Genomic DNA, 230,686 nt, shown 5'->3' on the forward strand with positions numbered 1-230,686 from the left:
CCTGAGGCACAGGGTATCCTTTACGTTGATATGACCGTTAGCAAAATCAGAAAAATCACTTTTCACATAGAGGTGTAAGGATGAAGGGTCAAAGGCATGTAAAAATCAGAGAAATTATTACGAATCATGAGATTGAAACGCAGGATGAATTGGTCGAAGCGCTTCGCGCGGCAGGATTTCATGTCACACAGGCAACCGTTTCGAGAGACATCAAGGAACTCCATCTCATTAAAGTTCCGCTAGATGATGGCAGATATAAGTATTCCATGCCGGCAGATCAGCGATTTAATCCGATGCAGCGACTTCGCCGTGCATTAAGTGACCATTTTGTCAGCATTGATTATACGGATAATTTGGTCGTTATGAAATGCTTGCCAGGCACAGCGAATACAATTTGCGCTTTAATTGATAATTTGGAGTGGAATGGCGTCATGGGAACGATCTGTGGTGATGATACAATTCTTGTTATTTGCCGCGGGAAAGAGAATAGTGTTACTTTTGTAAATGAAGTCATGTCCTTATTATCATAAAATCAGGAGGCGTTCATGCTTACAGAGCTGTCAATTCGAAATTTAGCTGTCATTGAACATGTACATATTCGATTTAAAGCAGGTTTTCATGTCCTTACAGGGGAAACTGGCGCTGGGAAATCGATCATCATAGATGCGTTAACACTGATTGTCGGCGGTAGAGGTTCATCGGAATTAGTTCGTTACGGTGCGGATAAAGCAGAGATTGAAGCTATGTTTGACTTACCTGCTTCTCATCCGGTTTGGCATACGCTTACAGAGTTTGGGATTGAATCAGATGCTTCCGAGCATCTGATTATCCGTCGTGAAATTACGGCGACAGGTAAGAGCTCGAGTCGAATTAATGGTCAGCTAGTGAACATGACGATGTTGCGAAAGACAGGGGAATGGCTCGTTAATATCCATGGTCAACATGAGCATCAATCTTTGCTCCATGTGGACGAGCATATCCATTCCTTGGATTTGTTCGGCGATGCCGAGATTGAATCAGCGAAGAAGACGTATCAAGCTAGCTATGATCAGTATATGAAGCTCCAAAAAGAGCTGAACGATCTTCAAGAAACGAGCAAGCAAGCGCTGCAAATGTTAGACCTGTATCGATTCCAGATTGAAGAGATTTCATCAGCCAAGCTGAAATTAGGTGAAGATGAGACGTTAGCTGAGGAGAAGCGCAAGTTAGCTAATGCAGAGAAACTTTATCAAAGCTCGTCCGAAGCTTATGATTTTCTCTATGCGACGAATCGAGGACTTGATGCTGCTGGCAAAGCAGTTTCACGCCTTCAGGATATCGTTCAGTTAGATCCGACGAATTTAAGCCCGATTCTTGAACAGGCGCAATCAGCCTTTTACCAATTGGAAGATGCAGCTTATCAAATCAGAGACTATCGCGACAGTATTGAATTCAATTCGTCTCGTTTAGATTATATTGAACAAAGATTAGATACCATTACGTCTCTTCGCCGAAAATATGGAGAGAATATTAAAGAGATTCTTAACTATCTAGAGAAGATCAAAAATGAAGTCGATACGATTGAAAATAAAGATGAAATTATTCGTAAATTAGAAGAAAAACTGTTACTTGCTGAGAAACAAGTTGGCGTGCATGCGTTAGACCTGTCTAACCTGCGTAAAGGTATTGCAAGTGATCTCTCCGCTCAGATTGAACATGAATTGCGTGATCTTCAAATGGAACGGACACAATTCCGAGTGCAGATCGCTCATATTATTGATGACCGCGGCGTTGAGGTTGATGGAAATAAGGTTCGGTTCTCCAGACAAGGCATTGATCAGGTTGAGTTCCTCATGGCACCTAATCCAGGTGAGCCACTTCGTGGATTAAGTAAAATTGCCTCGGGTGGAGAGCTCTCCCGTATTATGCTCGCAATGAAGGCTATTTTTGCGCGGATTGACCAAATTCCGGTGCTTGTATTTGATGAAGTGGATACAGGGGTTAGCGGACGAGCAGCACAAGCGATTGCTGAGAAAATGTCCGTTCTTTCACAAAGTTGTCAAGTCTTCTCCATAACGCATTTGCCGCAGGTTGCAAGCTTTGCAGATGTTCATTTCTATATTCGGAAAGAAGTGGATCATGAGCGGACGTTCACGCGTGTTCAAGATATGCCAGATGCTGGCCGAATTGAAGAGCTTGCGAGGATGCTTGGCGGTGTAGAAGTGACAGAAACAACGCTTCATCATGCTGGAGAAATGCTTACCATGGCAAAAAATAAGAAAGCAAGGGTATGAAAGTATAGATAGTCATCATTTACAGTTATAAAAGAAGGGGACTGGGGTTAACTTATAGGTACGCAATTGACGAGGTTATTCGTCAGGGCTCAAGGAATTTTGAAGGAGCGTGTTGATAGTGCAATCCAACAAAAGAAAAAGATTGTTCGGACTCTTGCTCGTCTTCTTCGTTTGCTTGGTCAGTATGTCCCCGCCTTTTCAGAGCTTTGCCTCCTTTCCACAAGAACTCCGCTTGTTTAGCGGCCAAGGGAAGCAGCTTCAGTTAACGATGCCGGTCAATGCCCAGGTCACGGTCAAGGATACGGATATTGTGAAGGTAAATGGCAACGCCAAGCACTCATTTCAAGTTAATTTGAACGAACCTATCTCTCTGCAATCCGATCATTCTGGGCAAACGGAAATGAAGCTCAAGCTGTTCGGAGCCATTCCAATCAAGACTGTCAAAGTGAATGTCGTACCTGATTTAAAGGTAATCCCAGGAGGCCAGACGATCGGTGTGAAAATTAAGTCCGCCGGTATCTTGGTTGTAGGCCACCATCTTGTGACTGTTGCTTCTGAACAAAAAGTATCGCCTGGTGAAGAAGCAAAAATTCAAGTTGGCGATTTAATTACCAAAATTAACGGCAAGGATTCAAAGGATGTTAGTAAAGTCGCAGAGCTAGTGGCTAAATCAGGCGAGAGCAAGAATCCGCTTGTTCTGCAAATTTTAAGAAACAATCAAGAACTTGTTGTGAAGCTGCAGCCTGTATATGACGTAGTTGATAAATCTTATCGCTTGGGGCTGTACATTCGGGACTCAGCGGCAGGCGTGGGGACATTAACCTTCTACGCACCGGATCAAGGGGTCTACGGGGCTCTGGGGCATGTCATAACGGATATGGACACCCAGACACCTATTATTGTAGGCGATGGCGACATTGTCTATTCGAATGTAACATCAATTTCCAAAAGCCATAATGGCGATCCAGGTGAAAAACATGCTACGCTTTACAAAGACAGCAAGGTGATTGGTAATATTGAACGAAATACGGCTTTCGGAATTTTCGGGAAAATGTATGGAGCTCCTGATCACAGCTTAGATAAAGAAGCGATACCCGTTGCTTTCGCAGAAGAAGTGAAAGAAGGACCAGCCCAGATCTATACCGTATTAGAAGGTCAAAAGGTTGAAAAATTTGATATCCAAGTGGTCCATGTATCCAAACAAGATGTGCCGGGTACAAAAGGCATGGTAATCAAAATTACAGACCCGCGCTTATTAGATAAAACGGGTGGTATTGTGCAGGGCATGAGCGGATCTCCAATTATTCAGAATGGTAAATTGATTGGGGCGGTCACACATGTATTCGTGAATGATCCAACTAGTGGCTATGGCTGCTTTATCGAATGGATGCTTCAGGACTCCGGCATTATCCTTCGGCCGACTTCAGGGAACATGGACAAAGAACTAAAGGTGAGTTAATTGCCTTTAGTTCTTTATTTCATTTTAACCTCATTTTACGGGAGAATAGCGAGTTTGGTGACTTCATGTCGAAAAATGTTGGAAATCGAAGATAAATATTTTATTATATAAGAAACTCAAACAAAAGAAAAGAAAAATAATATTCGACAGAAGGATTTTAAAAAGAGCTGTCGAATAGCTTTACATAAGAGAGAAAAATACCAACTTGTTTTAGTAGCTAAAGGAGGAAATTCAGTTGCAAAAAATTCAGGTATTACTTGCAGACGATAACCGAGAATTCACCCATTTATTATCAGAGTTCATTGGTGAGCAAGAGGATATGGAAATTATGGGTGTTGCCTACAATGGCAACGAGGTCCTTCGTTTTCTGGAGCAACAGCGTGAGCTGCCCGATGTTCTCATTCTAGATATTATTATGCCTCATCTGGATGGACTTGGTGTTCTGGAAAAAATGCGAGAGATGAATCTTCCTTCTCAGCCCAAAATCATTATGCTAACGGCATTCGGACAAGAAAACATTACACAAAAAGCCGTGCAGCTTGGCGCTTCTTATTACATTTTGAAACCATTTGATATGGAAACCCTTACGAATCGTATTCGTCAGCTTGCTGGCAATTCTGCAACAACGACTACGACTTCGTCATCACCTCGTGCGAATGTCGTACATATGCCGAAAGGCAAAAATTTGGATGCCAATATTACGAGCATTATTCATGAAATTGGCGTGCCTGCGCATATTAAAGGTTATCAATATTTGCGTGAAGCCATTACGATGGTCTACAACAATATTGAAATTCTAGGTGCGATCACTAAGACACTTTACCCGGCTATTGCTGAAAAATACAAAACGACGCCGAGCCGCGTCGAACGCGCCATCCGCCACGCGATTGAAGTCGCTTGGACGCGCGGCAACATCGACAGCATCTCCTTCATTTTCGGATACACGATCAATATCTCGAAATCTAAGCCTACGAACAGCGAGTTCATTGCGATGGTGGCGGATAAGCTCAGAATCGAGCATAAAGTTTCTTGAGACAGTTAGGAGCTTTATAATATATGAGATTAAGATCAAGGACGCTCAAATCTGAGCGTTCTTTTTCATTTTTTTACATGGGATGAAGGTGATGGGAAGCAGAAAAACTACCTAGACAGTCTAGGTAGTCCTTCTGTATTAGTTTTGAATTACCAAACAAATGCGCTAGTGATAATAACCAACAAGATGAAAAGTACCAAAACAGCTGCAGCAGAAGTACCATACCCAGTTCCACAACTCATTCGAATCAACCTCCAATGGATATTTGGTTTGTGTTTCGAGATAGCTTATGACTATTTCTGAGGAATGTTTGGGCGAAACGACTGATTGTGCTCCTGTCCCTGTCCCTTGAAATAAATTTTGGAGTTGGGGAGGGGAATCATGAAAACTTGGAACCAAGGGATACGTTGTTACGTTATTACAACGTAGCTTATTCGTTTTTACAGGAAATCGTGTAAGCGGAATTAGAAGCATGGAGGCAACGAGAATGTTAGTGACGATAGTGATCATTGTGATTTTGATTGGTCTGTATGTGCTTTTTATGAACGTGTATCCGGTATTCGGTCGAAGACCTTCTGAAGTTGATATGCGAAGGTTTGGTCAGTCTCCACAATTCACGCAAAACAAGTTCGAAAATCCAGTCCCTGCCATGATGAACATGAGCTTCAGCACAACGCTAGGGATTTTGCGTGATATGGTCAAAGGAAGCCCGCACCGACGTCCTAAGTCCCCTTTACCGATGGAGAAGCCACAGTTTAGCGTGAAAGGTGATACGAGTGTTACCTGGTTCGGACATTCGGCTAGTTTACTGACAATCGATGGGAAAGCGCTGCTCCTTGATCCCATGTTTGGAAGAACGCCTTCGCCATTTCCGTGGGTAGGAAAAAACAGATACAGTGGCGGGATCCCATTTGAGATTGAGGAGCTCCCGCAAATTGATGCCGTTATTTTATCGCATGATCATTATGATCATTTGGATTATGGTTCGATTATGAAAATAAAACACAAAGTGAAACGGTTTTTGGTCCCGCTAGGTGTAGGTGCTCATTTAATCCGCTGGGGAGTTCCCGCGGCCAAGATCGAGGAGCATGATTGGTGGGAAGAAATGTCGTTTGAAGGGCTGGAGCTGGCTTGTACGCCTGCCAATCATTTCTCAGGACGCAGTACGAATGATCGCGGGGCGACCTTGTGGTGCTCTTGGGTGATCAAAGGAGAGAACACTAGCATATTCTTCAGTGGCGACAGCGGGTACACACCTCATTTTAAGCAGATAGGTGATAAATATGGACCTTTCGATCTGACGTTGATGGAATGTGGGCAATATGACGAGCGTTGGGCGGATATTCACTTAATGCCAGAAGAAACCGTCCAAGCACATATGGATGTGAGAGGGAAGGTTATGTTGCCGATTCATTGGGGGGCATTCACACTAGCCATTCATGATTGGTTTGATCCTGTGACGCGCGCCGCGAAGGCCGCAGAAGCCAAAGGGGTTAAGATGGTTACTCCACAGATCGGACAAACCATTACCCTGAAGGGTTCCGAAGTGCAGTCCTATCCGAATGCGAATTGGTGGGTACAGTCTTAGTTCGAACTGAACTAGCTACTAGAGATGTCACATGGTATTATGGTTAGGTTAATAGTCAGATGTGAGCAGGAGAGAAGATAAGTCTATGTCGGAACAAAAAAGTGTACGGAAATTTCATTTTCTAGCGGTTGTGCTAGGAATAGCTATTGATAATATCGGTACGATGTTATCGTCAGGGGTCATAGGCAGCCTCTACTTTGCCAATACCCCGTTGGAAGATCAAGATGTAAATGCGATTTATTCAAATGCAGCTCTTTTACTTTTTTTTCTAGTCGTTGGTTTGTTCTGGACGTTCTTAGGCAGTTATTTCACAGCGAAGGTTGCCAAACGAGGAGAACTATTTAACGCAGCGATTATCGGAGTTATTGGTGCAGGGATTGGGTTTGATTCGATTTTAACGCAGGATAGTATCCCACTATGGTATGAATTGATTGGTCTAGTAGCCATCGTTCCTGTATCTCTCCTAGGTGGATATCTTGCGTTAAAGAGGAAGAAGACATCACAGTCCTGAGTACCTGATAGGGATAGTAAACAGGGTGATTGGCTGGATGTAGTGGAGTGAATTGTTCTTAGGAGGTGGGAGTATGCCTAAGTTCGCGAATGAGAGTGAAGAAGCGACGGCATTTCTACGCAAACAAACAGGCAGCAGCCAGTTGGTATGCTACACGTATATTGATGCTGAGAAGAGCTCAGACAGTTTTTTTATTGTAAAGACAAGTAATAAGGTCATTCAAGTATCCTTTGCGGAGATTACGTATGATCCGAGGAATTACCAGAGCTTACTAGAGGGACTGTATCGAGTTATCTACGAATAATTAATGGCAAGAAGAAACCCCCTAGCCACAATGCGGCTAAGGGGTTTCTACATGTTAATGCCAATTACTTAATGAACGTTAAAGCTTGATCAGCGATGGAGTACTTGTAGCGATCAAGACAATTGCATAGGTAATCTTTGCGGCAAATGGGGCAAGGCTCTTTCATCAAACGGTTCAAATCCGTTACGCGGCCGATGCCAGTTTCTGCATCTCTTTCAAAGAAAAGACGACATTTGTTGCGGTCCTTCAAGGAAACAACTACCTCGAAAAGTCCATTCTTTTTATTATCACTCACTATTGTTGCATCAACTACCTGCGGATCGTAGGCCAAATGTATTTCCTCCTAAGAGTTTGCTCTGCTAGACAATCTACATCGCAAATTCATAAATTAACATGCTTTTCTCTTTGTTTGCTCAGTTGCATTAGTATATTATATAAATAAAAAAGATTTAATTCAATAGGAGGTCATCTAGACATGATCATGGACTATTGTGAACAGGAAATTTCAGAAGGTCAGACATTCATTCACATTGGTTTGCAGTTCGAGGATGAGCCTGATTCTTTATATGTAGCGGAGCTAGAGGTTGACGAACAAGGGTTCGTTAAGAACTGGCAGTTATTTTTTAATGGGTTTGATTGCAAATATCAATTTCGCCCATCAGAGAAAGAAGAAATAATACATTACGCTGCACAACATGGAATTTCCATTCGAGAATTAGAGGACCAAGAATGAGAAAAGGAATTATCACCATGTGTATCAGTATGGTTCAAATTCCTTGATTTGTATTTATTCTGTTGTTTGTTTTGCAGTTCTACTCGTGTTGGTGTTGTTCGGGTTACTGGGTTCGTACCGTGCCAGTGCAATCGTTGTAACATAGGATCGAGCTTTCCTTCGCGTAGATTACGTTGACGCAATTTTTGAGCTTGTGATCGGGACATCGTAATTCCTCTTTTCTATTTGTTGTGTGCGTGTATATTTCTATTGTAACAGCTGTTGGAGAAGAGGCAATGGAAAGTTTAGTTGATAATGAAAAAGGGTGAACAGTATGCGCATTCAAATTCAGTTAGCGATAGATGGCGAAACGAAGAAAACGGAAGTGCTCGAAATTGCTGAGCATAAACTTGGTGAAATGACGGACGAAGAGATCGAGCAAGCGATTGAAGTGAAGATTCGAACATGGGTAGATCGAATGGTTCAAGTGGAATGGGAAGTTATAGACGAGTAGGTTGTAAAACAGCCCCGTAAGGATCTACCCTACGGAGCAACAGTGTACAACCTATGTATGTTTAGTGAACAATGGTGCCTACTCCGGTCTTCTGCAAAGCATGTTCCCAGCTTGGGTAATAATACAGGGCGTTTTTCATAAGATCAGGATGCAGCTTCTTCACATTTTTTTTGGCTAGCGATTCCCCTGTGCTGTGAAGCTGTACAATTTGGCCTAACACTTCGTCTGCGCTCATGTTTAGCTCCATAGATGTCCTCTCCTTTCTTTGCGAATATAAACCAATGCTTGCCATTCAAAGCATAAAATATACATAGAATTTTGTGGGATCGGGTAAATTAGATAGGCCATGAGACTTACGTTAGGAAAGCTAGGTGTCTAACCATGAATTGGTCATCTTTATCTTTATTTGCCGCGAAGCCTAATCTAATTTGCAAAGGGAAAATAGCTAAAATAGTAGGTTCATTTGGAACGTTTGAACAGCTTGCGAGCGGTCGTATACTAGTGCTGTCGCAGAGTGATATCGAGGAAGAACAGGCACAAGAATTGTTGGAACGAAGAGTGAAAGCGATTGTTCATTGTGGTCAAGCCATGAGTGGTGTGTTCCCGACGGAGGGGCCGCTGCTACTTTTGCAGCAGCATGTTCCTATTATTGAAGTGGATGCCATTCATGCTGAAATCTTTTTACACGAAACAGAAATGATTATTTATCAAGATATGATCCATGTGGGTGGACAATCTTTTTCAAGTAAGGCATTTACACGAGAAGACTGGCTGCTTGCACAGCGAGCGGCAAATGACCATGCCACTGAACGGTGGGAGCCCTTTATTGAACATACGTTAGCCTATGCGATGAGAGAGAAACAAGCTCTCAAAGAATCATTACCCAACCTGCCACTGCGCACGCAATTCACTGGTAGACACGTCTTAATTGTGTCTGAGGGAAAAGGGTATAAGAAGGATCTGCAAGCTGCTAGTGGATTTATAACGGCGTTTAAGCCGGTATTGCTTGGCATTGGTGCAGGCGCAGATGCGCTATTGGCAAACGGATATCATCCAGATGTAGTTGTAAGTGATTCAGATCAAATATCGAAACGCGTGTGGAAGAGTGGTGCAGAAATCATTGTCCATACCTACCCAGATCCTCAGGGAATGTTTGATAATGGTTCCCCTGCTAGCTTAAGTCCACATCACCATCTCTTGCCTTGTATAGGTAACAGTGAAGATGCCGCTTTATTGTTAGCCTATGAAAAGGGTGGCGAATGGCTTATTACCGTCGGTGTTCGATCGTATATGAGTGATTTTGTAGCGAAGGGCTTAGCTAATATGGGGAGTACCTTACTTGTTCGCATGAAAATAGGAGCTCGCCTCGTAGATATTAAAAGCTTACAAGCGTTAACACGTCAACCAACAGGGTGGCGGAGAGAAGCGCTTTCTACGATTGGGCTATCCTGTGCTTTCATTGGTTTGAGTCTATTCCAACTGCACTGGATACTGAAGCGAGCGAGTCATGTCGTGTGGAAGCTTGTTGGCGCGGAATGAGGGATTTGGGCGGAAAAAAGACCGGACGCATTGTCCGGTCTATTTGTTGCGTTTGGGTTTGAAACGTGGAGCCAAATAATTTCGTTTGCGATCTCTGAAAAAAGTCCACCCTCCAATAAAGGCAACACCGATCAGAAATAGGATTAAACCTAAGAAGAATTTCCCCCATAACATACCACTATTTGCAACTGTATCAAATTGTGCGAAAAAGGCATCTTTCATTGCGAGAAAGCCATATGTAGCGGTTATTCCAGGTATAACGAGAAGTAGAATGGCAATAAAACGATAAAAGGGTGCTTTCATAGTAACTCCTTATGGGAAATGAAACATGTTTTTTCTACCATCATAACCCGAAACCGCTAGCGTGTCTAATTCACCACGTAAGAATTTATAAGTTTCCAGTGCTCGGAAAAACAAATTCATATTGGCGATAAAAACAACATTTAAAACGCGGTGCTCATCCTCGAATTGCTTCAATAGAAGTTTTTCTTACAAATAAGACTATGACTTCGATCCCAAAAAAGGGTAATATAATAGAGACGCACGTATACATATAACAAGTAATTGTTTCATAGGAGGCTTACATACATGAGTGAACATAGATATGATGTCGTGGTATTAGGTGGCGGAATCGGCGGGTATACCGCAGCTATTCGCGCTGCACAGCTTGGAAAGTCTGTAGCGATTGTTGAACGTGATAAAATGGGCGGTACGTGTTTGCATCAGGGTTGTATCCCAAGTAAAGCCTTGCTTAGAAGTGCTGAAGTATATGCCACGATGAAGCATAGTGAAGATTATGGCATCACAGCCCAATCGATCTCGTTGAATTTTGAGGGAGTGTTAGGACGTAAGCAACGAATTGTCGATCAACTGCATCAAGGACTTCAATTTCTGATGAAAAAGAATAAGATTACCATTCACCATGGAAATGGTCGTATTATCGGACCTTCTATATTCTCGCCACGCAGCGGTGCTGTTTCCGTTGAGAAGGAGGATGGTGATATTGAAACACTACTGTCGAGCAATTTAATTATTGCAACGGGCTCTAGACCACGCAGCTTGCCTGGATTAGAGATAGACGGCACTTCGATTATCACTAGTGAAGATGCATTACGGATGGAGAACTTGCCGAAGTCTATTATTATTGTTGGCGGTGGTGTTATTGGTGTTGAATGGGCTTCTATGTTGCATGATTTTGGCGTGGAAGTAACTATCGTAGAAGTGGATAAGCGTCTAGTTAGCTTAGAGGACGAGGATGTTTCCAAAGAGTTAGAACGTTTATTCAAGAAACGTGGAATTAAACTGGAGACGGGCACGAAGTTGCTCCCAGAGTCTGTGAAAGTAGCAGATGGCATGGTTATGATGCAAGTGGACAAGCAAGGTGAGGTACAAGAAATATCCGCAGAACGAGTGCTCGTTTCAGTTGGCCGCGTGGCGAATGTAGAAGCGATGGGGCTTGAGAATACGGATATCAAAATTGATAAAGGTGTCATTCGCGTCAATCGCTATATGCAAACGACGGAATCCCACATCTATGCGGTTGGTGATGTAATCGGCGGACTTATGCTAGCGCATATGGCAGGTCACGAAGGGATCGTAGCTGCTGAACATATTGCCGGGCATCAGCCAGATGAACTTCAGACGCACCTAGTATCTAAATGTACCTATACAAGACCTGAGATTGCCAGTGTTGGTTGGACCCAGCAGCAGGCGATTGACCAAGGTCGCCAAGTGAAAGTTGGTAAATTTAGTTTCAAGGGAATTGGGAAAGCTCTAGTTTATGGGGATTCCGATGGCTTTGTGAAAGTGATTGCAGATAAAGACACGAATGATATTCTCGGGGTTCACATGATTGGCCCACAAGTCACCAACAGCATTACAGAGGCAGCGCTAGCCCAGCTGTTGAATGCAACCCCTTGGGAGGTTGGACAGACCATCCATCCGCATCCAACACTTTCAGAGGCTTTGGGTGAAGCGATGTTAGCTGTAGATGGCATTGCAATTAGCGGATAAAAATTGTAATCATAAACGTTTGCGTTTATAATATGCTTATAGAGTCAAGTACTAGGACCAGGTATTAAGTTTTAGTAGTCATTTAATCTCACTAAGGAGGCAAACTCCATGTCCATTGGTCAGCTATATAAGCACAGAAGTTTAGGATTATCCGATGATGAAGCCGTACGCATGTATACGGTCATGAGCCTTGCAACTAAATTTGATGAGCGTGCTTTCATGCTGCAACGTGCAGGTAAAATTCCGTTTCACGTTTCAGGAATGGGACAATATGCCGGACAAGTAGGTATGGCCTTCGCGATGCAGTCTCAGAAGGATTATTTCTTACCCTATTACCGCGACTATGCGTTCGTTCTGTCCGTTGGTATGACTGTGAAAGATCTCATGCTCGCCATTTTTTGTAAAGCAGAAGATGTGAATAGCGGTGGCAGACAGATGGCTGGTCATTTCGGTGATCGTAAAAATCATATCGTAACGGCATCTTCACCTGTTACTACACAAGTTCCGCATGCTGCGGGTATTGCCTTGGCGGCGAAGATGAAGAAACAGGATTTCGTTACATTCGTTTCATTCGGTGAAGGTTCCAGCAATCAAGGGGATTTCCATGAGGGCTGTAATTTCGCAGGAGTACATAAACTGCCAGTTATTTTCGTGTGTGAAAATAATCAGTATGCGATTTCTGTTCCACTGCATAAGCAAGTAGCAGGAAAAATCGCGGATCGTGCAATCGGATATGGCTTCCCAGGTATTCAAGTCGATGGTACCGATGTCTTGGAAATGTACCGCGTAACGAAAGAAGCAAGGGAAAGAGCCCTTCGTGGCGAAGGTCCAACATTGATCGAAATGTTGTGCTATCGCATTATGCCGCATTCCACATCAGATGACGATATGCTATACCGTACGAAGGAAGAAGTTGAAGAAAATCGTAAGAAGGACGGCATCTTGAAGTTTAAGGAGTATCTCATTGCTTGTGAGCTGTGGAGCGAAGAGAAAGATCTTGAGCTTCAAGAACGCCAAAAGCAAGAAGTCAATGAAGCAACGAAGTATGCTGATCTTGCCCCTTATCCGAAACCGGAAGATACGCTTCTTCATGTTTATGCGGAAGGAGATGGCAAATAGAGATGGCTGTTATAACGTATTTGGAAGCAATCCGTTCTGCGATGCAGGAGGAAATGCAACAGGATGACAACGTATTCGTCCTAGGTGAGGACGTAGGAAAAGGCGGCGTTCTTAACACGACCAAGGGGCTTCGCGATCTATTCGGCGAAGAACGCGTGATGGACACACCACTTGCTGAATCAGCAATCGTTGGTGTTGCCATCGGTGCAGCAATGTATGGCATGAAGCCGATCGCTGAAATTCAATTTGCCGATTTTATTTTCCCTGCAACGAACCAAATCCTGAGCGAAGCGGCGAAAATTCGCTATCGTTCGAACAATGACTGGAGCTGCCCGATTGTTATTAGAGCTCCTTATGGCGCAACTGGCGCTGGTGCCCTGTACCATTCACAATGTCCAGAATCGGTGTTCTTCGGAACGCCAGGCCTCAAAATCGTAGCCCCATCGAACCCGTATGATGCCAAGGGACTGCTGAAAGCGGCTATTCGCGATGGCGATCCTGTGCTGTATTTTGAACATAAGAAGTGTTACTTGGCCTTATCGGCAGAAGTTCCAGAAGAAGACTACATCGTACCGATCGGCAAAGCTGACGTGAAGCGTCAAGGGACGGATATTACCGTCATTGCTTATGGCATGGTTGTTAATTATGTACTACAAGCCGCTGAGGAACTGGCTAAGGAAGGGATCTCGGCTCATGTCCTTGATTTGCGTACCTTGCAGCCACTCGATCGCGATGCAATCCTAGAAGCCGCTAGAAAAACTGGCAAAGTACTCATTACCCACGAGGACAACAAAACCGGTGGTGTTGGTGCGGAAGTATCTGCCATTATCGCGGAAGAAATGCTATTTGAGTTAGATGCACCAATCGCAAGATTATGCGGACCTGATGTTCCAGCAGTTGCCAGCAATCCTCCGATGGAGAAGTTTTTCCTTCTCAATGGGGATAAGTTGAAGGATGCTATGCGTCAGCTTGCTTTATTCTAGATAGATCTTTGATCTTATTCGTAGATCTTTTCCGAAATTAGGAGGTACTTGTATGAACCAAACCGGCCGCCTCACCGAGGTTACTGTTCCGCATTTGGCGGAAAGTCTCGTTTCGGCTACAATCGGCAAATGGCTGAAAAAGCCAGGCGATTATATTGAACAATATGATGTTCTTTGTGAGCTCTTCACAGAGAAAGTAAATACAGAAATGCCAAGTCCCATAGAAGGTAAGTTAATCAAAATTATTGTCGGCGACGGTGAAACAGCTGCAGTCGGTGAAGCGATTTGTGTCATTGAGGAGCCAGCTGGCTCCTCAGCGGCGACATCAGCTGCGCCAGTTGCTTTCACTGATGCAGCGAATGTTACGGAAGACACGGATCAAAGCATGCGTGGGCGCTTCTCTCCAGCGGTCCACAGACTTGCCCAAGATAACCGTGTCGATTTGTCGCGCGTTGCAGGGACAGGCCTTGGCGGGCGAATTACTCGCAAGGATGTAGAGACCTTCATCGCATCAGGTAACGCGGCACCTGCTGCGGTTCAAGGGGCACCTGCAGCAACAGTAGCAGCACTTGCTCCAGTCGTTGCAGAAGAACCAGTGAACCAGCCTGTACGCAGTTCAGGTATCCATTTGTCAGCGAGTCCTCAGACCCCGCTGAGCGAAGCAGAAGGCCACAATCTCGATGTACGGAATGAACATTTCATCGATGTAACGCCAATGCGTAATGCGATTGCTACGAAAATGCGCCAAAGCGTCACTGAAATTCCACATGCATGGACGATGATAGAAGTGGATGTAACGAATCTAGTTGTCTTGCGGAACAAAGTGAAGGATGAGTTTATGCGCCGCGAAGGCATCAACTTGACGTACCTCGCATTTATGCTGAAAGCTGTCGTCAACGCGATCAAAGATTATCCGATTATAAACTCCGTGTGGGCTGTAGATAAAATTATTGTGAAACGCGATATTAATATTTCTTTGTCTGTAGGGACAGAAGATTCCGTTATGACGCCGGTGATCAAGAAAGCAGATCAAAAAAATATCGCAGGTCTTGCAAGGGAAATTGATGAGTTGACGAAGAAAACGCGTGCGGGGAAATTAGCTCTCACGGATATGGTTGGCGGTACATTTACCGTTAACAATACAGGCTCCTTCGGTTCGATTCTATCGTACCCAATCATTAACTACCCGCAAGCAGCGATTGTGACGTTCGAATCGATCGTGAAGAAGCCTGTCGTCATTCAAGATATGATAGCGGTGCGTTCCATGGTTAACCTTTGTTTATCGCTCGATCACAGGATTCTGGATGGTGTGATCTGTGGAAGGTTCCTACAAAGAGTGAAAGAAAATCTAGAAAGCTACAACGCGGATACTAAAATTTACTAAGAGTTTATGACGTGAAAAACAATCCGGCTGTAAACAATAAACTGGATAACAGCATAACGAAGAGCATAATGTAAATAACGACTTTAAACCATTTCTTATTCTGTAGCACGGGATTCACTCCTTTTTCATCCAAGCTTGTACCGTTTTATTGTAACTCAAAGTGTGTATCGGAGGAAAGTACATGATTCAACAAGATCGTTTAGTCCAAGAATTCATTTCCCTCGTTCAAGTGGATAGTGAAACGAGATTTGAGCAAGATATCTGCGTTGTGCTCAAAGAGAAATTCAGCCAACTTGGCTTGAATGTCGTCGAGGATGCGTCGATGTCCAAGAGCGGACACGGTGCAGGTAACTTGATCTGCACATTGGAAGCGACAGACAGCAATCCGGCGATTCCAACGATTTTCTTCACATCGCATATGGACACGGTTGCTCCAGGGAATGGCATTAAACCGCAAATTGGTGAGGATGGGTATATTCGGTCCGATGGAACAACGATTCTTGGCAGCGATGATAAAGCAGGGATTGCTGCTATGTTCGAAGGGATTCGAGTTCTGAAAGAACAGAACATTCCGCATGGTCGTATCCAGTTCGTCATTACCGCTGGGGAAGAGAGCGGCTTAAAAGGAGCGCGGGCTATGGAGCGCAGCTCCATGGAAGCTGAATATGGCTTCGCATTAGATTCCAACGGTAATCTTGGCGCTATTGCAACAGCGGCCCCTGGACGTGCTGAGATTGAGATCATTTTCCATGGCAAAACCGCGCATGCGGGTGTGAATCCGGAAGATGGCATTTCAGCCATCCAAGTGGCCAGCAAAGCCGTTTCTCGGATGTCATTGGGAAGAATCGATAAGGAAACGACAGCGAACATTGGCAGCTTTTCTGGCGTTGGCCCGCTGAACGTGGTATGCGATAAAGTAAAGATGGAAGCTGAAGCACGCAGTATTGTTCAGCACAAATTGGAAGCGCAAATCGAAGCGATGAAGAAAGCTTGTGAATCTGCTGCGGCAGAAGCCGGCACGACCTGTGAATTCCATGCGGACATCGTCTACGCATCTTATATGCATGATGATTCTGCACCGATTGTACAATTAACCTCGCGTGCGATGAGCACGATTGGCTTAACGGCAAGTACGTTCCACTCAGGTGGCGGTAGCGACGCAAATGTGTTCAATGGCATGGGGATTCCTACTGTGAATTTGGCCGTTGGTTATTTAGACATTCATACGGTCAAAGAGCGCATTGCGATTACAGATCTAGTTAAAACGGCTGAACTCGTCGTGGCGCTTGTGAAAGAAGCAGCTAAGGTGTAGATCCCTGAACAAAATAAAAACCGATTCGTCCGCCAACTGGCGCGGCTAATCGGTTTTCGTTTTATTATTTTAGGAATGGATGATTCGAAGTTTGTGTGAATGTCCCTGTGAGGAAGTCCTCTGAGATATGTATAAGTGGGCTAAAAAATCAACCAAGGGTATCTTCGGATCACCTTGTTGAAGCATGTGCTGGAGTTGATATTTGATCTCCCAGGCTTTTCCTACAAGTCGAATTTGTTTGGCACTCACATAGCTCTTCATATCACAGACCCTCTTTTCAGGAAAATATTTGACCACAATAGAAAATATAAGTTTTCGGTTCCCGAAAACGTCTTTCTATTTGGCGATAAAACTTACCTCTAGACGCGGTCGCTCATCATTGAATGGCCTCGATAGAAGTTTTCTCATATAATGAACGATATGCAGGATATGGACAAGTTAGACCAATTAATGAGGATGAGGTGCTCGAATGACTGATCATAAGAAATTTGAAGAAGTAACCATCAGTAGTGAAATGATTTTCAAGGGTAAAATAATTTCCCTGCAAGTCGATCAAGTGAGATTGCCCAATGGAGGAACTGCTTCCCGTGAGATCGTTAAGCATCCAGGTGCAGTGGCGGTGATCCCTCTCCTAGGGGATAAAATGATCGTCGTAGAACAGTACCGTAAGCCGCTAGAGAAGAGTCAGGTGGAAATCCCTGCAGGTAAGCTTGACAGCGGTGAGGAGCCTTTGAGAGCGGCCTTACGTGAGCTTGAGGAAGAGACAGGATATAAGACAGATAACATTCGTTTGGTAAGTTCATTTTCTACATCCCCTGGGTTTGCGGATGAGATTATCCATTTATACATAGCGGAAGATTTAGTGAAGGGAACAGCGAATCCGGATGAGGACGAATTCCTTGATTGTGAAGCGATCACATTAGAACAAGCTCAGCAATATATGCGTGAGGGACGTATTAGTGACGCCAAAACGATCATGGCTGTGTATGCTTGGCAACTGTACAAGTTAACAGGTCAGATCTAAATGTTGAAGAATTATTATGTGGATCTGCATATTCATATTGGCAGGACGGAGAAAGGTCAAGCTGTCAAAATTAGCGCAGCGAATAATCTCACCTTTTTCAATATTGCTCATGAAGCTGCAAACCGTAAAGGGATGGAAATGATCTCCATCATCGATACACACTCTCCATCAGTCCAAGAAGAAATTATGATGTATTTGGACAAGGGAGACATGGCGGAGCTCGAAGGTGGGGGTATTCGGTATCGAGATACGTCGATCATTTTGGGGAGCGAAATTGAAGTGAGAGACCCTGGGATGGGGCCAGCACATGTGTTAGCCTATATGCCAAACCTCCAAGTGATGCAGGAGTTTACGGGATGGATGGGCCGGCATATGAAAAATGTGGAGCTTAGTTCTCAACGCATCTATGTGCCTGCTCGTGTGCTTCAGGAAGAGGTACTAGGCAGAGGAGGTATTCTGATCCCTGCGCACATCTTCACGCCGCACAAAAGCGTGTACGGCAGCGCTACGAGCTGCATGAATGATTTACTTGATGTGAAGCAAGTACCTGCCGTTGAACTCGGACTCAGTGCGGATTCGGATATGGCCGGGTACATCTCAGAACTTGATGATTTCACTTATGTAACCAATTCAGACGCTCATTCCTTGGCCAAAATAGGTCGAGAATACAACCAAATGAAGCTTGCTGCGCCAACATTTGTGGAGTTAGTTAAAGCTCTTCGACGTCAGGATGGACGAGGTGTCACAGCCAACTATGGCTTGAATTCGCGATTAGGCAAGTATCATCGAACCTATTGCAGCGTATGTGAGGCAGTGCTGAGCGATGATGAAACAGTTGTGGAGCGCTGCATGGATTGCGGCAGTAGCAAGATTGTGCGCGGCGTCATGGACCGAATCATGGCGATTGCAGATCGGGAGATGTCCTATCAGCCAGCGCATCGTCCGCCGTACCATTTTCAAGTCCCATTAGAGTACATCCCTGGATTAGGCCCGAAAAAGCTGGAACTATTGCTAAGCCGGTTCGGCACGGAGATGCAGGTTATACACCAAGCATCTTCGGAGGAGTTAGCTACTGTCGTTGGGGAGGACACTGCAGCGTACATTGTGAAGGCACGTGAAGGGACCTTAACGCTTGAAGTTGGTGGCGGAGGAAAGTACGGCAAAGTGAAAAATCATTCATAGTTTTCTCGTTTCTCTCATAAGCTTGTCTTTGTAGAGGTTGTACAAGGGAGGGAGTGGCGAGTGTGAATAGAAACATAACGATGAAACAATATATGAAGGATAATTTGCCGTTATTTATATTCGTCTCTGTGCTTTTTGTGATTGGTGTTGTTTTCGGTGCCGTCATGGTTAATGCGCTTTCCTTGGAACAGAGGACCGAAATGACCCGCCATTTGGGCAGTTTTTTTCATGAAATTAATGAAGGCATCGAAATTGACAGCCAGCAATCATTTAGTCAAGCATTCGGCATGCATATGAAGTGGATATTGTTAATTTGGTTATTTGGTTTGTCGATTATCGGTTTGCCGTTGATTTTAGTATTGGATTTTCTAAAAGGTGTACTGATCGGCTTCACGGTCGGATACCTCGTGGGTCAGATGTCGTGGAAAGGGATGCTCTTTGCACTTGTGGCCGTTGTTCCTCAGAATTTGATCGTAATTCCTGCGATTCTATTCTGCAGCGTGGCAGCGATGTCTTTCTCGCTTTATATGATAAAGCATAGAATAATGAGTCGAAGTGGTAACATTTACCAACCTTTCATGAGATATACAACGATCACCTTAGCGATGGGAGGCTTCCTTTTAGCAGCTGCTTTGTTAGAAGGATACTTCTCCCAATACATGATGAAATGGGTAACCCCAATGCTGGTGGGGGTTTATGGGTAATCAAATGAATTGTGATTGTGTTTGACTTTGTCAGCAAGCTCCCCCTATAATGAAAAGAGTGGCTAAAAATGGGCTAGGATGCCCACCTTTCTGAGGGGGAGGCATATGGAAGCAAGGATCGAGAAAATTAAACAACAACTACAATCCCAGGGGTACAAGCTAACTCCCCAACGGGAAGCAACTGTTCGCGTTCTACTGGAGAATGAACAAGATCATCTTAGTGCAGAAGATGTGTTTATGCTTGTGAAGGATAAAGCGCCAGAGATCGGGCTAGCAACAGTGTACCGAACGTTAGAACTTCTGAGCGAACTGCATGTCTTGGAGAAAATGAATTTTGGCGACGGCGTGGCTCGTTATGATTTGCGTGACGATAATTCACGACATCATCATCATCACTTAATTTGCGTGCAATGCGGAGCCGTAGATGAAATCATGGAAGACTGGCTCGGACCTTTCGAAGAAAGGTTAGAAACAGAATTTCATTTTCAAGTCTTAGATCATCGTCTTGATTTTCAAGGCATTTGCTATCGCTGTACCGAACGAGGGAAACCGGACGCATTGGAGAAATCCCACTAACAGTTATCACAAGATAGCTGTTCAACTTATGAAAATGCCTGTATGCAGACAAATGCATACAGGCATTTTTGTGTTTGCATCATATGCTAAATAGTAGCTATGCGTTAGCTTACTGTCACATAATTGGCAAGGGAGTCGGGGTACATTATAGACGAATCGAAATAAACGGCTCCGCCGTCCTACTAGGACGGTTGCCCATCTAGTAATATAGCCAGTTTATCGTGTGAATCATATAAATTCTTATATTTGATTCGAAGGAAGAAGGTGGCGAATATGTCGAAACCAAACTTAGTCGTTGGCGTTCCTAAAGAAATCAAGAACAATGAGAATCGAGTTGCGTTGACCCCGGGCGGTGCAGGCATGCTGCAAATGTCTGGTCATCGTGTGTTGGTTGAAGCGGGAGCAGGTATTGGCAGTGGATTTTCAGATGAGGACTATAAACAAGAAGGAGCTACAATTATCGCGCATGCAGCTGAGGTGTGGGCGCTAAGTGATATGATCATGAAAGTGAAAGAACCGTTACCTGCTGAGTATGGTTATTTCAAAGAAGGTCAGATTCTATTTACGTATTTACACTTAGCTGCAGCTAACGATCTGGCCGCTCAGTTATTGGAGAAGAAAGTGACGGGTATCGCATACGAGACGATTCAACTGCCGAATGGCTCCCTACCCCTGTTAACACCGATGAGCGAGGTTGCAGGGCGGATGTCTGTACAGATTGGAGCCCATTATCTCGAGAAGTTTTATGGCGGCCGTGGCATTCTGCTTGGAGGTGTCCCAGGCGTTCCACCGGCAGACGTTATTATTCTAGGTGGAGGGATTGTAGGCACGAATGCAGCTAAGATGGCCCTAGGGCTTGGTGCAAATGTCGTAATTATAGAACGAAGTGCAGACCGGATGCGAGCCTTGGATGACATTTTCGGAGGACATCTCCGTACATTGATGTCCAATCCGTATAATATTGCTAGCGCAGTGCAGAAGGCAGATCTGCTTATTGGCGCAGTGCTCATCCCAGGGGCCAGAGCACCGCGATTAGTGACAGCAGCGATGGTCCAAAGCATGAAGCCAGGAGCCGTCATTGTGGATGTTGCTGTCGATCAGGGTGGATCCATCGAAACGATTGATCGTGTGACCACCCATAGTGATCCAACCTATGAGAAGTTCGGTGTCCTCCATTATGCGGTTGCCAATATGCCAGGAGCCGTTCCTCGTACCTCAACGCTTGCTTTGACGAATGTCACCTTGCCTTATGCGTTGGAGTTGGCCAATAAAGGCTTCACACAGGCTTTAGCAGAGAATTACACGCTTCAACTAGGTGTTAATACGTACAAAGGCAGTGTCACCCATCCAGCGGTTGCTGAGGCGCTTGGAATGCCTTATACCAAATTAATTGATCTGTCATAATCATGGACCGTACCTCATATTCTGTTCCTAAGACATGGGATAGACATGGGGGACGGGCTATGATATTTTCCTATCGGAAATTAATTGTTCGCTTACAGTATATTTTGGTTTTTGTGGCATTAACGGTCATCTTATATCAAGTTCTGCTTGCCGTATCCGGTTGGATTCAGCCTGTGAACAAGTATAAAGCACCAACGGGGAAATCCGTTAAGGTTTTCGGACAAAGCGAGCATGTTTCTTTTGATTCGAATTCAATGAGTGAGCGATTGCGTTTGTTTTATTGGTATGGTGAGTAAAGCGAAAAATAAAGGGATTTCTCCCTTCGTCGTGGAATGCTATAGATTAGAAGTAATAGCAGGCAAACGAGGGAGAGACTGACATAATGACGAGTGAGCTGCAATCCTTCATCCAATTTCTGACGACTGAACGAGGACTTTCACGGAATACACTCGAATCCTACGAAAGGGATCTCCTTCAATTTGTTGCTTATCTTGAGATGCAGGGTGTTACAAGCTGGCGAGAAACAGGGAAAGTGCATCTTGGGAGTTATTTATCACAATTAAAAACGCTCGGACGAGCTTCAGCAACATTATCACGAATACGCGTTTCATTACGCTCTTTTTTTCAATTTATGGTGAAAGAACGGCACCTGGATTCGGATCCTTCTGTTTTTATCGAGGTTCCTAAGCTGGAGAAGAGAATTCCTAAAGTTCTAAGCATTCTTGAAGTTGAAAAGTTGCTGGAGGCGCCTCAATCTCAACAGGTGAATGGCGCTCGTGATAAAGCCATGCTTGAATTGCTCTACGCTACTGGGATTCGTGTTTCTGAACTCGTCGCATTAAATATAGCCGATGTGAATCTTGAGATGGGTTTCATTCGATGTATCGGCAAAGCAGAGAAAGAGCGGATGATTCCCCTTAGCGGCATTGCCATTCGGATCATTGATACCTATATTCAACAATATCGCATCAAGTTGCTCAAAAGATCCGTAGACGAGGAAGCGCTCTTCATCGGGCACTTAGGTACTCGGATGACAAGACAAGGATTTTGGAAAATTATGAAGCGCTATGCGCTGGAGACAGAAATTACGAATGAAATTACTCCCCACACACTAAGACATTCCTTCGCTGCGCATTTAATCGAAAACGGTGCGGATTTGCGATCTGTACAGGAAATGCTTGGGCATTCCGATATTTCATCAACTCAGCTGTATGTGCAGGTCACGAAGATCAAAATGAAGGATGTCTATAATCGCGCACACCCTAGAGCTCATTTATGATTGATAATAGAGAGACAGCGGCACTTCCAACCGGAATTGCTGCTGTTTTGCATTCAGGTGTTGGAAGTGGGATAATGAAGGGTGGATATCATTACTATTAGGAATTGATTTGGAGGGACATCGGTGCGCTTTGAACGAATTAGTTTGATCGTATTAGATAGTGTAGGCATTGGAGAATTACCGGATGCTGAGCAGTTTGGCGACCTTGGAGCACATACCCTTGGTCATATAGCAGAGAAAGTAAGCGGCTTCGCGCTGCCCCATTTGCAGCAAATGGGATTAGGAAATATTGCAGATATCCAGGGGATTCCTCCGGTATCTTCACCAGAAGGCTATTATGGCAAAATGGCGGAGGTTTCCGTCGGCAAAGATACGATGACTGGCCATTGGGAATTGATGGGGCTGCGTATTTCTACGCCATTTAAAGTTTTCCCAGACGGTTTTCCAGAAGCTCTGATCTCGCAATTTGAGCAAGAGACAGGTCGGAAGGTGATCGGAAATAAACCGGCTTCAGGGACTGAAATTTTAGATGAACTTGGTGAAGAACAAATGAAAACGGGCGCATGGATTGTCTATACGTCCGCAGATAGTGTATTCCAACTGGCTGCACATGAAGATATCATCCCATTAGATGAGCTATATCGCGCTTGCGAGATCGCCCGCAGGCTAACCATGCAAGATGAATTTGCCGTGGGGCGTGTTATAGCAAGACCTTATCTAGGTTCGCCAGGTGCGTTCAAACGAACACCTAACCGCCATGATTATGCGGTCAAACCACCTGAGCCTACCGTTATGAATCAACTAAAGGATGCCGGATTGGATGTCATTGCCATAGGTAAAATTAATGATATCTTTGACGGGGAAGGGGTCACGAAAGCGACCTCAACGAAAAGTAATTTAGATGGTATTCAGACAACGATTGACGTGCTCGGAACCTCATTTAAAGGACTAGCTTTTACCAATCTAGTCGATTTCGATTCCTTGTATGGTCATCGACGTGATCCTGAAGGTTATGGTAAGGCTTTAGAAGAATTTGATGCTTATGTACCACAGCTGAAAGCGGGACTCGGGCCGAAGGATTTACTGATCTTGACCGCGGATCATGGAAATGACCCTGTGCACGCGGGGACGGACCATACACGCGAGTATGTCCCCATTTTGCTATATAGCCCTAGCTTCCAAACGCCAGTTTCCTTGGGAATTCGGGGTACGTTTGCAGATTTAGGCGCGACAATTGCTGATAACTTTGGCGTAGAAGCAACCAAGAATGGTGAAAGCTTTTTGCATCTTTTGAAATAAAGGGCGAGTTACAATAATTTGAGGAGGCATGATGACATGTCAGGTACATCTATGATTCAAGAAATTCAAGAAGCTGCAGCATTTATTAAAAAGGAAACAAATATTACACCGCAAATTGGTCTTATTCTCGGTTCAGGACTTGGCGTTCTAGCAGATTTGATTGAGGAGCCCATTGTAATCGACTATTCTCGCATCCCGCATTTCCCGGTCTCAACCGTTGAGGGACATGCTGGAGAGCTAGTTGTAGGCTCTATTAAAGGTAAGCAAGTTCTCGTGATGAAAGGGCGCTTCCATGCTTATGAAGGCTATGGCGCGGAGACAGTTTCTTTCCCTGTACGTGTAATGAAAGAGCTAGGTGTACAAACTTTGATCGTTACCAATGCGGCTGGCGGGATCAATGAATCCTATCAAGTTGGCGATCTTATGGTCATTAGTGATCATTTGAATATGACGTTCCGGAATCCCTTGATTGGACCGAATGATGCTGCACTTGGTGTTCGCTTCCCGGATATGTCGGAAGCGTACAGCAAGCGTCTGCGTAAGTTAGCGCACGATGTAGCGGCTACGCAAGATTTTAAACTACAAGAAGGTGTGTATGTGGGGCTGCTTGGTCCTAACTATGAAACACCTGCTGAAATTCGCATGTTCCGCACATTGGGTGGAGACTCGGTTGGGATGTCAACGGTTCCTGAGGTAATCGTCGCTCGTCATGCGGGTATTGAAGTATTGGGCTTCTCGTGTATTTCCAACATGGCATCGGGTATATTAGATCAACCGTTATCCCATGCAGAAGTGATGGAGACGACGGAGAAAGTTAAACCGAAGTTCTTGAAGCTAGTCCTAGGCATTATCGAAGCGCTCTAAGCAGAAAAGGAGAACAACATGACATTGACTTACATTCAACAAATTAATGAGGCTGCAAGCTTCATCCAATCGCGTCTAGGCGGCGTGTCACCCTCCATTGGGCTCGTTCTAGGTTCAGGACTTGGTGATATGGCGAATCAGGTTGAGCAGCCGATTGCAATTGATTATAGTGAGGTTCCACATTTCCCTGTATCTACCGTGGAGGGCCATGAAGGCCGTTTCGTGATTGGTACTTTGGAAGGTAAACAAGTGATCGTGATGCAAGGCCGTTTTCATTATTATGAAGGTTACGATATGAAAAAAGTGGTTTTCCCTGTTTACGTGATGAAAGCTATCGGGGTACAGACCGTTGTTATGACGAACGCTTGCGGCGGGATGAATCGTTCTTTCCATGCGGGTGATTTGATGTTGATTAGTGATCATATTAATATGACAGGGGACAACCCGTTGATTGGGCCGAACCATGCAGAGCTTGGTGTTCGTTTTCCTGATATGTCCGAAGCGTACAATCGCGAATACCGCAGCCTTGCTCGTAAGCTAGCAGCTTCCATAGTTGGAGAGGATGGCGCTCCACTCCAGCTGCAAGAAGGCGTATATGCGGGTATTACAGGGCCTACCTACTGTACACCGGCAGAATTGACGATGCTTGCACGTATCGGCGGCGATGCCATCGGTATGTCTACAGTAGGCGAAGTAATTGCTGCGCGTCATGCAGGGCTTAAAGTGCTGGGCATTTCATGTATTACGGATATGGCTATCGGTGAGGAACTTGAACCCTTAACACATGAACAAGTTGTGGCTGTGGCGAATCGAACGAAGCCCAAATTCATTGCTTTGGTGAAAGCCTTTGTTCGTGAAGTTCAATTGGGATAAATTGGATTGGTAAAAAACACGTTTTTTGTGGAAATGAGCATCTTAAGACCTATCCTTTTGTGCGGGACACATGGTAGAATATAGTTAATTAGAACTATATTCGATGGTGATCTATCTGAGATAGATTACCTATTCCATAGAAGGATGTGTTGGAGCATGGCAGTTCCTCAACAACTCATGGTGGCCAATTGCCCGCGCTGCGGGAAAGTGTTTCAAAGAAATTTACGCAACCAATGCATGGACTGCAGCACGAGCATAAACGATCAATTGAAGGATTGTGTGGATTATCTCCGTAGAAATTACCGTTCATCCAATGAGCAGGTTTGTGCTGCTACAGGTGTTTCCAATATTCAATTACAAGTTTGGATGAAAGAAGGCAAGTTACATCTTGCTGATTATCCGAATTTGAGTTATCAATGTGCTTCCTGTGCGGAACCTATTCGTGTACATAAGCTGTGTGTAAGTTGCAGCACTCGTATCACTCGGGATATTAGAAAACTTTCAGAGAGCGGAACCGTACAGCAGCGTATGAATCAACCTGAATCAAAACCTCAGGGTAACTCGGCTGGCTTTAAAATTAGTGATCGTTGGAATCGTGTGTAATTTGCTCTGGAATGGGTAATAGTAAGATGGAGTTCAGTTCACAATTCTGTCACGAAATAGTCAAATTTTTGCCACGGACTAGATATGGGATTATTCTCTGATGTTAGGTAGAATAGATGAAGTGAACACACGATGAGGGGGATATGCATGCAAAAGTGGATTTTCTTTGTACTATTTATACTTGCGGGCGCATTGGGGCTGGGAGTCCTCTTTCAAGATATTTCTGATCGCCAAGAGGCACAGGAAGCCGAGGCTGCCGCTGGTAAAATGCAACAGCTGAAATTAGTTGCTTCGAACTGGCAGTTTGATACGCCAGAGTACACGATCAAAAAAGGTGAGCCTACGAAAGTATCTTTATCTTTAAAAGAAGGCGTACATGCGGTTGAAATTGTTGGGTTAGATATCAAACTCGATAAAGAAAACCCTTCGAAGGAAATTACGTTTGACAAACCAGGTACATATGAAATTGATTGTGTTCTTCCTTGCGGCGAAGGACATGCCAAAATGAAATCCAAACTAATTGTACAATAATCTTCATAGATGACAGATAAGAGGGGGCTTATTAGCTCCCTTTTTTCCATTTTCCTAAATGTGATGTAAGATGGAAGCTTACGTGGAGGCTTACGATATCAGTATTCTGTCGAAAACTTTAAGGAGGTAATATCATGAGAATGGTTGATTTAATACATAAGAAACGTGTTGGTGAAGCGTTAAGTGAGCAGGAAATTACATTTATCATCAATGAATATACCGCGGGGAGTATTCCTGATTATCAAATGTCCGCTTTCTTGATGGCGACCTTCCTAAATGGAATGACAGATGAAGAAACCTCGTTTCTCACTTTAGCTATGGCGGGATCCGGTGAAATGATTGATTTATCAGCAATTGGCGGCGTAAAAGTGGATAAGCATTCAACAGGAGGCGTAGGAGACAAAGTAAGCCTCATTGTAGGCCCTGTCGTCGCTTCACTGGGGATACCTGTCGCCAAGATGTCCGGCAGAGGCTTAGGGCACACAGGCGGCACGCTAGATAAACTGGAGTCCATTCCAGGTTTTCAAATTGAGTTGTCGAAGGAAGCCTTTATTGAAGCGGTTAACACGAATAAAATTGCCATTGTCGGTCAAAGCGGCAATTTGGCACCGGCAGATAAGAAAATCTATGCCTTGCGTGACGTAACGGCAACGGTGGATTCGATCCCATTGATCGCCAGCTCCATCATGAGCAAGAAAATTGCTTCTGGCGCTGAAGCGATTGTACTGGATGTGAAAATCGGTTCCGGTGCCTTTATGAAAACGGTCGAGGATGCAAGAGTGCTTGCACGTACAATGGTTGATATCGGAACTCGTCTGAATCGGAAAACAATTGCCATGATTACCGATATGGATCAGCCGCTCGGCCGGGAAATCGGAAATGCGAATGAAATTCGAGAGTCTATCGATGTGCTGCGCGGGACAGGAGACAAGGAGCTAACAGAAGTAGCGATTTCTGTTGCGGCCTACATGGCTGTCTTAGGTAAGGCGTTTACCTCCTTTGAGGAGGCGCAGGAAGCAGTACGGGACATTATCTCCAAAGGGAAGGCATTAGAGACGTTCAAACGTTTTATCGCCAGCCAAGGCGGCGACTCACGAGTTGTTGATCAACCAGAGCTATTGCCAACGGCCGCTTATCACATTGAAGTTACAGCACAACAAGCTGGCTTCATTAATGAGATTCAAGCGGAAAATATCGGCATCGCAGCGATGGTGCTTGGTGCGGGGCGAGCGAAGAAGGAAGATTTGATTGATTATGCGGTAGGACTGACGTTAAATAAGAAAATTGGGGATGCCATTCAAATCGGTGAATCCATTTGTACCATCCATGCGAATCGACAAGAAGTGGCTGAAGTTGAAGCCATGATACGCGATGCCTATAAGATCACGTCAACGCTGCCTGCACCGAAGCAATTGATTTATGATGTAATCGAATAGATTACATTTTCAAGAGAGCACTTTCCCTAGGGAAGGTGCTTTTTTGTTGGCTTATTTTCACGGTCATGGAATAATTTACAGGATTTTCGTCAACACTGATTAGCAGTCATTCATGCTGCAAAATGCCAAAACTTTCACTTCATACATCACAGGAGGGGTACAATTGCTATGCGAAAAAAAGGGCTAATCAGTTTTATTTGTTTACAACTAAGTGTGATGCTGGTCCTGCCAGCGATTTATGCGGCTGAAACCAAGGTACAACCAGTGGACCTTACACCGAATGCGCTATCTGCAGTACTGATGGATGCGGATACGGGCACGGTGATCGCGGAGAAAAATAAGGACGCCAAACTGCCGCCAGCGAGTATTACGAAAATCATGACCATGCTATTGATTATGGAAGCAATCGACAAGGGCACTATCAAAATGGATGAAAAAGTCAGCGTTAGTGAATATGCGGCTTCCATGGGGGGCTCACAGATATTCTTAGAGCCTGGTGAACAAATGTCAGTTCAAGAGATGCTGAAGGGTATCGCAATGGCTTCCGGGAATGATGCTTCTGTCGCGATGGCTGAGAAGTTAGCGGGTTCAGAAGAGAATTTTGTTGCCATGATGAATGAGCGCGCTGGTCAACTCGGGATGAAGAACACGCATTTTTCTAACTGTAATGGACTGCCTGTGGCTAATCACTATACAACAGCGAATGATATCGCGATAATGTCACGTGAGCTTCTGAAGCATGAAGGCATTACGAATTTCACAGGCGCCTACCAAGATTATTTACGCAAAGACTCACCTAAGCCATTTTGGCTTGTTAATACAAATAAGTTAGTACGTTTCTATAGTGGAGCTGATGGTTTGAAAACTGGTTATACCCGCGAAGCTAAATTCTGTTTGTCCGCTACAGCCAAACGAGATAATTTACGTGTTGTCGCAGTTGTACTTGGTGAACCGAATACCAAAACGAGAAACGCTGAAGTAACAAAGTTGTTTGATTATGCTTTTGCGCAATATACGAACTATCCATTGTTCAAAACAGGTGATAGTTTGGGAAGCTTCACGATAAATAAAGGTCAAGTATCGACAGTGCCGTTAGTAGCAAGGCAGAATTATAGCATATTGATGAAAAAAGGGACTGACACGGCAAATATCCGACATGAATTGCAGCTTGATCCAAGCTTGAGAGCACCAGTAAGCGAAGGTCAACCGATTGGTAAAATCATGGTCTACAATGGGGATAATGTCTTAGCCGAATACCCTTTAGAGTCTCCGCAAGCTGTTGATAAAGCCTCTTGGTGGAAGTTGTTTAAGCGGACAACGTCGGAGTTATTCACGACGAATTAATGCGGAAAACAGCGAATTGAAGATGATGGGATCGTATATTTTGCCTGCTTTTAGCGGTTTTCTTCTAGTTTTGTCGGGTGGCAGGAAATGCCAACTCAGTTGTAGAAACTAGTGTTCATGACCTGAAGGGAGTGAACATATTGGGCATGCAAATTGAGTTTGAGCAAGGCAGAAGAGCGCTGATTGTTAGATTGAAGGGTGAACTTGACCATCATGCAGCGGATAGTGTTAAAGCGAGGATGGAGGATGCGATTGCGAAAGAGCAGACGCACCACCTCATTCTTAGTTTGAAGGACCTCTCCTTCATGGATAGCTCAGGTCTAGGCGTTATTCTTGGCCGTTATAAGCAAATCACGAGCAAAGGCGGCAAAATGGTCGTCTGTGACGTCTCACCAGCTGTGTATCGATTGTTCGAGCTTTCAGGGATGTTTAAGATTGTATCGATTCAAGATAACGAACGTAATGCAATGTCCAGTTTGGAGGTTGCTTTATGAGTGAACGTAACTTTATGACCTTGCAATTTGCCAGCCGATCTGAGAATGAAGCTTTTGCACGTGTGGCAGTGGCTGCATTCGTTTCGCAGTTAGATCCCACATTAGATGAACTGACGGATATCAAAACGGTCGTTTCAGAAGCCGTAACGAATTCGATTATACATGGTTATAACAATAATAAGGATGGTGTCATTACCATTTCAGCTGAAATTGATGATGACACGATTCGTTTAACGATTGAGGACAAGGGTGAAGGTATCGCTGATTTAGAACAAGCGAAAGAGCCCTTGTACACCTCTAAACCAGAGCTAGAACGTTCTGGAATGGGATTTACGATTATGGAAAATTTTATGGACGAAGTGGAAGTTGTGACGGCCGTCGGAATCGGAACGAAAATAAACATGTTGAAGCGAATTGAATCTAAAAAAGCTTTATACAATTAGGGGTAGGGTCTATGGATGTTGATCTGAAGCATGCTTCTCATAGTTATTTAGACGATTCGGAAGTCAAACGGTTAATCGCCCTCAGCCAATCCGGAGATGGACTCGCTAGAGAAACACTTGTCAGCTGCAATATCCGTTTGGTGTGGTCCGTGGTTCAGCGCTTTTTGAACCGTGGTTACGAAGCCGAAGACTTGTTCCAGATCGGGTGCATTGGACTGCTTAAGTCCGTGGACAAATTCGATCTATCGTATGATGTCAAATTCTCAACTTATGCCGTCCCGATGATTATCGGGGAGATTCAGCGGTTTCTGCGGGATGACGGCACATTAAAAGTAAGCCGCTCTCTGAAGGAGCTTGCGAACAAAATTCGCAAGACGAAGGATGAGCTATCGAAACGTCTGGGAAGGCTTCCTACGATCAAAGAGGTTGCCGAAGAGCTTATGATAACGCCGGAGGAGGTCGTGTTCGCTCAAGAGGCGAATAAACCACTCTCGTCGATTCATGAGACCGTATTTGAGAACGATGGAGATCCGATCACACTCATGGATCAAATTTCGGATGAATCCGGTGAGAAATGGTTCGAGAAGCTTGCCTTGAATGAGGCGATTGGGACGCTCTCAGAGCGTGAAAGACTTATTGTTTATCTCCGCTATTTCCGCGATCAGACGCAGTCGGAGGTTGCAAGCAGATTGGGCATATCTCAAGTGCAGGTATCGCGCTTGGAGAAAAAGATTCTGCAATCGATCAAGGATCAGATTGCTCAATAATGTTCTAGACGTAACAACGCGCTGATTAAAACCGTGCTCCTTATAGGAGGACGGTTTTTCAGTGCATATACATAATATACATATAGCCGCTAATTTCCCATGAGTAAGTATCAGGGGGATGAGCGGCTTGTTTCTTATACGCAGAACTCTTTTCTACCTTGCCGAATAACGATCAACCGCATAAAATCTGACGCAGTATATCCCGCATAGACCTACGAGGGAATATACGATACGACTTAACCCTGAAGATTCACGGTGTGAATCTCCCCCAAGTAGAGCAGAAACTAAATCCCATTCGAAAAGCCCAACTAGAAGCCAATTCAGCGCACCAATGATGACGAGTGTTAACGCGAATTTTGCCATGTTATCACCTTCTTTTTATGGAATAAGTAATCGTATTCCCTATTTAACATGCCTTGCCATATCCAACATTATGCACGGAGAATTTACCAAATCTTGAATGGATTACGCGAAGGAAGGATTTTGCATACTAATTCTATACATGGATGACTGCAGACAGAATTGACATTGTTAAGCTCTGAGAGGGGTGAACCATGGAACAGACAGTTAATAAATATTTATACATACGACTGCGCCGCAAAGCGCGTATTCGCAAAGGTCAGACTGTGAGACTGCACCATATTGCACAACTATTTGTAGAGCCTGAATATGAACAAGCTCTGAATGAGTTGATTATTCATCAACCCCAGCAAGAGGATGGAAATCGCGTGCTCATAGACATGCTATTGATTATTCGAAAAGTAAAGAAACGATTTCCTGAACTGCAAGTTGAACATTTTGGGGAACCACACGTGCTGTTAGAAATATACACCGATAATAAGAAAGCAAATCCGCTTCTCATTGGAATTGTATGGTTGCTTTTATTTATTGGCTCAGGGTTGGCGATCATGAATTTCCATGCAGACGTATCCATGCTTGCTGTCCATCAGCGTATTTATGAATTGATGACGGGGAAAAAGGTAGATCATCCGCTCATTTTGCAAATTCCTTATTCGATTGGCATCGGAGCAGGAATGGTACTTTTCTTTAACCATCTGTTCAAAAAGAAGTTCAACGAAGAACCGAGCCCATTAGAAGTTGAGATGTTTATGTATCAAGAAAATATTAATCATTATGTCATCACAGAAGAATACTCGAAAATCAATGAAGAAGGAGACGCGAAGTGATTACGCTGCTCGGGGAAGCTTTCCTTGCTGCATTTATCGGATTAGCTGGAGGCATTGCGGTTGGGAGCGGCATGGTTGCCTTTCTAGTGGTTCTGGACATTATCCCTAGGTTAGCCCAAATCACAAGATCATTTTCCAAAATCCATGCGTATGAAGCAGCAGTTGTAATAGGTTCACTCATGTTTACTTGGGTGGATTTCAGTGATTTGCATATGCATTTGTTCCCAATGGGAGCGGCACTATTCGGCCTATTTGCAGGTTGCTTCGTAGGCTTGCTCGCTGCAGCGCTGACTGAAATCGTCAATGTGCTGCCGATTTTGGCCAAACGCGTAGGAATGGATTCCTATCGAATAGTGCTGTTAATGGCTATGATTTTCGGTAAGGTTATTGGTTCCTTGTTTGAATGGTTATTTTATTAAAGGGCGGAGGAAGGTGGCACACCAATGAAGTTTATTGTTAGAAATGGTCAACAAAGTGATGAGGAGAACTTGCAAGAATTACAGGAAGACGAGAATCAAGGCATTCAAGAACATAATCAAGAAGAAAAACTAGCTGTTGATGAAGAAGGAAATTTATCGGCCTATAATCCCATTACAAATATGACACCGGCAGAGAAGGCTCTTAAGATCCAAGAAGATATTCCGAAAAGTCTGCGAGAGGTACAGCGCGTATTGGAAGAAAGGGTCGGATTGAATCGAAGTTTTGATCTTGTGATGAGAGAGATGGTGTTTGGCGCCAAACGCGTTGGTATCTTTTACTGCAACGGGTTCGCCAAAGATACCGTGTTGACAGATATTATCACTCGACTGACTTATGCAGATAGTGAGACGGTGGCTCACCATACGTTGGAAACTTTTATTGAAAAACTAATCCCACATATTCAAGTAAAGCATTATACGAAAATGTCTGAGATTGTTGGACAAGTATTAATGGGCGGAACCGCCTTCTTTATCGAAGGAGTAACGACGGCCATTGCGGTTGATGCAAAAACCTTTCCAATCCGATCAATTGCTGAACCAGATCTAGAGCGTGTCGTCAGAGGTTCTCGCGATGGATTTGTAGAAACACTGTTAACGAATGTCACCCTTGTTAGACGTCGAATTCGTGATGAACGTTTTAAACTAGAAATCATGCAAATCGGTAAGCGCACGAAGACAGATGTGTGTATCGGATATATTAATGATATTGCGGATGCGGCACTCGTCCAAGATATTAAAGACAAAATGAAACAAGTTGAGATTGATGGTCTGCCCTTAGGTGAGAAACAATTAGAGGAAATGATTGTTAATAAGGGTTGGAATCCGTATCCAATGGTTCGTTATTCAGAAAGGCCGGATGTTGTCTCTGCTCATTTATTGGAAGGACATGTTTGCGTATTCGTGGATACTTCGCCAAGCGTGATGATCTTGCCGACGACCTTTTTTCATCATGTACAGCATGCGGAAGAATATCGGAATACGCCTTTTATCGGCACGTATTTGAGGTGGGTTCGTTTTGCAGGCATTATGATGTCGATTTTCTTGCTGCCTCTCTGGTATCTGATGGTAATGGAACCTTCCTTAAAACCAGCGGGTCTAGAATTCCTTGGCCCGCAGAAGGAAGGTACGTTGCCGCTACTCATTCAATTCTTGATTGCAGATATAGGAATCGATTTGATGCGTATGGCAGCCGTACATACCCCTTCACCGCTTGCAACTGCGATGGGATTGGTGGCCGCGATATTGGTCGGAGACATCGCCGTTAAGACAGGACTCTTCATAAACGAAGTGATCCTATACCTTGCACTTGCTTCGATTGGGATGTTCGCTACACCAAGTTATGAATTAGGTTTAGCGAATCGAATAGTGAGGCTAGCTTTATTAATAACGGTATCCATTTTTGGCGTTCCTGGGTTTGTGATTGGCTCTACATTATGGCTTATTATGCTGGCTTCGAAGAAATCCTATGATGCCCCCTATATGTGGCCATTTATCCCATTTAATGCTAAGAGCTTCTTCTCGATCTTACTTCGTCGTCCAGTACTTGCAAGTAAAACAAGGCTTAGTATTACAAAGCCAATTGATGGTACCCGTCAACCAAAATCATAGCGTAGAAATGGGCTGGAATCCTCCTGCCCTTTTTTGTTTGTTCTAGGCGCATGTATTGTCAAATACGCGTGCACTATGGTACTTTTATTAGTATGTATGCGACCTCTTTAGCGGAATTTGGCATAGGGAAGGTTCAAGTAGAGAGGGGAAAATATAGCTATGTATTTACATGGTACCAGTAGAATAAATGACCAAGGCCACCTCGAAATTGGCGGTGTTGATACGACAAAGTTAGTTGCCGAATACGGTACGCCTCTCTATGTTTTTGACGAGACACTCGTACGTCAGCGTTGTCGTGAATTTGTTGAAGCTTTCGGAGCTTCTGGGCTAAAATTTCAAGTAGCCTATGCAAGTAAAGCGTTTTGCGTAATGGCGATGTGCCGGATTGTAGAAGAAGAGGGTATGTCTTTGGACGTTGTATCCGATGGCGAGCTGTATACAGCGCTTCAAGCGGGCTTCCCAGCAGAGCGTATTCACTTCCACGGGAATAACAAAACCATTTCTGAAATGGAAATGGCCATTGATGCCAAAATTGGATGCTTTGTTGTGGATAACTTTATCGAGTTGCAAATGCTTAATGCGATTGCAGCTGAGAAACGCCAAAAAGTGAAAATTTTATTGCGGATTACACCGGGTGTTGAGGCGCATACGCATGAATATATTTCAACGGGTCAGACAGATTCCAAATTCGGCTTCGATTTGGGGAATGGTTCTGCATTCCGCGCGATTGGGGAGGCTTCGCAGCTTTCCAATTTAGATCTTTTGGGCATTCATTCGCATATTGGTTCACAGATATTTGAAGTCGAAGGCTTCCGTATCGCGGCTGAGAAAATGGCCGAATTTGCCATTCATGTGCGGACAGAACTAGGTGTCACGTTCAAGGTCATTAACCTTGGCGGTGGTTTCGGAATTCGCTATGTAAGTGAAGATACGCCTCTCCCTGTTGCTGTTTATGTGAAGGCTATTACGGATGCAATCCTAACCAACTTCGGAAACAACGGTTATCCGCTTCCGGAAATTTGGGTTGAACCGGGCCGCAGCATCGTTGGTGATGCAGGGACGACGCTCTACACGGTCGGAACAACGAAGGACATTCCAGGAGTCCGGAAGTATGTAGCTGTGGATGGCGGTATGACTGATAATCCGCGTCCTGCGCTGTACGATGCTGTTTATGAAGCGGGACTCGCTAATCGCGCTACTGAGCAACCAGCTGAGATCGTTTCGATTGCCGGCAAATGTTGTGAAAGCGGCGATATGTTGATCTGGGATGTGAATCTGCCGAAGGTAGCGGCAGGTGATATTTTGGCTGTGTCGAGTACAGGAGCTTACAATTACTCGATGGCTAGCAATTATAACCGTATTCGTAGACCGGGTGTCGTTTTCGTCAAAGACGGCCAAAGCGACCTCGTCGTGAAACGTGAATCTTTTGATCAAATCGTAGGCAATGACGTAATTCCAGCGAGAATGAAACAAGTCAGCAAGACGGTTTAATGGTATCATGAAAGCAGCAAGGGCCCCCAGAGTTTCGCGGGGTTCCTCTTGCTGTTTGTGTAATGCTGCCATTCATAGTAGAATAAGATATTATTTCCTAAAGGAGTGAACCACATAATGGCAAAACAAGCAAAAATTCAACTAGCAGGTGGCGGAGAGGTTGTTATCGATCTTTTTGAGAAAGATGCACCGAACACTGTCGCTAACTTTGAAAAACTAGCAAACTCCGGTTTCTACAACGGACTTGTTTTTCACCGCGTAATCCCAGGATTCGTTGCACAAGGTGGTTGCCCAACTGGAACAGGAACTGGTGGCCCTGGCTACCAAATCAACTGTGAAATCAACCCGAACAAACATGAGCGCGGCTCCCTAGCTATGGCGCATGCTGGTCGTAACACAGGTGGAAGCCAATTCTACATCGCTTACCAACCACAACCGCATTTGGATGGTGGACACACAGTGTTCGGTAAAGTATCCAAAGGTATGGAGCTTGTTGATGCATTCAAAGGCAAAGACAAAATGGAAAAAGTAGAAGTTGTAGAAGTATAATTTCTGTCATATGAACTGCTCAGACTTAGGTCTGGGCAGTTTTTTGCATTTTGGGTGAAGGAGTGGGATGGCAAAGTGAGAGTGGCTATAAGCGAATAGGTGGAGATACTGTAGCGAGAGGGCAATGTGCGAATAGATGGATTTTCTGTAGTTAATTATTTGGATTTTCTGAAAAAAAGCCAATTAGATGGATTTCATGTAGTTAATATCAGGCATATTTAAGGAAATCAGTATTTTGAGGAGAATTTACTGCATATTTTCCATTTAAATGGGATAATTGGTGGAATTCATCAGAAATAGCTGTATATTTTACAGGTAAGTAAGTGAAATTGAGTAAGTACAGCAGCCCCGAATGGTATTCCTTAGCTATTTTGTAAACCAACATGTCAGTACTGTGTAACTAAGCGAGTAAATGAGTAACTAAGTGAGTAACTCCCCGGCACCTAGCACCCCGGCAACTATACAACACAAATATCAACTCCCCAACACATAGCACTCCAGCAACTATACAACACAAATATCAACTCCCCAGCACCTAGCACTCCAGCAACTATACAACACAAATATCAACTCCCCAGCACCTAGCATCCCAGCAACTATCCAACACAAATATCAATTCCCCAGCACCTAGCATCCCAGCAACTATCCAGCACAAATATCAATTCCCCAACACCTAGCACTCCAGCAACTATCCAACACAAATATTAACTCCCCAGCACCTAGCACACTACTAACTAGTAACTAGATAATTATATTCCTATTTCTAAATACTTGAGCTCCTCCAACTCCGAAGGCACAACACCCAACACACCGGTAACAAGAACCATTCTCCAGCAACTTCTTCAACGCAAATAAACCCTATCTAACTCTTCAGAAAATGTCATACCCACTCAAGTAGAACCCATCTCCTCATGGATACGTCAAATTTAAAAAGGGAATACGTAAGAAAGGTGATGTTGGTTTGAACAAGAATTGGCTAAGATATGTAGGAGCAGGGATCGTCACGCTCATCTTGTTAATTTTGACAGAAGAGAGCGGCCGACACTCACTGTACAAAGTCAACAACAAGTGTCTGTGAACCCCGAGATTGACGTGTCCAAACAGTCCTCAGAAACGATGAAGCGTCCTTTGATTGAACAGCTTAGTATAGAGCTTAGCCAAACACACGAACCGATTCCTAACATGACGGAATGGCTTCAATCACGGGTATCGACATACGATTCGAAGAAAGAGCCGTTAGACGTCATCAAGACTGATTTGGACCAAGATGGCGTTTCGAATGAATGGGTTACCGTGCTAGTGGAGGATAGTATAGAAGAGCAAACAGGCGTGATACAAGCACGTAGGTCGTACGGTGTTGTTATTGATTATGAGGATAGTCAATTTACCCTACAAAGTTTGAATTTTACCTCTGAAAATAACGGCCGAGCAAAGGTCATGACCATTGAGGACCTTACAGGTGATAGCAGACCTGAGATCGTTTGGGAGTCCATTAATAACGGAGCGCACACCACTTTTTCCGAATATACGGTGTCGTCTTGGGTAGGCAGAAAACTTGTAACGTACGTGGGAACAGCTCTGATAGCGAGTGTATCCAAAGCGGAAATTCGAGATCGGAAAATTCAATTAACTGGTGGGCTAATCGGTTCTGTTGGAGCGGGACCATGGCAGCAGGAATTCACGGAGTCGTATGCCATTGCTGAAGATAAGCTCAAACGGATTAGGCGAGATTATGTGCAATCACCTACACCGTATCACCGACTGATAAGTGGCATGTGGGCAGAATCCCATGGATACCGTGAGCAAGCGATGAGTGACTATTCAAAAGCTGTCGAGATTCAAGTTGGGTCTTATAAGGAGTTTGCTTTTATATTTAAAGGGGAGTGGGTACAGGGTGGAATAAATCCAGATCAGGAGGCTGTGTTCGACCGTACGATCAAAAGCTTCTCACTACTACGGAAGGAACTTTTATCCGAGATAGCCAGTGGTGTTGATCCTCGAAATGCTTGTGTATCGGCCAAGAAGAAAGTTGACTTCGACAAGGATTGGTTGACTTATCTGAATGCACCTGCAGGCTATGCGAATCCTCATTGGGATGAAGGAACGATTTGTACGGATATTGCGTTATTAGAACAATGAATGCATTGCGCATGTAACAACGATGAAATGGGCAATTCCATTAATTCCGACAAGTTTTATCAGAAAAAATGAAAAAAGACCTTGCAATTTTCATTCATGAGTGATAAATTTTTGTGTAACAAAGAAATTAGTAACTAAGGTTTAGTTATTAGTCTCTTTTATAGTATGCAAAACCTTCGGGGCGTGGTGAAATTCCACACCGGCGGTGATTCGTACACATGTACGTTTACATGGTTGCGATCAGTCCGTGACCCGTTGTGAAGCTAGCGGTACCTGACAACAGCTTCGCTACGGTTGACCTGGTGGAATTCCGGGACCGACAGTATAGTCTGGATGGGAGAAGGAAAATGCGAATGCCAAATTCGCTAGCATGCTTGTTCATTTTTTCACATTAACATGAATTCGGCAGGTCTGTCCAAGTGGCTACCTCGTCGGTATTGTTTGATTTGATCAAAAATGTAACAAGCGTAATAGCTGAAGTTTATTCGTGTTATCTAAACAATCTCTGGCCCCCATCCGTAAGCGGAAGGGGCTTTTTTGCATTAGAATCAAGGATTGGATTAAGAAGGCGGTGATCATCCATGGGGCTGTTGAATGACGAAACCTATATGAGACTTGCGCTTCAGATGGCGGAGAGCGCACTTGGACAAACGGGAATTAATCCTGTAGTTGGCTGTGTTCTGGTCAAAGAAGGCCGCATTGTTGGCATGGGTGCACATCTGAAGCGCGGAGAGGGGCATGCTGAGGTCCTGGCGTTGCGCATGGCGGGCGAGGAAGCCAAAGGAAGTACAGCTTATGTGACCTTGGAGCCCTGCAGTCATTATGGCAAAACACCGCCGTGCAGCGACCGTCTCATCGAAGCTGGTGTGACTCGAGTCGTTGTAGCTACGACGGACCCGAATCCGTTAGTAGCTGGGACGGGAGTCGCAAAGCTCCGCGCGCATGGATTGGAAGTGAGCGTAGGTTTACTAGGTGAAGAATCCGCGAAGATGAATGAGGCTTTCAACAAATTCATCGTCTCGCGGACGCCTTTCGTGACGATGAAGACCGCGAGCACACTAGACGGTCGCATCGCTTCCAAAACTGGCGACAGCAAGTGGATTACATCCTCGGAGTCGCGAGATTGGGTTCACACCCTGCGCCATCGGCATCAGGGTATCCTCGTCGGCGTCCAGACCATCATCGCCGACGACCCGCAGCTGAGTACGCGCGGCGACGTACCGGCTGTGCAGCCGGTACGCATCATCGCGGACTCGCAGCTGCGAGTCCCGCTCGGCGCCCGCGTGCTCTCCGAGCAGGATCGTCAGCCGACGATCCTGCTGGCGAGCGCACAGGCGCCCGCAGAGCGCCGTGCCGCGCTGGAAGCGCGCGGCATCACGGTCCTCACCTGCGGAGACGGCCCGCAGGTGGATCTGACGCTCGCCATGCAGCAGCTTGGCGAGCGCGAGATCGGCTCCATCCTCCTCGAGGGTGGAGGTCGCTTGAACGGCGCCATGCTGGAGCGGCGCCTGATCGATAAGCTGGTGCTGATGTTTGCGCCGAAAATAATCGGCGGGGGCCAAGCAGCACCTGTGAACATTCACTTCGACGGCTACGCGAAGATGGATGATGCCATTACGCTCGACCGACTGCGTGTCGAGCAATTCGGACCGGATGTTTGTATAACCGGTTATCCGTTGTATAAGAGCTAGAGAATGGAGGAGTGGCATGTTTACCGGCATTATTGAAGAAATCGGCCACATGCGCCGCATTCATAGTGGAGGGCAAGCCATGGTGTTGACCATTGGCGCCAAAAAAATACTGGAAGATGTGCATTTAGGGGACAGTATTTCCGTAAATGGCGTGTGTCTCACCGTCATTTCGTATGATAGTGATTCATTCTCCGTTGATGTGATGCCTGAAACGTATCGGAAGACGAATCTACGGAAGCTTCAATCGGGTACGCGTGTGAATTTGGAACGAGCGATGGCGGCGAACGGCCGGTATGGCGGACACATTGTCCAAGGTCATGTAGATGCTACAGCAACGATCCTTTCCCGTATACCGGAGGAGAATGCAGTTGTATACCGGTTCGCACCGGAGAATCCGCATATTTTCCGCTATATCATTTCAGGTGGTTCCATTACGATTGACGGTATTAGTTTGACGGTTGTAGATGTCACAGAAAGTGATGTTTCCGTTTCGATAATCCCGCATACCCTTGCGCAAACGGTTCTCCACGACAAAAAAGCCGGGGATACCGTTAACATTGAATGCGATGTTCTTGGCAAATATATGGAACGACTGCTCAAATTTGGTCCTTCTGAGACTTCTGTTCAAGGAGAACCTAAGAGAAGTAAGCTGACAGCAAGCTTTTTAGCAGATAATGGCTTTATGTAAGTTAGGAGAGGTGTATATGACACAACCCATTCGGTTCAATACGATTGAAGAGGCTCTTACGGATCTGAAATTAGGTAAAGTTATTATTGTCGTAGATGATGAAGATCGGGAAAACGAAGGCGATTTTATCGCCCTTGCTGATAAAACGACCCCTGAAGTGATCAACTTCATGATTAAAGAAGGGCGTGGTCTCGTCTGCACACCGATTACCGAAGACAGAGCCAAAGAACTGGATCTGCCTCCAATGGTAGCGCGCAACACCGATTATCACGGTACAGCCTTTACGGTTTCCGTTGATCATTCGGATACAAGCACTGGGATTTCAGCGCATGAGCGTTCCAGAACGATTCAAGGCTTAATTGATCCTACGACGAAACCTCAGGATTTCCGTAGACCAGGTCACATTTTCCCTTTGATTGCCAAAAAAGGCGGCGTACTTCGCAGAGCTGGTCACACGGAAGCAGCGATCGATCTAGCGATTCTTGCTGATTCGTACCCGGCAGGTGTTATTTGTGAAGTGATTAAAGAAGATGGTACCATGGCAAGAGTGCCGGATCTGATGGAAATTGCCGCGAAGCATGAACTTTGCATCATTACGATCCAAGACCTTATTCAATACCGCAATCAACAAGAAAAGTTGGTGAAGCGCGAAGTTGAGGTGGATCTGCCAACGGATTTCGGAACATTCAAAGCGATTGCTTATACGAATCAATTGGATGATAAGGAACACGTAGCTCTAGTTAAAGGGACTATTGACCCGTCCAAGCCTACTTTAGTGCGAGTCCATTCGGAGTGTTTGACAGGCGATGTGTTCCATTCTCACCGTTGTGATTGTGGTCCACAACTGGATGCCGCACTAAAACAGATTGATGAAGAGGGCAATGGTGTATTATTATATATGCGACAGGAAGGTCGCGGCATCGGCTTAATCAATAAATTGAAAGCTTATGTCCTCCAAGAGCAGGGATTAGACACCGTAGAAGCGAATATTAAGCTTGGATTTGCTCCAGATCTTCGTGATTATGGGATTGGTGCTCAGATTCTCAAAGATCTCGGTATTTCAAAACTTCGGTTATTAACGAATAATCCGCGTAAAATCAAAGGTTTAGAAGGCTATGGTCTCGAAGTGAATGAACGCGTTCCGATTCAAATGGAGAGTAAGAAAGATAACCTTAATTATTTGCAAACCAAGCAGCAGAAGTTGGGCCACATGCTGACCTTTATAGATGCAGGCAAAGGTATATAATTTATAGAATGATGTCATTCACATACCAACCAAATACGTTTTAACAGAAAAGGAGATTTTTACCATGGCAACGATTTATGAAGGACATTTAATTTCGCAAAATTTGAAATATGGAATCGTCGTAGGACGTTTCAATGAGTTTATTACTTCCAAACTACTAGGCGGCGCACAAGACGCGCTTAAGCGTCACGGTGTGGATGAAAGCGAAGTTGATATCGCGTGGGTTCCAGGCGCATTCGAACTTCCTCTTATCGCTCAAAAAATGGCGGAAAGCGGCAAGTATGATGCTGTAATTACCCTTGGTGCTGTTATTCGTGGTTCAACGCCGCATTTTGATTATGTGTGCAGCGAAGTGGCCAAAGGTGTTTCGGCTATTAACTTGAAAACGGGTGTTCCTACAATCTTCGGTGTTTTAACAACAGATTCCATTGAGCAAGCGGTTGAACGCGCAGGTACGAAAGCAGGCAATAAAGGCTGGGAAGCTGCCGTAACTGCGATTGAAATGGCGAATTTGACGAAGCAATTCTCGTCGTAATGCTGGCTTATTACCATTTAGAAACACTGCTGCCGCGGCTGTTTGCTTTCCTAATTGCTATGACCTTACATGATACAGCGCATGCTGGGGTCGCTTGGTTACTAGGAGATCGAACGGCACGTGACGGCAAACGGTTCTCGCTTAACCCCTTGGCGCATCTTGACGTCTTGGGGTTGGCGATGATCGTCTTTGGACCCTACGGGTGGTCAAAGAAAATACCGGTAGAACCGGACCGTTTTACTAAGAACCCAAAACTAAGGCATACAATTGTTTATTTAGCTGGGCCTCTTACAAATCTTGTGCTCGTTTTGTTTTTTTGGTGGCTATACTTTTATTTGCCTGCGCTTCTTGGTGGAGCAACGGAATCGCTCGTCGTGGAACAATGGCGTGTATACTTGCAATATTGTGTGATCGTTAACTTAATGATAGGACTCATTCATTTGTTGCCGCTTTATCCGCTTGATGGTTGGTATATCTGGAGAGGACTTGTCTCGACTTCGAAACAACGTTGGATGGACATACATAAGATCAAAGCACTTATTCTTGTAATCGTTTTAATGGTTACCCCGATTGGACAATGGGCGCTCAGCGGAATTTATCCATACGCCGTACAGGTAATCATGCATCTTTATTCATTATGACAAGGGGAAGAACGACATGAAGGTTACCTATAAGTTGGAAGCATTTGAAGGCCCCCTTGATCTATTGCTTCATCTGATTGATAAAAATGAACTCGACATTTACAATATTCCGATCAAAGAAATTACAGATCAATATCTTGGGTATGTACAAGCCATGCAAGAGCTGGAGTTAGATATTACGAGTGAGTTTCTCGTCATGGCTGCTACTCTGCTCTCCATCAAAAGCAAAATGCTCTTACCTAAGCCACCTGTCATTGAATTTGACGAATATTTTGATGATATGGATGATTCGTTAGACCCGCGTGCGGAACTCGTTGCCAAGCTGATTGAATATCGAAAATACAAATCAATTGCGGATATGCTTCGTGACAAAGAAGTGGAGCGCAGTCTCGTTTACACACGTGAACCTGAGGATTTAACACCTTATCTGCCGGATCTTCAAGAGAACCCAGTGGAAGGGTTGGATGTTGCTGATTTACTGATTGCATTTCAGCGTACTTTGCGAAAGCTAGCGAACCGAAACGTAGTTGCACGAATCAGACGGGATGAGATCTCGGTAAAAGATCGGATTCGTGAAGTTGTTGATTTGCTTAAAATAAAAGGTGGGAAACTGCTGTTTTCCAAGTTATTCGATTATGAGATGACGCGGGAAGAAATTGTCGTTACCTTTCTTGCTATCCTTGAGTTGATGAAAATGAAGAAGATCACATGCTACCAAAATCAGCTTTTTGAAGATATTGTCATTCAAGCCAAAGAGGAGGGATCCGATCTTGACACTCAACTTCCAACAGATGAAATCGATTATTGAAGGACTTCTCTTCGCCTCTGGCGACGAAGGACTAGATCTCAAGCAACTTGCTGAAGTGATGGAACTTGATGCCTATGTGATTAAAGATCTGCTGAAAGATATGCGAACCGATTTCAAACGTAAAGGGCGCGGCGTTCAAATTGTAGAGGTTGCTGGCGCCTACCAGCTCACTACACTGGCGGAGCATGCTCCCTATTTTGAAAGGCTTGCTTATACGCCATCACGTTCTTCGCTCTCGCAAGCTGCTCTTGAAACGTTATCCATCGTTGCTTACAAACAACCGATTACGCGCGTTGAGATCGAAGAGATCCGCGGCGTGAAGTGCGATCGAGCACTTGCTACGTTAACGGGTAAGGACTTGATTACGGAGGTCGGACGTGCAGATGCGGTGGGTAGACCGATTTTGTATGGTACGTCCAAACAATTCTTGGAATATTTCGGTTTAAATTCGATTCAAGAATTACCAGATTCTGCTAACTTCCAAGGTAGTTTTGATTTGGAAGAAGAAACACGGATGCTATTCGATCGCTTAAGCGGGGATCAGAAACAATTGACCTTGGATGATGTAAGCGACGAGCAGTCTGAGTAGGTCTTATTAGGTTAAAGCTTATCCATACATGCATTTCATTTCCTTATAGAGGTCATACTAACTCCACCTGCGAGAATTCATCTTGCGCGTGGAGTTTTCGTTCATTTTGACTAAGGAGGCGTAAGTGTTGCTGTGGGTAGGATTGGCCGTCTTGGTTGTCATCATTGCCATTATTGTTGTGCTGAGCAGCTATATGCGCGGTGAGTTTTATTTCTCCCGGGTAAAAGATAATGATACGCTTTCCGTGGAGATGCGAGGATTGTTTGGGCTCTTGCGATACCGTTATGTGATTCCGATTATTCAATTCAAAGGATTCACCCAAGGTATATTAATTAAGTCCGAAAAAGTGACCCAACATAACGCTAAGTTGAAAGATGAGACGAGAGATCATATTACTAAAGATAAAGTCATCACCTTCTACAAGGAAGCCAAAGACGTCCTTGTACATACGCTGAATTTATATGGTTGGATGAAACAAACGTTAGCCAAAGTGGAGTGCACGGAGCTGAAATGGATCACTCGTGTAGGGCTTGGCGACGCACCAGAAACGGCGATTACAACGGGAGCCGTATGGGGAATCAAGTCGTCGCTGCTTGGCTTTACAGTTCGATATGTGAAGTTAATTGCGAAGCCGCGCATTGATGTGATACCGCAATATAATGAAAAGCAATTTGCAACGGAGTTTCGTTTTGCCGGTCGAATCCGGGTGTGGTTTGCGGTCACGGCTGGCATACGGTTGTTGTATCGAGCGGCTAAAATCAAAGGTGGCATTCGAACCTGGATCCAATTCGCATTGAAGGCGAAAGCTCGATTTAAACCTGCTTCGTAAGTTTTACATAACCCCATGCCAGTAGGGGCATTCTAGAACTGAACCATGATTGTTCTTTTGAGTTCTTGATGCTCGAGCTTTCGTTGCCAGAAACGTACGGTGATGGTGAAAAAACGCTAAGGAGGAATATGAAGATGTCCGAACACCCGATTCAAGGCCTCATGAAAGTCGCCATGGAAAATATAAAAGAGATGGTAGACGTAAACACAATTGTCGGTGACCCGGTCGAAACGCCAGACGGTAGTGTTATTATGCCAATCTCCAAAGTTGGATTTGGTTTCGCCGCAGGTGGTAGTGAGTTTGTGACAGACTCCGAAATCGAAATCGAAGGCGGAATAAACCGTGGCGACGCATTGAATGCCAAAGTTGCGCTTCCCTTCGGCGGTGGTAGCGGTGGTGGGGTATCCATTACGCCAATTGCTTTCCTTGTTGTTGGGAAGAATGGCGTGAAAGTCGTACCGTTAGATAATCAAACGCATATTCTGGAGCGTCTCATCGATTCTGCGCCGCAGGTCGTGGATAAGATTCAGAGTATGATTAAAGGCATGTCAGCGAAGCCGCCAGCAGCCGTTTCAACGAATGTCACCAACGTCGAGAATCAGAACTTTATTGTGTAGCCAGTTGTCATTATGAGCTGTCCTTTGAGGACAGCTTTTTTCTATGTATCAATCGTATGAGTTTCTTACAACTGTTTTGGCAGAGGTTGGGCGCCAGTTAATCAGTTTGATCAGTTGATCCTGCATATACGAAGGTGAATATTTGAATTCACTTTCAATCCAATGGAAAATAAGGCCAAGCAAGGCATGAAGCGAATAAATGCTCAGCAACTCTTGATCGATTTCGTTATCTTGATCGGGGTAGAATAGTTCTTCTTGTGTGATTTTTTTTAGAGCACTAAACATGGTTTCTTTCAACTTGGGAAGTACATCACTTTTCATTAGCGTGGTATATATGGTGGAATTCTGAAAAAAGTGATCAAATATCATAACGGACTTCGCAGGCAGTTCTTGAATACGAAATATTTCAACATGTTCATAGGGGGCTCGAAAGGATTGAAGTAATTGCTCAGTTAAATTAGCTATGATATCGTCAAGCAAATCTTCCTTACTTTCATAGTTGGCATAGAATGTCCCTCTATTATAGTTGGCAAACTCTACAATTTCGGTAATGGAAATGGATGTAAAGGGCTTTTGTGACATCAGTGCCAACAGCGCTTCCCGTAAAGCAATTTTACTTCGCACAATTCTGCGATCCGTTTTTTTAGTGATTTCTGGCATTCCTATTCATTCCTTTTTGGCGTTAGTGAACAAAATCAATCCTTTTGTACGTTAACTAACAAACAAGCGTTTTTTACTGATTGTATCACGTCTGATACTCTATTATACTCCAAGTGTAAGAAGTTCTATAGGCACAATTCAGTGAGTTATTCGCACTAAAATACATGACATTTGGAGGAATTACACATGAAGCTTTCTGGAAAAGTAGCTATTGTTACAGGAGCAGCGTCAGGTATGGGGAAAGCAATCGCCGAGTTGTTTGCAGCCGAAGGAGCTAAGGTCATCGTGTCGGATCTTCGGGTTGAAGCGGCGCAAACGGTTGTTACTGGTATTGAAGCAAAAGGTGGTACAGCGATTGCTGTTGCGGCGAATGTTGCGAAAGAAGAAGATGTAGCACAAATGATTGATACGGCAGTTAAGGAATACGGTACCGTTGACATTTTAATAAATAACGCGGGTATTATGGATAACTTTGTCCCTGCTGGAGATCTTACGGACGAGCTGTGGGAGCGAGTTTTCGCCATTAACACAACAGGGGTCATGCGAACAACTCGGAAAGTTCTTCCCATTTTTACTGAGAGAAAAAGTGGTGTTATCGTAAACATTGCTTCCGCAGGTGGTTTAAATGGATCCAGAGCGGGTGCGGCGTATACGGCATCTAAACATGCAGTAGTTGGTTTCACCAAAAACGTCGGTTTTCAATACGCAAATCTCGGCATCCGTTGTAACGCGATAGCACCTGGCGGGGTGAGTACAAACATTGGAACTACGATTACGGCTCCAAATCCTTTTGGAATGGAAAGAGCAATGGTTGGAATGGGCTTAAATCCACGAGCAGGCGAGCCAGAGGAAGTAGCGAAGGTTGCTTTGTTCTTAGCTTCCGATGATGCGAGCTTCGTTAACGGGACTGTGGTTACAGCGGATGCGGGCTGGACTGCTTACTAATCGCCAAACTGCCTACACGAGGCGTAAACACGAAGTTGCGTAATTTTGAATTCCAAAGGCTATCCACAAGTAGATTTTTTACTTCTGGAGGGCCTTTTTGTTTTGGGGAGTTTTGAGGACATATCCCTCATCCACTCGCATATACTTGTACAAAGTTTCATCAGTGGATTCGCTCAAGAAAGTGTACAAGTTCGCTCGTGTAGGAGGATAACCCAACCAATGAAAACCAAACGCCAGTTCATCATTATTTGCTGTGCCTTGATTGGATTGTTAATTGCCCCATGGACCTATGTAGAAGCCGCGCCGCCAAGCATTCATACCAATGCCGTCGGTGCTTCGCTCGTTGATGTGGAGTCGGGACGTGTGCTTTATAGCGAAAAAGGGGACACGCCTATGCGTATAGCTAGCTTGACCAAAATAATGACGGCGATCATTGCGATTGAACAAGGCAACCTCACAAGTATGGTCAAGGTCAGCAAGAATGCTTTCGGCAAAGAAGGGTCTTCAATTTACTTAAAACTTGGGGAAGAAATGCGGCTTCATGACATGCTGTATGGACTTATGATGCGTTCTGGAAATGATGCTGCGACCGCAATCGCAGAGCATATTGGTGGAAGTGTTGAAGGGTTCGTCTATTTGATGAACGAGAAAGCGAAGATGCTAGGGATGGATCATTCCCATTTTACGAATCCATCTGGGTTGGATGAAGGTGAAGGCCATCGCTCAAGTCCAAATGATATGGCTAAACTCACAGCGTATGCGCTCAAGAATAGCGTTTTTGCTGACATTGTATCCACGAAGCTGAAAAAAGTACCTAATCCGAATGAGGCATGGGATTATTCTTGGCTTAACAAAAATAAGATGCTTTCCATGTTCGAAGGTGCGGATGGGGTGAAAACGGGTTATACCAAACTGGCTAAGCGCTGCTTAGTATCTTCGGCAACTCGGAACGGCCAGCAACTTGTCGTCGTTACCTTGAATGATGGTGATGACTGGGCAGACCACGCGAAGCTGCTTCAATATGGCTTCAATCATTTCCCGCTGCAGACGCTGGTGAAAAAAGGTGACGCGATAGAAGGTACTCCTTGGGTAGCAAGCAGGACATTCAAGTACCCACTGGCAGAAGGTGAATTTGCAAGCTTAACACACCAAGTTACCTTGGTAGATCCAATGGCGACGGAGTATCGGTTAGCTGAACGTGGCGCACTCCGAATTTCTTTGCAAAATAAGTTGATACAGACGATACCGATTTATGATCCTTCCAACCCTCTGATGCAAGTACCAGAGAAAGCGACGTTCTCATTTCAATCGAGCAGTCCGTTTAAGGAGACATTGCTGACCAAATATAGTTATATCTGCAGAATGCTAGTACAGGGGCTATTTAATATTTCTGGCTCGATATGGGCGGATTAATGTGAAAGTCGTAAAGCCAAGTTGTAAGGAGTGCTGACCTATGGTGAATTGGATATGGCTATTCTTTATCGTCGCTGGTTTCCTCGTCGCTGCCATCAATGGCGATGTAGAATCCGTTACACAAGCGGCATTTGATGGGGCGAAAAATGGCGTAACCGTGTGTTTTGGATTGATTAGTGTCTTGGTATTCTGGATGGGAATGATGCGTATTGCAGAAGATGCAGGTATTTTGCACAAATTGGCAAGACTTCTTCAGCCCGTCGTACGCTTTCTTTTTCCAAGTGTTCCTAAGAATCATCCTGCGCTTGGCTATATCATGTCGAACATGAGTGCTAATATTCTTGGATTAGGCAATGCAGCTACCCCGATGGGGATTAAAGCAATGCAGGAGCTTCAGAAACTAAATCCAAACAAAGATGAAGCAAGTGCAGCCATGTCCACACTGCTTGCGCTCAATACATCAAGTATCACTTTAATCCCGACAACACTTATCGCAATACGAATGAATTTCAACTCGATGAACCCGGCAGAAATTGTAGGTACAACACTTATTGCGACAATCATCTCCACAACAGCTGCCATTTTCGTGGATCGATGGTACCGTAGATCTCGCTCGCCTATCCCTCCGCTGAAAGGATGAACCGGCATGTACGCACTCGTTTCACTTATTTCGGCCTGGGCAATCCCGATCATGATCGTGTTCATCCCACTATACGCTGCGTATCGCAAAGTTCCTGTCTATGAGTCGTTTGTAGAGGGGGCTAAAGATGGCTTCGATACGGCGATCAAAATTATTCCCCATCTTGTTGGGATGATGGTAGCGATTTCCGTGTTTCGTGCTTCTGGTGCGATGGACATGCTGATTGGCTGGATGCGGCCTTTTTTTGAAAGTATCGGTGTGCCAACGGAAGTGCTGCCTTTAGCTATTTTGCGACCCATTACAGGAGCGGGTTCGTTGGCTTTTACCACGGATTTGATTGAGCAATTTGGTCCGGATTCCATGATTGGCCGAATTGCCTCGACGGTACAAGGGAGTACAGATACAACGTTATATGTGATAACCGTCTATTTTGGCGCGATTGGGATTCGCAAAGCGGGATATGCGCTCAAGGTGGGTTTAATTTCGGATGCTGTTGGCTTTATTGCTTCTCTTGTTATTTGTTATTTCGTGTTTTCATAAATGGCGGGCATGCAATGATGCTAGAATAGCCATCATTCTGTCACCTTCTGTCAGTTATTGTGGGTTGCCGCTTGAGATTTGTGGTTAAGTCCGTTATCATTAGCTTGAGGTGAAAGCGGATAATGGAAAGACTGCAAAAGGTATTAGCCGAAGCTGGGATCGCATCCCGCCGGAAATGTGAAGAAATCATTACAGCGGGACGCGTGCAAGTGAACGGTGAAGTCGTCACGACGCTGGGTGTGAAAGTGAATACAGCCGAAGATGAAATTAGGGTTGATGGACGTGCTATAGGTCAACAGAAGAAGATCTATGTCATTTTAAATAAGCCCAAAGGGGTTATTACGAGTGCAACGGATCCTGAAGGCCGTAAGGTCGTTACTGATTTCTTGCCAGGGATCAGAGAACGTGTATATCCGGTCGGTCGACTAGATTATGATACAGAAGGCCTGCTCATTCTAACAAATGACGGTGAGTTTGCCCATTTGCTTACGCATCCGAAGCATCATGTTCCGAAGACGTATCAAGCGACTGTCAAGGGAGTGCCGCATGGCACGTTATTAGATAAGCTCAAAATGGGCATACAGTTAGAAGACGGCATGACAGCACCTGCTGAGGTCGAGTATGCAGATGTGAATATGGAGAAGAATGAGTCCGTCATTCAGATCACCATCTATGAAGGAAGAAACCGCCAAGTTAGACGGATGTTTGAGGCGATTTCATTCCCCGTTATCAAATTAAAGCGGATTAAATTCGGTCCCATCTTCTTAACGGGTCTGGCAAGAGCGAAGTATCGCCACTTGACGCCCAAAGAGGTTGAAGAGCTTAGGAACGAAGCTCTAAGGACACATAACGTTCAAAAAGGCCAATAAGAATTGGCCTTCTTTTCGTTATAATAAGGGTATAAATCGATATGCCAAAACTAACATTGTCGACAAAGCGAAGGTGATTATCAGTGGGTCGTAATAAGAAGTGGGTACAGATTGGGATCTTTGCAATCGTGCTCATTATTGGTGTGTTTACGATTATTACAAATTTGTCTGCTTCAGCAAGTAAGAAATACCCGCAGCAAGGGGAGAAAGCGACTAATTTCTCCTTGGTTGGATTAGATGGTAAAACGCACGAACTCTCTGATTATAAGGGGAAGGTTGTGCTGGTGAATTTCTGGGGCACGTTTTGTCCACCTTGTAAAGAAGAGATGCCTGATCTCCAGAAGCAATACGATAAGTGGAAGAGCCAGGGTGTTGTCTTTTTAGAAGTGAATGTGGACAAGAATAAAGTAACAGTGCAAGGATTCATGGAGCAATACAAGTTAAATATGCCGGTGCTGCTGGATGCCAATGAAGTTGTTAGAAAATTATATGGCGTTATGGACTATCCAACAACCTTTTTCATAGGGACCGATGGCAAAATTGCGGTGAAAAGAATTGGCCAAATGGATGAGTCTTATATCAATGAGACGATTTCTAGTTTGGTGACCAAGTCGTAAATAGGAAATCGTACGCATGTTCAACGTTTTTAGGAGGTCATCATGTTCTACAATACCAAATGCGATTGCGGACATCAGAACCCCACAGGCACAACGCTGTGTGAATCCTGTGGTAATCCGCTGATCGATACCGATGGCAGAGACATTCTGGAAATGCGCTATGATGGCATGGCCAGACGTTCTCAGAAATCAAATCCTTCTGTGCTCGATAAAGTCTGGAATTTCTTCTCCTCAGTCAAAATAGCCGTATGGATCATTTTCATCACTACATTGGCTTCAGCTGTAGGTACGATATTCCCGCAAGAGAATACATTTTTGGACATGGATCCATCTCAATATTACAGCGAAAACTACGGAACACTAGGAAATATTTATCATGCTCTTGGTTTTTCTCATACCTTCAGTTCATGGTGGTTTATCACGTTACTATTCATGATAGGAACTTCACTTGTCATTTGTAGTTTGGATCGTGTTCTTCCCTTATATAGGGCCTTGTCCAAGCAGCAAATCCGTAAGCATATCAATTTCTTAACTAGACAAAATGTCACACTTGTTACAGATTTGCCAGCAGGAACGGATGAAATCGCTTGGACCAATAAACTGGGCACACTCCTGCGTAAAAAGAATTACCGCGTACATACCGATGGCTCCGCACTTCTTGCCGAAAAATACCGCTTTAGCCGCTGGGGTCCCTATATCAATCATATTGGACTCATTATCTTCTTAATTGGTGTGCTAATGCGCGGTATTCCCGGATGGCATATGGATCAATACATGAGTATCCTTGAAGGCGAAACTAAGCCAATCCCGCATACGTCGTATTACATCAAGAATGAGAAATTTACACTCACGTTGTACGATGAACAAGAGCTTCCCGAAAGCATTAAAGCCAAAGGTCAGATTGTTCCGAAGACGTATGAAACGCAAGCTGTCTTGTATCATTGCACCGCGAATTGCGGGGATGGGGCGTCACAAGCGCCAGTACTTGAGGAAGTTCATAAGGCCAATATCATTGTGAATCATCCATTGGATTACAAAGGACTACAAGCGTATCAGTTTGATTATAAAGCTACACCGCTACTGATCTCTGTAAAGCCTACATTAAGCAATCCAACTACAGGTGAGACTTATGGGAGCTTTGAATTACCTATGAATAACCCGAAAGAATCGTATACGGTAGGTGCATATACACTTACGCTAAAAGGTTTCTTCCCGGAGTTTGGCATAGAGAAGGGGCAACCGATCTCCAAATCGAATGAGCCCAAAGCACCAGCCTTTATTTTTAATATAACTGGACCGGGGCTAGCTGAAAAAGGAGAACCTTATCTGTATTTCCCAAGACAAATTGATAAGGAAACTTTCTCGCAAGATACCATTAACGGTGCGATTAGCCAGAAATTGAAGATTGCGGTCGGCACTATGGAAGGCGTTCAGTTTGCCAATTATACGACCTATTTGAACATTCGAGTGGATAAAGCAATGCCATATATCTGGGTTGGATCCGCGATCTTTATGATCGGTGTTATTATGGGCTTCTATTGGCAGCATCGACGCATTTGGATTCGAATTGATGGAGGCAAGTTGACGCTCGGCGGCCATACGAATAAGAACTGGTTCGGGCTTCGTAATGAAGTTGCCGCAGCGCTCAATAAAAATGATCTGGATGTTTTACCGAAAACATTAGCAAATGGAGGAAACCAGGGGTGAATGTAAACTCTGTCAGCAGTACCTTTCTACTCATCGCTTTTTTTGTATATTTGCTCGCATTCTTCCTGTTTGTTCTTTCGATTACAGGTAAAAGGTGGAGCAACCGGAAGCCGGAAGATCATACAAGGCAATGGGGCTTTGTGGCTTTTATTACATCGGTTGTCGGGTTCGCTTGTCATGTGACGTTCTTCTTCACACGATGGGCGGAAGGAGATCATATCCCAACATCCAATATGTATGAATTTATGACATTCTTAGGGATGATGATCATGTGTGCCTTCTTGATCGTGTATCTCATCTATCGGACACCTGTACTAGGCGTCTTCGCACTACCGATCGGGTTTATCATCATTGCCTATGCTTCCGTTTTCCCAAGTGAGGTACAGCCGTTGATTCCTGCGTTGCAGAGTTACTGGTTGAAGATTCACGTGACTACTGCAGCTACTGGAGAAGCGTTCTTCGCCGTTGGTTTTGCAGGTGGATTAATGTATCTGCTCCGAGCCGTTGACTATACAGGGACGACGAAGAATGATAAGAAGGAACAAAAAGGTGTTGAGTTGACCTTATTCTTTATTCTTATGCTCGTAGCATTTATTGCCTCCATTTTTACATTCAATGGTTCAGGTTACAAAGCTGTATTCTCCAAAGATGTCATTTTTACGAATGCACAGGGTGTACAGGAAACGAATCATACGACAGAAACCTACGTACTTCCTCCAATTGTACAGCCGTATGATACGAAAGTCGTAGAGATGAAGTCATTCCTTGGCATGTCTGAGCCCTTATTTACAGCACCATCTTGGATGGAAGGGGCTAGTGCTGGTCGTAAATTAAACACTGTCATTTGGTCCATTCTCGGCGGTTTAATCCTATATGGACTAGCACGTCTAGTGGCTCGTAAACCATTAGGCGCAGCGATTGGTCCGATTGTAAAAGGAATGGATGCGGAAGATCTGGATGAAATCAGTTATCGCGCTATTGCGATTGGCTATCCGATCTTTACACTGGGGGCACTTATCTTCGCGATGATTTGGGCTCAGGAAGCGTGGGGCCGTTTCTGGGGATGGGATCCGAAGGAAGTATGGGCTTTGATTACATGGTTATTCTATGCTGTATTCCTTCATCTTCGACTTTCAAAAGGTTGGCAAGGTAAGAAATCTGCATGGTTAACTGTAATTGGATTTATCGTAGTTATGTTTACATTAGTGGGTGTGAACTTAGTCATAGCAGGACTGCACTCCTATGCAGGTGTTTAAATTCAAGTACGTACATTAATAGAGGATGTGACGCTCTAATGGAATTGAAGCCAAGTATACTCGTTGTTGATGATGAAGAACGTATTCGCCGATTGCTCCGCATGTATTTAGAAAAAGAAGGTTATCTGATTGAAGAAGCAGAAGACGGTGAATCCGCATTGCGGATGTCTACTGAAACCGATTTCGATCTGATCTTGCTTGATGTGATGCTGCCTGGCATCGATGGTATTGAAGTGTGTGCACGCCTTCGTCAAGTGAAGTCCACGCCAGTCATCATGTTGACTGCGAAGGGTGAAGAGACGAATCGTGTGAGTGGATTTGAAGTGGGGGCGGATGACTATGTCGTCAAACCGTTCTCACCTCGAGAGGTGATTTATCGTGTGAAAGCCATCCTTCGCCGCTCCTCAGCGACTGCTTATCTATCCAAAGATGCAAGTTCCAGTAATAATATCGTATTCCCGAATTTGATTATTGAGCATGACGCACATCGTGTGACGGCTGGTGGTCAAGAAGTTGCTCTTACGCCGAAGGAATATGAATTGCTTCATTACTTGGCTGTTTCGCCTGATAAAGTTTTCTCTCGTGAGGAACTTCTCAAGGATGTTTGGAACTACGAGTTTTTCGGTGACTTACGGACCGTAGATACGCACGTAAAACGACTTCGTGAGAAATTAAACAAAGTATCCCCGGATGCTGCAGCAATGATTACGACAGTATGGGGTGTAGGCTACAAGCTAGAGGTGCCTAAATAAGTGTTTATTTTCAGAAGTGTCGTAGGTAAGCTATGGTTAACAATTATAGGCCTAGTTGGGGTTGTCTTGCTCATACTGGGCTTTTTTCTTGTCAATTATATGGAAAATTATTTCGCGCAAGCAACGGATCAGCGCGAGAATATGAAAGAAATGGCGCTCAAGTTTTCAGAAGAAGCAACGACGCACATGTACAACGAGCAATTCTATCAACTAAGTAATGAACTGCTGAGTTTTCAAGATTCAAGAATGCTTGTGATCTCTACGGATATGAAGGAAATGGCCATCCCGCGAACCAACGGGAGTCAGTTAGCCGAATTCCATGTGTCTGATTTCTATACAGAAGATGAACTGAAGCCTGTATTTGCCGGCCAAACGAAAGATAAGCAAGTAAATAAATCGCGCACAGGCCGCTTTGATGCAGAAGCGGAATACCTCGTTGTGGCCGTTCCTCTTTTCAATTTGGAGGGGGCTATTGTAGGGGCAACATTGTTGTATCAATCCCTTCAGTCGTTAGAAGCGACACAATCGTATATGTTAAGATTGTTTGTTTATGTGTCCATTGTTGGTTTTCTCATGACAACCTTCTTCGCTTTCTTCTTGTTCTCACAAATTACGAGACCGCTGCAGCAACTGAAGAAAGCAGCTGATTTTATTACGCATGGGGAATATGGTACACGTGTCCCCATTCTTTCCAAAGATGAGATTGGTGAGCTTGCCAAAACGTTCAATCACATGGGCGAAAAAGTGCAGGAAAGTATCCATGCTCTCAGTCAGGAGAAAGAACATTTATCAAGCATTCTACGAAGTATGACGGATGCAGTGATCACTCTTGATGTAAATGGTTCTGTGATGTTAAGCAACCCGCAAGGGGAGAAAATCGTTGAAGAGTGGAGCACCATTGAGTGGTCTGATGATGAGGGAGAGCCAAGACGATTCCCGAAACCGGATACTGCACTTGGCGATTGGGGACTCATGAGCTTCAACAATCCAAACTCAATGCCAATCCCTGTACCGTTGATTCCGTTATTTGAAGCGGTTGTCGATGAGTCAGCAGAAGCCGCTACTAAGCTTCATGTGCAAAATGGCGTGTGGTCCGTGGCGATGACGCCACTTTACTCCAGAGATCAAGTGCGCGGCGCTGTGGCCGTTCTCCGTGATGTGACGGAGGAGGAACGTCTGGATAAGCTGCGCAAGGACTTTGTGGCGAACGTCTCGCATGAGCTGCGTACGCCCATCTCGATGCTGCAGGGCTACAGTGAAGCCCTGCTGGACGATATTCCCTCCACGCCTGAAGAGCGCGTGGAGCTGGTGCAGGTCATCCACGACGAGTCGCTCCGCATGGGGCGCCTCGTCCGTGACCTGCTCGATCTGGCGCGGATGGAAGCCGGCCATCTCGAACTTTCCTTCAGGGAGGTCGAAGTCGACTCCCTGGTGAGGCGCATGCACCGCAAATTCGCGGTGCTGGCCAAAGAGCGCGGCATCGCGCTAAGCGTGATGCTGCCGGAAGAGCCGCTCATCCTGCGGCGTGCGGATGAGGATCGTCTGGAGCAGGTGCTAACGAACCTGCTCGACAATGCGTTCCGCCATACGCCTGCGGGGGCGAATATCGCCTTGAAGGCGGAGGCGTGCCTCTCCAAGGATCGGCCCGCAATCCGGATCGAGATTGCCGATGAGGGGCAGGGGATCCCTGCAGAGGATCTGCCATTCATTTTTGAACGCTTCTACAAGGCGGACAAAGCGCGTACACGTGGATCTTCTGGGGGAACTGGACTTGGTCTGGCGATCGTCAAAAATATTATTGATTCCCATCACGGCACTGTAACGGTACAAAGTACATGGGGGCAAGGAAGTACATTTACGATCTTCTTACCTTGTGAACATAAATAAACAGAAAATTGTGCGAATTTCGACACATAAGAAAAGGCGAATGCTGAGTTATCACTCGGCATTCGCCTTTATTTGTAGAATATTCAGATAAAATCTTGTTGTTCGTGAAACAATTTGTGCTTATTAAAGCGTTAGTGCACGAACATTTACAATTTCATCTTGGTTAGTAAGATCGGCTAATACTTCAGCAGGAGCTGTCTTATCAATCGTTAAGACCATGATGGCGGAACCGCCGATGACTTTACGACCAACTTGCATAGTCGCAATATTGACTTGATTACTTCCAAGTAGTGTTCCAACGCGTCCGATAATACCTGGTTTATCGTTGTGGGAAATTAACAACAAGTTACCCTCGGCTGCGAAGTCAACTGGATATTGATCGATACGCACGATGCGCTCTCCAAAGCCAGCAAGTAATGTTCCAGCAAGTGTTTTTTCCTCTTGTTTCGTTTTAACTGTCACTGTTACAAGGTTTGTGAAGCTATTCGAAGCATTGGATGTTTGTACGACGATGTTAACACCGCGTGATTTAGCCAAATGCATGGCATTAATGATGTTGATGGATTCCAATTGATTTTGGAAAATACCTTTTACAATGTAGCGTGTTAATGGGCTTGTATCGACATCCATTAAGTCGCCTGCATAGTTAACTACGATTTCAGATACAGCACCTTGAGCGATTTGTCCAAGGACAGAACCGATTTTTTCACCAAGACTGAAGTAAGGTTGCAGTTTGTTTAATACGTCTGCAGGAACTGGCGGCATGTTTACGGCATTCTTAAATGGCTCATTACGTAGAATATGAAGAACTTCCTCGGATACGTCGATTGCTACGTTTTCTTGTGCTTCAATTGTTGATGCACCAAGATGAGGTGTTACAATTACTTTCGGATTGGTTAAGAAAGGGTGATCCTTCGCTGGCGGCTCGACTTCGAATACGTCGAAAGCTGCACCCGCAACGATTCCTTGATCAATTGCTTCAACCAACGCTAGTTCATCAATAATCCCACCGCGCGCACAGTTGATGATGCGAATGCCTGGTTTCATTAATTCAAATTGTGGTTTCGCGATCAGGTGACGCGTTTCTGGTGTAAGTGGCGTATGAACAGTAATGAAATCTGCTTGTGCAGCAATTTCGTTAACTGTACCTAGTTTTACGCCCATTTTCTCAGCGCGCTCTTCTGTCAAGAACGGATCATAGCCGATAACTTCCATGCCGAATACTTTCGCGCGTTTCGCGACTTCACTACCGATACGTCCCATACCGAGAATACCGAGTGTTTTGTTGCGAAGCTCAACGCCGATGAATTTACGATCCCATTCGCCGCCAACTGTTTTCTTGTACGCTTGTGGAATCATACGAGCTGTTGCCATCATCATGGCAAATGTAAGCTCACACGTGGCAATTGTATTACCGTCAGGCGCATTGATAACGATAATTCCGCGTTTTGTTGCTGCTTCCAAATCAATATTGTCAACACCAACGCCTGCGCGGCCAATTACTTTAAGCTTTGTACCGGCATTCATGATTTTCTCAGTTACTTTGGTTTGGCTACGAACTAAGAGGGCATCGTACTCACCGATAATGGCAATGAGTTCGTCTTCAGATAGACCAGATTGCTTAACCACTTCAACATCAGCTGCATCATAAAGCATTTGAATTCCCATGTCACTAATTGGATCGGATACTAGAACTTTGAACATAATTCGGTTCCTCCTTAGATTTGAACATAAAAAAACTCCCAGCCCTCGGATACAGACAGTTAGCCTGTAGCCAAAGGGACGAGAGATTGCTTTCGTGGTACCACCCTAGTTCGCTGCCCATTCGCATGGGTAGCCTCATTTGGTCTTGCGACCTGGAACTGTAACGTGTTCCTAACCCGATTGCATCTACTACCGTTCAATGCAATAACTCTGGAGTGCTCCGCAATTTGTTCGCTACCGATTCTCACCTACCATCGGTTCTCTGAAAGCTACTTTATTTGCTTGGCTCCGTCAACGCTGTACTGTGATATAGAATTTTTAATAGATTACCATGCGTTCGAAATCGTGTCAATACATGTCGAACGATTTTCACTTTTAAGTCATAAATGTTCGGATTGACACTCATTCAGAAGCTTTTCGTTTATTTTATAGCAAGAATGTTCAGAATGCAATGACATTTTGCTGATATTTGAGGCTCATTTTCATGTGTGGTACAGTGAATGTTAAGATCTTAACTTAAGAAAGCGGGAGTGAGCACCCAAATGGAAATTAACCGCATTTATCCGCAAATTTTCCTACAAGCTGTCGACCAGAAAACGCTAGGAAACAGTATTATCATTGATGTAAGAGAACCCCACGAATGGGAGTACTATCATATGGAAGAAGCCAAATTAATTCCTATGGGGCAAATTCCGCTCCGTATGGGTGAGCTTCCTGACGATGAAGACATTTATATCGTATGTGCACATGGGATGCGCAGTCTACGTGTCGCTGAATACTTAAAAGAAAACGGTTTTGAGCGTGTCATTAATGTAGATGGCGGAATGGCTGCCATCGGTATGTTCCGCGGCTTTCAATACGATTAATAAGAAGAAAAAGCTGATGACTTTGTCCGACACGGACCAAATCACCAGCTTTTTTCTCAATTTACATCGGAAAAGAAAGGTAATTGAGGCAGTGTTTCATTGGTATACCATTTTGCTTTACCTTTGACAAAGTCACCTGTGCGAACGGCATTTGTGCTTAGCAATAATTCCATGGTTTGATTCACATCATTCACATTTAATTTCTTGGCTTGGCCGGATGCGATGAATTCGTCAATCCTTATCGTTAAATCCTGCGGATAGAAAGGCGAGAATGCTTTGTTTTTCAGTAATTTTGCAGTAATATATACGTTTTTAACGTTGAAATTCATAGCGCGCCACTGATCGAGATTGGCTGTGTTATTAGAGTCGAAATATTCGATGTCCGGATCCATGGTGCCGTTCCAGACTAGGATGGAGTCGAAGTAATTTTTTTGTGCAGTTAAGGCTTGTGTTTTGGCTTCTAGGAAGTACGCATCCTTCTGAATGGCGTCTAGCAGCTGTGAATGACTTTGTGCATTAGCTTTAGATTGATAAGTACTTAATGCGTCGCTGAAAAGCTTTAGGCTTTTCAAATAGCCTTGGTGCGATTGCACGAGCAGTGGCGATGAGGCAGGCATGCTTTTACTTTGAAGCGTATTGTATTTGTCAGCTGCAATTTTACTTAGCTCTTTGAGAACTGCAGATGCATCCACGGTGGCGTTATCCATTTCAATTTGAGTCAATAATTCAAACCATTTATTCTGAAATTCCCTAAAGGGTAAAAAGATGGTATGGTAATATGACACAAGCACTTGTTGGTCATAAGCGCCTATTTCGGGTACAGCTGCTTGATCAGCATGCATGATTTTATCATATTTTAAATCGGATTTCGTTTGTCCTAATCGCAATCCATAGAAAAAAGCGCCAAGGATACAGACCAGCATAAAGATGAACATGAGGGCAAATAAATAATCAGTGCGAGTAAGACGCTTCTCCATAAATCAAGCTCCTTGTTGTCTCTTATAGTTGTTTTAGTATAGGTCAATATCCACGAAAAAGGAATATTTTAAGGAAATGAGGCTGCTTCCTTTGAAAAAATTCGATTTTAAGAACCTTCGAATTGGGAAAGTTGATATCAATGAATTGAATGACAAGACTTTATTGCTGAATCTTTACATTACACAACTGCTTACGCTTATTATCGGAATTATCATCCTATTATTTCAGAGTAATTCAAAGATTCTTTCTTCGTTGTCATTTCAAGGTGGTTGGCGTGTTATCATTTGGGGTTGTTTATTTGCTGTAGTTGTTCTTGGTGTTGATCTACTTATCTCACGATGGGTACCCAAAGAAGTTTCTGATGATGGCGGCATTAATCAAATGATTTTTGGAAATAGGGCCCTTTGGCATATTGCACTTATTTCATTTATCGTTTCTGTCTGTGAAGAGGTGCTATTCCGTGGTGCGATTCAGCATGCCTGGGGGCCTTACTGGACAAGTATTTTGTTTGCAGCAATTCATGTTCGCTATTTACAGCACTGGCTCATGACAGGGATGGTTTTCTGTATTAGCTATGGCTTAGGTTGGATTTACCTTCATACGGGAAGCCTATGGACACCAATAATTGCTCACTTTATGATTGATATGGTGATGGGTTGCATACTTCGGTTTAGCAAGGAGGAAGATCAAGGTTCATGAGTGTTGGAGAAAGAGTAGCTTCACGTTCGAATCCTGACGTGGAGGATAATCAAGGGGATGATACCTATTTACCGCCGCGGAGAGCCGTACACCCTTCAGAGCAAGGCAAATGGACGAATCTTTTTTATATGACATTACTTTGGTTATTTATCGCTTTAGTTGTGAGTTTAACTATTTGGGGGATTAGGTATTCAAATTCTTCATTGTAAAAAATATAATGAGCCCTACACTGCCACGAATTGAAACATTCGCGGCCAGCGTAGGGCTCTTATTTCATTCCTAACGCATTTCTAACTCAATGGCGTTTGGATCCACAAACGTGTAACCTTTTTCCTCGAGCTTCGTGAGCAGTGAATCAAGCGCAGTTATCGTCCAAGGGAGCTCATGCATGAGGATATTGCTGCCATTATGAAGCTGCCCCATCACATTCTCAATGACTTTATTGGAGTCATTATTTTTATTCGTCATATCCCAATCTAATGAACCATTCGACCATGTCATGTAAAGCATTTTATTGTTTTTAATCTTCGACTTCAAATAATCATTCCCTGAACCAAACGGTGGACGGAAAAATTGCGGGGATTGGCCTGTAATTTCATTCACAATTTTTTGAACATCGTCGACTTGTTTGTCAATTTTATCATTCGGCATGTCTTTCATATTGTCATGATCCCAAGCGTGATTACCAATGATATTGCCGCTTTCGTGAACAAGTTTAACGAGCTCAGGCTTCTGCTTAATGCGGTAACCATTCATAAAGAAGATGGCCTTCGCTTTATGTTTGTTCAAAATATCAATGAGAGATTGATTCATCGCTTGTTCTTTGGGTCCATCATCAAAGGTTAATAAAATGACTTTTTTATTACCATTGGGGTCGTTGGGAACGATATCATAGTTTTTGTTCATATGGTAAGTCTTTTGTACTACTTCTTGAACAGGAGCAGTAGGTGTTGGTGCAGGTGTGGGTGTAGGCGCCGCGGTGGGTGTTGGAGTTGCACTTGGGCTTGGTGTCGCTTGAACAACTGGCGTCACGCTTGTAGTTGCAGCGGGACTTGTTTCGGTTTGATCTGCACTGCAAGCAGCCAATAGAAGCATGACTGTTAGGAATAGTGTACTTGCTTTCTTTTTCATGATTCGTCTTCTCCTCGGATCCTTACATGGTGGTCATCCCTTATAGTACCACAATTTAGATTGCAATTCGCAGATGTCAATTCTCCTATGTTTTCCTTCTTCCGTTGCGTATGTCTGCTTCTAAACTCGCACAACCTAGAAAGGATTCATACTACTTATCATGGAGGGAGATCCAATGAAATTAGGAACATTTATACTTGGTGGCATTGCAGGGGCGGCTGCTGTTGTTTATCTCAATCGTAAAAGCAAATCCATGCTTTTCTCAGCATTTAGCTCACCTAGTCAATCGATGGGCAATGTCATGGATAAGGCCAAAGAAACGTTCACAAGCAAATCTTTTGGAGAATCTACAGCCCGAAATTTCTCTTCGACGGGTACAAATGGCTTAAATCAAGTAGAGAAAATCGTCAAAGAAGACCCGAGTTTAAAGGCAACAGTCAATGAAATCCTGCAGGATAATAAAATAAGCTCCGCAACAATTCAATAAAGATAAGCGCTCAGCACAGTCTGGCATACCCACGGGGCCGGCTGTGCTTTTTCTTTTTATACATAACTTAAGCGTGCAATTACAAAGATTTAGTGTTAACATGATAGGTGAAAACAATAGATGGATGCATGTCCATTTATGTATTAGTGGTTCACCTTTTTATTTTTCTAACATATTCTGATTGAAATAAGGTGACCATGCTTTCGATGCAAGCTTTCCAAATTGGAGAGCTCAAAGGAGGATCCTATCATGAAAATAGAACGCTTAAGTCAGGATAAGATACGGATTTTCCTAACATTCGATGACTTAACTGAACGTGGAATTCAAAAAGACGACATGTGGAGAGAAATTCCGAAAGTGCACGAGTTGTTTAGTGAGATGATGGATCAAGCCTATTCGGAGCTCGGATTTGACCCGTCCGGCCCGCTTGCTGTTGAGGTATTCGCCCTCCCAGCGCAAGGAATGGTTGTTATCGTAACTAGAGGCAAGCTTGATTTGTATGCGAGTTCTGATGCATATGATGATCATGAAGCTGAAGAAGTGTACGAAATGGAAGTTACGCTTGAACAAAGCGATCTAATCTCCTATGCTTTCCGTGATTTTGAAGATCTGCTGCGTGTATCCAAAGTAATTAATCCCCTTCTGATGGAAGGCGGTACCCTTTATTCGTATAAAGGGAAATATATTTTACAGCTAGAACCTGTAGATCTTGAGGAGAACAAGTATCAAGCTCTTATCGCGGTCTTGTCTGAGTTCGGTGAAGCTTCTTCAGTGACCTTGGCCGTTCTTGAGGAATACGGGAAAACAATCATTGCAGATGATGCCGTTAAGGTGCTCTGCCGCCATTTCAAATAATTGGGACTCGCGTCCTAATGCATGAGAATGAAACAAGCATCTGCCAAAAACAACCGTTTTTGAGGATGCTTGTTTTGTTTTCCATAATACGCAACTAAGGTCGTTAATGTTACACGTAGAAATGTTTAGTCAGAACGACTATAATAGAAGTATGTATTTCAAATTACGAGGGGAGCTGGAACATGCATATCGTGCCTATTTTATTGGCAGCCATAGCGCCAGGTCTCTCATTGCTCGCCTACTTTTACCTAAAGGATCGGTACGAAACAGAACCTATTCATTTGGTGATACGGATGTTTCTCTTCGGTGTACTTCTCGTTTATCCGACGATGGTTCTACAGAACGCATTTATCCAGGAGTTCGGCAATGGCACGATTATGACATCCTTTTTTCTCTCAGGAGGAATTGAAGAGTTTCTGAAGTGGTTGTTACTGTATCACTTGATTTTCCGTCACGAAGCTTTCGACGAGCCATACGACGGGATTGTGTATGCGGTGGCAGTAAGTCTTGGCTTTGCAACATTGGAGAATATTATATACGCATTCTTACACGCTTCTTCTTTCTCGGCATTGATGCTTCGTGCGCTATTGCCCGTATCGGGACACGCTCTATTTGGTGTCATGATGGGGTATTACATGGGCAAAGCCAAATTCGTTCCTCATAAGCAAAATAGGTATTTATGGATGTCACTGTTGCTGCCAATCGCTTGGCACGGTGCTTTTGATTATATTTTGCTTGTATTCAAAAATAACTGGATTTGGGTTATGATTCCGCTTATGACTTTTTTATGGTTACGGTCAATATGGCGTGTAGATCGTGCGAATGCACATTCTCCTCTACGCGTTGTGACTGTAGATGAGAAGATTAAAATGGGAAGATTTGGGTCATAATGACTGTATATTTCTTGAACTCCATTACATGGAATGGGGAAAGACCGGGAGGGTATACATGTCATTAACGACGCGCGTGAAAGTGAAGATCCGATGTCGGTTATGTGGTGAGAAGTTCGTATTGCGAGGCAAGCAGGAAAAAGACAAGGTTGAAACTGGATTTCGGCAATGCATATGCAGTAACGAGCACGATTTTGAAATAGAAACGGAAAGTTAGCAAGAGGCCATTCTTCCGAATAGGCCTTTTTTTGCATGTGCTAAATGATAAACGCCTCCGTCCAACTAGGAAAGTGTAGCCGTTTATTTTATGTCAATCCTGCATAAACCTGCCTCCGCGCGTAAAAACTAAGCGCAAGATTGGGTATGAAAGGAGCAGTTCTGTGTATAAAAGATTAAGTATCGTCATGTTTCCATTTCTATTGCTGGCATTAATCGGTGCATCTGTGTGGGGGTATTTGGAACACCAAGAAAAGAATACGATATTAATTAAAGCGGAGAATCAGTATCAACGCGCGTTTCATGACCTGTCCTTTCACATGGATAAGCTACATACGGAATTAGGCAATACATTGGCGGTAAATGAAACTTCGGAGCCATCCTATCGGAAAGGGTTGGTTAATGTTTGGCGTTTAACAAGTCAAGCACAGAGCGACATCACACAATTGCCATTAATGCTGCTGCCTTTTAACAAAACGGAAGATTTCCTAGCAAATATGGCTAATTTCTCTTACCGCATGTCTGTTCGCGATATGACGAAGCAGCCTTTAACCGAAGCAGAAATGAATACTTTGAACACCTTGTATGCACATTCGGCTGATATTACCAAAGAAATTCGGGGTGTACAAAATAAAGTAATAGCAAATAATTTGCGATGGATGGATGTAGAGACTGCGCTCGCATCCGAGAATGAAATGCACGACAATGCGATTATCGATGGGTTTAAGATCGTGGATAAACAAGTTGGCGGATATGATGAGTTGAATTGGGGAACAGGCAGCTTAAATGTATTCTCCAAAAATGATGTCAAAATGCTGACGGGCAATGATATGACGGCAGATCAAATTAAAAAGAAAGCTATCGATTTCCTTGGCGTTAAAGATTCAAGTAGCATTAAAGTAGTTGAGAACGGCGGAAGTGCACCTGAGTTTCAAAGTTATAGTGTTGTTATCCCAAGCACTGATGCCTCGAAAACCGATACGCAAATGGATTTTACCAAAAAAGGAGGTCACCTGATCTATTTTATGAAATCACGTGATGTTCCAGCGGCGAAATTTAATCTTCGCCAAGCCAGAGATGTGGCGAACGAATTCCTGGATGTTCATGAATACAAGGATTTAAGTGCTATTAGTTATGATCAATATCAGAATACTGCGACCATTCTTTTTGCAAAGAAAGAAAATAATGTCACCATATATCCGGAACAAGTTACGGTTAAAGTTGCTTTAGATACGCTTGAAGTTACAGGGCTCCAAGCAACCAATTATATCTATTCACAAAAGCAACGCAAGATCGGCCAACCGAAAATTACGGTAGACCAAGCACGTAAGCAACTGAGTTCTAAAATGAAAGTGACAGGTGAATCACTTGCGATTATCAAAAATGATCTGGACGAAGAAGTTCTCTGTCATGAATTTATCGGAACGATGAATAACAATATCTATCGTGTTTATGTGAATGCAGATGTGGGTATGGAAGAGAAAATAGAGACAATACGTCAGGATCAAGTGGAAGCTGCAAAAGGAAAATCATAGGAAGAAGGGGCAGGATATCATCCTGCTTCTTTTTTTTCTATCTAAATGGTGAGGTCATGGTATAATTGATGCATAATACTTCGCGGAGGTGCGGAAATTGCTTCCTAAGGTCAACCAGATTTTACATATGCAGATGAACAGTATTGATGAAGAAGAGTCCAAAATCGAATATAAGTCTAGAATTGCGGATGTGACAGAAAACGCGATTATCATTGAAATTCCTTTAAATGAAAAGACAGGTCGATTAAAAAAACTTTATCAAGGTGATGAGATTAGTGCTCATTTCCTTGGACAAGGCGGCGTGAAACATTATTTCACAACTGAGGTTGTAGCTTTTACGGAAGATGTTATTCGCTTGATCGAACTAAGGCTTCCAGAATTAAGCGCCATTACGCAAATACAACGCAGAAATTTCCTTCGCGTATTAGCCGAATTAGAAATCGCCGTGAAGCTGAACGACCAGATCCAGTTTATCGGATTGACCGATGATGTTGGCGGTGGCGGTATTTCATTTATATGTGATGGACATATTCCGATAGGTTTAAATGCAATCATTTCTTGTTGGGTACTTGCACCATTCAAGAATGGTACAATCGAGCATATTCCGTTTACTGGAGAAGTTGTACGCGTGAAAGCTACCGAGACGGGGAAACAATTAGTCATGATTCGATTCGCTGATATCGCGGACAGAGAGCGGCAGAAACTAATTCGTTTTTGCTTTGAGCGACAAATGGATTTTCGTAAACGCTAGGGATTGAGAGATTATCACTAAGGGTATACTGCTATGCATATCGGATGCGAGCAGGAGTGTGATCTCATGTCGAAGGAGCAAGAGCCAGAACCGTATGAACAGTTGTTTTTACGCTTTTCTACGAAAGTAGAGAAGGTTATTATTAGATCAGTGATTTTTGTTGTTATATTGCTAGTTTGTGTACAAGCATTATTGCAAAATGCGTATATTCGCAAGCATTTCACTCGTGTCGAGCCACTCGAAGGGCAACCGTATATCGTACCGGAACACCCTCTAAGAGAACGCTCTTAAGCGTATGAAATCAAGGTGGGATAGAACCCAAGTTTTGCATATGACCATGTTGTGTGGTATAATTTCTAGTAATTAGCAGGCAAGTGCCTGCTTTTTTGTTCGTAAGGTACTGTGAAGTATTGTTAGGAGGAACAGCAGCTTGGATAAGTTCAATATTGCCATAGATGGTCCTGCTGGAGCCGGTAAAAGCACCATAGCACGGCTAGTTGCCGGTGCGCTTGGTTTTATTTACGTGGATACAGGAGCCATGTATCGAGCAGTAACGTGGAAAGTACAGCAAGAAGGGCTGCTACCTGAGCAAGAAACAGAAGTGGCTACGCTCGCCAATCGTATGCAGATTGAGCTCATCCCTGGAGATGAAGGGCAGCAGGTCATCGTAGATGGTGTTGATGTGACGAAAGCGATTCGGAGTGCGGACGTAACGACACATGTTTCACAAATTGCCAGCTATGGAGCTGTACGTCATTTGTTAGTGGCACTTCAGCAGCAAATGACTGTTTCCAAAGGCGTAGTCATGGACGGCCGTGACATTGGTACGCATGTTATGCCAGATGCAGAAATCAAGGTTTTCTTAACTGCGAGTGTGAAGGAACGTGCTGAGCGCCGATTCAAGGAATTAGAAAACAGTGGTACGAATTCACTGACTCTTTCCGAATTGGAGCAGGATATCGCGCGTCGCGATCAATTCGATGAGGCGAGGGAAATTTCACCACTGCGTAGGGCGCATGATGCCGTGTTGATGGACAGTACGTCAATGACGATCGAAGAAGTTGTGGACGAAATTCTTGGACTTTGTAAGGACAAAGTCGGAGGTGGCAAATAAAGATGCTATATCGCATCGGAAGAGCCTTATTTCGATTTATTTTCACTGTTTTTTTCCGAATGCGTGCTATCGGAATGGAAAATGTTCCAACGCAAGGTGCAGTTGTTTTGTGTGGTAATCATACTAGCTTCTTGGACCCACCATTCTTAGGTTCACCACTGCGCCGCAAGGTGCATTTCATGGCCAAGGCGGAGCTGTTTGATATACCAGTACTTGGGTCTATCATATCTAAAGTAGGCGCATTCCCAGTTAAACGCGGAGGCGTAAGCAGAGAGTCGATTCGACTTGCTGTGCAGCTGCTGCGTGACGGCAACATGCTTGGTGTTTTTCCAGAAGGATCTAGAAGCAATGCGGGTGGAATGGGGAAAAAAGGCGCTGCTAGTCTGGCATTGAAATCGGGCGCGGCAGTTGTTCCGGTAGCCATCGTAGGTACCTACTCTCTTTTCCGTCGAATGACGATCGTTTATGGTAAACCACTTGATATGAGCGCTTATGAAGGCGGTAGCTCAGAGGATCTGGAGCAGGCGACTGAAGCGATTATGAAAGAAATTCGCCGACTACATACAGTTACTAGTAAAGCATAATCACAAATGTATGGAATCGAAAGCTTGGAATTATACTAACCATAAAGTGTTGTGAACTTATTATTGTGTTTGAAACAGAGTAGGAGCTTGACTGCTGCTTTGTGACTTATAAATTATTTTTGTTGGTTGTAAATAGAGGAGGCTAATCTCATGTCAGATGAAGTAAAAGTTGAAGATCAATCACAGGAAGCTCAAGAAACGGCCGTATCACAAGCAGAAGCAGAGCACGCGCTTAATAACGTTGCTGTGTTGAAGAAAGGCGCTACAGTAAAAGGCAAAATCGTTAAAGTAGACGCTGATCAAGCTTTCGTAGATATCGGTTACAAATACGATGGCGTCATCCCAGTTCGTGAACTTTCATCCGTAAGCTTGAATGATGCTGCGCAAGCAGTCGAGCTTGGCCAAGAAGTAGAATTGAAGATCGTTTCCATCAATGATGCGAAAGAAACATTGGTATTGTCCAAACGTGTTGTTGACAACGAGAAAGCTTGGGAAACGCTTCAAGGACAACTTGAAAGCAAAGAAATTATCGAAGCAGCTGTTGCTGAGGTAGTTAAAGGCGGATTAGTTGTGGATATTGGTGTACGTGGTTTCGTACCGGCATCCATGGTTGAGCGTCAATTCGTTGAAGATTTCTCTTCCTACAAAGGCCGCACATTGCGTCTTCGTGTGAAAGAAATTGATCGCGAGAAAAACAAAGTCATCCTTTCCCAAAAAGATATTTTGGATGAAGAGTTCGAAACGAACAAGAAAAAAATCATCGAAGGTCTTCAAGTTGGTCAAGTACTAGATGGTACTGTACAACGTTTGACACAATTCGGTGCATTTGTTGACATCGGTGGTATTGATGGACTTGTTCATATTTCAGAACTAGCTTGGCAACATGTTGAACAAGCTTCCGATGTTGTTAAAGAAGGAGACAAAGTTAAGGTGCAAATCCTTAAGTTGGATCCATCCAATGACAAAATCAGCTTGAGCATCAAAGCTACGCAAGATGGTCCTTGGTCCAATGTTGAGCGTGATTTCAAAGCTGGTGATATCGTAACAGGTACAGTTAAACGTCTTGCAGCTTTCGGCGCATTCGTTGAAGTGGCACCAGGTGTTGAGGGTCTTGTTCACATTTCCCAAATCGCACACCGCCACATCGGTACTCCGCATGAAGTTTTGAAAGAAGGCCAAGAAGTACAAGTGAAAATCTTGGAAATCAACCTTGCTGAGAAACGCGTTAGCTTAAGCATTAAAGATACAGAGGATGCTCCTGAAGCACCTGCTGGTGCAGCGGCGCCGTCATCAGCTGGCAAACCGGAAAGAGAAAGACAACCGCGCGGAGATCGTGACCGTGGTAACAGCGCTAGTCACCAAAAAGAAATTGCTGGTAACGAAAACGTATCCCTAAGCAACCAAGGCTTGTCCATGACACTTGGTGAGCGTTTTGGAGATAAACTGGCTAAATTCAAAAAATAAATAGATCCAATTTCTAGGGAGGGTACAGAAATGCGCATCTCACGCAAAATGGAGCATGTCCATTACGCGCTGGAGCTTGGTCAAACCCGTCAACAAGGGTTGGCGGATATCAAGCTTGTGCATAACTGTCTTCCTGAGACTTCGACGGATCATATTGCTTTAACAACCACAATCGGCGATCTCACTATGAGTTCGCCGATTTTAATTAATGCAATGACCGGCGGCGCTCACGAGACAGAGAGCATTAATCGCGAATTGGCCATACTAGCCAGGGAGAAAGGTTTACCTATGGCAGTTGGTTCCCAGATGTCAGCTATTAAGAATAGTGAAGTAGCGTCAAGCTATGAAGTGGTGCGGCGCGAGAATCCGAATGGTATCATCTTTGCTAATTTGGGGAGCGAAGCCACAACGGAGCAAGCGTTACGTGCAGTTGATATGATAGAAGCGAATGCGCTTCAAATCCATCTCAACGTAATGCAAGAACTGATTATGCCTGAAGGTGATCGCAGTTTTATTGGCATGCTTGGACGCATTGAAAATATTGTTCGCCATTCGTCAGTCCCGGTAATTGTGAAAGAAGTAGGATTTGGCATTTCTCGTGATAATGCGAAGCAGTTGAGAGATATTGGTGTTCAGGTGCTCGATGTGGGGGGCTCAGGCGGCACGAATTTTGCTGCTATTGAAAATGCGAGACGACCTGCTGCACTAGATTGGCTGAACGATTGGGGTACACCGACAAGTATGACTTTATTAGAAACCCTATCTGTATATCCATGGGGTTCTATTATTGCGTCAGGCGGCATTACAAATGCTTTAGAAGCAGCGAAAGCACTTACCTTAGGCGCATCAGCAGTGGGTATGGCAGGCGCATTTCTCAAGGTATTGCGTGTGGATGGCGTAGATGCACTTCACGCTTATGCAGAAGAGCTTCACCAAGGACTCATCTTAATTATGACGGCGTTAGGCGCTAATTCGATTCATGCCCTTACGGGGTGTCCAGTTGTCATCGTTGGAGATACTGCAGAATGGTGTCGAACGAGAGGCATTGACTTAACTTCATACGCAGAGCGAACTAATCAGAGTAAATAATCAAAATATTGCCATACTAAGGATCAGGCAGATCTCCCTTATTACTCACTTGAGGGGGAGCCTGAAGATCCGCAAGCACATTGATGACAGAGGAAGTCATCGATGCTACGCAAGCTAGGGTGGTTTGATTATGAATGCCGGTTATCTGTCGCTTATTCTCCTTTGCATCACGTTGATCTTGCTGGCCAGCGGTTGGAAGGAGCTGTACATCCGAAGTATATCGCATAAAGGCATGCTTCTTTTTTTTGTCTCTTGGCTGATCGGATCGAGAGTAACCGTGACGATACAACACATACATCTCCAGCTTGTTTATGTTGTTGTACTAACGATCGCCATTAGTATTCTTTATGTCACACAAGGTTTTATACATAAGCTTCATCTGCTTTCCATAGGACTTCTAATCGGTTCACTCCATTTTCTATTTCAACAACTGTTAGAAATGGACCCTATTCTCATCATTCGCAATTCTGAATGGCAGACTGCCCTATTGATTGCCATCGTGGCGGTAGTTGTTCAGCGCAATGCTTGGGAACAAATTGCAGCTATTTCGATCGGATATTTGATCGGGGATATGTATCAAGCTGGTATTCATCAAGTAGATGGATTTCATCAACTGGGTATGGCAACTTTCCAAGATCAATGGTGGCTGTCTATCTTTACAGCTAGAACGATAACGATTGTTGTACAAGCTGCATACAGTGGTTGTCGAACCGTCGTGAGAAGCTGGTTTGACCGCAGGGGGGGCAACTAACGCAATGGATATGGCTTGGTTACATACACATCGGTATACCATCGGGATTGTCATTGGTGTGATTTTTGGTATTCTATCCCGGATCAATATGCTTCGCACGGATTATCGGCAATATCCAACGTATCCACATGGCAAAATCATTCATGTCTCACTTGGCGTTATTGCTGCTGGTCTTGGAGCGGTTGCCGTTCCTGCGCTGTTGGAGAAAAATTACACAGCAGTTACGTTTCTATCTTTAGCGGCACAACAATTTAGAGATGTGCGCAATATGGAAAGACAGAGCTTAACGAAAGTGGACGAGTTAGAACTTGTGCCTCGAGGAGCGGCCTATATCGAGGGTATTGCCATGGTATTCGAAGGTCGTAATTATTTGGTTATTATGACAGCGTTTATGGCCTCCTTATTTAGTATTTTAGGTGCTTGGTACTGGGGGATCGCTGCTGGATTCATCTCAATTTGGCTCGCCAACTTTTTTAAATCGGGAAGCAAATTAGGGGACATCGCTGATATTGAACCTGTTGATATTCATATGGATGGGCCGGATGTCTCTGTGGGTTCTATTTATATGATGAACGTAGGACTTAAGGATACAAGAGAAAAAATAATGAAATACGGTCAAGGTTTTTTAATTAAGCCGAAAAATCGTAATGCACGGGTAACGATTTCTCATGTTGGCCAGAGGCAAGCCATTATGTATGATATGTCCACGCTATTCGGAGTGTATCGTGATGAGGGAGAGCCTTCTTTACGACCTATGGCTAAATTGGATCTGGACTCAGGGACGATAGGTTTACTATTACTTTTGCAGGAAAATGATAAAGAGAAAACATGCACTGCCCTTCATCGTGTACCTGTACTTGAAAGTGCTGTGCGTATGCCTTCGGAAGCTGGCGTTAATAAAAAGGAGGAGGGGTAAAGCCCTTATGTCCCAAATTCTAGCCATAGTGACATTGACGAAAGACCGAATTGCTGGCGGGGCGCCTATCTTTGTAGTTGATGGCGAAGAGGAGATGCAGAAAACCGCATTCTCATTGGAGAAAATGTTAGATGCGAATGCACATGACTTGAAAAATGGCACGATGATTCTGGTGAAACATTCCTGATCCTCCAGTGAAATAGCGCATATTTGATGGAAGTCTCAAAAGAGATTAGCCAAGGCGCCTCTTTTTTGTTATGATGTAAGTTGCGTAATTTTCCATGTCTGATCATGGAATCCGAAGGAGAGATGTAAATTGGCTAGACCGGTACTTGCAATTGTAGGCCGACCTAATGTCGGGAAATCCACCATTTTTAATCGAATCGTAGGCGATCGTATGGCGATCGTAGAAGATAAACCAGGTGTCACGCGAGATCGTTTATATGGTGTTGGTGAATGGCTTAATACATCGTTTAGTGTCATTGATACTGGCGGTATTGAAATTGATGGCGAAGATGTCATTTTGAAATCTGTTCGTGTACAAGCAGAGCTTGCCATTGAAGAAGCGGATGTCATTGTATTCATGGTTGACGCGAAAGCGGGCGTTACTCCGTCGGACGAAGAAGTAGCTCAGTTATTATTCCGCTCTAAGAAGCCAGTTGTGTTGGCTGTAAATAAAGTGGATAATTTGGCGCGACAAGATGATATTTATGAATTCTATTCCCTTGGATTCGGTGATCCTGTAGGGATATCCGGTTCGCACGGAATCGGGATTGGCGATCTCCTTGAGGTTGTTTGTAATTTATTCCCTGACAAAACAGATGATGAATATGGCGATGAAGTTGTCAAGTTTGCCTTGATTGGTCGCCCGAACGTTGGTAAATCTTCGATGACGAATGCGATTCTTGGTGAAGAGCGCGTTATTGTGAGCGACGTTGCAGGTACAACGCGTGATGCGATTGATACTCCTTTCGAGCGTGATGGACAGAAGTTCGTTATCATCGATACAGCAGGTATGCGTAAGCGTGGTAAAGTTTATGAGAACACTGAGAAATACAGTGTTATGCGGGCAATGAAAGCCATTGAGCGTGCAGATGTGGTACTCGTTGTAATCGACGGACAAGAAGGTATTATTGACCAAGATAAACATATTGCGGGCTACGCACATGAAGCAGGAAAAGCGATTGTTATTGTCGTAAATAAATGGGATATCGTTGAGAAAGATGATAAGACGATGCAACATTTCACGACGACGATTCGCGACCATTTCTTGTTCTTGAGTTATGCACCTATCGTTTTTGTATCCGCTAAAACAACACAGCGACTTCATAAATTGCTGCCTGTCATCGTACAAGTGGCTGAGAATCATGCGTTGCGTGTACAAACACATCTCCTGAATGACGTTGTTTCTGACGCGGTAGCTTACAATCCGCCGCCAACGGATAAAGGGAAGCGTCTGCGCATTAACTATGTGACACAAGTAGCCGTGAAACCGCCGGTGTTCGTTCTCTTCGTGAATGAGCCAGAGCTTATGCATTTCTCATATGAACGTTATTTGGATAACAAAATCCGTGCAGCATTTGGCTTTGAAGGAACGCCCATTCGTATCTTGAGCCGTAGAAAAACTTCGGACAAAGAATAGGAGATGTTGTACTTTGCTTTCGATAATAACAATTGTAGTGGGCTATTTACTCGGATCCATCAGCTTTAGTTATTTATTCGGAAAATGGTTTAAGGGAATTGATATCCGCAAGCACGGCAGTGGGAACGCGGGGGCAACGAATACGCTTCGCGTTCTAGGGAAGTGGCCAGCAATCCTCGTCCTGCTGTTAGATGCCTTGAAAGGCGTCGTAGCTGTCTTACTAGGCGTGTGGGCTGCCCCGGGACCTGATAACATGTGGATTCGTGTGTTGTGTGGGTTAGCAGCCATTGTAGGGCATAATTGGCCTGTGTTTTTTGGCTTCCGTGGCGGTAAAGGCATTGCGACAACCATTGGGGTCATGGCTACACTATGTTTTGTTCCTACCTTGATCGCAGGCTTAACAGCCATAGTCATCATCGCTATCACACGATTCGTATCGCTCGGCTCCCTTATTCTTACAGCACTCTTACCTTTTCTAATTTGGGGGATGGACCGGCCGTTACCTGTACTGTGGATAAGCATTTTGCTATGTGCTTTTGCCTTCTTACGTCATCGGACGAATATTGTAAAACTTATTCAAGGTAAAGAAAACAAGCTGGGCCAGAAAAGAGCCTAACGAAAAACAACTACGCGTAGGAGGGGAAACCGTGACACAAAAAGTATCGGTCCTTGTAGCTGGAAGTTGGGGGACGGCACTCGCCTCGGTATTGGCGGATAATGGGAAAGAAGTCCTTCTATGGTCTCGTAATGAAGAACAAGTGGTAGAAATTAATGAAAAGCATACGAATAGCCGTTTCCTCAAAGAAATAACACTATCTTCTTCGATTATAGCGACTCATTCTTTGCAAGAAGCTGTACAAGATGCGGATGCAATCATTATGGTGGTTCCATCTTCAGGTATGCGTGAAGTTGCTTCACGTATGCGTCCATTTTTGAAGAAAGATACACTTATTATTCATGCGACTAAGGGTTTTGAAACAGGAACCCTTAAGCGTATGACAGAGGTACTCGCGGATGAGCTCCCAGAGATGGATCCGAAGCGATTCGTCGTTCTTTCAGGACCGAGTCATGCCGAAGAAGTCATTTGTAAAATGCCGACAACTGTTGTTGTCGCTGCCGAGGATTTACAAGCTGCTGAGGTTGCTCAGGACCTGCTCATTACACGCTATTTCCGTGTGTATACGAATCCGGATGTAACAGGTGTTGAGGTAGGTGGAGCGCTTAAGAATATCATTGGGCTTGGCGCAGGGCTGACAGATGGCTTAGATTTCGGAGATAATGCGAAAGCAGCACTCGTTACTAGAGGACTAGCGGAAATTACGCGGCTAGGTACGGCAATGGGGGCAAACCCTCTTACCTTTGCTGGGTTAGCTGGGATAGGTGATTTGATCGCAACTTGTACAAGTAAACATAGCAGAAATTGGCGGGCAGGCAACAAATTGGCCAAGGGGATTCCTTTAGAAGAAGTGCTCCAAGAGATGGGAATGGTCGTAGAGGGCGTGAAAACGACGAAAGCAGCCTATGACCTGGCGAAGCGCTATGAAGTCACCATGCCAATTACGAATGAATTACATAACGTATTATTTGAAGGGAAATCTCCACAGCTTGCAGCTGGTGATCTTATGGGACGTGTGCGTACACACGAAATGGAAGAATTACCGATGACAAGATGAATAAAAGGTTGGAGATAGCCTACACCAGATCTTCTCCGCATTCATACTATACCCTATCAGGAGTTCTCAATAGCTTAGGGTATAGGAGGCGGCACAATTGGCGAATAAAGATATGTCAAAGGACATATTAAGTGTGGTCAAGAAGAAGACGGGCAAGTCCGTGACATCTAAAGATATCGAAAAAATTGCAAGTGGAGTGAAACCTTCTACTATGCAGAGTGAAGTTCAATTAAGAGCCCTCATTAAACAAGTTTCTGGATTAGTGAATGTCAAAGTATCCGAAGAAACGATTAATGATATCGTTCAAGCTGTTAAAAGCAGTAAACTGGATACCAATAATATGCAGCAATTAATGAGCATGATGTTGGGCAAGAAATGAGAAGCATGAAGGGGTTCATCCCCTTTATGCTTTTTTCTCGTTCTGTGCTATACTTACATGTGTTTCATTTTTACGATTTTTACATAAGGAGTTTATCATATGTCACCTTTAGACAAAATGTGGGCCTCATTTGTGGCCATGGGACTGATGGTTGTTGCGTCGTTTCTGATCTCTTATGCTCGTACAAGAACAACTGGCGTATGGCGCGGTGTGTTGTCTTTCATTGCATTTCTAATGTTTATTCCAATCTTACTTTTTATGTTATCTTCTTTGTTTTAACCTACCGGAGGGGAAATCATCATGTTAGAACTGAAAACACGGAAAACGCAGATAAAACTAACGCCAGAAACGGGATTAACCATTCTGGACCATGCCTTGAAGGCAGATGTGGATTGGGGATTTTCATGTACACGAGGAACCTGCGCGAGATGTCGCTGCTACGTGGCTGAAGGTCGTGAGTTGCTTACAGAGGCATCCGAGGCGGAAGAAGATCGTCTAGAGCCAGATGAGCTTGCGCATGGCTATCGTCTAGCCTGTCAATGCGTGGTAAAGCAAGTAGGAACGATTAGTGTAACGCACAAGCCTTATTTTTAAAAATTACTGCCTGAAAGGTGTGGGCATGATGAAACTGCTGGAGCCACTACTCCCGTCGATTTCGACTATTCATACTCGGTTACAGCAAGCCCATAACGTACAATGGCTAATTGGCGGAAGCTGTGGCTTACTCATGCATAACGTTGATATAGGAAGAACTCCCAGAGATTTGGATATTTATATCGATCTGAAGGATGTTCATACGGTACATAAGTTGCTGCAGCCATTCGCGATTGATAACCCGGAATTTAGTGAAACACCTATATATGCTTCGATGCTAAGTCATTATCACATTGATGGACATGTCGTTGAAGTTGTTGGAGATTTTAAAGTAAAGGCACTGGGATCCTTGTATCAAGTTGAAGTCAACTACTTACAGGAGAACCATTATTGTCCCGCCTTCATTGAGGCTTGGAAGGTTCCCGTGATGCCTTTAGCGCATGAATTTCTCTTTAATGTCCTCCGAAATCGACCTGATCGCTATGAACCAATTCTTAGAGAGATGCAAGATCATCCTGACAGACATATGCAAGCTTTGAATGATTTGATGAACCGCAATCAGTGGGGTCATGAATTTCATGTAAAGATGAACGAATTGCTAGATAGGAACCGGTGACGATGATGAGTGTGTTTGATGTTCATTTTTGGCCAGATAATAAGAAAATTAAAGTAAGACCAGGTACAACATTGTTGGACGCTGGTAATAAAGCCAAGGTCCATATTCGAACGCGTTGCGGAGCAAAGGCTGCTTGTTTAATGTGTAAAGTAAAGGTAGGCGACCAAAGTGGTCTAGCGCCACTGAATACGAATGAACGGTTGAAGCTTGGCTCCCTAGCAGATGAGGGAGTTCGTCTTGCATGCCAAGCGCGAGTAACTGGTGATGTGGAAGTACACATTCCGGAGGATCCTCTTAAGGCTGCAATTCGAGCACAGCTAGCTAGACAAGCAGAGGATGACGATTTCATTTAGACAAGATAGGATGGTTGAAGAGTGAACGTGAAACGACAACGAACCCAAGGTAGAAGTTTGCTTCTGGCACTCATCTTGGTTATTTTGCTTACAGGCTGCGCGTACCCACAAGAGCTACGGAAAGAGAATCAAATTAATCCTGCCGAATTTATTACCGTGGTGCAGCAAGCAGTTGATAGTTATCATGAAAAAACCGGTGTACTTCCCATTAAAAATAGCGAGATGACGACACCACTCTATGAGAAATATGTAATCGATTTTCCTAAACTTAAAAAAACGAATCTGCTCAGTACAGTGCCAGCGAACGCGTTTGAAAGTGGTGGTGTCTTCATCTATGTACTCGTTGATGCCGAAACGAAGCCTACAGTGAAGCTAATGGATCTATCCGCCTATCAAAGTGTGGAAGATGTACAGAAGAAAGTGAATGATTACATAGCGAAACATGGTGGCAATATGCCGCAAGGGGTCGCCATTAATGATGCATTTGCCTACGTAGATTTCAAGTTGATAGGGATGAAAGAAACTGATATTAAATCTGTATATAATCGGAAAACTGCCATTACCTACATTCTAAACAAGCAAACGGGAGAAGTAACTATTGATTATGCAATGGATATCAACACGTTCGTTAAGAATAATGCATTAGAGGCATCCTTGAAGCCGGATCAAGATTTGAGGCAAATTCTCGTAGATAAATCCTACTTTGTTCCGATTCGGAGCGTTCCCTATGCTTGGAAAGATAATCAACCTATGCCACACAACTAAATTTGAACGAACCTCTTACCCATGTGTAAGAGGTTTTTTTGTCTTTATAGAATAAGCGCAACTGACTGATCATATATTCTTTCGAAAGCCGTATGTGCTTCATAAAATATGAGCGAAAAAAAGTTGAAACGCATCTATCATATTTCTATCGAAAGTACATATATTTTTACTAGTCCAAATGAATGTACGAGTAGTCAATTGTTACCGTCACTAGCGTCAGTTGACGACCAAACTGTAGGAGGGATTCTCTTGGAGAAAGTGGATATCTTTAAGGACATTGCAGAACGAACGGGAGGGGACATTTACCTGGGGGTTGTCGGAGCAGTCCGGACAGGGAAATCAACCTTTATAAAGCGTTTTGTGGAATCTGTAGTGCTGCCGAACATTCAAAGCGAAGCGGATAGGATCCGGGCTACCGATGAACTCCCGCAGAGCGCTGCTGGCCGCACGATTATGACAACGGAGCCGAAATTCGTACCGAATACGGCGGTTCAAATTTCTGTGGCTGAAGGACTGAATGTCAATGTCCGCCTTGTTGATTGTGTCGGGTATGCAGTCGATGGCGCCAAAGGCTATGAAGACGAGAACGGACCTCGGATGATCAATACACCATGGTTCGATGAGCCGATTCCTTTCCAAGAAGCGGCTGAGATCGGAACACGGAAAGTCATTCAAGAGCACTCCACATTAGGTGTTGTGGTTACGACAGATGGCACGATCTCGGATATCCCGCGGTCTTCCTATGTATTGGCAGAGGAAAGAGTTATTAATGAGCTCAAAGAGGTCGGGAAACCGTTCATTGTGATTATTAACTCTCAGAAACCAAACAGTGAGCCTGCACTTGAGCTGCGCAGCGAGCTGCAAAGCCGCTATGATGTTCCAGTTGTAACAATGAGTGTAGCTAGCGCTGGAGAAGAAGAAATGGTCTCCGTGCTTCGTGAAGTCCTGTATGAGTTCCCGGTACATGAAGTGAATGTGAACTTGCCAAGCTGGGTTATGGTTCTAGATGAGAATCATTGGCTGCGGACACAGTTCGAAGCATCTGTTCGCGATACGGTACAGGATATCAGACGCTTACGTGATGTTGATCGTGTTGTCAGTCAATTTGCTGAATATGAGTTTATCGACAAGGCTGCATTAGCTGGCCTAAATATGGGGCAGGGTGTTGCTGAGATTGACCTCTTTGCACCAGATGAACTCTATGATCGCATTCTCGTCGAGGTCGTTGGTGTTGAAATCCGTGGGAAGGATCATCTTCTCCAGCTTATGCAGGATTTCACACATGCGAAGAGGGAATATGATCAATTCGCTGAGGCACTTGAGATGGTCAAAACAACCGGGTATGGGATAGCGCCTCCTACGCTTGCTGAGATGGCGTTAGATGAGCCTGAGTTAATCCGTCAAGGCTCCAGATTCGGCGTACGTCTAAGAGCTACCGCGCCTTCCATTCATATGATTCGAGTGGATGTAGAATCCGAGTTCTCACCGATCATCGGAACGGAGAAGCAGAGTGAAGAGCTTGTACGCTATCTAATGCAAGATTTTGAGGATAATCCACTCAAGATTTGGGAATCCGATATTTTCGGAAGATCATTGCATTCGATTGTGCGAGAAGGCATTCAAGGCAAGCTTGCTCAAATGCCAGATAATGCAAGATATAAACTTCAAGAAACGCTTGGACGTATTATTAACGAAGGATCGGGCGGCTTGATCGCTATTATTCTGTAGGAAAATGTGGACAAAAACACTCGAAAGGGTGTTTTTTGTCGTTTATTAGCGGAAAGTCCCACATAAAATGGAAATAGATACTTGAAATTGCTCCCTGAGTGTATTACTATGAATTTATTCGTCTGCTTTCAAAGTTCATTTTGCTTAGAAAATCAACGATTTTTCAGAAGTTTATGTATAATTTCTAGGAAAACGGTGAAAACAGGAAGTAACGGTAGTGAGAAATTTTGGGGGGAGGTGAATGGCATGAATAAATCTGAATTGATCAACAAAGTTGCGGAAACATCTGAGCTTTCCAAGAAAGACGCAACGAAAGCAGTAGATGCTGTTTTTGATGCAATTTCTGAAGCATTGCAAGGTGGAGATAAAGTACAATTGGTTGGATTTGGTAACTTCGAAGTTCGTGAACGTTCTGCTCGTAAAGGACGCAATCCACAGACTGGTGGAGAAATTGATATTCCAGCAAGCAAAATCCCAGCTTTCAAACCTGGTAAAGCACTTAAAGATGGCATTCAATAATTTGTATTTATACATAGGATTGAACGTTACATAATTATAAAGCCGTGGCCGCTAAATGCGGGTAGCGGCTTTATTTGTTTTGCCTGAAAATGGCTTTACAATTTGAAATTCTCCTACTATACTAACAAAAGTGAATGCGTTATTTTTGGCTGTAAACGTAACGGGGTATGGCGCAGCCTGGTAGCGCGCACCCTTGGGGTGGGTGAGGTCGCACGTTCGAATCGTGTTACTCCGATTATGACAGAGACATCGGTGTTCGATGTCTTTTTCTATTGCTAAGAAACAAAGCGAGTAGCTTTCATAAGATTGAATCTTTTGGATTACGTAGGGGGTACAGGGTTGACTAAGATGAAGTTGAATGAGCTAATAAAGTCACTGGATTGGACAATGTTCGGTATAATTGCTTCTATTTTCTTAATTTGGCAAATTGGTACGGTGGGAAACTGGAGTACAGAATGTTGGATTTTACTGTGTATCTGTTTGTTAGGTGTACGGAAGGATCAGATCGATGTAGATTGGAAACGCTTTTTTCTGATCGGCATTCCACTATTAGGTGTTTTTTATTATTTTTATGGGACAGGCAATGGTTTTTGGTGGAAAATTGCCAACTGGATGTTTGAAAATAATCGCCACCCCTGGCGCTGGGATAGCTATATGAACGCAATCCCGTTGAATACGGGGGGATGGGCAAGGTGGATCTCGACACCATTTTTGGATAGAGCAATGGTTTGGGTGTACAATTATGGTTTTGTGCTCTCGCTTTGGATCTGTATTGTTCGCAGCTTCTGGACGCGTAGTATCAAAAAAATGTTGTCTTACGCGCTTTCGGGGCATATGCTGCAATTTCCGCTAATCTTGCCTTTTTATAATTTGATTCTGCTTCATGAAGTATGGTATGTAAATAAGCAACCAGATTTACTGCATCGTGTGTTTGCGGATGAAAACTCCCTTTTAGTAGCCGTAATGAATTGTTTTCCTAGTATGCATACATCCATCTCGTTTGCAATGCTGCTACTTGCACTGCGGGAGAAGGATCGAATTTTTAAATACATGATGGTCACGTATTGTTCGGCTATTATTTTTTCGACGCTGTATTTGCAAATTCATTGGGTAATCGATGTCATCGCAGGCATGTTATTCGCTTATGGAACCGTTAAATTGACGGATCTTCTTATTCGCTTAGGATCTACGTATGCTTTGCCAGCGAAGTTCAAACAATTTTATCGGAAACAGGCAAAATCAGCGCCTTCTGAATTAACTATGTAGGACATGTTGACTTCCAGTTGCTTTTTTTGGCATCATTAGGTAAGAGATGAAGGTTAGGGAAGAACGGAGGATGGATATGGAACAATCGAATAAATCAGATCAGTCAAACTCGAACGGTAACGAATATTTCGTAATTAAAGCAAAAGATAATGGTGTTCATGTGATTGGGTTAACACGTGGACAAGACACACGTTTTCATCATACAGAGAAGCTAGACAAGGGTGAAGTTATGATTGCTCAGTTCACTGAGCATACATCCGCGGTTAAAGTTAGAGGCAAGGCTTTGATTATGACCAAGTTTGGTACGATCGATACAGAAGAATAAGAGATTATTGAGAAAAGCAGGCATAGCCTGCTTTTTTTCTATGTACAATGGTGTATAGGACTTGTTTATTTGGATAACCTGTCGGTTATTTAGCTCCTGCATATGCTTAGGGGGTGTTGATAGTGAAATGGTCAATGCGTATTGTGATCACACTAGGAATTTCCGTTGTTGTTGCGATTAGTCTATCCATGTTACCTAAGTTGGATCTTTCTTCAGGCTTAGGATCTGACTACACGTGGTCCAATAATCGAGGGGGACAGCTTACCGAGAATAATTTGGCCGATCTTTTAGTTCAAATTCCACTTCAGTTGCGAATACGGAAAGTGGAACTGAGCACCTCACGATTGTCACTTGATTTAAGTTTACCCAAGAATGCGGAGACAAGTGCGGTATATCGTGACTTGTATACAATTGCACAAACGATGCTGGTAAACACTAAAAATGTCGATCAAGTGTGGGTACGCATCATCGATTATTCCGGATCGCCCAATACAACCTCAACTCAGCTTGTCTTGGCTATGGTTGCTCAGCGTGAATTTGGTAAAGATATGGAGAAGAAGCCTTCAGAGCTTAGTTTAATTCAATTGGAGCAGGAGCTTCAGAACCGATTTCGCATCACGTATACCTCCAAATGGCAACAAAAGTATCCCCTATAATTTATTGTGCTTCTATTAACGTGTTATGCTATAATAATTTGGATTGAGACATCGAGTTTCATAAAATGATATTTGGCATACGGTTACGGAGGCTTTTGCATGAATTCTTATCGGATCCCTGAGATCGCTAAACAGTACACGGAGTATGATATGATCCAAATTCACACAGACCTGCCCGATTTTCCTGAGTTGCGCACACGTCTGTTGTTTGCATTCTTGAATGAAAATAACAAACTAAGCTCATTAAGTGAATTGTTTACTGTAGCAACAGCACTTGTGCAGCTAGGACTTGATACTCATGATCTTGTGACAGCGTCCAATGAAGTCAAGGAGAAGAAAGCATCAAGATCCAGGCAATTAAAAGTGCTTGCTGGAGACTACTTTAGTGCGAGGTTTTATCATCTCCTAGCTAAAACAGGGCAGATCGATATGATTAAGCAGCTTTCAAATGCGATCTGTGAAGTCAATCGGCTAAAGATGAGCAGTTATACGAAAATGAAGCAGCTGAAACTGACGGCAGAAGATTACATTCACCTTTCGGTGGAAATTAAATCTCAGCTTTTTTTGTCTTTTTCAGAAGTCATGTATGGCGCTAACAAACAAGCTTGGCCTGAGATTCTTAGAGGTTTTGTGAGATGTGAACTGTTGTTCACAGAAATTTTCCGGATCGAAACGATATCGAAGTTCAAGGGCAGTTGGGGTTATTGGCATATTAGCCAGAACGGCACACGAGAAGAGCGGAAACTATTACAAGGTGAAGAGGTAGATACGACGAAGGTTCGTACACTTCTACATAAATACAATATTTCTTCACAATTGTATCAATTGCTGAACATTCAATCGAAGCAATTGCAGGACTTTGTAAAGAAGCTTGAATCGGATAGGCTACAAAGTGAACTCTTTCACATGGGAGAACCCTTTTTACGGTGGGCTGGGGAGCATCCTAAAGTGTTAGAAGAAATTTAAGGGGACCTGGGGAATGAGTGTAAGCAATACAAATAGTGAAAATAAAAAAGCCAAAAGTAAAGAAGAATTTGTACATGGTGTTTTTGAAAGCATCGCACCTAAATATGATTTGATGAATAATATCATTAGTTTTAATCGTCACAAAGCATGGCGTAAATTTGCAATGAAGAAGATGAATGTACAGCCAGGTGCTACGGCCATAGATTTATGTTGTGGTACTTGTGATTGGACCATCAGTCTTGCTCAAGCTAGTAAAACAGGGAAAATGGTTGGATTGGATTTCAGCCAAAATATGCTGGATATTGGTGCTGAGAAAATAAAACAGCTGCACTTAGACCAACAGGTCGAGCTTATACAAGGAAATGCGATGAGTCTTCCGTTTGACGACAATAAGTTTGACTTTGCTACAATCGGGTTTGCCTTGCGTAATGTGCCCGATCTAGAGCAAGTCATTCGAGAAATGCAACGTGTCGTTAAGCCCGGAGGGCTAGTTGTGTCTTTAGAGCTATCCAAACCAACTTGGCAGCCATTTAAGTCCATCTATTATGTATATTTCCGACATATCATGCCGTTTCTCGGTAAATTGATTGTTAAGAAATATGAGCAGTATAAGTGGTTACCGGAATCATTAATTTCGTTTCCAGATCATAAGCAACTCGCGGCTATCTTCGCAAAGAATGGTTTAGATCAGGTACAGGCCCATCCACTCTTTGGTGGTGTAGCCGCGCTACATGTAGGGACAAAAGGTAATAAGAAATCAGGAGTGTAATTCACATATGTTTACTAAACTAAAGATTTTTCTTGAAATGATTAAATTCGAACACAGTGTGTTTGCTTTGCCTTTTGCTTTCATGGGGGCTATACTCGGTTCCGTTGTGTGGCAGGGACACTTACCTAGCTGGGCACAGATCGGTTGGATCACCTTAGCAATGGTGGGGGCACGAACAGCCGCAATGGCATTGAATCGTGTAATTGACCAAGCTATTGACAAGCGTAATCCAAGAACAGAGAATCGGGCTATCCCAGCAGGGCTCATTTCAATACCGCAAGTTATTCTCTATATTATCATCTCGTTTGCAGTTCTTTTCTGGGCAACCTATCACTTAAGTGCATTGTCCATGAAGCTTCTACCTATAGCTGTGTTCTTTTTAGTGATTTATTCCTATACCAAAAGGTTCACTTGGACATGCCATTTTGTACTTGGCTTGACGTTGGGGCTCGCCCCGCTTGGTGGTTGGATCGCGGTAACAGGCGAATTTACATGGTCATCGATCATCTTTTTCTTAACGGTTGCCTGCTGGAGTGCTGGTTTCGATCTCATCTATGCTTGTCAGGATGCAGAATTTGATCGGAAAGAAGGATTACACTCGCTGCCAAGTCGATTCGGCATCAAAGCAGCACTTCATACAGCACGAGTCCTGCATGTCTTAACTGCAATCGGTTTAGTCTCCTTATTTTTCATCACGCATCTGAGCTGGTTGTACTTGGTTGGACTTGTTATTGCTTATATCTTGCTATTTAAAGAACATAGACTCGTTACCCCACAGGATTTGTCCAAACTAAATACGGCTTTCTTCACAATGAATGGGGTATTGAGTTTAGTTATGTTTACTTTCACTTTACTTGATGTCCTTGTGAGTAAGCACTCATGAGCGGCGGAAATTGGGTTATTGGAATTTCGGGTGCGAGTGGAGCAATCTACGGTGTACGATTATGTGAAGTGTTATTGGATCTTGGTTTAGATGTGCATCTTATTATTACAGATGCGGGATGGCGTGTTCTGCAGGATGAACATGACTGGAGTGCAACGAAACGTGTAGAAGTGCTTGAGAAGCACTTCGGTGGACGAGCAGGCACGTATGAATATCATCCCGTGGCGAATATTGGTGCGACCGTGGCAAGCGGTTCGTTTCGAACCAAAGGGATGGTTGTAATCCCATGTTCGATGGGTACGTTATCTGGCATTGCGCATGGTTCGTCCGATAACTTACTTGAGCGTACCGCGGACGTTATGCTAAAAGAAGGAAGAAAATTAATTTTGGTGCCAAGGGAAACGCCTTTGCATGCTATACATTTAGAAAATATGCTTACCCTAACAAGAATGGGTGTGCGAATGATACCGGCTATGCCAGCCTTCTATAATCGTCCGCGCTCAATCGATGAGATGGTTGATTTTTTGGTAGGTAAAGTAATGGATAGCATGGAGATTGATCATACCTTGTACCGTAGATGGGGAGATATTGATGAGCAACCTAGACCCTAAAATCCGAATAGGTCGAATCAATTATACGAATGTGTGGCCGATCTATTATTATTTTCCTGAGCTGATGAATAGTTCAGAAGTCGATATTATTGAACAGGTACCCACTTCACTCAATAAAGCCATGGCTGAAGGCCAAATTGATATGGGACCTATTTCTTCTTTTTCATATGGTCAATTCTATGAAGAATACATGCTTTTCCCGGATCTATCCGTTAGCTCCTACGGGGAAGTCAATTCGATTCTGCTTTTCCATGACAAGCCCTTGCGAGAAATCGTGAACGGGAAAATCATACTTCCTACGACATCAGCGACTTCTGTTAATTTACTGAAAATTATTCTTGAGAAATTTTATAATGGTAAACCGACCTACGAATATGCGAAGCCAAATTTAGATCAAATGATGGAGGGCACAGATGCTGCTCTTCTTATTGGGGATGATGCCATTAAGGAAAGCTGGCGGAATCAAAAGTATATGATAACGGACCTTGGTCAAGAGTGGGCCAAATGGACGGGGAAATGGATGACATTCGCTGTCTGGGCAATCCGTAAGGAAACGATTCGCGCCTATCCAGAGCTTGTTTCTACTATTTTCGAAGCGTTTAAGGCAAGTAAGGAAAAGGCTCATCGCGAGCCAAAGTATATGATTGAAGAGGCACAAGCTACCGTGGGTGGCACTTCCGACTATTGGCATCATTATTTTCATACGTTGTGTTATGATTTCGCATCTGAGCAGTGGGAAGGACTTCATTCGTACTATCAGTATTGTTACGAACTTGGTTTTTTACCGAAGCCAGTTGAGATAGGCATTTGGGAAGATAATAAAGTGGCACGGGTGACCGAATGAAAAATTTGTTGGATATATATGCTAGGAAAAGAAGAGATATTTCAGCGATTGAGAAAGAGCTGGAAGAGAGTGTGAATAACGATCACTCTTTATTAAGAGAAACTTCGATCCACCTACTTAAAGCGGGAGGAAAACGGATTAGACCCGTTTTCGTTCTGCTTTCAGGTGAATTTGGCAAATATGAACTCCAAACGATGAAAAATGTAGCAGTGCCATTAGAGCTTATTCACATGGCTTCTCTTGTTCATGATGATGTCATTGACGATGCGAATACGCGGCGAGGTCAATTAACGGTTCGTTCCAAATGGGATAATCGCATTGCGATGTTTACAGGTGATTATATTTTTGCAAGAGCGCTAGGTGTGATTACTCAGATTCCGGATCCGAGAGTGCACCAGATCATGTCAAAAGCTATCGTTGAAATGTCTATTGGCGAAATGGAGCAAATTCGTTTTTTCTTTCATTCTGAGCAAACCATACGTGACTATTTACTTCGCATTCGACGCAAGACTGCGTTATTAATAGCGATCTCTTGCCAATTAGGTGCAATGGCTTCAGGCGCTCCAGACTGGTTGAGCACTAAATTGTATAATTTTGGTTATAATGTAGGTATGGCCTTCCAAATTAGAGATGATATTCTGGATTTAACAGGAACCGAGAAGCAGATCGGGAAGCCGCCTGGAAGTGATGTCAAGCAAGGGAATATTACGTTGCCGGTAATCCTGACCCTGCAAGATCCAGCTTTAAGGCCAATGATATTGACAGAACTTGATCGAATACATAAACTGGATGGACAAACGGATGTTACTCGATTCTTAGACATGATTCGAGGCAGTGCTGGTATCAAGGAAGCAGATCGACTTTCCCAGGTGTATATTGATAAAGCGATTTCAGCATTAGACAAACTGCCGGATAACCAAGCAAAGAAAGATCTTATTGAAATCGCTCATTTTATCGGGAATCGATCTTATTAACGAAGGAGGTAGTCTTTCAATGGAAAAAACATTTCTCATGGTTAAACCAGATGGTGTACAACGGGGTCTTGTTGGTGAGATTGTAAAACGCTTTGAACAGAAAGGTTTCCAATTGATTGGCAGCAAGTTGACAGTCATTTCACGAGAACAAGCCGAGATACACTATGCGGAGCATAAAGGAAAAGATTTTTTCGAAAGACTTGTGAATTTTATTACATCCGGACCTGTTTTTGCAATGGTATGGCATGGTGATCAAGTTATCACATTGTCGCGAACCATGATTGGCAAAACGAATTCATTGGAAGCGGCACCAGGAACCATTCGCGGAGATTATGCTGTACATACGAATCTCAATCTGATTCATGGGTCTGATTCACCCGAAAGTGCTGAACGTGAAATTAATAATTTTTTTCAGCCAAACGAAATTTTTACATACTCAAAAAACATACAAGAATGGATCTAATCTTCCACATCAAAGAATCTGTTATCGGATACGATACAGGTTCTTTTTGTTTTTTAATGAAGGATTTTGGTAAATCCACACAGAATGTATCAAGGTAGATAATGATCAAGGTGGGTGGACAGCATGGAGGATCAAGATTTTTTGTTGTTTATTAAAAAAATAAAGGAACACACGTCCATTGATCTTGCGTTGTATAAGGAAGCGCAAATGAAGCGACGACTAACTACCTTGCGAATGAAGCGGGGTTACAATACGTTTATTTCTTTTTTTGAAGCAATGATGAAGGACAAAGAATTATTCTATGAGTTTTTGGATCGGATGACGATTAATGTTTCTGAATTTTGGAGAAACCCGAATCGATGGGAGCTTGTAGAACAGAAATTTATACCGGAGATGCTGAAGCGGAATCGCCGATTGAAGATTTGGAGCGCAGCCTGTTCCACGGGTGAAGAACCTTACACATTAGCCATGATTCTAGCTGAACAAGGGGCATTGGCAGAGACGAGCCTACACGCTACAGATATTGACGATGGCGCCCTGGAGAAAGCACGTAAAGGGATGTACTTGGATCGTTCCGTGCGGGATGTACCAGCTAATTATGTGAAAAAATATTTTAAGCAGGATGGATTAATGTTTCATGTTTCGGATGAACTCAAAAAGTCAGTAAAGTTTCAGAAACAAAATTTGCTTGTAGATACATTTGATAGCGGTTACGATCTGATCGTGTGCCGTAATGTCATCATTTATTTCACAGAAGAAGCGAAGCATGTGCTGTACCAGAAGTTTGCCAAAGCCCTGAAGCCGGGTGGTCTGCTATTTGTAGGCTCGACTGAGCAGATTTTTTCACCAGGTCAATATGATCTGGAAGCGGCTGAAACGTTCTTTTATCGGAAAAAAGGGGTATAAGAACTTCCTTATTTTCCAATACTAAGATGTAGCAGTGCAAAGTGAGGGGAATACCAAACTTTGAACAATGCATACACGCTTAGGGGGCTATCATGGACAAACGCAAGGTGATTACCGCTTATCGCAGAGGAATGATTTCCATTCAAGAATGTGCTCAAATTTTAGGAGTGGATTCCTCACAAATTACGGGTCTTATGAATGATCCTCAGCTTTGTGAGCCTCCGAGGGTCATCCAGAAGCAACCTATGCACGGGTAATTCTAGTTCCTGTCTAGATGATGACACGCTTACACAGAAGGGTTTATCCCTGGCCTGTGAAGCGTGTTTTTGCATTTGTGTTGTTGCCAAACCTGAGTAGCTATACTATAATGACAACAGATAATCGCGCGTCAAAGCGCTAAAGTGCTTGGTGCTGCAGCTTTTTTCAGTGGCACATGTAGTAAGTAGGCTCGGTTTTTCCATACTATTATGTTTATATACGGAGTTCGATGTTCTTCGTAAAATTCTTAGGGGGTAACGGATTGTGAGATATTTGACAGCAGGTGAAACGCATGGCCCGCAGCTCACTGCGATTATTGAAGGGTTTCCAAGTAATGTAAACCTTAACTTTGAAGACTTAAACCATCAATTACATAGACGTCAAAAAGGCTATGGTCGTGGTCGTCGGATGCAAATTGAGAAAGATACAGCTACTATTGCTGGTGGCGTGCGTCATGGTAAAACAACTGGAGCACCAATCGCATTAGTCGTTGTGAATAATGACTGGAAACATTGGACTTCGGTAATGGGGATTGAACCCGTTGAAGAAGATAACGAAGGCAAACGCCGTGTGAACCGTCCTCGTCCTGGACACGCCGATTTAAACGGTGGCCTCAAATATAATCAAAAAGATTTGCGTAATATTTTGGAAAGATCAAGTGCCCGTGAAACAACGATGCGTGTAGCCACTGGGGCTGTTGCTCTTCAATTGCTAGCAGAGTTCGGAATCAAAGTTGCTGGACAAGTTATCCGCATCGGCGATGTTGAAGTGGAGCGTCAAGAGCTTCCTGTTGATGAACTCATTCGAATTACAGAAGAATCACCGGTACGTGTCGTTGATAAAGAAGCTGAAGCGAAAATGATCGCTGCTATCGATGCTGCCAAAGAAGATGGCGATACCTTAGGTGGTATCGTGGAAGTGATTATCGAAGGTGTACCTGTCGGACTTGGAAGTCACGTACAGTGGGACCGCAAATTGGATGGCAAAATTGCACAAGCCGTGCTTTCCATTCAAGCTTTCAAAGGTGTGGAATTCGGAATCGGTTTCGAAGCTGCAGAACGCAGAGGATCGAACGTACATGATGAAATCCTGTACACGGAAGAAACGGGCTTTAGACGCAGAACGAATCGTGCAGGTGGATTCGAAGGCGGAATGACAACAGGCGAGCAAATCATCGTTCGTGGCGTGATGAAGCCAATTTCGACTTTGTACAAGCCATTGCAAAGCGTAGATATTGATACGAAAGAAGTGTTTACAGCACAAGTGGAGCGTTCTGATACGTGTGCAGTGCCAGCAGCAGGCGTGATCATGGAGAATGTCATCGCTTGGGAAGTGGCTAATGCGTTCTTAGATAAATTCGGAGGAGACTCCATCGAAGAAATCCGGGCTAACTTAGCGAATTTCCTCAAACAAGTGGAGAACTACTAAAATGAGAGAACTTACCGTAGAGCTTGGAGAACGGTCTTATCCCATTTATATTGGCCAAGGCATTCTTACCAATATCTCGGCACTGTTCGATCGAGCGAAGCTTAGCCGTAAGTCGCCACTGCTCATCGTCACCGACGAATCGGTGGCGGCCTTGCACTTGGAGCGCGTCCTGACGCTGCTCCGTGACGGCGGCTTCGCCGCGACAGCCTGCGTCGTGCCCGCAGGCGAAACGTCCAAATCCCTCGCGCAGCTCGAGGGAATCGTAACTGCCGCCCTCCAGGCAGGCCTTGATCGCAGTTCTGCGATCATAGCCCTCGGAGGAGGCGTGGTCGGCGATCTCGCCGGCTTCGCTGCGGCGAGCTTCATGCGCGGGATCCGCTTCGTGCAGATCCCGACGACCATCCTTGCTCACGACAGTTCTGTCGGCGGCAAGGTAGCGGTTAATCACCCGATGGCGAAGAACATCATCGGGGCGTTTCACCAGCCGGAGCTAGTCCTCTTCGACATCGACTTGCTGTTGACTTTGCCTGAGCGCGAAGTGAAGGCAGGCCTGTCTGAAGTGATCAAGCATGGCTTGATCTGGGATGCCGCTTTCACACAGTGGTGCGATGAAAACGCAGACAAACTGTTAGGGTTAGATCCAGAAGCGTTAAGTTATGCGCTTTACATAGGTTGTCAGGTCAAAGCGAACGTTGTATCGCAGGATGAACGTGAGAATGATCTCCGAGCAATATTAAACCTCGGACATACGATCGGTCACGCATTAGAAGCCGTAGCGGGCTACGGTGAGCTGTTACATGGTGAGGGTATTGCTATTGGAATGGTCGGTGCGGCAAAGCTTGCACAGCAGTTTGGCTACAGCGAGGACATCCATACGGTGACCAGAGGTTTATTTGTGAAATACGGATTGCCAGTGAGCATACCGTCACATTTGGATACAGATCGCATTATGAGTGCTATGATGCATGATAAGAAATTCAAAGAAGGTACGATGGTGTATATTGTCCCGACTGAAATTGGTAAAGTCGAGATCCGTAAGGATGTTACCTCACAGCAAGTGAGAGAAATTGTTGACCTTCTAAAAGGGGAGAAATAACCGATGTACTTAAGGGGAATTCGTGGCGCGACAACAGTACAACAGAATGATGCAGAAGAAATTCTTAGTGCAACAAGTGAGCTTCTTCAAGCAATTGTAGAGACTAATGATTTTCGTCCTGAAGATATTGGATCTGTGTTCATCACCGTAACAGCAGATATTACAGCGATATTTCCGGCAGTAGCTATTCGCTCGCTAGTAGGCTGGGAGCTTGTTCCGTTGATGTGTTCATTGGAAGTTCCGGTTGAGAATGCATTGCCGAAATGTATTCGTTTGATGGTTCAAGTAAACACAACTAAAACCCAAGCGGAGATTAACCATGTGTACTTGAAGGAAGCGAAAGCACTTCGTCCTGATATTGTTAAATTGACAAATGAAGCTACCCGGTAGTATAGTGAAATTAGATGAGTTTAAGTTAGTAGAGCAGAGTTTAGTCGAGTAGAGCAGAGCCGAGTTGAGATGAGAAAAAGCAAAGTAGCTATATGACCATTGGATCGTTCCCATAGGGGGATCGTCTATTTGTTCATACCCAGCCTTCATTTTCTTTTTTTCACATTCATCCTGATCGTCTACTGAAACTAAAGTCAACCTCTACCCCTGGTAGAGGTTTTTTTGTATTCGAATAGAGTTTTGAGCGCCGCAGACCGCGAGTAGCTCACAAGCTGAGAGGGGATGTTTCCATGTATACACCTGAATTGCAAGAAGTCATTCGTTTGTCCAAAGATTATAATCTTATCCCAGTGGTGCGTCATTTACTAGCTGATACCGAGACGCCAATACGTGTGTTCCAACATTTATATCAAGAGCCTCGTGCTTTTCTATTAGAAAGCGTAGAGGGAGGAGTGAAATGGGCTCGTTATTCCTTCTTAGGCAGCGATCCATTCTTGATGATCACGGCGAAGCATGGAAAAACAACGGTCGAAACGGGGTCCGAGAAAAAAATCACGGATGAGAAACCGATCGAAGTGTTGAAGGCCTACCTTCGTTCCTACTCCAGCCCTCAGCTTGCAGATCTTCCGCGTTTTACGGGTGGGGCGGTTGGATTCTTCGGATATGATTTATTGCAATACTATGAGAAACTACCAGCTCATCAGATTGATGACTTACAAATGAATGATATTCAATTCATGTTTTGCGATCAGGTCATCGTGTTTGATCATTTCAAACAACAGATAAAAGTGATTGCGAACCTACATGTTCCTCAATTCGCAACGGATGCGGATATTGCGAAAGCTTATCAGGCAACCTGTGAGAAAATTGATGCCACGATTGAGAAGATTAAACGACCTCTTAGTTCCGATACGATGACGCATAACCCAATCGTGTCAGAACCAGAGTTGGGAGAAATTCGCTCGAATATTACGAAAGATAAGTTCATTGCTAACGTGAACAAGGCAAAAGAATATATTCGTGCCGGCGATATTTTCCAAGTCGTGCTCTCGCAGCGTTTTGAAATGGAAACAACGGTTTCTCCTTTACAGGTGTATCGTGTGCTTCGAACAATGAATCCATCTCCCTATATGTATGTGCTCAAAATGGACGACGAGGTTATCGTCGGAACGTCTCCTGAACTGTTAGTACGAGTTGAGGAAGAAAAAGTAGAGACGCGGCCGATTGCTGGAACTAGACCTAGAGGGAAAACCCCAGAGGAAGATCACGCACTTGAGTTGGAGTTGCTGGCCGATGAGAAAGAACGTGCAGAGCATTTGATGCTTGTTGATTTAGGTCGAAATGATATCGGGCGTGTCTCTGAATTCGGTACAGTCAAATGTGATACTTTCATGGATATTGAACGCTATTCACACGTGATGCATATCGTTTCCAATGTGTCTGGTAAAATTGCCAAGGATAAGGATTTCTTCGATGCTTTCCTATCCTGTATGCCTGCAGGCACGGTGTCTGGAGCACCGAAGCTGAGAGCAATGGGCATTATTGCTGAATTAGAGCCAGAGTCTCGCGGATCTTATGCAGGTGCAATTGGTTATCTAGGATTTTCCGGGAATTTGGACACTTGTATTACGATCAGAACGATTGTGTTCAAAAAAGGCAAAGCCTATGTGCAAGCAGGAGCAGGAATCGTTTGGGATTCTGTACCTGAGAGTGAATATCAAGAAACCGTGAACAAAGCGACGGCTTTGCTGAAATCAATTCGTATGGCAGAAGCCATGTTCAGTCCTGAGCCTAGACCTGTTAGCGACATTAACAAAGATTATTTTGTTAACTCATAGAAGGAAGGGGCATGGATGAACATGAGTGGAACAATTTCGATACAACAAGCGCTTGGTAAAGTAATTAGCGGCAATCATTTATCCCGGGAAGAAGCGCGTAGTGTCATGTCTGAGATTATGGATGGAGCTGCAACACCGGCACAAATAGGCAGTTTGTTGACCGCGCTTCGCATCAAAGGAGAAACATTTGAAGAGATTACAGGTTTTGCGGAGACGATGCGAAGCAAAGCAATACAAGTGAATGTACACCAAAGTGACCTCCTCGATACGTGCGGAACAGGTGGAGATGGTGCGGATACATTCAATATTTCTACGACAGCTGCCATTGTAGCATCAGCAGGAGGTATCCGAGTAGCGAAGCATGGCAATAGAGCGATGTCGAGTAAAAGTGGTAGTGCGGATGTTCTAGAAGCACTTGGCGTTAAGATTACTTTGAGCGGGGAACAAGCAGCGAAATGTCTGGAACGCACTGGCATTTGCTTTATGTTCGCACAGGCCTATCATCAATCGATGAAGCATGTTGCAGCACCTCGCAAAGAGCTTGGTTTTAGAACGGTATTCAATTTGCTTGGACCGTTAACGAATCCTGCGGGCGCAGATCGTCAAGTCCTTGGGGTTTTTGATAGAACCAAGACAGAGATGTTAGCACAATCGCTGCAAGCACTCGGCTTGAAGCGTGCGATGGTTGTTGCCAGTGAGGATGGGTTGGATGAATTCAGTATCTCCGCACCTACCAAGGTGTCTGAGCTGAAGTCAGATCTTATCACGACTTATACCATTACACCCGACGATTTAGGTCTTCGTGCACACAGTATCAAAGATGTAGCCGGTGGGGATGCTTCACTTAATGCTGAAATCATTCGTCATATTTTTGCTGGTGAAAAAGGACCTTATCGGGACATCGTACTTGCGAATGCCGCAGCATGCTTCTATGTAACCGGTCATGTCGGTACTCTTCAACAAGGCGTGAAATTTGCTGCAGATGTCATTGATTCGGGGCGTGCCCAGCAGAAATTGCAAGATTTAATCCAATATACAGGAGAACTTTGCCATGTTTCTTGATAAAATTGTAGCTACAAAGCGCGTTGAGGTAGAAGCGATGAGCCAATTTTCCATAGCGGAGGCTGAAAAGTTAATTTCTCAACTTCCGCCTTGTCTAGGCTTTGAGCGTGCATTAACGCTAGGGAAGAATCGTTCCATGGGACTTATCGCGGAAGTGAAAAAAGCTTCGCCATCCAAAGGATTGATTCGCGCAGATTTCGAACCTGTTGGATTGGCCCAGGCATATGAACGTGCAGGCGCCGATTGCATTTCGGTACTGACGGATGTTTCGTATTTCCAAGGAAGCAATGACTATTTGAAAGCTGTGCGTAAAGCGGTGAATGTTCCGTTGTTACGCAAAGATTTCACCATTGATCCGAAGCAAATCTATGAAGCAAGACTTCTCGGAGCAGATGCCATTCTGCTTATTGCGGCCATTTTGACAACTGAGCAAATGAAGGAATATTTGACACTTGCGAAAGATCTTGGCCTAGATGCACTCGTTGAGGTGCATGATCGTGAAGAGTTGGAGCGCGCACTTGAGCTAGATACTCAAATGATAGGTGTAAATAATCGGAATTTAAAAACTTTCGTAACCGATCTAGGAACAACGGAAGAATTAATAAGCTTTATACCCAAGGGTAAAACTGTTGTGAGCGAGAGTGGTATATCCACCGTTGAAGATATGGCCTATGTCGAGAAAGTAGGGGCACAAGCCGTACTTATCGGTGAGCATTTCATGCGACAACCCGTCGTTGAACAAGCAGTTCACCAGTTAATGGGTAAGCTAGTCAACAAGGCGCAGTTATAGGCAGAAAGAGGCGGATCTGATGACTGTGGGAACGATTCCAACGGTAAAAATTTGTGGACTTCAAAGCGTTGAAGTGTTAAAATCAATCGTACATTTGCCGATAGCTCATATCGGCTTTGTTTTTGCACCAAGCAAGCGACAGGTCACGCCGGAGAAGGCAGCCGAGCTGATTGCCTATTTAAAATCTGAAGAGGCGGATGGACAAACAGTGCCTCTTACAGTCGGCGTTTTTGTCAATCCAACGAAAGAGCAGTTGATTGATATTTTGACTGCAGCTCCTTTAGATGTTGTGCAACTTCATAGCCAGGAAACACCAGCTTTCTGTGGATGGGTTCGTGAACATTTTGGTGTACAGGTATTTAAATCGGTTTCCATCTCCAAAACGGAAGATTCCATGCCTTCCCTGACCGATGTAGCTGAGCAACTAGATCCTTATATCGGGCATGTAGATGCCATTTTATTAGATACCTTTGACCCCGTATATGGAGGCGGTTCTGGGACCACTTTTGCCTGGGATTGTATACCTGTCTATCAAGAGTGGGCTCGTTCCGCAGGCATTCAATTGCTAGTAGCTGGCGGACTCCGACATGATAACGTAGATCAATTAGTACATGCATATGCTCCTGATGGCGTTGATGTATCGAGCGGCGTTGAGACAGATGGCGTGAAAGATATTGCGAAAATAACCGCGTTTGTGGAAAGGGTGACCCGTAAGTGACACAAGTACCTGATCAGCATGGTAGATTTGGCAAGTTCGGTGGCCGTTATGTGCCCGAGACATTGATGAATGCCTTACATGAGCTTGAAGAAGCTTATGCGAAATATAAAGATGATCCTGAATTTATTGCGGAAGTTCGTTATTTGCAGAAGCAGTATTCCGGTAGACCAACTCCGCTTTATTATGCAGAGCGTCTAACCGAGCTTCTCGGCGGAGCGAAGATTTACTTGAAACGTGAAGATTTAAACCATACAGGCGCACACAAAATTAATAACACTATCGGACAGGCCGTACTTGCAAAACGGATGGGCAAAAAGAAAATAATCGCGGAAACCGGGGCTGGTCAACATGGTGTTGCTTCAGCGACAGTCGCGGCTTTAATGGGTTTTGAATGTAAGGTCTTCATGGGTGAAGAAGACACGAAGCGTCAGCAATTGAATGTGTTTCGGATGAAATTGTTAGGCTCAGAAGTCATTCCTGTTACTTCAGGAACACGTACATTGAAAGATGCTTGTAACGAAACATTGCGTTACTGGGTAAGTAACGTTCAAGATACGTACTATATTCTTGGATCCGTTACTGGACCCCATCCGTATCCGATGATGGTTCGTGATTTCCAACGTGTGATCGGGGATGAGTCCCGAGAGCAAATTCTGGAAACAGAAGGCCGATTGCCCGATGCTGTAGTTGCTTGTGTTGGCGGAGGCAGTAATGCGATGGGGATTTTCTATCCATTCGTTGGAGATGAGTCCGTGAAATTGATTGGTGTTGAAGCAGCAGGTCGCGGCGTTAACACGGAAGAGCATGCAGCAACGATGACCAAAGGAACGCCAGGTGTATTCCAAGGATCACTCAGCTACTTGCTTCAGGATGAGTATGGTCAAGTTTTGCCAGCACATTCGATTTCAGCCGGTTTGGATTACCCAGGTATTGGTCCTGAGCATGCATACCTCAAAGATGCTGAACGTGCTACTTACTATCCAATAACGGATCAAGAAGCGCTGGATGCACTTCAATTGTTGAGCCGCACAGAGGGGATCATTCCTGCTCTCGAGAGCGCACATGCCATTGCACATACGCTGAAATTGGCACCAACAATGTCGAAGGATCAAATCATTATCGTGAGCTTGTCAGGCCGCGGCGATAAAGATGTGGAATCCATTATTAGTTATCTTGGCGAGGGGGTATAAGCGATGAACCGTATTGACAGTCGTTTTGCAGAACTCAAAGCGCGCGGTGAAACCGCAATGATCCCTTTTCTAACGATTGGTGACCCTTCTCTAGAGGCATCTTTGGAGCTGATTCTAGAAATGGAACGCGCTGGCGCGGATTTAATCGAGCTGGGCGTTCCTTACTCGGATCCACTCGCAGATGGACCTGTTATTCAACGCTCTTCTGAGCGCGCATTGAAACGTAAAATTTCCATCTTTGATGTGATTGATGTAGCTAAACAGGCTAGGAACCGTGGATCACAGCTGCCATTCATTCTTTTTACCTATTATAATCCGGTTCTCCAAATTGGCTTGGACCGCATTTTCAAAGTGATGCAGGAGAATGAAATCAGTGGCATTATTATTCCGGATCTTCCTTTGGAAGAAGATAGTGAGACTAGAGAGATTGCTGAGAAATATGGCGTTCATTTGATTCCTTTAGTTGCACCTACATCGAATGAACGTGTTCAAAGGATAGCTTCAAGTGCACGTGGTTTCATTTATTGTGTATCTTCCCTTGGGGTAACAGGCGAGCGTGCTGAATTTTTTGGCGGCATTGAAGATTTCCTTACAACTGTTCGTGAAGCCGCGTCTGTTCCCATTGTTGTGGGCTTCGGCATTTCTTCGCGTGAGCAGGTTGAACGCTTTGAGCAGCTTTGTGATGGTGTAGTCGTAGGAAGTGCGATCGTCCGCACGATTGAGAGCGCATTACCACATTTCGAACAGGATGCTGCTCATCCGGAAGGTCTTAAGCAAATAGGTAATTTTGTAGGTCAATTAAAACGTTCGAACCACTAATTGATGAGGTGACTTGATGATACCGAAACAAACCATTATACATTTACCAGTCTACCAACCAGGTAAGCCCATTGAGGAAGTAAAGCGTGAGCTTGGCTTAACAGAAGTGATTAAGCTTGCTTCTAATGAGAACCCATTCGGGTCATCTCCACATGTGAAGGCAGCCATTGAAGCTGAAATTGCCAACATTAGTCTGTATCCAGACGGAGGCGCCGTACAATTAACAGAAGCTGTTGCAGCTTCATTAGGCGTTGAGACGAATCAAGTTATTTTTGGCGCTGGCTCGGATGAAGTCATTCTGATGCTAGCACGTGCTTTTCTAGTGCCAGGCGATGAATCCGTTATGGCTTCACACACATTCCCGCAATATAAACACAATTGTGAAATCGAAGGCGCAATCTCCATTGAAGTTCCATTGAAAGATGGTACACATGATTTGGATGCTATGGCTGCTGCGATTACTGATCGCACCAAAATTGTTTGGATCTGTAATCCGAACAACCCAACGGGTACGATGAATACGGATGCGGAAATTAAAGCTTTCTTAGCTAAAGTTCCTGCACACACGATTGTTGTTCTTGATGAAGCTTATTGTGAATACAACACAACAGGTGAGTTCCCAGATAGCATTGAGCTTATTGGGCAATACAAGAATGTGATCTCTCTGCGTACTTTCTCCAAAATCTATGGGTTGGCTTCACTTCGTATTGGTTATGGTATTGGGCATCCAGATGTCATTCGTTCGATTAATCAAGTGCGTGAGCCCTTCAATACAACTCGCTTCGCACAAGCTGCTGCTCTTGCAGCGATTAAGGATCAGGATTTCATCGCGAGTTGCCGCGAAGCGAATACAGCTGGTTTAAACTACTTAGAAGAACAATTCAAACAACTAGGGCTACACTCGTTTCCTGCACATGGGAACTTTATTATGGTTGACGTAGCTCGCCCAGCGGCAGACGTATTCAACGGCTTATTGCGCCGTGGACTAATCGTGCGTGGTGGTCATATGTTGGGCTTCCCAACATCACTGCGTGTCACAATCGGTTCAAGCGAGCAAAATGCCAAATTCATTGCGGCTCTAACGGAAGTTCTTGCAGAGGTTCCTGTTTTAGTCTAAATCAGAAGATAAAGGTTGATTCTAGTCATGACGAAAATAGCAATATTCGGAGTAGGTCTGATCGGTGGATCTCTTGCCTTATGTTATAAAGGAAAACCAGACTTTACCGTTGTCGGTCATTCACCCAATCCGAATTCCGTCGAAAAGCTGCTGAAACGTAATGTAGTTGATCATGCAACTACCGATATGGCAGAAGCTGTGGATGGGGCTGATTATATCTTCCTATGCGTACCCGTGGGTAATTTGGAGGAATATGTTCAGAAACTGATGAAGCTGCCTTTGAAACAAGGGTGTATTATTACGGATGTGGGCAGTACCAAAGCATCCATCACAGAGAGTGCAGCAGCGCACTTGAAGGAAGGCTACTATTTTATCGGTGGTCATCCGATGGCAGGCTCTGAGCGACACGGGGTGGAAGCAGCTTCGTCGCATCTGTATGAGAATGCTTTCTATGTCTTGACTCCAGCTGAAGGCACGCCACAGGCTGAGGTGGATCGTCTGACAAGTCTGCTTAGTCATACGAAAGCGCAAATTGTGCAAGTCGATGCACGTGAGCATGATGACATCGTAGGCGCGATCAGTCATTTGCCGCATATTATTGCTGTTGCACTTGTTAATCAAGTAAGAAGCTATAACGAGAGTAATCCTTTGTACCAAAACTTAGCGGCTGGCGGTTTTCGTGATATTACACGAATCGCCTCAAGCGAACCAACGATATGGCGTGATATTCTAGTCAATAATCGTGCAGTGTTGCTCAAACTGCTCAAGGATTGGAATGAAGAGATTTCACGGTTTGTACAGTTGATTGAGCAAAGTGATGGTGAGGGGATTGCGGAGCAGTTCCGAATTGCTGGCGAATTCCGCAGCAAGTTACCGGAACGACGTAAAGGTGTTCTTACTTCCTTATATGATATTTATGTGGATGTTCCCGATCACCCGGGCATTATAGGTTCAATTACATCGCTGCTCGGAAATGCTCGAATCAATTTGAGCAATATTCAAATTATCGAGAGCCGTGAAGACGTTCCTGGTATTCTCCGATTGTCATTCCGGAACCAAGAGGAAGCCGATCGCGCTTCGGAGTTACTAGGTAAAGAATATGCGGTGCATGTCTAATTTTTGAATTCCTTTTAACACCTCAGGACTTTCTTTGTGTTGGTATTCGCCATCACAAAGGAAGTCCTTTATTATTTTTACTAACAGATTCACAGGTCTAAAGCCTCATGCTATAATGGGTCTTATTCTTTATTTTCATACTATTCATTGTTATGGGGCGGTTGATTTGAAGTACCGGATGTTCATCGTAAGCTTGCTAGCGGTCTTGATTGTCATTCTTAATTTTTCACCTATTTTAGCAAGTGCAAAAGATGTGTATTATACCAATGAGGTTGCGGTTCTTGTCTATCACCACATTGATGAATTGGAACAGAGCTCAGTCACCATCACGCCGAGGCTGTTTGAACGGCAGCTAGTTTCGTTACAACGGAAAGGTTTCCATTTCATTACTTTAGATCAATTTAAAGACTTCAAAACCAAAGGAAAGCCAATACCGGATAATGCGCTGCTTGTCACATTTGATGATGGCTACGAAAGTTTCTATACGCACGCATTTCCTATTCTTAAGAAGCTTCAAATACCTGCTGTTAATTTTGTTATCACGAAAGATTTGGATGATCCCAAAAGGCCAAAGTTAGCGTCTCTATCCAAGGATGAGATTAAACAGATACGAAGTGAAGACCCAAATATTGAATTTCAGGCGCACTCCGATGAGCTTCATGCCATGAAAGATGGCAAACCTATGCTATCCAACAAGCTTATTTTAAATGGAAAACTAGAAAATGATGTTGAGTTTAAGAGTAGGGTTATGCAGGATACTCGCAAATGCATAGCTAAACTTAAGGAGCTGAGTGCTTCAAAAAATGTGGATTCATATGCATACCCATATGGTAGCTACGATGATACGACGATTTCCTACTTGCAAGAAGCAGGTATCCAATATGCTTTTACAACGAAAGCGGGTATTGCTTCAGAATGGACGGATTCGATGCAAATACCGCGAATCAACGGTGGAAGTCCTTTTGTCCGTCCGCATTCCATTAGTAATCTGATTAAGCAGGCGAAGAGAGAACAATCACAATTCGCTAGTTCAAAATAAGGCTTGGTAAACGTTTTCAAAAAAGTGTTGACAGAATGAAACCGTATACATATAATAAAAGTACAGTATGGTTTCTCTCCACTCCTATCCGATAATCGCACCATAAGTGCAACCGCCGATTCGGCGGTTTTTTTTTGTCGTTTTGCTTTTATTTAAATACATATAAAAGGAATGCAAGAAGATGTCGATAGTAGAGTAATAGTAGAAATAAGAACTTTATCCAACAATTTGTCGAATCTAGCAGGAATCTCGCCTTGAATCGAGAATAGGTTAGAGGCTAATTGTTTGCCTAATTTCGCATTCACACTTTTTTTACAAATATAACGCAACTTTTCACTCCAACCGTAGTAAAACATGTATGAACAGTTGGAGTGGTACCCGGAATCGCGAGGAGGGTCGCCACGTAATGACCGATTCCCAATTGATCAGAGAAATCAAGGATGGAAATGTTCAGCTGTATAACGAGCTTATGCGTCGTTACGAGCGTAAAATCCTTGCCTTTATTTATCACATGCTCAAAAGCACACAAATGGAAGCTATCGCGGAAGATTTGTGTAATGAAACATTTTATAAAGCGTATCGCAGTTTGCATTCTTTCCGTGAGATCGAGGCGTCTTTTTCTACGTGGTTATATACGATTGCCCGTAATACCGTATTGAGTGAGCTGCGCAAAAATAAAAGTGTCCAAGTGTCGTTGGAGCAAAGCGGTCTTACACCGCATGCTTCTTTTGATGCGATGCCAGAGCAGGCCATGTTGAGGAACGAAAAGGTGTCCATGGTTCGCGAAGCGATTAATAGCTTGCCTGAAAAGCAAAGATCGGCTTTGATTCTACGTGAATATGATCAGATGGATTATCAAGAAATTGCCAACATTTTAGGTCAAACCGTCAGCTCGGTGAAATCGCTGCTATTTAGAGCGAGAGCATCCGTCAAATTACATCTGGATCCTTATTTCAGTGAACCGATATTCGAAGAATCGAAGGGATGACTAGCGATGAAGTGTAGTGAGATCCAGGAATTATTTGGAGTCTACTGGGATTTACCGAATGATGACCTGCGTCGTACAGCAGTGGATAAGCATCTAGAAACATGCGAGTCCTGTAAAGAGGAATTTGAAATATGGGAAGAGAGCATGATTCTGATCCGCACTGCAGCTACTGACGAGGAGCTGACGGACTTTGAGCCTATAGTCTCCACCAAAGTAATGAACCGTATTTACGAGGATGAATCATGGCGTATTCCAGTTTCGGAACGGATGTATTCGATTTCTTATAAATTAAGACGGAATTTGACGGCGGTTATTGCGTTTTGCCTAGCTCTTTTTGTGTTTAGTTTTTTATTTGCCATCGTATATGATGGTTCCCCACAGTCAACATTGGCTTCCGCGGACAATTCACTTTACGATCTTGAAGCACCTCAAGCGCTAAAAATTAGCGGTACAGAATCTTTGAATGGCCATAAGTTGGGTGATGCCGTAGCTAGTCTGAACCCTAGTTTCATGGAACCATTACGGTTTCATGTTGGACCCATTCATTCATACCCCCATTACTTATTAGTCGTATCGCTTCTTGGCTTGGTAGCAACCATTATTATCATGAATTGGTTATCACGAACGAAAACTTAATGCTCCTGGAGGAGCATTTTGCATTTCTAGCGCTGGAGGTAAAAGAATGACTACGATAGGCTTTATACGGCACGGAAGCACAGAGTGGAATCAGTTAGGCAAGCTGCAAGGGCAGTTGGATACAGATTTAACGGACGAAGGAAGAGAGCAAGCAAGATTGCTTGGGTTGCGTCTGTCTCAAGAAAGATGGGATGGCATCCTTAGCAGTGACTTGAAGCGAGCGAGTGAAACTGCACAAATTATCTCTTCACGATCTGGCATTCCTCTAATTGGTACAGATAAACGCTTGAGAGAGCGTAAATACGGGTTAGTCGAAGGTACTACTGTGGCTGAACGTGAAGAGCGCTGGGGAGCCGAATGGAAGCTTCAGGATCTGGGTCAGGAGTCGGACAGTGAGCTTTGGGCAAGATGGACGGAGCTTGAAACAGAGATTTTGAATCTCTACCCTAGTAAGAAGATTTTACTCATCTCGCATGGTGGTTTTATTGTTCAAGTGCTTCGTGTATTAAAATTGAATCAAGAAGAGTTCCTACAGAATACTTCATTGACTTTATTGTTGCGACAAAGTGATCAATGGGAGCTTCAGTTGTATAATTGTTTAACCCATTTGCAAACAACATCGGAAACGATGGTATGAAAGTAAACATGACTCGATAGAGTCATGTTTTTTTGTTTATCTCGGAATATTTTCGGGAAAAAATCCCATAATGGTTACTAGAAACATCGGAGTAGAAAGCTCCGCCAGATGGGAGATGTAGGATGGAAATGAACCTAGCGGATATGCTCAGCTATGCCGATATCCATGAATTAGGCCGAATTGCACATACCTACGAGTGTGAGTGCAATGGTCATTCTAAGAATGAATTGATTCAATCGATCCTGAGTACGGCCATGCGCAAAGACATATTCGAAAAACACATTCAAAGTCTTAGTTTGGAAAACATTCGCTTCCTCAACTCTTTGCTCTCCGATCCTCGCAATTCGTTTAATATGGAGGAACTCATCGCTAGAGCACAGCAGTCGCGTTTCCAGAAAGAAGAGTCATCAAACGATTGGAATCCAAGGGACATGATCCTGAAATTCAAGAAATTAGGTTGGCTGTTTAACGGGTATTCCCAACAAACCAAATACCTTTTTCATGTTCCAGCGGATTTAAAACGAAGATTTGGTGATGCACTAGCGAAGCAATTTAAGCAAGATTTGGTGAAAACAGAAGAACCATCGGTCTATCGAGATGAACAATTACTTCTAGTCGACGACATATTTCATTTTTTAACCGCAGTTGCCCAGCAAGAAATGCCATTAACAGCAGAAGGTTTTATGTACAAAAGACAGCTAGGACAGCTCCTCAGCATTTTATCTGTTCAAGAAGGATTGGTAGCAAAGGGAACATGGCGATTCGGTTACGGGCGAATGTTCAAAGAATACCCGAATCGATTCTCACTTATTTATGACTACTGCTATTACCACCAATTCATCAGTGAGCATGATCTAATGCTTCGTATTACAGATGCAGGTAAGGCTCGGTTAATGGAAGGTAAAAAAGAAACAGTAACAGATGTGTATGCGTTTTGGCTGAGGCTGTACAAAAATCCCATTCCAAATTTACAAAGTATATCGGTATGGTTGGATCGGCTTTGTGATCAATGGGTAACGATGTCTTCAATTGTAGATTTGTTTAGTAAATTAGTTAAACCATTTTACTATGATGGATCAGAATCCATTGTCGAGCAGCGAATCATACAAATGATGATGCACATGGGCTTGATCCGAATAGGCGAAGATCACACGCATGGGGCCGTTATTCAGGTCACTAAGGTAGGATCTAAAGTGATTCGAGGCATTAGTCTTGCTGAGGAAGATAAAGTGGTACTCTTCTGATCTAGGTATTAACACATTCCCGTTCAAACGGGCTTTTGAATGAAGCGTTGAATTAGCTAGTGAATATGATGTAATAGGAGCATAACAACGGGTTGGCGTACACCATAATGCAGACATATATTTTTGCGAAAAAGAAGCTCCTGACAAACCGCGGACAACATTTGGAGGTAGGTCTCATGGGAAAAATGAATGTATCTAACGATGCGCTGCTGGCACTTTTCGCGGAAATGATTTGGGATAATGCCTTACGCAAATATAGAGAAGAAAATCTTTATAAGGAAATTGATAGCGCACTCGCTAAAGGAGATCAGACTTCCTTTTTGGCGCTAACGTCTGAATTAAGGATTTTACAATCACTAGGGTAATCATTAGCTGCGCATGAGCAAGTAAACATGAAGACATGAGGATGCCAATCCCATGTCTTTTTTGTATATAGTAGTCAAGGATTACCTACATGACGGAATACTTGATTGACAGCTAAGAGTGGACGGATTAAAGTACTTAAAGTACAAGTTGAGCATGCGCTACATAGCAGATGTTCTTTTGGTAAATGATAGGGAGGCGCTACACCTTGAAGTTTAATGAGATTGTTGCACAAGAATGGAAGGAATTAAAACCCTACTTGGATACGTGTCTTCTTCCTGTGACGGGGCTGAGAGGGAATGAGGATCCGATGCAAGTGACCACAGTGTTGGAGCGGCTCCGTGATGTAATGGAAATTATCGAGATTCCTTACAAGGGCAGAGTTGTCACTTATCCAGCTCTTCATTACATAGCAGATACGGGTGCAAGTGAGCAAGTAGAATCCATCGTACATCAATTGAAGAAAAGCGGGTTTCGTTACATAATCGTAGTAACTTTGCAATCGGAAGCAATCCATTGGAAATCGAATCAAACAGATTTGTTGATCGTTGTCGATAAAGAGCAATGGGCACAGCAATCAGAGGCAATTAGATCAGGTATTTCCAAACAAGTACAGCAACTTTGGTACCCTGCGGAGTAACTTTGGTGTTGTCGTGTATTAATGGAAAAAAAATGTGCAAGATAAGGGTAGTAATGGATGAATGTGGCTTGCAAAAAGTTGTGACAATTTCGTTAAAATTTGTCCAAAAGCGAAGATTTCAATCCAATAAAAGGAGTTATGAATTCTTGACGACCTAGTAGACGTAGGCTATTATTAGAAATGTCCTAGTTATGTAGTGTAATGTCGAACGACACGTGATAGAGGTAGCTGTTGTCCGAGAGGGTTCGGACTTCGGCCAATGTAGGAGGGTAGACCTGAGAATGAGTGATCATAACAATCACAATGAAGAACAGCATGGGAAGAAACCCGGGACCAAACGCGAAATGTCTCGTCGACAATTTCTTTCTTATACCCTTGGTGGCGCTGGTGGATTCATGGGGGCCGGAATTATCATACCGATGATTCGGTTTGCGGTCGATCCAGTCCTTCAGCCCAAAGCAGCATCGGACTGGGTTAAAGTTGTCGAAGAAAGTAAAATTACGAATGTTCCACAAGCGTTTACGTTCCAAGTCCATCAGGTAGATGGCTGGTACGAAAGTGATGCTGAACTCGTAGCATGGATTTCCAAAGACAGTAAAGGTGCTCTCTTTGCGTTAAATCCAACGTGTAAGCACTTAGGTTGTACAGTCAACTGGAACGATAACCCTGCTTACAAAGATCAGTATTTCTGTCCATGTCATGGTGCGCATTATACGCAAGACGGCAAGAACCTTGCAGTAGCACCTAAACCGCTAGACGAATACACAACAAAAGTAGAGAATGGTTTCGTGTATGTTGGACAACTGCATGCTAACACTAGAGTATAAGGGGGCGTCACGATCAGATGTTTAAAAACGTATACAACTGGATTGACGAACGTCTTGATATTACGCCTATGTGGAGAGATGTAGCGGATCACGAGGTACCAGAACACGTTAACCCTGCTCATCACTTTTCCGCATTCGTCTATTGTTTTGGCGGATTGACGTTTTTCATCACAGTAATCCAAATCTTGTCAGGTATGTTCCTAACGATGTACTACACACCTGATATTATCAATGCGTATGCAAGTGTTGATTACCTACAACATAAAGTAGCTTTCGGTGTTATCGTCAGAGGTATGCACCACTGGGGAGCTAGTTTAGTTATCGTAATGATGTTCCTACATACCCTGCGCGTGTTCTTCACAGGATCTTACAAAGCTCCACGTGAAATGAACTGGGTAGTAGGCATGCTCATTTTCTTCGTTATGTTAGGTCTTGGTTTTACGGGATACCTGCTTCCATGGGATAACAAAGCTTACTTTGCTACACAAGTAGGTATGAAAATTGCAGCATCGGTACCATTCGCTGGACCGTACATTGAAACTTTGCTGCAAGGCGGAAGCATTGTTGGTGCACAAACACTAACACGGTTCTTTGCTATTCATGTGTTCTTCCTGCCTGGCGTTCTGCTCGCTTTGCTTGCCGGACACTTCTTCATGATTCGCAAACAAGGTATTTCCGGACCGCTATAATTTAGGGAGGGGCGAATAGCGTGGCGCATGGTCATAAGTCTGATGAAAAAATCGTTTACGTAGGGGATTCCCGCGTAATTAAGAAAACGCAAGAACAACGACTCATTCCTAGAGATTACTCTGCTTACCCAGGTAAATCAGAAGCCTTCATTCCAAACTTCTTGTTGAAAGAGTGGATGGTTGGTGTCGTTGTCTTGGTCGGTATGCTAGTTTTAGTAATGTCCGACCCAGCTCCGTTAGGTTATCCTGCGGATCCGAAGAATACGGCATTTATTCCGATGCCAGACTGGTACTTCTTGTTCATGTATCAATTGCTGAAGTATCCATACACATCGGGTGATTACGTAGTTCTTGGAGCGGTTGTAGTACCAGGTTTACTTTTTGGTGGTCTATTGCTAGCTCCATTCTTGGATACTGGCAAAGAACGTCGCTTCTATAGAAGACCAATTGCTTCAAGTCTTATGATTTTATCTTTGATTGCTTGTACATACCTAACGTACACGTCTTGGTCACATTACCAAGTAGAGCTTAAAGAGAAAAACATCATTCCAGAGCACATCAAGCGTGAAGAAGAAATGCACGCTAACAAAGGTGGCGCAGCTGGTGAGGGTGCGAAGAAAGAAACAAAGAAAGCAGCTGCAATTGTGGCTGCTGATGATCCAGGTGCTGCGATTTATGCGAAAGCAACTTGCTTAGCATGTCACGGTGCACAGCTTAAAGGAATGCCAGCTTCTGGTGTACCTGCTTTGTTAGGCACTGGTGATACTCATACGAAGGAAGACATTTTGGGTATTATCAAAAATGGTAAAGGCAACATGCCTGCTATGTACAAACCTAACATTGATAAAGGCTTAACGGATGCCGATATTGATAAATTAGCAGATTGGTTATCCAAACAAAAAACTCAATAAGAACATAACCTGGTCGCGAAAGTGATCAGGTTTTTTTTGAAAATTTTAGACAGTCTACATATCGTACTTGATTCTAAAGGAGGGGCTAACATGTCCGTTTCCTATTTATGGAGCAGAGACTTCTTACTTAGTAAGAAGATGCTATGGTTGCTTTTCATAAGCAATTTACTAGGGACCCTATATGGCTATGAGTGGTATTGGCTTCAAATGGTAGACACCGTTGCAGAGAATCCGATATGGTATGTGTTTTTTGTGCCAGATAGTCCGACTGCAAGTTTGTTTTTCACTCTTTCTGTTGGTTACTTGATTTTGGATCGGTCCTTCACCAAACCAACGAGTAAGCTGTTTAAGGCTATTCGCAGTTTTGTCGAAGCTTTTGGACTTATCACTTCATTTAAGTATGGGATATGGGCTGTTACGATGATATGGGCAGGTGCATGGCAAGGGGCTGCAGTGGGCTGGGATGGATGGATGCTGACGGCGTCTCATTTGGCTATGGCTGTGGAAGCGCTGTTATTTGTTCATTGGTTTTCGTTTCGCTTGCCTGCTATCGTCATTGTGGCGATCTGGACGTTTTGGAATGATTTCATGGACTATGAAAGAGGGGTCTTCCCAAGGCTCCAGCGTGAGTTGCATCCCTATTTGGGAACGATTCAATTCTTCACCATATGCTTGAGTATCATAGGAATCTGGATTGCGATCACGTGTCTTATGGTAAGAGAGAAAAAAATGTTGAAAGCAAACACCTGATGGTCTAAAGTGGGACGAACCTCCATATGATGATGGTGAAGGAGGGGATGTCCCATGTTTTTCGATAGAACGATAAGAGGGATAGCGGTGACTATCTTACTCGGCCTTGTTCTTTGTTTACTTGCAGCTTGCGGTACCCAACAACAGACTGTCGGACAAGCTAGTAAACCTATAGACCCAGTTCAAGTAGAGCGGATATCGTTTTTAAATCAGATTGCCGAAGAAATGTACACATTAACGATGTCTGGACAAGTTGCTGAGGCAAGGAATAAGCTGATTCAATTATCCGATCAGATTCCGAAGATTTCATTTGAGGGTATTACGTCGATTGAGGGATTGAATGCTTTGACTGCAACAGTAACAGATGCGAAACGAGTGTATAACGCGGTCAATTACTCACCAAATGATGGACAAGTAGCTGTTGCCAAAATTCGTCTAGCAACAGATGCGCTTTCACATAAGAACCAGCCAATGTGGCTGCAATACTATAAGGTTCTACAAAATGATAGTCAATTGCTAAGTCAACAAGTCAAGGCAAATAAGCAACAAGAGGCAATAGAAGAGTTTGGCAAGCTATCTCAGCATATCGCAATTATTCATCCTTCATTGATCATTAGCCGAGATCCATCATCGATTGAGAAGTTAGATTCGTTAATCGTCTTCCTTCGAACCAATGTGAATACGAAACCAATGCCTATAAGACCGCTAGAAGCTGGAATCGTGAATTTGAACCAATTGCTAGATGAAATCTTTATGAAACATAAAGATGCGTTAGCGTATGTGCCTCTCACGGATCCGAACCATCCGATCATCTGGTCACTGAGTATAGGTGTTATTATTATAGGTGTTTTATCGTATGTCGGATGGCAAATGTATCAATCTGGACGCCATATCGTTCCTGTTAGGCAAACAAGGGAAAGCGAAGATAGATAAAAAAGTGGATTAAGCAAGCTCAGGAGAGCTGTTTAATCCACTTTTTTTACATTGACGGTAAACCTCTCAATTGGTTTTAAAACCCTCACCAATGACCTCATGGACATCTCCAACGATAATGAAAGCGCGTGGATCAACGGCGTGAATTAACTCTCGTAATTGCCTTGTCTCATGCCGGTAAACGACGCAGTAGACGACTTCCTTCGTGTTACCCGAATAAGCACCACGGGCAGGGAAGAGTGTTACCCCGCGATCTAGCACTTTGGTGATGGATTCTGCAAGAACACTTGGCTGTTCACTGATTATTGTAAATGCTTTGGCTGCATAAGCGCCCTCAGATATGTAGTCAATTATTCGAGATGTAACGAAAACGGCTACAAGTGAATAGAGCACTTTTTCTTTGGGGAGATAAATGAAGGATGAACCAATCACGACGACGTCAATAATTAAGATGACTTGTCCGACACTCCAGCCTCTTTTTTTATGACCGATGCGTGCTAATATATCAGAACCACCTGTCGTTCCCCCGAATCGGAAAACAAGCCCAAGACCCGTGCCTAGCGTAATCCCAGCATATAACGTTGCTAGAAAGTAGTCTTGTGTGGTGTGAAAAGGTACTACCCAACCCGTATGAATGAGCCATTCCATCACCCAGAGAAAGAACGAAAGACAAATGACACCGAAGATCGTATACAACATGGGACCCTTACCGAAATTACGCCAGCCTAAGTAAAATAAAGGAATATTAAATACGAGGGTAGAGATGGAGGGAGGAACATTAAGCACGTATTTGAGCAGGAGAGATATACCAGTTAATCCGCCTTCCATGAGCTCATTGGAAATAACAAAATAATGCAAACCAAACGCATAAATCGCAGTTCCAATAAGGATTCCCAACACATTGAGAAATTGATCTTGGAACCTTTCTTTAAATATCATGTGAATTCCTCCATGCCTATTATGCTTGCCTTATCTAACAAAAAATTTGTCAACTTTTCTCGTTTAGTTTAACATAAGGGGGATAACCTTTGTGAAGAGGATAGAAAGAAGGATGCCAATGTCAGAACGTACACTAAAAGACCTGCAACAAGAGGTTGATACTTATATTTCCCAGTTCAAGGAAGGATATTTCAGTCCTCTTTCTATGCTGGCAAGAATGTCTGAAGAAGTTGGTGAATTAGCTCGTGAGGTGAATCATTCTTACGGCGAAAAACCGAAAAAGAGTACAGAAGCGGACAATTCAATTGAATTGGAGCTTGGCGATATTTTATTCATTACGATCTGCTTTGCGAATTCACTTGGTATTGATCTGACTGAAGCGCATGACAAAATCATGCACAAATTCAATACCCGTGATGCAGGGCGTTGGACTAAAATTAACACCGAAACGAATTGACCTTCATAAACTAAACCATCCCCATGAGTCGGGAATACCGCTAATGGCAAAGGAGGATGGGCAGATGAATGGAGAAAATCAAATACAAAAAGCATACGAATCCATACTTGGGCATGATTTTGAAAAGGCCATTGAATGGTTTGAAAAAGCAATAGCTGAAGAACCAAACAATGCTGCCTATCATCACAAACTTTCCATTACTTTCGCGAGAAGTAATAAGCTTAACAAAGCGGTGGAACATGCATCAAGAGCGATTGATCTTGACCCAGCGAATGAGGCGTTTCGATTTCACTTGCAAGTATTGAATGCACGTGAGCTTGTTGAACAAGCCAGAAGGCAGCTTACGAATCAGTCTGCTCATCCGGAGCGCGCTATTTTTCTTTTGAAAGAGGCGATAGTGCTTGATCCGCTAGCGATTGAAGCGTATCTTATTCTAGGTGAAGCCTTTGCGATGCGAAAGGATTATACCAGAGCCTATCAAACCGTTATGGAGGCTGTACGTCTAGAGCCGCATCATGAGCTTGCTAAGCAACATGCCACGATCTACAAGATCAAAATGGATACAGAGATGGGCCCGAAACAAAGATAAAGGAGATCAACACAATATGGAGCAAAGAATACGTGTAGCAGTTATCGGAGCAAGTGGAAGAATGGGGCGGGAGGTCGTCAAGACCGTTCTGCGTGAGTCTGATATGGAGTTAGTAGCAGGAGTAAGCCGTACCTCCGGCCCCATCGATCTTGGAAGAATGGTTGGTATGGATGAATGCGGAGTTCTAATGGGGAACGACATTGAAAAGGTTCTAACCGAATCCAAACCAGATGTGTTAGTTGATTTTACAGGACCGCAAACAGCGGTTTCACATACAAATCTTGCAATCCGCTTAGGGATTCGTCCTGTTATGGGAACGACGGGTTTCACCCCTCAAGCTATTGCAGATTTGGACATGCTATGCCGAGACAACAATATTGGCGGATTAATTGCACCCAATTTCTCCATTGGGGCTATTCTCATGATGAGATTCGCTGCCCAAGCGTCGAAATATTTTCCGCATCTGGAAATTATCGAATATCACGGTGATCAAAAGCTAGATGCTCCATCTGGTACTGCAGTGAAAACTGCTGAGCTCATTTCAGAAGTGCGCGAAGAAATTAAGCAAGGTAACCCAAAAGAAGAAGAAACAATTGAAGGTTCCCGCGGCGGGTATTACAATGGATTTAGAATACATAGTGTGCGTCTGCCAGGTGTATTTGCGCAACAAGAAGTTATTATGGCTGAACAAGGTCAAGCGCTTAAAATTCGACATGACTCTTATGATCGTGCAGCCTATATGCCAGGGGTAGCGATAGCGATTCGTAAAGTTATGACCTATACCGGAATGATTTATGGTTTTGAGCATTTTATAGATTAGAGACGCCTAGGAGAGTGGAAGTCAGATGTTAAGCATCGCACTTATTGCCCATGATCGAAAAAAAGATGAGATGGTGAATTTCGTTACGGCTTATGAGCATGTTTTCGAGGGTCACAAACTATATGCAACTGGCACGACAGGCACGCGAATCATGGCAAATACCAAGCTGGATATTCATCGATTTATGTCAGGTCCACTTGGGGGAGATCAGCAGATCGGGGCGTTGGTTGCAAAAAATGAGATGGATTTGATCATCTTCTTGCGTGATCCATTAATGGCTCAACCACACGAGCCTGATATTATCGCTTTGCTTCGTTTGTGTGATGTACAGGGGATTCCGTGTGCTACGAACATAGCGACGGCTGAGTTACTTGTAAGAGCTTTGGATCGTGGGGATTTTGCGTGGAGAGAACTCGTACATAAATATAAACCAGGGATTGAATAAGATGAGTGAACAATTAGATATTCTTATATTTGGAGCCCATGCAGACGATGCTGAAATTGGGATGGGTGCAACCATTGCCAAGCATACACAGCGTGGACTTCGCGTTGGACTATGTGAATTGACTTATGCCGAAATGTCCTCAAATGGGACAGTGGAAACTAGACTAGAAGAAGCAGCGGAAGCAGCGGATATTCTAGGGGTATCAGCCCGCACGAATCTGGGATTACCCGATCGAGGATTATTGGTTACGACAGATCATATCGAACGGATTACGCAAGAAATCAGGAAGTTTCGTCCACGTATTGTGTTCGCACCGTATTGGCAAGATCGTCACCCGGATCATATTGCATGTTCAACACTCGTTCAGGAAGCTGTTTTTAATGCGAAACTGCGTAAATATTTGCCAGACACAGAAGCTGTGAATGTGGAGCAACTACTTTTTTATTTTATAAATGATGTGTATGAGGCTGATGTAATCGTAGATGTGACAAATACTTATGATAAAAAAATGGCAGCACTGCGTGCGTACCGGTCACAATTTGTAACGGGTACAGGCACCGTTGCGACGCCACTCAATCAAGGTTATGTCGAACGTGTAGAAGCTCGTGATCGAGTCATGGGTCAAAAACGTCAACTGACGTACGCGGAAGGGTTCGTTTCCAAACTCCCTTTGGTGATAGAACATTTTGATTGATTGGAAAGAGGTGTGAGAGATGAAAGACAAATTAAAGATTGGTATTACGTGTTACCCAACACTTGGCGGATCAGGTGTAGTAGCGACAGAACTCGGAAAGCTGTTAGCTGAAAAAGGACACGAGGTTCACTTTATTACGCATAGCATGCCGTTTCGTTTAGGCAAATTTCATAAAAATATTTTTTATCATGAAGTGGAAGTTAGTCAATATTACGTCTTCCGCTATCCGCCTTATGATCTATCGCTCGCTAGTAAGTTAGCTCAAGTTGCCAAAATGGAGGAGCTTGATTTGCTCCACGTACATTATGCAATTCCGCATGCTGTTTGTGCCTTGCTTGCAAAGCAAATGGTGGGTTCGAATCTCAAGGTTGTAACGACGCTTCATGGAACAGATATCACTGTGCTCGGGCAAGATCAATCGATTTCAGATCTAATCCGTTATGCCATCAATGAAAGTGATGCGGTAACGGCTGTTTCTAAGGATCTCATCAAAGAAACGCGGGATTTGCTAGCCATTGATCGTGATATTGATTTGACTTATAACTTTGTAGATAAACGGGTGTATTACCCGCGAGATATATCGAAACTAAGAGGCGAATTCGCAAGACCGGATGAGAAAATCCTTATCCATATCTCTAATTTCCGACCGGTGAAACGCGTGCAGGATGTTGTGGATATTTTTGCGAAAGTGAGTAAAGAAGTGCCGTCCCGACTCCTATTCGTTGGGGAAGGACCTGACCTTTCGAAAATGATTTCGAAGGTGAAGGAGCTAGGACTCTCAGACAAAGTAACGTTCTGTGGCAAACAAGATGATGTGGCCCAAGTCATTTCACTTGCAGATGTCATGCTGCTTCCTTCAGAGAAAGAAAGCTTCGGGCTTGTTGCACTTGAAGCAATGGCTTGCGCTGTGCCAACGATTGGATCTAATGCAGGTGGTATTCCTGAGTTGATTACTCATGGTGAGACTGGATTTCTAGCCGAAGTCGGTGATACGGAGCAAATGGCTAATTATGCGATTGAGCTGTTAAAAAATCAAGTGATGTATGAACAAATGGCACAAAATTGTTTGAATCGCGCAAGGTATACGTTCTGTAACGATATTACAACGGTTCAATATGAGGAGATTTACTATCGCGTGTTAGGTCGGGAACTTCCGGAATCACATCGCATTGCAGCATCTTCGTGTCAATAAGGGTGCTAACTGGATAGGAGAATGAAGTTGGATGTAAGTAAGGGATTGAAGGATCCAGGTGCTTCGGAAGTATTGACGACGCTCATGGAAGCTGGTTATGAGGCCTATTATGTCGGTGGCTGTGTACGTGATGCGGTACTGGAACGTTCCATCAAAGACATTGATATTGCCACCTCGGCGCTGCCGGAGCAGGTTATTCAAATTTTTCAACGAACAGTGCCAACAGGACTCCAACATGGTACGGTAACCGTTCTGATCTCGCAAGGAACCTATGAGGTAACGACCTTCCGTAAGGAGGCAGCGTACGAAGGTTTTCGTCGTCCTGCCTCTGTTGCCTATATTTCGGACTTAACCGAGGATTTAAGGCGAAGGGATTTCACAATGAACGCGATGGCTATGGATGTAGCTGGCGTTCTGCAGGATCCTTATGGGGGACAAGCAGATCTGGCCGCTGGGGTACTTCGCTGCGTAGGTATTGCAGAGGAACGCTTTGGAGAGGATGCATTGCGTATGCTTCGCTGCATTCGTTTCGCTTCGACTTACACTCTAGAGATCGAGGCGAGCACTTGGCAGGCGCTGCTGGCGAATGCGCCATTGCTGCGCCATATCGCCATGGAGCGCGTGCGCAGCGAGCTGCAGCGCATGGTGGAAGGCCCAGCTCCGGCGCGGGCTGTGCGGCTACTGCTGGCGAGCGGCCTGCTGTCCTACCTCAAAAAGCAGCTGCCGCTGCCTTTTGAGGCTTGGCTCGCCTGGGATGATGCGCTGGACGTTGTCAGCGCGCTGGAGGGGCAGCATGACCGCTGGTCCATGCTGCTGATGCTCCTGGAGGTGCCAGCGGACGTTGTCCGCGCGGCGCTCCAGGAGCTGACCTTCTCCCGCGCCGATGGCGCAGCGGTCGCGGAAGTGCTCGCTCTGCGCGATGCTGTCGCCGCGCAGACTGTTGTGGATGACCCGGCTCCGCTGGAGCGGGTCTGGAAGCTTGGCGCGGTGCGGCGCGGCGAAGCCGCAGCCCGCGCGTTATTGCGGCTGCTGCGCGAGCTGCCGCAGGTGGAGAGGAAGCGCGGCGGCTTGGCGAGCTTCTTGGTTGATACGGCGCCGGAGCTGCTGCGGCGCGGGGAGGTATGGCTGAAGGAGGTCCCCTGCTTCAGCTTGAAGGAGCTTGCCATATCCGGTCAGGATGTGGCGGAGGCCCTTGATCGGCAGCCGGGCCCATGGATGGGCAAGCTGCTGCAGGATCTGCTCGAGCGAGCGGCTCTCGGGGAAATCCCGAATGAGCGCGAAGCTCTGATTTACGCCGCGCAGGCTGCGAAGTAGCAGCGCTGTGCGGTTTTTCTTTTGAATGGCGGCTATGGAAATAGGAGCCATGCATGCATTCATGAAATCGAATAACTGTAGAAACTCCATTTATTTTCGGTGTTTTTTACTTGAAATTGTATTTAATTGGAAAATTTACAGTTAAATGATGGAGTTTAAGCGAGAATAGAGAAATTGGTCAGAAATAACAACATATAATCCATCTATTTAAGATTTTGGTGCGTATTCACTCAAAATACCTACATGAAATCCAGTTAATTGATAAAGCGCTCGGTCGTGAAGCAGTTAATAAGTTGAGCTAGTGGACCTAGCCCGCTGAAGTAGCTAATTTGTTGTAGTTTGAGTTAGAGGTATCTTGTACATCTGAAGTGGCTAGTATGTCGAGTGAGAGGTATTTACCCAAAGTAGCTAATATGTTGAAGTTAGAGGTATCTTGTACATCTGAAGCAGCTAGTAAGTTGAGTAGTGGTATCTTGCCTGCTGAAGTAGCTAATTTGTTGAAGTTAGAGGTATCTTGTACATCTGAAGAAGCTAGTAAGTTGAGTGTGAGGTATCTAGCCCACTAAAATAGCTAATATATTGAAGTTAGAGATATCTTGTACATCTGAAGCAGCTAGTAAGTTGAGTAGAGGTATCTTGCCCGCTGAGTAACTAATACCTTGAAGTTTGTGTTTGAGGTATCTTGTACGCCTGAAGTAGGTAGTAAGTTGAGTGAGAGGTATCTGGCCCGCTACAGTAGCCAATATGTTGAAGTTAGAGGTATCTTGTACGCCTGAAGTGGCTAGTATGTCGAGTGAGATGTATCTTGTACGCTTGAAGTAGCAAGTAAGTCGAGTTAAAGGAATCTTGCAAGGATGAAGTAGCTAGTCAGTTGAGTTAGTGGTATCTTGTACATTGAAGTAGCTAGTTAATTGGTTTAATAGTATTAAAATGAATCAGAAATCAAGCGCACCCCTGCGCTACTATAGATCAAACTATAAGATTGCGAGTGGAATCGTATGAATGAACGAATTTTAGCGCTTTTTGAGCAAGCACCCGAAACCTATGTATCTGGGGCGGAAATCAGTCGGCGGTTAGGCGTGAGCCGTACTGCGATATGGAAGCATATTGAGGAACTCCGTGCGGAGGGGTACGCTTTTGAAGCCGCTCCACGTAAGGGGTATCGTCTGATCCATAAGCCAGCGAAGTGGCAGGTCACTGAGTTATTAAATGGCATGAAAACGAAGGTGCTTGGTCAAAAAGTACATATTTATGATGAAGTAGATTCTACTCAAACGATTGCTCATAAGCTGGTCGCTTCTGGAGCGCCTGAGGGCACGATTGTGCTCGCAGAAAGGCAGACAGCAGGCAGAGGCCGAATGGGGCGCAGCTGGCATTCTCCATCGGGTAAGGGGATCTGGTTGAGTCTTATTCTGACTCCGCGTATTCCTGTATACTTCATGCCGCAGCTAACCCTGCTTAGTGCGGTTGCCCTGTGTCGTGCCATTCAAAAAGTGTGCCAAGTTGAAATCGGCATCAAATGGCCAAATGACCTTCTTATCCACGGAAAGAAGGTCAGTGGTATTTTACTAGAAAGCAGTGGCGAGGATGAGCGACTGAAGTATGTGATCGCCGGGATTGGCATTAGCGTTAATTTGTTAGAAGAGGATTATCCGGAAGAACTGCGCTCGATTGCAACTTCTTTAGCGATTGAGTCCGGCGCATTGGTCTCACGTGAAGGTTTAGTACAAGCTTTTCTATTGGAATTCGAGGAGATGTATGCCCTTTATATGGAGAAGGGATTTGCCCCGATTCGTTTATTATGGGAAGCCTTAAGTGTCACACTGAAGAGACCGATTCGGACATCATCTCCGTCAGGGTTTATTGAAGGTATCGCAGATTCGTTGGATGATACGGGTGCTTTGACAGTGATAACCCCCAATGGTGAACGGGTTAAAATTTATTCCGGAGACATTGAACTGAAGTAGTGGGATATAAAGGGTATCCTCCGGAAGCAAGCTTTGGTATAATAGAAGCATAAGGCGGTATCCTTATAGGAACTGCACTTGTAAGTAGACCTTGCAATTGACCTTGCAATTGACCTTGCAATTGACCTTGCAATTGACTTTGCAATTGACTTTGCAATTGATCCTTGCACTAGACTTTGCAATTGATCTTGTAGTGATCCTAGCAGTGGTCTTGCACGAACTTGAATAACTGAAACAAGATGTTGGATTCTGCTCTGAGCCTTATAGGACCGAGACAGAGGGATCATTGATTCTTTCTGCATGCGCTCCTTTTAGCTCTTAGCTAAAAGGTTTTTTATTTTATATGAGGAAGTTGGGATTACTGTGGAACAACGTAAAGCGCTAACGACAGCAAAGATGAGAAAAATGAAACAAGACGGCGTACCAATTACGATGGTGACGGCCTACGATTATCCCTCAGCACGTTTGTCGGAAGAAGCAGGAATTGATGTCATTCTAGTTGGTGATTCACTAGGAAATGTTGTACTAGGGTATGATTCGACACTGCCAGTTACATTGGATGATATGGTTTATCATACACGTGCTGCTGTGCGAGGCGCCGCGAATACGTTTGTCGTCGCTGATATGCCTTTCTTAACGTACCATGGCAGCTTGGACGCTACTTTACAAGGTGTTGGACGTTTGATGCGTGAAGGCGGTGCTAAGGCGGTTAAATTGGAAGGTGGCGCAGAGATTGCGGCCACAGTCAAAGCGATTACGGAAGCAGGCGTTCCAGTTGTTGGCCATTTGGGGCTAACACCGCAGTCGGTTCACCAACTGGGAGGCTTCCGTGTACAAGGACGGAACTCGGATCAAGCTGAGAAGCTGTTAAGTGATGCCAAGGCAATTGAAGAAGCGGGTGCGTTCGCGGTAGTTCTGGAACTCGTAACGGATGAATTGGCGGCATGGATTACGAAGCAACTATCCATCCCCACAATTGGCATAGGTTCTGGCGTGCATTGTGACGGGCAAGTACTTGTGTATCATGATTTGCTGCAGTATGGTTCTGACAGTGCTCCCAGAAAGTTTGTTAAAGCCTATGCAAATATCGGGGAAACTATCCGTGCAGGGATTGGCGAATATGTGAAAGAAGTGAAGGCACGGACGTTCCCGGCACAAGAAAATACATTTCATATGGACAATGATGTTGTTCAATATCTATATGGTGATAAGGAGTGATTGGTCATGGCAGCGATCCACACCATGGAAGTGGTTCAGACAATTGCGGATTTACGAGCTCGGATCAAAGCGTATCGACGCAAGAATGATCAGTCTGTCGGCTTTGTGCCGACGATGGGCTTTTTACATGAAGGACATGCGAGTCTCCTCCAAAAGGCTCGTTCTCAAAGTGGATTAGTCGTGTTAAGCATTTTTGTGAATCCATTGCAGTTCGGACCTGGCGAAGACTTTGAACGGTATCCACGCAATGCTGAGCAAGATTTGGCGGTCGCGGAGGCGGCAGGTGTAGATATCGTATTTATGCCATCTGTCGACGAGATGTACCCAACACCAACACGTACCACGGTTAGTGTGTCTGAGGTTACGACAAGACTCTGTGGGGCTTCACGACCAGGGCATTTTGATGGCGTGGCTACGGTTGTTAGTAAGTTGTTCCATATGGTTCAACCTGACCAAGCATTCTTCGGTTTAAAGGATGCCCAACAAGTGGCTGTAATTGAGCAGATGGTTCATGACTTGAATATACCCGTTGAAATCGTGCCTTGCCCGACCCTGCGTGAGAAGGATGGCCTAGCGATGAGCTCACGGAATGTGTATCTGTCTCCAGAGGAGCGCCAGCAAGCGCTGGTATTGTCTCAGTCCTTACAGCGAGCGAAGGAATTTATCCTAAGCAATGCAGCATCCTCTTTTACATCTCAAGAGCTAGAAATCTTAGTTCGCGATCATATCCAAACGGCACCATTAGCCGATATCGACTACGCCCAAGTATTGACATACCCAACTTTAGAGCCTTTTGAACATAGCCATTCTATTACTACTCTTATTATTGCGCTGGCTGTGAAGTTTGGGAAAACACGTTTAATTGATAATCTTATTCTACAAGTCAGGAAGTGACGTCTTATGTTTCGCACAATGATGAAAGCGAAGATTCACCGCGCCACGGTTACAGAGGCGAATTTAAACTATATCGGAAGTATCACGATCGATGAGGATTTGATTGACCTTGTGGATATGCTGCCAAATGAAAAAGTGCAAATCGTGAATAACAATAACGGTGCACGTTTGGAGACGTATATTATTCCAGGGCCACGCGGAACAGGTGTGATTTGTCTGAATGGCGCGGCAGCTAGACTCGTTCAAACCGGTGATACCATTATTATTGTTTCTTATGCCATGATGAGTGACGAAGAAGCGAAGAAGCATCATCCAACGATTGCCATTATGGGAGCAAACAACACGGTTGCTCAATTGCTGAAGGAAGAAGAACACTCAACCGTTCTCTAAGATTTACGGCAAAACCACTCCCATGCATGAAAACGTCTTTGTTTACAAAGAATGAGGGTAAGCTTTCGAAGCAAAGGTGGGGATGCCAAATGTTTAAGCATTTATTTTCCACAATGAATGAGGTTTTGGAAGAAATCCAGAAGGAATATCCGAACAGCGATGTGGAGAAAAAGGCCGAACTTGACGAACAATTGCAAGTGTTAAAGACGATGAGTGATGAATTCATCGAGGCGTGGCTGCTTTTTGAGGAGAAGCTGGGAAAGTTTTATGGGGCGGTGCCGATCAGCAATACTCAAACCTTACATGATGAACTGATGGAGCTCGACATGTCCGGTAAACAAACCGAAGAATTCATGCGCGGGCAAGGGTATTATAAGTTGTACATGTATGATCAAGCGATCAAAGAATTCGAGGTACTGATTAGGCGGCAACCGGATTTCTTATTAGCTCGTGTGTATTTAGCGATGGGACATTTGCGTAAAGGGGAGTTTGGCGATGCGTATCAGCACTTCAAATTCCTCTTGCCATTGACGGAAAATTCAAAGATGAAAGCTATTTCTTACAACGCCATGGGTTGCATTCAAGTGCAAAATCAGAACCTAGAGAAGGCTTTCGAATATTTTCAAAAAGCCTATCATACCGACCCTTCTTGTATGGAGCCACTAATCAATCTCGATGAGTCCTAACCCGAAACGGTAAAACAAGGTATTCCCTTTTCCTAATCAGATTTGGTATGCTAGGAGAAGTGTAGGACGAAGGGATTGAAGATAGACGTTATGAAATTTGCAGTTTTGGATTTTGAAACGACAGGAAGTCAGCCTGGGGACGAAATTATACAGGTTGGACTCGTCATCATAGATCAATTTGAAATTACAGACAGGTATACTTCTCTGGTGAACCCAGGGATTAGTATACCTTCTTCGATTACAACTTTAACAGGGATTACCAATGAGATGGTTGCGGATGCACCGTCACTTGATCAGGTTATGTCAGACATGTTTCCACTCTTGTTTGATTGTGTGCTTGTAGCGCATCAAGCAGCGTTTGACTTATCATTCCTGCAGCGAGGACTAACGAGAACTGGTTATCCTCCTTTCTCGGGTCGTGTCCTAGACACCATGGATATGCTGCGTATTTTATTCCCGTCCATCTCTAGTCTACAGCTTAGTATGGTGGCGGCGTTGTTTGGGATTGATCATGAAAGGCCACACCAAGCAGACAGTGATGCGGAAGTTACGGCATTGATTTGGATCCACTGCTTGGATCGCTTACTGGGGCTGCCTCTCTTAACGGTACAACGGTTGAACCAAATTTTCGAAAACGGTAACACCGATTTGGGTTGGTTTTTAGACGAAATTTGTTTATATAAAGAGTCAGTAACAAGTGTCGATATGGATACGAATCGTTACTTTCGTCAATTTACATTGAATGTGACGGATTGGGGCGACGAAGATGAGCTGAGATCGGAGTTCGAGGTCACTGAAGCATTAGGCCCTTCCTTTCAAGCATTCCAGCAAGGATTGAAATCTGCGCTCCAACAACGATTCGAGGTGTATGAGGATCGTGAGTCACAGGATCAAATGATTCTGGAAGTGGAGAAATCTCTCGAGGCTGATCAACATTTGATGATCGAAGCGGGAACAGGGACAGGGAAATCACTAGGCTACTTGATTCCATCGATTTATTATGGTTTGAAATATGAGAAGAAAGTAGTCGTTTCGACACATACGATTAATTTGCAGGAGCAGCTGCGGGAGCGGGATATTCCTTTGTTAAAAGAAATTTTTCCTGTTCCGTTCAAAGCGGCTGTCCTCAAAGGAAGAAGCCATTATCTGTGCCTTCGCAAGTTTGAGACGAAGCTCACAACACGGGACTACGAAAATGGCAGAGAAGACCCAATAACAGCCGCGCAAATGGTCGTTTGGCTCAGTGAAACTGAACATGGGGATGAGGAAGAATTGCACTTTGGCAACAAAGGTGCCCAATTCTGGTACTCGGTTGCGAGTGATACAGACTCCTGTTTAAACCGCATGTGCCCTTGGTATAAGAAGTGCTTCTACCACAGAGCTCGTAATGACGCCAACACGGCTGATGTGATCATCACGAACCATTCCCTCCTCTTTACAGATATGAAGGCTGAGAACCGCCTTCTACCGTCCTACAAGCACCTTGTGATTGATGAGGCGCATCACTTTGAAGAAGTGGCGAGTAAGCACCTTGGAATCGAGCTGCATGCCTCTGCGTTTTACCATTCCTTATTGTGGCTGTATAAGGACAATCGAAGCGGTCAACTTCCGATGCTTCGCTTCCGATTACAGAAATCGGATGAGGCAGGCGAAAGAGCTGCCGCATGGAGTAACACAATAGATGGATTATTTCCGAAAATCATTTCGATCAAAGAAGACTGGGAACGTTTAAGCGAAGCCTTGTACGAATTGGTTTCCTCCAAAAGTGATCCTTCGCAATCGGAGACATCGCAATATGTGTTGCGTTTAAAACCGGATACCCTGCCTACGAATTGGCGCGAGTTGTTGATTATGGAGGATAACATTTATCTGAATGCAAATGATTTATTGCGGACTTTGGATAAATTGTTGAGTGAGCTAAAGGAGCAGCAGGATGGACTAGGTGTTCAAGGGCTAGTAACCGATTTGAATGGAACAGTGAAAGAGCTATATGCGCATCGGGATGCGCTTCATTTCTTTATGAAAATGGCAGATGAAGGGTACGTGTATTGGATTGAAGCCGGCACGTATGCCAAAGCCAAATCGGTTCAGTTGAATTCTGTTCCAACAGATGTAAGCGGGTTGCTGCAGCAGCATTTCTTTGAAACGAAAGACAGTATTATCCTAACGTCCGCAACGCTGTCGGTGAATAAATCGTTCCAATACTCGGCAGAGCAGCTTGGTTTAGCCATTCCAGAGGACGAAGAGTCAGGTAAGCTGAAAACGGTACAGTTGCCATCTCCATTTAACTATCGTGAGCAAGCTTTGGTGGTTATTCCACGCAATTTTCCTACGATTAAGGGAGCGGGGGATCCTGTTTTCATCGAAGCATTGATCAACTCTCTGAGTGATGTGGCACAAGTGACGAAGGGGCGAATGCTGGTTCTATGTACCTCGAATCGGATGTTGAAGCTTGTCCATGCAGGTATGAAAGAAAAGCTGAGCCAACACGGCATTACTGTGCTCGGACAGGGTGTCGACAGCGGCAATCGCAGTAAGTTGACCCGGATGTTCCAAGATAACAAAATGTGCGTGTTATTGGGCACCAGCTCGTTCTGGGAGGGTGTAGATATTCCAGGGGATGCGTTAAGTTGTCTGGCGATTATTCGTCTCCCCTTCCAGCCGCCGAATCACCCGCTTGTAGAAGCCAAATGTGAGAATATCAAGAAGCGTAATGAGAATCCATTTATGAAATTTTCTGTACCTCAAGCTGTTATTCGATTTAAACAAGGTTTCGGTCGATTAGTTCGGAGAGCGTCAGACAAAGGGATCGTCATTATTTATGATACACGTGTTATTGAAACGTATTATGGCAAGCACTTCCTCTATTCGTTGCCTGGTCCGAAGATTGAGCACATGAACTGCGAACAAATGCTGCCGAGGATTGAGCAATGGATGGGAGGAGCCTAAGAACGTGAAGACACAAAAAATTTCAGAAGCTGTTGTCCGCAGATTACCTATCTATTTACGTTATCTAAACGAGTTGCAAATGAACAATGTTTCCACGGTGTCTTCTCAGGATTTAGGTCAGAAGTTAGATCTGAATCCTGCTCAAATTCGGAAAGACTTAGCTTATTTTGGCGAGTTTGGCAAAAAAGGTATTGGTTATGATATCAATTATTTGATCGAAAAGATTAGGCAGATTCTTAAATTAGATCGACATATTCAAGTAGCGCTCGTTGGCGCAGGAAATTTAGGCAGAGCACTTTGCAATTATAATACGTATTTACGTAATGATATGAAAATTGTAGCTTTATTCGATGCCATGCCCTCCAAGGCTGGCGAAGTGATTAATAACTTGGTTGTGCTTCCCATGGATAAAATGAAGTCGGTTATGTCTGAGCTTGGTGTGCGGATCGGTATTATTACCGTTCCCGCGGCAGAAGCACAGAATGTAGCGAATGAGTTCGTTGCTTGTGGCATTGAAGCGATTCTGAACTTTGCTCCAGTCATCATCAAGGTGCCGCCTGATGTACGCGTGCATTATGCAGATTTCACGACAGAGCTTCAAAGCTTGGCCTACTATCTCGATTAGCATGAAAAAGGCACGACCCGCGCAGCTTCAGCGGGTCGTGCCTTTGTTTGTTGATTACATGATTAAACGGAATATAGCAAAGTACAGCGTGTAAGCAAGAATCATTGAGATCGGAATCGTAATAACCCAAGTGACTAACATGCGACCTACCGTACCCCATTGTACTTCATGGAAACGCATGACACTGCCTGTTCCGATGATCGCAGAGGAGATAACATGTGTTGTTGATAATGGTTTACCAATGAAGGTTGAGATTTGAATGACAATCGATGACGTTAAATCTGAGGCGAAGCCATTGATAGGCTCAATTTTTACAATTTTACCTGAGACCGTTTTAATGATGCGCCATCCACCGATAGATGTTCCAAGACCCATCGCAAGGGCTGCAGCAATCTTTACCCAGATCGGCACGTTTAAATCATCTTGTACGCCTGCTGCAACGAGACCAAATACGATAATCCCCATCGCTTTTTGGGCATCGTTACCTCCGTGTGAGTAGGAAAGTAATCCAGCAGAGATAATTTGCAATGTCCGAAATCCGCGATTTAGTTTGGAACGGGATGTATTGCCCGACCAGAGGACGATATTTTTGATCAATACCATGATGAGATAACCTAGAAGGAAAGCGATAATCGGCGATAAAATGAGAATGATAATAATTTGTGTGAAACCACTCCAGTTGACGCCATTGAAGCCTGCTCCTGCAATTACGGCACCAGCTAAGGCACCGAGCAACGTGTGGGAGGAGGAGGATGGAATGGACAAGTACCAGGTAAGCAAGTTCCAGATGATAGCCGCAAGTAAAGCAGCTATAACGACCTCAACACCATTTTCGATCTTCGCAGGATTGGCAATACTTCCGCCTACCGTTTTGGCAACTTCAGAAGAAACCATGGCACCAACGAAATTAAGTGAAGCAGCCATGAATATAGCGACTCTAGGGCTCAATGCTCGCGTAGAGATGGAAGTTGCAATCGCATTAGCTGTATCGTGGAATCCGTTGATGAAGTCGAATAGCAGGGCTAGTGCAACGATTATGATCAAATAAGTTAACATGAATTCCTCCTAGCGTTTTCCAATAGGAAAACTTTCTTCGTACACACAGACATCTTGTCTTAAGAGTAACGAAGTACTACGCTGTCTAGAATGTTAGCGACATCTTCGCAAGCATCGGTAGTTTCTTCCAAACGCTCGTAAATTTCTTTGAGTTTAAAATCTTCGTACACGTCCTTACGTGTTATAAAGATTTGACGGATCCCCTCACGCATTAAGCGATCTCCATCATTCTCAAGTTTGTTTATGGCAACGGTGTGCTCCGGAATTTGCATATATTTTTTCTTAGCCAAAAGCTTGAAAGCATCTAACATATGTTGACAGGAATCTACTATCACACCTGAGAAATCTTTCATGTAGGAATCCGTATGAGAAACATTCAAATAGTCAAAACGTGCAATCGTTGCTTCAATCCCGTCTGTGACATCATCCACTTTGGAAGCTAGAACCATAATATCTTCCCGATCGATCGGTGTAATAAATACTTTGTTCAAACCTCTGAAGATGTCGTGAGTGATGGAGTCGCCTGCATGTTCTAGATCATGAATGGCTTTAACATACTCAATTGGTGGTTTATCACCCATCATAGCCGTACGAAACAGTTGAGCTGTTTGCAGCGCGTTCTCTGCAGCACGGATAAGAAGTTGCAAGAAATCGACTTCGTTCTTTCTGGTGAATAACGTTGTCATAGAATCCTCCTAATTTTTGCTATATGTACAAGTTTTTAAACGAATTTGTGAATTGAAAATGACCAAATTGTAGAAAAAACTCACAATGTTTAAAGTATCATACTCGTAAGGACTAAAGCAACGAAAATTCCGTGACAATTTACAATTTCTCAACATCTTAGGAAACGTGTAAGGCTTCCTTGATTTTACAAGCTTGAAGATGTAAAGTTTATGGAGCAGTAACTGTTTATAGAATGAGCATAGAGAGGGTTTTTTACTATGAAAAAAACATTAATTTCGAATGGTATTTTTATTTCTAATAAGGAAGACAAATCATCCATCAAGGGCTGCATGGTTATCGAAGGCAGTCAGATTACATACATCGGGACAGAAGTGCCTGAACCGCTAGACCATTATGATGAAGTGATTGACGGAACGAATAAGCTGTATATGCCTGGGCTTGTGAACACACATGGACATGCTGCGATGTCATTGCTCCGCGGCTACGGTGACGACCTTGCGCTGCAAGTATGGTTAGAGGAAAAAATGTGGCCAATGGAGGGCAAATTCACCTCACAGGATGTCAAATGGGGAACACGGTTGTCGATCCTTGAAATGATTAAAGGCGGCACGACAACTTTTGTCGATATGTATGACCATATGAATGAAGTTGCCTTGGCGGTAGAAGAGTCAGGCATGCGGGGTGTATTGACCCGCGGTGTGATCGGGCTATGTCCGCCGGATGTACAAACAGCAAAGTTGATCGAAGCAACTGAATTTGCGAAGAACTGGCACGGCAAGGCGGAAGGTAGAATTACAACCATGATGTCGCCGCACGCTCCTTACACATGTCCGCCAGATTATATCGAGCGTATCGTACAAGCCGCTCATGATCTCAATCTTCCGATCCATACGCATATGTCGGAAACTCGCCGTGAAGTCGAGGGTAATGTCGAACAATATGGCGCTAGACCTGTTGCGCACTTGGAAAAGCTAGGCGTGTTCACTCGTCCAACGCTTGTTGCGCATGGCGTTCATTTGAATGATGAAGAAATCGCTATTCTCAAACAATACGATGTACGTGTGTCCCACAATCCGGGCAGCAATCTTAAACTTGCAAGTGGTGTTGCTCGTTTACCTGAACTATTGCGTGCTGGTGTTAAAGTATCCCTAGGTACGGACGGAGCTGCATCGAACAACAATCTGGATATGTTCGAGGAAATGCGATTGGCAGCTCTTATTCATAAAGGAGTAACTGGTGACCCGTTAGCGATTCCTGCGAAAGAAGCCTTGTTGCTAGGAACTCGGATGGGAGCAGAATCCATTTGGCTGAAGGATGTTGGTTTACTTGAGCCTGGCATGAAAGCAGACTTCATCGCACTGGATATCGATCAGCCCCATTTCCTACCGAAAACAGACTTCGTTTCCCACATCGTGTACTCCGCTTGTGCGAAAGATGTTGTTGATGTGTGTGTCGATGGGAAGTGGATCGTCCGTAAAGGTGAGTGTCTAACATTGGATGAAGAGAAAATTAAACGTGAATTTGAATTATGCTTTGATCGATTAAAAGGGTAATGCTTAGGCAAAGTGAGTGGTTTTGGGGAGGTGCGCGGCGGTCATGAATGCGAAGCGAACTATTACACTTGGCGTTTTCATTGTAGCAACGCTGGGTGTCGTGCTTAGCCGATTCTACCTGAATGTGCAGAACGAACACTGGGATGAGAAACGTGTAGCTGTTGAAAAAGCTTATGTAGGAAGTATGATGACCAAGGCATCAAAGGTGGATTTCTTCTACGGTGATGAGCCGTTTCAGATTGTATATGGGGAGAACAAGCTAGGACAGCGTTTAATTGCTTGGGTATCTGCGGAAAATGTTCATTCGGAAATGGCGGAGGAAGCCTTCACCGAAGAGCAAGCCAGGGCTGCTGTATTGAAAAAGGCGCCAAGCAGTGAGATTGAGCGAGTTATACCAGGCAAATTAGGAAGCGACTATGTTTGGGAAGTCTTTTATAAGACGAAGGAAGATAGAGGTACGCGGTACTTCTATGATTATTATTCCTTCAAAGATGGTACTTATCTGGATACTTATCGGCTCAGCCTTCAATAAGAAGGTTGAGTTTTTTTGTATTTTAGCGATGATGAAGACATTCATGTGTTTCCACTGTTTACATAAGGCGAATAGTGTATACGTAATGATATACTTATCGTATTGCTTTAGAGGCATACAAATATATCATTACAGAAAGGTGGACGCCAACCTATGAAGATGAAGCTGCGCGTTTTACCTGTTATTTTGAGCGTGATTATTTCGGCTGGTGTACTTTTTGGAGGCTGGTTCGCTTATACAAGCTTTGCTATGGAGAATCCATTATCACATATAATTAACAATGCACCGGGTGTAACGAATTCAACCATGAAACTTTCTTCCAATCAAGTAGATGTTGAGTTAACTTTGAAGCCTGATGCTAATTTACGACAAGTTGTAGAATTAATTAAGGACGAAGGCGCATCGATTATTGGGAAAAGGACTGTGAATATCACGATTAAGAATCAATCCTCGGCTAAGCTGGATCAATGGTGGTCTAAAGCGTTATTTGAGGTAGCTCAAGCCATGGAAACGAAGCATTATGCGGATATTCCAACAACTTTACAGAAGTATGCAAATGGTGTGCCCGCTATGAACGTAGACAGCGAAATGGATGAGAATAATGTTTACATTCGATTAACAGATGGTGATACGACTAAATTTATCATGCTGCCGAGAATCTCCCAGATCGGAGTGTGGCCGAATGAGTAAAATATATAAAGAAATCGGAATCGGATTTATTCCTGTTTTTCTGGTGTTCTTAGTTTTTCTAGGTGTGAATGTAATACCCATTTTATTCGTGAGTGCATTGGGTGGTTCGTTATTGTATATGATGAAAACCCGCGGCGGTATCGGAGCTTCTGCTGGCGGTGGAGATCGGAAAAGTAAGAATCGGACGCCTGCTTTCCTCACCTTTGATGAAATTGGCGGACAAGATCGAGCGAAAAAAGAATTGATGGAAGCTCTTGATTTTTTAATTAAGCATGAGGAAATTAAGAAGCTAGGTATTCGTCCGCTTAAAGGATTGCTATTGACCGGGCCTCCAGGTACAGGGAAAACATTAATGGCTAAAGCAGCCGCGCATTACACGAATTCTGTTTTTATGGCGGCTTCAGGCAGTGAATTTGTTGAGATGTATGTAGGTGTCGGAGCAAGCCGCGTGCGTGATTTATTTAAGGAAGCTAGAGCACGTGCTGTCAAAGAAGGCAAGGATAATGCGATTATTTTTATTGATGAAATTGATGTTATTGGTGGAAAACGTGATGCTGGTGGGCAACGTGAGTATGATCAGACCTTGAATCAGTTATTGACGGAAATGGATGGGATTCATACGAACGATGCGCCGCGAATTCTCATTATTGCCGCAACGAATCGGAAGGAAATGCTCGATAGTGCTTTGCTGCGGCCTGGACGTTTTGATCGACATATTGAGGTTGACTTGCCAGATAAGAAAGGCCGTTTAGCTATTCTGCATATCCATGCTAAAAATAAGCCGTTAGCTGAAGGTGTAACTTTGGAGCAAACAGCAGATCAAACCTTCGGTTTCTCAGGTGCTCAGCTCGAAGGTGTCCTGAATGAAGCAGCTATTTATGCAATGCGTGAGGATAAGCCAGCGATTGAGCAGCCGCATTTGGCTTCCGCGATTGATAAGGTTATGATGGGAGAACGAACAGATAAAGAAACAGCGAATGGTGAGAAAGAACGTGTGGCTTATCATGAATTAGGTCATGCTATTATTGCTGAGCTTGTTCGTCCAGGATCTGTTTCTCAAGTCACCGTGAGTCCACGTGGGAAAGCCTTAGGGTATGTACGTCATAACCCCCCGCAGGATCATTATTTGTATACGAAAGATTATATCGAAGATCAGATCATGATTGCCCTTGGTGGGGCAGCAGCGGAAGAAATGATTTACGGCGGTCGCAGTACCGGGTCACGAAACGATTTCGAACAATCACTTTCTATGGTTCGCAACATGATGGATGCCGGACTTACTAGCTTAGGTATTATTGATCGTGAGATGGTGACGAAGGAACAGCTAATGAAAGAAAATGCTGCTATCCTAGATGCGCTAATGTTGCGTACGAAGAAAATGTTGGATGAGCAGCGGAATGTGTTTGAACATTCGTTCGCTATTCTGATGAAGGAAGAAGTACTCTCTGGTGATACTTTTCGTACATTATTTGACGCTTCTGTGTCACAAAGTGCATAATAATGACCGTTGGCCAATTCGGCCAGCGGTTATTGGCTTTACTACACGTATGCATGATACATATAATTATAAAGTGATTGAAGAAGTAAGGATGAAGGAGAAACAAGTTATGATGTTTAGAACTATTGGGGTAATTGGCGGAGGGACAATGGGGCAGGGCATTTCCGAAATGCTGGCCGCTCGTGGTCTTGATGTTATTCTTGCTGAGAAAACAACAGAAAAGCTAGATCGTGCGTTTGAGCTTATAACGGTCAGTTTAGATAAGCAAATTGAGCGTTGGGCTTTGACGGAAGCGGAGAAGAAATCCATCCTTTCGAAAATCAAAAGAGCCAACTCGATTCAGGACATGGCCTCCTGTGAGCTCGTGATTGAAACGATTTCGGAAGATTTGAATGCGAAAAAGCACGTCTTTTTCCAGCTCAATCAAATATGTTCTCCTCATATCATACTAGCAACGAATACTTCTACGTTAAGTGTAACGGAGATTGCAGCCATCACGACGCATCCAGAGCGTGTCATTGGCTTGCATTTCCTACATCCCGTTGCCAAAGTGAACCTTGTTGAAATCGTACGGGCGATGAAAACATCGGACGAGACATATGATCTTACTCGCCAATTCGTTGATGATGTTCTTACGAAAAAGAGTATTAAAGTGAATGAATCGCCTGGGTATATTACGACGAGATTGATTTGTACGCTCATTAATGAAGCGCTGCACACCTTATCCGAAGGTGTCGCTTCCGCGGAAGATATCGATCAAGCGATGCGCATTGGCTATGATTTCAAGCATGGTCCGCTAGAAATGTGTGACCGGTTTGGGTTAGATGCTGTATTGGCTGCACTAGAGGGAATGTTCCGTGAATATGGAGATATCAAATACCGTCCTTCGTATTTGCTAAAGCAAATGGTACGCGCGGGGCATCTTGGCGCTAAAACGGGAGAAGGCTTCTTCCGCTACGACAAGGATGGTGACCGTCTATGAATATTCTGGTTATCAATGCTGGTAGCTCTTCAGTGAAGTATCAGCTCTATGATATGGAAAATGCGACTGTACTGGCGAAGGGTCGAGTAGAACGGATTGGAATGGATACCGCTATCCTGATGCACGAACCAGCGAACAAACCCGAATTTCACAAGGTTGATGAAATTCTTGAGCATACAACCGCCATCCGTAGAGTTTTGGATGTGCTTGTTCATCCAGAGCATGGCGTCTTGACCGCCATCTCACAGATTGATGCCGTTGGCCACCGCGTTGTCCACGGTGGTGAATCTTTCAAGAGCTCCGTCCTCGTCACGGACGAGGTGAAGAAGGAGATCCGGCGCCTATTTGATTTGGCGCCGCTGCACAACCCGGCGCATATGCTGGGCATCTCGGCGGTGGATGCGAACATGCCTGGCGTTCCGCAGGCTGTTGTCTTCGACACCGCCTTTCATCAGACGATGCCGGCGAAGGCCTACTTGTATCCGGTGCCGATGGCGCTCTACCGGAAGCACAAGGTGCGACGCTACGGCTTCCACGGTACGTCGCACAAGTACGTGAGCGAGCGTGCCGCTGCCTTCCTAGGACGCCCGCTAGAGCAGTTGAAGCTCATTACCTGTCACATTGGTAATGGCGCTTCCTGCGCCGCTGTATGGGGCGGCCAATCGGTTGACACGAGCATGGGGATGACACCGCTCGAAGGTCTGATGATGGGCACGCGCAGCGGCGATCTGGATCCGGCCATCGTGCCCTTCGTGATGGGCAAGGAGGATTTGACGATCGGCGAGGTCAGCTCCATGCTGAATAAGCATAGCGGCCTGCAGGCGATCTCGGGAATCTCCAGCGATATGCGGGAGATCGTGGAGGCTATGGAAGCGGGCGAGAAGAACGCTACCTTGGCTTTTGAGATGTATACGTATCGGCTGCGCAAATACATCGGGTCTTATGCTGCGGCGATGAATGGCGTCGATGCGATTGTGTTTACCGCAGGTGTAGGCGAGAATTCCGCACCGCTGCGTAAAGTGGTATGCGAGGGCTTGAGCTTCCTTGGGGTAGATTTTGATGAGGAAGCAAACCTGCTTGGAAGAGGCATAGAAAAGCGAATAACGAAGCTGGGTTCAAGGGTTGAAGCGCTGGTCATTCCAACGAATGAAGAATGGGTCATTGCACAGGATACTTACAGACTCGTGCAGTCACTGTCGGACTGATTATTTCGTGGAAATCGTGAAATAGTGTACAATAGAATGGAATCTCAGTAAGTAGAGAGGAAGGAATTTAAATGAAAAGTACAATAGGTGAAGTGAAACATCATGTCGGCGAGTCTGTTACTATCGGCTGTTGGCTAAACAAGAAACGCTCAAGTGGTAAAATTCAATTTTTGCAGCTTCGTGACGGTTCGGGATATATACAAGGTGTTGTTGTGAAAAGTGAAGTGAGTGAAGAAACCTGGGAAGCCGCTTCTAAGCTAACCCAAGAAAGCTCCTTATACATAACGGGTAAAGTTAAAGAAGACACACGCTCGAAAGGCGGTTTCGAGCTCGACGTGTCTGGTGTAGAAATCATTCAAATTACGGAAGAGTATCCGATAACTCCGAAGGAGCATGGTGTAGATTTCCTAATGGACAATCGTCACCTGTGGATCCGGAGTCCGCGTCAGCGTGCGGTTCTTGTGATTCGTGCAGAAATTATCAAGGCGATTCAGGCGTTCTTCAATGACAGAGGATTTCATCTGGTGGATCCCCCAATTTTGACGCCATCGTCTTGTGAAGGCACAACGAACTTATTTCATACGAAATACTTCGATGAAGATGCATTTCTCACGCAAAGCGGGCAGCTTTACATGGAAGCAGCCGCTATGGCACTAGGCCGCGTATATTCCTTCGGTCCTACTTTCCGTGCGGAGAAATCGAAGACACGCCGACATCTGATTGAGTTCTGGATGATCGAGCCGGAGATGGCATTCGTGGATCACGTGGAAAACCTTGAGGTACAGGAACAATTCGTATCCCATATTGTACAGACGGTGCTTACGAATTGCCAAGCGGAGCTTGAAACGTTGGAGCGGGATACTTCGAAGCTGGAGAAAATCAAAGGCAGTTTCCCGCGTATCACTTACGATGAGGCTGTGGACTATTTGCAAAAGAATGGGCATGAATTCGAATGGGGCGAAGATTTTGGAGCTCCGCACGAAACAGCCATTGCCGCGCAATACGAAACGCCTGTATTTATTACCCACTGGCCAACGGAGATTAAGGCTTTCTATATGAAACCAGATCCTAGTCGTCCCGAAGTCGTGTTGTGTGCTGATATGATCGCGCCAGAGGGGTACGGCGAAATTATTGGGGGAAGTCAACGGATTGATGATCCTGAATTGATGGAGCAACGCTTCACGGAACATGAGTTATCTCAAGAGGCGTACCAGTGGTACTTGGATCTACGTAAATATGGAACTGTCCCGCATTCTGGCTTCGGTTTAGGATTAGAGCGCACAGTTGCTTGGATTTGCGGCTTGGATCATGTGCGTGAAACCATTCCATTCCCACGTTTGTTATACCGTCTATACCCTTAAGTAGTGGCATTGTCCATGGGGAGAAAGGGGAAAGACGTATGAGTACGCAATCGAATACACAGTTGAAGGTTGAAGCGATCTTGATGAATAGCTTCCTAGAGGGGAGTGTCGCGGTACCGAGTTTATTGCTCAAGCATTATCGTGCACTACTTTTGAGTGAAGTTGACGTTATGACACTGATCCATTTTATTTCCTTTGTTGAAAAGGATAGGAACACATTCCCGACCCTGGATGAAATCCAGGAGCGGATGTCGGCTTCACCAGATGTCGTTATTGCCAGTGTGCAGAAGTTGATTCGCGAGCAGTTTATCGCGATCGATGAGGATACGCACGAAACAACAGGGTTTCGAAGCGAGCAGTATAACCTGACGCCGCTCTATAAGAAATTAGCGAAGCGTGTGGCGGAGCAGCAGCTGAAAGAGTTAGCGGAATTGGCGGCAATTACGCAAGCTCCTAGTGATGATCGAGTGAAGAACATTTATACTACGATCGAGAATGAATTTGCTAGACCTCTAACGCCGATGGAGCTGGAAACGATCAGCAATTGGCTCGATAAAGATATGTATAAAGAAGAGCTGATCATGACAGCTTTGAAGGAAGCAGTGTTTGCCGGGAAAGTCCATTTCCGGTATATTGATCGGATTTTGCTGGATTGGAGCCGTAATCGCGTCTCGACAGTGGATCAGGCCAAAGAGTATTCGCAGCGCTTCAGGCAGTCGCGATAAGGATAACGCTCATTTTTCTCTCCAGAAGGGAGAGGAAATGGGCGTTTTTTTTGCTGCTTCTCCATGTATTAGCCAACCTCCACCCCCGCGACTCTCGCCACAATATGAGTATATTGTAATTAGGAACGAAGTGAGGAGTTATGAGGGTTATGTGAGTAATTGGAGAGTAACTTGCTAGACTACTCTACTTTTCTCCAATTTATTCTCTTTATCAAGTCCTCTAGCCTGGCAAAAATGCAAAAGAGCATTTTTCGAATCGGTTCATTCCTCTGTTATTGGAAATTGATGCAAATAGGCATCAAATGGGGGTGGTTTCAGGGGTTTTTCCTGAAAAACCTTAAAAAGGTTGCCTATTCGCACGCATTTACTATTTTCGATCTTAAATTAGTAGAAAAGGTTGTATTTTTGCATTTTTGAAAAAGGGAAGTGGTAGCGGGGAGAGTGAGGGGTGAGAGAGTGAGAAGTGAGAAATGAGAAATGAGAGTGAAAGGTGAGAGTTAGACCGCATTTCTACGACTCCTTGCCGGTAACCCACGTTGTCCCTTCGCCTTTAACCACCCGTTACTCCGAGTTTACAGCATCCTGCCTACTACAGCGATAGAACATTTGTCCATGCTACTCCCATTACCGAACCAAACAGCAGTACTGCCGCTGACACGACACCAAAACCCCGTTCCCACCACAAACATAGACAAAATGAGAGACTCGTATTTGTATACATACTGCCAATTAAAAAAAAGTTGCGAAACGAGGTTCCTCTATTTCTGAGCAAACGCAGTACATGCGCTGACAGTAACGAAATAGCGGTCTGACGTTCCACAACTTTAAGTAAAAGGCAGTTTTCGAAAATTAGCCGAAACACGTTCCGTAACTGCCAGGGTAAGTTAGCGGCTACACGTGGAGTTTCTTACTTCTTCAGCACATGCAAGCGGTACACATATTCGAACAAGAATTCGAATGCTTCCAGGTGACGCTTTGCTTCAAAGGCATTTGCGCCCCAAGCATAGATCCCGTGCTTACGAAGCACGATGCCTGGAATGCGAGGTACGATTGCACCTTCAACAAGTTCAGCAATACGTGGAATATCCGCATAGTTGGGCAGAATCGGAATCTCGATCTGTGCTTCCTCATCCCAAATGTTGAATGCTTTGATCAACTCAACACCATCGACGGGAATGCTGCCGCGTTCTCCATAAAGCTCAGAAGCTAAGTTATTGAAGATTGTGTGTACGTGGAAAATAGCGCCAGCGCCTGTTAAGCGGTAAATCTCACTATGGATCAAGGTTTCCGCAGATGGCTTAAGGCTCGTAGCTTCTGTCGGCAAGCCTTTCTCATTGACGAGAAGGAAATCCTCCGGAGTTTGGACCGATTTATCTCTACCACTAGACGTAATAGCGAAGGTGAAAGCGCTCGGCTCAAAGCCACCAACACGAACAGATAAGTTGCCGCTTGTCGCAGGAAACCATCCGCGTGCCGCTAAATTTGCTTTAATGTCACGCAATTCAGCGAAAGCATGTTGTTTTTCTTCTAGTAAAATACTCATTTGACGGGTTCAGCCTCCAATTGCTTAATGATATCGAAGAACGTTTCGAAGGGGTGGTACGCATAGCCAAGTTGATCACAACGCTCGATGAGATGCGATCTGGCAAAAATCGTATCCACTAGCTTAGCACCTTCAAAATCGGTGATGCTGTCTCCGATAATAATCCGCTCATACCGCTCGGGATCGTAAGAACGAATGATGCTTGTTTTGCACATGCCGCAGTCGGTTTGACAATGCGCATCACACGGATTCGGCCATAGGATCTCTATGGTTTCACCTTCAAAAGAACTGGCATTGCAATAAATATGATCATCAGGAATCGCAAACGAACGAAGCAGCGGGTAAATAAAGAAATCAATACCTCCGCTTGTGATCAAAAGGGTAATTCCTTGCTCCTTGCAATAGGAGACAAATTCTTCGAAACCATCACGGATGGTCGCATTGTTGATCGCATAGTCCACAATCTCCGATTTGCGTGAGGTAGGCAGAAGGGCAAACATCGCCCCAACACCTTCACGAATAGAGATTTGCTGTGTCACAATCCGCTCGACGATGCCTTCCCAACCCTCAGGATTGAAATGCTTCATAATCGCTACAATGTTATCGTTAACGGTAATCGTACCGTCAAAGTCACAAAAGATAATGCGTTCCTTGCTCATTCTCTAATCCCCCATGTGTCAATAGCTGATTGTAGCTCTGGATGTGTTTGGGCGTAATCGCGTAAAGTTTTACCTTGTAAAGTTGCATCGATGGCTTGGCGGAAAGCTTGTCCACCAGCAATTGTTCCCATTGGGTGACCGTGGATACCGCCTCCAGCGTTCACGATAACATCCCCTCCGAAATCACGAAGAATGAGCGGTACGAGACCAGGATGGATACCCGCGGAAGGAACCGGGAAGCTTGGTGCTAATTTTAATTCTACATCAGACGGAGCCTGATAGGTGTAATCTTTACGTAAATCCTGCGTTAATAGTACATGTTTAATGGCCAAATTCTCTTCCTTCGGCATGACAACGGAGCCATAAGGAGAAGGGAATAACACCAAATCAGCACCAGCAAGGCGCATTAATTTGCCCAAAAGAACGGAAGGCGAGATGCCGTAGTGTGGCGATGGATACATAGCACCAGCCATTGCAGGATGTGCCATGATCGGAATGTTGATCTCCGGGTCTGAGCTTAATTCGTGCAGCACATCGAACCCATAAGCCAACACATTAAATAATAAAGCGTTAGCCCCTTCAGCAATGGCTTTCTTGGCTTGTAAAGCAAGTTTGGAGGTGGAACCTGTCAAATTAACCGCATAGAGCAGCTTTTGACCTGTTTCCTTCGTGGCTTGCTCAGCTGCTTCGAGACAAATCGCAATGCGCTTCTCCATCGGTGTTAGCGGATTTTCGAATAAAATCTCATCATCCTTGATGAGATCGACGCCACCAGCCGCTTGTAAGTAAAATTGCTCACGCAAGGCAGGCAGTTCGTACCCGACAACGGATTTGAAAATGCTCATGAGCAGCGGACGTTCATGTACGCCAAGTAGATCACGAACACCTTGCATCCCAAATTTCGGACCAGGGAAACCAGCGAGGAAATCAGAAGAAAAGGCAAGGTCGATCAGTTTGATTTTGCCATCCATAGACAGCTTGCCGAACACGGTCACTAATAGCGCGGGAATATCTCGGCTATAGTTCACATCAGGATAGGCGATGGTGATATCCGCATAACGCCCCGAAAGAGGTTCACCAGCCGCAGGCTCGTGGACTTCAACGGAAACAACTTTGCCCAAATGCTTCTCCATGGAAGCTTTCTGAGCCTCAGGCAGTTCCGTCCAACTGCCAACGGTAAGACCAACTGCTATGCCTGTTGCTTTTTTATGAAAATCAGCTTTTTCATCGAAACTCCGATAGGTTGCTAAACAATATGAACTCATAAGGAACTTTCACCTGCTTTAACTAGAATTCAAACTAACATATAGTCGTGAAAAAATAGATTAGACCGATTTGCCTACAGGACTATTCGCCGCGATTTGCTCGCCCATCTCTTTGGCGCGTGCAGCGGAAGCGAACACAGCTTGAGCGACAGCTTCGCTGAATTTATAGTGATCAAACGTTTCGATTGAAGCTTGTGTAGCTCCATTAGGGGAGGTTACCTTACGACGTAACTCCGCTGGATCTTCCTGTGTATGCTGCACCATGTGGGCTGCGCCTAGGAACGTTTGTAGCGTCAATTGCTTCGCATCTTCTTCAGAAAGACCGCCTTCGATACCTGCTTTAATCATCGCTTCCATGAAGTAATACACATAGGCAGGACCACTTCCAGATACGCCAGTCAGAATTTCTAACTTATCTTCGTCCACAATTGTGACCGTTCCAACCGCTTCAAACATTTGGATAGCAAACTGCTTGAATGTATCATTAACCTTAGAAGAGAAGCTCATTCCTGTTGCGCCTAATCCGATAGTTGAAGAGGTGTTCGGCATTGTGCGTACGATCGGCATGTTGGTTTGTAAAAGTGTTTCTGCTTTGTCGATGGAGAGGCCAGCGATAACGGAAATGAGCAGTTGCTTCTCATTCAACATCGGTGCAAGCTCTGCAAAAGCAGTTTCGACATCCTTAGGTTTCATGCAGAGTACAACAACGTCAGCATTTCGAATGAATACTTCTTTAGTATCAGGATCTGAAGTTGCCTCCAATCCGTATTCCGAGCGAAGATAAGCTAATCTGTCTTGGTTGGAACGATTCATCATATAGACATGCTTAGGATTCGCAACTTCCGTCTGGATAAGGCCTCGGGCGATAGCTTCTGCCATAGACCCTGCGCCTACAAAGGCGATTTTCGCTTGTGATAACATCGTGGACATCGAGCATTCCTCCTTAGGATATACGTCTTATTCGCGTATTTGTCCGCTTCCGTAAACGCGGTATTTGGTTGAAGTTAGCGCAGGCAGTCCCATAGGACCACGGGCATGTAGCTTCTGTGTGGAGATGCCGATCTCGGCTCCGAATCCAAACTCAAAGCCATCTGTAAAGCGAGTCGATGCATTATGATAGACAGCAGCAGCATCCACTTCTTGTAGGAATTTCTCTGCATTGGCAGCATCTTCCGTTACGATACATTCCGAGTGCATCGTGCCGTAGTTGCGAATGTGAGCTAACGCCTCATCTAGATCCTTAACCACTTTGATGTTTAAAATATAATCTCCGTACTCCGTCCCCCAATCAGCTTGTTCAGCAACCAGCATGCTTGGTACCAAAGCTCTTGAAGGCTCGTCACCCCGCAGCTCAACATGAACGCCTTGGAATGCTTCTGCAATCGCAGCTAAATGCTTCTCTGCAATGGCTTCGTGTACGAGCAAAGTTTCCATACTATTACAAACAGAAGGCCGTTGTGCCTTCGCATTAATCCCGATTCGAATAGCCATATCGAGCTGAGCACTTTGATCTATAAAAGTATGACACACCCCTGCACCTGTTTCAATGACTGGGACAGACGCGTTATTGACAACATTTTGAATAAGTGAGTGTCCACCACGTGGAATTAGCACGTCAATAAGGCCATTCAGCTTCAACATTTCATCGACGGAGCTGCGATCTGCGCTTAGGATTAGTTGCAGGGCATCTGCCGGCAGGTCGGATCGCTCTAAAGCTGTATGCAGGACCTCCACAATTTTCTCATTGGATAATAGAGCAGATGATCCGCCACGTAGTACAACTGCATTGCCTGTTTTGAGACATAAGCCAGCAGCATCGACCGTTACGTTCGGTCTTGCTTCATAGATAATCCCGATGACGCCTAGTGGTACACGGATTTTGCGAATCCGTAGTCCATTGGGGCGGTCAAAGGATTCAAGGGTATCGCCAATCGGATCAGGCAACTCTGCGATTTGACGAAGGCCTTCGGCCATCGCCGCAATACGTGTTTCGTTGAGCGCTAATCGGTCTAGTAGAGAAGCGCTGGTGCCTTGCTCTTTGCCACGCTGCAAATCTTTGCTATTGGCTTCGATGATCGCTTGTTGCTCCGTAATTAAGGCGTCTGCCATCAGCAACAAGGCTGTATTCTTTTGCTCTGTTGTGAGATTGCCCATTGATTGAGCAGCTTGCTTAGCAAGTTTGGATTTGTTAATAACTTCACTCATAGGTGAACCTCCTAGTTGAAAAAGGATTGGCAATGCGTTAACAATTGTTCAACGTTAAGCTCATAGGCAGAACCGCTGCGTCGTTCTTTACATTCGATAATGCGTTCGTTTGCTTTTTTACCAACGGTTAGCCGCAATGGAAAGCCGAGTAAATCGGCATCATTAAATTTCACGCCAGGACGCTCCTCGCGATCATCCCAGAGAACAGAGAAGCCTGCGCGAGTTAAGGATAGATACAGCTCTTCCGATAAAGTCATTCGAGCTTCATCTTTTACCTGAACAGTTAGCAAATGAATGCTGTACGGAGCTATGGCGTTAGGCCAACTAATGCCTCGCTCATCCTGATGCTGCTCTATGACGGCAGCCAGCACGCGAGACACGCCTATGCCGTAACAGCCCATAATCATCGGCTCGGAGAGTCCGTTCTCATCGGTGAAGGAAGCGCCGAGTGATTCGCTATATTTGGTGCCAAGCTTAAATACGTGCCCAACTTCAATCCCCTTGGCAAAAGCGAGCTCATGCCCACAGTGGCTACAGTTTTCACCTTGACCGACATTGCGAACATCGGCATACAGGATGTCAGCCAATTCACGCTGAACATCCACGTGCTGAAGATGATAGTCTGCTTCATTGGCGCCAACAACCGCATCCGTTAGACCTTGAATCGAACTGTCCGCAATCAATCTGACAGATGATAGGCCAATTGGGCCAATAAAACCTGCAATTGAACCTAGTGCAGCAATTTCGGTTTCCGAAAGCATGGTGATTTCATCAACGCCAAGAACGTGCTTCAGCTTTATTTCATTGATTTCTAGATCACCACGTATGAGTGCGATCACAGGCTCACCATTCGCTTGTACAGCGACGGATTTGATAATTTGCTGCGGTTCTATGCGAAGGAATTGACTTAATTGTTTGATACTTGTTATGCCAGGTGTATGAACTTTCGCTGGTTGAGTATTTGGCATCTCAGCCGTTGTCGCGCTTGTGTTAGTAATCGTCCCAGAAGCTTTCTCCAAATTAGCCGCATACTGACAGGCAGGACAATGTACAATCGTATCCTCACCGACATCCGCCAGTGCCATGAACTCATGCGTATCTGTACCGCCGATCGCCCCGGAATCTGCTTCAACAGCACGGAACTGGAGGCCGCAACGTGTAAAAATGTTGACATAAGCGTCAAACATCGCTTGATAACTAGCATCGAGACCGCTCGTTGAACGATCGAAGGAGTAGGCATCCTTCATTAAGAACTCACGTCCACGTAATAAACCGAATCTTGGCCTGCGCTCATCGCGATATTTCGTTTGGATTTGATATAACGTAAGGGGTAACTTTTTATAAGAATGAATCTCATCTTTGACGAGTGTTGTAATAACTTCCTCATGCGTCGCGCCTAAAGCAAACTCACGGCCGTGTCGGTCTTGGAGTCGCATTAATTCAGGACCATAGACATCCCAACGACCAGAGGCTTTCCATAATTCGGCAGGATGAAGGGCTGGCATGAGCATTTCTTGTGCACCAGCGCGGTCCATTTCTTCACGCACGATCGTTTGAATATGCCCAAGCGCCTTGAGCCCCAAAGGTAAGTAGGAATAAATACCGCTGGATAACTGGCGAATGAGTCCTGCTCGCAGCATCAGTCGGTGACTGGCCGCTTCAGCATCTCCCGGTACATCTCGTAATGTTGGATTAAGTAATCGTTGCTGTCTCATGTGTAGGGAGATCCTCGCTTTCTATCTCATAGGTTAAAAGTTAGGTTAAAGGAACCCATTCATCGCGGTGAATAACTTCGATGCGTGACACTTCGACGCGTTTCTGAACTTCGTCGGTGGATAGCCCTGCCGCGGCTTGCACTTGCCAAGCCGCATAATTGACGACGCCGCGGCCCAGCAGCGCGCCTTCGCTGCAGATCACCTCGACGACGTCGCCGGGGTGGAAGTCGCCAATCGCTGATGTGATACCAGCGGGGAGCAGGCTCTTCCCACCGTTGATCAGGGCTGCTTTAGCCCCCTGATCAACGATGATTTGCCCTTGGGGCAGCGAGTGGAAGCCGACCCACTGCTTCTTGACCGGCAGATTGTTCAGCGCCGTGTCAAAGTACGTTCCCTTGCCGGTACCGGCAACGGCAAGGTGCAGATCATCGGGCTCAAGCACGCGCCCGATGAACACCGGCACGCCCCCGCGCATCGCGATGCGGGCGGCCTCAACCTTGGAGCGCATGCCGCCGGTGCCGACCGCGCTCCCAGAGCCCCCAGCGAAGCTGAACAGCTCATCGCTGATCGCATCTACGCGATCGATACGCTGTGCGTTCGCATTCTTACGAGGATCATCCGTGTACAGACCGTCCATATCGGTAATGATGATCAATTTGTTCGCTTTGACCAAATTGCCCACGAGTGCCGACAATGTATCATTGTCGCCAAATTTCAATTCATCCACCGAGACGGTGTCGTTCTCGTTAATAATAGGGACGACGCCACGCTGCAGAAGCTCGTCAATCGTCATCATCGCGTTCTGCACGCGCTTGCGGTTGGAGAAGTCGTACCGGGTCAGCAGGATTTGCGCCACGCTTATGCCGTGGGACGCGAATGCTTCATGGTACGCCTGCATTAAGAGCGCTTGGCCGACGGCTGCGGCGGCCTGCTTCTCGTGCAGCACCTTGGGCCGTGTGCGGTAGCCAAGGGAGGTGAAGCCTGCGGCGACTGCGCCAGATGTCACGAGCAGCACTTGGCTGCCGCTGCGCTGCAATTGCGCGAGTTCGGCCGCAAAAAAGCGTATTTTATCCGGGTTCAATCCACCCGTATCTGAGGTTAATGAGGAGCTGCCGATTTTGACTACGATTCGCTGAGTCATATTCATCCCATCCTTCGGTTTCCAACTATGTAGATACAAAAAAAGACTCCCGCCCTTAAAACATAAGGACGAAAGTCTGTTGCTTCCGCGGTACCACCTTAGATTAGCGCATATCAAATAGAAGCGCTCAACTCTAGATTCCCTGTATAACAGTAGGGCTCTGTTCAACTCATCGTTGACGGTTCAGGGGCGGGTTCGGATTCGGTTCACGGCAAGCTCTCTCAGTCAATGGAGCTTACTCCCTGGTTACGTGCGGCACGATTCTTACTATTCCCATCATAACGTTGCTGTTTGGAATTAATTCTATCTAGAATAGCATGGTAAGCGAGACTTTGTAAAGGAGCAAAAGGCCAGAATCCCGTATAATAGCTTTAAAAAATATTCAATTTTCCAATCCGTTGTACAGCTTCTTCCAAACGCTCTTCCGAAGAAAGAAGGCCAAGTCGAACGTATCCTTCACCGTGCGTACCGAAACCAACACCCGGTGCTACGACAACTTTAGCTTCTTCCAAAAGTAAATCGGCAAGGCTTTGTGAGGAATGTCCTTTCGGTACAGGCAGCCAAGAGAAGAAGGAACCTTGCGATGGCTTAGCGTTCCAGCCGATGCTTGCAAGTGCTGTATACAGCGCATTACGACGACTTTCATACACATCACGAAGTTCTGCTACACAGTCTTGTGAAGCCGTTAATGCTGTAGCAGCAGCTACTTGAATACCGCCAAACAGAGAGCAATAATAGTGATCCTGCATCAAGTTAATGAGGCGAATAACTTCTTTGTTTCCAAGGGCAAAGCCAACACGCCAACCGGCCATATTGTATGTTTTGGACAAGGTATAGAATTCAATGCCGACTTCCTTGGCTCCAGGAGTTTGTAGGAATGAGATCGGTTTCTGACCATCAAATCCAATAGCGCCATAGGCGAAATCGCTGGCTACAACAACACCATTTTTCTCAGCAAAGGCAACAGTTTCTTCGTAGAAAGAAGCAGGGGCCGTGGCACCTGTTGGGTTGTTCGGATAATTAATGAACATCAACTTGGCGCGGTCCAAGTCAGACTGCTTTAATTGCGAATAGTCAGGTAGGAAGTTATTTTCCTCACGTAACGGCATGAATGCCATTTCGGCTCCTGCTAAAGCGACACCTGACCAATAATCCGGGTAGCCAGGATCAGGAACAAGGCAGACATCGCCAGGATTCAATAAGCATTGAGCGATTTCGATCAGTCCTGTTTTGCCGCCGAAAAGAATAGCAACTTCCGTGTCAGGATCCAAGTCCACGTTGTGATCTTCTTTATAACGCTGTGCAATTGCCTGTTTCAGAAACGGAAAACCGCTGAATGGCGGATATTTATGATATAACGGATTCGCAGAGGCTTCTTGAATGGAAGCGACAATATGCGGAGGGGTAGGACGGTCAGGATTCCCTTGCCCTAAATTAATAACATCATGTCCAGCGGCGATTTGCGCATTTGCTTTGCCAACGAGCGTTGCGAAGAATTGTGTAGGCAGACCTTTCATTCTATCAGCTGGTTGTATCGCAAATCGAGAAGTTGTTGAAGATACGTTTGTCACGGTTTAATTCACACTCCGGAGGTCGGGATTTTAACATATACCCTAAATGTAACATGATTAATCTTTTTTTCATAGTCGATGAAGATAATCGATTATACTTCATTTTAACAATGTCATATGATGGAACCATAGATAGGCGAAAGATAGGCGAAGGAGATGAATGAGAATGACAGATCAAGCTCAAGTAGCGGATGTTTTTCTGCAGGAATCGATACGTGCTTTTCAAAGTATGAAGAAGTTGGGGGATAAAGCTTTTGCCCAAACAAATGAGGTCTTCTTTTATCAGTCTATAGATGAAGGGTCGAATTCTCTTGAAGTTATTATTAAGCATATGCATGGGAATATGTTGTCCCGTTGGACTGATTTTTTAACCACGGATGGAGAAAAAGAATGGCGAGATCGCGATGGCGAGTTTGAAGAAGATCGTTTTTCCCGAGAAGAATTGCTTGCACGGTGGGAAGCAGGTTGGGAAGTCCTATTCGCTACCCTTGGCTCACTGACAGCAGAGGATGTGCTGTCGCTCGTTCGTATTCGAGGTGAGAGTCATACTGTCTTGCAGGCCATTCAGCGTCAGGTATCTCATTATGGGTATCATGTTGGGCAAATTGTTCTATTGTGTAAGCATTGGTCTTCGCTGGATTGGCAGACGCTCAGTATTGCAAGAGGTCAGTCGAAGCTTTTTAAACCAACGTTGTAGTATAGTCCGATTTGCTCGCTAAGTGAATGTTGAGTTAAGCGCACATTTCGACTAGTATGTACACATACGTATTTTTCTTGAACAGGAAGGAGTATTTCGACATGTCATCACAATTACTTCATGTTGCTCTCATTCAAATGGATATTACAATCGGAAATCCAGATGCGAACTTCGTTCATTTAGAGAAGTTGCTTATGGAAGCCGTTGAAGCGGCTCAGAAACCAGACGTCATCATTTTTCCAGAGATGTGGAATACTGGTTATGCACTAACTGAAATTCATCAACTTGCCGATGTGAATGGGGAGAGAACGAAAACGTTCTTGAGTGGATTTGCTCGTACACATCATGTAAATATTATTGGTGGATCTATTGCAGATAAAAAGGACGATCGTGTGCTCAACACGATTTATGCATGGGATCGCGAAGGGAACGAAATCGCAGAGTATTCCAAAATCCATTTATTCCGGCTCATGGATGAAGAAAAATTTTTGCACAGTGGGGAGCAAGTAGGCTTGTTTGAGCTAGAAGGGGTACCGGCTGGGGCGATGATTTGTTATGATATTCGGTTTCCGGAACTATCACGTAAATTAGCTTTAGATGGAGCGCGTATTTTGTTCGTGCCTGCAGAATGGCCGCATCCACGACTGCATCACTGGCGTACACTTCTTATGGCACGCGCCATTGAGAATCAAATGTATGTGGTTTCATGTAACCGTGTTGGGACAAGCGGAACGACGAATTTCTTCGGTCACTCGATGGTTATCGACCCTTGGGGCGAGGTGCTTGTTGAGGGTGATGAGAACGAAGCGATTCTTCGAGCAACGATTGATCTAGAAGAAGTTGTCCGTGTACGGGGAAAGATCCCCGTTTTTGAAGATCGTCGACCCCATTTATATTAAAGGTTGTTCTTAAAGTCGTCTTTTGATCGCGAAGTAAGCCAGGTAGTATTTCGACATCGAATCTTGCGTGCACCTTTGAAGTCCGGTGCTCATGTAGGTTTTGCCTACACTCCGCTCCTCCTTCTTCAGGTTCGCACAACCTTCTCGGCGCTGAAAACACTACTTTTAGAACTTTTATTGTATTAGGGAGATTGATTTTTGCTGCGATATTCTGTAAACTAAGACCAATTGAATCATCAATTATGGCTGTGAAGGATGAATAGTACTTGAAGAACTTCATGTTCAGCGAGCTGGGGATGGTGAAAGCCCAGAATGAAGATCAAGGAAACGGCTATCCGGAGCCTATACGATAAAGGGGATACATGCTCATTTAGGTGTATCAACTAGGGTGGAACCGCGGGTGCTAAAGCTCTCGTCCCTAGGCATTATTTGATGCCTTTGGATGTTGAGCTTTTTTGATGTTTGCTCATGTCCAGACGGTCGTCATCGGGCGAAGTCCCACTAACTAGAGCTTAAGGAGCGATTGAACAATGAGTGTAACAATGGAGCAAGTCGTCGCATTAGCGAAGCACAGAGGTTTTGTTTTCCCAGGTTCCGAAATTTATGGCGGTTTGGCAAACACATGGGATTACGGCCCACTTGGTGTTGAATTGAAGAACAATATCAAACGCGCATGGTGGAAAAAATTCATTCAAGAATCCCCGTATAACGTTGGGTTAGACGCAGCGATCTTGATGAACCCGCAAGCTTGGGTAGCATCTGGTCACGTAGGTAACTTCAACGATCCAATGATCGATTGCAAAAGCTGTAAAGCCCGTCACCGTGCGGATAAATTGATTGAAAACAAGCTGGCTGAGAAGGATATCGAAATCATCGTTGATGGCATGACGTTCGATGATATGATGAAACTGATCGTGGAACACAACATCGTGTGTCCAGATTGTGGAAGCAAAGATTTCACAGATATTCGTCAGTTCAACCTGATGTTCAAAACGTTCCAAGGCGTAACAGAAGCAAGCTCAAATGTTGTTTATCTTCGTCCAGAAACAGCACAAGGCATCTTCGTTAACTTCAAAAACGCACAACGCACGATGCGTAAAAAACTGCCATTTGGTATCGGTCAAATCGGTAAAAGCTTCCGTAACGAAATTACGCCAGGTAACTTTACGTTCCGTACACGTGAATTCGAACAAATGGAGCTTGAGTTCTTCTGTAAGCCAGGTGAAGATTTGAAATGGTTCGAGTACTGGAGAAGCTTCTGCCATAACTGGTTGCTTTCCCTTGGTGCGAAAGCTGATAATCTTCGTCTTCGTGATCATAATGACGATGAGCTGTCCCATTACAGTAATGCAACAACGGATATCGAGTACAAATTCCCGTTCGGTTGGGGCGAGCTTTGGGGCATCGCAGACCGTACGGACTACGACTTGAAGCAGCATATGGCGCATTCAGGCGAAGATTTCAACTACATTGATCAAGAAACGAATGAGCGTTATGTTCCTTATTGTATCGAGCCTTCGCTTGGAGCAGACCGTGTTACTTTGGCGCTTCTGATTGATGCATTCGAAGAGCAAAAATTGGAAGGTGATGACAGCCGTACGGTTCTTCACTTCCACCCAGCATTGGCACCGATGAAAGCAGCGATTTTCCCACTTTCCAAGAAATTAAGTGAAGGTGCACAGGCTGTATTTGCTGATCTTGCGAAGCATTTCATGGTCGATTACGATGATACAGGTTCCATTGGTAAACGTTACCGTCGTCATGATGAGATCGGTACGCCATTCTGTATCACATACGATTTCGAGTCCGAGACGGATGGTCAAGTAACGGTTCGTGATCGTGATACGATGGAACAAACGCGTATGCCGATTTCCGAATTGAAAGCCTTTATCGAAAATGCACTACAATTCTAATCGCTGAATAAATAAAGAACCCCTTGTAAGCTCGTCAATATGACGGAGGCTTGCAAGGGGTTTTTCACTAGATAACATAATCTAAGACGTCATTATAGGGCAAATAACGTCTAACCTCACGCAGCGGCGGTGTATACACATGGATTGAAATCGCCGGCTCATGAAAAGGATTGTTTAACTGGTGAATTTGCTCAGCAGGCGCAGTGAAATATTCCCCCGCTTGGATGAAGTCATCCTTTTGAGCAACCGGATAGCCTTCTGAATCTAACGAAAAGGTTGAATTCACTAAAGAACCTAAGGCTAGATAAGCCGCGCCAATGGACAAGCCATGGTTATGGATGGCTGTAGAGCGGGAAGCCGGAATGTGAATGACGATAACTTCCAGAGCGGGTGAGCTAAACACCACATTTCGACCATAAGGCAGTTGTGCTGGCTCGGTTCTGAGGTCTGGAACGAAGGATAGATTTCGCTCTATCGATTGAAGCGCGTCTATTAATTGTTCCAGAGTGGGTGCGTGCAACTTACAGAATGTCTGTTCAATTGCTCTGATGAGCGTCATTGGCATCTCGCCTCCTAGGCATTCTTACCTCTTTATCAAAATTAATTTGGAAAAGGATAAGTTTTGTTTATATAATATGCCTTCGGATCTGAATGCGTTAGGGGTAATTGGAACAATTTTTTGCATTAGTCGGATTCTGACTGCCGCACGATTTCACCTGTTTCCTTGCGTTAGACTTGTTTTGCTCGATTTAGTTGGATTATATCGGACTTATTCAGATTTACACATTATTCGTATATATCCTACGAACGGCACATGCCAGAAATCCTTATTCCTGAAGGAAGAACTGCAAACGCTATCTTTTTGTAGTGCAAGTATACTATCTTCTTAGAATTACTACCTTTGCACTATTTCAAGCATTTGATTTGAGCCTTATAGTTAGTGACACATGCGCGAAAAATACATAAATTTGTAAAGGTTGTGAAGATAGGGGCGACGGCATACGACAAATAATTCAATTCTACTCACAGCATGGATGCTATTTATTTCGGGGTTACATAGGGAAAGGCAGTGGGATTGATGAAAGGGTTAGCTGAAGAGACGCAAATGCATGAATTTACAGAGAGAGTCGGCATCTCACAAGCAGAGATAGCCAAGCTACATGAGAAATCATTTCTTAATGGCGTTCAAAGAGATTCGACGCGCGTGAGGTTTCGCGTTCAAGGGAAAATGATGGAACGACTACTAGCTAAAAACCAAGGACTCATGGATGTCATCCTTCGGCAAGCACATCTGAAGACGAACACTTTTTACTTTCCTAATTTATTGATGGTCACGGATAATCATGGGGTTATATTAACGATTAATGGGGATGAACGGTCCATCTTGCAAGCCGCTAATTTGAACAACATCGGGATTGGATCTTCGTTATCGTTATCTAGCGCGGGGACTAACGCGGTTTCGGCAGCCATTGACCTTCAGCGCCCGGTTTGGATTAGTGGTGAGGATCATTATCTGGATACGATGCATAATTGGGTGACAATGTGCGTTCCGATTCAACTGGCGGATAATCAGAGTATCGGTTACTTAGTTTTGACTGCTTTTCAGTATATTTCAGCACCTTTTATGTATCCGTGTATCAAATCGATTGCACTTCTCCTCGAATATGAACTTAGAAAGACGGAATTGCAAAGTAAAACATGGTTCGTTGAGGAAATGCTGGAAGAACGGTTGAAAGCTTTCAAGCTGACGCTGCGAGAAAAAGAAGTCGCGACGTATTGGTTGCTCGATTACGATTATAAGCAAATCGGGAAAGTTTTGGGGATCAGTGAGAATACTGTTCGTGTTTACGTAACGAAGATCAATCGTAAGTTGAAAGTTAATTCCAAAGCATCACTGATACTTAGTGTTCTTGGCGCAATTTAAGGCTGACAGCAAGTAGTCATACATATGCATTACATAACATTTAAACATATTGACGTACTAAGTTGAGAAATGGTTCAAATTGTAGAAAAAAAGCTTCGATCTTACACGATGTATGTGGGGATTGGAGCTTTTTTGCATGTTCAGCGAAAGGAACGATGACGAACAAGACAGGATCCACTAAGGAAAGACTAGAACAGCACGTCTGAGATCGGGTTTTCTTTAAGATGCAGGTGATAAAATCCCTAACATGCTTTGGAATGGCCGCATTTTGCCTATAAGAAGAGTCAAATGTTCGTCTAGGAATATACGAGGAAGACCCATTTTTTAAGGAATTTGTTGAAAATACGCGTTTGATCTTATACATATGCAAGTGATATATAGAAGCAGCGGATTTTATATGGCATGTGTACATCTCAAAAGAACTATATGAAATCGCTTCCTAAGTATGACTTCTAAAGCGAAGTCCCGACTTCATCCTCCGTCTCCTGCCCCCACATAGATTGAATTCCCTATAAAAAGCATCTGAATGGCTAACGAGGCTTAAGAATTATAGTTCATGCATTAGGTCATTTGAATTAATAAATATGTATGATTTGCTCTACAGAAATTACCGTCTATATTTGAGGCATCCCACCGAAACGGGAGGGAAAATGTCGAGCTTTGAGGGACGGTTGGCTATGAGACAAAGAAGAAGGGCCTTGATCCTGCAGCCTATTAAATGGATTCTTCTTCTAGGCGTCGTCGGTTCTGGAAGTGTATATGGACTATCGGCGGCAGGGTTCATTGAGTGGAATTCAGAGCACAAACTAGAAAGTTTGATGTTCTGGAAAGACACGGATCATGCTTCAACGAAAGGAACTGCACTTGCAGCTGGCGCGGACAATGAAAGCGCGAAGCCATCGGTTAAACCAGCATCAACGGCAACGCCTACGGCCATGGCATCTCCAACAGTTGTACCTGCAAGTACTCCTATAAGTACACCAGCAATAACAACGCCAGACAAGAGTTCAACATCGGGTCTGCAGGTCATTTCGCAAGCACAGAGTATTGTAGCTGTAAATGCGAATGAGAAAGCATGGCTGGAGCAGGCGGGATTGATCAAGATTGAGCCAGGGAAGTTATTCTCTTATCAAGCATGGTTGACCGAGGTCAGCAAGGGTAAAGTGCCTGAGAAGAAGGCAGATGAGCTATCACATGTTGCCTCCCTATTGTATGAAGCTGCGCTTCGTGCTGGTATGCAGGTTGGTGAACGTTATTCGCATCAAGATAATCCCACTTATGCTGCTGCTGGATTTGACGTTAATTTTCAAAGTGAGCTGAAAGATTTAACCTTTTATAATTCGATTGACGTACCCATTACTGTTGGCGTGATCTATAACGGGGAAACAGCCGTCGTTACGTTCAATGGGAAACCGAAAGCGGACTGGAAAGCTCCGAAAATTACGGTTAGTAAAGAAGTATTCGCACCAGAGAGCATTGTACTGACAGATTTCACACTAACAGGTCAAGGTGATAAACGTAGTGAAGGTCAATCAGGACTTCTAGTCAAAGTGTTCGCTGATGTGAAGAATGATGGCAAGAACGAGTTGATATATAAAGATTACTACGCACCGCACCCTATTGTCATCGCGAAAGCGCCAACGGCGGAAGAACTGAAATCACCGTAAATGATGTAATTGCACAGATCCGTCACGTACTCTATCAACAGAAGGGAGGACCCCCCAATGCGCATAGGTGAATTATTCGTCATGAACGGACTCATCACAGAGGATCAGCTTGAACAAGGGCTGAAGCAGCAAGTGCACACGAGGAAGAAAATCGGTGAGATTCTTATCGATAAAGGGTTGATCACAGAAAGACAACTGGTTGAAGTGCTGGAATTTCAGTTAGGGTTTCCGGTTGTTAACATGTTTGAGACACAGCTCGATATGCAAACCGTTCAACTCATTCCTGAAACGCTAGCTCGCAAGCATTGTGTTATCCCCATTGAACGCAAGAACGGCAAAATCAAAGTTGCCATGGTCGATCCGTTAAACTATGGAGCCATTGAAGAAATTCGAATGGCGACGAACATGAGTGTACAGCCAGTCATTGCGATTCGTTCTGAGGTCGAGCAAGCCATCACAAAAAATTATGGCATGAAAGAATCTGTCGATGAACTGATGGTCGATTTAGATAAAATCGAAATCAAAGATGAGGAAAGCGAAGCGAATGATCAAGGATCACCGATTGTAAAGTTGGTTAATCAAATCATTCAATCCGCTGTGCAGCAGAGGGCGTCCGATATTCATGTTGATCCTCAGGAGAAACAACTGATCGTGAAATACCGAATCGATGGTGTACTTCGAACAGAGAAAGCGCTGCCCAAGCATATGCAAGGCGTATTGACGGCTAGGTTGAAGATCATTGCAAAGTTGAACATCGCTGAAAGACGGCTTCCTCAGGATGGTCGAATCCAGATGCAGGTGGATAACCGCCGGATTGACATTCGGGTTTCGACATTACCGACAGTTCATGGCGAAAGTATCGTTCTTCGGATCTTAGATCAATCGGCAGGTGTTAAAAAAATTGCCGAATTGGGACTAAGTGATGCGAATTTGGTGAAATTCGACAAAATGATTCAGAAGCCGAACGGGATCATGCTGATCTCGGGACCTACGGGAAGCGGGAAAACGTCAACGCTCTATTCAGCCCTGGGACAATTAAATGGTGATGATGTCAAAATCATCACGGTTGAGGACCCCGTCGAGTATCGAATGAATGGTGTAACACAAGTACAGGTTAACTCTCAGATCGGTTTAACTTTCGCTTCTGGCTTACGTTCCATTCTCAGGCAAGATCCGAACATTGTAATGGTCGGGGAGGTCCGGGATGCGGAGACAGCAGAAATTGCGGTACGTGCTTCCCTAACCGGGCACTTGGTCTTAAGTACCATCCATACGAACAGTGCAGTAAGTACGATTAGCCGACTTGTTGACATGGGAATTGATTCCTATCTCATTGCTTCCTCACTCTCCTGCATCGTAGCTCAGCGCCTTGTCAGACGTGTATGTCGAGAATGTGCTGCTCAGGTACCTGCCAGAGAGGATGAGATGAAGCTGTTGGAAACGCATGGGCTGCTTAGCGGGACTGAACAACAATTGGCGGGAACTGGCACAGGTGTTGTAGTACCTATGACTTCGCCGAGAGCCACGGATAAACCAGTCATGGTAACGAGGGGCAAGGGTTGTGGAACATGCAATAAAACAGGCTACAGAGGTCGTATCGCCGTACATGAGCTGTTAGTTGTAGATGAGCCCCTGCGCAGCCTAATTGTGCAGAATCGTCCCGTTAGCGAGTTGGAGCAGCATTTGATGAAGAATGGGTTTAAAAACATGCTCTATGATGGCTTGCTCAAGATTCGCCAGGGTCATACCACAATTGAGGAAGTGTTGAAAGCTGTGGCAGACGAATAGTAGTTGAAATGAAGAAGGCTATGAATGGGGGTGAGCAATAACTTGGCGAACTTTACGTATGAAGCCGTCAATGAAAGCGGTAAGAAGCTGAAAGGGATGGTGAAAGCACAGAACAAACAGCTGGCGATTACGGAGCTAAGAGGACGCGGGATAACCATTCGGAGCATCCAAGAGCAGCGCAAGACAACGATGGATCTGGAGATTCATATCGGAAGGGCGGTCAAACTTGAAGACTTCGTCATCTTCTGTCGGCAATTCGCCACGTTGATCCGAGCGGGGATTCAAATTGATCAAGCCGTTTCGATTCTGGAAGATCAATCGACCTCCAAATATTTGAAAGCGGCTTTGGGCGATATCTCGGAGCAAATCAGAAGCGGACATCCCTTATCCAAAGGGATGGGGGAACATCCGAAAGTATTTCCCGATATGTTCGTCAATATGATGGCTTCTGGTGAAACCGGCGGTAATTTGGACGAAGTCCTTGAGCGGATGGCAGAACACTACGAGAAAGAGCATAAAACGGTTCAAAAGGTCAAGTCAGCAATGACTTATCCAATCGTAGTTCTGGTCATCGCCATCGTCGTCGTTATCTTTCTCCTCTTGAAAATTGTCCCAACCTTTGCGGATATGTTTCTAGAACAAGGGTCGGAGTTGCCGCTGATTACCAGATTTGTTATGAGCTCAAGTGATGCAATCGTCCATTATTGGTGGATGTTCTTAGCTGGCTTAATTGGCATCATGGTCTTGTATCGGAGCTTTGCTTCGAGTGAAGAAGGGAAGTATTGGATCGATACGATCAAGTTTAAGATTCCAGTCTTTGGACTTATTCTCAAAAAAGCTGCGGTTGCCCGAATGACACGTACGATGTCTTCCCTATTTGTGAGTGCGGTGCCTGTCTTACAGGCACTGGATGTAACCGCGAAAGTAGTTGGCAATCGAGTAATTGCCAAGGTGCTCCGAGATGCCAAAGACAGCTTGCAGCAAGGTAAAATGCTATCGGAACCGATTCAAAAAAGTGGCATTTTTCCCAAAATGGTCGTGCAAATGCTGATCATTGGAGAGGAGACAGGGCAGGTCGATAATATGCTTGCGAAGATCGCTGATTTCTTCGAAGCGGATGTCGATCAGAGTGTAGATCGATTAAAGGCGGTGATTGAACCTCTGATGCTGCTGTTTATCTCTAGTATTGTTGGCGTGATTGTGGCGGCGATCATGAGTCCAATGTTCAAAATGTACGATAATTTCCTAGGATAACTGCCGTCCGGCTTGAAAGGAGGTGATAGACAAATATGTCGGCGGCTTTACTTGCTCCACAACATAACGCACTACCAGATTGGCAAGATCAAGTACATAACCAAAATAAACCTAGAGGTGGGAATGAAATGAACGCATTGGCACTGGAAAACAATCAAAAAGAAGGATTTAAAGCTCCTAAAATGTCTTTCCGCGAGGCAATGAAAAATGAAAAAGGTTTGACGCTCATCGAGTTGCTAGCTGTTATCGTAATTATCGCGATTATTGCAGCTATCGCTATTCCTTCAATCGGTTCGATTCTAGAGAAAACAAGAATTAATGCACATCGTTCTAATGCACACATGGCGATTGACGCTGCTCGACTTTATGTTTCGAATGAAGGCGTTACCTTGGCAGGAACTAATACTACGTTTGTGTTAACGTTAACCGATCTGAATACGAGTGGTTATTTGGAAAATATCCCTAAAGACCCATCGAACAAGCCTAATACCTACGATGCAGGAACTGCAACAACAGCGGCTACCGCTACTACGCCTAGAGGAACTGGCAGTACAGCAGATTCTTATGTATTAGTTGCAAAAGATGCTAACAACAACTTCACTTACTCCGTAACATTAAAAGGCGGCACTCAAAAATATATGGACGCGGCTTTGGAATCTAACATTGAACTTGCCGGTTATGTCGTAGAATCTGGTAATCCAACTGCACCTGCTAATCCATAGTAATCCCCCAAGCGCGCCGCCTAGCGGCGCGCCCCTTATCCCTTATGCATAACCGAGAGGAGTCACCGCAATGTTCGCAAAGAAAACGAGCAAGTATACATACGGCATGCAAATTTCGGATACAGAAGCGAAGCTGGTTGAAATTATGAACGTGAATGGCCAGGTTACCCTGACACAGCGTCATTCCATTGCGCTGGATAGAGGCAGTATTAAACACGGAAAATTCGTGGACGAAGATTCGGTCATTGCGCGCATCTCAACCCTAGTAAAGCAAATTGGGTTACAAGGTGCACATATCAATGTAACGGTGCCACTATCCAATGTGGTACTCCGTAAATCCGTTTTTTCGGCCTTAAAAGATAAAGCATTACGTAACATGATCGACGTTGAATTACATGGCGGACAGCAATTGCCTTTTAAAAATCCAGTGTTTGATTTTGTTCGACTAGGAGCTCCCAAAGATGAAGCTGCAGCTTCTTCGGAAGGTGCAGTGAAATCCTCCAAGTCGTCAGCACAAGAGGAAGTACTCATATTTGCAACACCTGGCGAGGTGGTTGAAAGCTATGCACACGTCGTCAAGCAATCAGGGTTAGTGCCAGTGGCCGTTGATTTGGCACCGCTAGCTCTTCATCGTATGTTGGTACGTCATAGCAAATTAACTGGCTCCGCGATGAAGGAACGATTCATGCTGCTGCATGTCGAGCCAGATCATGCGGATGTCAGTATATTCGTAGATGGCATCCCCGTCTTTTTCCGATCGATTCAAATTAATACAAGTTTCTTCCTGGACACAGGAACGGATCAACTTGCGGCTTATGCCCGAAATTTATCTATGGAGCTTGGACGTGTTTTGAATTATTTCCAATATACGGTGTCCAACGATCAGAAGCATGTCGAGCTTGTATATCTTGTAGGAGATCATGAGTGGATTACTACACTCCCAGAGCATCTAGAGAGTGCATTCACAGGTGAGATTACATCGTTCCCATTGCCCGCCATTCTGAAAGATGAAGATACAACATGTCAAGCATACGCGGTTCCAGTAGGACTGGCGATGAAAGGAGCTTAAGGACGATGAGTGCAGGCGTACAGAAGCTACAATCCATCGAAATCAACTTGCTGCAAATGCGGCACGAAGAACAAACGGGACCAAGTCCATTACTGCGCTATGTTTTTATGACGGCCATTGTACTGGTAGTAGGTGGTATGGGATGGATGTATACAAACGCAAAGTCAGAATTGAAACAGACGAACAAAGCATTAGAGCAAGTGAACCAGCAAATCAAGGAAGGTCAAGCGAAAATTGCTGGCTCTCCAACTGCGGGGGCAGTTGCCGATTTCATTGCATTACCAAACCAACTCAATGCAAGCAAGCCATTAGCGACAGATGTATTGGATAAGCTTTCTGCCTTAATGCCGCTTACATCGAATTTAACGGCACTTTCCTTCGGAGAAGGAAACAAACTCAAGGTGACGGGTAATTTTGCATCAAGCGAAGATATCATTACATTCATGCAAGCGACGAAGGCTTCTAGCACATTTACATTAATTTCTAATAGTGGGATGAACAAAGTAGCGACAGCGGCGGAGGATAAAAATGCACCAGCGGCAACGGATCCACCATTGCCTGTTATTCAAGCGACTTTCGAGCTTCAATACAAGTCCGAGCCTTACAAGAAAGGTTGATCGAACGTATGAGCATGCTCAGCAGCAAAAGAAATCAAATCATCGTAGCGTTCATCCTCGCGTTGGCGCTTGTGATGGTGTATATCAATTTTATTTCACCTCTACAAACTGAGAAGGAAACGAAAGCAAGTCTTCTGATACAAAAAAAACAAGAATTAGAGGCTTTGAATAAACGGACTGCTGGCGGTGGTGCAATTGGTGCTGCAGAGCAAGTGAGCCTTTCCAAAACGCGCGTCCGCGTTCCAGAGTTACCAGATGTAGAAGGACTCATTCGTGAGGTTCGGATGTTAGAGGTTATCACGAAGATGCCAGTGGCTAGCTATAATTTTGAAATTGGCAAGGTGTCCGATATAACAATCAAAGCTCCTGTGAGCGCGCCACAAACTAGTTCGACATCAACGAATGCAAGTTCAGTGCCAGCTCCTGCTGCACAAACATCTTTATCTCTAGCCATTCCAATTAAGCTGAGCACAACAGCTAAAGGGGATTACGCGCAAATTCATCGCTTTCTAGATGAATTGCAAACGACCAATCGCTTGATGCAGGTCGATAAGTTAACTTTTGCGGTAAAAGGCGGGGCACCAGTGAAATTAAATGCGCTGAAAAGAGAAATAACGGTCAATATTTCCTTAGTTTCGTATTATGCACCTGGTTTACAGAAGTTTTTCAAGAATCCACTTCAGGTTCCTTATACAAAGCCTGCTGGAAAGTCTAATCCAGTCTATTAATAAAACCATGTACATACGGGAGGAAATACGATGAGTATGATAGCACCAACTTCGTCTGACACCTTATCACTGAAAGATCTGCTGCGTGTTTCTTACGAATCGAAGGCTTCTGACTTGCACATTAATGCAACGACAGAACCACTTATGCGGCTACATGGGAAGTTAATGAAGGTGGTGGATTCCGTTCTTTCTCCAGATGATACACATCGAATGGCGAAAGAAATCTTGACGAAGGAACAATATGAGACATTGTCCAAGAAGGGAGAAGTTGACTTTTCGTTCGAGCTTCCTGGTCTGTCTCGTTATCGGGGCAATGTATTTAAACAAAAACGACATATTAACATGGTGTTTCGTGTCTTGTCGACGACGGTGCCCTCCCTTTTCAGTTTGAACTTGCCTGATTTGGTTCAGGAATTTGCGCATAAGCATCAAGGTCTGGTTCTAGTAACAGGTCCTACAGGTAGCGGCAAGTCGACCACGCTTGCTTCCATCATCGATTTCATCAATGAAACGCAGAAGAAACATATTATTACGTTGGAAGATCCAATCGAGTATATTCACCCTAGTAAAAATTGTCTGGTGGCACAACGTGAAATTGGCATTGATACCTTAACGTTCTCCAATGGTTTGCGTGCTGCCCTTCGTCAAGATCCTGATGTCATTCTAGTTGGTGAAATGCGTGATTTGGAAACGATTAAAACAGCGATTACGGCTGCGGAAACAGGTCACCTTGTCCTCGCGACACTTCATACCCCGGATGCTCCTCAAACTGTCGATCGGATTATCGATGTTTTTCCAACAGAGCAACAAAGACAAATTCGCGTACAACTGGCATCCGTTCTCATCAGTGTCTTATCCCAACGATTAGTACCGCGTATGGATGGACGAGGAAGGGCGATGGCGCTGGAAATATTAATAAATACTCCAGCGGTAGCCAACTTAATTCGGCAAGAGAAGATTTATCAAATCAAATCGGTCATTCAAACGAATCGACAAATCGGAATGCAAACGATGGTTTCCAGCTTGAAACAATTAGTGGAAGAAGGCATTATCCACCGAGATGCGATCAAAGAATATGAGATGACCTTAGGAGAAGATTAAATGAAAACCAATAAACATACGTTGATTACTGCACTGCTTGTCGTAACTATAATGTCACCAACAGCTGTTCTTGCGAGCGAAGCTACAGTCAATTCAGCAGTCAGTGTGCAAGCGAGCAATCCGTTCGCGGTATTGAAAGGACTCGATAATGAAGCGCGTAGTCAACAATACGATAACTTAAAGCTTTCACCAGCAGGATGGCAGGTTGGGATGATTATTTCCAAGGAACCTTATGCTGTTGTTACTAGCGTAGATGCTTCTGGCGCTCATGTGAAAATATGGACGGGTGCTATCGCTCGCGATTACAATGATTTGCTTGTGTTCTGGGATGAAATTGGCGTAGATGCGGCAGGTAAACTTGATTTCCATGCGACTGACGTCGAAGAGACGACACGTTCATACTTTGAAAGCGCCTCCCAGGAATCCTATCGTGTCAAAGCTTATCTAGGCAAAGTGCCTTGGGCGAATATTCCTACGGATGCAGAGGCAGCACGAGATAGCAGTACAAAGGTATCATCCAATGGCTTAATTAACGTATATGGTATCGTTTTTCAGGATCCAGATCGTGCGGTTGCTCCATCACTTGGTTCAGTTAAGAAATTACCAGACATGCCAGATGCCGTGCCAACGCTGCGGACATGGAAACAAACGGCCGTAAGAGCGGTTCCAAGCGATGCACTAACTCACTGGGCAAAGGATGACATTCTTGATCTGATGCAGAAATCGATTATCGATGGGTATGAAGATCATACAATACGTCCGAATCGAACGCTATCGAAGGCAGAGTTTGTAACGCTTGTGGTTAAAGCATTAGGAATTGAACCTGTCCAAACACCAGTCAAAGGGTACGAGGATATGGGGAAACATTGGTCAACGAACATGGTTGCCTCTGCACAAGCTATGGGATTACTGGATTTGAAACCCGTAGATCTGAACTTTTCTCCAGATTTACCCATTACACGCATCGAAATGGTTGGTCTCGTTGATCGCATTTTACAAAAGTATGCCGTAAAGGGTGGAGCGGGCACTGGTGAATTCACGGACATCGCAAGTTTAACAGAGATAAATAAAGCATCGCTTCAGAATGTGATACATGCAGGTATTGTCGGCGGTTATGAAGATGGTTCGTTCAGACCGCAAGGATCATTAACTCGTGCTGAAGCTTTCAAGGTCATCTCGAGAATCATTCATTTGGTATAGAAAGGAGTTCGTAACTATGCATTGGTATCATAAAGCGAAAAAGAAAAGTGCGATTTTGTTAACAGGTATGTTACTCACGAGTATGCTCCCTGTCTTCGTTGGAACGAATACCGTTTATGGGGCAGAGGTAGACAATGGTTGCTTGGCCATTAGTGGTGTAGGAAATGTTCCGGTTACAAGTGTTGAACGTAATCAATTGGTTACGATTAACTACACGCTAGATCCGAATGGAACACATACAGTAACACAAACGCGGGACGCGGTTGATATTGCTTTCGTAGCCGACGTATCTGGAAGTATGGATTACCATATGGACAAAAGTGATAGTAGAACGCCTATTCGTTTGAGTATTTTGAAAAGCGCCTCTACTACGTTGACTAATAAACTTCAATCGGTAAATATGGGTGACCGTCTTGGACTCATTAAATTTAGTTCTGGAGCTTCCAAAGTTCTTGATTTGACAACGGATTATGCCAAAGTACAAACCGAAATTAATAAATTAGAAGCTGATGGTTCTACGAATATTGATGACGGCTTAGCCAAAGCAAAGACGATGTTAACAGCGAATGGAACGAAGCCCGTGAAACAAATTATTTTGCTAACGGATGGTAAAGCAACCGTATGGACGGATGAGAATGATGGCAACAAGCAAAAAAGCGGTGAAACAAGTGCTGCGAACGCTGCAAAAGCCGATGCTGACGTCCTAGCAGGTCTTGGTATCAAAGTGTATACGATTGCTTTGGCAACAGCAGGCTCTGATGAAATTGATCTAGATTTGTTGCAATATATTGCAACAAGAACAGGTGGAAAGGCGTATGAAGCGAGCTCTGCGAGCCAACTTTCCACGATTTTTGATAATATTGCCAAAACCATTGAAGCACCGGCTCAACTCAAAACAGTGACGCTTCGACAACCTATTCCAGCTGGGTTCATCTTGGCACCTGGTGAGAATGCTACGAACGTAAAGTATGAAGCTGCTACACACGAAGTTGTGGTTAACGTAGGGGACATTAATTTCCCTTTTGATCAAGATAAGATCGATCTCTCTATTAAATTAATTCCAGATACAGCAGCAGGTGACTATCCACTGCAAGATGCTAAGGTGACATATAAGGATGCCTGTAATGCCAATCGACAGTTCAATATTAATTTTGGCACGCAGCTATCTGTAAGTATTCGTGTGGTTGATAAATATGGCAATGTGTATATCGGGAATGGTCAAGGCGAGCTCCAACGTTTACGTGCTAGTGATAAACAAAAGCAATGGACGATTACGAATAAGAAGGTAGCGATATCCGATATCCGTTTCATTGATACAGAAGTCCATTCCATAGTTCGGATTACTTACAAGGATGGTACAACAGATCAATTTGATTTGAAGCCAACAGCACCTGGAACTTATGAACTCGTTGATGGGAATGGGAAGCCGATTAGTGAAAATGGTTGGCATTTGGGTCCTGGAAAACTTCGCTCGGTGTCGGGGGCAAATACACAACTGCCAAGTACTACCGTTTATGCCAATGATGATTTCCAAGGGGCTTATCTTGCAGGTTATGAGATCTCTGTTGATAACGGCAATTGGCAATCACAAACAACAAGTGGTGTGGTGATTCCCGATGGGAATGGTGTGAATTTCAAAACGCGTGCGTTCACGAATGCCATTAGTGGCAGTGCTGCGATTCCCATAGCTGGGGCAGTCGCAACTGGAAATGTTTCCTTGGACAGCACAGGGCCTATGATTAGCTGGAGTCACAATATTGTTAACCCGACGGATGACGGCATTATTTATATTACCGCAACAGACAATCTAAGTCCTGTTACCAGTGTGAGAGTCTGGTTCGATAATAAAACGTATTCTATCTCTTCTAGCTCATCGAAAATGACTAAAAATGGCAACACCTATGCGTTTCGCTTAAGCGATGTGACCGGATTTGATACGGTAGAGAAACGCCAAGGCTGGCATCAAATTCAATTTGAAGCGACATCCATTGGAGGTACAACTTCAACAGCGCAAGCGCCGGAATATTTCGTGATTAATCCAGGTCCGACGGCTACGCTCAAAGGCATGAATTATAATGCTGGTGATATCTCAGATAAGCCGGTAAGTGTTGCTGTGGTAGATGAGAAGTATCCTGTCACTGACCGTACTTTCGGGAATCACTCAGAGAACGGCTTCACGTTGAAAAATATGTATTACGTGATTAAACAATCATCCGCGATGCCGGAAGAAAGTGAATGGAAGCCATTAGCTTCAAAGCGCCTAACGGTGACAACCAAAACAAACACGACTTCCGGAACGTATTACGTCTTCTTAAAATTAGTTGATAGTTCGAATGTCGAAATGGTGCAACAACCACTGATGGTTACATTCGATACCGAGCAAAATAATAATTAGACTGGTCAACTCGGTGTTGTAGTGAGGAGGACTTACGGTGCGCCGCAATGAACGTCTGAAGCAAGTGGAGCCTAATGAAGACGGTATGTCACTCGTGGAAATCTTGATTGCTGTGACGATAATGTCGATTATCAGTGTCACACTGATGGGTTATTTTACTTCTGCTGTTGATAAATCAGCTCAGGAAAGCCGCAAAATTATCGGTGCGAATTTAGCGCGGTTGAAAGCAGCAGAGCTCCGAGATACCTTCAAGAATGGCTATGATGCTGCCATTATGTCACAGCTGGCAAGTAGTCCCAAATTTTCTGGTGACTTATCGAGTAATGGATCCCAGTTAATGAAAGGCAGATTGGCCTCAACAGAGATCAATGGCACAACGTATCGCTATTTGGTCGAGCTTGATAAAAGCTACGCTCGCTGGGAGGCTGCAGATCCGTTTCGCAATGATTCGGACAACTATATGGCTCAAATGTTCGTTACTGTGTATTGGTCGAATGCGGATTCTCTCGATGCACCTTCAGTGAAAGCATCAACGACACTCGATACGTATCTTATCAAAAGGTGGTAGCGCCACATGCAGCGCAATGAGAAAGGGATGACCTTGATTGAGTTACTGGCTGCCTTGCTGATTTTTGGTATGGTAGCCTCCATCCTGTACTCTTTTATGCTAATGGGCGTGTCGATGTATAAACGAGTCACGATGGAAACCCAGATGCGCAATCAAGGAGACGGGTTATACAGTCAGATTATTTCGGAATTGAAAGAAGCGATCTACGTTCAAGATGAAGGAATGGATAAGAAAATAATTCGTTATGCGAAAAAAAATGATAACCCGAACATTTATATTGATCTTTATGAAATGGAAGTTAAACCGGATCCAGCCGGAGGCGGGAAAATTGAAATTAGGGAAGCTGGAACGAATGTGGTTAAAAGTGTTTTCCAATTAGGAAGCAATTTTACTATTCGCGAGGGCAGCTTGAGTGAAGCGAGTCAGAATCACGACCGTGTTCAAGTTACACTGGAATATGCCAGAATAAATGCGGATCAACTTAAACTAGCGGATAGTCCGAAGTTGGTCATAGATTCGCAAATCCCACTATTCCGTAATGATTAAATGTAACGGATTGGAGGAGGCATGGAGTGAACGCAATGAGTGTCGACAATAATGACCTCCAACCGAGGAAACAGGATGAGGAAGGTTCAGCGCTAGTCATCGCTTTACTTGCCGTTGTATTGATGACCATGATGGGGCTTATCCTCATGAGCGTACTGCGTGGAGGTGCTATCCAAGCAGCAACGACAGAGTCAAGTGTTCAAGCGGAAGCGATTGCGCAGAAGGGGTTGGATGATACGCTTGCGCAAATCCGGAGAGCCGTTGCCAATGGTGAAGCTATTGGGGGAACGAACTATCGAAATCGCGTTCGCAACGTAGAGAATCAATGGTCCCACATGCAGTCATTTATTGATAGTGAAGTGGGGGATGAGCAGAACAAGCGAGACGGAAATGGAGAAATCGTTGCTGCCAAGAAAGGGAGTTATCAAATCGATATCCTCTTAGCAAAAACGATTCGTAATCCAGAAGCACCGTTTAAACCACTTGCAAGTCCGGATTTTCCCTATGTTCGCAAATTTATAATCAACTCCCGAGGCATGATCGAAGGCCATCCTACGAAAACGGTAACGAAGCAAATGACGGTTTATGTGAGTACAATTAACCCTGTATTTCGCTATCCAGTCTCATCCGCTGGTGATTTGGTACTAAATGGAACACCATCCATCACGGGTGATATCTATGTTGCCAATCATTTGCATGTTCGTGACGAGGCCTTATTCTCAGGTACAACAAGCGGTGCGAATCGAAGTAAATATGGGATTCAAACAGGACTTCCAGAGATTCGTGGATTCATTCGAGTCGATGGTGACAACGACACCATCGCACCAGGGAAGTTTAATTTTACGCAGTCCGATGGTGTGACTGAATTCCCGCCTCTCACGAAGACGAGTGACATTGTACAGCCTTCATATTTTAAACCACAGTATTTTCCATTAGAAGATCCTACCCTGGACGCTGACGTTGATGTAGATGTGGAAGGGTATGTTTCGAATAAAACGCAAATCGATTTAACAGCCAAGTTAGATGCTTTAGGCGGGTATGCAGCCCCCGATCCAGCCATTATTGAATTGCCGCCACTGTTTCAAAATCTGACACGGAGTAAGCTGTTTAACGATCAATGGGTGACGATTGACGGTGATGTAAACGTTGTGGATGCAGATTCGCCCACAAATGAGGCGGACCTATTCATTAATAATGGTGTGTTCACCATGGCGAACGACGCATCAAAGCTTAAACTCAAGAATGGTTCCCTCTATGTTAAGTCACCAGATCCTAATTTAGTAGCGGCGGATCTTCGGGGCGAGCTTTCCGTGGAGGCAGGGAAATTTTTGGCGATTGACGGCAACGTGACCTTGAATAACCGATTCCGTTTTCCGAGTGGCACGATGTACATCAAGGGTGATCTGAAGATCATTGGGAATGTTTGGCTGCAAGGTACTGTTTATGTCGATGGGAATGTGGAATTGAAGCAGATGACTTCTATTAACAAAAACACGGAGGAGACTCCTGATCCTTCATTAACTCCGCTCATTGTTGTCGCATCAGGGGAGATCGTGCTTGGGAATAGTACAAACACCGATGATGAGAATGTTAGCGCCTTCTTCTATACCAAGCAAGGCATTCGCTTGTACGGTGTCGTGTCGAAGCTGAAGCTGCGAGGTGGTATACACGGTGGTGCTGGAGGTGTTGAGCTTAACGCAGTGAGAGGTGATCTGATCTCTGGTGGTGGAAGTTCTGTAACTAGATATCAAGGGAGTACGAATTGGAATCGAGACGTACCTGAAGTTCAGTTAAGTAATTCAAAACCGTCAAGACTTCAGATTTTCTATGATGATAATCTCTATGATAAACCGCCAGATGGCATTCCAACGACTGAAAATTTCAACGTGTTTGTGAAAAACGTCAAATACATCAAGTAACGACAGATTAACCATTCTGGAAGGAGGTACCTTCATTGTCATTCCAAATCCTAGTCGTTGACGATACGAAATTTATGCGGAAAATGTTGACAGATATTTTGAAACAATACGGTCATGAGGTGGTCGGAGAAGCAGAGAATGGTAGACAAGCTGTACAGAAGTATGAGGAACTTCAGCCTGATATTGTCCTGATGGACATTACGATGCCCGAAATGGACGGAATTGAAGCGATGAAGGAAATTCGTAAACTCAATCCATCGGCAGTTGTTCTCATTTGTTCGGCCATGAGTCAACAGGATCTCATCTCAGATGCATTGAAAGCTGGGGCAAACGGCTATGTGATGAAACCTTTTAAACCGAATCGTGTGAATGAAATTGTTCGAAAATATGGTGTTCCCCGTGTAATTGGTCATCTTATACCGCAAGACATGCAGCGCACGGATGCTGTTGCCGTAGAAGTCGAGGTTGTAGAGCCGACGCTGGAGATCGAGGAAATGGAATTGCAGGCTAATTTAGCCGAAGGTGCAACCGTCACAACAGCAAGCTTGCATGCCATTGATCATAGTTATGTAGAGCCTAAGGAGCTGCATTATACGAAGCGAGATGAGGAGATGTTGAGTCAAGTTGCAGCGAGCAGCGAGTCCAACTCATCCAACCATGAGAGCCAGAATAAGCTGATGCATGAAGAGGAGCAAATTCCTGAAGTTGTTGAACTCCAACAAAGCAGGCTTGATCCAGACCATGTACAAGAAACAGAACCGGAACCAGAAACTCAAACCAAGATTTACGTTGCGGAAGAAAGGAAAGTTGCAGCTAAACCTGCCCAGGTTGTCAATGCGCTGGAAGTTCTGCTCGCGTTTGCCGAGGTGGAAGAGTCTAAGGTTACTATAGAATCATCGGATTCTACCCAGTTGCATGAGCCGCATGTGCAATTACAGTCATCGGAAGAAGAGGATCGTCTTCTGGAAATGGAGAGGCTTGCCGCTGTGATGCAAGGTGACTTGGAGCAGGAATGGCAGCTGGAGCAACAGCAGTTGCAACTGCAACAGCAACTAAATCAGAACGAACCAAGTGTTATTGCGAACGAGGACTCTACAATAACGAAAGATTACTCTATCGCTGAGCAAGTGGTCGAAACAAATGTTGACGATGCAAATGCGAGATCCATTGAACTTAGCATAGATGATCTTAATGACATCACGATGGAGATGGAATCAATAGAATCCACTTATGAAGTGAAAGATCCAATCTTAGAAGTTCCAGTATTCAAAGAGGAAGTTCCCGTAAGCTTGACTTCTAAGTCTCAGGAAGTGGCTGACGTGAATAAAGTTGGCTTTAAAGCTGTGAATGGCGGAAAGATCATTAATTTATTCAGGGGGAATGGACCAATGAAAAATTTCACAAGCAGTGTTATGTGTAACTGGAGCGAGGACTTGAACGGCGAGATGTCTCAATACTTAGTTGTTTGCACGGAAGCAGAGAATAAAATTGAGATTGATATGACAACGGCAAGTGGGCAAAAGCAATCCATAACAGTTACCATTGAGAGCTTTAATCAATTAGCAGCCTGGCTACAGGTTCAATTGGGGACTGCACCCGTAAGCAATCGTGAATATGCAAAGAAAGCAGATTTCTAAATAACTACGGGTAAGGTAAGACATCTAGAGGGGGTTTAGGCAATGGGGTGGGAAGCATGGAGTTACACAATACTATTGTTCATAGTGGGTGCACTGTTTGGTTCATTTTTTAATGTCGTTGGGCTTAGAGTACCGAAAGGTATATCCGTCGTTGCCCCGAGATCTAGCTGCGGAAGTTGCGGACGACAGCTTAACGCGATTGATTTAATTCCAATCTTTGGATGGTTTATCCGAAGAGGGAAGTGTCACACATGCGGATCATCAATATCCCCTGTGTATATCGTTGGAGAGCTGGCAGGAGGTGTCCTATTTGCCTCCCTTCCTTTTATAGTCAGCGTAAATGAACTATGGATTGCCTATCCACTTGTATCTGTGCTTCTCATCCTGACAGTGAGTGATTTGGCCTACATGCTCCTGCCCAACAAAATTATTTATCCAGCCATGCTTTTGTTTACGGGATTGCGATTGTTTGTTCATCCGCTGCCCATTTGGCACTATGCGTTGGGATTCATCATTGGAGGGGGCACGCTGCTCGCAGTGTCACTTGCCGCAACTTGGATGGGGAAGCCGGCTATGGGCTTTGGAGATATTCGATTGATGGCTTTAGTAGGACTCGTCATGGGAATCAAGCTCGTGCTGTTATGTATTTTTCTGTCGGCGCTGCTCGGCAGCGTCATCGGTGTGGCTCTAATCGCCTCAGGTAAACTGGATCGGCGTTCACCAATTCCCTATGGTCCATTCATCGCTGTTGCTGGTTTCATCTGTTTTTGTTTCGGAGACCCATTGATGACGTGGTACATGGACCTCATCGTATGGCAGTAAAACTACATTTTGTATAAAGAGAGGTCGGACTCCTATGAACTGGTTTCTAGCTCAATCGTTTCGTGCTAAGCTTCAGCTCGGCTATTATACTGTTGTTGCCTTCTACACCATTATTATCCTCATTCTCATGTTAACGGCAGATGTATCCATCATTTTCGCATTATCGTCGTCACTTATACTCATGGTATTTAGCTTTCCTTATGTGCGTTTCTTGGAAAAGGCGTTAACAGAGCCCATTGATAATGTTACTCGTGTCGCGATGAATATTGCCAAAGGAGACTTCACACAAACCGTGGATGCATCATCCAAGGATGCGCTCGGCGATATGGGGCGATCCTTTAATGCGATGATCGTGAAACTTAAGGAGTTGCTAAATGAAACGGCTTCGATTTCGAAGCATGTAGCGGACTCAAGTCGTGATATTTATCACAAAAACGAAGGTATTAACACAATGATTGTTGAGGCTACAGGTTCGGTCACTTCCCTTGCGGAGGGAGCTAATGAGATCTCATCTGGTGTGTTTAAAAGCTTTTCCGTCGTAAAGGAAATCGAAACCAAAATCACGGATTATGTGGATTCCACACATGCCATGAACAATCGTTGCTGTCAAACGCTCGATCTTGTGAAAAAAGGGATGAGAGCTGTAGAAAGTCAATCTGAGAGCGTTTCTCATATCGTACTTGCGACAAGTAATGTATCAGGGACGATTGATGATCTAGTGAAGGAAGCAGCAGGTATTTCCTCCATTACACGCACAATTTCTGAAATTGCTGAACAAACCAACTTGCTGTCCTTGAATGCTTCCATTGAAGCAGCACGTGCAGGCGAGCATGGAAGAGGGTTCTCTGTTGTTGCTCAAGAAGTCCGTAAGTTAGCTGAAGAGTCATCCAAATCAGCCAAGAGCGTGTTCCATATGGTACATAACATAGAGAATAGCATTAAAATGGCGCAGAAAAATATTCAGATCAACGAGGAAATTGCTCGTAGACAGACAGAGTCTATTGAAGCTACGGAAAAAATATTCGGTGAGATGGTTGAAAGTATTCAATTCATTACGCAACGAATGAGTGAGTTTACAGGAGAAAGTCAGAAGATGCTGAATGCTGCTCAGTTCATTACAGGCACTATGGAGAATATTTCAGCGATTACCCAGCAATCAGCAGCGGGTACAGAGCAGGTATCTACTTCGATGGTACAACAAACACGTTCCGTCAAAGCTGTTGTTATTCAGTCCGAGCAAATGCTTCGTATGGTAACACAATTGCAGCGCACGATTCAGATATTCAAGCTTTGAGAGAATGACGTTGTGATCCAGTAAGCATGCAAGAGGAGAATACCTAAATAAATAACGGTTGAGAGGCGAAATAAATTGTTAATAAGCAGTCGTTTGCCTACTTTTGCTGCAATAAAGAAGAGGGAAAGGGGGAGTATGATTTTAATGCCATAGAAGGCAACATAGCTATGTTCGTACAGGAAAGCCATAATCGGATTAGCTTCGCCAATCAATTGCAATCGGAGACCCATATCCGTTAATCCTGCATCCATTAAACTAGCGATACACAAGAAAATAATTAAATTTCGACTCAAAGGGACCACTCCTTTTGACTTTGGGAGGTTATGCTAACGAATCGTTTGCATAACCTCTTTCATAGTGGAGATAAAGGCTTCAGCTGCTTTGGAAATATAGCGTCCTTTGCGATAAGCAATGACTAGCTTGCGAGTTGGTCTGCCCTCTAGAGCGACGTTTACGGGAGAAAGCTCATGTAGACTTCTTTTGGAGATTAAGTATGGAACGAAAGCGACTCCCATACCAGCAGCAACAAGCGATTGCACGGTTTCCATATTACTCGATTCAAAAACGATATTTGGGGTGAAGCCAGCTTCCTGACACAGATCCAGGGTCAGCTTGCGGAAGCCTTGTCCTTTTTTCAGGGCGATAAATGCTTCTTTTTCCAATTGTGAAATTCGGATAGGTTCCTTACTGGATGCTAAGGGGTGCAGCGGCGGAACGGCAAGGATGATTTCTTCTTCTAATAATGTCTCATAAACGAGAGATTCTTCTCGCAAAGGCAAAGATAGTAGCGAAATATCGGTCTGGCCATTTACAGTTAACGTTTCTAAGTTAGATGAAGTTTCTTCTACCAGCGATATTTCGATATCCGGATAAGCGGCTTGAAACACGGGTACCACGAAGGGTAAAATGGTCGATCCCGTAATTGGCATAGAGCCGATCACTAGGCGGCCTTTTTTCATCTGAGAAATGTCTTCCATTTCCTTTTTGAGCCCCTCGATCATATCGAGAATCTTTTGTGACTTCTCTACAAATAGAGAACCTGCGTGGGTCAACTCAACTGAATTCGTACTGCGCTGGAATAAAAGGACACCAAGTTCCTTCTCAAGTTTTGACAATTGCTGGCTTAATGAAGGTTGGGCAATATGTAACTTCTCCGCTGCACGAGAGAAATTCCGTTCTATGGCGATCTGGATGGCATACTGTAATTGACGTAATTCCATGCGAAGAAGTGTCTCCTTTATAGATGTCTTGAAAGTTATCATATCAAGCTTTTTGGGGTGAAACAAGGTGGACATAGGAATAAATAACCATAAAGGGCAATGATGACTGGTTTCATCCAGTTTCATTGCCCTTTATGGTTATCTTTGGTTACTATTTACTATTTGCTATTTACGAACAGTGCTTCTATACATAAGGAATAATAGATAAGGAGCTCCAATAATAGCTACAACGATACCAGATGGAATCTCTTTTGGAATGAGAATCGTTTTGCCTATAATATCAGCCAATGTTAGTAGGATCGCCCCTAAGATGGCCGAAAGTACAACCGACTTCTGATGATGCTGCCCCATGAATAGACGAACAGCGTGTGGCGCTAGTAAGCCTACGAAGCTTACGGTTCCGACCGCGGCTACGGCAATCGCAGCAACGAACACGCCGATTGCTGCAGAAACCAATCTCGTCCTTTGTAACTTCAGACCTAGTCCAATAGACACGTGGTCACCAAATGCTAATAGATCTACACGCCGACCAAGTAACCAAGCACTAGGGAGTAGAATGATCGTTGTTATTAGTAGTTGGATGACTTCCTTCCAGCCTCTGGCATAGGTACTTCCCGCTAGCCATGTAAGTGCTGGAGCGGCACCCAGCTTGGATTGGATCACGAGAAATTGAATGACAGCTGAGCCAATTGCGGAAACTGCAATTCCGACAAGAATCAGAACGACGGGATTAAGTCCCTTTTTCCAAGCGAAGGCATAGACGCTCCCCGCGGAAAGGAGTGCTCCGACTATAGCGCCAATAGGTACCCAAGTAGCAGACGCTGTTGGCCAAATCGTCAACACGAGCAGGGCACCCATCCCAGCGCCAGATGTAACGCCAACAACGGATGGATCTGCAAGTGGATTGCGAACAGCTCCTTGCATCATGGAGCCAGCAACGGCCAAGGAGGCGCCAGCGAGCGCAGCTACCAGGATGCGAGGCAGACGTAAGTTCAGAATGACATTGGCCGCCATTTCTTCGCCTTGACCAGTCAATACGGCTATTACGTTAGATAGAGGGATATGCAAAGCACCTGCTGTTAAGCCGAAAAGCACCAAGAAGATAAGGGCAATCGCAGATACAACAACTAGAATTGTATAAGGAATCTTGGTGCCTACGTAACCGACACTCATAGAGCTGCTCTCAGCGGAAGCTTTCATTCGAGATCCGCGGATTGCCAGCCAAATTAACCATGGTGCGCCAATCAATGCGGTTACGGAACCTGCAGGAAGCTCACCTAGTGTACTACGGAACATTTTGGCAATTGTATCAGCACCAAGTAAAACTGCGGCTCCCCAGATCGCACTTCCTGGGATTAATAGTCTGTGTCGTTGTAAGCCAATTAATCGGACAAGATGAGGTGCGATAAGCCCGATAAAACCGATAGGTCCCACAACGCTTACAGTTACACCTGCTAGCAGAATCGCTGCAGCTAGAGCAATAAATCGAACTAAGTTGATATTCTCACCTAATGAAATAGCGGTTTCTTCACTAAGAGCAAGCATATCTAGTTTTTGATGAAACAGTAAAGCGACGACGAGCCCAATACAAATCCAAGGAAGTGCATACTGGACACCTTGCCAATCGTTCTGACCCAATGCACCTGAACCCCACATGAATAAGCCATTTGTCGCATCCTCATACATGATTTGCAGTCCGCTTGTGAAGGCTGAAAGTACGAGTGTTACGATCATACCGGCAAGTGCCATGCGTAGTGGTGAGCTTTTGCGGCCACCCGACATGTAATAGGCCATTACTGCTGCACCACAAGCCCCAACTAATGCCAACAATAAAGCATGATCTGACTTCAAGGCCGGGAAAAACACAGCAGCCAAAACAATAATGAAATAAGCACCCGCATTCAAACCTAACGTTGAAGCGGAGGCGAGAGGATTGCGTGTGACGGTTTGTAACAAAGCACCGGCAACGGCAAGTGCTGCTCCTGCGAGCATCCCCATCACTGCGCGCGGCATGCGAAGCCCCCGCACCATTAAATGGTCGGGGGTATCTTGTGGAGATATCAAAGCTTGTATAACCGTATGAAGGGTAATGTTCGCTTCTCCTTGCGTTAAGTTGAGAAAAAGCAGAAGGCAGAGAGCGAGCCCCCCACCTCCAAATACAAGAAGTGATTTCCACTCGATATTAGCGAAACGGTTAGTTTTCGATTTCATCGCAGATTGGATCATTTCGTAAGTGCAGCAGCAGTTAGCTCAGCGAATAGTTTGGCAGATAAAGGTCCACCGAAAGTCCAAGTGTTGCCTGGAAGCTTGAATGTTTTGTTGTCTTTCACAAACGAAAGACCTTTCCATACGGCATTGTCTTTCAATTGTTTCTCGAATACGTTATCCGCATCTTGAACGATGTAGAAGAAGTTCGCATTTTGAACAGCAGGTAAAGCTTCTACGGAAGCAGTTGAGAAGCCATAAAGCTCAAATTTAGTGGACTTAAATACATTCTTCAAACCGATACGTTGCATAATTTGAACAACCATGGAGTTGTCAGTGAACATACGTAGAACAGCATTGTTTTGGTTGCTGAACGCTTGTGTTAAAGCGAACTCAGCTCCATCTTTTTTCGCTGTAACTAATTTTGCTTTCGTATCCGCGAAGGCTTTGTCAAGATCAGCAAGTACTTTATCTCCTTCAGCCTTCTTACCAACGATATCTGAAATTGTTTTAAATGTAGTTATCATATCTGAGTATTGATCGCCTTTTCCTTCAGCTGGGTACGATTCAAATGCGATCGTAGGAGCAATCTTGGAAAGAGCTTCGTAATTTTTGCTCGAACGCAACGTGCTTGTAATGATAAGATCAGGCTTCAGACCAGTAATTGTTTCTAAGTTAGGCTCTTGACGAGTCCCTACATCAGTAACAGAAGCATCGAGTGCTGGCTTAACATTTACTGCACCTTGGTAGCCTTTAATATCAGCGGAGCCTACAGGTTGAAGGCCAAGTGCTAGCACATCTTCTGTGTATGCCCATTCTAATGTTACAATGCGTTTCGGTGTACCTTTAATTGTCGTTGTTCCCAGTGCGTGTGTAATAGTCTTATCTGCAGCAGGAGTTGCTGAAGGTTGAACGGTTGCTGCTGGAGCAGGTGATGCAGTAGAAGAAGACGTGTTCGAAGTTCCGCATGCTGCAGTAATGAACAGCAACATAAGTGAAAGTGTAAAAGTAACTGGTTTAATAAGTTTTCGCACAATAAATCCCCCTGAATGTATGTATTCTAAAAATTGGTGAATCGATGGCCAATTCGATACCGCTAGGAGAATGATAATCATTATCACTTCATATGTCAACAACATTCTGCAAAATATTAACAACTTCTAAACTATATAGGAGTTATCTATCAAGCTTATAGTTATTATATCTTGGAACTATGACGTGATCCGTGCTAAAGTACTGTATGAGGGTAAGACATTAGCAAACTAATGCGGATAATGACAAGAGGTGACTGGGTATGAGTAAAAAGACAATGTTCGAGAAGATTTGGGATAATCACGTTATTAACCAGGAAGATGGCAAGCCTAGCGTTATTTATATTGATTTGCATCTAGTACATGAAGTAACTTCACCGCAGGCTTTTGAAGGGCTTCGTTTGTCCGGTCGTAAAGTTCGTCGTCCTGATTTAACTTTCGCAACAATGGACCACAACGTACCAACGAAAGATCGTTTTAATATTACAGATCCAATTTCGAAGCAACAAATCGATACACTTTCACAAAACTGCCGTGACTTCGGCGTTACACTTTTTGACTTGGATAGCCTAGATCAAGGTGTTGTTCACGTAATGGGACCTGAACTTGGTCTTACGCACCCAGGTAAAACAATCGTATGTGGTGATAGCCATACTTCCACACACGGCGCATTCGGCGCACTTGCTTTCGGTATCGGTACAAGTGAAGTTGAACACGTTATGGCGACACAAACACTTCAACAATCCAGAGCGAAATCCCTGGAAGTTCGTATCATTGGCAACTTGAAGCCAGGCGTTACTGCGAAGGATTTGATCCTTGGTGTTATCGCGAAATACGGCACAGACTTTGCAACAGGCTATGTTATTGAGTACACAGGCGAAGCGATCCGTGGTCTTTCCATGGAAGAGCGTATGACTGTTTGTAACATGTCTATTGAAGGTGGAGCTCGTGCTGGACTAATCGCTCCTGATGCAACAACATTTAACTACCTTCGTGGTCGTGAATATGTACCTCAAGGTGCTGATTTCGACGCAGCTGTGGCAGAGTGGACGAATCTTGTTACTGACGAAGGCGCTACGTATGACTGGGTATTGGAATTCGACGCAGATACATTGATCCCGCAAGTGACCTGGGGTACGAGCCCTGGTATGGGAACAAGTGTAACTTCCTTGGTTCCGGATCCGCAAAGCTTCGAAACAGAGAATGAACGTAAAGCTGCTGAAAAAGCGCTTGAATATATGGATTTAACACCAGGAACACCGATGACAGAACTGAAAGTGGATTATGTCTTCATCGGTTCTTGTACAAATGGACGCATCGAAGATCTTCGTGCAGCAGCTAAGATTGCACAAGGTTATACAGTTGATCCAAGTGTAACTGCAATCGTAGTTCCAGGTTCCGGTCGCGTGAAAATTCAAGCGGAGAAAGAAGGTTTGGATAAAATCTTCTCCGACGCTGGATTCGAATGGCGCGATGCGGGCTGTAGTATGTGTTTGGCAATGAACCCAGACGTACTTCAACCAGGACAACGCTGTGCTTCCACATCCAACCGTAACTTTGAAGGTCGTCAAGGCCGCGGCGGACGTACGCATCTTGTATCTCCAGCAATGGCTGTTGCTGCAGCAATCAAAGGTCATTTCTATGACGTTCGTGATTGGGAAATTAAAGAATACCAACAAGCTTAATTTCGGCGAAATAAAGTAATGTTTAAGATGCTAGTTTTGCTGTAGCAAAACTTTAAGGAGAATGAGAACATGGAAGCTTTCAAACAACATACAGGTCTTGTAGGCCCTGTTGATCGTGTAAACGTAGATACAGATGCAATTATCCCTAAACAATTTCTTAAACGTATTGAGCGTTCTGGCTTCGGACAATTCCTTTTCTTCGAGTGGAGATGGGATGAAGCAGGCAACGTAATCGAGAATTTCCCATTAAATCAAGATCGTTATCAAGGAGCTTCCGTTCTGATCTCCAGAGCGAACTTTGGTTGCGGATCATCCCGTGAGCACGCGCCTTGGGCGATTCAAGATTTCGGATTCCGCGTTATCATAGCGCCTTCCTATGCTGACATTTTTTACAACAACTGTTTCAAAAACAGCATTCTGCCAATCAAATTGTCGGAAGAGCAAGTTGAAGATTTGTTCCAACGTACTGCAAAGCACGATGGATACAAATTGAATGTTGATCTAGAAAATAAAAAGCTGACTGATGAATACGGTCTTGAAATCCAATTTGATTTGGATGAGCACCGTCGCCAATTCTTGCTGCAAGGCTTGGATGACATCGGATTGACACTTCAACATGAAGCGAAGATCACAGCGTATGAGCAAGCTCACCAAAAACGTTTAGCTTACAAATAAGTAAATTCCAGAAGACGTATCCCCCTAGTGGGATACGTCTTTTTTGCTATACAGCTGCTGCAGACAATGCTCAGATACTTGTTTAACTGGAAAATCTACATCTAAAATCAAGATAAATGTGTGTAAAGAGCGATTAGATGGAAAAAAGGTAGTTATTTTCCGAGGATTCCGTCATTCAGGTAGAAATGAGTGAAAATAACTACGTATTTTGCAGTTATTTCACTTTTGAAGGGAGATATCGCGAATTTAACTGTACTATTTCCATTAATTCATTTAATCGTGTAACCTCCAACGCTTCCACCCCGGGAACCTCTAGCCTTGAAACCAACTAGGGCGATCTAACAAGCCCAACCCAAGCCCAAGCTCAAGCCAACAAGCTCAACCCAACAAGCGCAACCGAACAAGCCCAATCTAACAAGCCCAACCGAACAAGCCCAGCCCAACAAGCCCAATCAAACAAGCGCAACCGAACAAGCGCATCCCAACAAGCCCAACCGAACAAGCGCAACCCAACAAGCACATCCCAACAAGCCCAATCTAACAAGCCCAAGCCCAACCGATTGTTGTAGGATTACTGGTTGGTTGATAGGGGATTATTCTCTGAAAAATACAAATAGGCAACCTTTTCTCCCCATTTATCCTCCAAATTAGCAAATGCGTGCAAATAGGCAACCATTCTATCAAATTTCAATGATATATCAACAAATCACACTAAATTGATGCCTATTTGCATCAATTTTCAAAAAATGAGGGATATACTCATTCAAAACTGCACTTTTGCATTTTTGACAGTTCCCAACCCATTCCTAACTAACACTCTCAATGTAATTGACCAATGAACTGTTAGGTTCGGTATATGCATTTCTGTGTATGAAAGGTGTTACAAGTAGGTTTCTGATAACGCGCAGACTTTCACTAAGTTTTTGAATTAATATATTTTGAGCCTTAGGATAAGCAAAGCATACTCCGAATGTGCTTCTATTTTTCAAGTTTTAAATATAAATCTTGCAACTTTTGGCAATTTGTATCGTCTAATAGATTACTAGAATGTCGAAGCAAAGGAGGTTGTGCTGTCAGGTATAGGTTAATTTTGCTATAATATAAAGGAAGCTGATAGTTTCGTAGAATTTGCTGATTGGTTGCGTTCCTACATCCCCCGAAATCCCCCAATTCCGACATTACATAGAGGTGAATGATGAAATTTCCTGCATTTTGTTTGTTTTTGCTCGCATGTCTGTTGCTGCTGCCAACTACCGCCTTTGGGGCTGAAGCACCGAAGCCGATTAAGCTTTATATGAATGAAAAGCAGCTCGAAGTCCAAGGTGTTCAGCCGCGAATTGTGAATGATAATACGATTGTTCCGGTTCGAATAATCGTCGAACAAATCGGTGCAAAAGTAAGTTGGGACGAAGCTACAAGTAAGGTAACTATTGTGAAAGACAAGATTAATATTCAACTTGTGATAAACAATGTAACTGCCATCATTAATGGTAAAAAAGAAACATTAGAAGTAGGACCTAAGATAGAAAATGGCTCCACGATGCTTCCATTGCGTTTCATCGGTGAAGTATTGGGTATTGAATTTAAGTGGGATGGCGCTACTTCTTCCGTACACATGTTCAAAGATGTTGAATCGGATTCTAAACCAGTCACGGGACCTGTTGACGTTGTAGTTCCCGATGGAGGTACACCAAATCCAGAGACCAAACCTCCAGGAACAAAGCCTTCCACCGGAACAGGAAACGGATCAGGAACAGGAACAAACACAGGGAATGGGACAGGAACAGTCACACCAGATCCATCTGTTCATGTGATTACTTCTATTTCACTATCCGAAACGGAATTTTCAGTCAATGCAAAAGATGGGACCCTAAGTCCAAGAGTTTTAACTTTAGCGAATCCTTCTCGTCTCGTGTTTGATTTCCCTAATACCACATTGGATGAATCTCTACAGAAGCTGCTTGTTAAAAATTCCGGAGAGTTGCCATCCAAGCAGCCGTTAGTGTCCAAAGTGCGATTTTCAAATTTTAACGATAATCCAGCAACAGTGAGAATTATTCTGGATTTGAACGCGCCTACGGAGTACCAGACGATTCCGTCCAAACTTCCTAATCAATGGAAAGCTTCGATAGGTGAGAGGAAGTTAACGGTTATCATCGATGCCGGTCACGGTGACAACGATCCTGGTGCACTCTCCATTACAGGTAAGCATGAGAAGGAATTTACACTCTCTACAGCGAAGAAGGTAGAAGCACTATTAGCGAAAGATAAGCGGGTGCATGTTCTGATGACTCGTTCTGATGATACTTTCATTCCATTAGATGATCGTGTTTCTTTTGCCAATGATATTTCAGCAGACCTCTTTCTATCAATTCACGGAAATAGTGCCAAAGCAACTGTATCAGGAACGGAAACCTACTATAACAGGCCCGAGAGCTTAGATTTCGCCAACGTGATTCATAAGTACGCTGTTCCAGCTACTGGGTTTGCTGATCGAAAGGTTCGTCAAGCAGACTTCCGCGTTATTACCAAAACGAGTATGCCTGCAGTCTTGCTTGAAGTTGGTTATTTGTCCAATAAGAATGATGAATCTGCGATGTACAAAGAGGCATTCCAGGACAAATTAGCTGCTTCACTTGTTGCCGCTATTAAGGAATATTTAAACCTTAAGTAAATATGTAGACCATCAAGCGGATCAAAATAGGCTAGCCTGTCTAGGCATAATGCTAAGGAGTGAATAAGATGAACAAAACAAGTCGCCTAGTTCAAGGAGCGCTCCTTGTAAGTGCCATCACATTGTCTGTTACGGCTTGTGGCCAGAAAGTTCAATTATCTGGGGCCGCTACAACGGCACCGCAAACAACATCTACACCGATTGCAACATCCATACCAACAATTACACCGAAACCTACAGCTGCGCCTCAGAAGCAGTTGCAGGTCAAAGCTTATTACAGTGACCAAGATGAAATGAAGCTCGTTGAAAAAGTGGTCACGGTGAGTGTTGTGAAGGATTCTGATGCGTATGAGGCTGCTCTTAAAGCACTTCAGAAAAGTGATGATCCGAAGGCTATTCCCTTATTCGATGATTTGAAATTTACAAGTGTGAAATTTGATAGCGTCAAAGGTGAAATAAAGCTGGACATGACATTCGGTCCCAAAACGCAATTGGGGGCCCCTGGGGAAGAGTTATTCCTACAAGCACTGAAGAAAACCATTTTTCAATTCCCTGAAGTAAAAACATTGTATATCCTTAAAGATGGTAAGCAAGTTGATAGTTTAATGGGACACTTGGAGCTTCCATACCCAATTAAACGACCTAACTAATTAGGAACTGAAGAGGAGTTAAATTTGAATATGAAAAATAAGCAATTGGCGAGTGCTATCGTAAGCTCATTGATCATCACAAGTCTAGCAGGTACGCCAGTCCTTGCAGCACCCGTGAATACTACTACAACTACAACAACTTCAACAACAGCCGCTAATGCGAATGTACGTTTATCTTTTAACGATGTGAGTAGTAACTACTGGGGGATCCGTCATATTTCCAAGCTTGCTTTGGAAGGAGTTATTGAGGGAGTTGGAGATGGTATTTATTCACCAGAAACTTCGGTAACGCAACAAGATGTATTAATTATGGCGACACGGATGATGGGATTACAATCCGATGTCGATAATTTGAATTCTGAAACGGTATTTCCTGACTTCATGTTAGTTGATAAATATGCTCGTAACTACGTAGCACTAGCCTTACAAAAAGGCTTGATTTCAACAGAGCAAGAAAAGGTAAGAACACAAGGTACGAAGCCGGTTGGCAATTGGGGACAACAAAAAGCGACGCGAGAATGGGTAGCTGAAGTCGTCATCCGTGCGATTGGCAAAGCTAGTCTCGCACAAAGCTTATCGAGTAAAGCAACATCATTCACAGATAATACGCAGATTAGCAGCAGTGCATTAGGGTTTATTAATGCAGCGGTAGCTCTCAAAATCGTTGACGGTTTTGAAGATGGTTCTTTTCAACCGAAAGGCGCTGTAACACGTGCGCAAATGGCGGCTTTCCTAAGTCGTTCTCAAAAGGATTCACTTACTTTGCCAGAGCGTGCTAAGAAGGGCTATTTGACTAGCCTAACGAGCGGAAGCATTGGTCTAATGGATAAAGACGGAAATACGAGTACATATAAGATTTCGCCCAATACCGTATTTTTCGGAAACAAAGATGATGTTGCAATTGCACCTAAAGTTCTGCAAGAAACATATGAAATCTCCATTGTTCAAGTAAACGGTACAGCTTATTATGTAGAAATTCTAAGTGATGAATTGCACATGGACATACATGAAGGTCAGTTGTTGAAGTTAAATCTGTCAACGATGAAGGCGACCTTAGATGATTATGAAAGCTATGATTTAGCGTCAGATGTCGCTGTAACTGATAGCGATGGGCGTGGACTTAGCTTAGGTGAAATCGTCGCGGGCAGCACGATTCAAATTCGTAAAAGTCAACTTGTAGACAGTGACAAATATACATCCATCGTTGTAAAACAAATTCCAGTGAACAAAACAGCGGTCGGTGATATTCAAACGTTAAATAAAGAGGCTATGCAATTGACGCTGCTTGGTTCCGCTACTGGCGAACCAGAGACATATGGTTTCTCTAGTAATCTAGTAGCGACACTTGCAGATAACACGTTAATTAGTGTAGATGCCATCCATGTTGGTGATACGGTTGAATACACGGTCAAGAATAGTGAAATCGTGAAGATTATCGTCAAAAAGCAAGCGGATGTTGGTACGAGTGTAGAAGGGACGTTTAAACAATTTACAGACGATCATTCTACGATTTTGATCAATAAAACTTCTGGCAAGACTGTGGATGTCTTTGAATTGAGTAATAATACTAGCGTGGTTATTAATGGTTTAACGAACGCAAGTATTTATGATCTGGCTGCTGGTGATCAATTAAAGCTAGATGTTTTGAACAATAAGGTTACAACGATTACCGTAATAAATCGCTCCATTGAGAATTTATATTTTGCTAAAATCATTGATTATAAGGACTCATCCAAAATTTTAACAGTTACAGATAATGCTGGAAACCCCAATGCTTTTATTCTAAACGATGGTATTTCAATCACGTTTAATGGCAGTAAATTGCCGTTTAGCTCTTTTAATGGTATTTTTACTCCTGGTAAATATGTAGATGTTCTCGTTTCTAATAAAAAAGTGTTGAGTATTCAAATGTCTTCTCAGTTGGATGGCGTGTTAACACAATTGAATTCACAAACCAATGATGTCACGTTGAAAACGGATAGTGGGCAAAGTTTAACCTTTAAGCTAAATTTCACACCTATCGTTGAAGTTGCAAATAAGCCGAACAGTACGCTTGCTGACTTGAAAGTGGGCGATAAGGTAAGTCTTCTGCTCAGTTATGATCAAACGACAGTGACTAAAATTGTCACTACGAATACGAAAGTATACAAAACCCTTTTAACTAATACGAATTTGAAACAAGCTACGTTTATGGATGGCACGAATACGAACTATACGATCGCATTAGATGGTGTTTCCCTTGTAAAAGCTGATGGCACTAGTGCAGTGTTCGCTGATTTGGCGATTGACGACTATGTGAAATTGACATTCAAAGGTCTTTCAATTACCAGGGCAGAGTTGATAACACCGATTCGTGGTAAAGTAACTGCTGTGAATGCAGCAGGCACGAGCTTGACTGTTCAAGATTTTACAGGTAAAAGTCAAGTTATTAATGCAGGCAGCAATTACAGTGTGAAGTTAAATGGTGGCGTGGATTTGAGCTTCTCCTCCATTAAAGTGGGGGATCGCGTTCAATTGATGAAGGATATCAATGATAAATTGCTTATTCAAGTCGCAGTAGCTTCTAAACGGGAGTTTGATCAATATAGCTCTACGTTGAATCAAGTATATATGAAAGCTACTAGTTCAGGGGATCGGACTTCGTTCAATTTGTTCCCTAGAGCATACTTCCATAGCGGTTCTTCAGTTGTACCACTGACCTCCTATGTAGCTGGCGATCAATTGAATCTCTACATCCTTGACGATAAAATTGTTGAGATTGAAAAGTAGAAATTTGAACAAAAGTTAGAGGACAACCGTCTGTATTGAGAAGCGTATCTTCTCTTTCAGACGGTTTTTTACTAATTTTCAAAAAAAAATGTTTATTTTTTAGAAAATGTTCGCATTTTGACGCTTTCAAGGATTGATTATGACCTAACAATTCGCTAAACTGAAGAATATTACGACCCTAAGGAAGATCAGCTATGACACAGAAGACAGTAAGACATATTCTGGATACGATCGGTGAGCTATATCCGGATGCGCATTGTGAGTTGAACCACAGTAATCCATTTGAATTAACGATTGCTGTATTGCTATCGGCTCAGTGTACGGATGAAACCGTGAATAAGGTTACTAAAGACTTGTTTGCGAAATACAAGCGCCCAGAAGACTACTTGGCCGTTCCGTTAGAGGAATTGGAACAAGATATTCGGAGGATTGGATTATTTCGTAACAAGGCTAGTCATATTCATAAGCTGTGTCAATTGCTACTGGACAAGTTCGGTGGTGAAATTCCTGAGAAGCATGAGCAGTTGGTTGAATTGCCAGGTGTTGGACGTAAGACAGCAAATGTCGTTGTATCGAACGCTTTCGGCGTGCCGGCGATTGCGGTTGACACGCATGTGGAACGAGTCTCTAAGCGATTAGGACTTGTAGGCATGGATGATTCCGTGCTGGAAGTTGAAAAGAAGCTAATGAAGAAAGTTCCTCGAGACGAATGGACGCAAACACATCATCGACTCATTTTCTTTGGTCGATATCACTGTAAGGCACAGAACCCCAATTGCACCTTCTGTCCTCTATTGGACAAATGTCGTGAGGGGAAGAAGCGTATGAAACCACAACCAACTAGGAAAACTATTACAAACAAATGAAATGCTGACAAAGGATGGGATTGAAATGAAATGCATCGCCGTATATACCAATAGCTTCGAATTGTTCTCCGATATTTATGAGCAAGTAATTAACACACCGCTAGCCGATAATGAGGAAAAAGTCATTGAAGGTGTAACTGTCAGTGAATCCGGTGAGGTTCCTCAGAATTACATAGACAAAATGAAAACAAAATCCGAGGTTGTTGTGATGAAAGTGAAGGATTCGGATATTACGATTCTTCAACATCGTGACGTTTTTGAAATTTTCCTACCGGAAAAAGAAAAAATCGCCCTCACGTAAGTCCAGAATCTCCCTTTGGGAGATTTTTTTTCTGTATAGCTGTGAAGTAGTAATAACGAACAACTCATAGAGGAGCGGAATGAACGAATGACGCAATTAGTAGCTGGAAGCATCACGGTCATGCCGGATGCGCTTAAGAAGATGGGGCAAGTGCTAAGGCATGCAGGTGATGGCGATAATGCCTCGAAAATGGGGCAATTGCTGGAGAAGCTCGATAGTGGACGGATGAATATTGCGTTCTGCGGGCATTTCTCTGCCGGGAAATCAACACTTATTAATCAGCTGTGCGGTCAAGCTTTGTTACCATCAAGTCCAATTCCAACGAGTGCTAATATTGTAAGTATTCGCAATGGGCAACCTGGTGCGCATGTAACACATCGCAGCCATGATGGGCAGGTCAACCCGCAAGGGAAAACGACAACTATTCCACTCAGCGAGTTAGAGGCCTATTGTGTGAACGGAACGGATATCGAAACTGTTGAGATTAGCTACCCTATTCCCTTTCTCGGTGAAGATACAGCCTTGCTAGACACTCCGGGTATTGATTCTACAGATGATGCGCATCATCAATCTACTGAATCGGCTTTACATTTAGCGGATGTGGTGTTCTATGTCATGGACTATAACCATGTGCAATCCGAAGTGAATTTAGCGTTCACAAAGAAAATGAAAGAGTGGGGGAAACCGCTCTATCTCATTGTTAATATGATTGATAAGCATAAGGAATGGGAACTTCCTTTCGAGCAGTACCAAAGCGGAACGAAGCAAGCGTTTTTAAATTGGGGCATTGAGCCTGATGATTTGTTGTTTGTGACGATGAAGGAGCCAGCTCATCCACATAATGAGTACGCTAAGTTGCAGTGGTTGCTAAGCCGTCTTATCGAGCGCGGTGATATCTTGAGAAGCTATAGTATTGATGCATCAGCACGTTATTTGGCAGCTGAACACAGCAAATGGTTGGCGGAGCAGCATGAACCGCAGAAGGCAGAATTGCTGGAATCGATTAACGAGGAAGGCGATGTTGAGGACGTTCAATTGTTGGCAGTGACAAAGCAAGACGAGCTGAATACATTGAATAGCCTGCCAGAAACGTTGACAACCCTACTACGCAAGGAAGTTGGCGCGATCATTGAAAATGCCAATATCACGCCAGCACTAACGCGTGATTACGCACATGCCTATCTGGATAGCCGTAAACCCGGATTTAAGGTTGGATTTTTCTCGAGCGCAGCAAAGACCTCTGCAGAGCAAGAGAAACGGCTGACAGCGTTTCAGGCCGATTTGGCAGAGCAAGTAGAAGCACAGCTGGATTGGCATTTGCGAGATGCCCTGAAAAAGGCAGCAAGCGAGCAAGGTCAACATGATGCTGCGTTAATTGCACAGATTGAAGCGTTGAAAGTCGAAGTTACTGGTGCACTGATCGGATCACAGGTGAATACAGGAGCGACGTTTGGCGGCGAGTATACGCTGAACTACATGAAGCAGCTAGCTGGCGAACTGAAGCTGCAGTACCGCAAACTAGCGTTTGCGGTGATCGACATCATCGCGGCATCGGTCCGCGATAACTCACGTGCAGCCGCCGCTGCGCTAGCGGCTGAGCTGCAGGCCCTAAGCGGCCGGCTGAGCGCCAGCCGCGAGCTCGCCCGCCTCGAGGAAGCCGAGGCGGCGGCTGAGACCCAGCTGCTGCGCATGGCCAGCTGGGAAAGACCATCTGCGCCGGCGCTGCCGGATGCGCAGCAGTACACGGCCATGGAGGAGCCGGCAGCAGCCCCGCTGAGCGGGGCTAACCTGCACGTGACCTCCATGGGGACGATCCTGCAAGCCGCCGCGACTGCTTCGGCGGCAGCAGGCACGGACGCGGCTGCCTCCACAGTGGCAGCCGAAACGTCCGCAGTGCCGTCATCCGTGTTCTCCTCGGGTGAACACGGCAAGCGCATGGAGCGCAAGGCCGCCGACTTACAGGCGGCTTCGAGTATCATCGACGGGCTGCCGTCGATGCGATCTCTTGCGCGCTCCATGCGCGAGAAAGCGGACCGTCTGCGCCAGCGGACGTTCACGATTGCGCTGTTTGGTGCGTTCAGCGCAGGTAAATCTTCGTTCGCCAATGCGTTGATTGGTGAACGGGTATTGCCAGTGTCGCCGAATCCGACGACGGCGGCGATCAACAAGATCATGCCGCCAACGGAAGGCTGGCCGCATGGCACGGCTAAAGTGAAGATGAAGAAAGCAGATGCGATCTTAGAGGATGTTCTATACTCGCTTCAAATTCTTGGTGTAGAAGCGTCGGATATGACTAGTGCTTTGAAGCGGATTAGCCAGCTTTCACCTGCTGACGTGACAGCCAAAGGAAAACCGCATTTCTCATTCCTGAAAGCCGTTGAGAAAGGTTGGGAAGCAGCCTCAGGGCAATTGGGGACCGAACTGCGAATCACCAAAGATGAGTTCTCAGGTTATGTTGCGGAAGAACATAAGTCCTGCTTTGTAGAGTTTATTGAATTATATTATTCCAATCCATTGACGGATCAAGGGATCATTTTTGTGGATACACCAGGAGCAGATTCAATTAATGCTCGACATACGGGTGTCGCTTTTAACTATATTAAAAATGCAGATGCCATTCTTTTCGTCACTTATTATAATCATGCTTTTTCCCAGGCAGACCGCGAGTTTCTCCTTCAGTTAGGCCGTGTTAAGGATAGTTTTGAAATGGATAAAATGTTTTTCATCGTCAACGCGTCGGATTTGGCGGCAAGTTCAGAGGAGCTTGCAGGCGTCGTGAAGCATGTGGAAACGAATTTAGTGCAGCATGGCATTCGTCATCCGCGCATTTATCCGATATCCAGTTATTTGGCTGCTGAAGGCAAAATCAATGGCAATGAAAACTTAATCGCACAATCGGGTATTCAACCATTTGAACAGCAATTTGTTCAGTTCACTTTGAATGAGCTGAGTGATGTAGCTATTCATTCGGCTAATTTGGAGCTGCATCGAGCAATTGGCACGATGCAGAAGTGGCTGGAGCGCGCACAATCGGGTGAGGAAGAACGTAGACTGCAGTTAATTATGCTGGACGAGTCGGAACAACAGGGCTTAGATCTACTTGATGATACGCGATATGATGCTGAGCTGAAGGAATTGAAAAAAGAAATTCAAGAGTTGATGTATTATGTCAAACAACGGACGATGTATCGGTTTGGGGAGCTCTATAATTTTGCTTTCAATCCATCTACGTTCCGTGATGAGGCCAAAGATCCCAAAGTTGCACTTCAATTCGCATGGAATGAACTGTTACGGATGATTGGGCATGATCTATCCCAAGAAGTACTGGCCACTACACTGCGTGTAGAGAATCGTATGAATCTTATCAGCACTAAGCGGATGAATCGCTGGGGTGAGGAATTAACCTTGCTCCTGGAAGGCTTTGAGAAAGCTGCGTATGAGTCTAATGCGTTTGTGACGCCGGAGGTGACAACGAAGCTTGAGGCATCGGAAGTGAGCTTAAAGCTGCTTCAGAGTTATTTCAAGAATGCGAAGCAATTTTTCGAGGGTGATGGTAAAAGCAAGTTGAAAGCCGAATTAGAGAATCGGATCAATGCGCCAGTTGTTGCGTTCATCGAAGGGCAAACAAGTGAGCTGGAAAAAGCTTACGGTATCCAATTGGAAAATTGGTTGCTTGCTCAGAAATCGATCATGGAGCAACAGGTCAAAGAGCACGCAGAAGGGCTTCGCGATGCACTCCAAATGAAGATTGATTTGGATGAACTCATATCTAAACAGCATCAGTTGAAGGCATTTGTTTAGCTATTAAACAAAAGGGTGACTAGGTTCTTCGGAACTTAGTTGCCCTTTTTTTTGGATTGCTCATGTAAGGGCTTTCAATGGCGGTTATCCCGATGATTTAAAAGAATAGGGGGGATTACTACATGATTTTGTGAATTTATGCCTAATTAAGCGTTTAAATCCGAGTATCCTCGAATTGCTCACATATAGTGATGGTGTTAAGATTCATAAAGTGTTCACACATTATAAGCGTTTCAAATCTATCCTTTTAAGGAGGGCCCAAAGTGGATGTATTCAGGCAACTGAAGCCATATTTTTGGCCAGAGAAAAAACTGTTTTTTGGAGCTATTGCATGTCTTGCAATCGCTACCGCGCTCGGCTTGGTGTACCCCAATTTACTTCGCTATTTGATTGACGAAGTCATCACCAAGAAGCAATTTGACCTGGTGCCGCGCTTGGCACTGATCGTTGTTCTAGTCGTTTCTACGAAAGGGATGTTTCAGTTCTTACATGGTTTATGCGGGGGTCGTTTAGGAAACCGTGTTGCATTCCACTTACGGAATGCGCTTTACAAAAAGCTGCAATATTTATCTTTTCAGTATTACGATCAAGCTAGAACGGGAGATCTAATGTCCAGGTTGACAGCTGATTTAGAAGCGATTCGCCAATTTATTGGTTTTGGCTTCGCGCAAATTCTGAATGTGTTGTTGATGCTCGTTTTCGGAATGGCCATGATGTTCTCCATCAGTTGGAAGTTAGCTTTACTTACGATGATCACGATGCCGTTTCTGGCATTTACGGCAGTACGCTTTGAAGGCAAAATTCACCCTGCTTTCCGGATGGTACGTCAGTCCCTTAGCACGATGACGACGGCTGTTCAGGAAAATATTACAGGTGTACGGACGGTTAAATCTTTTGCTCGCGAACCCCATGAGGTTGCCAAGTTTGCAGCACGCAATGAAGATTATAAGTCCATGAATATTGGATCGTCAGGGATTTGGGCCAAGTATTTTCCAATCATGGAAATTCTAGCGAACTTGAGTGTTGTTATTTTGCTCGGTGCTGGCGGATACATGGTTATTGACGGGACGATTTCACTAGGTGAATTGGTAGCCTGCTTTAGTCTCATTTGGTACATAATCGGTCCGATGTGGGGACTTGGTTTTCACATTAATAACTTTACACAAACGAAAGCATCTGGTGAAAAAATTCTAGAAGTTCTACATCACTACATGCATGTCAAAGATAGCGAAAACGCGGCAGCCCTAACAAAGGTTGATGGGCATGTGCGATTCGATCATGTAACTTTCGCGTATCCAGAGAAACAGCCGGCTCTGTATGATTTTACTTTGGATGCACCTCCAGGTTCCGTAATTGGGCTTCTAGGAAGCACAGGTTCTGGGAAGACTACCGTGATTTCACTGCTCATGAGAGCTTATAACGTCAAAGAAGGTAAGGTCATGCTGGATGGGAAGGATATTCGATCCTTGCAGCTTGAAAGCTACCGTAGCCAAATTTCAACAGTTTTCCAAGAAACGTTCTTATTTTCATCAACTATTCGTAACAATATCGCTTATGGCCGCAAAGATGTAACGATGGATGAGATTATCCGAGCAGCTAAATTAGCCAAAGCACATGACTTCATTTCGGAGCTGCCTGAAGGCTATGACACCTTAGTTGGTGAACGTGGACTTGGACTTTCTGGTGGACAAAAGCAGCGGATTGCGATCGCAAGAGCCTTGATCAAAGATCCGAAAATTCTCGTATTAGATGATGCCACGAGCGCGGTTGATATGGAAACTGAGCATGAGATTCAAGCTGGTTTTGGTGAAGTTATGGCAGGACGTACGACGTTTATCATCGCTCACCGGATTTCTTCATTGAAACACGCGGATGAAATTATTGTACTTGATAAAGGAAGAGTCATCCAAAGAGGTACGCATCAAGAACTCTTACAGCAAGACGGCTTATACCGTCAAACGTATGACATTCAATATGCAGACGGACCGCAAAATCAAACGGCACAGAACCAAGCAGCTGTTGGCCGTGAAGAAGGTTCTTCTCAGGAATCCATAGATGCCAAAGTAAATCCAATCGCTAAACCAGAAAGAAGGTTGGCAAATTGAGTACTACATCGAAGCAAGCTGATGCAGCTTCAACCAATCCAGATTCTCAAACAGGGCACCGCTTTGTTTATCAAGATGATGAACTAATCGAAAAGCCTTTTGACTGGGGCCAATTAAAACGTTTGTTTGGTTATATGAAGCCTTATCGTAAACAAATGTTGCCGATTATCATAACTATGATGCTTTTAGGCGCGATTACGAAATTGACAGTTCCACTTCTCATCAGTAAAGCGATTGATAATGCCATTATACCCAAAGATAAGAACCTGCTCTTTCTCATTGTTGGTATAATGCTAGGTGTTTATCTTATTCAATGGCTTGCGAATACATTCCGCATCAAATATACGAACATGATCGGGCAACGTGTCATTTACGACCTCCGCCATGACCTTTTCAGTCATATTCAGAAGCTCTCATTTCGATTCTTCGATACTAGACCAGCGGGGTCTGTGCTTGTTCGTGTAACGAACTATGTCAATTCATTGCAGGATTTATTTACGAATGGTGTCGTCAACTTATTGATCGACGTTGTTCAATTGATAGGTATTATTATTATTTTGTTATCGTTTAATTTTAAATTAGGTGCATCAATCATTGTAACGGTTCCCATTATGTTTATCATATCGACAAAGCTTCGGACCAAAATCCGTCGCTCTTGGCAAGATGTTACGATGAAACAATCCCGATTGAATGCCCATCTGAATGAGTGTATTCAAGGGATTAAAGTCACACAGGCCTACACACAGGAGAAAGAGAACATTCAGTTCTTCTCCAAAATGAATATGACCAATCGATTGTCCTGGAATCGTGCTTCCATGCTGAATCAATCTTTTGGACCACTCATTGAAATTACAGGTGCGATTGGTTATTTCATCTTATTCTGGTTAGGTGCGCATTTGATTCAAACGGAGGAAATCAGTGTTGGTTTACTAGTTGCGTTTGCGACTTACATCGGTTATTTCTGGGAGCCGATTACACGCCTGGGGCAAATGTACTCGCAGCTATTGATTGCGATGGCTTCGGCTGAGCGGATTTTCGAATTTATCGATGAGAAACCAACGGTTGCTGAAATCGAAGGTGCGAAGGATTTACCTACAGTTGAAGGAAATGTGAAGTTCAAAGATCTTGTATTCGAGTATGAGCCTGGACGTCCAGCATTGAATCGAATCAATTTGGATGTAACTGCCGGACAATCTATCGCTTTGGTAGGCCATACCGGATCAGGGAAAAGTACGATTATGAATTTACTTTGTCGCTTCTATGACCCGAATGAAGGACGCATTGAGATCGATGGTCACAACATTCGTGAAGTCACGATCCAAAGTCTGCGCTCTCAAATCGGTGTCGTGCTCCAAGATACATTTATTTTCTCCGGGTCGATACGTGATAACATTCGCTTTGGTCGGTTAAATGCGACAGATGATGAGATCGAGCAGGTCGCGAAGGCCGTCCATGCGCACGATTTTATTGTACAGCTGCCAAATGGGTACGATACGGAAGTGCAAGAACGCGGTAACATCCTGTCGATGGGTCAGCGTCAATTGATTTCCTTTGCACGAGCGTTACTCGCTAATCCACGTGTACTTATTCTGGATGAAGCGACAGCTAGCATTGATACAGATACGGAGCTCAAAATCCAAGAAGCACTGAAGACACTCCTAGCAGGTCGTACGTCCTTTATTGTGGCCCATCGTCTATCAACGATTCGTAATGCGGACAAAATCGTCGTGCTTGATCACGGCCGCATGATGGAAATTGGCAATCACGATGAGCTCATGTTGGAACAGAAGATCTACTACGGTTTGATCCAAGCTCAGTATAAATTTTTGCAGGATGCTGTGTAGGTATGAAGAAGAGAAGCTGCTTAGCCACTTGAATGTGGTTGGCAGCTTTTTTGTGCGATGCAAAGGAAAATCAATATGGACATTGAGAATGGTTATCATTTAAAATAAGTAGAATGACTTAATCAGCATGGTGGTGCAAACGAGGGAATGGAAGACTTAGAGATTTGGCAATCTGTAGAGGCATTAGGACGAATGCGTGCTCAAGCGGCATTTCAAGAGCTGTTATGCCGTATTCTGGAAGATGGACAAGCACCTAACACAGAAGGGGATTCTAACCTATCGGTGAAGCGCACCATGGACTATTTAGAGCAATTTTCTCATCTTCCAATGACAATTGAGGAGTTAGCCGAGATGGCTGGCATGAGCCGTTATTATTATATGCGCAGCTTCAAGCAATTGAATGGAGTAAGTGTTATGGATTATTTGTCAGAGCTTAGAATTAATCAGGCCAAAGTGCTAATGGAAAATCCTAGAATGAAGCTGCGTGATATAGCGAAGCAAGTTGGGTATCAGGACGAATATTACTTTATTCGAAAATTTAAACAGCAAGTAGGTATTCCACCTGCCACTTATATGAAAAATAAACAACGCAAAGTAGCCGCGTACAGTTTTCCGAACATTGGTCAACTTTTAGCATTGAAAATTGTCCCTTTTGCAGCACCCATGGATCATTACTGGACGGATATGTATCGCAGGAAATATCAATATGACATTGTTACGCCATTGAGTCATGATTATGACTTTAATCGGCAAGCGCTCCAAGCATCAAAGCCAGATTACATCTTAGGTATCGATCATTTCATCCCTGCGGAGGAACAGGAGAAATTGCAGGAAGTTGCGCCGGCTTTTTTCGTACCATGGCTTTCGAATGATTGGCGAACACATTTGCGATTAATCGCACAATTTCTAGGTATTGAAGATGTAGCAGAGATTTGGCTCGAAGACTATGCTCGTAAGGTGGCTAAGGTTAGAGAGCATGTGAATGATGTGTTCAAAGATGACACTGTTCTCATTGTTCAAATTTCGGAGGAGCACATCTATGTATATGGTGAGAGATCGATTGCTAGTGTGTTGTATCAAGATTTAGGTATCAAAATACCCAAAGGGATTGGGGCATCAACTTCGCATACGCTTGTTACACTGGAGGAATTGGCAGATTGTGATGCTGAACGACTGATGGTCATGTTCACGAACGGGAACAGCACACAGGAAAATTGGGAACGACTGAAGAAGAATAACGCTTGGAATGAGCTCAAAGCGGTTCGAAATCAAGCAGTCACATGTATCTCTCCTTGGCTATGGTTTGAATACTCTGCCTACACGCAAGAACGTTTCCTGAAAGAAGTTGCAACGATCATGAAGGCATAATTGTACATGAAAATAAAGCACGATTGTCTATTTCAAGTTAGGTTATTTATCGGTTATACTCCATTTGATGATAATGAGAATCATTATTACAAATAAGAGGCGGACACAAGGGGGCGCATTCCTATGAGGCATTACCGATGTTTACAAAGAAATTCATCTTCACTGTAGTAGGATCATTACTGTTGCTTTCATCTATTTTAACAGCTTGTGGGGCTAAAAAAGAAGAAACTACTGCGAATACTTCGGCAGCGGTTGCTGTTGCTAGTACCGCGACACCGAGTACTTCAGTGCCATCAACACGTGTATACAAAGATAAATTTGGACATGAAGTGATGATCCCTACAAATCCGAAACGAATAGTTGTGGATCAATTCATGGGGCATTTACTAGCACTTGGAGTAAAACCTGTAGGTGCTGCATCCTATCAGTTTGACGCTGCATTCTTGAAAGAGCTTGCTGCTGCAGTTGAAAACGTAGGAAGCCCAATTTCCAAGGAAAAAGTTCTGACGCTAAATCCGGATTTGATTATTTTGCAAGATGGCGGAGCAGCTGCCAAAATTTATGATGAAATAGCAAAAATAGCACCAACGATTATTTTATCTTATGGTGGAGCAGATTCGAAGGATGTGCTTGGACAGTTGCGCGACATTGGGGATATTGTAGGGAAAAAGGAAGAAGCCGAGCAATGGATTAGCAAATATAATGCGAAAGTAACACAATACCGTGAACAAATTTCCAAAGTGATCGGTCCCGATAAAACATTCTCAATTATGGAGCTATGGGCGAAACAAACGGTTGTATATGGCAAAAACTTCGGTAGAGGAGGCTACAATTTGTATGAAGCGCTTAAGCTATCACCGCCGAAATCAATTAAAACGGAGATGCTCGACAAAAATGAAAGTTTTCTTGAAATCTCTTTAGAAACGCTCCCGAATTATGCTGGAGATTATATTTTCTTGACTGCTAACGCAGGGGAGAATAGCTCGGCTCGTCTGAAAGAATTGACGGATAACCCGGTCTGGAAGAGCTTGACTGCTGTTAAAAATAATCATGTTTATCAATTGAATACGAGTGAAATCTTCCCTGGTGACCCTGTTTCCATTGATAAACAGCTCGATATTCAATCCAAATTATTGTTAAACCTCGATAGTAAATAAATGTATAGGAAGCGGCCAGCCTTTTGTAGGGTTAGGCTGCTTTTTTGCCATATCTACGGTCATTAATGCCTGTGGGTTAATGTTCTGTATTTGAGTGCTACCCTTTGCTAGGATAATCGTGCTCTGGGACACATTAGCTGGAAAACATACATCTAATTTTAATCGAATCATCGTTTGAATTTGAATTGCTGTATAATCTACAGTTATTTTCAAGGTTTTACGCCATTTTGGTGAAAAAATAGTCAAATAGCTGCATTATTTCCATCTAAATTCCAAATGGAGGTGGAATAGTCGGGAATAGAAGGAGTTTTCCAGTTTTTTGGTAACACACCCTCCATCACCAGATATCTCAATCAACCAGTCACCCGAAAAGGTGGGATGTAACGTGCTTTTAACCGATGAAATCGACTTGTCCATAAGAATCAGAATAGTGAGCATGCTGCACTAACATCCCGTGAAACCGCCTAATCTGTACAATGTTTGCAAAATTTGACGAGAAGCTATAATCTTAAATTGGAAATATGCCAATTATTCGCAGGAGGGGACAGCATTGAAATCATCTCGCTTCATCTGGGGTGCCATTGGTTTAACCGCTTCAATTTCTACAATTGTTTTCGCTGTTGGCTTTGCGTACGCGGCGAATCAAATATGGTTTCCTAAAGCGTCTGGAGATTTGCAACTAGCTACTCCGGCACCTACGAAACCATCCGTTATTGAAAGCAGCTCCAAGCTGCAAATTGTTGCACTCGGGGATTCACTCACAGCTGGAACTGGCGACAATACGGGCAAAGGCTATGTCGGACGTGTCCGTGAAAAGCTGGAAAAAGCAAGTGGCAAACCCGTCTTTGTACTTAATAATCTTGCTATTCCTGGGTACAAAAGTGATCAGCTTCTTGCTGATTTAGCATTGAAGAAAACACAAGATGCGTTAGCGGAAGCGGATATCATTTTGCTAACGATCGGTGGGAATGATATTTTTGCTGGTGGGGACGGGCTGTTTAAAGGAGATAATCAGACTGAATTTAATCCTGAAGCAGCAGAGAAACGTGTAGACCCAGCATTAGCTAAAATGGAGAAAATCATTGCGTCTATAAATCAAGCGAATCCTAAAGCAACGCTCTTATATATCGGTTTGTATCACCCATTTCTAGATCTTGATCCATCGAGACAGGGATCCTTAACCGTGCAACGCTGGAATAACGGCGTGTTTAAACTAACGAATCAATATCCACAGATGCTCATTGTTCCTACTTACGACCTATTTGAGCAAAATTTGATCAAATATTTATCTTCTGCCGATCATTTTCATCCGAATGGGGATGGCTATGAGCGAATCGCGGATCGGATCGTCCAAATTTTAAAATAGGGAGGACATGCTATGGCTATAGCAGCAACGCCTAAAATCGTTTTATCTGTCAATAATCTTAAGAAAAGCATCAAAAACAAAGAGATTATCAAAGGCATTTCCTTTGACGTATATGCTGGTGAAATATTTGGATTCCTTGGGCCAAATGGATCAGGCAAAACAACGACAATTCGTATGCTCGTGGATCTGATTCGTCCTACGGAAGGGACCATTCAAATCTGTGGATTTGATGTTCATAAGGAACATGACGAAGCGATGAGAAAAGTGGGCTGTATCGTTGAAAATCCAGAACTTTATTCCTATCTGACAGGTTGGGAAAATCTCGAGCATTTTGCCCGGATGCTTCCTGATGTCGATGATAATCGGATTAGAGAAGTCGTGGAGATAGTCTCGATGGATCAGAGGATTCATGATAAAGTGCGTACCTATTCGCTCGGAATGCGTCAACGGTTAGGGATTGCACAAGCTTTATTAGGGCGACCTAGTTTATTGATTTTGGACGAGCCTACAAATGGACTTGACCCACAAGGTATCAAAGAAATGAGGGAGTTTATCCAACGATTAGCTGCGGATGGACTTAGTTTATTCGTTTCCAGCCACTTGCTCAGCGAACTTCAGCAAATGTGTCACCGCGTAGCGATTATTAGTCATGGCGAAGTGATTCAAGTTGGTGCGGTAGATGAACTTATTGCGCAAGGTGGTAGGGTGGTATGGACGGTTTCACCTGGGGAACAAGCGCAGCGCGTATTGCAATCTTCTGAGTTCGTGATTTCAGCCATAGCGGTAGAAACGGATAATCTATCTAACTTACCAACATCGGTTATGCAGATTTCAACTCAAATGAATCAAGAAGACATTCCTAAGCTAAGTCAACTTCTAATCGAACAAGGAATTAGCTTGTATGCCGTAGAAATCAAAAATCCAACACTTGAAGATTTGTTCTTGCGTCTAACCGAAGGGGAACGAATCGAGTAGGAGAAGGTGAATGAATTGACAGGACTCTATGCTTTAGTTAAAAATGAAATGATCAAAATGATTAAGAAAAAGCGATTTTATGTCATTCTACTTATTCTTCTTGCTTTAATTCCCATGTTCACTTATGCTCAAATGCGAGTTGCTCAACATACACAGAAGCAATTTGGTACATCGGATTGGAAGGCGGATCAGCGGCAGAAAGTAACCGACTGGGAAAAACGTCTTAGTTCCGCACGAACGCCGGATGAGTGGAAGCAGCAACTTCGCGTTCAAATTCAAATTGCAAACTATTATCTTGATCAAGACGTGAATCCAAGTTCGCCGAATGCGGTTACATTTACACGTGAATTTGTGAAAAATGCCGTAGGATTATTTATTCCGTTGATTATTATGGTCATTTCAGCAGATATCGTATCATCTGAGCATTCTACGGGGACTATTAAATTATTGTTGACAAGACCGGTCAGGCGTTGGAAAATCCTATTGAGTAAATTAATTACCGTAATCTTCTTCACCTCTCTGACTGTTTTGTCGACGGGATTGATTTGTTACTTGATTTCTGGCGTTGTTTTTGGCTATAACGGATGGAACCTGCCGATCTTTACAGGCATACAGTTGTCAGGGGCAGATGTCGATTTTAGTCGTGTTCGCGCCGTGGATCAATGGTTCTTTCTCTTGATGGAATTCGGCTTAGTATGGTTTACAGCAATCGTCGTAGCGATCATGTCGCTGATGCTTTCTGTACTAATTCGATCAACCGCAGCAGGTATGGGGGTCATGCTTGCCGTATTAATATCAGGAACCATTTTATCGAACATGGTTTCCTCGTGGGAAACGGCTAAATATTTGTTTATGGTCAATTTGGACCTGACGAAGTATTTAACCGGAGGGATCCCACCTATTCAAGGTATGGATTTAGGTTTCTCGCTTAGTGTTCTAAGTGTATGGACTGTAGTAGCGCTTATCGTCTCGTTTACGGTATTTTCGCGCAAAGATATTTTAAATTAGAGATTAAAGAGATAAAGGAGGGCTCCAATGGCTGAGCAGCTAGAATTTGCGAAAGGGAAAGCCCCGACACCCACGACAGATTACGAAGCAGACGATATTCAAGTCCTCGAAGGGCTTGTTGCCGTTCGTAAAAGACCAGGGATGTATATTGGCAGTACCAGTTCTTCAGGTCTTCATCATCTGATCTGGGAAATCGTAGATAATGCAGTCGATGAGCATCTGGCAAAGCATTGTTCCAAAATTAATGTCACGATACATAAAGATCAATCGGTTACTGTCCAAGATAATGGCCGCGGTATTCCTACAGGCATGCATAAGACAGGTGTTCCTACGCCACAAGTCGTATTTACCATCCTCCATGCAGGGGGTAAATTCGGGGGATCAGGCTATAAAAAATCTGGAGGCTTGCATGGCGTTGGTGCATCGGTAACAAATGCGCTATCCGAATGGTTGGAAGTAGAAATTAACCGTGACAGCAAAGTGCACAAGATGCGCTTTGAATATTGGGTTGATGATAAAGGGATCGAACATGTTGGTGAACCGGTTACAGGACTTGAGGTTATCGGCAACACGAATCGTACAGGGACGAAAGTAACTTTCAAACCAGATAAACGCGTCTTCCAAGGCGGAACGACGATCAATTACGACACATTAGCTGAGCGTTTGCAGGAAATTGCATTCCTGAATTCGGGACTTCAAGTAAACCTGAAAGACGAACGTACAGATAAAGTGGATTCGTTTCAGTATGAAGGCGGTGCAAGCCAGTTTGTAGCCTTTCTGAACGAAGAGAAGACCGTGCTGCATCCTGTCATTCATTTTGCCTCGGAGAAGGACGAAATTGAAGTTGAAGTCGCTTTGCAATACAATGATGGCTATACAGAGACGATTGCTTCATTCGTAAACTCGATTCCAACTCGCGGCGGCGGAACCCATGAGACGGGGTTTAAGACAGCTTACACGCGTGTGATGAATGAATATGCCCGTAAAGGGGGCATTCTCAAGGAAAAGGATAAAAACCTCGATGGGACGGATCTCAGAGAAGGTATGATGGTCGTCATCAATATCAAAATGGGCGATGTCGAATTCGTAGGTCAAACCAAGGATCAACTAGGAAGTGCTATTGCACGTAGTGCCGTGGACGCCGTAGTGTCCGATAAAATGACCGTTTTTCTTGAAGAAAATCCTCAAATCGCACAAATGATGCTGAAGAAGGCTGTACAAGCATCAAGAGCAAGAGAAGCCGCGCGTAAAGCACGCGAAGAGATACGAAGCGGGAAAAAAGGGAAGAGCGAGAGCTCGAACTTGAATGGGAAGCTTACACCTGCACAATCAAAGGATTTGCAACGGAATGAGCTATTTATCGTGGAAGGTGACTCCGCGGGTGGATCGGCGAAACAAGGGCGTGATTCGAAGCATCAAGCGATTTTGCCGCTAAAAGGCAAGCCGATGAATCCGGAGAAAGCCAAGCTGTTGGATATTATGAAAAATGAAGAATATAAAGCCATTATTGCTGCGATCGGTGCAGGCGTCGGCTCTGAATTTGAATCAGAAGAGACGAATTACGGCAAGATTATTATTATGACGGATGCCGATACGGACGGAGCGCACATACAAGTCCTTCTGTTGACCTTTTTCTATCGCTATATGAAGCCATTGATTGATGCGGGGAAAGTCTATATCGCTCAACCTCCACTTTATAAAGTAACGAGAAAAGGGAAGGGCGGAGGTCACAAATACGCATGGACTGATGATCAATTAAACGTTGTAGTCAAAGAACTCGGCAAAAATACCGAGCTACAGCGCTATAAAGGATTAGGCGAGATGAATCCCGATCAGCTATGGGAAACAACGATGAATCCTGAAAGCCGGACGTTGCTTCAAGTACAGATTGAAGATGCTGCCAAAGCAGAAAGACGTGTGACCACGTTGATGGGCGATAAAGTAGATCCACGTAAGCGCTGGATTATCGAGAATGTTGATTTTACGGAATATGTTGAGTAGACCAAAAAGAGTGGTGACGTGAAATTGGGTATTTTAGAAGAGTTTTTACCAGCCTATCTGGAGGAGATCGTGGGTGATCGCTTCGGTAGGTATTCCAAATATATTATTCAGGATCGCGCGATTCCCGACGTTCGAGACGGCTTGAAGCCCGTTCAACGTCGTGTTCTGTACGCCATGTACGACTCAGGCAACACGCCTGATAAGCCTTACCGGAAATCAGCCAAAACCGTCGGGGATGTTATGGGTAACTATCATCCGCACGGAGACGCATCCATTTATGATGGTATGGTTCGTATGGCGCAGCCATGGAAAATGGGGCATACACTCGTAGATGGCCACGGTAACTGGGGTTCATTAGACGATGATCCACCTGCGGCTATGCGTTACACCGAAGCGCGTTTATCAGAAATTGCGATGGAATTACTCCGTGATATCGAGAAACGTACGGTTATGTTTAAAGATAACTTTGATAATTCCACGAAAGAACCTACTGTCTTGCCTGCCAGATATCCGAATCTGCTTGTAAATGGGGTTAGTGGTATCTCTGCCGGATTTGCGACGGAAATTCCGCCTCATAATTTGCGTGAAATTATTGACGCTTGTACAGCTATGATCGATAAGCCTGACGTTACACTAGATGAATTAATGGCGATTGTAAAAGGACCGGATTTCCCTACTTCAGGCATCATTATGGGAGAAGAAGGTATCCGAGATGCGTATCGGACAGGTAAAGGTCGTATTTATATCCGCTCCAAAACCGCGATTGAAGAAATGCGCGGAGGCAGACAACAGATAGTTATTACGGAAATTCCGTATCAAGTGGTGAAATCTCGTTTAGTAACCGCGATGGAGAACATCCGTCTGGAGAAGAAAATCGAGGGAATCGCGGAAGTTCGGGATGAAAGTGGAAGAAATGGACTTCGTATCGTAGTGGAACTCAAGAAGGAAGCGGATGCACAAGGGATTTTGGCCTATTTGCTGAAAAAGACCGACCTGCAAGTCACGTATAACTTCAACATGGTTGCCATTGTGAACAAAGCACCTCGACAACTCGGCATTCGTGAGATTCTGGAAGCGTATATTGAGCACCAGAAGGAAGTAGTGACATTCCGTTCACAGTATGAGCTGGAGAAGGCAGAAGATCGCGCACACGTCCTTGAAGGGCTTGTAAAGGCCTTAAATATCTTGGATGAGGTTATTGCGACGATTAAAGCTTCCAAAAACCGTCAGGACGCACAAAATAATCTCGTAGCGAAGTTTCAATTCTCGGAGCGCCAAGCTGATGCGATCCTCGTCCTGCAATTATACCGTTTAACGAATTTGGAAATCACAACGCTGGAGAAGGAATTGAAGGATGTTGAGAAAACCATTGCGTACTTGCGCGGGATTCTTGGCAGCTTGAAGAAACTACTAGGCGTTATTAAAGATGAGATGGGCGAGATTCGCAAGAAATATGGGATCGATCGCCGCTCTGAAATTCAAGGAGAAGTCGATGAACTGAAAGTTAATCTTGAAGTTCTTGTAACGGCGGAAGATGTGCTTGTCACCTTGTCCAATGAAGGCTACTTGAAGCGTACAAGCAAGCTTTCCTTTACTCGTTCGGGTGGAGAACTTGAGAATACGGGCTTGAAGGATGGCGATTACCTTCGTTTCTTGCTGGATGTCAATACGATCGAGAGCTTGCTGATCTTCACGAAGAAGGGGCAATACTACTTATTGCCTGTCCATCAAATTCCTGAGTATAAGTGGAAAGAGAATGGAACCGCGATCGTGAATGTCATTCCAATTGCGAAGGAAGATCGCATTGTAAATGTTATTCCTGTAAAAAGTTTCGAGGATCCGACGAAGTCACTCGTGTTCGTTACACGGAAAGGTCAAGTGAAGCGGACAGAGCTGAAAGAATACATGACGAATCGATCTAACGCGATCGTTGCGTGTAAGCTTGGCGAGCAAGATGAAGTGCTGCATGTTCATCTGAGTGACAATACGAAGGAAATTCTTCTCGTCACGAAGCAAGGCATGAGTATTCGTTTCCGTGAGGAAGAAGTAAACCCGATGGGCCGTGCGGCCGCAGGTGTACGCGGCATCCAGCTCAAGGAAGACGATGAAGTCGTGTCAGCTGAGTGGATTTATGGGGATGAAGGGGAAGTACTGGTGATCTCGGACCTCGGGTATGCGAAGCGATCTCTCGTTGTAGACTATCCAATTCAAGGTCGCGGCGGGAAGGGGATTATTACCTTCGAATTCAAGGAAGGTAAACGTGTCAGACCGAACGGCTCAGCTTTAATCCGGACATTCATTGTGAAAATGGATTACTTGATTACAGCAGTGATGAGTAATGGCGAAAAGCTGCGATTCTCAACAGAAACCGCGCCATTAGAAGATCGTAAAGCCCAAGGTAAATCACTTATTCCTGTGACGAAAACAGAATCGATTGTTGAGATCTTGCGCTTTCCTCAATCGTAACTAACCGTTGGAGGATCCAACTTTTCAATTAATGCAAAAGCTAACTCTAATAAGACCCACAGGGGCATCGGTTCATCTAATCGATCCAGCCACTGTGGGTCTTTTAGCATACCCGCTTCCAGCGCTTTTTGGCCCAGCTCCACTTTCCAAGCTTCCAATCCAATCACTCCTTGAAAGTAAGTTAACAGCCTTGCACGTCAAGTTTCTCCGAAAGTAAAACGGCTCGATGTTGATTACAAGGGTGCATGACACCTTCGATCAGTATATGTAAGTACTGGGCAACTTGTTAAAAGAAGTCGATTCGCTTGTCTTTCCGCACAAGACTAGACAAACTGTGTGAAGGCTCGACATGAGGTATCAGCAAACCACAGCAAGTCTATGAATCTCGCAATTTTTGTAAGAAAATATTAATGGCATTAATCTTTAAAGTAGAGAAAAGGCGTGCTATACTTGCTGTAAATAGGTGAAAATGGAAGCGAGTTGATGAGGATGTATTCCGATGAATTCGGAAAGCTATGGCTAAAATTATCGAAGGAATTGAAAAATCAGATGGAGGTAGGCTTAGCCCCTACGATTACGGAAGGACAACTGAATGTGCTTGAATTGCTCCTAGTCCATGAACGTATGAAGCCTTCGGATTTAATCGAGTATTTATCCACAACACCTGCTGCCGTTACAACCTTATTAGATCGGATGGAAAAAGCGGAGTTGATTACTCGTGTGCGGGATGAGAAGGATCGCCGAATTGTTTGGATCCATGTCACGGATAAAGGAAAAGCGGAATGCGAGAGAGGCCGTGGAATCCGTGAAGAACTGTTGGATTCGTACCTGAATCGCGTTTCCGCTCATAATCAGAAATTGCTTATATATTTATTGGGCAAGGTTGCAAATTAAAAAAGGGCAGTGCTTCATTCCCTCATAATTCGGGAATCGTGAACTCGTTCCAAGGCCGCTGCACAGGTGGCAGCGACCGGAAGTGCATGTTCTCTTTGAGCACAGGATGCTCAAAGGCAAGTGCCGTCGCCCACAGCGCGAGCTGTTGGCCAGGTTTGTTGACAGCGCTGCCGTAGCGCTGGTCCCCGTACAGCGTGCAGCCGATGGCAGCCAGCTGCACGCGGATCTGATGCGGCCGCCCGGTGTGCAGCTTGATCTGGATCAAGCTGAGCCCGTCTTGGCTGCCGAGCAGCTTGTAGTCCAGCACCGCCTCCTTGGCGTCGGGCTGGCCTGCCTTGACCACGCTGACGGTATTCGTCCGCGTATCCTTCCACAGCCAGTGGCGCAGCGTAGCGGCCGGCTGGGAGGGTTTACCGTGCACGACAGCGACGTACGTCTTGTCGAGCTGCCTTGTTCGAACCGCGTCCGAAAGTCGGGACGCGGCTTTTGACGTTTTGGCGAAGACCATCACGCCGCCAACGGGACGATCCAAGCGATGAACAAGCCCGAGGTAAACATTGCCGGGCTTGTTATACCGCTCCTTGAGGTCTGCCTTCAAGGCGTTCAGCAAGTCAAGATCACGCGACTCGTCTTCCTGCGTAGGCATGTTGACGGGCTTCTCAACCACGAGAATGTGGTTGTCTTCGAAGAGAATCGGGATCTGCGATGCACCGTAATCATCCTTAAATGCCACCGCTTACGCCTCCCAGCGTCCCAGAATACCGCAAGGGAGCATGAGGCCGGAGTGCGTAATCGGAAGTCCGATTTCACCGCTGGAGATCGTTCCGCCATGCTTGTCTTTCATCGCCATTGTCAAAATGTTCTGAAGCACAGTAGCCGATATGCCTGTCGTATAGGAATTGATTAACAGGAACAACGGATTATCTGTCAGAATGGATTGGCAAGTCTGGATGAAGGGGAAGAGGTCATCTTCCAATTTCCACGTTTCACCGTTAGGCCCACGTCCATAGGAAGGTGGATCCATAATGATGGCATCGTACTTGCTGCCGCGGCGCTGTTCTCTCTGTACGAATTTGAACACATCATCCGTAATGAATCGAACAGGTCTGGAGCCCATGCCGCTTAGGTGCAAATTCTCTTTCGCCCAAGAAACGACCCCTTTAGAAGCATCCACATGGCATACTTCCGCACCAGCATGCGCACATGCCAGTGTTGCGCCGCCCGTATAAGCAAAGAGGTTGAGCACTTTGATCGGACGTCCAGCACCCTTGATCTTGTCCATCATCCATTTCCAATTGACCGCTTGCTCAGGGAAAAGACCCGTATGCTTAAAGCTAGTTGGCTTAATATAGAAGGTAAGCTTCTGATCATACGTAATCGTCCAGCGCTCAGGAAGTTCTGCGTTCTGCTGCCATTGGCCGCCGCCGCTGGAGCTTCGGTGATAATGCGCATCAGCTTGGCGCCAAGCTGGCGTTTCTTTCTGTAGTGGCCAAATAATCTGAGGGTCGGGTCTGCGAAGTACAATCGTACCCCAGCGCTCTAACTTTTCGCCGCCGCCCGTATCGAGAAGCTCATAATCGACCCAATCTTTTGCATAAAACATGTTGTAATCCATCCTTCAACTTGATTTCTTGACTAAACATTCATTGTACACCATTTATTGACCTAAATCGATCTTTTCAATCAGCGTAGGCAGTTCTTTTTCCACGAATTGTTGATATTGTGCTTGTTCAACCGAAGGACGAAGTGATTCTTTCACTGCAGCAAATGGTTTAACAGAGCGAGAGTCGACTTTGATTACATGATAGCCAAACTCGGTTTCAACGGGTTCACCAATCGTTCCAACTGCTTGTGAAATCGCTGCGTTCTTGAATCCTTCAACCCATTGACTCACATCGGCATCCGCATACAGACCACCATTATCTTTCGAACCTGGATCTTCGGAGTATTGCTTAGCAAGCGCAGCGAAATCCCCGCCATTTTTGAGTTTCTGTTGAATATCCTTGGCAAGTGTTAGCGCCTCTTCTTTGGTGCGAAGAGCTTTACCGGCTTGGTCAGTAATTTCGATCAAAATATGACGCACAGAAGCGATCGTAAACGCATCTTTATTAGCAGTAAGTGCTGCGTCGTACTGAGATTTCAATTGAGCGTCCGTAACACTGGACTTCAAGTAATTAGTCGCTGTCATACTGCCAACAAGAAAGTATTGTAGTTCAGTTTCAGTTACTTTTGCGTTTTTCAAATCGGTTTGAAACTTGTCTGCGCCCATTTGCTGCTTCCAGGCAGCAACCTGTCCAGCAGCACTCTTTTTGGCAGCTTCTTGATCAGCAACAGACGCACGACCGTAGAGAATCCGATTCGTCACTAATTCTTTAAGAATACTTGTCTGATAGTCGACATTGTCCTTGGAGCTTGCATATGCACTATCTAACAGTGATTTAAGGTTAAAGACCACATCGAATTCAGCTTTCGTCACCGTTCCACCTGTGTAAGTTGCAACGACTTGATTCGGATTGTTTCCGACCCAAATTGTACTTGTCGCGTCGTCCCATGTGACTTTCTTACCAAGTGAGTCGCTCATAAAGCGCAGGGGTACATAAGTATCCCCTTCATAAATGAAACCTTTGCCAGCCGTTGGCGTTTTTTCGACACCATCAAACATATAAGTCAGGTTACGGAAAGCGACTTCGATTTGTGTTCCAGCCGCAAAAGCTACGGTTCCACTTAAAACAGAACCAATGGTTAAACCTACGATAAGTCCTTTTACTTTATCTTTCATAATGAGTGATCCACCTTTCATTTCTTGTCCTATCAATAATTCACCGAAGGTTGAGACATTTCCTTTTTTTTATTCGTACCCAATTGAAGGAATTCCTTACCTGTTTGTTGTATTTGTAGAGGTAGAGACGATTTATACCAACCATCTTATCGCAAAGACATGTCGAAATAGGGGGGATAATGTGGGAGCAAATGTTGGTCTACCCAGCTCCGAGGATTTGTTTCTGCTTCATGAAGGATCCCTTTTCCACAGCTATCGTATCTTAGGGGCACATGTTAGCAAAGAAAAAGGGCATGAAGGTGTTCGATTCGCCGTTTGGGCACCGCATGCGAGAACTGTGTTTGTACTTGGAGATTTCAATGTTTGGCAATCCGGCGAGCATACGATGGAAAAGGTTAGTTCGTTAGGACTCTGGATGATCTTCATTCCAGAAGCACAAGAAGGCGACTATTACAAGTTCGAAATTCATAGTCAAACAGGGGAGATTTTGTTAAAAGCTGACCCCTATGCCTTCTATTCTGAATTAAGGCCAGGTACAGCCTCACGGGTTGTAGATTTAGAAGGTTATGAATGGCAAGATCAAGCCTGGCAGCTCCAGAAGAAGGAAGTCCCCGCATATAATAAGCCGCTTTCCATTTACGAAGTGCATTTAGGCACTTGGCGTAAAAAAGATCGGAATAGCGAAGAACAGTACACGTACGAACAATTAACGACTGAATTAGTGGATTATGCGGTACAAATGGGTTACACGCATATAGAAGTCATGCCTCTAGCCGAGCATCCGTTTGATCGGTCTTGGGGTTATCAAGCAACGGGATACTTCTCCGTGACTAGTCGTCATGGTGCACCTAAGGATTTCATGCGATTCGTCGATCGTTGTCATCAAAAAGGTATCGGGGTCATTATGGACTGGGTTCCAGGCCATTTTTGCAAGGATAGTCACGGACTCCGCCAGTTTGATGGCATGCCTCTGTACGAATACGAAGACCCTCGTAAAGCAGAGAAGCTGGAGTGGGGGACACTTACCTTTGATTTCGGTAGGCCAGAGGTTCAGAGTTTCTTAATTTCGAATGCCTTATTTTGGATGGACATGTATCATATGGATGGAATCAGAGTAGACGCTGTTGCATCTATGCTTCATCTTAATTTCGGCAGATGGGATGAGGAGCCGATCTTTAATCAACACGGTGGTGAGGAGAATTTGGAGGCTGTTGCGTTCATTCGCAGGCTAAATCAAGTAATCTTCTCCTATTATCCAGACGCGTTGATGATGGCGGAAGACTCAACGGATTGGCCGTTAGTTACGGCTCCTGTTCACGAGGGTGGACTTGGGTTTAACTACAAGTGGAATATGGGCTGGATGAACGATATGCTGAAGTATATGAAGCTGGACCCCATCCACCGCAGGTATAATCATAAGTTGATTACCTTCTCGTTCATGTATGCTTGGAGCGAAAATTATGTACTTCCCTTGTCACATGATGAGGTTGTGCATGGAAAGCGTTCACTCCTGCATAAGATGCCAGGAGACTATTGGCAGAAATTCGCTAATCTGCGTGTTTTATATGGCTATATGTCAGGGCATCCAGGGAAAAAGCTGCTCTTCATGGGAAGTGAATTCGGTCAATTTGACGAATGGAAAGATCTCGAAGAGCTGGATTGGTTTTTATTAGACGGTTACGAGAAGCATGAGCAGATGCATCATTATGTGAAGTCGCTCAATCAATTTTATTTAAACGAACCGGCCTTGTGGCAACTGGATCATGATCCAGAAGGCTTTGCATGGATTAATCCCCATGACGAGAGCCAAAGTGTTGTCACTTATTTGCGAAAAGGGAAATCGCCGGAGGATGAACTGATACTTGTGTGTAATTTCACACCCGTTGTTCATCCGGATTATCGGATCGGCGTTCCGAAATTAGGTCTTTACGAAGTCGTATTTAATAGCGACGCAGCAGAGTTTGGCGGTTCCGGACAAGGAAATACGCTGCCGATCACAAGTAAAGCAAGTCCCATGCATGGCAGTCCCTACAGTTTATCGCTATGTATTCCGCCGCTTGCGGCTGTCTATATCAAGTGTGTGAGTGAATTCCAATCAGAGATTGATGAAGGTGAAGGGGGAAATCAAATATGCGCAGTAAAGAATGTGTTGCTATGCTCCTCGCTGGAGGAGAAGGGCGAAGATTAGGCGTACTGACGAACAATTTAGCTAAGCCAGCTGTTCACTTTGGCGGCAAATATCGCATCATTGATTTTACTCTCAGCAATTGTACGAATTCAGGGATTGATACCGTAGGTGTTCTTACACAGTATCAGCCTCTTGTTCTCAATACGTACATTGGTATTGGAAGCTCTTGGGATCTTGACCGCAAGTATGGCGGCGTAACCGTATTGCCACCGTTCATGGAGCAAAAAGGCGGAGACTGGTACAAAGGAACTGCAAACGCGATTTATCGCAATATCGGCTTTATCGAGCAGTATGATCCAGAATACGTCTTGGTCATCTCGGGTGACCATATTTATAAAATGGATTACGATCTCATGCTTTCTTATCACAAAGAGAAAAAAGCGGACGCAACGATCGCTGTTATCGAAGTGAAATGGGAAGAGACTAGCCGATTCGGCATCATGAGCGTAAATGAGAAGCAGGAGATTACGGAATTCGCTGAAAAGCCGAAGGAAGCAAACTCCAACTTGGCTTCTATGGGAATTTACATTTTTAACTGGAAAGCATTGAAATCGTATTTGCTTGAAGATGAGGCGAATCCGGAGTCCAGTAAGGACTTTGGGAAAGATATCATTCCGATGATGCTGAAGGATGAAGCGAGAATGTTTGCTTATCCATTCCAAGGCTATTGGAAAGACGTCGGAACCATTGATAGCTTATGGGAAGCCAATATGGATCTTTTAGATGACAATAATGAACTTAACTTAAATGATAAAGACTGGCGTGTATATTCACAGAATCCGTACCAACCTGCTCAATACGTAGCGCCTACGGCAAATATTAAACGTTCATTGGTTAATGAAGGCTGCGCGATTTTTGGAGATGTCGACCACTCCGTTCTCTTCTTCGGTGTTCAAGTAGGTGAAGGCAGTCAAATCAAGGATTCAGTCATCATGCCGAATGCTAAGATTGGTAATAACGTAACGATTATCAAAGCGATTATTGGTGAGAATACGGTTGTTGAAGATGGTGCGGTTGTCGATGGCAATGGTGAAATTGTACTTATTGGCGGTAACGAACGGGTAACAGGCTACGCTAATCAGAAGGGATGATGTCAGATGAAACATGTGATGGGAGTCATTAATTTAGTCAATGAACCGGATGATTTGGAGGAACTGACTTATTTCCGCTGCCCGGCATCTGTGCCTTTCGGTGGTCGTTATCGGTTAATTGATTTTGCGCTTTCCAATATGGTGAATTCCGGAATTGATAATGTGGCTGTTTTCACGCAGCACAAATATCGTTCGCTCATGGATCATCTGGGATCTGGAAAAGAATGGGATTTGGATCGTAAGCGCGGGGGACTATTCGTACTACCTTCCGTACTGGATGAACCGACAGGAGTTTCACGCGGAGATCTGTATCAATTCTATAGCCACCGAGACTATTTCTACCGTGGTAAAGAAGAGTTCGTGATTATTTCCCGCAGCCACATGGTGTGCAACCTGGATTTGACTGATGCGGTACGTTACCATGAAGACATGCAAGCAGATATCACTGTGATATATAAGCAAACGGATGAAGAGGTTCATGGGAAATTCCGCCGTATGGCTGTGAAAGACACAGGTCAAGTAACTTTGATGGAAGATCATACGGGCCGCTTGCGGACGAATAACATCTCCATGGAAATGTATATCATGAGCAAAGCGTTGCTCTTGGATATGGTGGAATCCTGCCTAGCGCAAGGTTATGATCATCTCGTTCGTGATGGTATTATGAAAAATATTGATAAATTGAGTGTGTATGGTTACAAATTTGAAGGGCATCTGGGTATTGTGAACTCCATCCAAGGTTACTACAAGCACAGCATGCAGCTGCTTAATCCTGCAATTTGGCGTGAGCTCTTCTTCCAGAAGAACCTCATTTATACGAAGGTTAAGGACGAACCACCCGCCAAATATTTCGATTCCGCTGCAACCAAAAATGCGTTAATCGCAAATGGCTGCCAGATTGAAGGAAAAGTGGAGAACAGCATTTTGTTCCGCGGAGTGAAGATCCGTAAGGGTGCCTACGTGAAAAACAGTATCATCCTGCAAAACTGCGAAATTGAGGAAAACGTGATTATCGAGAATGCGATTCTGGATAAAGACGTCTTCATTAGCCGCGGTCGCGTATTAACTGGTGACAATAAAGCACCATTCATTGCAGCGAAAACCAAAGTGATCTAATCACAAGTTCGTGTGTTAGATCAGGTTCTAGCAAAGTTGGAGGAGTGGCATGATGAAAATACTGTTCGCGGCTTCGGAGGCCGTTCCTTTTATAAAGACAGGCGGCTTAGCGGATGTGATCGGCTCCTTACCGAAGGAGCTGACGCGTCAGGGACTTGATGTGCGTGTTATTTTGCCAAAATACGGAGATATCCCGGCTAAGTTCAGAGAACTGATGACACAAGTGACATCATTTGAGGTACAGTTGGGCTGGCGCAAGCAATATATCGGCATTGATATGTTGGTGTATGAAGGGGTTACCTTCTACTTCGTCGATAACGAGTTTTATTACAAGCGTTCGGGTATTTATGGCTTTGGTGATGAGGCGGAGCGATTTGGCTTCTTCAGTCGAGGTGTTATTGAGGCCCTGCCGTACCTGGATTTCCAGCCGGATGTGATTCATTGTCACGATTGGCAGGCAGGTATGATTCCTGTTCTGCTGAAGGCTCATTACCTCCATTTGCCTTTCTTTAGTGAAATCAAGACGATGACGACGGTCCATAATTTGAAATACCAAGGCGTATTTGGTCAAGGGGTGTTTAAGGATTTGTTCGGTTTGTCGGATGATCACTTCTCAGGAACAGCGTTAGAGCTTCACGGTGGTGCAAGCTTCCTAAAGGGTGGACTGTTGTACTCGGATCAAATAACTACGGTTAGTCAGACGTATGCGGAAGAGATTCAAACACCGTATTATGGTGAATTCTTGGACAGCCTGTTACGACATCGCAAAGATCAATTAACGGGTATTGTGAACGGGATTGACTATGACGTGTTCGACCCGATGACGGACAAGAATCTGGTTGTGAATTACCGAGATTCTTTACCGAAGAAGACACAGAATAAGATAGCCCTTCAGGAGCGTCTAGGACTTCCTGTGAATGGTGATATCCCGATGATTGTACTGGTAACTCGTCTTGTACAACAGAAGGGGTTAGATTTGATTCAGCACGTGCTTCGTGAAATCCTTGCTTTGGATATACAGCTTGTTGTTCTTGGAACTGGCGAGCCTGTGTATGAGCAAATGTTCCGGAACGCTGCAATTACACACCCGACTAAGGTATCGGCGCACATCTATTTTGACGAAGCGCTAGCACACCAGTTCTACGCTGCGTCTGATCTCTTCTTAATGCCATCACAATTCGAGCCATGCGGCATTGGGCAATTGATTGCGCTGCGCTATCGATCCGTGCCGATCGTTCGTGAAACAGGCGGTCTGAAGGATACGGTACAGCCTTATAATGAGTTTACAGGAGAAGGCACAGGGTTCTCCTTCACGCATTATAACGCGCATGATATGCTGCACATCATCAGGCGAGCGGTTTTCTTTTATAAGAATGATCGCGACAGTTGGTTGAAGATTCAGCAGAATATGAAAAAAGGTGACTTTAGCTGGCGCAAATCTGCGCAGCAGTATATCACGCTTTACAATGAAATGACCTCATAAATATTGGGAAAAGCCTCTTAATTCGAAAGAATGAGGGGGCTTTTTTCGTTACCACATAAGAATTTATAAGTTTCCGGTACTCGGAATAACAAATTTTTATTGGCGATAAAAACAACATTTAAAACGCGGTCGCTCATCTTCGAAGTACTTCGATAGAAGTTTTTCTCATTTAGTAAATTCAGGTATAATAGGTGCAGACAGTAAAGAGGGTTGGAGTGGTAATTGATGGGCATGGATTGGATTTCTCATATGTTAACTGTGTTGTTCGTGGTAAATATTTTATTGGCGCTCACGGTGGTGTTCTTAGAACGACGTAATGTAGCTGCTACATGGTCTTGGTTAATGGTGCTATTATTCATTCCTATTCTAGGCTTTCTATTGTACGTGATGCTGGGTCAAAACCTGAGCCGCCGAAAACTGTATAAATGGAATAAGCGTATGCAGGAACGAATGCAGACTGTGATTGGTGAGCAGCGGCAGCAGCTTATGGAGGGGACTTTTCCCTATATCGATCCGATGGTGATGGAGTACCGGTATTTAATTTATCTGAATGTAGCTACGAATGATTCCTTTTTGTCGCAGGATAACGACGTACATATTTTCACCGATGGGGTCGAGAAGTTTAATGATTTGATTAGCCGAATTGAGGCTGCCGAGCATCATATCCACATGCAATATTATATTGTCAAAAATGATACCTTGGGTCAGCGGATCCTGGAAGTGCTCACTCGCAAAGCAAAGCAAGGGGTGACCGTTCGTTTTCTATATGATGATATCGGCTCACGTACGCTGAAGGATTCGTTTTTCAAAGATTTTCTTCAAGCAGGTGGACATAAAGCGGCTTTCTTTCCATCACGTATTCCTTTTCTTAATTATCGGGTTAACTATCGAAATCATCGCAAGCTCGTGATCATTGACGGACAGATTGGCTACATTGGCGGATTTAATATTGGGAATGAGTACCTGGGCTTGAATCCGAAATTTGGTTACTGGCGAGATACGCATCTTCGATTGTCAGGCAGCGTAGTGCGAGCGTTGCAATCACGGTTCATATTGGACTGGAACCTTGCATCGGCAGAAACATTGGAAGTAGATACCACTTATTTTCCAGCGATTTTGGAGAAATCTGTGCAAGGAAAAGTTCCAATGCAAATTGTCGCAAGTGGCCCGAATGAAACTTGGCCGCATTTTGTGTATACATTTCTCAAGCTGATTCATTTGGCCAAAAGCCGGATTTTACTGCAAACGCCGTATTTTATTCCCGAAGAAAGCATGTTGAATGCGTTGCGAATTGCGGCGCTCTCGGGGATTGATGTAAGGATTATGATACCTGAGAAAGCTGATCATTTATTCGTTCATTGGGCTTCGTTGTACTATGTTGGTGAATTGCTGCGTGCAGGTGTGAAATGTTATCTGTATGATTACGGCTTTCTGCACGCCAAAACAATTATTGTAGACGGTAAAGTGGCTTCAGTCGGTACTGCGAATTTCGATATTCGCAGCTTACGGCTTAATTTTGAGACAAATGCACTGATGTTTCATGAGGAGACGGCAACGAAGCTGGAAGAGACCTTCTGGAAGGATATGGAGGGGTGTATGGAGCTAACGCTGGAGGAATATGAGAAGCGGTCGCTTCGCATCCGATTCTTGGAGTCGATTTCGAAGCTGATATCACCTATCTTATAGTGAAAATAAAAGGATTCCGTAAACTCACTTGAAGGAAGTGAGCGATGGAATCCTTTTTCTCTAGAGAGAGCTATGTGTAATTTCTAGAAATTTTCACCACTGTCAAGATTGAACTGCCAAAGAATGCCGAACTTGTCCTCAACTTGTCCGTACAATTTGCTCCAGTCCGTTGCTTGAAGCTCCATGCCAATTTTTCCGCCTTCTTTGAGCTTGTGGAAAGCACTTTGGATTTCGTCGGCGTTTGCGCTAACGTAGGAAAGACTGATGTTGTTACCTACAATGTATGGCATACCTGGGAATACATCGGAGAACATGAGCGGGCTTCCGTTAATATCTAGACGAGTGTGCATAACGCCATTTTTGGCTTCTTCAGGAAGCGGATAGTCGGGGTGAGCGGGCATATCGCCAAATGTAATGATTTTGGGAGTGGGCAGATTAAATACTTCAGCGTAGAAAGTCACAACTTCGCGCGTGTTTCCTTGGAAATTTAAATAAGCATTAATTGACATGACCATTCTCCTCTAATTGTGAAATTGGGACAACCTCCTATATTCTAGCACTGGTTACATTGAAAATCCACCTGACCTATAAGCGGAGTAATAGGGACTGCAGTTGACTTCTGCCTTCGGCGGACAATGATTTGAGTACTTGATCGGAGGCTTGGCTCATCGCGGCACGTGCTTTCGCAATTAAGGGAGGTGCTTCATCCGTTAACTGGAGAAAGGTGGCTCGGCGGTCATCAGGATCCGTCGTACGATGGATGAGAGCTTCTTGTTCAAGTGCGTCAACGAATTGGGTAACGGTGCGCGCTTTAATCCCTAATTTGGTCGCGAGTTCTGACATGCGAATGCGTCCTTCTTCTTCAATCGCAATGAGGACACGTACACGCGGCCCTGTTAAATAAGCAGGGATTCCTAACTCTGCTAAGTGCTCCTCAAATTGGGTATGCAAACGATGGGTCGTACGTATTAATAGTTGTAAAATGTCTCCGGCTGTAGGTGTGGATGAAGCAAGGCTGGAATCCATGGATGGTGGTAGTTGATCCCGTAAGTTGGTTCGAGTTGGTTTCATAGTCCTCCTTGACATCTGAGAAAGTACTGAGTATACTCAGTTTTATTCAAATACTGAGTATACACATTAAATATACCATACATGAGATGAAAAGAGGAGAGATCTAAGATGAGTGATCACATGGACAAAAGCGACGTTAATCTGATGCGTGCTGTGCGATACCATGCTTTTGGTGAGGCGGAAGTCCTGCATGTAGAATCAATCCCCATTCCGCAGCCACAAGAAGGTGAAGTCCTTGTTCGCGTATATGCCGCTGGTATTCTACCCGTTGATTGGAAAATACGCCGAGGATTGTTCCCGATGCCGATTCAATTTCCACATATTCCTGGAACTGCGTTCGCGGGCGTCATTGAGGCAGTTGGCACAGGAGTGTCCACCTGGCAGATTGGAGATCCTGTATTCGGTCGCAGCACGAAGGGCACGTATGCAGAGTTTACGACTGCGCCTGAGGATGCGATTGCACGTAAGCCCGCTTCGATATCCTACGAAGAGGCTGCGACCTTGTCAGGCGGTGCCACAACGGCATGGCGTGCCATTATTTCGGAAGGCCAAGTGAAGCCGAACGAGCGTGTTCTCATCCATGGCGCCGCGGGAGGCGTTGGTATGTTCGCGGTTCAGTTCGCAAAATGGATGGGTGCAGAAGTCATTGGTACGGCAGGACCGACGAATGGGTCCTATGTGGAATCCTTAGGGGCAGACAAGGTAATTGATTATTCGTCTGAACGATTCGAAGATATCGTGGAAGATGTCGATTTCGTGCTTGATACGGTGAGTGGTGACACACTGGCACGTACTTGGTCTGTTATGAAGCAAGGAGGCAGATTGGCTTCGATTGCAGGCCAACCGCCGCTGGAGAAAGCCAAGCAGCATGGCATCACCTTAATTCGTCCGGGCATCGCTACGAAAGATGATTTGAAAGCCATTGCGGAGCTGATCGATGAAGGAAAGCTAACGATTCACATTGAGCAAAGCTTTACAATGGCGGATGTGCGTCAAGCGCATGAGAAGAGCCAGACTGGGCATGGACGGGGGCGGATCGTGCTGCGGATGATTGACTGAGCTCTTTTCATGAAATAAGTAACAAAGGCCCTGCCGTCAAACCTAACGACCTCCCGAATACATCTCTTTAAAGCACTGGAAGTGCCCAGTTATAGGTTCCCCGGTTGACCAACGTCTGCTAGCGCACAAAAATTGTGCGCAAGAGAAGAATCTCGGTCGACCAGCGCCCGCTAGCGCACAAAAATTGTGCGCAAGAAAAGCCCCCGGTCGACCATCGCGTGCTAGCGCACAAAAATTGTGCGCAAGAGAAGAATCTCGGTCGACCAGCGCCCGCTAGCGCACAAAAATTGTGCGCAAGAAAAGTCCCCCGGTCGACCAGCGCCCGCTAGCGCACAAAAATTGTGCGCAAGAGAAGAATCCCGGTCGACCATCGCCCGCTAGCGCACAAAAATTGTGCGCTAGAGAAGAAACCCGGTCGACCAACGTCTGCTAGCGCACTAAAATTGTGCGCAAGAGAAGAAACTCGGTCGACCATCGCCCGCTAGCGCACAAAAATTGTGCGCAAGAAAAGCCCCACAGTCGACCAGCGCCCGCTATCGCACATCTAATTCCAAACTATGCAATCGTGCGGTTGCAACAAGAAAAGTCAGCATTTTTACGTATTCACAAATGAGGCATTGTCCTATATACTCCTAATTATCGATAATGATTATCAGTATCATCTAGGGGGATATATTATGATTCAAGCAAGAAAATTAGTTAATTTCACAGCAGTTTTACTCGTGTCTTCATTATTTCTAGCCGGCTGTGGTGCCAGTACTGATACGAAAAATGCAGCAGCAACAGCAAGTCCATCACAAGCTGCAGGAACAGCAGCAACACCTAAAGCACCTCAGGAGCGAATCCTCAAGGATGCGATGGGACATGAAGTGAAAATTCCAGGCGAGGTCAAGCGTGTGATTGCTCCTTTCCTAGAAGACGGATTAACGGCAATCGGCATTAAGCCTGTCGCACAATGGTCCGCAGCTGGTGAACCTCAGCAGTATTTGCAAAATGTATTAAGCGGGGTTCCTGTGTTGGACATGGCAGGTGGACTTAAGCCTGAGCAGACGCTAAGTCATAATCCTGATCTTATTATTCTTGCAGCGCCAACGTACATGAAGAATGGCACGTATGAGGATTTCTCCAAAATTGCCCCAACTTTCGTATTATCCAATGATGAGAATGACTGGCGTGGAAATGTGGCCAAATTAGGCGAAGTTCTAGGTAAAGTAACGGAAGCTGAGCAAGCCATTAAGAAATATGATGAGAAGCTAGGGGCTTCCAAAGATAAGATTCGAACTGCAGTCGGGGATAAATCAGCGGTATTATTCCAATCCGCAAATGAAAAAGGATTTAAGTTGTTCGGAGCGAATTTCTATAGCGGAAAGCTTTTGTATCAAGGCTTTGGATTTAAGCAGCCGAAATTGCTCAAAGGAGACTATGATACGTACTCCTTGGAAACATTAGCGCAGCTCGATGATGTTGATTACATTTTCGTTCTATCTGGCAAAGGTCGAGCGAAGCCACCTGTGGATAATCCACTATGGCAGCAACTGCCCGCTGTGAAGCAAGGTCATGTGTATGAAGTGGATTCAGGTCACTGGTTCAATCAAAATGTGATCGCGAATCAATTAATTATCGATGATGTACTACGTAATCTAGTTAAATAGATTTTGTATAGACGGGGGATTCCCTCGTCTTTTACGTGTTTAAATCGAGTATATAGGAGCGCAAATATATGAACCAAGAGGTTACTCCGCCGGAAGTAGAGGACGAGAATCCATTTAACTCGATGTGGTATAAGCTGACAACCATTGAACGAATCATGAGGAAGGATCTCCAGTGGCCGATTGAACGAGATTTCATTAAGGCCGATTCACTCATGCTAGTCGTTTCAGATACATCGGATGGCCGTCTGGTTATTAATGGTCAGTATTACCCGTTGCGATTAGGTACTGTATTCATTTGTAAGCCTGGGCAACTGATAGAAGTAGGTCTTCCTAAAGACGAGGACCATGGTGTTTATGTGCTCCGTTTTCAAGCAGCAGCTATTCAGCAAAAGGAAGCCACTGAGACTAATATACAGCCAGTCAACACATTCCCAGGTGAGGGTGAAGCCATACTTCTTCCCGTGTCAACGGTCATCCCTCTGGTTAAAATGATCGTGACCCATTGGGAGAATGGTACAATAGCGGATCGCTTCCGAGCAGAGGCGGGATTCTATGAGTTACTTAGCCTGGTATTGCAAAACGAAGAACACAAAACGTCGATCGCTCTGGAATACGCGAAGTTTATGCTAGAACGAGATTATACAGAAGAAATTACGATTGACGGACTAGCTGCAAGAGCTGGTTTGAGCCGATTTCATTTTATGCGATTATTTAAAGAGAAATTTGGAAAGGGCGTTATTGAATACGTAACCGAATTACGCCTAAGTAAATCGAAGGAGCTCATGCGGGAACTCCCGAATTCCTCGATTCGAGATATTGCGTTCCAAGTAGGGTATAAGAATGAGATATATTTCAGCAATAATTTCAAGAAACATATGGGCATGGCACCTGCTGTTTATTTGAAAAATACGAAGATGAAGGTTGCCGCATACAGTTGGGTGAATATCGGGCAATTGCTTGCGCTGCAAATTATTCCTTATGCCGCACCGATGGATCATTATTGGACTGATTTTTATCGCAATAAATATGCCTTTGACGTGACGGTCCCATTGAGTCATCATTATGAGTTCAATCTTACGGCGTTACAACAATCGTCACCTGATTACATTATTGGTATTGATGCTTGGATTCCTAAAGCTGAGCAAGTGAAGCTATCCGAGACAGCTTCCACTTTATTTTTACCATGGGATGGAAATTGGCGCGAGCATTTAATCTTAATCGGTGATTTCGTCGGGAAATCGAAAGAGGCAGCAAAATCGTTGCAAGGCTACGATTTAAAAGCTGCTGATGTAAGAGAAGACGTCAAATTGAAGATGAAAGAGGATAGAGTGTTAGTCGTTCTAGTTCATCACAATGAAATATCGGTGTGGGGTAGACTAGCTGGTACGGTCTTGTACGATGATCTGCAACTTATCCCACCGAGTCAATTGAGTGATATTCAGTGGACGAAATCCGTGCAAGTGACGGAGTTGGCGTCGTTTGAAGCTGATCATTTGATTGTGAATGTTGGTAAAGATCCCATTTCGCAAGCGACTTGGGCTAATCTATCCAAACAGGGGGAGTGGCGCGGTTTAACGGCAGTCATGAAGGGGCAGGTTCATGTGACGCCTGGTTATGCTGGTTGGGAATCACCTTGGAATGAACATACGGCCTTCAATCATGAGCGCCTCTTACAGCAGATAGCACAAATGCTACTTCCAGCAACATAATTGTTGCTGGATTTTATTTTGATTCTATTCGAATACCCGAAATCATGATAGAATTACTGCAAATTGGAAGAGTCTGTGGGTGAATGTATGAAAAAATTGATTTTGATTACGATCATTGCCAGTAGTTTTGTTACGCTGTCATTTTCTTTCTACTATATGCTCAAGATTTATCAAAGTGATTTGAGTATGTCTACGGCAGGTGAGCCTATGGTGCATGAACATGCTGAACGTATTGTAATCATCTCACAGGAGCAAGGTAGCTTCATGATGAATGCCATTCAAAAAGGGGCACGCGAGGCGGCAGAAGAACATCATATCCAAATAGATTTCTGGGGTGTGTATCGTTCAAACTTGGAAGGCTTAATTAAGCAGATTGATATTGCAATCGCTTCCAAAGCGAGTGGGATAGTCGTAGAAGGTGTGGATCATCCAGATTTCAACCTCATGGTGAAGAAGGCGACAGAGAAAGGGATACCGATTATTACCATTAATTCCGATGCTCTGAGCAGCTTGCGCAAGTCCTATATCGGTTCTGATCATTATCAAGAAGGGATTATTATGGGGGAGTACATTGCGACCCAGTTGAATGGCAAAGGCGTAGTCGGCGTTATTAAGAATATGTCCTCACCATCAACGGATGATTTGCGCTTGAAAGGCCTGACTGAAGTTTTTAAAAAATACGATGGTTTGAAGGCAGTTATAGCTGTAAATGATCCTGAAATATCGCAACCCAAGATGCAAACGAATGATATTTTAAATAACTATCCGAACGTGACGGCATTTATTGGCCTGTCTTCAGAATCTGGGGAGAGTATTGTACAAGCAGCGCACTCACGCTCAAGATCCAAAGTATATCCGATTTTTCAATTCGATGATTCTCCGCAAACGATGATGCTTATAAAGAATGGGCAGGTGAAAGCCGGACTCTCGCAGCATTATGAAGATATGGGCATTCTAAGTGTTAATTTGATGAAACGTTGGTTAGATGCTGCACAGCTGCCGCTTGAGAACAGCTACTTCACACCGATTAGCGTGGTGACTTCATCTGGAGAAGAGGAGAAAGCGCTTGAAAACCATTCGAAGTAAAATGATGATGCTCTCGATCCTGATCTGGGTCATTATGGCGATTATATGGCTCTCTATGAGTATCTATAATCAGCGTACCGTAGAAAAGTATAATGAAATTCTTCAACGCTATATGCAAATGAATCAAGCCTCGCAATTAAGCCAGCAATCTTTAACCACTTTGAATAAATATCGGATGTCCCCTACCTTAGATAGTTTGAATCAATATGCCTCAGATAACAGCAGTCTTCTTCGAACAAAGACCGAGATGAGTTGGTTGCGAAATGCAAACAACACAATGCTGCTCGATAATTTGCAGAACATGCTGGAAAGTCAGGCAGAGGCGATGGATTTAGCCGTTCGTTTCCAAAAAGATAATGATGAAGAAAACGCAGCGAAACAATTTGACGAGGCGTCCAACATTTCCAAATATATTTCAGAAGCGACACTCACACTCATTAGCGGTGAACAGAACACTTATGATGCTTTCTACAGAAAGATTATTAAGCGAAGTGAAAATATAAAGAAAATGGGACTCTGGACGTTAGCGCTGGTTTCGTTGCTGCTTTTGCTGTTTTCCTATCGATTTGTCGATAGTGTGACACAGCCATTGCTGAAATTAACGCTGTCTGCGCGGGAATTGTCACGGGGGAATTTTAAAAACCCCATTGATTTAGGTAATAACGATGAAATATCCTTTCTGGCTAAAACGCTGGACAGCATGCGCTTGAAGATTGGTCATTTTATCGATGATATTCAAAGTAAAGCGCAATTGGAATACGATCTGCATCGGCATAAGCTCATGCTAAAGGAAAGCGAGCTGAAAAGTTTACAAAGTCAGATAAATCCCCATTTTCTTTTCAATACGTTAAATATGCTGTCGAAGGAAGCCTATTTGGCTGGCGCAGGAAAAACAAGCGAATTAATTAGCTCTGTAGCCGGTATGCTTAGATATAATCTCCGTAAGCTGGATAGCCGAGTGTCTTTAAAGGATGAGCTGGATGTACTTGAAGAGTATTTAACGATTCAGAAGGCTCGCTTTGGTGATCGGTTGCAAGTTGTTCGTGAAATTGATGAGGATGCATTGGGAATTGAACTACCTATTCTTATCTTGCAACCGCTTGCAGAGAATGCGTTTATTTATGCGATCGAACCATCCGAAGAGGGTGGCACCTTAACTATTCGAGTAAAGCAAGTAGAGCAATACATCCATGTTCAGGTGGAGGATACTGGGCAGGGCATGGATGAAGAGCAGTTACATCGATTATTATCACAATCCGAGAATTCCATCTATAGAGGCCATTCGACAGGGATAGGCATATGGAATGTGATTCATCGCTTACAGCTATTTTATGGGGTTGAAGAGATCATAGAGATAGAATCCCATCTAGGAGTTGGTACTTGTATTACATTGAAGCTGCCGAGGGGGCAAGTCGTATGATTCGTATGTTAATCGTGGATGATGAACCAATTGAGCGGATTGCGTTACAACGAATTATCGAAGAGGGTTCTCCAGACATAGAGGTCGTAGGCCAAGCAGCGAATGGCAGAGAAGCGATTGAAGCAGCAGAACGGTTGCAACCAGACTTTATTACGATGGATATTAAGATGCCAGGTATTAATGGACTTCAAGCGATAGAGAAGATTAGGGAGTCTAATAAAACGGTTAAGTTTATTGTTGTCACTGCATTTGACACGTTTGAGTTTGCTCAACAAGCCATTAAGTTAGGCGTCTATGATTATATGCTGAAACCAAGCCGGATTTCTGTTGTACTAGAGACGATTGGGCGGGTGGCCAATGAGATTAAAATGATTCAACAGGAGTTCGCAAATAGAAGCTTAGTGCAAGCACGACTGCAGAAGATGACGCCACTGGTAGAGGCAGATATTGTGGAGCAGTTACTATTTGATTATGTGCAGTCGGCTTCACTTGGTGAGATGATCGACTTAATTGAGCTTCCTAAGTCGCGAGAAGGTTTTGTGATGACCTTGCAATTCTCGCATGTTTCGGAGGAAGATGCACATTTGCGGGATTTTGATGATGTGTACCTGCAACTAAATGAATTAACCCTGGAGGTGTCCAATCCGATCTGGTTAGGGAAAATGTCAGGTAATCAAGTACCTGCAATTGTATTCATGGATGGTGAGTTCTCCTATCGGGCACAGGCAATAAATGCAGCAAAGAAATGGATCCAAGCTTTGGATACGAAGAGTGGATTTCGTCTTTTTATTGGCATAGGCGGATTATGTAATGATGTACGGGACATGCGTAAATCCTATCATGAGTCTTTGTTGGCTTCGATGGATAGCACGCTGGCTGTTCGTTACTGTCTGTATGAGAATCTGACGCGGGATGATATTCAAGCCATTGGCGGTCGGACAATTGAGATGGAGAAGAGTGTACTTGAAGAGATAAGACGCGGAAATCTAGAAGCAGCCGGAGATCGGATTGCCCAAATGATTGATATTTTCGAAGGCGCCAAGCAAGGCATTGGGATGTCTCAGCAACGAATTTTTGAAGTGTTAATTGTTGTGACGCGCATGTTGCAGGAAATGGGGATGGATGTTCAAACGCCTTATTTTCCCTATTCAACAACAAGCTATATACAACTGAAAGCGGAATCCCGATTGCTCATTCATAATTTAGTTCAGGTTGGAGAAGTTGTCGAAACGGATTTACTCCAAACAATGAAGTTGTATATCCAGAAGCATGCACATGAGGATCTATCCTTGGAACGGATTGCTGCTACGGTTGATCGGAACCCTTTCTATGTCAGTAAGCTGTTTAAAGAGCACTTCGGAATGAATTATATTGACTTTCTTACGGAATATCGGATCGAAACGGCTAAACAATTGATGCAGGAAACAGATAAAAGTCTTAAAGAAATTACATTTGAAGTGGGATATAACGATCCGAATTATTTCAGCCGCGTATTTAAAAAGTTAGTTGGACATTCGCCGACAGATTATCGGAAGATGTTGATTCGACCAACCAACAAGAAGCACAGTTGAGCAGATACTTACAACGTCAGTTTTCTGAAGAAAACTTTAAGGAGGGGTTGGGGCTGAAACATGTCAGTAAGAGGAGCGAAGTGGTTGGGATCACCGTAATTATGGCTTTCGTGCTATCGGCTTGCTCGTTCATCGGTACGAGCAGTAAGCCAACGGATTCAGCTAGCCCACAAATGGATAGTAAGCCAAGCCCCAATCGGATTATACAAACCGACAAGAAAGTGGTCGTTGGTTTATCGATCGATACGTTGTTAGAAGAACGGTGGCAGAAGGATCGGGATTTGTTCAAAGCCGCTGTAGAAAAGCTCGGAGCGCAAATTGAGGTGCAAGCCGCGAATGGCGATGATGCCTTGCAGCTTGCACAAGCGGAGAATTTGATTTCACGCGGTGTAGATGTGCTTGTTGTTGTACCTCACAACGCAGAAGTATCCGCAGCGATTGTTGAGAAGGCACACAAATCGGGGATCAAGGTCATTTCGTATGACCGATTGATTGTGGGTTCGGATGTCGATTTATATATTTCGTTCGATAATGAGAAAGCTGGCGAATTGCAAGCTAAAGCGATCGTGAAGAAGGCACCTAAGGGCAACTATGTCCTAATTGAAGGCGCGGATACAGACAACAATGCGCATATGTTCAAGAAAGGCCAAATGAACATTCTGAAGCCTCTCGTCGAGAAGGGTGATATCAATATCGTATTTGATCAAGCCACGAAGGAATGGAAGCCTGCTAATGCTCTAGCGAATATGGAGCGGGCTTTGATCGCTAATCAGAATAGAGTAGATGCGGTAGTTGCAGCGAATGACGCTACAGCAGGTGGCGTGATTCAAGCCCTGACAGCTCAGAAGATGGCAGGTCGCATACCCGTCTCAGGGCAAGATGCTGAACTTGCCGCAGCGCAGCGTATCGTCGAAGGTACGCAGACAATGACGGTGTATAAACCAATTAAAAAGCTTGCTGAAACCGCCGCTGAGCTTGCTGTGAAGATGGCGAAGGGCGAAAATGTCCATGCAGATAAAAAAGTAAACAATAAGAAAATTGATGTACCGTCCATTTTACTCGAACCGATTGCCGTGGACCAATGGAATATAGATGCCACGATCATTGCTGATGGCTTCCACTTGAGAGAAGAAGTATATAAAAATGTGATTCAAAGTCAAATGACAAAATAGTATAGCATTGTTAAAAAAAGTGCTAATATAAAGCGGTTACATTGGAAAATCCCGGTGATATACTCAGTTTGTAGTTGGCGCACAGCCAAAACAAATGAGAGGGGTATTACAAATGAAGCGAAGTGTGAAAGCGATTTCTTTGATGTTAGTAGTTATGTTTCTAGCCGTGATGGTTGCAGCATGTGGAAACTCCAGCAGCTCCAAAGTAAGCGTTGGAATTGTATTGCCTACCAAAGATGAGCCAAGATGGGTTCAAGATGAACAACGTTTCAAAGACGCTTTGAAAGGTTCGAAATATACAACAGAAATCTTATTCAGCCAAGGTTCATCAGCGAAAGAAAAGGAAAACGTTGACGCGTTGATTGCCAAAGGAATTAAAGTATTAATCATTTGTCCCCAAGACGGTGACGCAGCAGCAGCAGCTGTAGAATCAGCTAAGAAAGCTGGGATCCAAGTCATCTCTTACGACCGTTTGATTACGAAAACAGATGCAGTTAACTACTATGTGACTTTCGACAGTATTGCTGTGGGTAAAGCGCAAGCACAGTACTTAGTTGATAAAGCTAAAAAAGGTCAACCATTGTACCTGTATGCAGGTGCTGCATCTGACAATAATGCTTTCTTGTTCTTCGAAGGTGCATGGCAAGTGCTTCAACCGAAAATTGCTGATGGTACATTCAAAATTGCAAACTCCAGTGAGGCTGCTGCTTTGAAAGGAACTGCCAAATTAACTCGTGAGCAAATGAGTAAAATTATCGGTCAAGTCACGACAAACTGGGATGCGAACGAAGCGAAAAATAAAGCACAAACCCATTTGACAGCTGCTGCCGCAGACATGAAGGGCGATGTTGCCATTCTTGCTCCAAATGATGGAACTGCTCGCTCCATCGCGGATGTTTTTGCATCAGATAAAGCGGTTACAAAGTTCCTAGTTACAGGTCAAGATGCGGAGAAAGCATCCATTCAATATGTAATCGACGGCAAACAGTCAATGACGGTGTTCAAAGATGTTCGTACACTTGTTAAAGATGCGATGGGTATGGCTGTAGCGATCCTTGATGGTAAAACGCCTGAAACAACAGGATCTTATAACAATGGCAAAATTGATGTCAAAGCTAAACAAACGAATGTCATCGTCGTTGATAAAGCAAATGTGAAATCTGCACTTGTGGATTCTGCGTACTATCAAGCATCCGATTTCAAAGGCTTGTAGGTGTAAGATCACATAGCTTGGAAGGAATAGTGATAGATACGTCTATCACTATTCCTCTATTCCAAGAGTCGGTTGGCTAAGGAGCGCTAGAAGATGAATAAATATATCTTAGAAATGAACAACATTTCCAAAGAATTCACGGGTGTGAAAGCACTTGCTAACGTTAATTTTAAAGTGAACACAGGCGAAATTCATTGTTTGGTTGGTGAAAATGGCGCGGGCAAGTCGACCTTAATGAAGGTGCTTAGCGGTGTATACCCACACGGCACTTACTCCGGAGATATTGTTTTTGAGGGCAAGATTCAACAATTCTCAAAAATCAGTGACAGTGTTAAGACTGGCATTGCCATTATTTATCAAGAGTTAGCGCTATTCCCCGACCTCACGGTGTACGAGAACATATATGCTGGCAACGAAGTGAGAAAAGGCATCATGGTTGATTGGAATCAAACGATTCGTCAAGCCAAAGAAATGCTTCAGAAGGTGAAGCTGGATGTGAACCCTGAGGTTCTTGTTAAAGATTTAGGCGTCGGTAAGCAACAACTTGTTGAAATTGCCAAAGCGTTAAGTAAAGATGTGAAGCTGCTCATTCTGGACGAACCGACAGCGGCACTCAATGAAAAAGAAAGTGAAAACTTGCTCGAGTTATTGCGAGAGCTCAAAAAGCAAGGCATCACGAGCATCATGATTTCGCATAAACTCAAAGAAGTGACGGCGATTGCCGATCATATAACTGTTTTAAGGGATGGTAGAACAATATGTACGTTAGATGCTGCTAAGGGTGAGATTTCGGAAAGTGTCATTATTAAAAACATGGTAGGTCGCGAGATCGACGATATATATCCGAAACGAATGGCCAAATCATTCGGTACGAACATTCTTGAGATTCAAAACTGGACGGCGTATGATCCACAGTTGGGTCGGGACGTTGTGAAAGATGTGAATTTGCATATTAAAAAGGGTGAGATTGTCGGTATTGCTGGATTAATGGGCTCGGGCCGAACGGAGTTGGCGCAAAGTATATTTGGAAATCCCAAAGCGTATAAGCTCCGTGGAGACCTCCTCATGGAAGGTGTGAAACAAACATTCAGCCATCCGAAGGATGCCATTAAGGCAGGAATTGCGTATGTTACGGAAGATCGAAAAGGGGACGGATTGTTCCTTATCCAAGATATTAAGCAAAACATCGCCGTTGCCAACCTGCATGACATTTCAGAAAAAGGCATCATTAATCATAATGAAGAAGTGAAAATTTCTAATCATTACAAGCAATCATTAAATATTAAAGCGCCTTCCGTGGAACAAATCGTTGGTAATTTGAGCGGGGGAAATCAACAAAAAGTATCACTGGGCAAATGGTTATTTGTGAATCCGAGCTTGCTCATCTTAGATGAACCTACGCGTGGTATCGATGTTGGAGCTAAATATGAGATTTATACGATTATGAATAAGCTGATCAGTGAAGGTATGAGCATTATCATGATTTCATCGGAGCTTAGTGAAGTCTTGGGGATGAGTGACCGTGTCTATGTCATGGCCGAAGGTAAAATAAAAGGCGAGCTATCCATTGAAGATGCAGATCAAGAAATGATTATGAAGCTTGCGACGCAATAGGAGGAAGACCCGTGCAATTTTATAGTGAAGCGAAATCGCTAATTAAAGTGAATATTCGGGAATATGGGATGTATATTGCCCTGTTCATCATCATGTTGACGTTCTCCATCATGACAGATGGATTATTTATGTCATCGCGAAATATAAGTAATCTGATAGACGCAACGGGGTATATTGCCGTTCTAGCCGTAGGCATGACACTTGTCATTGTCATCCGGCATATTGATTTATCCGTTGGATTTGCGGCAGGGTTTCTAGGCGCTATTGCTGCCGTACTCCTCTCACAAGCTGGTGTTCCCTTCTATATCACGATTCCAATCATTCTCGTCCTCGGTATCATTGTAGGGTTATTCAATGGGTTATTGGTTGCGCAGTTCGGTATTCCGTCCTTCGTAGCCTCACTTGCGGGCATGTTGATTTTCAGAGGGGCACTGTTGCGTGTAACGGAGAAAACGGGCACGATCATTGTGAAAGATGAGAACTTTAATGCCATCGGTAACGGCTTCATCCCCGCTATTACTAAGGTAGGAGGATTAAATCTGCTCTCCTTAATTCTGGGAGCGGTTATGATTATTCTGTACATTTATAGTGAATTTTCAAAACGAAATAACAAGTTGAAATACAATTTTGAAGTAGTTTCTGCGAACATTTTCACCGTGAAAGTTATTTTCGTTTCCGCGATCATTGCCTATATTACATGGATTCTAGCCGGATATAACGGATTTTCCTGGACGGTCATCGTGGTTATGATTGTGGTTGCTGTGTACCACTTCCTGACGACTTCAACGGTACTTGGCAGACACATATATGCGGTCGGCAGTAATCCAGAGGCAGCAAATCTGAGCGGAATTAGCGTGAAAAAGATCACGTATATCGTATTCGGTTCGATGGGCATGCTCTCAGCACTTTCTGGGATCCTCTTTACGGCGCGGTTGCAATCTGCAACAACAACGGCAGGAACATTATTCGAGCTTGACGCGATCGCTGCGGCTTATGT

229 protein-coding genes, 1 tRNA gene, 1 pseudogene, 1 riboswitch and 1 other annotated feature (2 of these 233 only partly in view) are annotated in these 230,686 nt (G+C 44.3%); of the genes and pseudogenes, 197 read left to right on the forward strand and 34 right to left on the reverse strand.

The window, feature by feature from the left end; translation table 11 throughout:
• The 5 genes from HQN88_RS08455 to spo0A form a co-directional block, all read left to right on the forward strand.
• Nucleotides 1–78 carry the end of a hypothetical protein gene (locus tag HQN88_RS08455; protein WP_173110028.1) on the forward strand. Its footprint begins 375 nt before the window's first position, so only the last 78 of its 453 coding nucleotides appear in the window; its start codon lies off the left edge, out of view; it ends in the stop codon at nucleotides 76–78.
• 2 nt (nucleotides 79–80) lie between these two features.
• Entirely contained in the window at nucleotides 81–530 is a 450-nt protein-coding gene (gene ahrC, locus HQN88_RS08460) for a transcriptional regulator AhrC/ArgR (RefSeq protein WP_056614653.1), read from the forward strand.
• A gap of 15 nt (nucleotides 531–545) precedes the next feature.
• Entirely contained in the window at nucleotides 546–2,273 is a 1,728-nt protein-coding gene (recN, locus tag HQN88_RS08465; protein WP_173110030.1) for a DNA repair protein RecN, read from the forward strand.
• Nucleotides 2,274–2,391: 118 nt separating this feature from the next.
• On the forward strand, nucleotides 2,392–3,732 hold the full coding sequence (spoIVB, locus tag HQN88_RS08470) for a SpoIVB peptidase (RefSeq protein ID WP_173110032.1): 1,341 nt from the start codon (nucleotides 2,392–2,394) through the stop codon (nucleotides 3,730–3,732).
• 235 nt (nucleotides 3,733–3,967) lie between these two features.
• Nucleotides 3,968–4,765 (forward strand): sporulation transcription factor Spo0A, encoded by a 798-nt coding sequence (gene spo0A / locus HQN88_RS08475; protein ID WP_173110034.1) that lies wholly within the window; start codon nucleotides 3,968–3,970, stop codon nucleotides 4,763–4,765.
• 149 nt (nucleotides 4,766–4,914) lie between these two features.
• On the opposite strand, the gene HQN88_RS08480 is transcribed toward spo0A, so the two are convergent.
• Nucleotides 4,915–5,007 carry a YjcZ family sporulation protein gene (locus tag HQN88_RS08480; RefSeq protein ID WP_082595420.1) on the reverse strand — a complete coding sequence of 31 codons (93 nt, stop codon included), beginning with the start codon at nucleotides 5,005–5,007 and terminating at the stop codon, nucleotides 4,915–4,917.
• Between the two features lie 245 nt (nucleotides 5,008–5,252).
• Here HQN88_RS08480 and HQN88_RS08485 point away from each other — a divergent pair, with 245 nt between their 5' ends.
• The 3 genes from HQN88_RS08485 to HQN88_RS08495 all read left to right on the forward strand — a co-directional run bounded on the left by HQN88_RS08485 (nucleotide 5,253) and on the right by HQN88_RS08495 (nucleotide 7,168).
• Nucleotides 5,253–6,353: an MBL fold metallo-hydrolase gene (locus HQN88_RS08485; protein ID WP_173110036.1), complete on the forward strand. Its 1,101-nt coding sequence runs from the start codon at nucleotides 5,253–5,255 to the stop codon at nucleotides 6,351–6,353.
• Nucleotides 6,354–6,438: 85 nt separating this feature from the next.
• Nucleotides 6,439–6,864, forward strand: a complete 426-nt coding sequence (locus HQN88_RS08490; protein ID WP_173110038.1) for a hypothetical protein — start codon at nucleotides 6,439–6,441, stop codon at nucleotides 6,862–6,864.
• Nucleotides 6,865–6,937: 73 nt separating this feature from the next.
• Entirely contained in the window at nucleotides 6,938–7,168 is a 231-nt protein-coding gene (locus HQN88_RS08495; protein WP_173110040.1) for a hypothetical protein, read from the forward strand.
• Between the two features lie 64 nt (nucleotides 7,169–7,232).
• On the opposite strand, the gene HQN88_RS08500 is transcribed toward HQN88_RS08495, so the two are convergent.
• On the reverse strand, nucleotides 7,233–7,499 hold the full coding sequence (locus HQN88_RS08500) for a hypothetical protein (RefSeq protein WP_068661976.1): 267 nt from the start codon (nucleotides 7,497–7,499) through the stop codon (nucleotides 7,233–7,235).
• 144 nt (nucleotides 7,500–7,643) lie between these two features.
• Here HQN88_RS08500 and HQN88_RS08505 point away from each other — a divergent pair, with 144 nt between their 5' ends.
• Both HQN88_RS08505 and HQN88_RS08510 read left to right on the forward strand, forming a co-directional pair.
• Entirely contained in the window at nucleotides 7,644–7,901 is a 258-nt protein-coding gene (locus tag HQN88_RS08505; RefSeq protein WP_173110042.1) for a hypothetical protein, read from the forward strand.
• A gap of 313 nt (nucleotides 7,902–8,214) precedes the next feature.
• On the forward strand, nucleotides 8,215–8,394 hold the full coding sequence (locus HQN88_RS08510) for a hypothetical protein (RefSeq protein ID WP_056614625.1): 180 nt from the start codon (nucleotides 8,215–8,217) through the stop codon (nucleotides 8,392–8,394).
• A 61-nt stretch (nucleotides 8,395–8,455) separates the two neighbouring features.
• Here the strand turns inward: HQN88_RS08510 and HQN88_RS08515 are convergent, their stop codons facing one another.
• On the reverse strand, nucleotides 8,456–8,641 hold the full coding sequence (locus HQN88_RS08515) for a hypothetical protein (RefSeq protein WP_145655418.1): 186 nt from the start codon (nucleotides 8,639–8,641) through the stop codon (nucleotides 8,456–8,458).
• 134 nt (nucleotides 8,642–8,775) lie between these two features.
• On the opposite strand from HQN88_RS08515, the gene steA reads away from it, so the two are divergent.
• The gene (gene steA / locus HQN88_RS08520) at nucleotides 8,776–9,933 is read left to right on the forward strand and encodes a putative cytokinetic ring protein SteA (RefSeq protein WP_173110044.1); all 1,158 of its coding nucleotides are present in this window, start codon (nucleotides 8,776–8,778) and stop codon (nucleotides 9,931–9,933) included.
• 39 nt (nucleotides 9,934–9,972) lie between these two features.
• Here steA and HQN88_RS08525 read toward each other — a convergent pair whose 3' ends face one another.
• Complete coding sequence (locus tag HQN88_RS08525) at nucleotides 9,973–10,236, reverse strand: DUF2627 domain-containing protein (protein ID WP_173110046.1); 264 nt, start codon at nucleotides 10,234–10,236, stop codon at nucleotides 9,973–9,975.
• 285 nt (nucleotides 10,237–10,521) lie between these two features.
• Here HQN88_RS08525 and lpdA point away from each other — a divergent pair, with 285 nt between their 5' ends.
• The 4 genes from lpdA to HQN88_RS08545 all read left to right on the forward strand — a co-directional run bounded on the left by lpdA (nucleotide 10,522) and on the right by HQN88_RS08545 (nucleotide 15,432).
• On the forward strand, nucleotides 10,522–11,946 hold the full coding sequence (gene lpdA / locus HQN88_RS08530; protein WP_173110048.1) for a dihydrolipoyl dehydrogenase: 1,425 nt from the start codon (nucleotides 10,522–10,524) through the stop codon (nucleotides 11,944–11,946).
• Between the two features lie 108 nt (nucleotides 11,947–12,054).
• A complete protein-coding gene (locus tag HQN88_RS08535; RefSeq protein ID WP_173110050.1) occupies nucleotides 12,055–13,065 on the forward strand; it encodes a thiamine pyrophosphate-dependent dehydrogenase E1 component subunit alpha in 1,011 nt (336 codons plus the stop codon).
• A gap of 2 nt (nucleotides 13,066–13,067) precedes the next feature.
• The gene (locus tag HQN88_RS08540) at nucleotides 13,068–14,048 is read left to right on the forward strand and encodes an alpha-ketoacid dehydrogenase subunit beta (RefSeq protein WP_173110052.1); all 981 of its coding nucleotides are present in this window, start codon (nucleotides 13,068–13,070) and stop codon (nucleotides 14,046–14,048) included.
• A gap of 52 nt (nucleotides 14,049–14,100) precedes the next feature.
• On the forward strand, nucleotides 14,101–15,432 hold the full coding sequence (locus HQN88_RS08545; protein ID WP_173110054.1) for a dihydrolipoamide acetyltransferase family protein: 1,332 nt from the start codon (nucleotides 14,101–14,103) through the stop codon (nucleotides 15,430–15,432).
• A 4-nt stretch (nucleotides 15,433–15,436) separates the two neighbouring features.
• On the opposite strand, the gene prli42 is transcribed toward HQN88_RS08545, so the two are convergent.
• Nucleotides 15,437–15,541, reverse strand: a complete 105-nt coding sequence (gene prli42 / locus HQN88_RS08550) for a stressosome-associated protein Prli42 (protein WP_157256922.1) — start codon at nucleotides 15,539–15,541, stop codon at nucleotides 15,437–15,439.
• A gap of 72 nt (nucleotides 15,542–15,613) precedes the next feature.
• On the opposite strand from prli42, the gene HQN88_RS08555 reads away from it, so the two are divergent.
• Complete coding sequence (locus HQN88_RS08555; protein ID WP_173110056.1) at nucleotides 15,614–16,744, forward strand: M20/M25/M40 family metallo-hydrolase; 1,131 nt, start codon at nucleotides 15,614–15,616, stop codon at nucleotides 16,742–16,744.
• 69 nt (nucleotides 16,745–16,813) lie between these two features.
• Here HQN88_RS08555 and mciZ read toward each other — a convergent pair whose 3' ends face one another.
• A complete protein-coding gene (mciZ, locus tag HQN88_RS38600) occupies nucleotides 16,814–17,005 on the reverse strand; it encodes a Z-ring formation inhibitor MciZ (protein WP_173110058.1) in 192 nt (63 codons plus the stop codon).
• A 208-nt stretch (nucleotides 17,006–17,213) separates the two neighbouring features.
• On the opposite strand from mciZ, the gene HQN88_RS08565 reads away from it, so the two are divergent.
• The 17 genes from HQN88_RS08565 to sigF all read left to right on the forward strand — a co-directional run bounded on the left by HQN88_RS08565 (nucleotide 17,214) and on the right by sigF (nucleotide 31,567).
• On the forward strand, nucleotides 17,214–17,768 hold the full coding sequence (locus HQN88_RS08565) for an NUDIX hydrolase (protein ID WP_173110060.1): 555 nt from the start codon (nucleotides 17,214–17,216) through the stop codon (nucleotides 17,766–17,768).
• On the forward strand, nucleotides 17,769–18,950 hold the full coding sequence (locus HQN88_RS08570) for an endonuclease Q family protein (RefSeq protein WP_173110062.1): 1,182 nt from the start codon (nucleotides 17,769–17,771) through the stop codon (nucleotides 18,948–18,950).
• 62 nt (nucleotides 18,951–19,012) lie between these two features.
• Nucleotides 19,013–19,654 (forward strand): stage II sporulation protein M, encoded by a 642-nt coding sequence (gene spoIIM, locus HQN88_RS08575; protein ID WP_274318954.1) that lies wholly within the window; start codon nucleotides 19,013–19,015, stop codon nucleotides 19,652–19,654.
• A gap of 105 nt (nucleotides 19,655–19,759) precedes the next feature.
• On the forward strand, nucleotides 19,760–20,230 hold the full coding sequence (fur, locus tag HQN88_RS08580) for a ferric iron uptake transcriptional regulator (RefSeq protein WP_173110064.1): 471 nt from the start codon (nucleotides 19,760–19,762) through the stop codon (nucleotides 20,228–20,230).
• Nucleotides 20,231–20,503: 273 nt separating this feature from the next.
• A complete protein-coding gene (ald, locus tag HQN88_RS08585; RefSeq protein WP_173110068.1) occupies nucleotides 20,504–21,634 on the forward strand; it encodes an alanine dehydrogenase in 1,131 nt (376 codons plus the stop codon).
• Between the two features lie 59 nt (nucleotides 21,635–21,693).
• Entirely contained in the window at nucleotides 21,694–21,930 is a 237-nt protein-coding gene (locus HQN88_RS08590) for a DUF4227 family protein (protein ID WP_057312152.1), read from the forward strand.
• A gap of 86 nt (nucleotides 21,931–22,016) precedes the next feature.
• A complete protein-coding gene (xerD, locus tag HQN88_RS08595; RefSeq protein WP_173110070.1) occupies nucleotides 22,017–22,913 on the forward strand; it encodes a site-specific tyrosine recombinase XerD in 897 nt (298 codons plus the stop codon).
• Between the two features lie 123 nt (nucleotides 22,914–23,036).
• On the forward strand, nucleotides 23,037–24,212 hold the full coding sequence (gene deoB / locus HQN88_RS08600; RefSeq protein ID WP_173110072.1) for a phosphopentomutase: 1,176 nt from the start codon (nucleotides 23,037–23,039) through the stop codon (nucleotides 24,210–24,212).
• Nucleotides 24,213–24,248: 36 nt separating this feature from the next.
• Nucleotides 24,249–25,076 carry a purine-nucleoside phosphorylase gene (locus HQN88_RS08605; protein WP_173110074.1) on the forward strand — a complete coding sequence of 276 codons (828 nt, stop codon included), beginning with the start codon at nucleotides 24,249–24,251 and terminating at the stop codon, nucleotides 25,074–25,076.
• An 18-nt stretch (nucleotides 25,077–25,094) separates the two neighbouring features.
• Nucleotides 25,095–25,949 carry a purine-nucleoside phosphorylase gene (locus tag HQN88_RS08610; RefSeq protein WP_173110076.1) on the forward strand — a complete coding sequence of 285 codons (855 nt, stop codon included), beginning with the start codon at nucleotides 25,095–25,097 and terminating at the stop codon, nucleotides 25,947–25,949.
• Between the two features lie 156 nt (nucleotides 25,950–26,105).
• A complete protein-coding gene (locus tag HQN88_RS08615) occupies nucleotides 26,106–26,552 on the forward strand; it encodes a flagellar protein (RefSeq protein ID WP_173110078.1) in 447 nt (148 codons plus the stop codon).
• A gap of 147 nt (nucleotides 26,553–26,699) precedes the next feature.
• A complete protein-coding gene (locus HQN88_RS08620) occupies nucleotides 26,700–27,083 on the forward strand; it encodes a cupredoxin domain-containing protein (protein WP_056614567.1) in 384 nt (127 codons plus the stop codon).
• Nucleotides 27,084–27,217: 134 nt separating this feature from the next.
• The gene (locus HQN88_RS08625; protein WP_173110080.1) at nucleotides 27,218–28,519 is read left to right on the forward strand and encodes a pyrimidine-nucleoside phosphorylase; all 1,302 of its coding nucleotides are present in this window, start codon (nucleotides 27,218–27,220) and stop codon (nucleotides 28,517–28,519) included.
• A gap of 168 nt (nucleotides 28,520–28,687) precedes the next feature.
• Entirely contained in the window at nucleotides 28,688–29,863 is a 1,176-nt protein-coding gene (locus tag HQN88_RS08630; RefSeq protein ID WP_173110082.1) for a D-alanyl-D-alanine carboxypeptidase family protein, read from the forward strand.
• Nucleotides 29,864–30,003: 140 nt separating this feature from the next.
• The gene (gene spoIIAA, locus HQN88_RS08635) at nucleotides 30,004–30,357 is read left to right on the forward strand and encodes an anti-sigma F factor antagonist (RefSeq protein WP_082595419.1); all 354 of its coding nucleotides are present in this window, start codon (nucleotides 30,004–30,006) and stop codon (nucleotides 30,355–30,357) included.
• The gene (gene spoIIAB, locus HQN88_RS08640) at nucleotides 30,354–30,800 is read left to right on the forward strand and encodes an anti-sigma F factor (protein ID WP_057312135.1); all 447 of its coding nucleotides are present in this window, start codon (nucleotides 30,354–30,356) and stop codon (nucleotides 30,798–30,800) included. The genes spoIIAA and spoIIAB overlap by 4 nt, the downstream gene beginning before the upstream one ends.
• Nucleotides 30,801–30,811: 11 nt before the next feature.
• Complete coding sequence (sigF, locus tag HQN88_RS08645; protein WP_028554229.1) at nucleotides 30,812–31,567, forward strand: RNA polymerase sporulation sigma factor SigF; 756 nt, start codon at nucleotides 30,812–30,814, stop codon at nucleotides 31,565–31,567.
• 153 nt (nucleotides 31,568–31,720) lie between these two features.
• Here the strand turns inward: sigF and HQN88_RS08650 are convergent, their stop codons facing one another.
• Entirely contained in the window at nucleotides 31,721–31,930 is a 210-nt protein-coding gene (locus tag HQN88_RS08650) for a DUF378 domain-containing protein (RefSeq protein ID WP_082595418.1), read from the reverse strand.
• Between the two features lie 191 nt (nucleotides 31,931–32,121).
• Between HQN88_RS08650 and HQN88_RS08655 the strand changes: the two genes are divergently transcribed.
• From HQN88_RS08655 to ytfJ, 15 genes are all read left to right on the forward strand, one after another.
• Complete coding sequence (locus HQN88_RS08655) at nucleotides 32,122–32,754, forward strand: stage V sporulation protein AA (protein ID WP_173110084.1); 633 nt, start codon at nucleotides 32,122–32,124, stop codon at nucleotides 32,752–32,754.
• 5 nt (nucleotides 32,755–32,759) lie between these two features.
• Entirely contained in the window at nucleotides 32,760–33,173 is a 414-nt protein-coding gene (locus HQN88_RS08660; protein WP_246320142.1) for a stage V sporulation protein AB, read from the forward strand.
• A 24-nt stretch (nucleotides 33,174–33,197) separates the two neighbouring features.
• On the forward strand, nucleotides 33,198–34,841 hold the full coding sequence (locus tag HQN88_RS08665; RefSeq protein WP_173110086.1) for a spore germination protein: 1,644 nt from the start codon (nucleotides 33,198–33,200) through the stop codon (nucleotides 34,839–34,841).
• 159 nt (nucleotides 34,842–35,000) lie between these two features.
• Entirely contained in the window at nucleotides 35,001–36,332 is a 1,332-nt protein-coding gene (gene lysA / locus HQN88_RS08670) for a diaminopimelate decarboxylase (RefSeq protein WP_173110088.1), read from the forward strand.
• Nucleotides 36,333–36,449: 117 nt separating this feature from the next.
• Nucleotides 36,450–36,881 carry a peptidylprolyl isomerase gene (locus HQN88_RS08675; protein ID WP_056614545.1) on the forward strand — a complete coding sequence of 144 codons (432 nt, stop codon included), beginning with the start codon at nucleotides 36,450–36,452 and terminating at the stop codon, nucleotides 36,879–36,881.
• Nucleotides 36,882–37,853: 972 nt separating this feature from the next.
• The gene (locus tag HQN88_RS08680; RefSeq protein WP_173110090.1) at nucleotides 37,854–39,020 is read left to right on the forward strand and encodes a hypothetical protein; all 1,167 of its coding nucleotides are present in this window, start codon (nucleotides 37,854–37,856) and stop codon (nucleotides 39,018–39,020) included.
• A 168-nt stretch (nucleotides 39,021–39,188) separates the two neighbouring features.
• Nucleotides 39,189–39,369: riboswitch (FMN riboswitch) on the forward strand.
• Nucleotides 39,370–39,601: 232 nt separating this feature from the next.
• Nucleotides 39,602–40,711 carry a bifunctional diaminohydroxyphosphoribosylaminopyrimidine deaminase/5-amino-6-(5-phosphoribosylamino)uracil reductase RibD gene (ribD, locus tag HQN88_RS08685; protein WP_173110092.1) on the forward strand — a complete coding sequence of 370 codons (1,110 nt, stop codon included), beginning with the start codon at nucleotides 39,602–39,604 and terminating at the stop codon, nucleotides 40,709–40,711.
• Nucleotides 40,712–40,727: 16 nt separating this feature from the next.
• Nucleotides 40,728–41,399 (forward strand): riboflavin synthase, encoded by a 672-nt coding sequence (ribE, locus tag HQN88_RS08690; RefSeq protein ID WP_173110094.1) that lies wholly within the window; start codon nucleotides 40,728–40,730, stop codon nucleotides 41,397–41,399.
• Nucleotides 41,400–41,415: 16 nt separating this feature from the next.
• Nucleotides 41,416–42,645, forward strand: coding sequence for a bifunctional 3,4-dihydroxy-2-butanone-4-phosphate synthase/GTP cyclohydrolase II (locus HQN88_RS08695; protein WP_173110096.1), 1,230 nt, complete (start codon nucleotides 41,416–41,418; stop codon nucleotides 42,643–42,645).
• A gap of 64 nt (nucleotides 42,646–42,709) precedes the next feature.
• Nucleotides 42,710–43,180, forward strand: coding sequence for a 6,7-dimethyl-8-ribityllumazine synthase (ribH, locus tag HQN88_RS08700; RefSeq protein WP_173110098.1), 471 nt, complete (start codon nucleotides 42,710–42,712; stop codon nucleotides 43,178–43,180).
• Nucleotides 43,180–43,821: a site-2 protease family protein gene (locus tag HQN88_RS08705; protein ID WP_173110101.1), complete on the forward strand. Its 642-nt coding sequence runs from the start codon at nucleotides 43,180–43,182 to the stop codon at nucleotides 43,819–43,821. The genes ribH and HQN88_RS08705 overlap by 1 nt, the downstream gene beginning before the upstream one ends.
• Before the next feature lie 16 nt (nucleotides 43,822–43,837).
• A complete protein-coding gene (locus HQN88_RS08710) occupies nucleotides 43,838–44,629 on the forward strand; it encodes a segregation and condensation protein A (RefSeq protein WP_173110103.1) in 792 nt (263 codons plus the stop codon).
• Nucleotides 44,613–45,218 carry an SMC-Scp complex subunit ScpB gene (gene scpB / locus HQN88_RS08715; RefSeq protein WP_173110478.1) on the forward strand — a complete coding sequence of 202 codons (606 nt, stop codon included), beginning with the start codon at nucleotides 44,613–44,615 and terminating at the stop codon, nucleotides 45,216–45,218. Before HQN88_RS08710 ends, scpB begins: the two co-directional genes overlap by 17 nt.
• 124 nt (nucleotides 45,219–45,342) lie before the next feature.
• Complete coding sequence (locus tag HQN88_RS08720) at nucleotides 45,343–46,047, forward strand: DUF2953 domain-containing protein (RefSeq protein WP_173110105.1); 705 nt, start codon at nucleotides 45,343–45,345, stop codon at nucleotides 46,045–46,047.
• A gap of 134 nt (nucleotides 46,048–46,181) precedes the next feature.
• Nucleotides 46,182–46,664 (forward strand): GerW family sporulation protein, encoded by a 483-nt coding sequence (ytfJ, locus tag HQN88_RS08725; RefSeq protein WP_173110107.1) that lies wholly within the window; start codon nucleotides 46,182–46,184, stop codon nucleotides 46,662–46,664.
• A gap of 48 nt (nucleotides 46,665–46,712) precedes the next feature.
• On the opposite strand, the gene HQN88_RS08730 is transcribed toward ytfJ, so the two are convergent.
• Nucleotides 46,713–47,324 carry a TetR/AcrR family transcriptional regulator gene (locus HQN88_RS08730; protein WP_173110109.1) on the reverse strand — a complete coding sequence of 204 codons (612 nt, stop codon included), beginning with the start codon at nucleotides 47,322–47,324 and terminating at the stop codon, nucleotides 46,713–46,715.
• 186 nt (nucleotides 47,325–47,510) lie between these two features.
• On the opposite strand from HQN88_RS08730, the gene HQN88_RS08735 reads away from it, so the two are divergent.
• From HQN88_RS08735 to HQN88_RS08780, 10 genes are all read left to right on the forward strand, one after another.
• The gene (locus HQN88_RS08735; RefSeq protein WP_173110111.1) at nucleotides 47,511–48,269 is read left to right on the forward strand and encodes an SDR family oxidoreductase; all 759 of its coding nucleotides are present in this window, start codon (nucleotides 47,511–47,513) and stop codon (nucleotides 48,267–48,269) included.
• A gap of 219 nt (nucleotides 48,270–48,488) precedes the next feature.
• Nucleotides 48,489–49,682 carry a D-alanyl-D-alanine carboxypeptidase family protein gene (locus HQN88_RS08740; RefSeq protein ID WP_173110113.1) on the forward strand — a complete coding sequence of 398 codons (1,194 nt, stop codon included), beginning with the start codon at nucleotides 48,489–48,491 and terminating at the stop codon, nucleotides 49,680–49,682.
• 40 nt (nucleotides 49,683–49,722) lie between these two features.
• Nucleotides 49,723–50,322, forward strand: a complete 600-nt coding sequence (locus HQN88_RS08745) for a nucleoside recognition domain-containing protein (protein ID WP_173110115.1) — start codon at nucleotides 49,723–49,725, stop codon at nucleotides 50,320–50,322.
• A gap of 6 nt (nucleotides 50,323–50,328) precedes the next feature.
• Nucleotides 50,329–50,862, forward strand: a complete 534-nt coding sequence (locus HQN88_RS08750) for a spore maturation protein (RefSeq protein WP_173110118.1) — start codon at nucleotides 50,329–50,331, stop codon at nucleotides 50,860–50,862.
• 122 nt (nucleotides 50,863–50,984) lie between these two features.
• Nucleotides 50,985–51,731, forward strand: a complete 747-nt coding sequence (locus HQN88_RS08755; protein WP_056614495.1) for a pseudouridine synthase — start codon at nucleotides 50,985–50,987, stop codon at nucleotides 51,729–51,731.
• Nucleotides 51,732–51,814: 83 nt separating this feature from the next.
• Complete coding sequence (locus tag HQN88_RS08760) at nucleotides 51,815–52,348, forward strand: redoxin domain-containing protein (RefSeq protein WP_173110119.1); 534 nt, start codon at nucleotides 51,815–51,817, stop codon at nucleotides 52,346–52,348.
• 42 nt (nucleotides 52,349–52,390) lie between these two features.
• A complete protein-coding gene (gene resB, locus HQN88_RS08765; RefSeq protein ID WP_173110121.1) occupies nucleotides 52,391–54,055 on the forward strand; it encodes a cytochrome c biogenesis protein ResB in 1,665 nt (554 codons plus the stop codon).
• Nucleotides 54,052–55,311, forward strand: a complete 1,260-nt coding sequence (gene ccsA / locus HQN88_RS08770) for a cytochrome c biogenesis protein CcsA (protein ID WP_173110129.1) — start codon at nucleotides 54,052–54,054, stop codon at nucleotides 55,309–55,311. The genes resB and ccsA overlap by 4 nt, the downstream gene beginning before the upstream one ends.
• 38 nt (nucleotides 55,312–55,349) lie before the next feature.
• Entirely contained in the window at nucleotides 55,350–56,063 is a 714-nt protein-coding gene (locus HQN88_RS08775; RefSeq protein WP_173110131.1) for a response regulator transcription factor, read from the forward strand.
• Entirely contained in the window at nucleotides 56,064–57,950 is a 1,887-nt protein-coding gene (locus tag HQN88_RS08780) for a sensor histidine kinase (protein WP_173110133.1), read from the forward strand.
• Between the two features lie 123 nt (nucleotides 57,951–58,073).
• Here HQN88_RS08780 and serA read toward each other — a convergent pair whose 3' ends face one another.
• Nucleotides 58,074–59,654, reverse strand: coding sequence for a phosphoglycerate dehydrogenase (serA, locus tag HQN88_RS08785; protein WP_173110135.1), 1,581 nt, complete (start codon nucleotides 59,652–59,654; stop codon nucleotides 58,074–58,076).
• A gap of 71 nt (nucleotides 59,655–59,725) precedes the next feature.
• Nucleotides 59,726–59,958 (reverse strand) — a binding site (T-box leader).
• Between the two features lie 238 nt (nucleotides 59,959–60,196).
• Between serA and HQN88_RS08790 the strand changes: the two genes are divergently transcribed.
• Nucleotides 60,197–60,520, forward strand: coding sequence for a rhodanese-like domain-containing protein (locus tag HQN88_RS08790; protein ID WP_173110137.1), 324 nt, complete (start codon nucleotides 60,197–60,199; stop codon nucleotides 60,518–60,520).
• A gap of 56 nt (nucleotides 60,521–60,576) precedes the next feature.
• On the opposite strand, the gene HQN88_RS08795 is transcribed toward HQN88_RS08790, so the two are convergent.
• Nucleotides 60,577–61,497: a hypothetical protein gene (locus HQN88_RS08795; protein WP_173110139.1), complete on the reverse strand. Its 921-nt coding sequence runs from the start codon at nucleotides 61,495–61,497 to the stop codon at nucleotides 60,577–60,579.
• 91 nt (nucleotides 61,498–61,588) lie between these two features.
• Between HQN88_RS08795 and HQN88_RS08800 the strand changes: the two genes are divergently transcribed.
• Together HQN88_RS08800 and HQN88_RS08805 are read left to right on the forward strand one after the other, a co-directional pair.
• A complete protein-coding gene (locus tag HQN88_RS08800) occupies nucleotides 61,589–62,197 on the forward strand; it encodes a CPBP family intramembrane glutamic endopeptidase (protein WP_173110141.1) in 609 nt (202 codons plus the stop codon).
• The gene (locus HQN88_RS08805) at nucleotides 62,194–62,406 is read left to right on the forward strand and encodes a hypothetical protein (RefSeq protein WP_173110143.1); all 213 of its coding nucleotides are present in this window, start codon (nucleotides 62,194–62,196) and stop codon (nucleotides 62,404–62,406) included. The genes HQN88_RS08800 and HQN88_RS08805 overlap by 4 nt, the downstream gene beginning before the upstream one ends.
• A 70-nt stretch (nucleotides 62,407–62,476) precedes the next feature.
• On the opposite strand, the gene HQN88_RS08810 is transcribed toward HQN88_RS08805, so the two are convergent.
• Nucleotides 62,477–63,328: a polysaccharide deacetylase family protein gene (locus HQN88_RS08810; protein WP_173110145.1), complete on the reverse strand. Its 852-nt coding sequence runs from the start codon at nucleotides 63,326–63,328 to the stop codon at nucleotides 62,477–62,479.
• A 175-nt stretch (nucleotides 63,329–63,503) separates the two neighbouring features.
• Here HQN88_RS08810 and HQN88_RS08815 point away from each other — a divergent pair, with 175 nt between their 5' ends.
• From HQN88_RS08815 to HQN88_RS09115, 61 genes are all read left to right on the forward strand, one after another.
• Nucleotides 63,504–63,815 (forward strand): hypothetical protein, encoded by a 312-nt coding sequence (locus HQN88_RS08815; RefSeq protein WP_173110147.1) that lies wholly within the window; start codon nucleotides 63,504–63,506, stop codon nucleotides 63,813–63,815.
• A 249-nt stretch (nucleotides 63,816–64,064) separates the two neighbouring features.
• On the forward strand, nucleotides 64,065–64,670 hold the full coding sequence (locus HQN88_RS08820) for a genetic competence negative regulator (protein ID WP_056614457.1): 606 nt from the start codon (nucleotides 64,065–64,067) through the stop codon (nucleotides 64,668–64,670).
• A 182-nt stretch (nucleotides 64,671–64,852) separates the two neighbouring features.
• Nucleotides 64,853–65,560, forward strand: coding sequence for a glutamic-type intramembrane protease PrsW (prsW, locus tag HQN88_RS08825; protein ID WP_173110149.1), 708 nt, complete (start codon nucleotides 64,853–64,855; stop codon nucleotides 65,558–65,560).
• Nucleotides 65,561–65,618: 58 nt separating this feature from the next.
• Nucleotides 65,619–65,777 (forward strand): hypothetical protein, encoded by a 159-nt coding sequence (locus HQN88_RS08830; protein ID WP_173110151.1) that lies wholly within the window; start codon nucleotides 65,619–65,621, stop codon nucleotides 65,775–65,777.
• A 163-nt stretch (nucleotides 65,778–65,940) separates the two neighbouring features.
• Complete coding sequence (gene ypeB, locus HQN88_RS08835; protein WP_173110153.1) at nucleotides 65,941–67,311, forward strand: germination protein YpeB; 1,371 nt, start codon at nucleotides 65,941–65,943, stop codon at nucleotides 67,309–67,311.
• A gap of 88 nt (nucleotides 67,312–67,399) precedes the next feature.
• Nucleotides 67,400–68,062: a flagellar brake protein gene (locus HQN88_RS08840; protein WP_337995176.1), complete on the forward strand. Its 663-nt coding sequence runs from the start codon at nucleotides 67,400–67,402 to the stop codon at nucleotides 68,060–68,062.
• A gap of 66 nt (nucleotides 68,063–68,128) precedes the next feature.
• Nucleotides 68,129–68,353, forward strand: coding sequence for a hypothetical protein (locus HQN88_RS08845; protein WP_173110157.1), 225 nt, complete (start codon nucleotides 68,129–68,131; stop codon nucleotides 68,351–68,353).
• Nucleotides 68,354–68,492: 139 nt separating this feature from the next.
• Nucleotides 68,493–69,176 carry a (d)CMP kinase gene (cmk, locus tag HQN88_RS08850; RefSeq protein ID WP_173110159.1) on the forward strand — a complete coding sequence of 228 codons (684 nt, stop codon included), beginning with the start codon at nucleotides 68,493–68,495 and terminating at the stop codon, nucleotides 69,174–69,176.
• Between the two features lie 2 nt (nucleotides 69,177–69,178).
• Complete coding sequence (locus tag HQN88_RS08855; RefSeq protein ID WP_056614442.1) at nucleotides 69,179–69,760, forward strand: lysophospholipid acyltransferase family protein; 582 nt, start codon at nucleotides 69,179–69,181, stop codon at nucleotides 69,758–69,760.
• A gap of 150 nt (nucleotides 69,761–69,910) precedes the next feature.
• Nucleotides 69,911–71,224 carry a 30S ribosomal protein S1 gene (gene rpsA, locus HQN88_RS08860; protein WP_173110161.1) on the forward strand — a complete coding sequence of 438 codons (1,314 nt, stop codon included), beginning with the start codon at nucleotides 69,911–69,913 and terminating at the stop codon, nucleotides 71,222–71,224.
• A 30-nt stretch (nucleotides 71,225–71,254) separates the two neighbouring features.
• Nucleotides 71,255–72,313 (forward strand): type 2 isopentenyl-diphosphate Delta-isomerase, encoded by a 1,059-nt coding sequence (gene fni / locus HQN88_RS08865; RefSeq protein ID WP_173110164.1) that lies wholly within the window; start codon nucleotides 71,255–71,257, stop codon nucleotides 72,311–72,313.
• Nucleotides 72,314–72,443: 130 nt separating this feature from the next.
• Nucleotides 72,444–73,064, forward strand: coding sequence for a YphA family membrane protein (locus HQN88_RS08870; RefSeq protein WP_173110166.1), 621 nt, complete (start codon nucleotides 72,444–72,446; stop codon nucleotides 73,062–73,064).
• 10 nt (nucleotides 73,065–73,074) lie between these two features.
• Complete coding sequence (locus HQN88_RS08875; RefSeq protein WP_173110480.1) at nucleotides 73,075–73,980, forward strand: YIEGIA family protein; 906 nt, start codon at nucleotides 73,075–73,077, stop codon at nucleotides 73,978–73,980.
• Between the two features lie 7 nt (nucleotides 73,981–73,987).
• A complete protein-coding gene (locus HQN88_RS08880) occupies nucleotides 73,988–74,167 on the forward strand; it encodes a capping complex subunit for YIEGIA (protein ID WP_173110168.1) in 180 nt (59 codons plus the stop codon).
• Nucleotides 74,168–74,296: 129 nt separating this feature from the next.
• Nucleotides 74,297–75,622, forward strand: coding sequence for a ribosome biogenesis GTPase Der (der, locus tag HQN88_RS08885; protein ID WP_173110170.1), 1,326 nt, complete (start codon nucleotides 74,297–74,299; stop codon nucleotides 75,620–75,622).
• Between the two features lie 13 nt (nucleotides 75,623–75,635).
• Nucleotides 75,636–76,238 (forward strand): glycerol-3-phosphate 1-O-acyltransferase PlsY, encoded by a 603-nt coding sequence (gene plsY, locus HQN88_RS08890; RefSeq protein ID WP_173110172.1) that lies wholly within the window; start codon nucleotides 75,636–75,638, stop codon nucleotides 76,236–76,238.
• Nucleotides 76,239–76,269: 31 nt separating this feature from the next.
• A complete protein-coding gene (locus HQN88_RS08895; RefSeq protein ID WP_173110174.1) occupies nucleotides 76,270–77,295 on the forward strand; it encodes an NAD(P)H-dependent glycerol-3-phosphate dehydrogenase in 1,026 nt (341 codons plus the stop codon).
• A gap of 112 nt (nucleotides 77,296–77,407) precedes the next feature.
• Nucleotides 77,408–77,674, forward strand: coding sequence for a stage VI sporulation protein F (locus HQN88_RS08900; RefSeq protein WP_173110482.1), 267 nt, complete (start codon nucleotides 77,408–77,410; stop codon nucleotides 77,672–77,674).
• A gap of 99 nt (nucleotides 77,675–77,773) precedes the next feature.
• Nucleotides 77,774–77,953: a DUF2768 family protein gene (locus tag HQN88_RS08905; RefSeq protein ID WP_173110176.1), complete on the forward strand. Its 180-nt coding sequence runs from the start codon at nucleotides 77,774–77,776 to the stop codon at nucleotides 77,951–77,953.
• 21 nt (nucleotides 77,954–77,974) lie between these two features.
• Entirely contained in the window at nucleotides 77,975–78,268 is a 294-nt protein-coding gene (locus HQN88_RS08910) for a 2Fe-2S iron-sulfur cluster-binding protein (RefSeq protein ID WP_173110178.1), read from the forward strand.
• A gap of 25 nt (nucleotides 78,269–78,293) precedes the next feature.
• Nucleotides 78,294–78,884, forward strand: coding sequence for a nucleotidyltransferase domain-containing protein (locus HQN88_RS08915; RefSeq protein WP_173110180.1), 591 nt, complete (start codon nucleotides 78,294–78,296; stop codon nucleotides 78,882–78,884).
• A 2-nt stretch (nucleotides 78,885–78,886) separates the two neighbouring features.
• Entirely contained in the window at nucleotides 78,887–79,237 is a 351-nt protein-coding gene (locus tag HQN88_RS08920) for a 2Fe-2S iron-sulfur cluster-binding protein (protein WP_420794158.1), read from the forward strand.
• 21 nt (nucleotides 79,238–79,258) lie between these two features.
• A complete protein-coding gene (locus tag HQN88_RS08925; RefSeq protein ID WP_173110182.1) occupies nucleotides 79,259–80,002 on the forward strand; it encodes a hypothetical protein in 744 nt (247 codons plus the stop codon).
• A 249-nt stretch (nucleotides 80,003–80,251) separates the two neighbouring features.
• Complete coding sequence (gene spoIVA, locus HQN88_RS08930; RefSeq protein ID WP_056614411.1) at nucleotides 80,252–81,730, forward strand: stage IV sporulation protein A; 1,479 nt, start codon at nucleotides 80,252–80,254, stop codon at nucleotides 81,728–81,730.
• A gap of 246 nt (nucleotides 81,731–81,976) precedes the next feature.
• Entirely contained in the window at nucleotides 81,977–82,249 is a 273-nt protein-coding gene (locus HQN88_RS08935) for an HU family DNA-binding protein (RefSeq protein ID WP_056614405.1), read from the forward strand.
• A gap of 161 nt (nucleotides 82,250–82,410) precedes the next feature.
• Nucleotides 82,411–82,484 (forward strand) — tRNA-Pro (locus tag HQN88_RS08940).
• A gap of 113 nt (nucleotides 82,485–82,597) precedes the next feature.
• Entirely contained in the window at nucleotides 82,598–83,515 is a 918-nt protein-coding gene (locus HQN88_RS08945; RefSeq protein WP_246320147.1) for a phosphatase PAP2 family protein, read from the forward strand.
• A 76-nt stretch (nucleotides 83,516–83,591) separates the two neighbouring features.
• Entirely contained in the window at nucleotides 83,592–83,840 is a 249-nt protein-coding gene (mtrB, locus tag HQN88_RS08950) for a trp RNA-binding attenuation protein MtrB (RefSeq protein ID WP_056614396.1), read from the forward strand.
• A gap of 122 nt (nucleotides 83,841–83,962) precedes the next feature.
• Nucleotides 83,963–84,496: a hypothetical protein gene (locus tag HQN88_RS08955; RefSeq protein WP_173110184.1), complete on the forward strand. Its 534-nt coding sequence runs from the start codon at nucleotides 83,963–83,965 to the stop codon at nucleotides 84,494–84,496.
• A gap of 99 nt (nucleotides 84,497–84,595) precedes the next feature.
• A complete protein-coding gene (locus HQN88_RS08960) occupies nucleotides 84,596–85,462 on the forward strand; it encodes a heptaprenyl diphosphate synthase component 1 (RefSeq protein ID WP_173110186.1) in 867 nt (288 codons plus the stop codon).
• A gap of 13 nt (nucleotides 85,463–85,475) precedes the next feature.
• On the forward strand, nucleotides 85,476–86,231 hold the full coding sequence (locus tag HQN88_RS08965; RefSeq protein WP_173110188.1) for a demethylmenaquinone methyltransferase: 756 nt from the start codon (nucleotides 85,476–85,478) through the stop codon (nucleotides 86,229–86,231).
• 7 nt (nucleotides 86,232–86,238) lie between these two features.
• Nucleotides 86,239–87,114: a UbiA-like polyprenyltransferase gene (locus HQN88_RS08970; RefSeq protein ID WP_173110190.1), complete on the forward strand. Its 876-nt coding sequence runs from the start codon at nucleotides 86,239–86,241 to the stop codon at nucleotides 87,112–87,114.
• Complete coding sequence (locus tag HQN88_RS08975; protein ID WP_173110192.1) at nucleotides 87,111–87,725, forward strand: UbiX family flavin prenyltransferase; 615 nt, start codon at nucleotides 87,111–87,113, stop codon at nucleotides 87,723–87,725. The genes HQN88_RS08970 and HQN88_RS08975 overlap by 4 nt, the downstream gene beginning before the upstream one ends.
• The gene (locus HQN88_RS08980) at nucleotides 87,706–88,569 is read left to right on the forward strand and encodes a menaquinone biosynthetic enzyme MqnA/MqnD family protein (RefSeq protein ID WP_173110194.1); all 864 of its coding nucleotides are present in this window, start codon (nucleotides 87,706–87,708) and stop codon (nucleotides 88,567–88,569) included. Before HQN88_RS08975 ends, HQN88_RS08980 begins: the two co-directional genes overlap by 20 nt.
• Entirely contained in the window at nucleotides 88,566–89,543 is a 978-nt protein-coding gene (locus HQN88_RS08985) for a polyprenyl synthetase family protein (RefSeq protein ID WP_173110196.1), read from the forward strand. Before HQN88_RS08980 ends, HQN88_RS08985 begins: the two co-directional genes overlap by 4 nt.
• A 19-nt stretch (nucleotides 89,544–89,562) precedes the next feature.
• On the forward strand, nucleotides 89,563–90,006 hold the full coding sequence (gene ndk, locus HQN88_RS08990) for a nucleoside-diphosphate kinase (RefSeq protein ID WP_057312038.1): 444 nt from the start codon (nucleotides 89,563–89,565) through the stop codon (nucleotides 90,004–90,006).
• 123 nt (nucleotides 90,007–90,129) lie between these two features.
• Nucleotides 90,130–90,912 carry a CheR family methyltransferase gene (locus tag HQN88_RS08995; protein WP_173110198.1) on the forward strand — a complete coding sequence of 261 codons (783 nt, stop codon included), beginning with the start codon at nucleotides 90,130–90,132 and terminating at the stop codon, nucleotides 90,910–90,912.
• Between the two features lie 92 nt (nucleotides 90,913–91,004).
• On the forward strand, nucleotides 91,005–91,169 hold the full coding sequence (locus HQN88_RS09000) for a hypothetical protein (RefSeq protein WP_173110200.1): 165 nt from the start codon (nucleotides 91,005–91,007) through the stop codon (nucleotides 91,167–91,169).
• A 265-nt stretch (nucleotides 91,170–91,434) separates the two neighbouring features.
• Nucleotides 91,435–92,598, forward strand: coding sequence for a chorismate synthase (gene aroC, locus HQN88_RS09005; protein WP_173110202.1), 1,164 nt, complete (start codon nucleotides 91,435–91,437; stop codon nucleotides 92,596–92,598).
• A 1-nt stretch (nucleotide 92,599) separates the two neighbouring features.
• The gene (gene aroB / locus HQN88_RS09010) at nucleotides 92,600–93,694 is read left to right on the forward strand and encodes a 3-dehydroquinate synthase (protein ID WP_173110204.1); all 1,095 of its coding nucleotides are present in this window, start codon (nucleotides 92,600–92,602) and stop codon (nucleotides 93,692–93,694) included.
• 3 nt (nucleotides 93,695–93,697) lie between these two features.
• Nucleotides 93,698–94,084: a chorismate mutase gene (gene aroH, locus HQN88_RS09015; RefSeq protein ID WP_173110206.1), complete on the forward strand. Its 387-nt coding sequence runs from the start codon at nucleotides 93,698–93,700 to the stop codon at nucleotides 94,082–94,084.
• Nucleotides 94,085–94,374: 290 nt separating this feature from the next.
• Complete coding sequence (gene trpE, locus HQN88_RS09020) at nucleotides 94,375–95,922, forward strand: anthranilate synthase component I (RefSeq protein ID WP_173110209.1); 1,548 nt, start codon at nucleotides 94,375–94,377, stop codon at nucleotides 95,920–95,922.
• Between the two features lie 21 nt (nucleotides 95,923–95,943).
• Nucleotides 95,944–96,984: an anthranilate phosphoribosyltransferase gene (trpD, locus tag HQN88_RS09025; protein ID WP_173110211.1), complete on the forward strand. Its 1,041-nt coding sequence runs from the start codon at nucleotides 95,944–95,946 to the stop codon at nucleotides 96,982–96,984.
• On the forward strand, nucleotides 96,974–97,774 hold the full coding sequence (gene trpC, locus HQN88_RS09030) for an indole-3-glycerol phosphate synthase TrpC (RefSeq protein ID WP_173110213.1): 801 nt from the start codon (nucleotides 96,974–96,976) through the stop codon (nucleotides 97,772–97,774). Before trpD ends, trpC begins: the two co-directional genes overlap by 11 nt.
• A 19-nt stretch (nucleotides 97,775–97,793) precedes the next feature.
• A complete protein-coding gene (locus HQN88_RS09035) occupies nucleotides 97,794–98,492 on the forward strand; it encodes a phosphoribosylanthranilate isomerase (RefSeq protein ID WP_173110215.1) in 699 nt (232 codons plus the stop codon).
• On the forward strand, nucleotides 98,489–99,682 hold the full coding sequence (gene trpB / locus HQN88_RS09040; protein WP_173110217.1) for a tryptophan synthase subunit beta: 1,194 nt from the start codon (nucleotides 98,489–98,491) through the stop codon (nucleotides 99,680–99,682). The genes HQN88_RS09035 and trpB overlap by 4 nt, the downstream gene beginning before the upstream one ends.
• Nucleotides 99,683–99,685: 3 nt before the next feature.
• On the forward strand, nucleotides 99,686–100,501 hold the full coding sequence (gene trpA / locus HQN88_RS09045) for a tryptophan synthase subunit alpha (protein WP_173110219.1): 816 nt from the start codon (nucleotides 99,686–99,688) through the stop codon (nucleotides 100,499–100,501).
• Between the two features lie 16 nt (nucleotides 100,502–100,517).
• On the forward strand, nucleotides 100,518–101,618 hold the full coding sequence (hisC, locus tag HQN88_RS09050; RefSeq protein WP_173110221.1) for a histidinol-phosphate transaminase: 1,101 nt from the start codon (nucleotides 100,518–100,520) through the stop codon (nucleotides 101,616–101,618).
• Nucleotides 101,619–101,645: 27 nt separating this feature from the next.
• Nucleotides 101,646–102,734, forward strand: a complete 1,089-nt coding sequence (locus HQN88_RS09055) for a prephenate dehydrogenase (protein ID WP_173110223.1) — start codon at nucleotides 101,646–101,648, stop codon at nucleotides 102,732–102,734.
• Nucleotides 102,735–102,900: 166 nt separating this feature from the next.
• Nucleotides 102,901–103,773, forward strand: coding sequence for a polysaccharide deacetylase family protein (locus tag HQN88_RS09060; RefSeq protein ID WP_173110225.1), 873 nt, complete (start codon nucleotides 102,901–102,903; stop codon nucleotides 103,771–103,773).
• A 406-nt stretch (nucleotides 103,774–104,179) separates the two neighbouring features.
• Entirely contained in the window at nucleotides 104,180–104,761 is a 582-nt protein-coding gene (locus HQN88_RS09065; RefSeq protein WP_056614299.1) for an RNA polymerase sigma factor, read from the forward strand.
• A gap of 6 nt (nucleotides 104,762–104,767) precedes the next feature.
• Nucleotides 104,768–105,397, forward strand: a complete 630-nt coding sequence (locus HQN88_RS09070; protein ID WP_173110226.1) for an anti-sigma factor family protein — start codon at nucleotides 104,768–104,770, stop codon at nucleotides 105,395–105,397.
• Between the two features lie 46 nt (nucleotides 105,398–105,443).
• Nucleotides 105,444–106,034: a histidine phosphatase family protein gene (locus tag HQN88_RS09075; protein ID WP_173110227.1), complete on the forward strand. Its 591-nt coding sequence runs from the start codon at nucleotides 105,444–105,446 to the stop codon at nucleotides 106,032–106,034.
• Nucleotides 106,035–106,156: 122 nt separating this feature from the next.
• A complete protein-coding gene (locus HQN88_RS09080; RefSeq protein ID WP_337995177.1) occupies nucleotides 106,157–107,278 on the forward strand; it encodes a hypothetical protein in 1,122 nt (373 codons plus the stop codon).
• A 176-nt stretch (nucleotides 107,279–107,454) separates the two neighbouring features.
• Nucleotides 107,455–107,643 carry an IDEAL domain-containing protein gene (locus HQN88_RS09085; RefSeq protein ID WP_056616951.1) on the forward strand — a complete coding sequence of 63 codons (189 nt, stop codon included), beginning with the start codon at nucleotides 107,455–107,457 and terminating at the stop codon, nucleotides 107,641–107,643.
• A gap of 206 nt (nucleotides 107,644–107,849) precedes the next feature.
• On the forward strand, nucleotides 107,850–108,281 hold the full coding sequence (locus HQN88_RS09090) for a DUF2487 family protein (protein ID WP_173110228.1): 432 nt from the start codon (nucleotides 107,850–107,852) through the stop codon (nucleotides 108,279–108,281).
• Between the two features lie 281 nt (nucleotides 108,282–108,562).
• Nucleotides 108,563–109,108 carry a Rieske (2Fe-2S) protein gene (locus HQN88_RS09095; RefSeq protein WP_056614289.1) on the forward strand — a complete coding sequence of 182 codons (546 nt, stop codon included), beginning with the start codon at nucleotides 108,563–108,565 and terminating at the stop codon, nucleotides 109,106–109,108.
• 17 nt (nucleotides 109,109–109,125) lie between these two features.
• Nucleotides 109,126–109,797, forward strand: a complete 672-nt coding sequence (gene qcrB / locus HQN88_RS09100) for a menaquinol-cytochrome c reductase cytochrome b subunit (RefSeq protein ID WP_028554311.1) — start codon at nucleotides 109,126–109,128, stop codon at nucleotides 109,795–109,797.
• A 20-nt stretch (nucleotides 109,798–109,817) separates the two neighbouring features.
• Nucleotides 109,818–110,708 (forward strand): menaquinol-cytochrome c reductase cytochrome b/c subunit, encoded by an 891-nt coding sequence (locus HQN88_RS09105; RefSeq protein ID WP_173110229.1) that lies wholly within the window; start codon nucleotides 109,818–109,820, stop codon nucleotides 110,706–110,708.
• A gap of 90 nt (nucleotides 110,709–110,798) precedes the next feature.
• On the forward strand, nucleotides 110,799–111,458 hold the full coding sequence (locus HQN88_RS09110) for a DUF1405 domain-containing protein (protein WP_173110230.1): 660 nt from the start codon (nucleotides 110,799–110,801) through the stop codon (nucleotides 111,456–111,458).
• Between the two features lie 54 nt (nucleotides 111,459–111,512).
• On the forward strand, nucleotides 111,513–112,391 hold the full coding sequence (locus tag HQN88_RS09115; RefSeq protein ID WP_173110231.1) for a sporulation protein YpjB: 879 nt from the start codon (nucleotides 111,513–111,515) through the stop codon (nucleotides 112,389–112,391).
• Between the two features lie 66 nt (nucleotides 112,392–112,457).
• Here the strand turns inward: HQN88_RS09115 and HQN88_RS09120 are convergent, their stop codons facing one another.
• Complete coding sequence (locus HQN88_RS09120) at nucleotides 112,458–113,330, reverse strand: YitT family protein (RefSeq protein WP_173110232.1); 873 nt, start codon at nucleotides 113,328–113,330, stop codon at nucleotides 112,458–112,460.
• Between the two features lie 118 nt (nucleotides 113,331–113,448).
• Between HQN88_RS09120 and HQN88_RS09125 the strand changes: the two genes are divergently transcribed.
• The 14 genes from HQN88_RS09125 (at nucleotide 113,449) to HQN88_RS09190 (ending at nucleotide 127,570) form a co-directional block, all read left to right on the forward strand.
• Nucleotides 113,449–113,787 carry a nucleotide pyrophosphohydrolase gene (locus HQN88_RS09125; protein WP_056616948.1) on the forward strand — a complete coding sequence of 113 codons (339 nt, stop codon included), beginning with the start codon at nucleotides 113,449–113,451 and terminating at the stop codon, nucleotides 113,785–113,787.
• A gap of 64 nt (nucleotides 113,788–113,851) precedes the next feature.
• A complete protein-coding gene (locus tag HQN88_RS09130; RefSeq protein ID WP_216855663.1) occupies nucleotides 113,852–114,376 on the forward strand; it encodes a tetratricopeptide repeat protein in 525 nt (174 codons plus the stop codon).
• A gap of 16 nt (nucleotides 114,377–114,392) precedes the next feature.
• On the forward strand, nucleotides 114,393–115,196 hold the full coding sequence (gene dapB, locus HQN88_RS09135; protein WP_173110233.1) for a 4-hydroxy-tetrahydrodipicolinate reductase: 804 nt from the start codon (nucleotides 114,393–114,395) through the stop codon (nucleotides 115,194–115,196).
• A gap of 25 nt (nucleotides 115,197–115,221) precedes the next feature.
• On the forward strand, nucleotides 115,222–115,641 hold the full coding sequence (locus HQN88_RS09140; RefSeq protein WP_173110234.1) for a methylglyoxal synthase: 420 nt from the start codon (nucleotides 115,222–115,224) through the stop codon (nucleotides 115,639–115,641).
• 1 nt (nucleotide 115,642) lies between these two features.
• Nucleotides 115,643–116,335: a bacillithiol biosynthesis deacetylase BshB1 gene (gene bshB1, locus HQN88_RS09145; RefSeq protein WP_173110235.1), complete on the forward strand. Its 693-nt coding sequence runs from the start codon at nucleotides 115,643–115,645 to the stop codon at nucleotides 116,333–116,335.
• Nucleotides 116,336–116,354: 19 nt separating this feature from the next.
• A complete protein-coding gene (gene bshA, locus HQN88_RS09150; RefSeq protein ID WP_173110236.1) occupies nucleotides 116,355–117,527 on the forward strand; it encodes an N-acetyl-alpha-D-glucosaminyl L-malate synthase BshA in 1,173 nt (390 codons plus the stop codon).
• Nucleotides 117,528–117,554: 27 nt separating this feature from the next.
• On the forward strand, nucleotides 117,555–118,841 hold the full coding sequence (locus tag HQN88_RS09155; protein WP_246320119.1) for a CCA tRNA nucleotidyltransferase: 1,287 nt from the start codon (nucleotides 117,555–117,557) through the stop codon (nucleotides 118,839–118,841).
• Nucleotides 118,842–119,839: 998 nt separating this feature from the next.
• A complete protein-coding gene (locus tag HQN88_RS09160) occupies nucleotides 119,840–120,808 on the forward strand; it encodes a biotin--[acetyl-CoA-carboxylase] ligase (RefSeq protein WP_173110240.1) in 969 nt (322 codons plus the stop codon).
• 363 nt (nucleotides 120,809–121,171) lie between these two features.
• Nucleotides 121,172–122,026 carry a 3-methyl-2-oxobutanoate hydroxymethyltransferase gene (gene panB / locus HQN88_RS09165; RefSeq protein ID WP_173110242.1) on the forward strand — a complete coding sequence of 285 codons (855 nt, stop codon included), beginning with the start codon at nucleotides 121,172–121,174 and terminating at the stop codon, nucleotides 122,024–122,026.
• 24 nt (nucleotides 122,027–122,050) lie between these two features.
• Nucleotides 122,051–122,920, forward strand: coding sequence for a pantoate--beta-alanine ligase (gene panC / locus HQN88_RS09170; protein ID WP_173110490.1), 870 nt, complete (start codon nucleotides 122,051–122,053; stop codon nucleotides 122,918–122,920).
• A 6-nt stretch (nucleotides 122,921–122,926) separates the two neighbouring features.
• Complete coding sequence (gene panD, locus HQN88_RS09175; RefSeq protein ID WP_173110244.1) at nucleotides 122,927–123,310, forward strand: aspartate 1-decarboxylase; 384 nt, start codon at nucleotides 122,927–122,929, stop codon at nucleotides 123,308–123,310.
• Between the two features lie 89 nt (nucleotides 123,311–123,399).
• Nucleotides 123,400–123,996: a tetratricopeptide repeat protein gene (locus tag HQN88_RS09180; protein WP_173110246.1), complete on the forward strand. Its 597-nt coding sequence runs from the start codon at nucleotides 123,400–123,402 to the stop codon at nucleotides 123,994–123,996.
• Between the two features lie 90 nt (nucleotides 123,997–124,086).
• Entirely contained in the window at nucleotides 124,087–126,945 is a 2,859-nt protein-coding gene (gene dinG / locus HQN88_RS09185; protein ID WP_173110249.1) for an ATP-dependent DNA helicase DinG, read from the forward strand.
• A 4-nt stretch (nucleotides 126,946–126,949) separates the two neighbouring features.
• A complete protein-coding gene (locus tag HQN88_RS09190; RefSeq protein ID WP_171628788.1) occupies nucleotides 126,950–127,570 on the forward strand; it encodes a redox-sensing transcriptional repressor Rex in 621 nt (206 codons plus the stop codon).
• Nucleotides 127,571–127,624: 54 nt separating this feature from the next.
• On the opposite strand, the gene HQN88_RS09195 is transcribed toward HQN88_RS09190, so the two are convergent.
• Together HQN88_RS09195 and HQN88_RS09200 are read right to left on the reverse strand one after the other, a co-directional pair.
• Nucleotides 127,625–128,626: an inorganic phosphate transporter gene (locus tag HQN88_RS09195; RefSeq protein ID WP_173110251.1), complete on the reverse strand. Its 1,002-nt coding sequence runs from the start codon at nucleotides 128,624–128,626 to the stop codon at nucleotides 127,625–127,627.
• Between the two features lie 59 nt (nucleotides 128,627–128,685).
• The gene (locus HQN88_RS09200) at nucleotides 128,686–129,312 is read right to left on the reverse strand and encodes a DUF47 domain-containing protein (protein ID WP_173110253.1); all 627 of its coding nucleotides are present in this window, start codon (nucleotides 129,310–129,312) and stop codon (nucleotides 128,686–128,688) included.
• A 258-nt stretch (nucleotides 129,313–129,570) separates the two neighbouring features.
• Between HQN88_RS09200 and HQN88_RS09205 the strand changes: the two genes are divergently transcribed.
• The 8 genes from HQN88_RS09205 to HQN88_RS09240 all read left to right on the forward strand — a co-directional run bounded on the left by HQN88_RS09205 (nucleotide 129,571) and on the right by HQN88_RS09240 (nucleotide 137,859).
• A complete protein-coding gene (locus tag HQN88_RS09205) occupies nucleotides 129,571–130,866 on the forward strand; it encodes an amidohydrolase (protein ID WP_173110255.1) in 1,296 nt (431 codons plus the stop codon).
• Between the two features lie 43 nt (nucleotides 130,867–130,909).
• The gene (locus HQN88_RS09210) at nucleotides 130,910–131,398 is read left to right on the forward strand and encodes a cell wall elongation regulator TseB-like domain-containing protein (protein ID WP_173110257.1); all 489 of its coding nucleotides are present in this window, start codon (nucleotides 130,910–130,912) and stop codon (nucleotides 131,396–131,398) included.
• Between the two features lie 153 nt (nucleotides 131,399–131,551).
• Complete coding sequence (locus HQN88_RS09215; RefSeq protein WP_246320120.1) at nucleotides 131,552–132,088, forward strand: hypothetical protein; 537 nt, start codon at nucleotides 131,552–131,554, stop codon at nucleotides 132,086–132,088.
• On the forward strand, nucleotides 132,081–133,586 hold the full coding sequence (locus tag HQN88_RS09220; protein WP_173110259.1) for an AAA family ATPase: 1,506 nt from the start codon (nucleotides 132,081–132,083) through the stop codon (nucleotides 133,584–133,586). Before HQN88_RS09215 ends, HQN88_RS09220 begins: the two co-directional genes overlap by 8 nt.
• A 109-nt stretch (nucleotides 133,587–133,695) precedes the next feature.
• Nucleotides 133,696–134,568, forward strand: a complete 873-nt coding sequence (locus HQN88_RS09225; protein ID WP_173110261.1) for a 3-hydroxyacyl-CoA dehydrogenase family protein — start codon at nucleotides 133,696–133,698, stop codon at nucleotides 134,566–134,568.
• Nucleotides 134,565–135,773 carry an acetate kinase gene (locus tag HQN88_RS09230; RefSeq protein WP_173110263.1) on the forward strand — a complete coding sequence of 403 codons (1,209 nt, stop codon included), beginning with the start codon at nucleotides 134,565–134,567 and terminating at the stop codon, nucleotides 135,771–135,773. Before HQN88_RS09225 ends, HQN88_RS09230 begins: the two co-directional genes overlap by 4 nt.
• A gap of 71 nt (nucleotides 135,774–135,844) precedes the next feature.
• A complete protein-coding gene (asnS, locus tag HQN88_RS09235; protein ID WP_173110265.1) occupies nucleotides 135,845–137,134 on the forward strand; it encodes an asparagine--tRNA ligase in 1,290 nt (429 codons plus the stop codon).
• A gap of 38 nt (nucleotides 137,135–137,172) precedes the next feature.
• Nucleotides 137,173–137,859 (forward strand): DnaD domain-containing protein, encoded by a 687-nt coding sequence (locus HQN88_RS09240; RefSeq protein ID WP_173110267.1) that lies wholly within the window; start codon nucleotides 137,173–137,175, stop codon nucleotides 137,857–137,859.
• A 907-nt stretch (nucleotides 137,860–138,766) separates the two neighbouring features.
• Here HQN88_RS09240 and mtnB read toward each other — a convergent pair.
• From mtnB to HQN88_RS09280, 8 genes are all read right to left on the reverse strand, one after another.
• Complete coding sequence (mtnB, locus tag HQN88_RS09245; RefSeq protein WP_173110269.1) at nucleotides 138,767–139,402, reverse strand: methylthioribulose 1-phosphate dehydratase; 636 nt, start codon at nucleotides 139,400–139,402, stop codon at nucleotides 138,767–138,769.
• Nucleotides 139,399–140,061: a 2-hydroxy-3-keto-5-methylthiopentenyl-1-phosphate phosphatase gene (locus tag HQN88_RS09250; protein ID WP_173110271.1), complete on the reverse strand. Its 663-nt coding sequence runs from the start codon at nucleotides 140,059–140,061 to the stop codon at nucleotides 139,399–139,401. Before HQN88_RS09250 ends, mtnB begins: the two co-directional genes overlap by 4 nt.
• A complete protein-coding gene (locus tag HQN88_RS09255; RefSeq protein ID WP_173110273.1) occupies nucleotides 140,058–141,326 on the reverse strand; it encodes a 2,3-diketo-5-methylthiopentyl-1-phosphate enolase in 1,269 nt (422 codons plus the stop codon). Before HQN88_RS09255 ends, HQN88_RS09250 begins: the two co-directional genes overlap by 4 nt.
• A gap of 60 nt (nucleotides 141,327–141,386) precedes the next feature.
• Entirely contained in the window at nucleotides 141,387–142,256 is an 870-nt protein-coding gene (gene proC, locus HQN88_RS09260; RefSeq protein ID WP_173110275.1) for a pyrroline-5-carboxylate reductase, read from the reverse strand.
• Nucleotides 142,257–142,283: 27 nt separating this feature from the next.
• Nucleotides 142,284–143,531 (reverse strand): glutamate-5-semialdehyde dehydrogenase, encoded by a 1,248-nt coding sequence (locus HQN88_RS09265; RefSeq protein WP_173110277.1) that lies wholly within the window; start codon nucleotides 143,529–143,531, stop codon nucleotides 142,284–142,286.
• A gap of 11 nt (nucleotides 143,532–143,542) precedes the next feature.
• Nucleotides 143,543–145,246 carry a proline--tRNA ligase gene (locus HQN88_RS09270; protein ID WP_173110279.1) on the reverse strand — a complete coding sequence of 568 codons (1,704 nt, stop codon included), beginning with the start codon at nucleotides 145,244–145,246 and terminating at the stop codon, nucleotides 143,543–143,545.
• Between the two features lie 40 nt (nucleotides 145,247–145,286).
• Nucleotides 145,287–146,387 (reverse strand): glutamate 5-kinase, encoded by a 1,101-nt coding sequence (gene proB, locus HQN88_RS09275; RefSeq protein ID WP_173110281.1) that lies wholly within the window; start codon nucleotides 146,385–146,387, stop codon nucleotides 145,287–145,289.
• A gap of 371 nt (nucleotides 146,388–146,758) precedes the next feature.
• Nucleotides 146,759–147,958 carry a pyridoxal phosphate-dependent aminotransferase gene (locus tag HQN88_RS09280; RefSeq protein WP_274319015.1) on the reverse strand — a complete coding sequence of 400 codons (1,200 nt, stop codon included), beginning with the start codon at nucleotides 147,956–147,958 and terminating at the stop codon, nucleotides 146,759–146,761.
• A gap of 166 nt (nucleotides 147,959–148,124) precedes the next feature.
• Here HQN88_RS09280 and HQN88_RS09285 point away from each other — a divergent pair, with 166 nt between their 5' ends.
• The 3 genes from HQN88_RS09285 to HQN88_RS09295 all read left to right on the forward strand — a co-directional run bounded on the left by HQN88_RS09285 (nucleotide 148,125) and on the right by HQN88_RS09295 (nucleotide 151,467).
• Nucleotides 148,125–148,655 (forward strand): DUF1572 family protein, encoded by a 531-nt coding sequence (locus tag HQN88_RS09285; protein ID WP_173110283.1) that lies wholly within the window; start codon nucleotides 148,125–148,127, stop codon nucleotides 148,653–148,655.
• A gap of 101 nt (nucleotides 148,656–148,756) precedes the next feature.
• Entirely contained in the window at nucleotides 148,757–149,554 is a 798-nt protein-coding gene (locus tag HQN88_RS09290; protein WP_173110285.1) for a carbon-nitrogen family hydrolase, read from the forward strand.
• 530 nt (nucleotides 149,555–150,084) lie between these two features.
• Nucleotides 150,085–151,467 carry a glycine--tRNA ligase gene (locus HQN88_RS09295; RefSeq protein ID WP_173110287.1) on the forward strand — a complete coding sequence of 461 codons (1,383 nt, stop codon included), beginning with the start codon at nucleotides 150,085–150,087 and terminating at the stop codon, nucleotides 151,465–151,467.
• Between the two features lie 67 nt (nucleotides 151,468–151,534).
• Here HQN88_RS09295 and HQN88_RS09300 read toward each other — a convergent pair whose 3' ends face one another.
• Nucleotides 151,535–152,026 carry a cysteine dioxygenase gene (locus tag HQN88_RS09300; protein ID WP_173110289.1) on the reverse strand — a complete coding sequence of 164 codons (492 nt, stop codon included), beginning with the start codon at nucleotides 152,024–152,026 and terminating at the stop codon, nucleotides 151,535–151,537.
• Nucleotides 152,027–152,545: 519 nt separating this feature from the next.
• Between HQN88_RS09300 and HQN88_RS09305 the strand changes: the two genes are divergently transcribed.
• From HQN88_RS09305 to HQN88_RS09385, 17 genes and pseudogenes are all read left to right on the forward strand, one after another.
• Nucleotides 152,546–153,391: a helix-turn-helix domain-containing protein gene (locus tag HQN88_RS09305; protein WP_173110291.1), complete on the forward strand. Its 846-nt coding sequence runs from the start codon at nucleotides 152,546–152,548 to the stop codon at nucleotides 153,389–153,391.
• A 677-nt stretch (nucleotides 153,392–154,068) separates the two neighbouring features.
• The gene (locus HQN88_RS09310; RefSeq protein ID WP_173110293.1) at nucleotides 154,069–155,058 is read left to right on the forward strand and encodes a VanW family protein; all 990 of its coding nucleotides are present in this window, start codon (nucleotides 154,069–154,071) and stop codon (nucleotides 155,056–155,058) included.
• A gap of 57 nt (nucleotides 155,059–155,115) precedes the next feature.
• Complete coding sequence (locus tag HQN88_RS09315) at nucleotides 155,116–156,846, forward strand: GspE/PulE family protein (RefSeq protein WP_173110295.1); 1,731 nt, start codon at nucleotides 155,116–155,118, stop codon at nucleotides 156,844–156,846.
• Nucleotides 156,847–156,888: 42 nt separating this feature from the next.
• The gene (locus tag HQN88_RS09320) at nucleotides 156,889–158,100 is read left to right on the forward strand and encodes a type II secretion system F family protein (protein ID WP_246320121.1); all 1,212 of its coding nucleotides are present in this window, start codon (nucleotides 156,889–156,891) and stop codon (nucleotides 158,098–158,100) included.
• Nucleotides 158,101–158,135: 35 nt separating this feature from the next.
• On the forward strand, nucleotides 158,136–158,822 hold the full coding sequence (locus tag HQN88_RS09325; protein ID WP_173110299.1) for a prepilin-type N-terminal cleavage/methylation domain-containing protein: 687 nt from the start codon (nucleotides 158,136–158,138) through the stop codon (nucleotides 158,820–158,822).
• Nucleotides 158,823–158,892: 70 nt separating this feature from the next.
• The gene (gene pilM, locus HQN88_RS09330) at nucleotides 158,893–159,891 is read left to right on the forward strand and encodes a type IV pilus biogenesis protein PilM (RefSeq protein ID WP_173110301.1); all 999 of its coding nucleotides are present in this window, start codon (nucleotides 158,893–158,895) and stop codon (nucleotides 159,889–159,891) included.
• A gap of 5 nt (nucleotides 159,892–159,896) precedes the next feature.
• Complete coding sequence (locus tag HQN88_RS09335) at nucleotides 159,897–160,508, forward strand: PilN domain-containing protein (protein ID WP_173110303.1); 612 nt, start codon at nucleotides 159,897–159,899, stop codon at nucleotides 160,506–160,508.
• A gap of 8 nt (nucleotides 160,509–160,516) precedes the next feature.
• Nucleotides 160,517–161,236 carry a hypothetical protein gene (locus HQN88_RS09340; RefSeq protein WP_173110305.1) on the forward strand — a complete coding sequence of 240 codons (720 nt, stop codon included), beginning with the start codon at nucleotides 160,517–160,519 and terminating at the stop codon, nucleotides 161,234–161,236.
• Nucleotides 161,237–161,266: 30 nt separating this feature from the next.
• A complete protein-coding gene (locus HQN88_RS09345) occupies nucleotides 161,267–162,337 on the forward strand; it encodes a type IV pilus twitching motility protein PilT (protein ID WP_274319018.1) in 1,071 nt (356 codons plus the stop codon).
• Nucleotides 162,338–163,537, forward strand: coding sequence for an S-layer homology domain-containing protein (locus HQN88_RS09350; RefSeq protein WP_173110307.1), 1,200 nt, complete (start codon nucleotides 162,338–162,340; stop codon nucleotides 163,535–163,537).
• Between the two features lie 16 nt (nucleotides 163,538–163,553).
• Complete coding sequence (locus HQN88_RS09355) at nucleotides 163,554–165,932, forward strand: vWA domain-containing protein (RefSeq protein WP_173110309.1); 2,379 nt, start codon at nucleotides 163,554–163,556, stop codon at nucleotides 165,930–165,932.
• A 37-nt stretch (nucleotides 165,933–165,969) separates the two neighbouring features.
• Complete coding sequence (locus tag HQN88_RS09360; RefSeq protein ID WP_173110311.1) at nucleotides 165,970–166,500, forward strand: type IV pilus modification PilV family protein; 531 nt, start codon at nucleotides 165,970–165,972, stop codon at nucleotides 166,498–166,500.
• A gap of 6 nt (nucleotides 166,501–166,506) precedes the next feature.
• A complete protein-coding gene (locus HQN88_RS09365; RefSeq protein ID WP_173110313.1) occupies nucleotides 166,507–167,046 on the forward strand; it encodes a prepilin-type N-terminal cleavage/methylation domain-containing protein in 540 nt (179 codons plus the stop codon).
• 26 nt (nucleotides 167,047–167,072) lie between these two features.
• Nucleotides 167,073–168,965: a hypothetical protein gene (locus HQN88_RS09370; protein WP_173110315.1), complete on the forward strand. Its 1,893-nt coding sequence runs from the start codon at nucleotides 167,073–167,075 to the stop codon at nucleotides 168,963–168,965.
• A 35-nt stretch (nucleotides 168,966–169,000) separates the two neighbouring features.
• Nucleotides 169,001–169,351 (forward strand): annotated as a pseudogene (locus HQN88_RS37565) (response regulator); the annotation flags it as partial.
• A 1,293-nt stretch (nucleotides 169,352–170,644) separates the two neighbouring features.
• Entirely contained in the window at nucleotides 170,645–171,424 is a 780-nt protein-coding gene (locus tag HQN88_RS09380) for a prepilin peptidase (protein ID WP_173110319.1), read from the forward strand.
• Between the two features lie 34 nt (nucleotides 171,425–171,458).
• Entirely contained in the window at nucleotides 171,459–172,718 is a 1,260-nt protein-coding gene (locus tag HQN88_RS09385) for a methyl-accepting chemotaxis protein (RefSeq protein WP_173110321.1), read from the forward strand.
• Here HQN88_RS09385 and HQN88_RS09390 read toward each other — a convergent pair.
• The 4 genes from HQN88_RS09390 to HQN88_RS09405 form a co-directional block, all read right to left on the reverse strand.
• Nucleotides 172,700–173,011, reverse strand: coding sequence for a DUF5658 family protein (locus tag HQN88_RS09390; protein WP_173110323.1), 312 nt, complete (start codon nucleotides 173,009–173,011; stop codon nucleotides 172,700–172,702). The genes HQN88_RS09385 and HQN88_RS09390 overlap by 19 nt on opposite strands.
• A gap of 33 nt (nucleotides 173,012–173,044) precedes the next feature.
• On the reverse strand, nucleotides 173,045–173,938 hold the full coding sequence (locus HQN88_RS09395; RefSeq protein ID WP_173110325.1) for a LysR family transcriptional regulator: 894 nt from the start codon (nucleotides 173,936–173,938) through the stop codon (nucleotides 173,045–173,047).
• A gap of 165 nt (nucleotides 173,939–174,103) precedes the next feature.
• Nucleotides 174,104–176,149: a Fe(3+)-hydroxamate ABC transporter permease FhuB gene (gene fhuB, locus HQN88_RS09400; protein ID WP_246320122.1), complete on the reverse strand. Its 2,046-nt coding sequence runs from the start codon at nucleotides 176,147–176,149 to the stop codon at nucleotides 174,104–174,106.
• Nucleotides 176,150–176,160: 11 nt separating this feature from the next.
• Entirely contained in the window at nucleotides 176,161–177,177 is a 1,017-nt protein-coding gene (locus tag HQN88_RS09405) for an ABC transporter substrate-binding protein (RefSeq protein ID WP_274319027.1), read from the reverse strand.
• A 260-nt stretch (nucleotides 177,178–177,437) separates the two neighbouring features.
• Between HQN88_RS09405 and leuC the strand changes: the two genes are divergently transcribed.
• On the forward strand, nucleotides 177,438–178,859 hold the full coding sequence (leuC, locus tag HQN88_RS09410; protein WP_173110331.1) for a 3-isopropylmalate dehydratase large subunit: 1,422 nt from the start codon (nucleotides 177,438–177,440) through the stop codon (nucleotides 178,857–178,859).
• A 69-nt stretch (nucleotides 178,860–178,928) separates the two neighbouring features.
• Nucleotides 178,929–179,534, forward strand: coding sequence for a 3-isopropylmalate dehydratase small subunit (gene leuD, locus HQN88_RS09415; protein ID WP_173110333.1), 606 nt, complete (start codon nucleotides 178,929–178,931; stop codon nucleotides 179,532–179,534).
• 364 nt (nucleotides 179,535–179,898) lie between these two features.
• On the opposite strand, the gene HQN88_RS09420 is transcribed toward leuD, so the two are convergent.
• A complete protein-coding gene (locus HQN88_RS09420; protein ID WP_173110335.1) occupies nucleotides 179,899–180,078 on the reverse strand; it encodes a hypothetical protein in 180 nt (59 codons plus the stop codon).
• Nucleotides 180,079–180,726: 648 nt separating this feature from the next.
• On the opposite strand from HQN88_RS09420, the gene HQN88_RS09425 reads away from it, so the two are divergent.
• From HQN88_RS09425 to gyrA, 15 genes are all read left to right on the forward strand, one after another.
• Nucleotides 180,727–182,208 carry an N-acetylmuramoyl-L-alanine amidase family protein gene (locus tag HQN88_RS09425; protein ID WP_173110338.1) on the forward strand — a complete coding sequence of 494 codons (1,482 nt, stop codon included), beginning with the start codon at nucleotides 180,727–180,729 and terminating at the stop codon, nucleotides 182,206–182,208.
• Between the two features lie 68 nt (nucleotides 182,209–182,276).
• Nucleotides 182,277–182,858, forward strand: a complete 582-nt coding sequence (locus HQN88_RS09430; protein ID WP_173110340.1) for a GerMN domain-containing protein — start codon at nucleotides 182,277–182,279, stop codon at nucleotides 182,856–182,858.
• Nucleotides 182,859–182,888: 30 nt separating this feature from the next.
• Nucleotides 182,889–185,627, forward strand: a complete 2,739-nt coding sequence (locus HQN88_RS09435) for an S-layer homology domain-containing protein (RefSeq protein WP_173110342.1) — start codon at nucleotides 182,889–182,891, stop codon at nucleotides 185,625–185,627.
• Nucleotides 185,628–185,821: 194 nt separating this feature from the next.
• On the forward strand, nucleotides 185,822–186,493 hold the full coding sequence (nth, locus tag HQN88_RS09440; protein WP_173110344.1) for an endonuclease III: 672 nt from the start codon (nucleotides 185,822–185,824) through the stop codon (nucleotides 186,491–186,493).
• Nucleotides 186,494–186,518: 25 nt separating this feature from the next.
• The gene (locus HQN88_RS09445; RefSeq protein ID WP_028554377.1) at nucleotides 186,519–186,794 is read left to right on the forward strand and encodes a hypothetical protein; all 276 of its coding nucleotides are present in this window, start codon (nucleotides 186,519–186,521) and stop codon (nucleotides 186,792–186,794) included.
• 87 nt (nucleotides 186,795–186,881) lie between these two features.
• Nucleotides 186,882–190,595: a dynamin family protein gene (locus HQN88_RS09450; RefSeq protein ID WP_173110346.1), complete on the forward strand. Its 3,714-nt coding sequence runs from the start codon at nucleotides 186,882–186,884 to the stop codon at nucleotides 190,593–190,595.
• Nucleotides 190,596–190,858: 263 nt separating this feature from the next.
• Nucleotides 190,859–192,700: an ABC transporter ATP-binding protein gene (locus HQN88_RS09455; protein ID WP_173110348.1), complete on the forward strand. Its 1,842-nt coding sequence runs from the start codon at nucleotides 190,859–190,861 to the stop codon at nucleotides 192,698–192,700.
• Nucleotides 192,697–194,544 carry an ABC transporter ATP-binding protein gene (locus HQN88_RS09460; RefSeq protein ID WP_246320123.1) on the forward strand — a complete coding sequence of 616 codons (1,848 nt, stop codon included), beginning with the start codon at nucleotides 192,697–192,699 and terminating at the stop codon, nucleotides 194,542–194,544. The genes HQN88_RS09455 and HQN88_RS09460 overlap by 4 nt, the downstream gene beginning before the upstream one ends.
• A 147-nt stretch (nucleotides 194,545–194,691) precedes the next feature.
• Nucleotides 194,692–195,912, forward strand: a complete 1,221-nt coding sequence (locus tag HQN88_RS09465) for an ABC transporter substrate-binding protein (protein WP_173110350.1) — start codon at nucleotides 194,692–194,694, stop codon at nucleotides 195,910–195,912.
• A gap of 137 nt (nucleotides 195,913–196,049) precedes the next feature.
• Nucleotides 196,050–197,069, forward strand: coding sequence for an ABC transporter substrate-binding protein (locus HQN88_RS09470; RefSeq protein WP_173110352.1), 1,020 nt, complete (start codon nucleotides 196,050–196,052; stop codon nucleotides 197,067–197,069).
• A gap of 550 nt (nucleotides 197,070–197,619) precedes the next feature.
• On the forward strand, nucleotides 197,620–198,435 hold the full coding sequence (locus HQN88_RS09475) for a GDSL-type esterase/lipase family protein (RefSeq protein WP_173110354.1): 816 nt from the start codon (nucleotides 197,620–197,622) through the stop codon (nucleotides 198,433–198,435).
• A gap of 12 nt (nucleotides 198,436–198,447) precedes the next feature.
• Nucleotides 198,448–199,410: an ABC transporter ATP-binding protein gene (locus tag HQN88_RS09480; RefSeq protein ID WP_173110356.1), complete on the forward strand. Its 963-nt coding sequence runs from the start codon at nucleotides 198,448–198,450 to the stop codon at nucleotides 199,408–199,410.
• Nucleotides 199,411–199,425: 15 nt separating this feature from the next.
• Complete coding sequence (locus HQN88_RS09485) at nucleotides 199,426–200,418, forward strand: ABC transporter permease subunit (RefSeq protein WP_173110358.1); 993 nt, start codon at nucleotides 199,426–199,428, stop codon at nucleotides 200,416–200,418.
• Between the two features lie 27 nt (nucleotides 200,419–200,445).
• A complete protein-coding gene (parE, locus tag HQN88_RS09490; protein WP_173110361.1) occupies nucleotides 200,446–202,419 on the forward strand; it encodes a DNA topoisomerase IV subunit B in 1,974 nt (657 codons plus the stop codon).
• A gap of 24 nt (nucleotides 202,420–202,443) precedes the next feature.
• Nucleotides 202,444–204,885, forward strand: coding sequence for a DNA gyrase subunit A (gene gyrA, locus HQN88_RS09495; RefSeq protein WP_173110500.1), 2,442 nt, complete (start codon nucleotides 202,444–202,446; stop codon nucleotides 204,883–204,885).
• Here gyrA and HQN88_RS09500 read toward each other — a convergent pair.
• Nucleotides 204,876–205,043, reverse strand: a complete 168-nt coding sequence (locus tag HQN88_RS09500) for a hypothetical protein (RefSeq protein ID WP_173109524.1) — start codon at nucleotides 205,041–205,043, stop codon at nucleotides 204,876–204,878. The two genes, gyrA and HQN88_RS09500, sit on opposite strands and share 10 nt — an antisense overlap.
• 331 nt (nucleotides 205,044–205,374) lie before the next feature.
• Here HQN88_RS09500 and HQN88_RS09505 point away from each other — a divergent pair, with 331 nt between their 5' ends.
• Nucleotides 205,375–205,779, forward strand: a complete 405-nt coding sequence (locus tag HQN88_RS09505; RefSeq protein ID WP_056621812.1) for a MarR family winged helix-turn-helix transcriptional regulator — start codon at nucleotides 205,375–205,377, stop codon at nucleotides 205,777–205,779.
• Between the two features lie 22 nt (nucleotides 205,780–205,801).
• On the opposite strand, the gene HQN88_RS09510 is transcribed toward HQN88_RS09505, so the two are convergent.
• The 3 genes from HQN88_RS09510 to HQN88_RS09520 are packed head-to-tail and all read right to left on the reverse strand — an operon-like array spanning nucleotide 205,802 to nucleotide 208,558.
• On the reverse strand, nucleotides 205,802–206,512 hold the full coding sequence (locus HQN88_RS09510; protein WP_274319031.1) for an RluA family pseudouridine synthase: 711 nt from the start codon (nucleotides 206,510–206,512) through the stop codon (nucleotides 205,802–205,804).
• Between the two features lie 3 nt (nucleotides 206,513–206,515).
• On the reverse strand, nucleotides 206,516–207,382 hold the full coding sequence (locus HQN88_RS09515) for a class I SAM-dependent methyltransferase (RefSeq protein WP_173110363.1): 867 nt from the start codon (nucleotides 207,380–207,382) through the stop codon (nucleotides 206,516–206,518).
• Between the two features lie 54 nt (nucleotides 207,383–207,436).
• A complete protein-coding gene (locus tag HQN88_RS09520; RefSeq protein WP_173110365.1) occupies nucleotides 207,437–208,558 on the reverse strand; it encodes a peptidylprolyl isomerase in 1,122 nt (373 codons plus the stop codon).
• A 181-nt stretch (nucleotides 208,559–208,739) separates the two neighbouring features.
• Here HQN88_RS09520 and glgB point away from each other — a divergent pair, with 181 nt between their 5' ends.
• The 5 genes from glgB to cls all read left to right on the forward strand — a co-directional run bounded on the left by glgB (nucleotide 208,740) and on the right by cls (nucleotide 216,122).
• A complete protein-coding gene (glgB, locus tag HQN88_RS09525) occupies nucleotides 208,740–210,746 on the forward strand; it encodes a 1,4-alpha-glucan branching protein GlgB (protein ID WP_274319035.1) in 2,007 nt (668 codons plus the stop codon).
• The gene (locus HQN88_RS09530) at nucleotides 210,689–211,837 is read left to right on the forward strand and encodes a glucose-1-phosphate adenylyltransferase (RefSeq protein ID WP_068670193.1); all 1,149 of its coding nucleotides are present in this window, start codon (nucleotides 210,689–210,691) and stop codon (nucleotides 211,835–211,837) included. Before glgB ends, HQN88_RS09530 begins: the two co-directional genes overlap by 58 nt.
• Nucleotides 211,838–211,843: 6 nt before the next feature.
• Complete coding sequence (gene glgD, locus HQN88_RS09535; protein ID WP_173110369.1) at nucleotides 211,844–212,953, forward strand: glucose-1-phosphate adenylyltransferase subunit GlgD; 1,110 nt, start codon at nucleotides 211,844–211,846, stop codon at nucleotides 212,951–212,953.
• Between the two features lie 52 nt (nucleotides 212,954–213,005).
• A complete protein-coding gene (gene glgA / locus HQN88_RS09540) occupies nucleotides 213,006–214,436 on the forward strand; it encodes a glycogen synthase GlgA (protein WP_173110504.1) in 1,431 nt (476 codons plus the stop codon).
• Nucleotides 214,437–214,661: 225 nt separating this feature from the next.
• Nucleotides 214,662–216,122 (forward strand): cardiolipin synthase, encoded by a 1,461-nt coding sequence (gene cls, locus HQN88_RS09545; RefSeq protein WP_337995178.1) that lies wholly within the window; start codon nucleotides 214,662–214,664, stop codon nucleotides 216,120–216,122.
• A gap of 83 nt (nucleotides 216,123–216,205) precedes the next feature.
• Here cls and HQN88_RS09550 read toward each other — a convergent pair whose 3' ends face one another.
• Together HQN88_RS09550 and HQN88_RS09555 are read right to left on the reverse strand one after the other, a co-directional pair.
• A complete protein-coding gene (locus tag HQN88_RS09550) occupies nucleotides 216,206–216,631 on the reverse strand; it encodes a VOC family protein (protein ID WP_173110371.1) in 426 nt (141 codons plus the stop codon).
• A 76-nt stretch (nucleotides 216,632–216,707) separates the two neighbouring features.
• Entirely contained in the window at nucleotides 216,708–217,193 is a 486-nt protein-coding gene (locus HQN88_RS09555; RefSeq protein ID WP_246320124.1) for a MarR family winged helix-turn-helix transcriptional regulator, read from the reverse strand.
• A gap of 108 nt (nucleotides 217,194–217,301) precedes the next feature.
• Between HQN88_RS09555 and HQN88_RS09560 the strand changes: the two genes are divergently transcribed.
• The 10 genes from HQN88_RS09560 to HQN88_RS09605 all read left to right on the forward strand — a co-directional run.
• Complete coding sequence (locus HQN88_RS09560; RefSeq protein WP_246320125.1) at nucleotides 217,302–218,252, forward strand: NADP-dependent oxidoreductase; 951 nt, start codon at nucleotides 217,302–217,304, stop codon at nucleotides 218,250–218,252.
• A 677-nt stretch (nucleotides 218,253–218,929) separates the two neighbouring features.
• Nucleotides 218,930–219,904 carry an ABC transporter substrate-binding protein gene (locus HQN88_RS09565; protein WP_173110373.1) on the forward strand — a complete coding sequence of 325 codons (975 nt, stop codon included), beginning with the start codon at nucleotides 218,930–218,932 and terminating at the stop codon, nucleotides 219,902–219,904.
• 68 nt (nucleotides 219,905–219,972) lie between these two features.
• Nucleotides 219,973–221,613 carry an AraC family transcriptional regulator gene (locus tag HQN88_RS09570; RefSeq protein WP_173110375.1) on the forward strand — a complete coding sequence of 547 codons (1,641 nt, stop codon included), beginning with the start codon at nucleotides 219,973–219,975 and terminating at the stop codon, nucleotides 221,611–221,613.
• An 87-nt stretch (nucleotides 221,614–221,700) separates the two neighbouring features.
• Nucleotides 221,701–222,699 (forward strand): sugar ABC transporter substrate-binding protein, encoded by a 999-nt coding sequence (locus HQN88_RS09575; RefSeq protein WP_173110377.1) that lies wholly within the window; start codon nucleotides 221,701–221,703, stop codon nucleotides 222,697–222,699.
• Nucleotides 222,680–224,119, forward strand: a complete 1,440-nt coding sequence (locus HQN88_RS09580) for a sensor histidine kinase (RefSeq protein WP_173110379.1) — start codon at nucleotides 222,680–222,682, stop codon at nucleotides 224,117–224,119. The genes HQN88_RS09575 and HQN88_RS09580 overlap by 20 nt, the downstream gene beginning before the upstream one ends.
• A complete protein-coding gene (locus HQN88_RS09585; protein WP_173110381.1) occupies nucleotides 224,116–225,690 on the forward strand; it encodes a response regulator in 1,575 nt (524 codons plus the stop codon). Before HQN88_RS09580 ends, HQN88_RS09585 begins: the two co-directional genes overlap by 4 nt.
• A 101-nt stretch (nucleotides 225,691–225,791) precedes the next feature.
• Nucleotides 225,792–226,862, forward strand: coding sequence for a D-xylose ABC transporter substrate-binding protein (gene xylF, locus HQN88_RS09590; RefSeq protein ID WP_173110512.1), 1,071 nt, complete (start codon nucleotides 225,792–225,794; stop codon nucleotides 226,860–226,862).
• 112 nt (nucleotides 226,863–226,974) lie between these two features.
• Nucleotides 226,975–228,075 (forward strand): sugar ABC transporter substrate-binding protein, encoded by a 1,101-nt coding sequence (locus HQN88_RS09595; protein WP_173110383.1) that lies wholly within the window; start codon nucleotides 226,975–226,977, stop codon nucleotides 228,073–228,075.
• A gap of 93 nt (nucleotides 228,076–228,168) precedes the next feature.
• Nucleotides 228,169–229,689 (forward strand): ATP-binding cassette domain-containing protein, encoded by a 1,521-nt coding sequence (locus HQN88_RS09600; protein ID WP_173110385.1) that lies wholly within the window; start codon nucleotides 228,169–228,171, stop codon nucleotides 229,687–229,689.
• Nucleotides 229,690–229,700: 11 nt separating this feature from the next.
• Nucleotides 229,701–230,686 carry the 5' portion of a sugar ABC transporter permease gene (locus HQN88_RS09605; RefSeq protein ID WP_171630935.1) on the forward strand. The gene runs 190 nt beyond the window's last position, so 986 of the gene's 1,176 nt are visible here — the first part of the coding sequence; its start codon is at nucleotides 229,701–229,703; the stop codon falls past the right edge of the window.

The sequence above is a fragment of the Paenibacillus qinlingensis genome, from assembly GCF_013204845.1.
GTDB lineage: Bacteria > Bacillota > Bacilli > Paenibacillales > NBRC-103111 > Paenibacillus_E > Paenibacillus_E qinlingensis.

What these genes read in the sequence shown, in the direction of transcription:
- ribD (WP_173110092.1), top strand. Translation starts at nt 39,602, where the DNA reads ATGGGGCTGTTGAATGACGAAACCTATATGAGACTTGCGCTTCAGATG.
- trpC (WP_173110213.1), top strand. Translation starts at nt 96,974, where the DNA reads ATGTTTCTTGATAAAATTGTAGCTACAAAGCGCGTTGAGGTAGAAGCG.
- HQN88_RS09505 (WP_056621812.1), top strand. Translation starts at nt 205,375, where the DNA reads ATGTATTCCGATGAATTCGGAAAGCTATGGCTAAAATTATCGAAGGAA.
- HQN88_RS09230 (WP_173110263.1), top strand. Translation starts at nt 134,565, where the DNA reads ATGAATATTCTGGTTATCAATGCTGGTAGCTCTTCAGTGAAGTATCAG.
- HQN88_RS09445 (WP_028554377.1), top strand. Translation starts at nt 186,519, where the DNA reads ATGAAATGCATCGCCGTATATACCAATAGCTTCGAATTGTTCTCCGAT.
- HQN88_RS08710 (WP_173110103.1), top strand. Translation starts at nt 43,838, where the DNA reads ATGAAGGTTACCTATAAGTTGGAAGCATTTGAAGGCCCCCTTGATCTA.
- nth (WP_173110344.1), top strand. Translation starts at nt 185,822, where the DNA reads ATGACACAGAAGACAGTAAGACATATTCTGGATACGATCGGTGAGCTA.
- HQN88_RS09550 (WP_173110371.1), bottom strand. Translation starts at nt 216,631, where the DNA reads ATGTCAATTAATGCTTATTTAAATTTCCAAGGAAACACGCGCGAAGTT.
- ytfJ (WP_173110107.1), top strand. Translation starts at nt 46,182, where the DNA reads ATGTCCGAACACCCGATTCAAGGCCTCATGAAAGTCGCCATGGAAAAT.
- HQN88_RS09200 (WP_173110253.1), bottom strand. Translation starts at nt 129,312, where the DNA reads ATGACAACGTTATTCACCAGAAAGAACGAAGTCGATTTCTTGCAACTT.
- HQN88_RS08625 (WP_173110080.1), top strand. Translation starts at nt 27,218, where the DNA reads ATGAGAATGGTTGATTTAATACATAAGAAACGTGTTGGTGAAGCGTTA.
- HQN88_RS09120 (WP_173110232.1), bottom strand. Translation starts at nt 113,330, where the DNA reads ATGATATTTAAAGAAAGGTTCCAAGATCAATTTCTCAATGTGTTGGGA.
- HQN88_RS08945 (WP_246320147.1), top strand. Translation starts at nt 82,598, where the DNA reads ATGAAGTTGAATGAGCTAATAAAGTCACTGGATTGGACAATGTTCGGT.
- HQN88_RS09250 (WP_173110271.1), bottom strand. Translation starts at nt 140,061, where the DNA reads ATGAGCAAGGAACGCATTATCTTTTGTGACTTTGACGGTACGATTACC.
- HQN88_RS09345 (WP_274319018.1), top strand. Translation starts at nt 161,267, where the DNA reads ATGAGTATGATAGCACCAACTTCGTCTGACACCTTATCACTGAAAGAT.
- HQN88_RS09305 (WP_173110291.1), top strand. Translation starts at nt 152,546, where the DNA reads ATGAAAGGGTTAGCTGAAGAGACGCAAATGCATGAATTTACAGAGAGA.
- HQN88_RS09295 (WP_173110287.1), top strand. Translation starts at nt 150,085, where the DNA reads ATGAGTGTAACAATGGAGCAAGTCGTCGCATTAGCGAAGCACAGAGGT.
- scpB (WP_173110478.1), top strand. Translation starts at nt 44,613, where the DNA reads ATGAAATCGATTATTGAAGGACTTCTCTTCGCCTCTGGCGACGAAGGA.
- rpsA (WP_173110161.1), top strand. Translation starts at nt 69,911, where the DNA reads ATGTCAGATGAAGTAAAAGTTGAAGATCAATCACAGGAAGCTCAAGAA.
- HQN88_RS09265 (WP_173110277.1), bottom strand. Translation starts at nt 143,531, where the DNA reads ATGAGTGAAGTTATTAACAAATCCAAACTTGCTAAGCAAGCTGCTCAA.
- HQN88_RS09300 (WP_173110289.1), bottom strand. Translation starts at nt 152,026, where the DNA reads ATGACGCTCATCAGAGCAATTGAACAGACATTCTGTAAGTTGCACGCA.
- HQN88_RS08675 (WP_056614545.1), top strand. Translation starts at nt 36,450, where the DNA reads ATGGCAAAACAAGCAAAAATTCAACTAGCAGGTGGCGGAGAGGTTGTT.
- HQN88_RS08845 (WP_173110157.1), top strand. Translation starts at nt 68,129, where the DNA reads ATGTCGAAGGAGCAAGAGCCAGAACCGTATGAACAGTTGTTTTTACGC.
- HQN88_RS08870 (WP_173110166.1), top strand. Translation starts at nt 72,444, where the DNA reads ATGAATGCCGGTTATCTGTCGCTTATTCTCCTTTGCATCACGTTGATC.
- HQN88_RS09315 (WP_173110295.1), top strand. Translation starts at nt 155,116, where the DNA reads ATGCGCATAGGTGAATTATTCGTCATGAACGGACTCATCACAGAGGAT.
- HQN88_RS09395 (WP_173110325.1), bottom strand. Translation starts at nt 173,938, where the DNA reads ATGGAATTACGTCAATTACAGTATGCCATCCAGATCGCCATAGAACGG.
- HQN88_RS08790 (WP_173110137.1), top strand. Translation starts at nt 60,197, where the DNA reads ATGGAAATTAACCGCATTTATCCGCAAATTTTCCTACAAGCTGTCGAC.
- mtrB (WP_056614396.1), top strand. Translation starts at nt 83,592, where the DNA reads ATGGAACAATCGAATAAATCAGATCAGTCAAACTCGAACGGTAACGAA.
- HQN88_RS08745 (WP_173110115.1), top strand. Translation starts at nt 49,723, where the DNA reads ATGGTGAATTGGATATGGCTATTCTTTATCGTCGCTGGTTTCCTCGTC.
- hisC (WP_173110221.1), top strand. Translation starts at nt 100,518, where the DNA reads ATGATACCGAAACAAACCATTATACATTTACCAGTCTACCAACCAGGT.
- serA (WP_173110135.1), bottom strand. Translation starts at nt 59,654, where the DNA reads ATGTTCAAAGTTCTAGTATCCGATCCAATTAGTGACATGGGAATTCAA.
- HQN88_RS09520 (WP_173110365.1), bottom strand. Translation starts at nt 208,558, where the DNA reads ATGAAAGATAAAGTAAAAGGACTTATCGTAGGTTTAACCATTGGTTCT.
- HQN88_RS09425 (WP_173110338.1), top strand. Translation starts at nt 180,727, where the DNA reads ATGATGAAATTTCCTGCATTTTGTTTGTTTTTGCTCGCATGTCTGTTG.
- HQN88_RS08755 (WP_056614495.1), top strand. Translation starts at nt 50,985, where the DNA reads ATGGAAAGACTGCAAAAGGTATTAGCCGAAGCTGGGATCGCATCCCGC.
- HQN88_RS09255 (WP_173110273.1), bottom strand. Translation starts at nt 141,326, where the DNA reads ATGAGTTCATATTGTTTAGCAACCTATCGGAGTTTCGATGAAAAAGCT.
- dinG (WP_173110249.1), top strand. Translation starts at nt 124,087, where the DNA reads ATGAAATTTGCAGTTTTGGATTTTGAAACGACAGGAAGTCAGCCTGGG.
- HQN88_RS08535 (WP_173110050.1), top strand. Translation starts at nt 12,055, where the DNA reads ATGTCCATTGGTCAGCTATATAAGCACAGAAGTTTAGGATTATCCGAT.
- HQN88_RS09435 (WP_173110342.1), top strand. Translation starts at nt 182,889, where the DNA reads ATGAAAAATAAGCAATTGGCGAGTGCTATCGTAAGCTCATTGATCATC.
- ribH (WP_173110098.1), top strand. Translation starts at nt 42,710, where the DNA reads ATGGCAACGATTTATGAAGGACATTTAATTTCGCAAAATTTGAAATAT.
- steA (WP_173110044.1), top strand. Translation starts at nt 8,776, where the DNA reads ATGAATTGGTCATCTTTATCTTTATTTGCCGCGAAGCCTAATCTAATT.
- HQN88_RS09070 (WP_173110226.1), top strand. Translation starts at nt 104,768, where the DNA reads ATGAAGTGTAGTGAGATCCAGGAATTATTTGGAGTCTACTGGGATTTA.
- HQN88_RS09430 (WP_173110340.1), top strand. Translation starts at nt 182,277, where the DNA reads ATGAACAAAACAAGTCGCCTAGTTCAAGGAGCGCTCCTTGTAAGTGCC.
- asnS (WP_173110265.1), top strand. Translation starts at nt 135,845, where the DNA reads ATGAAAAGTACAATAGGTGAAGTGAAACATCATGTCGGCGAGTCTGTT.
- HQN88_RS09035 (WP_173110215.1), top strand. Translation starts at nt 97,794, where the DNA reads ATGACTGTGGGAACGATTCCAACGGTAAAAATTTGTGGACTTCAAAGC.
- HQN88_RS08970 (WP_173110190.1), top strand. Translation starts at nt 86,239, where the DNA reads ATGTTTACTAAACTAAAGATTTTTCTTGAAATGATTAAATTCGAACAC.
- HQN88_RS08545 (WP_173110054.1), top strand. Translation starts at nt 14,101, where the DNA reads ATGAACCAAACCGGCCGCCTCACCGAGGTTACTGTTCCGCATTTGGCG.
- spoIIAB (WP_057312135.1), top strand. Translation starts at nt 30,354, where the DNA reads ATGAGTGAACGTAACTTTATGACCTTGCAATTTGCCAGCCGATCTGAG.
- ahrC (WP_056614653.1), top strand. Translation starts at nt 81, where the DNA reads ATGAAGGGTCAAAGGCATGTAAAAATCAGAGAAATTATTACGAATCAT.
- aroB (WP_173110204.1), top strand. Translation starts at nt 92,600, where the DNA reads ATGAGAGAACTTACCGTAGAGCTTGGAGAACGGTCTTATCCCATTTAT.
- proB (WP_173110281.1), bottom strand. Translation starts at nt 146,387, where the DNA reads ATGACTCAGCGAATCGTAGTCAAAATCGGCAGCTCCTCATTAACCTCA.
- mciZ (WP_173110058.1), bottom strand. Translation starts at nt 17,005, where the DNA reads ATGAAGAGCTATGTGAGTGCCAAACAAATTCGACTTGTAGGAAAAGCC.
- HQN88_RS09465 (WP_173110350.1), top strand. Translation starts at nt 194,692, where the DNA reads ATGGAAGACTTAGAGATTTGGCAATCTGTAGAGGCATTAGGACGAATG.
- qcrB (WP_028554311.1), top strand. Translation starts at nt 109,126, where the DNA reads ATGTTTAAAAACGTATACAACTGGATTGACGAACGTCTTGATATTACG.
- HQN88_RS08980 (WP_173110194.1), top strand. Translation starts at nt 87,706, where the DNA reads ATGAGCAACCTAGACCCTAAAATCCGAATAGGTCGAATCAATTATACG.
- HQN88_RS09240 (WP_173110267.1), top strand. Translation starts at nt 137,173, where the DNA reads ATGAGTACGCAATCGAATACACAGTTGAAGGTTGAAGCGATCTTGATG.
- HQN88_RS09565 (WP_173110373.1), top strand. Translation starts at nt 218,930, where the DNA reads ATGATTCAAGCAAGAAAATTAGTTAATTTCACAGCAGTTTTACTCGTG.
- HQN88_RS08910 (WP_173110178.1), top strand. Translation starts at nt 77,975, where the DNA reads ATGTTAGAACTGAAAACACGGAAAACGCAGATAAAACTAACGCCAGAA.
- HQN88_RS08740 (WP_173110113.1), top strand. Translation starts at nt 48,489, where the DNA reads ATGAAAACCAAACGCCAGTTCATCATTATTTGCTGTGCCTTGATTGGA.
- HQN88_RS09270 (WP_173110279.1), bottom strand. Translation starts at nt 145,246, where the DNA reads ATGAGACAGCAACGATTACTTAATCCAACATTACGAGATGTACCGGGA.
- HQN88_RS09595 (WP_173110383.1), top strand. Translation starts at nt 226,975, where the DNA reads ATGAAGCGAAGTGTGAAAGCGATTTCTTTGATGTTAGTAGTTATGTTT.
- HQN88_RS09225 (WP_173110261.1), top strand. Translation starts at nt 133,696, where the DNA reads ATGATGTTTAGAACTATTGGGGTAATTGGCGGAGGGACAATGGGGCAG.
- HQN88_RS09285 (WP_173110283.1), top strand. Translation starts at nt 148,125, where the DNA reads ATGACAGATCAAGCTCAAGTAGCGGATGTTTTTCTGCAGGAATCGATA.
- proC (WP_173110275.1), bottom strand. Translation starts at nt 142,256, where the DNA reads ATGTCCACGATGTTATCACAAGCGAAAATCGCCTTTGTAGGCGCAGGG.
- trpA (WP_173110219.1), top strand. Translation starts at nt 99,686, where the DNA reads ATGAACCGTATTGACAGTCGTTTTGCAGAACTCAAAGCGCGCGGTGAA.
- HQN88_RS09130 (WP_216855663.1), top strand. Translation starts at nt 113,852, where the DNA reads ATGAATGGAGAAAATCAAATACAAAAAGCATACGAATCCATACTTGGG.
- HQN88_RS09575 (WP_173110377.1), top strand. Translation starts at nt 221,701, where the DNA reads ATGAAAAAATTGATTTTGATTACGATCATTGCCAGTAGTTTTGTTACG.
- HQN88_RS08775 (WP_173110131.1), top strand. Translation starts at nt 55,350, where the DNA reads ATGGAATTGAAGCCAAGTATACTCGTTGTTGATGATGAAGAACGTATT.
- HQN88_RS08815 (WP_173110147.1), top strand. Translation starts at nt 63,504, where the DNA reads ATGAAATTAGGAACATTTATACTTGGTGGCATTGCAGGGGCGGCTGCT.
- HQN88_RS09350 (WP_173110307.1), top strand. Translation starts at nt 162,338, where the DNA reads ATGAAAACCAATAAACATACGTTGATTACTGCACTGCTTGTCGTAACT.
- bshA (WP_173110236.1), top strand. Translation starts at nt 116,355, where the DNA reads ATGAAAGACAAATTAAAGATTGGTATTACGTGTTACCCAACACTTGGC.
- HQN88_RS09195 (WP_173110251.1), bottom strand. Translation starts at nt 128,626, where the DNA reads ATGTTAACTTATTTGATCATAATCGTTGCACTAGCCCTGCTATTCGAC.
- HQN88_RS08605 (WP_173110074.1), top strand. Translation starts at nt 24,249, where the DNA reads ATGTCAGGTACATCTATGATTCAAGAAATTCAAGAAGCTGCAGCATTT.
- HQN88_RS08900 (WP_173110482.1), top strand. Translation starts at nt 77,408, where the DNA reads ATGTCAAAGGACATATTAAGTGTGGTCAAGAAGAAGACGGGCAAGTCC.
- HQN88_RS09365 (WP_173110313.1), top strand. Translation starts at nt 166,507, where the DNA reads ATGCAGCGCAATGAGAAAGGGATGACCTTGATTGAGTTACTGGCTGCC.
- HQN88_RS09125 (WP_056616948.1), top strand. Translation starts at nt 113,449, where the DNA reads ATGTCAGAACGTACACTAAAAGACCTGCAACAAGAGGTTGATACTTAT.
- HQN88_RS09210 (WP_173110257.1), top strand. Translation starts at nt 130,910, where the DNA reads ATGAATGCGAAGCGAACTATTACACTTGGCGTTTTCATTGTAGCAACG.
- HQN88_RS08995 (WP_173110198.1), top strand. Translation starts at nt 90,130, where the DNA reads ATGGAGGATCAAGATTTTTTGTTGTTTATTAAAAAAATAAAGGAACAC.
- HQN88_RS08810 (WP_173110145.1), bottom strand. Translation starts at nt 63,328, where the DNA reads ATGAAAAAGAAAGCAAGTACACTATTCCTAACAGTCATGCTTCTATTG.
- HQN88_RS08820 (WP_056614457.1), top strand. Translation starts at nt 64,065, where the DNA reads ATGAAAATAGAACGCTTAAGTCAGGATAAGATACGGATTTTCCTAACA.
- HQN88_RS08695 (WP_173110096.1), top strand. Translation starts at nt 41,416, where the DNA reads ATGACACAACCCATTCGGTTCAATACGATTGAAGAGGCTCTTACGGAT.
- HQN88_RS09570 (WP_173110375.1), top strand. Translation starts at nt 219,973, where the DNA reads ATGAACCAAGAGGTTACTCCGCCGGAAGTAGAGGACGAGAATCCATTT.
- HQN88_RS09560 (WP_246320125.1), top strand. Translation starts at nt 217,302, where the DNA reads ATGAGTGATCACATGGACAAAAGCGACGTTAATCTGATGCGTGCTGTG.
- recN (WP_173110030.1), top strand. Translation starts at nt 546, where the DNA reads ATGCTTACAGAGCTGTCAATTCGAAATTTAGCTGTCATTGAACATGTA.
- HQN88_RS09095 (WP_056614289.1), top strand. Translation starts at nt 108,563, where the DNA reads ATGAGTGATCATAACAATCACAATGAAGAACAGCATGGGAAGAAACCC.
- xerD (WP_173110070.1), top strand. Translation starts at nt 22,017, where the DNA reads ATGACGAGTGAGCTGCAATCCTTCATCCAATTTCTGACGACTGAACGA.
- HQN88_RS09515 (WP_173110363.1), bottom strand. Translation starts at nt 207,382, where the DNA reads ATGTTTTATGCAAAAGATTGGGTCGATTATGAGCTTCTCGATACGGGC.
- aroH (WP_173110206.1), top strand. Translation starts at nt 93,698, where the DNA reads ATGTACTTAAGGGGAATTCGTGGCGCGACAACAGTACAACAGAATGAT.
- HQN88_RS08510 (WP_056614625.1), top strand. Translation starts at nt 8,215, where the DNA reads ATGCGCATTCAAATTCAGTTAGCGATAGATGGCGAAACGAAGAAAACG.
- HQN88_RS09385 (WP_173110321.1), top strand. Translation starts at nt 171,459, where the DNA reads ATGAACTGGTTTCTAGCTCAATCGTTTCGTGCTAAGCTTCAGCTCGGC.
- HQN88_RS09055 (WP_173110223.1), top strand. Translation starts at nt 101,646, where the DNA reads ATGACGAAAATAGCAATATTCGGAGTAGGTCTGATCGGTGGATCTCTT.
- HQN88_RS08920 (WP_420794158.1), top strand. Translation starts at nt 78,887, where the DNA reads ATGATGAGTGTGTTTGATGTTCATTTTTGGCCAGATAATAAGAAAATT.
- parE (WP_173110361.1), top strand. Translation starts at nt 200,446, where the DNA reads ATGGCTGAGCAGCTAGAATTTGCGAAAGGGAAAGCCCCGACACCCACG.
- dapB (WP_173110233.1), top strand. Translation starts at nt 114,393, where the DNA reads ATGGAGCAAAGAATACGTGTAGCAGTTATCGGAGCAAGTGGAAGAATG.
- HQN88_RS09220 (WP_173110259.1), top strand. Translation starts at nt 132,081, where the DNA reads ATGAGTAAAATATATAAAGAAATCGGAATCGGATTTATTCCTGTTTTT.
- HQN88_RS09080 (WP_337995177.1), top strand. Translation starts at nt 106,157, where the DNA reads ATGGAAATGAACCTAGCGGATATGCTCAGCTATGCCGATATCCATGAA.
- HQN88_RS08830 (WP_173110151.1), top strand. Translation starts at nt 65,619, where the DNA reads ATGTCATTAACGACGCGCGTGAAAGTGAAGATCCGATGTCGGTTATGT.
- HQN88_RS08650 (WP_082595418.1), bottom strand. Translation starts at nt 31,930, where the DNA reads ATGGCAAAATTCGCGTTAACACTCGTCATCATTGGTGCGCTGAATTGG.
- panD (WP_173110244.1), top strand. Translation starts at nt 122,927, where the DNA reads ATGTTTCGCACAATGATGAAAGCGAAGATTCACCGCGCCACGGTTACA.
- ald (WP_173110068.1), top strand. Translation starts at nt 20,504, where the DNA reads ATGTCGAAACCAAACTTAGTCGTTGGCGTTCCTAAAGAAATCAAGAAC.
- HQN88_RS09340 (WP_173110305.1), top strand. Translation starts at nt 160,517, where the DNA reads ATGAGCATGCTCAGCAGCAAAAGAAATCAAATCATCGTAGCGTTCATC.
- HQN88_RS08735 (WP_173110111.1), top strand. Translation starts at nt 47,511, where the DNA reads ATGAAGCTTTCTGGAAAAGTAGCTATTGTTACAGGAGCAGCGTCAGGT.
- xylF (WP_173110512.1), top strand. Translation starts at nt 225,792, where the DNA reads ATGGCTTTCGTGCTATCGGCTTGCTCGTTCATCGGTACGAGCAGTAAG.
- HQN88_RS08805 (WP_173110143.1), top strand. Translation starts at nt 62,194, where the DNA reads ATGAGTGTTGGAGAAAGAGTAGCTTCACGTTCGAATCCTGACGTGGAG.
- leuC (WP_173110331.1), top strand. Translation starts at nt 177,438, where the DNA reads ATGAGTAAAAAGACAATGTTCGAGAAGATTTGGGATAATCACGTTATT.
- HQN88_RS08855 (WP_056614442.1), top strand. Translation starts at nt 69,179, where the DNA reads ATGCTATATCGCATCGGAAGAGCCTTATTTCGATTTATTTTCACTGTT.
- HQN88_RS08525 (WP_173110046.1), bottom strand. Translation starts at nt 10,236, where the DNA reads ATGAAAGCACCCTTTTATCGTTTTATTGCCATTCTACTTCTCGTTATA.
- HQN88_RS09065 (WP_056614299.1), top strand. Translation starts at nt 104,180, where the DNA reads ATGACCGATTCCCAATTGATCAGAGAAATCAAGGATGGAAATGTTCAG.
- HQN88_RS09075 (WP_173110227.1), top strand. Translation starts at nt 105,444, where the DNA reads ATGACTACGATAGGCTTTATACGGCACGGAAGCACAGAGTGGAATCAG.
- HQN88_RS09085 (WP_056616951.1), top strand. Translation starts at nt 107,455, where the DNA reads ATGGGAAAAATGAATGTATCTAACGATGCGCTGCTGGCACTTTTCGCG.
- HQN88_RS09000 (WP_173110200.1), top strand. Translation starts at nt 91,005, where the DNA reads ATGGACAAACGCAAGGTGATTACCGCTTATCGCAGAGGAATGATTTCC.
- HQN88_RS08875 (WP_173110480.1), top strand. Translation starts at nt 73,075, where the DNA reads ATGGCTTGGTTACATACACATCGGTATACCATCGGGATTGTCATTGGT.
- HQN88_RS08655 (WP_173110084.1), top strand. Translation starts at nt 32,122, where the DNA reads ATGGAACAGACAGTTAATAAATATTTATACATACGACTGCGCCGCAAA.
- HQN88_RS09180 (WP_173110246.1), top strand. Translation starts at nt 123,400, where the DNA reads ATGTTTAAGCATTTATTTTCCACAATGAATGAGGTTTTGGAAGAAATC.
- HQN88_RS08730 (WP_173110109.1), bottom strand. Translation starts at nt 47,324, where the DNA reads ATGCCAGAAATCACTAAAAAAACGGATCGCAGAATTGTGCGAAGTAAA.
- ribE (WP_173110094.1), top strand. Translation starts at nt 40,728, where the DNA reads ATGTTTACCGGCATTATTGAAGAAATCGGCCACATGCGCCGCATTCAT.
- HQN88_RS08615 (WP_173110078.1), top strand. Translation starts at nt 26,106, where the DNA reads ATGGCAGTTCCTCAACAACTCATGGTGGCCAATTGCCCGCGCTGCGGG.
- fni (WP_173110164.1), top strand. Translation starts at nt 71,255, where the DNA reads ATGCGCATCTCACGCAAAATGGAGCATGTCCATTACGCGCTGGAGCTT.
- HQN88_RS09310 (WP_173110293.1), top strand. Translation starts at nt 154,069, where the DNA reads ATGAGACAAAGAAGAAGGGCCTTGATCCTGCAGCCTATTAAATGGATT.
- HQN88_RS08540 (WP_173110052.1), top strand. Translation starts at nt 13,068, where the DNA reads ATGGCTGTTATAACGTATTTGGAAGCAATCCGTTCTGCGATGCAGGAG.
- trpE (WP_173110209.1), top strand. Translation starts at nt 94,375, where the DNA reads ATGTATACACCTGAATTGCAAGAAGTCATTCGTTTGTCCAAAGATTAT.
- cls (WP_337995178.1), top strand. Translation starts at nt 214,662, where the DNA reads ATGGGCATGGATTGGATTTCTCATATGTTAACTGTGTTGTTCGTGGTA.
- lpdA (WP_173110048.1), top strand. Translation starts at nt 10,522, where the DNA reads ATGAGTGAACATAGATATGATGTCGTGGTATTAGGTGGCGGAATCGGC.
- HQN88_RS09480 (WP_173110356.1), top strand. Translation starts at nt 198,448, where the DNA reads ATGGCTATAGCAGCAACGCCTAAAATCGTTTTATCTGTCAATAATCTT.
- sigF (WP_028554229.1), top strand. Translation starts at nt 30,812, where the DNA reads ATGGATGTTGATCTGAAGCATGCTTCTCATAGTTATTTAGACGATTCG.
- HQN88_RS08495 (WP_173110040.1), top strand. Translation starts at nt 6,938, where the DNA reads ATGCCTAAGTTCGCGAATGAGAGTGAAGAAGCGACGGCATTTCTACGC.
- HQN88_RS08620 (WP_056614567.1), top strand. Translation starts at nt 26,700, where the DNA reads ATGCAAAAGTGGATTTTCTTTGTACTATTTATACTTGCGGGCGCATTG.
- resB (WP_173110121.1), top strand. Translation starts at nt 52,391, where the DNA reads ATGTTCTACAATACCAAATGCGATTGCGGACATCAGAACCCCACAGGC.
- HQN88_RS08555 (WP_173110056.1), top strand. Translation starts at nt 15,614, where the DNA reads ATGATTCAACAAGATCGTTTAGTCCAAGAATTCATTTCCCTCGTTCAA.
- HQN88_RS09290 (WP_173110285.1), top strand. Translation starts at nt 148,757, where the DNA reads ATGTCATCACAATTACTTCATGTTGCTCTCATTCAAATGGATATTACA.
- HQN88_RS08590 (WP_057312152.1), top strand. Translation starts at nt 21,694, where the DNA reads ATGATATTTTCCTATCGGAAATTAATTGTTCGCTTACAGTATATTTTG.
- HQN88_RS08915 (WP_173110180.1), top strand. Translation starts at nt 78,294, where the DNA reads ATGATGAAACTGCTGGAGCCACTACTCCCGTCGATTTCGACTATTCAT.
- HQN88_RS09600 (WP_173110385.1), top strand. Translation starts at nt 228,169, where the DNA reads ATGAATAAATATATCTTAGAAATGAACAACATTTCCAAAGAATTCACG.
- HQN88_RS09110 (WP_173110230.1), top strand. Translation starts at nt 110,799, where the DNA reads ATGTCCGTTTCCTATTTATGGAGCAGAGACTTCTTACTTAGTAAGAAG.
- HQN88_RS09140 (WP_173110234.1), top strand. Translation starts at nt 115,222, where the DNA reads ATGTTAAGCATCGCACTTATTGCCCATGATCGAAAAAAAGATGAGATG.
- HQN88_RS09530 (WP_068670193.1), top strand. Translation starts at nt 210,689, where the DNA reads ATGCGCAGTAAAGAATGTGTTGCTATGCTCCTCGCTGGAGGAGAAGGG.
- HQN88_RS08985 (WP_173110196.1), top strand. Translation starts at nt 88,566, where the DNA reads ATGAAAAATTTGTTGGATATATATGCTAGGAAAAGAAGAGATATTTCA.
- HQN88_RS09450 (WP_173110346.1), top strand. Translation starts at nt 186,882, where the DNA reads ATGACGCAATTAGTAGCTGGAAGCATCACGGTCATGCCGGATGCGCTT.
- HQN88_RS09115 (WP_173110231.1), top strand. Translation starts at nt 111,513, where the DNA reads ATGTTTTTCGATAGAACGATAAGAGGGATAGCGGTGACTATCTTACTC.
- HQN88_RS08515 (WP_145655418.1), bottom strand. Translation starts at nt 8,641, where the DNA reads ATGGAGCTAAACATGAGCGCAGACGAAGTGTTAGGCCAAATTGTACAG.
- glgA (WP_173110504.1), top strand. Translation starts at nt 213,006, where the DNA reads ATGAAAATACTGTTCGCGGCTTCGGAGGCCGTTCCTTTTATAAAGACA.
- ndk (WP_057312038.1), top strand. Translation starts at nt 89,563, where the DNA reads ATGGAAAAAACATTTCTCATGGTTAAACCAGATGGTGTACAACGGGGT.
- HQN88_RS09380 (WP_173110319.1), top strand. Translation starts at nt 170,645, where the DNA reads ATGGGGTGGGAAGCATGGAGTTACACAATACTATTGTTCATAGTGGGT.
- panC (WP_173110490.1), top strand. Translation starts at nt 122,051, where the DNA reads ATGGAAGTGGTTCAGACAATTGCGGATTTACGAGCTCGGATCAAAGCG.
- HQN88_RS09335 (WP_173110303.1), top strand. Translation starts at nt 159,897, where the DNA reads ATGAGTGCAGGCGTACAGAAGCTACAATCCATCGAAATCAACTTGCTG.
- HQN88_RS09355 (WP_173110309.1), top strand. Translation starts at nt 163,554, where the DNA reads ATGCATTGGTATCATAAAGCGAAAAAGAAAAGTGCGATTTTGTTAACA.
- HQN88_RS08795 (WP_173110139.1), bottom strand. Translation starts at nt 61,497, where the DNA reads ATGGAGAAGCGTCTTACTCGCACTGATTATTTATTTGCCCTCATGTTC.
- HQN88_RS08565 (WP_173110060.1), top strand. Translation starts at nt 17,214, where the DNA reads ATGACTGATCATAAGAAATTTGAAGAAGTAACCATCAGTAGTGAAATG.
- HQN88_RS08935 (WP_056614405.1), top strand. Translation starts at nt 81,977, where the DNA reads ATGAATAAATCTGAATTGATCAACAAAGTTGCGGAAACATCTGAGCTT.
- mtnB (WP_173110269.1), bottom strand. Translation starts at nt 139,402, where the DNA reads ATGAGTATTTTACTAGAAGAAAAACAACATGCTTTCGCTGAATTGCGT.
- HQN88_RS08610 (WP_173110076.1), top strand. Translation starts at nt 25,095, where the DNA reads ATGACATTGACTTACATTCAACAAATTAATGAGGCTGCAAGCTTCATC.
- HQN88_RS08480 (WP_082595420.1), bottom strand. Translation starts at nt 5,007, where the DNA reads ATGAGTTGTGGAACTGGGTATGGTACTTCTGCTGCAGCTGTTTTGGTA.
- trpD (WP_173110211.1), top strand. Translation starts at nt 95,944, where the DNA reads ATGAGTGGAACAATTTCGATACAACAAGCGCTTGGTAAAGTAATTAGC.
- fur (WP_173110064.1), top strand. Translation starts at nt 19,760, where the DNA reads ATGGAAGCAAGGATCGAGAAAATTAAACAACAACTACAATCCCAGGGG.
- HQN88_RS08975 (WP_173110192.1), top strand. Translation starts at nt 87,111, where the DNA reads ATGAGCGGCGGAAATTGGGTTATTGGAATTTCGGGTGCGAGTGGAGCA.
- bshB1 (WP_173110235.1), top strand. Translation starts at nt 115,643, where the DNA reads ATGAGTGAACAATTAGATATTCTTATATTTGGAGCCCATGCAGACGAT.
- HQN88_RS08960 (WP_173110186.1), top strand. Translation starts at nt 84,596, where the DNA reads ATGAATTCTTATCGGATCCCTGAGATCGCTAAACAGTACACGGAGTAT.
- glgD (WP_173110369.1), top strand. Translation starts at nt 211,844, where the DNA reads ATGAAACATGTGATGGGAGTCATTAATTTAGTCAATGAACCGGATGAT.
- HQN88_RS08750 (WP_173110118.1), top strand. Translation starts at nt 50,329, where the DNA reads ATGTACGCACTCGTTTCACTTATTTCGGCCTGGGCAATCCCGATCATG.
- HQN88_RS08505 (WP_173110042.1), top strand. Translation starts at nt 7,644, where the DNA reads ATGATCATGGACTATTGTGAACAGGAAATTTCAGAAGGTCAGACATTC.
- fhuB (WP_246320122.1), bottom strand. Translation starts at nt 176,149, where the DNA reads ATGAAATCGAAAACTAACCGTTTCGCTAATATCGAGTGGAAATCACTT.
- HQN88_RS09585 (WP_173110381.1), top strand. Translation starts at nt 224,116, where the DNA reads ATGATTCGTATGTTAATCGTGGATGATGAACCAATTGAGCGGATTGCG.
- HQN88_RS08665 (WP_173110086.1), top strand. Translation starts at nt 33,198, where the DNA reads ATGAAGTTTATTGTTAGAAATGGTCAACAAAGTGATGAGGAGAACTTG.
- HQN88_RS09160 (WP_173110240.1), top strand. Translation starts at nt 119,840, where the DNA reads ATGAATGAACGAATTTTAGCGCTTTTTGAGCAAGCACCCGAAACCTAT.
- HQN88_RS08490 (WP_173110038.1), top strand. Translation starts at nt 6,439, where the DNA reads ATGTCGGAACAAAAAAGTGTACGGAAATTTCATTTTCTAGCGGTTGTG.
- HQN88_RS08965 (WP_173110188.1), top strand. Translation starts at nt 85,476, where the DNA reads ATGAGTGTAAGCAATACAAATAGTGAAAATAAAAAAGCCAAAAGTAAA.
- HQN88_RS09470 (WP_173110352.1), top strand. Translation starts at nt 196,050, where the DNA reads ATGTTTACAAAGAAATTCATCTTCACTGTAGTAGGATCATTACTGTTG.
- HQN88_RS08570 (WP_173110062.1), top strand. Translation starts at nt 17,769, where the DNA reads ATGTTGAAGAATTATTATGTGGATCTGCATATTCATATTGGCAGGACG.
- HQN88_RS08705 (WP_173110101.1), top strand. Translation starts at nt 43,180, where the DNA reads ATGCTGGCTTATTACCATTTAGAAACACTGCTGCCGCGGCTGTTTGCT.
- HQN88_RS08630 (WP_173110082.1), top strand. Translation starts at nt 28,688, where the DNA reads ATGCGAAAAAAAGGGCTAATCAGTTTTATTTGTTTACAACTAAGTGTG.
- HQN88_RS08905 (WP_173110176.1), top strand. Translation starts at nt 77,774, where the DNA reads ATGTCACCTTTAGACAAAATGTGGGCCTCATTTGTGGCCATGGGACTG.
- HQN88_RS08880 (WP_173110168.1), top strand. Translation starts at nt 73,988, where the DNA reads ATGTCCCAAATTCTAGCCATAGTGACATTGACGAAAGACCGAATTGCT.
- prsW (WP_173110149.1), top strand. Translation starts at nt 64,853, where the DNA reads ATGCATATCGTGCCTATTTTATTGGCAGCCATAGCGCCAGGTCTCTCA.
- HQN88_RS08485 (WP_173110036.1), top strand. Translation starts at nt 5,253, where the DNA reads ATGTTAGTGACGATAGTGATCATTGTGATTTTGATTGGTCTGTATGTG.
- HQN88_RS09215 (WP_246320120.1), top strand. Translation starts at nt 131,552, where the DNA reads ATGAAGATGAAGCTGCGCGTTTTACCTGTTATTTTGAGCGTGATTATT.
- HQN88_RS09555 (WP_246320124.1), bottom strand. Translation starts at nt 217,193, where the DNA reads ATGAAACCAACTCGAACCAACTTACGGGATCAACTACCACCATCCATG.
- HQN88_RS09325 (WP_173110299.1), top strand. Translation starts at nt 158,136, where the DNA reads ATGTCGGCGGCTTTACTTGCTCCACAACATAACGCACTACCAGATTGG.
- pilM (WP_173110301.1), top strand. Translation starts at nt 158,893, where the DNA reads ATGTTCGCAAAGAAAACGAGCAAGTATACATACGGCATGCAAATTTCG.
- leuD (WP_173110333.1), top strand. Translation starts at nt 178,929, where the DNA reads ATGGAAGCTTTCAAACAACATACAGGTCTTGTAGGCCCTGTTGATCGT.
- lysA (WP_173110088.1), top strand. Translation starts at nt 35,001, where the DNA reads ATGTATTTACATGGTACCAGTAGAATAAATGACCAAGGCCACCTCGAA.
- HQN88_RS09205 (WP_173110255.1), top strand. Translation starts at nt 129,571, where the DNA reads ATGAAAAAAACATTAATTTCGAATGGTATTTTTATTTCTAATAAGGAA.